The organism is Tenacibaculum halocynthiae (assembly GCF_964512825.1).
Taxonomy (GTDB): Bacteria; Bacteroidota; Bacteroidia; order Flavobacteriales; family Flavobacteriaceae; genus Polaribacter; species Polaribacter halocynthiae.
Map to the genome: position 1 here is coordinate 57,672 of NZ_CAZELG010000043.1, position 172,361 is coordinate 230,032.

The 172,361-nt window shown below is 29.1% G+C and carries 167 protein-coding genes, 2 tRNA genes and 2 riboswitches (1 of these 171 only partly in view); of the genes, 68 read left to right on the plus strand and 101 right to left on the minus strand.

Features of this window, described 5'->3' with window-relative positions; translation table 11 throughout:
* The 9 genes from ACKTTQ_RS16655 to tamL form a co-directional block, all read right to left on the minus strand.
* On the minus strand, positions 1-444 hold the 5' end (the start) of the coding sequence (locus tag ACKTTQ_RS16655; RefSeq protein WP_408049848.1) for a hypothetical protein. Its footprint begins 759 nt before the window's first position; only the first 444 of its 1,203 coding nucleotides appear in the window; the start codon lies at positions 442-444; its stop codon lies beyond the left edge, outside the window.
* On the minus strand, positions 437-979 hold the full coding sequence (locus ACKTTQ_RS16660; protein ID WP_093870259.1) for an RNA polymerase sigma factor: 543 nt from the start codon (positions 977-979) through the stop codon (positions 437-439). The genes ACKTTQ_RS16655 and ACKTTQ_RS16660 overlap by 8 nt, the downstream gene beginning before the upstream one ends.
* A gap of 81 nt (positions 980-1,060) precedes the next feature.
* Positions 1,061-1,741 carry a hypothetical protein gene (locus ACKTTQ_RS16665; protein ID WP_408049849.1) on the minus strand — a complete coding sequence of 227 codons (681 nt, stop codon included), beginning with the start codon at positions 1,739-1,741 and terminating at the stop codon, positions 1,061-1,063.
* A gap of 21 nt (positions 1,742-1,762) precedes the next feature.
* Positions 1,763-2,725, minus strand: a complete 963-nt coding sequence (locus ACKTTQ_RS16670) for a C1 family peptidase (RefSeq protein WP_408049850.1) — start codon at positions 2,723-2,725, stop codon at positions 1,763-1,765.
* A 116-nt stretch (positions 2,726-2,841) separates the two neighbouring features.
* A complete protein-coding gene (locus ACKTTQ_RS16675; protein WP_299136613.1) occupies positions 2,842-5,070 on the minus strand; it encodes a polyribonucleotide nucleotidyltransferase in 2,229 nt (742 codons plus the stop codon).
* A gap of 183 nt (positions 5,071-5,253) precedes the next feature.
* Entirely contained in the window at positions 5,254-5,523 is a 270-nt protein-coding gene (rpsO, locus tag ACKTTQ_RS16680) for a 30S ribosomal protein S15 (protein WP_093870262.1), read from the minus strand.
* A gap of 198 nt (positions 5,524-5,721) precedes the next feature.
* Positions 5,722-6,579, minus strand: coding sequence for an acetyl-CoA carboxylase, carboxyltransferase subunit beta (gene accD / locus ACKTTQ_RS16685; protein ID WP_408049851.1), 858 nt, complete (start codon positions 6,577-6,579; stop codon positions 5,722-5,724).
* A gap of 84 nt (positions 6,580-6,663) precedes the next feature.
* Positions 6,664-7,722: a class II fructose-bisphosphate aldolase gene (gene fbaA / locus ACKTTQ_RS16690; RefSeq protein ID WP_093870264.1), complete on the minus strand. Its 1,059-nt coding sequence runs from the start codon at positions 7,720-7,722 to the stop codon at positions 6,664-6,666.
* An 89-nt stretch (positions 7,723-7,811) separates the two neighbouring features.
* Positions 7,812-10,280: a translocation and assembly module lipoprotein TamL gene (tamL, locus tag ACKTTQ_RS16695; RefSeq protein WP_408049852.1), complete on the minus strand. Its 2,469-nt coding sequence runs from the start codon at positions 10,278-10,280 to the stop codon at positions 7,812-7,814.
* A 72-nt stretch (positions 10,281-10,352) separates the two neighbouring features.
* Here tamL and ACKTTQ_RS16700 point away from each other — a divergent pair, with 72 nt between their 5' ends.
* Positions 10,353-11,090: a TrmH family RNA methyltransferase gene (locus ACKTTQ_RS16700; RefSeq protein ID WP_408049853.1), complete on the plus strand. Its 738-nt coding sequence runs from the start codon at positions 10,353-10,355 to the stop codon at positions 11,088-11,090.
* Here the strand turns inward: ACKTTQ_RS16700 and ACKTTQ_RS16705 are convergent.
* The 8 genes from ACKTTQ_RS16705 to ACKTTQ_RS16740 form a co-directional block, all read right to left on the minus strand.
* Entirely contained in the window at positions 11,087-12,040 is a 954-nt protein-coding gene (locus ACKTTQ_RS16705) for a hypothetical protein (protein ID WP_093870267.1), read from the minus strand. The two genes, ACKTTQ_RS16700 and ACKTTQ_RS16705, sit on opposite strands and share 4 nt — an antisense overlap.
* Positions 12,041-12,208: 168 nt before the next feature.
* Positions 12,209-13,201 carry an ATP-grasp domain-containing protein gene (locus ACKTTQ_RS16710; protein ID WP_408049854.1) on the minus strand — a complete coding sequence of 331 codons (993 nt, stop codon included), beginning with the start codon at positions 13,199-13,201 and terminating at the stop codon, positions 12,209-12,211.
* A 45-nt stretch (positions 13,202-13,246) separates the two neighbouring features.
* Entirely contained in the window at positions 13,247-13,447 is a 201-nt protein-coding gene (locus ACKTTQ_RS16715; protein ID WP_093870270.1) for a hypothetical protein, read from the minus strand.
* Between the two features lie 251 nt (positions 13,448-13,698).
* The gene (locus ACKTTQ_RS16720; protein ID WP_408049855.1) at positions 13,699-15,999 is read right to left on the minus strand and encodes a TonB-dependent receptor domain-containing protein; all 2,301 of its coding nucleotides are present in this window, start codon (positions 15,997-15,999) and stop codon (positions 13,699-13,701) included.
* 83 nt (positions 16,000-16,082) lie between these two features.
* Positions 16,083-16,853, minus strand: a complete 771-nt coding sequence (locus ACKTTQ_RS16725; protein ID WP_408049856.1) for a response regulator transcription factor — start codon at positions 16,851-16,853, stop codon at positions 16,083-16,085.
* Entirely contained in the window at positions 16,840-17,454 is a 615-nt protein-coding gene (locus ACKTTQ_RS16730; RefSeq protein WP_113786897.1) for a deoxynucleoside kinase, read from the minus strand. Before ACKTTQ_RS16730 ends, ACKTTQ_RS16725 begins: the two co-directional genes overlap by 14 nt.
* A 55-nt stretch (positions 17,455-17,509) precedes the next feature.
* Positions 17,510-18,190 carry a response regulator transcription factor gene (locus ACKTTQ_RS16735; RefSeq protein WP_093870274.1) on the minus strand — a complete coding sequence of 227 codons (681 nt, stop codon included), beginning with the start codon at positions 18,188-18,190 and terminating at the stop codon, positions 17,510-17,512.
* Positions 18,183-19,778 carry a sensor histidine kinase gene (locus tag ACKTTQ_RS16740; protein ID WP_299136601.1) on the minus strand — a complete coding sequence of 532 codons (1,596 nt, stop codon included), beginning with the start codon at positions 19,776-19,778 and terminating at the stop codon, positions 18,183-18,185. The genes ACKTTQ_RS16735 and ACKTTQ_RS16740 overlap by 8 nt, the downstream gene beginning before the upstream one ends.
* Before the next feature lie 116 nt (positions 19,779-19,894).
* Here ACKTTQ_RS16740 and ACKTTQ_RS16745 point away from each other — a divergent pair, with 116 nt between their 5' ends.
* From ACKTTQ_RS16745 to ACKTTQ_RS16760, 4 genes are all read left to right on the plus strand, one after another.
* The gene (locus ACKTTQ_RS16745) at positions 19,895-20,614 is read left to right on the plus strand and encodes a TlpA family protein disulfide reductase (protein ID WP_408049857.1); all 720 of its coding nucleotides are present in this window, start codon (positions 19,895-19,897) and stop codon (positions 20,612-20,614) included.
* Entirely contained in the window at positions 20,614-21,468 is an 855-nt protein-coding gene (locus ACKTTQ_RS16750; RefSeq protein ID WP_408049858.1) for a GLPGLI family protein, read from the plus strand. Before ACKTTQ_RS16745 ends, ACKTTQ_RS16750 begins: the two co-directional genes overlap by 1 nt.
* Before the next feature lie 74 nt (positions 21,469-21,542).
* Entirely contained in the window at positions 21,543-22,406 is an 864-nt protein-coding gene (locus ACKTTQ_RS16755) for a GLPGLI family protein (protein WP_299136599.1), read from the plus strand.
* Positions 22,407-22,436: 30 nt separating this feature from the next.
* Positions 22,437-25,190 (plus strand): carboxypeptidase-like regulatory domain-containing protein, encoded by a 2,754-nt coding sequence (locus ACKTTQ_RS16760; protein WP_408049859.1) that lies wholly within the window; start codon positions 22,437-22,439, stop codon positions 25,188-25,190.
* Between the two features lie 70 nt (positions 25,191-25,260).
* Here the strand turns inward: ACKTTQ_RS16760 and ACKTTQ_RS16765 are convergent, their stop codons facing one another.
* Entirely contained in the window at positions 25,261-28,545 is a 3,285-nt protein-coding gene (locus ACKTTQ_RS16765; RefSeq protein ID WP_408049860.1) for a reprolysin-like metallopeptidase, read from the minus strand.
* A 68-nt stretch (positions 28,546-28,613) separates the two neighbouring features.
* On the opposite strand from ACKTTQ_RS16765, the gene lipB reads away from it, so the two are divergent.
* Positions 28,614-29,315, plus strand: a complete 702-nt coding sequence (gene lipB / locus ACKTTQ_RS16770; protein ID WP_408049861.1) for a lipoyl(octanoyl) transferase LipB — start codon at positions 28,614-28,616, stop codon at positions 29,313-29,315.
* A 52-nt stretch (positions 29,316-29,367) separates the two neighbouring features.
* On the opposite strand, the gene ACKTTQ_RS16775 is transcribed toward lipB, so the two are convergent.
* The 28 genes from ACKTTQ_RS16775 to trxA all read right to left on the minus strand — a co-directional run bounded on the left by ACKTTQ_RS16775 (position 29,368) and on the right by trxA (position 56,617).
* The gene (locus tag ACKTTQ_RS16775) at positions 29,368-30,012 is read right to left on the minus strand and encodes a YceI family protein (protein ID WP_408049862.1); all 645 of its coding nucleotides are present in this window, start codon (positions 30,010-30,012) and stop codon (positions 29,368-29,370) included.
* A 68-nt stretch (positions 30,013-30,080) separates the two neighbouring features.
* On the minus strand, positions 30,081-30,797 hold the full coding sequence (locus tag ACKTTQ_RS16780; protein ID WP_113786890.1) for a tRNA threonylcarbamoyladenosine dehydratase: 717 nt from the start codon (positions 30,795-30,797) through the stop codon (positions 30,081-30,083).
* Positions 30,794-31,441, minus strand: coding sequence for a TatD family hydrolase (locus ACKTTQ_RS16785; RefSeq protein WP_408049863.1), 648 nt, complete (start codon positions 31,439-31,441; stop codon positions 30,794-30,796). The genes ACKTTQ_RS16780 and ACKTTQ_RS16785 overlap by 4 nt, the downstream gene beginning before the upstream one ends.
* A 10-nt stretch (positions 31,442-31,451) precedes the next feature.
* Positions 31,452-31,904, minus strand: a complete 453-nt coding sequence (gene dtd, locus ACKTTQ_RS16790; protein WP_093870284.1) for a D-aminoacyl-tRNA deacylase — start codon at positions 31,902-31,904, stop codon at positions 31,452-31,454.
* A 7-nt stretch (positions 31,905-31,911) separates the two neighbouring features.
* Positions 31,912-32,853 (minus strand): ribosome small subunit-dependent GTPase A, encoded by a 942-nt coding sequence (rsgA, locus tag ACKTTQ_RS16795; protein WP_093870285.1) that lies wholly within the window; start codon positions 32,851-32,853, stop codon positions 31,912-31,914.
* A 38-nt stretch (positions 32,854-32,891) separates the two neighbouring features.
* Positions 32,892-33,647 (minus strand): DUF5995 family protein, encoded by a 756-nt coding sequence (locus tag ACKTTQ_RS16800; RefSeq protein WP_408049864.1) that lies wholly within the window; start codon positions 33,645-33,647, stop codon positions 32,892-32,894.
* A gap of 100 nt (positions 33,648-33,747) precedes the next feature.
* Entirely contained in the window at positions 33,748-34,830 is a 1,083-nt protein-coding gene (locus ACKTTQ_RS16805; protein WP_093870287.1) for a bifunctional 3-deoxy-7-phosphoheptulonate synthase/chorismate mutase type II, read from the minus strand.
* Between the two features lie 20 nt (positions 34,831-34,850).
* Positions 34,851-35,699, minus strand: coding sequence for a prephenate dehydrogenase (locus ACKTTQ_RS16810; protein WP_299136591.1), 849 nt, complete (start codon positions 35,697-35,699; stop codon positions 34,851-34,853).
* 1 nt (position 35,700) lies between these two features.
* On the minus strand, positions 35,701-36,843 hold the full coding sequence (locus tag ACKTTQ_RS16815) for a pyridoxal phosphate-dependent aminotransferase (protein WP_408049865.1): 1,143 nt from the start codon (positions 36,841-36,843) through the stop codon (positions 35,701-35,703).
* On the minus strand, positions 36,840-37,664 hold the full coding sequence (locus ACKTTQ_RS16820) for a prephenate dehydratase (protein ID WP_093870290.1): 825 nt from the start codon (positions 37,662-37,664) through the stop codon (positions 36,840-36,842). The genes ACKTTQ_RS16815 and ACKTTQ_RS16820 overlap by 4 nt, the downstream gene beginning before the upstream one ends.
* Before the next feature lie 391 nt (positions 37,665-38,055).
* On the minus strand, positions 38,056-40,782 hold the full coding sequence (locus ACKTTQ_RS16825; protein WP_408049866.1) for a P-loop NTPase fold protein: 2,727 nt from the start codon (positions 40,780-40,782) through the stop codon (positions 38,056-38,058).
* Entirely contained in the window at positions 40,766-41,794 is a 1,029-nt protein-coding gene (locus ACKTTQ_RS16830; protein ID WP_408049867.1) for a nucleoid-associated protein, read from the minus strand. The genes ACKTTQ_RS16825 and ACKTTQ_RS16830 overlap by 17 nt, the downstream gene beginning before the upstream one ends.
* 6 nt (positions 41,795-41,800) lie before the next feature.
* Positions 41,801-43,657: a DUF3732 domain-containing protein gene (locus ACKTTQ_RS16835; RefSeq protein WP_408049868.1), complete on the minus strand. Its 1,857-nt coding sequence runs from the start codon at positions 43,655-43,657 to the stop codon at positions 41,801-41,803.
* Positions 43,654-44,109: a three component ABC system middle component gene (locus ACKTTQ_RS16840; protein WP_408049869.1), complete on the minus strand. Its 456-nt coding sequence runs from the start codon at positions 44,107-44,109 to the stop codon at positions 43,654-43,656. The genes ACKTTQ_RS16835 and ACKTTQ_RS16840 overlap by 4 nt, the downstream gene beginning before the upstream one ends.
* On the minus strand, positions 44,109-45,332 hold the full coding sequence (locus tag ACKTTQ_RS16845) for a hypothetical protein (RefSeq protein ID WP_408049870.1): 1,224 nt from the start codon (positions 45,330-45,332) through the stop codon (positions 44,109-44,111). The genes ACKTTQ_RS16840 and ACKTTQ_RS16845 overlap by 1 nt, the downstream gene beginning before the upstream one ends.
* Before the next feature lie 138 nt (positions 45,333-45,470).
* On the minus strand, positions 45,471-46,721 hold the full coding sequence (locus ACKTTQ_RS16850; protein WP_408049871.1) for an OB-fold protein: 1,251 nt from the start codon (positions 46,719-46,721) through the stop codon (positions 45,471-45,473).
* 287 nt (positions 46,722-47,008) lie between these two features.
* Positions 47,009-47,692: a recombinase family protein gene (locus ACKTTQ_RS16855; RefSeq protein WP_408049872.1), complete on the minus strand. Its 684-nt coding sequence runs from the start codon at positions 47,690-47,692 to the stop codon at positions 47,009-47,011.
* A gap of 42 nt (positions 47,693-47,734) precedes the next feature.
* Entirely contained in the window at positions 47,735-48,052 is a 318-nt protein-coding gene (locus tag ACKTTQ_RS16860; RefSeq protein ID WP_408049873.1) for a phBC6A51 family helix-turn-helix protein, read from the minus strand.
* A 20-nt stretch (positions 48,053-48,072) separates the two neighbouring features.
* On the minus strand, positions 48,073-48,807 hold the full coding sequence (locus tag ACKTTQ_RS16865) for a hypothetical protein (protein WP_408049874.1): 735 nt from the start codon (positions 48,805-48,807) through the stop codon (positions 48,073-48,075).
* An 18-nt stretch (positions 48,808-48,825) separates the two neighbouring features.
* Complete coding sequence (locus tag ACKTTQ_RS16870) at positions 48,826-49,818, minus strand: hypothetical protein (protein WP_408049875.1); 993 nt, start codon at positions 49,816-49,818, stop codon at positions 48,826-48,828.
* A 39-nt stretch (positions 49,819-49,857) separates the two neighbouring features.
* Positions 49,858-50,142, minus strand: a complete 285-nt coding sequence (locus tag ACKTTQ_RS16875) for a helix-turn-helix domain-containing protein (protein WP_408049876.1) — start codon at positions 50,140-50,142, stop codon at positions 49,858-49,860.
* Positions 50,143-50,237: 95 nt separating this feature from the next.
* The gene (locus ACKTTQ_RS16880) at positions 50,238-50,894 is read right to left on the minus strand and encodes a hypothetical protein (RefSeq protein ID WP_408049877.1); all 657 of its coding nucleotides are present in this window, start codon (positions 50,892-50,894) and stop codon (positions 50,238-50,240) included.
* A complete protein-coding gene (locus ACKTTQ_RS16885; RefSeq protein WP_408049878.1) occupies positions 50,878-52,152 on the minus strand; it encodes a tyrosine-type recombinase/integrase in 1,275 nt (424 codons plus the stop codon). The genes ACKTTQ_RS16880 and ACKTTQ_RS16885 overlap by 17 nt, the downstream gene beginning before the upstream one ends.
* Before the next feature lie 204 nt (positions 52,153-52,356).
* Positions 52,357-52,430, minus strand: a tRNA-Asp gene (locus ACKTTQ_RS16890).
* A 90-nt stretch (positions 52,431-52,520) separates the two neighbouring features.
* Positions 52,521-52,594 (minus strand) — tRNA-Asp (locus ACKTTQ_RS16895).
* 55 nt (positions 52,595-52,649) lie between these two features.
* Complete coding sequence (locus ACKTTQ_RS16900; protein WP_408049879.1) at positions 52,650-53,573, minus strand: DUF58 domain-containing protein; 924 nt, start codon at positions 53,571-53,573, stop codon at positions 52,650-52,652.
* Positions 53,574-53,638: 65 nt separating this feature from the next.
* Positions 53,639-56,191 (minus strand): M1 family metallopeptidase, encoded by a 2,553-nt coding sequence (locus tag ACKTTQ_RS16905; protein ID WP_408049880.1) that lies wholly within the window; start codon positions 56,189-56,191, stop codon positions 53,639-53,641.
* Positions 56,192-56,299: 108 nt separating this feature from the next.
* Positions 56,300-56,617 carry a thioredoxin gene (gene trxA, locus ACKTTQ_RS16910; protein ID WP_093870293.1) on the minus strand — a complete coding sequence of 106 codons (318 nt, stop codon included), beginning with the start codon at positions 56,615-56,617 and terminating at the stop codon, positions 56,300-56,302.
* Between the two features lie 294 nt (positions 56,618-56,911).
* Here trxA and metK point away from each other — a divergent pair, with 294 nt between their 5' ends.
* Together metK and ACKTTQ_RS16920 are read left to right on the plus strand one after the other, a co-directional pair.
* Entirely contained in the window at positions 56,912-58,165 is a 1,254-nt protein-coding gene (gene metK / locus ACKTTQ_RS16915) for a methionine adenosyltransferase (RefSeq protein ID WP_408049881.1), read from the plus strand.
* A gap of 256 nt (positions 58,166-58,421) precedes the next feature.
* Positions 58,422-58,688: a hypothetical protein gene (locus ACKTTQ_RS16920; protein WP_408049882.1), complete on the plus strand. Its 267-nt coding sequence runs from the start codon at positions 58,422-58,424 to the stop codon at positions 58,686-58,688.
* A 123-nt stretch (positions 58,689-58,811) separates the two neighbouring features.
* On the opposite strand, the gene ACKTTQ_RS16925 is transcribed toward ACKTTQ_RS16920, so the two are convergent.
* Complete coding sequence (locus ACKTTQ_RS16925; protein ID WP_113786882.1) at positions 58,812-59,789, minus strand: polyprenyl synthetase family protein; 978 nt, start codon at positions 59,787-59,789, stop codon at positions 58,812-58,814.
* 68 nt (positions 59,790-59,857) lie between these two features.
* Between ACKTTQ_RS16925 and ACKTTQ_RS16930 the strand changes: the two genes are divergently transcribed.
* Positions 59,858-60,373, plus strand: coding sequence for a hypothetical protein (locus ACKTTQ_RS16930; RefSeq protein ID WP_093870297.1), 516 nt, complete (start codon positions 59,858-59,860; stop codon positions 60,371-60,373).
* On the opposite strand, the gene ACKTTQ_RS16935 is transcribed toward ACKTTQ_RS16930, so the two are convergent.
* The 11 genes from ACKTTQ_RS16935 to ruvC form a co-directional block, all read right to left on the minus strand.
* Positions 60,370-61,113 carry a hypothetical protein gene (locus ACKTTQ_RS16935; RefSeq protein WP_113786881.1) on the minus strand — a complete coding sequence of 248 codons (744 nt, stop codon included), beginning with the start codon at positions 61,111-61,113 and terminating at the stop codon, positions 60,370-60,372. The genes ACKTTQ_RS16930 and ACKTTQ_RS16935 overlap by 4 nt on opposite strands.
* Positions 61,114-62,151 (minus strand): 23S rRNA (adenine(2503)-C(2))-methyltransferase RlmN, encoded by a 1,038-nt coding sequence (gene rlmN / locus ACKTTQ_RS16940; RefSeq protein WP_093870299.1) that lies wholly within the window; start codon positions 62,149-62,151, stop codon positions 61,114-61,116.
* A 106-nt stretch (positions 62,152-62,257) separates the two neighbouring features.
* The gene (gene queA / locus ACKTTQ_RS16945; protein WP_093870300.1) at positions 62,258-63,307 is read right to left on the minus strand and encodes a tRNA preQ1(34) S-adenosylmethionine ribosyltransferase-isomerase QueA; all 1,050 of its coding nucleotides are present in this window, start codon (positions 63,305-63,307) and stop codon (positions 62,258-62,260) included.
* Positions 63,308-63,379: 72 nt separating this feature from the next.
* Positions 63,380-64,606: a 3-phosphoshikimate 1-carboxyvinyltransferase gene (locus tag ACKTTQ_RS16950; protein ID WP_408049883.1), complete on the minus strand. Its 1,227-nt coding sequence runs from the start codon at positions 64,604-64,606 to the stop codon at positions 63,380-63,382.
* A gap of 5 nt (positions 64,607-64,611) precedes the next feature.
* Positions 64,612-64,860: a hypothetical protein gene (locus ACKTTQ_RS16955; RefSeq protein ID WP_093870302.1), complete on the minus strand. Its 249-nt coding sequence runs from the start codon at positions 64,858-64,860 to the stop codon at positions 64,612-64,614.
* Positions 64,861-65,187, minus strand: coding sequence for a nucleotide pyrophosphohydrolase (locus tag ACKTTQ_RS16960; RefSeq protein ID WP_093870303.1), 327 nt, complete (start codon positions 65,185-65,187; stop codon positions 64,861-64,863). It lies immediately after the preceding gene.
* 53 nt (positions 65,188-65,240) lie between these two features.
* The gene (locus tag ACKTTQ_RS16965) at positions 65,241-65,618 is read right to left on the minus strand and encodes a VOC family protein (RefSeq protein WP_113786878.1); all 378 of its coding nucleotides are present in this window, start codon (positions 65,616-65,618) and stop codon (positions 65,241-65,243) included.
* Positions 65,584-66,819 carry an MDR family MFS transporter gene (locus tag ACKTTQ_RS16970; protein ID WP_093870305.1) on the minus strand — a complete coding sequence of 412 codons (1,236 nt, stop codon included), beginning with the start codon at positions 66,817-66,819 and terminating at the stop codon, positions 65,584-65,586. The genes ACKTTQ_RS16965 and ACKTTQ_RS16970 overlap by 35 nt, the downstream gene beginning before the upstream one ends.
* 614 nt (positions 66,820-67,433) lie before the next feature.
* Entirely contained in the window at positions 67,434-68,183 is a 750-nt protein-coding gene (locus ACKTTQ_RS16975) for a cyclase family protein (protein ID WP_299136575.1), read from the minus strand.
* A 13-nt stretch (positions 68,184-68,196) separates the two neighbouring features.
* On the minus strand, positions 68,197-69,336 hold the full coding sequence (gene hemW, locus ACKTTQ_RS16980) for a radical SAM family heme chaperone HemW (RefSeq protein ID WP_113786876.1): 1,140 nt from the start codon (positions 69,334-69,336) through the stop codon (positions 68,197-68,199).
* 12 nt (positions 69,337-69,348) lie between these two features.
* Positions 69,349-69,900: a crossover junction endodeoxyribonuclease RuvC gene (gene ruvC, locus ACKTTQ_RS16985; protein WP_093870308.1), complete on the minus strand. Its 552-nt coding sequence runs from the start codon at positions 69,898-69,900 to the stop codon at positions 69,349-69,351.
* A gap of 48 nt (positions 69,901-69,948) precedes the next feature.
* Here ruvC and ACKTTQ_RS16990 point away from each other — a divergent pair, with 48 nt between their 5' ends.
* The 9 genes from ACKTTQ_RS16990 to ACKTTQ_RS17030 all read left to right on the plus strand — a co-directional run bounded on the left by ACKTTQ_RS16990 (position 69,949) and on the right by ACKTTQ_RS17030 (position 77,392).
* Positions 69,949-70,689, plus strand: coding sequence for a Bax inhibitor-1/YccA family protein (locus ACKTTQ_RS16990; protein WP_299136573.1), 741 nt, complete (start codon positions 69,949-69,951; stop codon positions 70,687-70,689).
* Between the two features lie 140 nt (positions 70,690-70,829).
* Positions 70,830-71,576 (plus strand): LytR/AlgR family response regulator transcription factor, encoded by a 747-nt coding sequence (locus ACKTTQ_RS16995; protein WP_093870310.1) that lies wholly within the window; start codon positions 70,830-70,832, stop codon positions 71,574-71,576.
* A 33-nt stretch (positions 71,577-71,609) separates the two neighbouring features.
* Positions 71,610-71,771 carry a hypothetical protein gene (locus tag ACKTTQ_RS17000; RefSeq protein WP_408049884.1) on the plus strand — a complete coding sequence of 54 codons (162 nt, stop codon included), beginning with the start codon at positions 71,610-71,612 and terminating at the stop codon, positions 71,769-71,771.
* 370 nt (positions 71,772-72,141) lie between these two features.
* The gene (locus ACKTTQ_RS17005) at positions 72,142-72,660 is read left to right on the plus strand and encodes an AidA/PixA family protein (protein ID WP_408049885.1); all 519 of its coding nucleotides are present in this window, start codon (positions 72,142-72,144) and stop codon (positions 72,658-72,660) included.
* Between the two features lie 283 nt (positions 72,661-72,943).
* Complete coding sequence (locus ACKTTQ_RS17010) at positions 72,944-73,420, plus strand: hypothetical protein (RefSeq protein WP_408049886.1); 477 nt, start codon at positions 72,944-72,946, stop codon at positions 73,418-73,420.
* 77 nt (positions 73,421-73,497) lie between these two features.
* Positions 73,498-75,258, plus strand: a complete 1,761-nt coding sequence (locus ACKTTQ_RS17015; RefSeq protein WP_408049887.1) for a tetratricopeptide repeat-containing sensor histidine kinase — start codon at positions 73,498-73,500, stop codon at positions 75,256-75,258.
* Positions 75,251-75,997, plus strand: a complete 747-nt coding sequence (locus tag ACKTTQ_RS17020) for a LytR/AlgR family response regulator transcription factor (RefSeq protein ID WP_408049888.1) — start codon at positions 75,251-75,253, stop codon at positions 75,995-75,997. The genes ACKTTQ_RS17015 and ACKTTQ_RS17020 overlap by 8 nt, the downstream gene beginning before the upstream one ends.
* A gap of 376 nt (positions 75,998-76,373) precedes the next feature.
* Entirely contained in the window at positions 76,374-76,784 is a 411-nt protein-coding gene (locus tag ACKTTQ_RS17025) for a hypothetical protein (protein ID WP_093870315.1), read from the plus strand.
* Between the two features lie 164 nt (positions 76,785-76,948).
* Complete coding sequence (locus ACKTTQ_RS17030; protein WP_408049889.1) at positions 76,949-77,392, plus strand: hypothetical protein; 444 nt, start codon at positions 76,949-76,951, stop codon at positions 77,390-77,392.
* A gap of 101 nt (positions 77,393-77,493) precedes the next feature.
* Here ACKTTQ_RS17030 and ACKTTQ_RS17035 read toward each other — a convergent pair whose 3' ends face one another.
* Positions 77,494-79,350, minus strand: a complete 1,857-nt coding sequence (locus ACKTTQ_RS17035; RefSeq protein WP_408049890.1) for a M1 family metallopeptidase — start codon at positions 79,348-79,350, stop codon at positions 77,494-77,496.
* Between the two features lie 260 nt (positions 79,351-79,610).
* Between ACKTTQ_RS17035 and ACKTTQ_RS17040 the strand changes: the two genes are divergently transcribed.
* The gene (locus ACKTTQ_RS17040; RefSeq protein ID WP_408049891.1) at positions 79,611-79,949 is read left to right on the plus strand and encodes a hypothetical protein; all 339 of its coding nucleotides are present in this window, start codon (positions 79,611-79,613) and stop codon (positions 79,947-79,949) included.
* A 65-nt stretch (positions 79,950-80,014) separates the two neighbouring features.
* On the opposite strand, the gene ade is transcribed toward ACKTTQ_RS17040, so the two are convergent.
* The 3 genes from ade to ACKTTQ_RS17055 form a co-directional block, all read right to left on the minus strand.
* Positions 80,015-81,637 (minus strand): adenine deaminase, encoded by a 1,623-nt coding sequence (gene ade, locus ACKTTQ_RS17045; protein ID WP_408049892.1) that lies wholly within the window; start codon positions 81,635-81,637, stop codon positions 80,015-80,017.
* Positions 81,638-81,731: 94 nt separating this feature from the next.
* Positions 81,732-83,324, minus strand: a complete 1,593-nt coding sequence (pckA, locus tag ACKTTQ_RS17050) for a phosphoenolpyruvate carboxykinase (ATP) (RefSeq protein ID WP_408049893.1) — start codon at positions 83,322-83,324, stop codon at positions 81,732-81,734.
* An 84-nt stretch (positions 83,325-83,408) separates the two neighbouring features.
* Positions 83,409-83,792, minus strand: coding sequence for a DUF423 domain-containing protein (locus tag ACKTTQ_RS17055; RefSeq protein ID WP_113786866.1), 384 nt, complete (start codon positions 83,790-83,792; stop codon positions 83,409-83,411).
* An 81-nt stretch (positions 83,793-83,873) separates the two neighbouring features.
* On the opposite strand from ACKTTQ_RS17055, the gene ACKTTQ_RS17060 reads away from it, so the two are divergent.
* Both ACKTTQ_RS17060 and ACKTTQ_RS17065 read left to right on the plus strand, forming a co-directional pair.
* Positions 83,874-85,244, plus strand: coding sequence for a saccharopine dehydrogenase family protein (locus ACKTTQ_RS17060; protein WP_093870322.1), 1,371 nt, complete (start codon positions 83,874-83,876; stop codon positions 85,242-85,244).
* Between the two features lie 378 nt (positions 85,245-85,622).
* Positions 85,623-86,477: an alpha/beta fold hydrolase gene (locus tag ACKTTQ_RS17065; protein WP_093870323.1), complete on the plus strand. Its 855-nt coding sequence runs from the start codon at positions 85,623-85,625 to the stop codon at positions 86,475-86,477.
* A 9-nt stretch (positions 86,478-86,486) separates the two neighbouring features.
* On the opposite strand, the gene ACKTTQ_RS17070 is transcribed toward ACKTTQ_RS17065, so the two are convergent.
* Both ACKTTQ_RS17070 and ACKTTQ_RS17075 read right to left on the minus strand, forming a co-directional pair.
* Positions 86,487-87,206, minus strand: a complete 720-nt coding sequence (locus ACKTTQ_RS17070) for a tRNA1(Val) (adenine(37)-N6)-methyltransferase (RefSeq protein ID WP_408049894.1) — start codon at positions 87,204-87,206, stop codon at positions 86,487-86,489.
* Complete coding sequence (locus ACKTTQ_RS17075; protein WP_255405147.1) at positions 87,207-87,338, minus strand: hypothetical protein; 132 nt, start codon at positions 87,336-87,338, stop codon at positions 87,207-87,209.
* Positions 87,339-87,633: 295 nt separating this feature from the next.
* On the opposite strand from ACKTTQ_RS17075, the gene ACKTTQ_RS17080 reads away from it, so the two are divergent.
* The 4 genes from ACKTTQ_RS17080 to ACKTTQ_RS17095 all read left to right on the plus strand — a co-directional run bounded on the left by ACKTTQ_RS17080 (position 87,634) and on the right by ACKTTQ_RS17095 (position 92,368).
* Positions 87,634-88,284, plus strand: coding sequence for a hypothetical protein (locus tag ACKTTQ_RS17080; protein WP_408049895.1), 651 nt, complete (start codon positions 87,634-87,636; stop codon positions 88,282-88,284).
* Between the two features lie 86 nt (positions 88,285-88,370).
* Positions 88,371-88,886 (plus strand): RNA polymerase sigma factor, encoded by a 516-nt coding sequence (locus ACKTTQ_RS17085; RefSeq protein WP_093870326.1) that lies wholly within the window; start codon positions 88,371-88,373, stop codon positions 88,884-88,886.
* A gap of 3 nt (positions 88,887-88,889) precedes the next feature.
* A complete protein-coding gene (locus tag ACKTTQ_RS17090; RefSeq protein ID WP_113786861.1) occupies positions 88,890-89,801 on the plus strand; it encodes a FecR family protein in 912 nt (303 codons plus the stop codon).
* A 98-nt stretch (positions 89,802-89,899) separates the two neighbouring features.
* The gene (locus ACKTTQ_RS17095; RefSeq protein ID WP_408049896.1) at positions 89,900-92,368 is read left to right on the plus strand and encodes a TonB-dependent receptor; all 2,469 of its coding nucleotides are present in this window, start codon (positions 89,900-89,902) and stop codon (positions 92,366-92,368) included.
* A 6-nt stretch (positions 92,369-92,374) separates the two neighbouring features.
* Here the strand turns inward: ACKTTQ_RS17095 and mnmD are convergent, their stop codons facing one another.
* Genes mnmD through ACKTTQ_RS17110 form a run of 3 tightly spaced genes read right to left on the minus strand, consistent with a single transcriptional unit; the run spans position 92,375 to position 93,952 of the window.
* Complete coding sequence (gene mnmD / locus ACKTTQ_RS17100) at positions 92,375-93,031, minus strand: tRNA (5-methylaminomethyl-2-thiouridine)(34)-methyltransferase MnmD (protein WP_093870329.1); 657 nt, start codon at positions 93,029-93,031, stop codon at positions 92,375-92,377.
* 1 nt (position 93,032) lies between these two features.
* The gene (locus ACKTTQ_RS17105) at positions 93,033-93,449 is read right to left on the minus strand and encodes a hypothetical protein (RefSeq protein ID WP_113786858.1); all 417 of its coding nucleotides are present in this window, start codon (positions 93,447-93,449) and stop codon (positions 93,033-93,035) included.
* The gene (locus ACKTTQ_RS17110) at positions 93,449-93,952 is read right to left on the minus strand and encodes a DUF4920 domain-containing protein (RefSeq protein ID WP_093870331.1); all 504 of its coding nucleotides are present in this window, start codon (positions 93,950-93,952) and stop codon (positions 93,449-93,451) included. The genes ACKTTQ_RS17105 and ACKTTQ_RS17110 overlap by 1 nt, the downstream gene beginning before the upstream one ends.
* Before the next feature lie 118 nt (positions 93,953-94,070).
* On the opposite strand from ACKTTQ_RS17110, the gene ACKTTQ_RS17115 reads away from it, so the two are divergent.
* Complete coding sequence (locus tag ACKTTQ_RS17115; RefSeq protein WP_408049897.1) at positions 94,071-95,120, plus strand: branched-chain amino acid aminotransferase; 1,050 nt, start codon at positions 94,071-94,073, stop codon at positions 95,118-95,120.
* A 69-nt stretch (positions 95,121-95,189) separates the two neighbouring features.
* A complete protein-coding gene (locus tag ACKTTQ_RS17120) occupies positions 95,190-96,020 on the plus strand; it encodes a TlpA family protein disulfide reductase (RefSeq protein ID WP_408049898.1) in 831 nt (276 codons plus the stop codon).
* Positions 96,021-96,030: 10 nt separating this feature from the next.
* Here ACKTTQ_RS17120 and ACKTTQ_RS17125 read toward each other — a convergent pair whose 3' ends face one another.
* Genes ACKTTQ_RS17125 through ACKTTQ_RS17135 form a run of 3 tightly spaced genes read right to left on the minus strand, consistent with a single transcriptional unit; the run spans position 96,031 to position 97,856 of the window.
* The gene (locus tag ACKTTQ_RS17125; protein ID WP_093870334.1) at positions 96,031-96,417 is read right to left on the minus strand and encodes a pyrophosphohydrolase domain-containing protein; all 387 of its coding nucleotides are present in this window, start codon (positions 96,415-96,417) and stop codon (positions 96,031-96,033) included.
* 23 nt (positions 96,418-96,440) lie between these two features.
* A complete protein-coding gene (locus ACKTTQ_RS17130) occupies positions 96,441-97,121 on the minus strand; it encodes an HAD family hydrolase (RefSeq protein WP_093870335.1) in 681 nt (226 codons plus the stop codon).
* Between the two features lie 6 nt (positions 97,122-97,127).
* The gene (locus ACKTTQ_RS17135) at positions 97,128-97,856 is read right to left on the minus strand and encodes an SDR family NAD(P)-dependent oxidoreductase (RefSeq protein ID WP_093870336.1); all 729 of its coding nucleotides are present in this window, start codon (positions 97,854-97,856) and stop codon (positions 97,128-97,130) included.
* A 206-nt stretch (positions 97,857-98,062) separates the two neighbouring features.
* Between ACKTTQ_RS17135 and ACKTTQ_RS17140 the strand changes: the two genes are divergently transcribed.
* Positions 98,063-98,254 (plus strand): hypothetical protein, encoded by a 192-nt coding sequence (locus ACKTTQ_RS17140; protein WP_093870337.1) that lies wholly within the window; start codon positions 98,063-98,065, stop codon positions 98,252-98,254.
* Here the strand turns inward: ACKTTQ_RS17140 and ACKTTQ_RS17145 are convergent.
* The 3 genes from ACKTTQ_RS17145 to ACKTTQ_RS17155 all read right to left on the minus strand — a co-directional run bounded on the left by ACKTTQ_RS17145 (position 98,251) and on the right by ACKTTQ_RS17155 (position 101,904).
* The gene (locus ACKTTQ_RS17145) at positions 98,251-99,171 is read right to left on the minus strand and encodes an ion channel (protein ID WP_408049899.1); all 921 of its coding nucleotides are present in this window, start codon (positions 99,169-99,171) and stop codon (positions 98,251-98,253) included. The genes ACKTTQ_RS17140 and ACKTTQ_RS17145 overlap by 4 nt on opposite strands.
* Before the next feature lie 88 nt (positions 99,172-99,259).
* The gene (locus ACKTTQ_RS17150; protein ID WP_408049900.1) at positions 99,260-101,296 is read right to left on the minus strand and encodes a dipeptidyl-peptidase 3 family protein; all 2,037 of its coding nucleotides are present in this window, start codon (positions 101,294-101,296) and stop codon (positions 99,260-99,262) included.
* A 47-nt stretch (positions 101,297-101,343) separates the two neighbouring features.
* Positions 101,344-101,904, minus strand: coding sequence for a DNA-3-methyladenine glycosylase I (locus ACKTTQ_RS17155; protein WP_408049901.1), 561 nt, complete (start codon positions 101,902-101,904; stop codon positions 101,344-101,346).
* A gap of 103 nt (positions 101,905-102,007) precedes the next feature.
* Between ACKTTQ_RS17155 and ACKTTQ_RS17160 the strand changes: the two genes are divergently transcribed.
* Complete coding sequence (locus ACKTTQ_RS17160; RefSeq protein WP_093870341.1) at positions 102,008-102,415, plus strand: DUF6146 family protein; 408 nt, start codon at positions 102,008-102,010, stop codon at positions 102,413-102,415.
* A gap of 52 nt (positions 102,416-102,467) precedes the next feature.
* A complete protein-coding gene (gene sppA, locus ACKTTQ_RS17165; protein WP_408049902.1) occupies positions 102,468-104,213 on the plus strand; it encodes a signal peptide peptidase SppA in 1,746 nt (581 codons plus the stop codon).
* A gap of 87 nt (positions 104,214-104,300) precedes the next feature.
* Here the strand turns inward: sppA and groL are convergent, their stop codons facing one another.
* The 8 genes from groL to miaB all read right to left on the minus strand — a co-directional run bounded on the left by groL (position 104,301) and on the right by miaB (position 111,312).
* Positions 104,301-105,938 carry a chaperonin GroEL gene (groL, locus tag ACKTTQ_RS17170; protein WP_093870343.1) on the minus strand — a complete coding sequence of 546 codons (1,638 nt, stop codon included), beginning with the start codon at positions 105,936-105,938 and terminating at the stop codon, positions 104,301-104,303.
* A 97-nt stretch (positions 105,939-106,035) separates the two neighbouring features.
* Positions 106,036-106,311: a co-chaperone GroES gene (locus ACKTTQ_RS17175; protein WP_093870344.1), complete on the minus strand. Its 276-nt coding sequence runs from the start codon at positions 106,309-106,311 to the stop codon at positions 106,036-106,038.
* A 164-nt stretch (positions 106,312-106,475) separates the two neighbouring features.
* Positions 106,476-106,820, minus strand: coding sequence for a preprotein translocase subunit SecG (gene secG, locus ACKTTQ_RS17180; RefSeq protein WP_093870345.1), 345 nt, complete (start codon positions 106,818-106,820; stop codon positions 106,476-106,478).
* Positions 106,820-107,545 carry a hypothetical protein gene (locus ACKTTQ_RS17185; RefSeq protein ID WP_408049903.1) on the minus strand — a complete coding sequence of 242 codons (726 nt, stop codon included), beginning with the start codon at positions 107,543-107,545 and terminating at the stop codon, positions 106,820-106,822. The genes secG and ACKTTQ_RS17185 overlap by 1 nt, the downstream gene beginning before the upstream one ends.
* Positions 107,546-107,554: 9 nt before the next feature.
* A complete protein-coding gene (locus ACKTTQ_RS17190; protein WP_113786849.1) occupies positions 107,555-108,061 on the minus strand; it encodes an LptE family protein in 507 nt (168 codons plus the stop codon).
* Positions 108,062-108,114: 53 nt separating this feature from the next.
* Entirely contained in the window at positions 108,115-109,344 is a 1,230-nt protein-coding gene (locus ACKTTQ_RS17195; RefSeq protein WP_093870348.1) for a sigma 54-interacting transcriptional regulator, read from the minus strand.
* 1 nt (position 109,345) lies between these two features.
* Entirely contained in the window at positions 109,346-109,843 is a 498-nt protein-coding gene (locus ACKTTQ_RS17200; protein WP_408049904.1) for a YcxB family protein, read from the minus strand.
* Positions 109,844-109,857: 14 nt separating this feature from the next.
* Positions 109,858-111,312 (minus strand): tRNA (N6-isopentenyl adenosine(37)-C2)-methylthiotransferase MiaB, encoded by a 1,455-nt coding sequence (miaB, locus tag ACKTTQ_RS17205; RefSeq protein WP_408049905.1) that lies wholly within the window; start codon positions 111,310-111,312, stop codon positions 109,858-109,860.
* Between the two features lie 212 nt (positions 111,313-111,524).
* Between miaB and topA the strand changes: the two genes are divergently transcribed.
* From topA to ACKTTQ_RS17240, 7 genes are all read left to right on the plus strand, one after another.
* Entirely contained in the window at positions 111,525-113,999 is a 2,475-nt protein-coding gene (gene topA / locus ACKTTQ_RS17210) for a type I DNA topoisomerase (protein WP_408049906.1), read from the plus strand.
* A gap of 65 nt (positions 114,000-114,064) precedes the next feature.
* A complete protein-coding gene (locus tag ACKTTQ_RS17215) occupies positions 114,065-115,222 on the plus strand; it encodes a formimidoylglutamase (RefSeq protein ID WP_093870352.1) in 1,158 nt (385 codons plus the stop codon).
* 101 nt (positions 115,223-115,323) lie between these two features.
* Positions 115,324-116,697 carry a T9SS ring complex lipoprotein PorK/GldK gene (gene porK, locus ACKTTQ_RS17220; RefSeq protein ID WP_093870353.1) on the plus strand — a complete coding sequence of 458 codons (1,374 nt, stop codon included), beginning with the start codon at positions 115,324-115,326 and terminating at the stop codon, positions 116,695-116,697.
* A 60-nt stretch (positions 116,698-116,757) separates the two neighbouring features.
* Positions 116,758-117,402, plus strand: a complete 645-nt coding sequence (gene porL / locus ACKTTQ_RS17225; RefSeq protein ID WP_093870354.1) for a type IX secretion system motor protein PorL/GldL — start codon at positions 116,758-116,760, stop codon at positions 117,400-117,402.
* A gap of 49 nt (positions 117,403-117,451) precedes the next feature.
* Entirely contained in the window at positions 117,452-118,984 is a 1,533-nt protein-coding gene (gene porM, locus ACKTTQ_RS17230; RefSeq protein ID WP_408049907.1) for a type IX secretion system motor protein PorM/GldM, read from the plus strand.
* A gap of 19 nt (positions 118,985-119,003) precedes the next feature.
* Positions 119,004-119,867, plus strand: coding sequence for a type IX secretion system ring subunit PorN/GldN (porN, locus tag ACKTTQ_RS17235; protein ID WP_408049908.1), 864 nt, complete (start codon positions 119,004-119,006; stop codon positions 119,865-119,867).
* A gap of 91 nt (positions 119,868-119,958) precedes the next feature.
* Complete coding sequence (locus tag ACKTTQ_RS17240) at positions 119,959-121,005, plus strand: NAD(P)/FAD-dependent oxidoreductase (RefSeq protein ID WP_408049909.1); 1,047 nt, start codon at positions 119,959-119,961, stop codon at positions 121,003-121,005.
* Positions 121,006-121,203: 198 nt separating this feature from the next.
* Here the strand turns inward: ACKTTQ_RS17240 and ACKTTQ_RS17245 are convergent, their stop codons facing one another.
* The 3 genes from ACKTTQ_RS17245 to ACKTTQ_RS17255 all read right to left on the minus strand — a co-directional run bounded on the left by ACKTTQ_RS17245 (position 121,204) and on the right by ACKTTQ_RS17255 (position 124,319).
* Positions 121,204-121,833, minus strand: coding sequence for a response regulator transcription factor (locus ACKTTQ_RS17245; protein WP_093870358.1), 630 nt, complete (start codon positions 121,831-121,833; stop codon positions 121,204-121,206).
* Entirely contained in the window at positions 121,830-123,833 is a 2,004-nt protein-coding gene (locus tag ACKTTQ_RS17250) for a tetratricopeptide repeat-containing sensor histidine kinase (protein WP_408049910.1), read from the minus strand. Before ACKTTQ_RS17250 ends, ACKTTQ_RS17245 begins: the two co-directional genes overlap by 4 nt.
* Before the next feature lie 111 nt (positions 123,834-123,944).
* Positions 123,945-124,319 (minus strand): DUF983 domain-containing protein, encoded by a 375-nt coding sequence (locus ACKTTQ_RS17255; protein ID WP_093870360.1) that lies wholly within the window; start codon positions 124,317-124,319, stop codon positions 123,945-123,947.
* Between the two features lie 122 nt (positions 124,320-124,441).
* On the opposite strand from ACKTTQ_RS17255, the gene ACKTTQ_RS17260 reads away from it, so the two are divergent.
* The 6 genes from ACKTTQ_RS17260 to ACKTTQ_RS17285 all read left to right on the plus strand — a co-directional run bounded on the left by ACKTTQ_RS17260 (position 124,442) and on the right by ACKTTQ_RS17285 (position 129,667).
* Positions 124,442-126,361 (plus strand): ABC-F family ATP-binding cassette domain-containing protein, encoded by a 1,920-nt coding sequence (locus ACKTTQ_RS17260; protein ID WP_093870361.1) that lies wholly within the window; start codon positions 124,442-124,444, stop codon positions 126,359-126,361.
* 15 nt (positions 126,362-126,376) lie between these two features.
* Positions 126,377-126,844: a tetratricopeptide repeat protein gene (locus ACKTTQ_RS17265; RefSeq protein WP_408049911.1), complete on the plus strand. Its 468-nt coding sequence runs from the start codon at positions 126,377-126,379 to the stop codon at positions 126,842-126,844.
* A 148-nt stretch (positions 126,845-126,992) separates the two neighbouring features.
* Entirely contained in the window at positions 126,993-127,397 is a 405-nt protein-coding gene (locus ACKTTQ_RS17270) for a hypothetical protein (RefSeq protein ID WP_408049912.1), read from the plus strand.
* Complete coding sequence (locus tag ACKTTQ_RS17275) at positions 127,398-127,910, plus strand: hypothetical protein (RefSeq protein WP_299136507.1); 513 nt, start codon at positions 127,398-127,400, stop codon at positions 127,908-127,910. It abuts the gene before it with no gap.
* A gap of 3 nt (positions 127,911-127,913) precedes the next feature.
* Positions 127,914-128,846, plus strand: a complete 933-nt coding sequence (locus ACKTTQ_RS17280; RefSeq protein ID WP_408049913.1) for a 1-aminocyclopropane-1-carboxylate deaminase/D-cysteine desulfhydrase — start codon at positions 127,914-127,916, stop codon at positions 128,844-128,846.
* 20 nt (positions 128,847-128,866) lie between these two features.
* Entirely contained in the window at positions 128,867-129,667 is an 801-nt protein-coding gene (locus tag ACKTTQ_RS17285) for a glucosaminidase domain-containing protein (protein ID WP_093870364.1), read from the plus strand.
* 56 nt (positions 129,668-129,723) lie between these two features.
* On the opposite strand, the gene ACKTTQ_RS17290 is transcribed toward ACKTTQ_RS17285, so the two are convergent.
* The gene (locus tag ACKTTQ_RS17290) at positions 129,724-130,857 is read right to left on the minus strand and encodes a vWA domain-containing protein (RefSeq protein WP_093870365.1); all 1,134 of its coding nucleotides are present in this window, start codon (positions 130,855-130,857) and stop codon (positions 129,724-129,726) included.
* 54 nt (positions 130,858-130,911) lie between these two features.
* Positions 130,912-131,613, minus strand: coding sequence for an SIMPL domain-containing protein (locus ACKTTQ_RS17295; RefSeq protein ID WP_093870366.1), 702 nt, complete (start codon positions 131,611-131,613; stop codon positions 130,912-130,914).
* Positions 131,614-131,918: 305 nt separating this feature from the next.
* On the opposite strand from ACKTTQ_RS17295, the gene ACKTTQ_RS17300 reads away from it, so the two are divergent.
* The 4 genes from ACKTTQ_RS17300 to ACKTTQ_RS17315 all read left to right on the plus strand — a co-directional run bounded on the left by ACKTTQ_RS17300 (position 131,919) and on the right by ACKTTQ_RS17315 (position 136,354).
* The gene (locus tag ACKTTQ_RS17300; RefSeq protein ID WP_408049914.1) at positions 131,919-134,111 is read left to right on the plus strand and encodes a tetratricopeptide repeat-containing sensor histidine kinase; all 2,193 of its coding nucleotides are present in this window, start codon (positions 131,919-131,921) and stop codon (positions 134,109-134,111) included.
* Between the two features lie 3 nt (positions 134,112-134,114).
* Positions 134,115-134,846 carry a LytR/AlgR family response regulator transcription factor gene (locus tag ACKTTQ_RS17305; protein WP_408049915.1) on the plus strand — a complete coding sequence of 244 codons (732 nt, stop codon included), beginning with the start codon at positions 134,115-134,117 and terminating at the stop codon, positions 134,844-134,846.
* A complete protein-coding gene (locus ACKTTQ_RS17310) occupies positions 134,847-135,362 on the plus strand; it encodes a gamma carbonic anhydrase family protein (RefSeq protein ID WP_093870369.1) in 516 nt (171 codons plus the stop codon). It abuts the gene before it with no gap.
* Positions 135,363-135,475: 113 nt separating this feature from the next.
* Positions 135,476-136,354, plus strand: coding sequence for a hypothetical protein (locus ACKTTQ_RS17315; RefSeq protein ID WP_408049916.1), 879 nt, complete (start codon positions 135,476-135,478; stop codon positions 136,352-136,354).
* Positions 136,355-136,483: 129 nt separating this feature from the next.
* Here the strand turns inward: ACKTTQ_RS17315 and ACKTTQ_RS17320 are convergent, their stop codons facing one another.
* Positions 136,484-136,918: a hypothetical protein gene (locus tag ACKTTQ_RS17320; protein ID WP_408049917.1), complete on the minus strand. Its 435-nt coding sequence runs from the start codon at positions 136,916-136,918 to the stop codon at positions 136,484-136,486.
* Between the two features lie 89 nt (positions 136,919-137,007).
* On the opposite strand from ACKTTQ_RS17320, the gene ACKTTQ_RS17325 reads away from it, so the two are divergent.
* From ACKTTQ_RS17325 to metF, 21 genes are all read left to right on the plus strand, one after another.
* Positions 137,008-137,985 (plus strand): endonuclease/exonuclease/phosphatase family protein, encoded by a 978-nt coding sequence (locus ACKTTQ_RS17325; protein ID WP_408049918.1) that lies wholly within the window; start codon positions 137,008-137,010, stop codon positions 137,983-137,985.
* Positions 137,986-138,091: 106 nt separating this feature from the next.
* A riboswitch (SAM riboswitch) is annotated at positions 138,092-138,229 on the plus strand.
* 125 nt (positions 138,230-138,354) lie between these two features.
* Positions 138,355-139,647: an O-acetylhomoserine aminocarboxypropyltransferase/cysteine synthase family protein gene (locus ACKTTQ_RS17330; RefSeq protein WP_408049919.1), complete on the plus strand. Its 1,293-nt coding sequence runs from the start codon at positions 138,355-138,357 to the stop codon at positions 139,645-139,647.
* Positions 139,648-139,673: 26 nt separating this feature from the next.
* Positions 139,674-143,072, plus strand: a complete 3,399-nt coding sequence (thrA, locus tag ACKTTQ_RS17335; protein ID WP_408049938.1) for a bifunctional aspartate kinase/homoserine dehydrogenase I — start codon at positions 139,674-139,676, stop codon at positions 143,070-143,072.
* A gap of 62 nt (positions 143,073-143,134) precedes the next feature.
* Complete coding sequence (locus ACKTTQ_RS17340; protein ID WP_113786835.1) at positions 143,135-144,301, plus strand: trans-sulfuration enzyme family protein; 1,167 nt, start codon at positions 143,135-143,137, stop codon at positions 144,299-144,301.
* 34 nt (positions 144,302-144,335) lie between these two features.
* The gene (locus ACKTTQ_RS17345; RefSeq protein ID WP_093870374.1) at positions 144,336-144,743 is read left to right on the plus strand and encodes an RrF2 family transcriptional regulator; all 408 of its coding nucleotides are present in this window, start codon (positions 144,336-144,338) and stop codon (positions 144,741-144,743) included.
* Positions 144,744-144,861: 118 nt separating this feature from the next.
* Positions 144,862-145,116: a DUF2061 domain-containing protein gene (locus tag ACKTTQ_RS17350; protein ID WP_093870375.1), complete on the plus strand. Its 255-nt coding sequence runs from the start codon at positions 144,862-144,864 to the stop codon at positions 145,114-145,116.
* Positions 145,113-145,736, plus strand: a complete 624-nt coding sequence (locus ACKTTQ_RS17355; RefSeq protein WP_408049920.1) for a phosphoadenosine phosphosulfate reductase domain-containing protein — start codon at positions 145,113-145,115, stop codon at positions 145,734-145,736. The genes ACKTTQ_RS17350 and ACKTTQ_RS17355 overlap by 4 nt, the downstream gene beginning before the upstream one ends.
* 11 nt (positions 145,737-145,747) lie before the next feature.
* Positions 145,748-146,653, plus strand: a complete 906-nt coding sequence (gene cysD, locus ACKTTQ_RS17360; RefSeq protein ID WP_113786925.1) for a sulfate adenylyltransferase subunit CysD — start codon at positions 145,748-145,750, stop codon at positions 146,651-146,653.
* 47 nt (positions 146,654-146,700) lie between these two features.
* On the plus strand, positions 146,701-147,948 hold the full coding sequence (locus ACKTTQ_RS17365; protein WP_093870376.1) for a sulfate adenylyltransferase subunit 1: 1,248 nt from the start codon (positions 146,701-146,703) through the stop codon (positions 147,946-147,948).
* Positions 147,949-147,960: 12 nt separating this feature from the next.
* Complete coding sequence (locus tag ACKTTQ_RS17370) at positions 147,961-148,308, plus strand: 4Fe-4S dicluster domain-containing protein (RefSeq protein ID WP_093870377.1); 348 nt, start codon at positions 147,961-147,963, stop codon at positions 148,306-148,308.
* Between the two features lie 34 nt (positions 148,309-148,342).
* Positions 148,343-150,445 carry a HEPN domain-containing protein gene (locus ACKTTQ_RS17375; protein ID WP_408049921.1) on the plus strand — a complete coding sequence of 701 codons (2,103 nt, stop codon included), beginning with the start codon at positions 148,343-148,345 and terminating at the stop codon, positions 150,443-150,445.
* Positions 150,446-150,457: 12 nt separating this feature from the next.
* Positions 150,458-151,225 carry a uroporphyrinogen-III C-methyltransferase gene (gene cobA, locus ACKTTQ_RS17380; protein ID WP_299136586.1) on the plus strand — a complete coding sequence of 256 codons (768 nt, stop codon included), beginning with the start codon at positions 150,458-150,460 and terminating at the stop codon, positions 151,223-151,225.
* Positions 151,222-151,803: a precorrin-2 dehydrogenase/sirohydrochlorin ferrochelatase family protein gene (locus ACKTTQ_RS17385; protein WP_093870380.1), complete on the plus strand. Its 582-nt coding sequence runs from the start codon at positions 151,222-151,224 to the stop codon at positions 151,801-151,803. The genes cobA and ACKTTQ_RS17385 overlap by 4 nt, the downstream gene beginning before the upstream one ends.
* 81 nt (positions 151,804-151,884) lie before the next feature.
* The gene (locus tag ACKTTQ_RS17390; RefSeq protein WP_093870381.1) at positions 151,885-152,940 is read left to right on the plus strand and encodes an NAD(P)/FAD-dependent oxidoreductase; all 1,056 of its coding nucleotides are present in this window, start codon (positions 151,885-151,887) and stop codon (positions 152,938-152,940) included.
* Positions 152,940-153,272, plus strand: a complete 333-nt coding sequence (locus ACKTTQ_RS17395) for a 2Fe-2S iron-sulfur cluster-binding family protein (RefSeq protein ID WP_093870382.1) — start codon at positions 152,940-152,942, stop codon at positions 153,270-153,272. Before ACKTTQ_RS17390 ends, ACKTTQ_RS17395 begins: the two co-directional genes overlap by 1 nt.
* Positions 153,273-153,300: 28 nt before the next feature.
* A complete protein-coding gene (gene epsC / locus ACKTTQ_RS17400) occupies positions 153,301-154,044 on the plus strand; it encodes a serine O-acetyltransferase EpsC (RefSeq protein ID WP_093870383.1) in 744 nt (247 codons plus the stop codon).
* Between the two features lie 21 nt (positions 154,045-154,065).
* Entirely contained in the window at positions 154,066-154,956 is an 891-nt protein-coding gene (gene cysM, locus ACKTTQ_RS17405; RefSeq protein WP_408049922.1) for a cysteine synthase CysM, read from the plus strand.
* Positions 154,957-155,034: 78 nt separating this feature from the next.
* A riboswitch (SAM riboswitch) is annotated at positions 155,035-155,139 on the plus strand.
* A 50-nt stretch (positions 155,140-155,189) separates the two neighbouring features.
* Positions 155,190-156,194, plus strand: a complete 1,005-nt coding sequence (locus ACKTTQ_RS17410) for a homocysteine S-methyltransferase family protein (protein WP_093870385.1) — start codon at positions 155,190-155,192, stop codon at positions 156,192-156,194.
* 61 nt (positions 156,195-156,255) lie between these two features.
* Positions 156,256-158,931 carry a methionine synthase gene (gene metH, locus ACKTTQ_RS17415; RefSeq protein WP_408049923.1) on the plus strand — a complete coding sequence of 892 codons (2,676 nt, stop codon included), beginning with the start codon at positions 156,256-156,258 and terminating at the stop codon, positions 158,929-158,931.
* A 10-nt stretch (positions 158,932-158,941) separates the two neighbouring features.
* Complete coding sequence (locus ACKTTQ_RS17420) at positions 158,942-159,184, plus strand: hypothetical protein (RefSeq protein ID WP_093872004.1); 243 nt, start codon at positions 158,942-158,944, stop codon at positions 159,182-159,184.
* The gene (metF, locus tag ACKTTQ_RS17425; protein ID WP_093870387.1) at positions 159,184-160,140 is read left to right on the plus strand and encodes a methylenetetrahydrofolate reductase [NAD(P)H]; all 957 of its coding nucleotides are present in this window, start codon (positions 159,184-159,186) and stop codon (positions 160,138-160,140) included. Before ACKTTQ_RS17420 ends, metF begins: the two co-directional genes overlap by 1 nt.
* 116 nt (positions 160,141-160,256) lie before the next feature.
* Here metF and ACKTTQ_RS17430 read toward each other — a convergent pair whose 3' ends face one another.
* From ACKTTQ_RS17430 to ACKTTQ_RS17495, 14 genes are all read right to left on the minus strand, one after another.
* Positions 160,257-160,949: a nitroreductase family protein gene (locus ACKTTQ_RS17430; RefSeq protein WP_093870388.1), complete on the minus strand. Its 693-nt coding sequence runs from the start codon at positions 160,947-160,949 to the stop codon at positions 160,257-160,259.
* Between the two features lie 131 nt (positions 160,950-161,080).
* Positions 161,081-161,584: a toxin-antitoxin system YwqK family antitoxin gene (locus ACKTTQ_RS17435; protein WP_408049924.1), complete on the minus strand. Its 504-nt coding sequence runs from the start codon at positions 161,582-161,584 to the stop codon at positions 161,081-161,083.
* Positions 161,577-162,038, minus strand: coding sequence for a hypothetical protein (locus ACKTTQ_RS17440; RefSeq protein ID WP_408049925.1), 462 nt, complete (start codon positions 162,036-162,038; stop codon positions 161,577-161,579). Before ACKTTQ_RS17440 ends, ACKTTQ_RS17435 begins: the two co-directional genes overlap by 8 nt.
* A gap of 209 nt (positions 162,039-162,247) precedes the next feature.
* Positions 162,248-163,813 carry a hypothetical protein gene (locus ACKTTQ_RS17445; protein ID WP_408049926.1) on the minus strand — a complete coding sequence of 522 codons (1,566 nt, stop codon included), beginning with the start codon at positions 163,811-163,813 and terminating at the stop codon, positions 162,248-162,250.
* 247 nt (positions 163,814-164,060) lie between these two features.
* Positions 164,061-164,951 carry a hypothetical protein gene (locus ACKTTQ_RS17450; RefSeq protein WP_408049927.1) on the minus strand — a complete coding sequence of 297 codons (891 nt, stop codon included), beginning with the start codon at positions 164,949-164,951 and terminating at the stop codon, positions 164,061-164,063.
* Positions 164,952-165,101: 150 nt separating this feature from the next.
* Positions 165,102-166,247: a peptidase associated/transthyretin-like domain-containing protein gene (locus tag ACKTTQ_RS17455; protein WP_408049928.1), complete on the minus strand. Its 1,146-nt coding sequence runs from the start codon at positions 166,245-166,247 to the stop codon at positions 165,102-165,104.
* Between the two features lie 173 nt (positions 166,248-166,420).
* The gene (locus tag ACKTTQ_RS17460) at positions 166,421-167,335 is read right to left on the minus strand and encodes a hypothetical protein (protein WP_408049929.1); all 915 of its coding nucleotides are present in this window, start codon (positions 167,333-167,335) and stop codon (positions 166,421-166,423) included.
* Between the two features lie 235 nt (positions 167,336-167,570).
* Positions 167,571-167,924: a hypothetical protein gene (locus ACKTTQ_RS17465; RefSeq protein WP_408049930.1), complete on the minus strand. Its 354-nt coding sequence runs from the start codon at positions 167,922-167,924 to the stop codon at positions 167,571-167,573.
* A gap of 221 nt (positions 167,925-168,145) precedes the next feature.
* Positions 168,146-168,628 carry a hypothetical protein gene (locus ACKTTQ_RS17470; RefSeq protein WP_408049931.1) on the minus strand — a complete coding sequence of 161 codons (483 nt, stop codon included), beginning with the start codon at positions 168,626-168,628 and terminating at the stop codon, positions 168,146-168,148.
* A complete protein-coding gene (locus tag ACKTTQ_RS17475; protein WP_408049932.1) occupies positions 168,625-168,909 on the minus strand; it encodes a hypothetical protein in 285 nt (94 codons plus the stop codon). Before ACKTTQ_RS17475 ends, ACKTTQ_RS17470 begins: the two co-directional genes overlap by 4 nt.
* Before the next feature lie 156 nt (positions 168,910-169,065).
* Positions 169,066-169,719, minus strand: a complete 654-nt coding sequence (locus ACKTTQ_RS17480; RefSeq protein ID WP_408049933.1) for a hypothetical protein — start codon at positions 169,717-169,719, stop codon at positions 169,066-169,068.
* Positions 169,720-169,873: 154 nt separating this feature from the next.
* Positions 169,874-170,401: a hypothetical protein gene (locus tag ACKTTQ_RS17485; protein WP_408049934.1), complete on the minus strand. Its 528-nt coding sequence runs from the start codon at positions 170,399-170,401 to the stop codon at positions 169,874-169,876.
* A gap of 165 nt (positions 170,402-170,566) precedes the next feature.
* On the minus strand, positions 170,567-171,058 hold the full coding sequence (locus ACKTTQ_RS17490) for a hypothetical protein (RefSeq protein ID WP_408049935.1): 492 nt from the start codon (positions 171,056-171,058) through the stop codon (positions 170,567-170,569).
* A 157-nt stretch (positions 171,059-171,215) separates the two neighbouring features.
* A complete protein-coding gene (locus ACKTTQ_RS17495) occupies positions 171,216-172,166 on the minus strand; it encodes a DUF4200 domain-containing protein (protein WP_408049936.1) in 951 nt (316 codons plus the stop codon).
* Between the last annotated feature and the right edge of the window lie 195 nt (positions 172,167-172,361).

Genomic DNA, 172,361 nt, shown 5'->3' on the forward strand with positions numbered 1-172,361 from the left:
GGCTTTAAGCTTAGTATAACTTTTTTTAGTATTAATACCATGTTTAAATATTAGTGTTGTTTCATGTGTTAGAGCAACTTTCTTATCAATACTTTTATGTTTAGCTTTTTTAGAAGCTAAATTATTTTCTTTCCCTTTTCTCTTGTCTTCTATGCTTATATAGCTGGCTAGTGCTTTTTCTTTTTGTATGATTTTAAGTGGATTATTATTGTTGAGTTTTTCTGTTTTATCTATCGATTTTAAAGCTGTTTTCTTTAGTTTTAAATGTATTGTTAACGCTAACAAGCTTACTAAAATTAATATGATGATTATTCTTTTTGTCCAGTTTTTCTTTTTTGGATTAAGTTCTGATGTAATATTTGCCCAAACAAAATCATCAGGAGTATCTTTGTAGCCTTCTAACCTATCTTTAAAAACAGCACCTATCTCTTTATTATTATTCATGTGAATTGTTTGTTTTTTTATAGTTTAGAACTTTGTTTTTTAATACTTTTTTTGCTCTAAATAAATTAGATTTAGAAGTTCCTTCTGATATAGAAAGCATTGTAGATATTTCTTTATGTGAGTAATTATCTAGTTCATATAAATTGAAACAGATTCTATATTGATCTGGTAATTCTTGAATGAATTTTAATATGATGGACAATGGTATTTCTTTTATTGGAGGTATTTCTATATTAGCTTTTAAATGTATGTCTTTTAGAGGAGTGTTTGATTTTATGTTTTTTTTGTATTTGTCAATAGCTTTATTAATTGTAATTCTTTTCATCCAACCTTCAAAAGATCCTTTGTTATTAAATTTTTTTATATTATTTAGAATTTCAATGAATGAATCTTGAAGATTGTCTTGTGCTTCTTCTCTATTTATACAATACTTTAAGGATACACCAAATAATACATCTTTATATAGTTTATAAAGTGCGTTCTGTGCTTGATGCTCTTTTTTTATACAAGAATTAATTAATTTTTCTAATTCCAATGTTTTATTTCTTTAACATATATATATGTAATTTTAATTAAGAAGAGATACAATATAAATAATATTAAATAGAGAAATGATTTATAGTTTTACAGCATTCCATATACCTGGTGAAAGATACACATGTTTATATGTACCTCTTAATGTCATTTCATCTAGTGTTCCTGTGTATATATAAGTACATTTATTTAATTCTGGTTTGTTACCATTGAATATGTATGTTAAAGTATTTCCATTTAAAGACCAGGTTCCATATGTTTTATATAAACGTACTCCATTATCTGTTAACTCCTCAAATTTTGTGGAATTGTTTTCATAAAACTCTACTTCTGAATTTATTTTATAATTATTTTTAGGATAAATAGTTAGCATTTTCCAAATTGTATTTTTAAAAGGTAATGTAGTAAATACTTTTTCTTCACTATATAATATATCTTTCTGAGTTTTAATAAATGACCTGAAATAATAAGTTGTATTAACTAATAATCCTTCAATTTTTGTGATATAATTTTTTTTAGATTTATCTTCAATAAATGTATAATCATTTATAGTTGGTTTCGGTTCTAGGCTCCAACAAATACCATATTCAATTAAATTATTACTGTTATGCTTTGAGTTAATTTTTATTGAGGTAAAAGTTTTTTGAGAAGAATTTATAATTGATGGTTTTTCTATAAAGTTTAGATTCAATTTTTCTTCTGAGCAGCTAATAAATATTTGAATTGAGAAAAATAATAATGCTAATAGTGTTAGTTTTTTCATTTTTAATTATTTTATGTTTAGTTAATCTGCATCATATGCTACATAAGCACTAGTAAGCCCTTTTTGGTAGTCTTTGTTGTTTTTTTTAAGAAAAAAATTATAATTAACCCAACAATACCCTTCGTTACCCCAGTTTGTTCCCCAGGAATTAACAATGTTAAAGGCATTCATAGTATCATCATAACCAACTATTAAAATTGCATGTCCACAAAGCCCTTCAATAGGGTTTTTGCTATAAGTATTGGTAATATATTGTCCCTTTTGATTTTCGAAAACTAGATTTTCAAAGTCCATTGAAATTACAACAGGTTGTTTTTGGTTGAGTAATGTTTTTATTAGGTTTATTAGAGTGTATCTTTTTTGAGTAATTGTATCAGGAACACTCACGTAATAATATTCTTTTATTTTATTTTTTTCAGCTAAAGCAAGTTGCTTGTTAGTAGGTAAAGTTGAGCAAGCGATATCTGTATAAGGAAACTCTTTCCAACTAGTTGTTCCTTGACTTTTTAAGAGTTCTAGAGCATTTTGAATGTTAGATCCTGATAAACAGTTTGAGTTTTCTTTAGTTTGGTTATAGACAAAAGAAGGGCTCATTACATCTTTATATGAGCTGTACTCATAGTTATGTTGTATTTTTTCTTGATAACTTTTTAAATAATAGCTTGTAGCCCATGCTACACAACTTCCTTGATGACCTTGACTTCTAACCGGTGGCATATCGGTTGATAGATCAATAATATTAGGTAAACTATCAGGGATTGTAATTAAATTTATTAACTCAGATGATGAAGTTTTTTTTAAAGCACTATTACAAGCACTTCCTGTTTGGTTTGGATCGTTTGGAGATTCTTCTGAAATAATTATATCCGGAACAAAAATAGGAGGGGTTTCATTTTCAAGAGGGAATTGATTATATGAATATTCGCAGCTATTTATAAACAATACAGATAGAGAGATAATAAATAGATGAATCCTTTTTTTCATTTTAAATAATTTAGAGTATTATTTAATAGTCTGAGTAATCAAAAAAGGTTGCGTTAAAATCAAAAAAAATCGCCAAAAATATTTTTTGGCGATTTTTTTATAACTAAATAAAGTTTTTAGTCTTCTTTTTTAGCTTCTCTAGGCTTTCTATCATCACGACGATTGTCACGCCCACGATTATTATCCCTATTTCTATTATTATCTCTAGGAGGTCTAGCTACATAACCTTCAGGTTTAGGTAACAAAGCTTTTCTAGAAACTTTTTCTTTACGAGTTTTAGGATCAATTCCGAAATACTTTACGTCAAGTACGTCACCTAATTTAACAACGTCAGTTACATTATTTGTGCGTTCCCAAGCTAATTCACTTACGTGTAGTAAAACTTCATTACCAGGAGCCTCAGCATATTCTACTACAGCACCAAAATCTAAAATTTTAATTACTTTAACTTGATAAACAGAACCTCTTTCAGGTTTGAACATCATTGACTCAATACGAGCTATAACTTTTTCAATTCCTTCTGGGCTTGTTCCTAAAATTTCAACAATTCCTTCTTCAGTAACAGGATCTTCATTGATAACAATTGTAGTTTCTGTTTCTTTTTGTAATTCTTGAATATGTTTACCACCTGGTCCAATAAAAGCACCAATCATATCATTAGGGATAGTTCTGGTAATCATTTTTGGAGCATGCGCTTTAACCTCTTCACTAGGTTGAGCAATAGTATCTGTTAATTTTTCTAAGATATGTAAACGACCTTCACGAGCTTGTTTTAATGCATTTACTAAAATTTCATAAGATAAACCTTTAACCTTAATGTCCATTTGACAAGCAGTAATACCATCAGCAGTACCAGTAACTTTAAAGTCCATATCACCTAAATGATCTTCATCTCCTAAAATATCAGATAAAACAGCATAACGATCACCATCAGAAATTAATCCCATAGCAATACCAGAAACTGGTTTTTTTAGTTGAACTCCAGCATCCATTAATGCCATCGTTCCAGAACATACAGTTGCCATTGAAGAAGAACCGTTAGATTCTAATACTTCAGAAACAACACGAACGGTATAAGGACAATCAGCAGGAATCATTCCTTTTAATGCACGTTGTGCTAAATTACCGTGCCCAACTTCTCTTCTAGAAGTTCCTCTTAATGGTCTAGCTTCACCTGTACAAAAAGGAGGGAAGTTATAATGTAAATAAAATGTTTCTTCACCTTCATAAGATGGCATATCTATTTGATTTGCTTCTCTAGAAGTTCCTAATGTTACTGTAGCTAAAGCTTGAGTTTCCCCACGTGTAAAAATAGAAGAACCATGAGTAGAAGGTAAATAATCAACCTCACACCAAATTGGTCTGATATCTGTAGTTTTACGTCCATCTAAACGTAAACCTTCTGAAAGAGTTAATTCTCTAACAGCATTTTTTTGTGCTTTATTGAAGTATTTTCCAATTAAACTTCCAAAGTCAGCAATTTCTTCTTCTGTAAATGAAGCAACAATTTCTTCTTTTACTTCAGAAAAAGCTAAACCTCTTTCTTTCTTAGAAGTTCCTTTTTTAGCTATATCATAACATTTTTGGTAAGCAGCATCATGAATTTTCTTTGCTAATTCCTCATCTTCTCTTTCTGGTTCATATTCACGAGTTTCTTTTTTACCGAAAGCTTCCGCTAAACGTACTTGTGCAGCACATTGTACTTTAATAGCTTCATGAGCAAATTTAATAGCATCAGCCATTTCCTCTTCAGTAACCTCATCCATTTCTCCTTCTACCATCATTACAGAGTCAGCAGAAGCACCAATCATCATGTCTAAATCAGCATCAGCTAATTGAGTTCTGTTAGGATTGATAACGAATTCACCGTTTACTCTAGCAACTCTTACTTCTGAAATAGGAGTTTCAAAAGGAATGTCACTTAATTGAATTACCGTTGAAGCAGCTAAACCAGCTAAAGCATCTGGCATAACGTTTTCGTCATGAGACATTAACTGAATCATTACTTGCGTTTCTGCATGGTAATCTTTAGGGAATAATGGACGTAATACACGATCCACTAAACGCATTGTTAATACTTCTCCATCACTAGGTCTAGCTTCTCTTTTAAAGAAACCACCAGGATAACGACCTGCAGCTGCAAATTTTTCTCTATAGTCTACAGTTAATGGTAAAAAATCAACATCAGATTGTTTGTAGTTAGATACAACTGTACATAACAACATTGCTTTTCCCATTTGAACAACAACTGAACCGTGTGCTTGTTTTGCTAATTTACCCGTTTCTAATGAAATGGTTCTTCCATCTCCAAGGTCAATGACCTCTCTAAATACTTTTGGAATCATAAAATGTTTTTTCTAAAAATTTTAATTCGTTTTTTGTGTTGTTGTGTTGCTGTTGTTTCAATGGAAGTATAAATACTTTTAATTGAAGTTTTTAAAATGAAAAACGAAGTTAAAAGTAATGAATTTTATTCAATTTTTTACAATAAAAAAGAGGCAGGAAATTCCTGCCTCTTTTTGTAAGGATTATTTTCTAATACCTAATTCTTTGATAATTGCACGATATCTGTTGATTTCTTTTTTCTTTAAGTAATCTAACAAACTTCTACGCTTACCTACCATCTTTACTAAAGAACGCTCAGTGTTAAAATCTTTACGATTTCTTTTTAAGTGCTCAGTTAAATGGTTAATTCTGTGCGTAAATAACGCAATTTGTCCTTCTGCTGTTCCAGTATCGTTGTTACCTTTACCGTGTTTAGCAAAAATTTCTTGTTTTACTTCTTTAGTTAAATACATACCAATATTGTTTAAATGATTTTAATGTACTCAATGATTTTTCATTGAAGGTGCAAATGTACAATTATTTTTTTATGATAAACTTAATTAGATAAGAAAAATACAATAGCAGTTAATGATGTTAATTATTATGTAATCAGATAGATATTGTATTTATCTTGTAAAAAGAAAAAAGCCAGTTTTAGCTGGCTTTTAGTTTTATGCTCTAATAGGTTGATTTTGTATTAGGTCAATATATAAGTTAACCTGTTGTTTTAGGTCTTTTCTTTCATAAATTCCATCAAGGAAACCATGTTCTAATACAAATTCAGAACGCTGAAAACCTTCAGGTAATTCCTTACCTGTTGTGTCTTTTACAACACGTGGACCTGCAAAAGCAATTAATGCATTTGGTTCAGCAATATTAATATCACCAAGCATTGCAAAAGAAGCTGTTGTTCCTCCAGTTGTTGGATCCGTACATAATGAAATGTATGGAATTTTAGCATCTGCTAATTGCGCTAATTTAGCTGAAGTTTTTACTAATTGCATTAATGATAAAGATGCTTCCATCATACGTGCTCCTCCTGATTTAGAAACCATTAAGAAAGGCAATTCGTTTTTGATTGAATAATCAATAGCGCGTGCTATTTTTTCTCCAACAACACTTCCCATTGAGCCACCAATAAAAGCAAAATCCATTGAAGCAATAACAATGTCTTTCCCCATTGATTTCCCAACGGCAGTTCTAACAGCATCTTTTAATCCTGTTTTCTTTTGAGCAGCCTTTAAGCGATCTGGATATTTTTTAGTGTCTTCAAATTTTAAAGGGTCTTTCGCAGTTAATTTTGCATCTAACTCTTTAAATTCATTATTGTCAAAAAACAATTCAAAATATTCTTTACTACCTATTCTTACATGGTATCCATCTTCAGGACTTACATATAAGTTTTTCTTTAATTCTTCAGTATCAATAACCTTTCCACTTGGGGTTTTGTACCACAAGCCTTTAGGTGTGTCTTTTTTTTCTTCAGTTGGGGTCTGAATTCCTTTGTCTTTACGTTTAAACCAAGCCATAATATTCGTCTATAGTTATTTGTTTATGTGTATTTGGTTTTCTTTTTCTGTTGCTTATTTTCTTTTTTTGAAAAAGCTAAATTACTATAAAGTATTAACATTATTTAAATCTTCGAAAGCCTTTTTTAATCTTGCTTTAAATGTTTGCTCTCCTTCACGCAACCATTTACGAGGATCGTAGTATTTTTTATTAGGTACATCGCTACCTTCAGGGTTACCTATTTGTGCTTGTAAATATGCTGATTTCTCAGTGATGTAATCACGAATACCTTCTGTAAAAGCATATTGTAAATCAGTATCAATATTCATTTTAATTACACCGTATCCAATTGCTTCACGAATTTCTTCTATAGTAGATCCTGAACCTCCATGAAAAACGAAATCTATCGTATTATGAGGAACATTGTATTTTTTAGATATGTACTCTTGAGAGTTCTTTAAAATTTTTGGAGTTAATTTTACATTTCCAGGTTTATAAACACCATGAACATTTCCAAAAGCTGCAGCAATGGTAAATTGATCACTTACTTTTAGTAATTCTTCGTAAGCATAAGCTACTTCTTCTGGTTGTGTATATAGTTTAGAAACATCTACATCAGAATTATCAACACCATCTTCTTCACCACCAGTAATTCCTAATTCAATTTCTAAAGTCATACCCATTTTACTCATTCGAGCTAAGTATTTTTTACAAATCTCTATGTTTTCTTCAAGTGGTTCTTCACTTAAATCAATCATATGAGAACTATATAATGACTTACCTGTTTCTTTATAAAACTCTTCACTTGCGTCTAATAAACCATCAATCCAAGGTAATAGTTTTTTAGCAGCGTGGTCAGTATGTAAAATTACTGGTATACCATAAGCTTCAGCTAATAAATGTATATGTTTTGCTCCAGCTACAGCTCCAGCAATGGCAGATTTTTCGTTTTCATTAGATAAACCTTTTCCAGCATTGAATTGCGCACCTCCATTAGAAAATTGAATAATTACAGGTGAATTTAATTCTTTTGCAGTTTCTAAAACTGTATTAATTGTATTTGAACCTACAACATTAACTGCGGGTAAGGCAAAGTTTTTTTCTTTTGCTAATTTAAAAATCTCTTGAACTTCTTTACCTGTGGCAACTCCAGCTTTAATCATTTTTTAATTTTTAGTTTACAGTTGTTTTGAATGACAAATCTACACTTTTTTAGCTAAGTTCCGATGATTTTTTTATGATAACGTTTTCGTTAAAATGGGTAGTTAATACCTATGTTTAATACTGAACTAGAGAAATTAAAATTATTAAACCATTTATTTTCGGGTAAGTATGGTTCATGAATCTTAAACCCTAAATCTAATCGTGCTATTAAAAATTTGAAGTCATACCGTAAACCAAAACCACTAGCTACCGCTAAATCTTTTATTGATTTAAAGCCATTAAATTTTTCAGATTCATCAATAACATCAGAGTTATTAATGCTCCATATGTTACCAGCATCGGTAAATAAAGCTCCTTTAAGAGACCCTAGTATGTCAAATCGATATTCAAAACTTGTTAGAAATTTAAAACTACCAATGTTATATTCTAAACCAGGAGGTCTTGTCCCTGGTCCTAAATCATAGGTTCTCCATGCTCTAATATCATTTGATCCTCCAGCAAAATAACTACGTGAAAATGGAATATCTGAATTATTATACGTAAAAATAGCTCCTAAAAAAGTTCTATGCGCAAGAACAGAGTTATTACCTAGTTTCCAATATTTTTTATATTCTAAATCTGTTTTGAAATATTGAGCTACAGGGATTTTAAATACAGTAGATTGGTTGTTTTCATTTTTTTGTTTTGATAAAATTCCCATTACATTACCGGAGTTTGCTACCCGTATTTTAAAAAAAGAGAAACTTTGATCTTTAGCACTTTGTTGATTGTTGTAGGTGAAACTGTAAGCAATTTCGGGAATTAAAAAATCTGAAGTAACTATTTGGTATCTATTAATGATATTTAAAATTGTTCTTGCATCATCAGGATCGCTTATACTACTTGTTATATCTCCAACATATTGTCTTATTTGATTAAAGTTTCCAGAGATATTTAAAGGAATAGGTATAGAAGGGGCTGCTACTTTTCCAATTGCTACCAGCTTATTGTATTCTGACCTATAAATTGAAAAATAGTTTTCAACATTTAAGTTACGAATATATTGCGCGTTTATTAACTCTAATTGTATTGTTTTTTTTCGATTATACTTCCATTTATAATCAATTCCAAGAGATATATTTTGTTTATCTAATCCTATGTTTTTTTGGATATTTATCCCTGCAAAGAATTTTGTTTTAGGAAACATTCTTTTAGGAACAAATTTATGTAGCCCAAAAGGAGCCATGAACCTAGGAACTTCCAATGAAATATTACTTCCTAATTCCCAACCAGGACCATTATTAGAATTAAAGTAAGAACCAAGTGCGGATAATTTAAATATTTCAGCACCTTTAAATGTGTTTCTATTAACTAAAGAAAACTTTCCAGAAATATCAAAATTTCTAATATTAGACCGCGATAATTCAGTGTCAAATCCTAAAGTGTATTTTTCTTTTGGGGTTAAATAAATGTTTGCTTCTAATTCATGATCGTTTAATTCATTGAACCTAATAGAAGTCGATTTAAAATTTTTTAAACCTCTTAAGTGTGTTCTTGTTAAATTTCGGAGTGTATCACTATACACACTGTTTGGTTTTATAAATAATGATTGTGATAAATATTTAGGATTGTATTTTTGCTTTTCATGAGCTAGATAATTAACGCTTTTATATAATACTGAATCTTTATAGGGAGTATTCTTTTTACTGTAAGAATAATCAGTAACAACATTTATTCTTTTTATTTTTTGAATTTTATATGGTTTTGAAAAATAATTCCCATTTTCTTCAACTGTTCTATCTGAAATAACTAATTCAACGTTTGTTTTATAGCTTGCAGTATCAGATACATAAAAATCGATACTATTATTTTTATCAAAGTGAAAAATACCGTTATTTCTAAAAAGTTTTGTTAATCTATTAGCTTCATCAATAAAATTTTGATCATTATATTGTTGGTTTGATTTTAAGAAGCTTTTGTATTTGTTAATCTTATATATAGAGTCTAGAATTGGAGATTTAATTTCTCTAAAAATAGTATCTAAAAATAAAGCTTTTCCTTTCTTTATATGATACGATATAGCTCCCTTTTTATTAGATATAGTATCTTTTTTTGACGTTACTTTAGCTTTGAAATAACCATGGTTTTGCAAGTAAGTATTTAAATTTTCTATTGTCCTTTTGGTTTTTCTATCATTAATAATAATAGGAGCTTGTCCACTTTTTAGAAACCAATTATTAAAGCTGATAGCAGACTTCGCAACAGATATACTTTGTTTTTCTGAGAAGGTATTTTTAAAGAAAGAGTATGTTTTAGGGTGTTTTTTACCCCACTTACTAGGCGTTTTAGGGCCTTCAGGATTACCTATATTATAAAAATATAAAGATAAAGGTAGACCAAAAGTTTTAGCATTTGGGCGTTGTATTAAAAGTTCATTTAAACTTTCATCTGAAGTTTTTACACTATCAACAAATATGGTATTTCTTGCTAATAGCAACTCGTTTTTTTTTACATATTTTATTGTATTACAAGAATAGAATAATACCAATAATAAAAGGATGAAAGAAAGTTTTTTCATTAACTTTACGCCTCGAATTTAATTACCAAAAATACTGTTTTTTGGTGGTTTTATAATGTTAAAAATTATTTAATGAGTTTATCTAAAAATAATATAAAACTAATAACTAGTTTACAACAAAAAAAGTATAGACAAAAGCATAATTTATTTGTTGCTGAAGGAATAAAAGTAGTAAATGAATTATTAAAATCTAGTTTAGAAGTTTATCAGATATTTTGTGTAGATGAATCTTTGGAATTTGAAAAGAATATAGAAGTAATTTTAATTTCTGAAATTGAATTAAAAAAGGTGAGTTCATTAAAAAGTCCAAATAAAGTATTAGCATTATTTAAAATTCCTGAGGAAATATTGACTAGAAAAGATGATTTTATAGTAGCTCTTGATGGAATAAATGATCCTGGTAATTTAGGAACAATTATCCGTTTATGTGATTGGTTCGGTATAAAAGAACTTGTTTGTTCAGGCAATACAGTAGATTGTTATAATCAAAAAGTGGTGCAATCAACTATGGGGTCTTTAACTAGAGTTAATATTTATTATACTAAGCTATCAGATTATTTACAAACTACAGATTTACCTGTTTTTACTGCAGACATGGATGGTGAAAATGTATATAAAAAATATTCATTACCACAAAAAGCTATTCTAGTTATGGGGAATGAAGCGAATGGTATTTCGTCAGAAGTTGCTGCTATTGTTGAAAATAAATTAACTATACCTCGATTTGGAGAAACTCAGCAAACTGAAAGTTTAAATGTTGCTACAGCTACAGCAATTTTATTAAGTGAGTTTAAAAGAAGGCTAGTTTAGTTTTCTGTAAAGTTTAAAGAGAACTCAAGATTATTACTAACAACCCCTAACTGTTTAAGAGATACATATTCTTTTTCTTCTTTCCATTTACCAATATATGGATTGTAGTTACATTCTGTTGAATGGAACCACTCCTTTTCATTTCTTTGCTCTGGAACTCTATTGTCTACGCACATATATTTAAACTCACAATCTTTACAAACATCACAAATATCTTTATGAACGTTCCAAAGCTTTTGAAATTTATTACTGCTAATAACTCCATTGAGTTTTTGTATTAAATTTAAATCAGTCAGATTAGCAAATACATCTACAGATTCGGGTGTGTTTTTAATTTCTCCTTTATTTCCGATGTATATTTTTTTATTAAAATAATTATGGTGAAAATGAGATTCTACGAATAATTGGTAATTAAAATCTACAGAATCTCTATGTACAAAAGGTCTGTTATCTTTTTGAGTAATTAGTATTCTAAATCTATTTTTTTCTAGTAACATTTCTTTGTTGTTAGTTACAATAGTAACAGATTCAGGGAAAGATTTATCTTTTATTTTTTCTTCAATCTGATTAATAATATTATTGTTAAGATGGATAACTAAATTTGGGATACAAATTTTTTCGCAAATATCAATTACTTTGTCGATTCCTAAAGAAGTAGAGTAGTTGTAAATTAAAAACTCAATGTGATATTTTGATGCGTATTGCAACTTTTTTTCAGGAAAGTTATTTTTAATATTTTCAGGAATTTTATAAACCATTCTATTTTCTATCAAAAAATCAAATAAACCAGGCGTTACGTCTTCTTTTTTAAAAAAACGCTTTTTTATTAATCTATGAATTTCAACAGCTTGATTGTTTTCTATATGAAATAGTTCATTGTTTTTAAAATTACCTAAAATACTTTTTTTATAGCCTTTAGTTAAAGTTAAGTTACTTGAAATTACAAACATGTTTAAACTATTTTTTTTGTGGGTACTGTAAAAAAGTTCCAATTTGACCTACTGTTTTTTGAGTAAAAACTATTGGTCTCTTTTTTGATAAATCCTTTTTTAGAAAATGAACGGGTATTTAACATATCTAATGGAAATTTATGCTTCTTAATAAAATCTTTATATTCTTTAGTGTCCTTCATATTCAATTATTTCTTGTGCAATTACTTTATTTAAATCTATGCCACAAACAGCACCTAAATATCCAAATTGACCAATAGGATTTACTTCTAAAAAGCAATACTCATCATCTTCTGTATAAATAAAATCAAAAGAACCTGTATTTAATTTTAAAGACTTCATTAATTGGAAAATTTTTGTTTTGAGAGAATCAGGAATCGTATAGGGTTCGTCTAAGTATGGGTTTTCTGTATTGTACACACGACAATCAACAGCAGATTCTTCATTCATTTGAGAGAAAATAGCCATTGCGTAAATTTTTTTCAAGAAAACGAAGACTCTAATTTCAAATAGTTTTTTTATTTCTTTTTGAATAAGGGAAGTCATGAACTCTTCAGAAGAAGAAGTGTTTTCTATTCGTGCTGTGTAATTTAAAAACTTTTGAGTTTTTGTTTCCATTTCTAGCGGAATCGCAAGAGTTTTTGATATGTAATTTTCGTTTGAATTTAAATTATTGAAGTTTGTTTTTAAATAAGTATGAGGAATTTTAAAACCACATTTTTTAGACTCCTCTAAAACAATAAGCTTGTTAATAAGAGCTAAACCCCATAAGCCAATAATATTATATTTTTTTTGAAAAAAATATGCAAGAAATTCATCTAAATTCTGAATATAACTGTAAAAGTAATCTTTAACTGAGTTTTGTTTTAATAAAGTGTCTGGTATTTTATTGACATTGAATTTTAACTCACCATTTCTAATAAAAACAGTTTTCAACTTATTTAAGTTTATTATAGTTTCATCTTTTTTATCATCAATTAATAAAATCATCTCTTCAGTTTGCATGTTGTAATTATAAATACTAACAACATCGTTATGAGTATTAATGCAAAAAAAGTTAACTTTAAAATATGCTAACCAATCAGCAATAGATTTTAAATTCCTGTCATTTTCAGAAGATAGTATTAAAAATTCTGGGTGTTTTATTATTTTTTGATTCATGAATAATAATGAAAACCACCACTTTTAAGTGGTGGTAGGTGTTATTTAAAATCTGAATGTTTGTTTTTTAGCATACACATCAAGGTCATAATGACCATTAATATAACATCTAGCAGCTAAATCACCTTGAGTTTCACCATTTGGACCTACGCTTTGTGTTTGTTCCCAATTTGGAGCTCCCCCTTTTATTTTGTTTAATTCTGATTTTTCGTTTTCAAATTTTTTAAAACTTTCAAATTTTTTCATGATTAATAGATTTTGGTAAGGCCTACAAGTTTGTAAGTGTAGTCTTCTTGTTAATAAATACTTGCATAGTTTTTTAATCTGACAATTAAATAATCTATGACTTGGGTAAAGTGTGTCAGCACTTATTTGTTTATATAACCAAGTATAGAGTACTTATTTTTATTACCCTTATTAAATGATTAAAAATGAAAATTTTTAAAATAGTTGCTTACGTTTTATTTTAATTTATTGATATTGTGTTGTTTATGGAGTTATCTAATTCTATTCATATTTCTATTAATGTTTTTGTTTGTATTATTAATTTTATTAATTTTTCCAAAAGAGTATTTTAATGAAAAGGCTATTTCATTAGCATCTGTAAAAAAAACATTTTTGACATTTAACTTTTGTAAAGAATAAGTTTCTCTAAACTCCATAGTATTAAAAATATCATTGAAACTAACAGTGAAGTCTAATGAGTTAAATAGTTTCTTATGCAACGAAGCATTTAAAACAAAAATTGATTCTCTCGTAAATATTCCCTCTTTTCTGTTTGTTAGTCCCCAAAAGTCAAAAGCAAAAGAACTTGATTTGTTTATTTTAAATTGATGATTAGAGTAGTAGTAAAGGTAAGGTGAGAGTGAAGTATTTAATGCTCTAGTATCATTGATAGTATTTAAATGAAAGCTTATTGTATTTGATGATGACCAGAGCTTATATTTTTTAGGAATATTCACTTCTAAATTCACTCCTTTTTCATGTACTAGATTTGTAGGGTAAATAAGAGTTTTATTATTGTTTTCATCATAATGAAAACTATAAAATATAGGATTTTGTTTATGATAATAATTAAAATTAATAGAGTTTTTATTGAATTGATACCTTATGGAAACTTCATTTGTTATAGATGGGGTTAAATGTAAATTACCTCTAAACTCTAAAAAAGGATTAATAAAAGCTGAAGTAGAGGTGGTTGATGAATAATTTGGTCTAGTAATATTTTTACTGTAGTTAAGAGATATAGTTTTCTTCTTATTTATAGCATAAGCGATATTCAATTTTGGAAAAAAATCTGTACTATTTTTCTTAAAAATGATGTTTGAATTTTTTGAATATTTCCCATCAGTTTCGTTATTTTCAAATCGTAAGCCTAGAGAATATTTTAAGGTGCTTAAGTTATTTGAATACTGGATATACGCAGCTTTATTTTTTTCTGTGAAATAATAATTCTGTTTTATAGTATTAGTAAATGTGTTTATAGTAGAATTTGTAGAAGTATTAGTGTAGCTTGCACCTATTTCCAAAGTCTTTTTTTTCTTAAGTTTTTTCGTGTAGTTACTTTTTAGAGTATAGGTGTTTATGTTGAATTTTTGTAATCTATTTATAGTAGTTGTAATAGGTGTTACATTGAATTTATTAGTAATAGAATTGGTTATTCTTTGGTCATAAAAGGTATACTGGGCGCCGAAGAAAAACTCATTAGAATTATTTAGAGATTTTATATAATTTATATTTGAAGTAGAAAAATAACGATTACCATCATTAAAGCTTTTTGTATTTATAATATCACTATTAATGTTTGTTATTGTGTTTATAGTAAAAGGTTCCTTTTGTGTACGGAGATTAGAATTAACAGATAGATGATTGTTTTTATTAAACTGATATGAAAAACTACCTTGAATAATGGCTTGCTTTCTATTTGTTTTAGCTACTACTAAATAATCAGAAGAAATACCTTTATAAGGTATTTGATAATCTGCACTATTACTTTCCCATATTTTTAAATTATTAAAAGAAATGTTTAAGTTGAATCTTGCTTTTTGATGTTTAAAATTAGTAGAAGCATTAAGGTAATTATTAAAGTGTTTTTTAAAAGAAGTTGTTTCAGTTACTGATATTTTCATTCCGTCTTGAATTTCTTTTTTTAAAGTAATAAGTAACAAACTCCTGCCTTCTGCTTCATATTTTGAAGACGGATTATTAATGATTTCAATTTTTTCAATTTGTGAAACACTAAGGTTATTTAAATCATCAATAGAAATCCTTTGATGGCCAATATAAATAAGTGGATTTCCTTTGCCAATTACTTCTATAGATGATTTATTAGATGCTATTTGTATTCTAGGTAATTTAGATAATAAATCTAAAGTATTAGATTCTTTTGATAATCTTGTTTTTGCTACATTAATAATTATGTTGCCATTTTTATTTTCAATTACTTTTTTTGAAGCTGTAATTTCTACTTCAGATAAAATGTTGTTTTTTTCTATAAATTCAAGTTTTAAATGTTGATTACTTTCTAGTTTTATTTCTTTTGAAATTTCAAAATAGCCTAATGAATTTACTTTTAAAAAATAGTTTCCTTTTTTTACCTTTTCTAGATGAAATTTCCCATTATTAATAAAAGTGTATTTAATAATTTTATTATCAATTTTTGAAATTAATAAAACATCACCAATTGTTATAACTTCTTTATTCTGGGTTGAAACAATTCCTGAAATATTGAACTGTTCTTGGCTAAAGATTGAGTTAAGGGAAGTGAAAAAAATAAATACTATAATGAGGTGCTTCATGAATTAAAATTTTGAAGCAAAAAACAGTAATAAAAAAATAAAATAAGAAAGGAAAGAGGGTGATTTTGGTACTAGTACCGCTACTATTTTTTGAAATTAAGTATTAATTCTTTTCTGTTGGAAATATTTAATTTATGGTAAATGTTGGTTATGTGTGTTTTAACAGTGTTTAAACTAATATATAATTCGTTAGCAATTTCTTTATTGCTTTTACCTGAGATAATTAAATTTTTGATGATCTTTTCTTGTTTACTGAGTTCAGACTGAGTAATATTTTTTGTTTTTCTAATGATTTTTATGCCGAGAATAAGCAATAGTAGGGTAATACTTATTAAAAAATAATTTAATGATTTACTTTTTACGTAGGCATTTTGAACTTCATTAATTTTTATTTTTAAAAGCTCTTTTTCTAAAAAAGCATACTCTTCAGGTATAATATTGCTTCGTGTTAGTTCACTTAATAATGATTTGTAGTAATTGATGTTTAGTAAAACGTCTTTTTTTAAAAGTCCTTTATTATGAAGTTTTTTAAAACTTAAAACCTTTACTGCCAAAATTTGTAAAGAATCTTTTGAATATGAACGTATTTGATTTAAATACGTTTTTTGAGGTTTCTTATTTAAGTTTTTTTCAAAAAAAAGTAATTTTTTCCATTCGTCCTCAGCCTTTTTAAGGCTATAATGAGTACTATTATCTCTTGAGATATTATTAAGTGAATCTTTTAATAATTCTTGAGATTTATAATCAAAATTTAATTGAATTTTGTTTTGTGCATATAATTGAGAACAATAAAATGTAAGAACCAACACGTAGTATATTGGTTGATTAATTCTTATGTTCTTAAAATAACCCATTAATTTGAGCATCAATTTTATCAATGATTGTTCCTAAATCCTCTTGATTTTCAACAAAGTCTAAATTGTCAACATCTATAATAAGTAATTTTCCTTTGCTATATGTGCTAATCCATGCCTCATATCGCTCATTTAATCTACTTAAATAATCAATACTAATAGAGTTTTCATACTCTCTTCCTCTTTTATGAATCTGTCCAACTAGAGTAGAAATATCAGCACGTAAATAAATTAATAAATCTGGAGGAGTAACTAAATTTTCCATTAATTCAAATAAAGAACTATAATTACTATAGTCTCTATTAGTCATTAATCCCATTGCATGTAAGTTAGGGGCAAAAATATGAGCATCTTCATATATGGTTCTGTCTTGGATAATTTTTTTTCCAGATTTGCGCAATTCTAATACTTGGCGAAAGCGACTATTCAAGAAAAACACCTGTAAGTTAAAAGACCAACGCTCCATCTCAGCATAAAAATCATCTAAATACGGATTTTCATCTACAGATTCAAAGTGAGGCTCCCAATTGTAATGTTTTGCTAATAATTTAGTTAGGGTGGTTTTTCCCGCACCAATATTTCCGGCAATAGCTACATGCATAATTTGTGAATTTCTATGCGTAAAACTACATAAAAAATTAGAAATGAAAAGAGGTTTAACAAATCAATTTATAACCATAACCTCGAATGTTAACAATTTGTACATTATTATCTTTCTGAAGTTTTTTTCTAAGCTTAGAAATAAACACATCCATACTACGAGCATTAAAAAAATCATCATTACCCCATAGTTTCTTTAAAATAAAAGCTCTATCCAAAACTTCATTTTTCTTTTGTGATAGGTGAAAAAGCAGCTCGTTTTCTCTATGTGTCAATAACTCAGAATCAGTTTTAAAGGTTAAAACTTGTTTAGGATAGTTTAAAATGTAATTACCAATTGTGATTTTTTCTTGGTTAACTTTTAATAAGTTTCTATCAAGTAATGATTGAACTCTAACAATAAGTTCTTCCATTGAAAAAGGTTTTTTTAAATAATCGTTACCGCCGTGATTAAACCCATCAAGTACATCTTTAGTTTGTGATTTCGCTGTTAAAAAAATGATAGGAATTTGTTTGTTTTCCAATCTTATTTCTTTTGCTAATGTAAAACCATCTTTTTTAGGCATCATTACGTCTAAAACTAATACATCAGGATTTATTTCATTATAAAACCTTAAAGCTTCTTCACCATCATGTGCATGATGAACTTCAAAATTCCTCGTTTCTAGACTTTCTTGAATAATTTGACCTAAACTAGGTTCATCTTCAGCTAAAAGAAGTTTTATTTTTTTATCCATTTGGTAAGTTAATTTTAAAGATAGTGTGTTTAGAGTTTGATATTAGAAAAATAGACCCCTCATGTTTTTCAATGATTTTTTTAGTATAATATAATCCAATACCAAATCCTTTTACGTCATGAGTATTTCCTTTAGGAACTCTATAGAATTTATCAAAAATTCGTTCTTGTTGGTTTTTTTCTATTCCTTTTCCATTATCTGCTACTGATATTTCAAGGGTATTTAAAACTTTGTTAACGTTTATTTCAATAATATCACCTCCATATTTTACAGCATTATCAATTAGGTTTGAAACAGCATTTTCAAAATGGAACGTATCAACCTCTGTGTAGTGATTTTCAATACTAGAAGAGAAAGTAATCGTTTTAGAATTGTTAATTAATTGATGCTTTTTTGATGTTTTTTCTATTAAATCAATGATGTTTACTTCTTCTTTTTTTAAGAGTAACTTCTCACTATCTAAAGTAGCAGTTTCTAATAATTTTTCAACCATTTGGTGCAGTTTTTTTAGCTGAATAGAAGAAATAGAAAGGTACTTTTTAGTTTTTTCTTTGTCATCAATCATGTTGAAATTATCAATAGCCTCGATAGCTGCGGATACAGTTGTAATAGGTGTTTTAAATTCGTGTGTTATATTACTAATAAGATCATTTTTTATTTCGGCAAGTTCCTTTTGTTTGTTAATAATTCGAAGTAAATAAAATAAACTACTAATAACAGCTAATGATAAAATAAATGAGAGTAAAATACCAGTAGAACTTCTTTTTAAAGCTTCAATAGTTGGGTTACCATAATGCAAAGCAATTTCTTCATCCAGTTTTAAAAAAGTAGATTTAGCTTCACTAACTAAAGGAAACGTTTCATAGGGTGCCATTTTATTACTAAATATGATAGAATCCTTTTTTTTATGTTGAAAATAATAAGAAGTTAAAATCCCTTTATTTTGCAAGTCTTTACGTAATATTGAATCTATTTTTGTATGGTTTATTGTATCATTTTTAATTGAAATAAACATAGTTTGTAAACCTTTAATAAGTTTTAAACTATCCGTAGCTCGCTTACCAGTGAAAACTTTAACCTTGCTAATTTTGTTGTTAGAATTTATATGAATTCCAGTTTTTTTATCTTTTGAAAACTGTGTAAGTCCAACAATTGGAGTTGGTTTCTTTTTTGATTTATTTATATCCGAGTTTATATCACACATTATGGAATCTATAAAAATAGAATCCATTGCTTCAAATTCCTTAGAACTATCAGTAGTAAATTCTAATGATGATATTTTAAAAGAAACCGAGTCCTTTACTTTTGTTTTCTTTAGAGGAGAGAAAATATCATTTAAAATATTTTGTTTAGCTAAACTATCTTGTTTAGTAGGTTTTTTAGGTTGTATAATAGCAAAAAAGTTTTCTTTACTAAGTTTAAGAAAGTATTCTTCAATAGAACTGTCTAGACTTTCTTGTATCTCATTTATAACATATTGTTTGTTTTGCTCATAGTTTTTATAATTCCAATAAAACTGAACAGCAATAGTTGCTAAAATTGTAGCAGAGATTAAATAAAAAATCCAACGATGCTTTTTTTCATTCATATTTCAAAGGTAAGAAGTTAAAGTAGATAAAAATTAACGGTTAACACTCGTTAACACTTGTTAACTAAGAGGTAATTAATTGATTTACATATTTGTGGTGTCAAAATAATTATAAAATGAAAAGAATACTAGTTTTTACCGCATTATTAACGGTTTCATCTTTATTAAAAGCACAAACTGTAGTTTATACATCTAATGGAAATGAAATGATGAGTGAATTAAGTTTTAAAAAAGAAAGAGATATTATCAAGAAAAAATTTAGTAAAATTTTTAATAAAGAAATGTTTGTTGGAACAAAAATTAAAAAAACAGAAAGAAGAAATGATTCAATAATTCATTTTATATCATTTGATGTAAAGGATAAGAAATCAAAGAAGTCAAAAATGGAGAGCTTATTGGGAAAGGAATTTTCAAACTTTAAATTTAAAGATATTACAGGGAAAGAAATTTCATTAGAGTCATTAAAAGGAAAACCTACTCTTATAAATTTTTGGTTTACCAAATGCCCACCTTGTATTGATGAAATGCCACATTTAAATAAGCTTAAAAAGAAATATAATAATTCAATGAATTTTATTTCTATGACTTATGAAAATAAAGATGCAGTAAATAAATTTTTATCTAAAAAGGAATTCAATTTTAAACATATTGTTGATGTAAAAGAATTTACAGATAAATTAGAAATAGAGTCATTTCCTTTAAATGTTTTTTTAGATGAAAATTTAAAAATAAAAGTGCTAGAATCAGGATTGCCATATCAAAGAGTAAATGGGAAAATGGTTATAAAGAGTGCAGATAGTTTTGAAGATATAATAAAAACCTTAAATATAAAATAATGAAAAAAATAATTTTAATAGGATTAATATTAAGTGGAGTATTAATGAATGCTCAAAGCTTTCAAGGAAAGGCAACCTATAAAACACATCGAAAATTTGATTTAAATTTAGATAAAGGAAAGGGGAAGGCTAAAGCTAAAGGAATGATAGACGATGCATTGCAAAAGCAATTGAAGGCTCAATTAATGAAGCAGTTTCAAAAAACATATACCTTAAATTTTAATAAATCAGAATCTACGTATAAGCAAAACGAAGAATTATCATCACCAGGTGGTCAAATGAATGGAGTTCGAGTTCAAATTATGGGTAATGGCGGTGGATCTGATATTTTGTATAAGAATATCAATGAAAAAAGATTTTCTAACAAAACAGAAATTAGTGGCAAGCGCTTTTTAATTAAAGACAAACTAACAGATTACGGATGGGAAATGAGTGGTGAAACAAAAAATATTGGAAACTATACATGTTATAAAGCTACTAGAAAAAGAGAAGAGCCTAGAACTTCTTTTTCAATGACTGATGGAGAAAGGGAAGAGAAAAAAGAAACAGTGACAATAGAAACCATTGCTTGGTATACTCCTCAAATACCAGTTAGTAATGGCCCAGGAAGGTTTTGGGGATTACCAGGTTTAATTTTAGAAATTCAAGATGGAAAGCAGACTATTGTTTGTACAGAAATAGTATTAAACCCATCAGAGAAAATGGCTATTAAAGAACCTAAAAAAGGAAAAAAAGTAACTCAAGAAAAGTTTGATAAAATAATGGATGAACATTCTAAAGATATGATGGAGCGTTTTAAAAATAAACGTAAAAGTAAAGACGGAAATTCTTACAGTATTGAAATTCAAGGATAGCAAATTAAACCTTTGGTGTTGTTTGTAGTCTAATTCTTAAATATTAAGAATTATTCAAAAATAACACCAGAGATATGAGAAAAATCACTACTTATTTATTTCTTTTATGTACCATTTCGTTATGGTCGCAAAAACAGTTTCAAGGTAAAGCGGTGTATCAATCTAAAACAACTGTTGATATGAGTTCTTGGGGAGCAGAAATGTCTGAAGAACGAAAGAAACAAATAAAGGCGCGTATGAAAAACTTTTTAGAAAAATCATACACTTTAAACTTTACGACCAAAGAATCTGTATATAAAGAAGAAGCAAAATTGCAAGCTCCCGGAACTAGAGGATTTCGTTTTGGCGGTTTTACAGGGGGAGGGATTAAATATAAAAACCTTCAGGCAAATAAAGCTCTAGAGTCTGTTGAGTTTTTTGGTAAAAAATTTTTAATAACTGATAATACTGAAAAACCAAAATGGGAGCTTGGTAGTGATACAAAACAAATAGGGAAGTATACCTGTTTTAAAGCTACACTAGTAAAAAAAGTTGATGCTTTTGATTGGAGAAATATGAGAAGGAGAGGAAGAGGTAGAGGAAAAGGAAAGAAACCTTCTGATAAATCAAAAACTACTAAAGTTACAGAAGAAATTGAAATTCCAAAAGAAATTACTGTAACTGCTTGGTATACTCCACAAATACCAGTAAGTAATGGACCTGGACAATACTGGGGGTTACCAGGGTTAATCCTTGAAATAAATGAGGGGAGAACTACCATTCTATGCTCTGAGGTAATAATGAATGTAAAAGATAAAGAAACAAAAATTGAAGCTCCAACAAAAGGTGATGAAGTGACGAGAGAGGAATATAATAAGATTGTGAAGAAAAAAATGGAAGAAATGAGAGAAATGTTTCAAAGAAGAAGAGGAGGAGGAAGAGGAAGAGGTCGTTTTTAAATAAATAACAATAACTTAGTAATTAACAAAATGAAAAAAATACTACTAGTGGTCATTTTAATGACTGCATGGGGTACTTATGCCCAAGTAACAATGAAAGGAGTTGTGAAAGATAGCATTGGAAACCCTCTAGAAATGGCTAATGTAATAGCTATAAACAAACAAACAAAAAAGTTAGACTCCTATGGTTTTACTGATAGTAAAGGGAATTATAAATTAAATTTAAAAAAGAATTCTAATTATAGTATAAAGGTTAGTTATATAGGTAAGAAAACAGTTGAAGTTTCTGTGAATTCAAAGGACTCAGATATTGAAAAAAGTATTAGCATGTTAACAGATGATACTCTTGATGAGGTTAATATAACTTATAAAATGCCTGTAACAGTTAAGGGAGATACTATAGTATATGATGCTGACAGTTTTAAAAGTGGTACAGAAAAAAAATTAGGAGATGTTCTTAAAAAACTACCAGGTATTGAGGTAAATGATGATGGAGAAATTGAAGTAGAGGGTAAGACTGTTAAGAAGGTAATGGTAGAGGGGAAAGATTTTTTTGATGGAGATAGTAAATTAGCTACAAAAAATATCCCAGCCGATGCTATTGATAAGGTTCAGGTATTGAAAAATCATAGTGAAGTTGGTCAGTTAAGTAGTGTCACTGATAATGAAGATAATGTTGTTATTAATTTAAAATTAAAAGAAGGAAAAAAGAATTTTTGGTTTGGAGAAGTTACAGCTGGTATAGGAATGGGAATAAGTAAAGAACGTTATATAGCACATCCTAAGCTGTTTTATTATAACCCTAAGTATAGTGTAAATATAATTACAGATGTAAATAATATAGGGGAAGTACCGTTTACAATGAGAGATTATTTTAAATTTACTGGTGGATTTAGAAGTTTAGGGGGTAGTAGTAATGGAACAAATTTCAATGTTGGGTCTAATGATATATCATTCTTAACACTCCAAAATAATAGAGCTAAAGAGATAGAAACTAAGTTTGGAGCGGTCAATTTTAGTTATTCACCTAAAAAAACATGGGATTTAAGTGGTTTTGCAATTTATTCGGGAAATAAAACTGATATTGAGCAAATGACAAGTAGAACGTATTCAAATGCGACTATTGATAAAAATAATATACCACCTGCAGCTGGTAAAATAATTGATACTGAAACTACTCAAGATCAAACAGCTCAAGTAAGTGATTTAGGTTTGTTTAAATTAAGCTCTAGTTATAAACCAAATTCAGCAAATCAATTTGACTATGATATTTTTGCAAAGGTTTCTGGACAAGAGCAAAAACAGTCTACAATTTCAAATAGAACATTCTTAAATGCAAATAACGAAATTGTTCCGATTAATCAAGTTTCTACTCAAAATCCATTTTCTCTAAATCAAAATCTAAATTATTATTATACGTTAAATGATAAAAATATTTTTGCTTTTGAAGCCCAGCATTTATGGCAAGATGAAGATCCTTTTTATAATGCTAAACTTGAACAATTGTCATTTGCTAATCTAATAGGATTAAACTTAACAGCTAATCCATTTGACGTGATGCAAGAGAAAAGAATTAAAACAAACAAGTTTGATGCGAAATTAGACTATTACTATGTTTTAAATTCAAAAAGTAATATAAATGTAACTTTTGGAAGTACATTAAGTAATCAAAAGTTTAACTCTACTATTTTTGAAATTTTAAATGGAAATAGAACTTCGGTAAATAAAACAGAGTCTATAAATGATGTAGATTTTACATTTAATGATTTATATCTTGGTTTACATTATAAATTTATTACTGGTATTTTTACCTTCAACCAAGGATTTACATTACATAATTATACTTCAAAAAACACGCAGTTAGGATCAGTAGTTGATAATAATTTTACAAAACTTCTTCCAGACGCTTCAATAAAAGTGAATTTAAAGAAATCAGAAACTTTACGTTTACGTTATAGTATGCAAACTAGTTTTACAGATGTAAATCAACTAGCTCAAGGATATGTTTTCAATAATTACAATAGTTTGTATTCTGGTAATAGGGAATTAGAGAATTCATTATCACATAATGTAAACTTGAGTTATTTTAGTTTTAATATGTTTAATTATACTAATATTTTCGGATCTATTAATTATAGTAAAAGAATCGATGCTATTAAATCAAATACTCAGTTTTTAGGAGTTAATCAGGTTAGAACTTCTATAAATTCATTGTTTCCAGATGAAACAATTTCAGGAAGGTTAAATTTTCAAAAGAGTTACAGAAAGTTTAAAATCACATTAGGAGGAAATGTTTCTTATGCTAAATCAAATAGTTTAATAACGAATAGATTTAATAATGAGACTACAAACAGGCTATCTAAAACATTTACACAAAGTTATACAACTAAGTTTAGTACAAATTTTAGATCTGCTCCAAACTTTGATGTTGGGTATAATGTTGCAATCAATAATTCTAATATAGGTGGTGTAAAAAATACATTTACAACACATAGTCCGTATATGAATTTAGATGTGTTTTTTCTAAAAGAGTTTGGATTTACTTCTAAATATACCTACAATCAGGTTGTTAGAGATGGAGAAACAATTGATAAGTATGGGTTTTTAAGAGCTGATTTAACGTATCAAAAGAAGGATAGTCAATGGGAATATAAAATTGGAGTTACTAACCTTTTAAATTCAAGAAGTTTAAATCAGAACAGTAGTAATGATATTTTTATAAGTAATAGTACATATATAATTCAACCTAGAATAGCGGTACTTAGTATTAAGTACAATTTATAGATAGATTATTTGAATAAAGAAAGGCGAGCATATTATGCTCGCCTTTTTTGTTTTATAGTAATAAATAAAATTATTTAATTATTAATTTCTTGGTAGTCTGTAGTCCACCATTTTGAATTTGTAGTAAATACATACCACTATTAACAGTATTGAATAATAACTCTTCAGAAAAAATTAAAGAAGAGTTAGAGAAGTTTTTAGACTCTACTAATCTTCCTCTAATATCAAATAGTTTTACAGATACTTTATCTTGTGTTTTAGTTTCAAAAGTTAATTTAAATCTACCATTTGAAGGATTTGGGAATAAATTGAAATTATTAAACGAAACTTCATCAGTTGAAGCAGTAGCGTCAATAGTTATTTTATAATCTTCAGTTTCACCCCATTCTGTTTTGTGATCTGCATCACAAGCTCCTTCTCCATAGTTATTTGTTGGATCATCATATTCAATTATTACTCTCATTCTAGTATTGCCTTTTACAGCGTTATCAGGAACTTTAATATTAAAAGTAGCAGTGGCCACATCTTCAGGTTTAGTTCCTAAATCATATCTTTCAGTAGTGTTGTCAAATTTATAATCTTGATTCCAATCAATAAAAACATAACAATGATCTTGAAAACCACCTGTGTCAAAAGTAACACTTATAGGGTAAGTTTCACCTTTCTTTATTGTGGTTGCTATGGATGTAAAATCTTCATATCCATCAGAAGTATCATTTGCTGAGTTATTATTAATTGTATTAAAAGTAACATTAGTTATATGTTCAGTACCACCTGCTTCATCAGTAAATGTAGATGAGCAATAAGAAGGATTGGAAGTTGTAAAATTTGAAACATCTGAAAAAGTACCTTCTCCACAGTCATTTTTAGGTTTAACTTTCCAATAGTATTTTGTATTACTTGTTAATGGACTAACAAGTGTATAAAGGTTTGTAGATGCATTTTTATCTAAAACTATGTTAGTAAAGTTAGAGTCAGTTGCTATTTGCACATTATACATTGATGCATTTGAATCTTCTTTCCAGGTTAATGTAGGAGCCAATTCAATATTAGTACTATTATTACTGGGTTTAGTAGTACTTATTTTAGAAAAAGTTGAATCAAAAATAGTTAAATTAACACTTGTATTTTGAGTTAAAGATGTTGAGGTACCAATAGCTTTTACATTGTATTTTTGAGCGCTAGTACCATTTAGTCCACCTATTATCATAGTTACGTTGCCACTTTTATTAATAGTAGTAGGTGAAAATGTAGCAGATGCACCACTAGGTAAATTTTGAGTACTGAAAGATACTGTTTCATTAAAACCGTTTATAAAATCTAAATTTAAAGTATAATTAACAGTATTATTAGTGTTGTTACAAATTGAATTAGTACTTGTAACACTAGAAAAAACAAAAGTAGGTATTGTTGAAACAATTGTAAAATTTGTAGAGTTAACATTGTAAAAAACATTACCAACTGCTTCAATTAATATTCTCGCTTTGGTAGTAGGGTTATTAGGAATTGAAATACTTTGAGATCCGTCATTAGGAGTGTTTTCTATTAAAGTAATAGGAAAGGTAACTCCACCATCTAATGAAAGTTTAATTCGAACATTAGCGCAATTAATAGGAGCTTGATCAGTTGTAGATTTATCCCAAGTAATAGTTTGTGATGATCCGGAATTCCAAGTAACAGCAGTACTAGGAGCAGTTACAATAAAAGGATTAGCATCAGCAACTGTAATTTTTATATCATCTCTTGCACTTGCTCCACCTCCAGAATTATTGTCTCTGACTGTTAATGAAAAATTCATTTCTCTAGCAACAGAGGGTAGAACTTCCCATGAAGAAGTTGTATTACCAACTACGTTTTCTAATTTAGGAAAATATCTATTAGGTGAAGTTTTTGATGGAGAAGATCTAAATAACGGCCCAGCTGTATTTGTACCAACTGGTGGCATTACTGCAATTTCTGTATCAATTTGTTCCCAATTGTAAGTTAAACTTAAAGTTCCATCAGCATCGGTAGCTTTTCCTTTTAAAACAAAAGGTGTTGATTTAGGTATACTAACATTGACTCCAGCATCAGCAGTCGGTGCATTATTCCCTGTATTGGTTATTGTAGCACAAGTAGCTGCAACTTTAATAGTACTCCACATTTCAGCAATACTTACTGAATGGAAATGATCATCACTTTTAAATTGGACATTAGGGGCACATATACCAGCATATCCCATAATAGAAGAACCGCTACCAGGTTCTACTGCCGTAGCTCCATTTCTGTTTCCATTACAAGAATTATTAAAGGTGTGATTAGCACCGAATTGATGTCCAATTTCATGAGCAACATAATCAATATCATAAGGGTCACCAATAGGGTTTGTTCTACCTGTTACACCTCTACCTTTTTGACCAGTAATACAAACAACACCTAAACCAGCAAGACCACCGGCGCCAGTACTAAAAGTATGTCCAATATCATAGTTGCTATTTCCAATTACATTATCACAAATATTTTGACTTTCGGTAATTAATGAATTAGCATTAGAATTTGAAAGATTGTCAGTATTGGCATCAAGAAAAATTAATTTTTCATTGTCACTTACTATTATCATTTTAACAGATAAATCACGTTCATAAACAAGGTTTACACGAGCTATTGTAGTGTTCATTGCAGATAAAATAGCAGCCTTTTTTGTAGCATCAGTGGCTGTTGAAGGAACGCTTTGATTGGTTAAATGAAATTGAGAATACTCTCCAGTAGAAGCTATGGCTATTTTGAAAGTTCTTAATTTTCCATCGTTAGCATTTCTACTTGCAGTTTTATTAGTGTCAGAAGTATGTTTATTTTTTAATTCATCAACTTTACATTGAAAATCATCTCTACTAGAAACAAAGTCTTCTTTTTTGTAAGAAATATAGTTTTTATTGTCTTTGGTTAAAGGGTCGATGTATAAAGTACTAAAGTTTCCAGACATTATCATAACATGAACTCCATCTGTTCCAATACTTATTTTAGCAGTTGCAGAAGGGTCATCAATACCTTTTGCCGAGTACGATTTTATAGAAGGAAATTTTTTTGCAAGTCCATCTTCAAAATTAGAAGATTCAGTAACTAGGTATTTAGAAGTCTTTCCAAATGCATTAGGAAGATCTATAATATTTGAACTTTTCTTAGATTTAGAGTTTAAATGAAAAGTGAAGCTATTTAGATCTAAAGAAAAAATATGGTATTTTTTAGGAGTGTCTCCTCGTTGATATAATTCTGATTTACTTCTTTGATTACCGGATTCCATTTTTTTCCAGTAATTTTGTGCATTAGAAATAGTAGCTAATGACAACAAGAGTAACAAAAGGGTAATTTTTTTCATTTGTTGTTTAATTTTAAAGTTTAAAAAAATGAATTTCTTAAGTAGAGATGGGGATAAACAACGAAAATATGAATAAAAATGTACATGTAAAAGATTTGTTAATAAAAGATTACAAGGAAACTTGGGATTTACAAACAAAGTTGTTAGATGAAATAGTTGCATTAAAAAGAGAGAGAAGGAACGGATCAGTTGATATTGTAACTCCAAATCACTTTTTATTTGTAGAGCATTCTCATGTATATACACTAGGTAAATCGGGAGATTTTAATAACTTATTATTAAATGAAAATCAATTAAAAGAAAAGGGAGCTACATTTTATAAAATTAATAGAGGGGGTGATATTACGTACCATGGCCCTGGCCAAATTGTTGGTTATCCTATTTTAGATTTAGAGAATTTTTTTACAGATATTCATAAATATTTACGATTATTAGAAGAGGCTATTATTTTAACATTAGCTGAATATGGTATTAAGAGTGAAAGAAGTGAAGGGGAAACGGGAGTATGGTTAGATGTTGGAACTCCTTTTGCTAGAAAAATATGTGCTATGGGAATTCGTGCTAGTAGATGGGTAACAATGCACGGCTTTGCATTAAACGTAAATACTAATCTTGGATATTTTGATAATATTATTCCCTGCGGAATTAGAGGTAAAGCTGTTACTTCTATGGAAGTAGAATTAGGTGAGAAAGTTTCTGAAGAAGCTGTAAAAGAAAAAATATTAAAACACTTTAAATCATTATTTGAAGTTAAAGAGTTTATAAAGTAAAAAAAGAGGTTGATTATCAACCTCTTTTTTTTATAATAATAAAAGCTTTTTTTTATTTTTTAGCTTTAATATCAAAAGATATTTCCATTAAATCATTAATGAATTTATCTTTTAAAGCTGCATCAAATTTCTTTGAGCTATAAGTAACACCAAACTCAGTTCTATCAACACTAAAAGTTTCACTTTTTAATGTAGCTGAATCACCATCTTCAGTAACAGTTACAGGAATTGTAATGCTTTTAATAACATCTTTTAATGTTAAATTACCAGTAACGTGTATTTTTCCATCTTTTTTTTCTGAACTAGCTATTACAAATTTAGCGGTAGGGAATTTTTCAACATCAAAGAAATCAGAAGCTTTTAAATGTCCTTCTAACTTTTCTTTACCTTGACCTGCTTCTAAATCAGTACAAGTTATCGTGTTCATGTCAATAGTAAATTCACCAGCTTTTAAAGTACCATTTTCTATATCAAAAATACCATTTTGAATTTTTAAAACTCCATTGTGTGATCCAGTAGGTTTGTTTCCTTTCCAGGCAACAACAGATTCAGCAACGTTTGCTTTGTATGAGTTGATTACATTTTCTACTTTCTTTACATCTTTAACCTCTTCACCAGTAGCTGCTTTTTTCTTGTCGTTTTTACATGAAATAACAGTTAATGCTATAAAAGCAATTGCTAAAATTGATTTCTTCATAATATTGATTTTAATGATTGATTTTCTAATTTAGAACAAATGTAAATAAAAAATAGTTTCCGTGGAGATTATTTTTTAGTTATTAATTTGTTAATAACATAAGATGCTGCTTGTAAGCCAAATGCAGCTGGCATATAACTAATAGTACCATAAAAAGATTTTTTATAATTTGTACCGTCAGTAAGTTTTAAACTATTTGATTTTTGCATTTCTTCAGAATAGACTGCCCTTATACCTTTATCAATGTTATGCTCTTTTAAACGCTTTCTTAAAACTCTAGCCATAGTGCAGTGCTTAGTCTTACCTATATCTTTAATTTTAATTTTTGAAGCATCTAGTTTACCACCAGCTCCCATAGAACTAATAAGTTTTACTTTTTTTCTTTTGGCAGCAATCATTAAATTTAGTTTTGGAGTGATACTATCTATACAATCCATTACATAATTATATTTACTATCTACAATTTCAAAAGCTCTTTCAGGTGAAAGGAATTCTTCAAACACAGTAAGTTCAATATCTGGGTTAATATCTTTAAGTCGTTCAGCAACAATTTTTGCTTTAGATTTGCCTATGGTACTATTTAATGCAGGTAATTGTCTATTAATATTTGTTTTGTCAAATACATCACCATCAACAATTGTCATTTTTTGTACTCCTGCTCTTGCAATAAATTCTGCAGCAAATGAACCAACCCCGCCTAAACCAACAATTAAAATATTTGCCTTTTTAATTTTTTCCAATCCTTCTTGTTGTACTAATAATTCAGTACGTTCTAACCAACTCATACAATAAATATTCTATTAAAATTTTCTGTTATCTTTTGTTTAACTATGCTTAAGTCTTTCTCTTTTATTTGGGCAAATTTATTGTAAATGTTTTTAATAGGTTCATTAGAATCATCAGTTTCTAAAAAAATGTTTTCTACAGGTATTTCTTTTATAGTATTCTGAAGTTTCTCGTTTCTTAAAAAGCTTGCGCCAATTGAAATAATAATATTGTTTTTTATTAAATCATTAGCTATTTGTTTGTTTTTATTGAACCCATGAATAATCCATTGCTGTTGAGGTTTGTATTCTTTTTTAAGATGAATAATATCATTAAAAGCTTTTACACAGTGAATAATTAAAGGTTTGTTATATTTTTCTGATAATAAAATAAGCTTTTTGAAAACGCTTATTTGAAGATTGTAGTTTGTTTTAGATAATTTATCTAAGCCACACTCGCCAATTGCTAAACAATTTTTTGCATATAGTTTTTGTTCTACGTTTTTAAAATCTAATTGGAGGTTATTTTCTGTAATATACCAAGGATGTATTCCAATAGAAAAAGGATTGTTTTTTGGAACAGTATTATTGGGATAGATATTAATTATTGATAAAATCTCAGGACATTGTTTAGTTGCGTGCGTATGAATATCAATAAAATCCATAAAGTTAATTTTATTCTTTATTTTTAGAATCGATAATGATAGTAACTGGTCCATCATTTAGTAATTCAACTTTCATATCAGCTCCAAATTGCCCAGTTTGAACTTTTTTATTTAGGTCGGTCTCTACCTGCTTAATAAATGCTTCATATAAAGGAATTGCAATATCAGGTTTCGCAGCTTTTATATAGCTTGGACGATTCCCCTTTTTTGTAGAAGCGTGTAAAGTGAATTGACTAACAATAATAATATCTCCTTTATTATTTATGATAGATGTATTCATAACACCTTGGTCATCATTAAATATTCGAAGGTTGCATATTTTTTTTGACAACCAACTGATATCATCAGAAGTATCTTCATTAACAATTCCTAATAAAACAAGAAGCCCGTTTTTAATATCAGCAACTTTTTTATTGTTAATGGTAACGCTAGCTTTTGAAACTCTTTGTATTATGGCTTTCATTTATAACTTATTTCCAAATATCTGTTCGATAATTTTCTTCTTCTCCTTCTAGAATTTGTAAATAACTTTTATAACGAGACCAAGATACTTCATCCTTTTCAAGAGCATCTTTTACAGCACATTTAGGTTCATTAATATGAATACAATTGTTGAATTTGCAATTTTGTTTTAATGCAAAAAACTCAGGAAAGTAGTCGCCCAATTCATCCTTATCCATATCAACTACACCAAAACCTTTTATACCAGGAGTATCAATAATTCTAGCATTAAAGCTAAGATCAAACATTTCAGCAAAAGTAGTAGTGTGTTGACCTTGTTTGTGTTGTTCTGAAATTTCCTTAGTTTTTAAATTTAAATCTGGCTCAATAGCATTTACTAAAGTTGTTTTTCCTACTCCTGAATGACCTGCAAACATGCTAACTTTATCAAGCATTAGCTCTTTTATGAGGTCAATATTTTTATTCTCTTTAGCAGACACTTCAATACATTTATAACCTATAGCTTCATATATATCTTTTAAATATAATATTTCAGCCTTTTGATCTATTTGATAAGCATCAATTTTATTAAAAACTAAAACAACATTTATTGAGTATGCCTCAGCAGTTACTAAAAAACGATCTATAAAAGTGGTGAAAGTAGGCGGATTGTCTATTGTGATTAACAGAAAAACTTGATCAATATTCGCAGCAATTACGTGAGTTTGTTTTGATAAGTTTACTGATTTTCTAACAATATAATTAGTTCGTTCTTTAATTTCAGAAATTACTCCAGTTTCATCATCTGTTTTAGCTTCTAAATTAAACTCAACAATATCACCTACAGAGATAGGATTCGTACTTTTAATACCTTTCATCCTAAATTTTCCTTTAATTCTACATTTATGAAAAGTATCTTCAGACTTTACCCAATACCAACTTCCTGTAGATTTATAAACCGTTCCAATCATATAACAAAGATGAGAATAAAAAATGAATGTAAATAGAGTTATTTTTGCATCAAATCACCTACTTTTTTAGCAATTGAGCCTCGTTCTCCAACTCTAACAATCATAAATATAATTTGCGGAATTAATCCAGTGTTTATAATAATAGATGCTTTTTGTGCAACTTTTTCATCTCTTTCTTTAATTGATTGTAATTTATCTTTTTCTGGAGTAGAGGAAAGCTTTACTGCAAAATTCCAAGCACCATCTCTAGCTAATTTCATGCTAAAATCAATTAAAAAGCTGTCAATTTTATGAGTAAACTTTAGTATTTTTTTTAAAAAGGGCCAAATTGTACTTAAGTCTTGTTCTACTTCGTTTACTAAAGAAGATAAAATTACGTTTATTTTATTGAAATCACCTTTAAGATTATCTATTGGTTGGCCTTCAGAAACTTGAGCTGCGGCAATACCTAAATCTAAATTTATATGCGCATTCATTCCTATTAGTAAATGTTGTAAAACAATAGGCCAGTATTTTGTAGAGATGCTAAATGCTTTTTCCCATGATGCACTTATTGGTTTGTTTTCTTTGTAATCATAATACGCCGTGATGTATCTTTTAGCAAAAATGACATCTAATTTTTCCATTCGTTTTCCATCTTCGAAGAAATTTTCAGAAATACCTTGTTTAACTTTTTTAGTTACTTTAAGGTAGAGGGCAGCAAAATAGCCTAAAGTACTTTCATTTTTAATAGCATCTTCAATGATATTTTGTAATGTTTCAATTACATCATCTATAGTTTCAATTGGTGGCATTTTAATATAAGTTTGGTTGTGTTGAAATTACAAAAAAAACACAAATAAAAAGGTTGCCTTTTGGGCAACCTTATAGCATTTATTAACATTAAAATAGATGTTATCCTTTAATGATTTTTTCTTGATGATTTATACTCTCTTGGTGAATTGCTTTAAACATTTTTAAAACAAACTCTTCACTCAATCCTCTTCGTTCTCCTTCTAAAATCATATTTCCTAGAATTTCATTCCATCGCTTAGATTGAAGGACAGCTACATTCTTTTCTTTTTTTAGTTCCCCAATTTTGTCAGCAATTGTCATTCTTTTTCCAAGCATGTCAATCAATTGATTATCGGTAATATTTATTTGAGCTCTTAGGTTATCAAGAGACTCTCTATAGGTTTGATCGGTAGTTGTTTCTTTTCTAACACGTAAGTCGATCATCATTTGCTTTAAAGTATCTGGTGTTACCTGTTGGGCGGCATCACTCCATGCATTGTCTGGATCAATATGAGTTTCTATCATTAAACCATCAAAATTTAAATCTAAAGCAGTTTGTGAAACATCAAAAACCATATCTCTTTTTCCTGTAATATGAGAAGGATCGCAAATTAAAGGTAAATCAGGAAATCTGTTTTGAAATTCAATAGCTAATTGCCATTCTGGAATGTTTCTATATTTCGACTTTTCATAGGTAGAAAAACCTCTATGTATAGCTCCTAGGTTTTTAATTCCTGCTGAGTATAAACGTTCTATTCCACCTAGCCATAAAGCTAAATCTGGATTAACAGGGTTTTTTACTAAAACTATTTTATCGGTACCTTGAAGAGCATCAGCAATTTCTTGCATAATAAACGGACTAACTGTAGAACGGGCACCAATCCAAAGCAAATCAATATCGTGTTCTAAGGCTAGTTTTACGTGAGCAGCATTCGCTACTTCAGTACAGGTTTTCATTCCTGTTTCTTCTTTTACTTTTTGTAACCACTTTAAACCTAAAGCGCCAACACCTTCAAAATTACCAGGTCTTGTTCTTGGTTTCCAGATTCCAGCACGGTAATAGTTTACATCAGAATCTTTTAATTCATGTGCAATTTTTAAAACCTGATCTTCGGTTTCTGCACTACAAGGCCCTGCTATTACTAGTGGATGAGCAAGATTCATATCATCCAACCATGTTTTTAATTCTTTTGTATTTTCCATTTTACTTGTTGTTGTGGCTTTTAGTTTATGCCGTTTAAAATTTGTTTTATATGATTTGTACTTTCCATTTCTTGATAAATTTCTGCAAAATTATCTTGAAGCATGAGTTCTTTAAACTGTTGTAAGTTTTGAATATATTCTTCCAATGTTTCTATAACATTAGTCTTGTTTTGCTCAAAAATAGGAGCCCACATTGCAGGTGAACTTTTAGCTAAACGTACAGTTGAAGCAAAACCACTCCCTGCCATATCAAAAATATCACGCTCATTTTTTTCTTTTTCAATTACTGTTTTTCCAAGCATGAAAGAACTTATGTGTGATAAATGAGAAACATAAGCAATGTGTTTATCATGTGATTTAGGATCCATATAACGAATACGCATTCCAATTTTTGAGAAAATATCTAATGCTTTTTCTTGTAGCTTAAAAGCTGTTTTTTCTACTTCACAAATAATGTTTGTTTTGCCTCTGTATAGGTTTTTAAGAGCCGCCTTCGGTCCAGAAAATTCAGTTCCTGCTATTGGATGGGTAGCTAAAAAGTTTCTTCTTTTTGGGTGGTTTTTTATGATTTCACAAACGTCTTCCTTAGTAGAGCCTACATCCATAACTAATGTGTTGTCAGAAATTTCATCTAACACTTTTGGGGTTAATTTAAGAGAAGTATCTACTGGTACAGAAATAATAACAATATCTGCATTATTTAAGTCGCTAAACGCAGCTTTCTGTTGAATAATTCCAATTTCCAAGGCTTGATTAAGATGCTCTTCATTTGTGTCTATTCCGTAAATAATCACTTCATTAAATTCATGTTGAATATCTAGTGCTAAACTTCCACCTATTAATCCTAATCCTATTACAAATACGTTCATTCTAAAATCGAGTTATTGCTTCTTTAATCTTTTCTTCGGGTACACATAATGAAAATCGAATGTATCCTTCACCTTGGCTTCCAAAAATTGTTCCTGGGGCAACAAATATGTGTTTGTTATGTAATAAATCGTCAACTACTTTTTCCGATTCTTGGCCTTCAGGTAATTTAGCCCAAACAAACATTCCTGAAGTATTTTTGTTATAAGTACAGCCTAATGTGTCAGCTATTTTGAAAATTAATTGTTGTCTTGATTGGTATATTTTATTTTGTTCCTTAAACCATCTATCGTCAAGTTCTAGTGCTTTTATAGCTCCTTTTTGAATACCATAAAACATACCAGAATCCATTTGAGTTTTTACTTTTAAAACTTCGTTTAAAAAATGTTGATTACCAATTAATTTACCAACTCTCCAACCTGCCATGTTGTATGATTTACTTAAGGAGTTTAACTCAAGTGCTATATCTTTAGCTCCTTCAACTTGCAAAATACTTTTTGGAGTATCGTTTAATATGAAGCTATATGGATTATCATTTACAATTATGATATGGTGTTTTTTTCCGAATTCAATTAATTGTTGATAGGTTTCTTTTAAGGCTTTTGTACCTGTAGGCATATGAGGGTAATTTACCCACATTAATTTTACGTTTGTTAAATCAAATTTTTCTAACTCATTAAAGTTAGGTTGCCAATTGTTAGTAGCGTCTAATTCGTAAAAAACCGATTTAGCTCCTACTAGGTTGGTCACTGAACTATATGTAGGGTAACCAGGGTTTGGAATTAAAACATGATCACCTTCATTTAAAAAAGCTAATGAAATATGCATAATCCCTTCTTTACTTCCCATTAAAGGAAGAATTTCGTTGTCAGGGTTTATAATAACATTATACTTAGCCTTGTAAAAATTGGCAACAGCATTTCTAAATTCAGGTAAGCCCTGGTAACTTTGGTATTTATGAGCACCTACATCTGTTAAGCTATCTTGAATAGCTTTTATTACAGTAGAAGGTGGTTGTAAATCTGGGCTACCGATTCCCATATTTATTATTGGCTTTCCTTCAGAGGCTAATTGCCTTACTTCTTTTAATTTTTTTGAGAAGTAGTATTCTTGTACGGTTTCTAGTCTTTTTGCTGATTGAATCATTTTCTTCCGTTTTTATAAGCTCCTAAAACTTTAAATTCTTCTGCCATTATTTCTATAATTGCAATTGCTTTTTCATAATCTTTATAACTATCAAAAGTTACATCAACAAAGAATGAGTATTTCCAAGGTGATTCTATAACTGGTAATGATTGTATTTTTGTTAAATTCATTTTACAATCGCTTAATACATTTAAAATAGTTGCCAAACTTCCTCTTTTATGATCTAATTGAAACTTAAAAGAAGCTTTGTTTATTTGGTCAATACCATTGTTAGGTTTTTCTGTTTGAATAATTACAAACCTAGTTGAGTTGTCTTTCATGGTTTGTATTTCATCTTCTAAAACATCTAAACCAAAAATTTCAGCGGCTAATTTAGGTGCAATTGCTGCAACTCCTTTTAATTGTTCTTTTGCAATACGTTTAGCAACTTCAGCTGTATCTACATCTTCAACTAATCTAATGTGCGGATGTTTTTTAAAAAACTCTTTACATTGTAATAAAGCCATTGGATGTGAGCATACTTCTTTAATTTCTTCAATTTTTTGACCCGGTAAAGCCATTAAATGATGATGGATATTTAAGTACTCCTCTCCACTTATGTGTAAATTATTAGAGTCGATTAAAGCGTAATTAGGTATAATAGAGCCAGCAATTGTGTTCTCTATAGCCATAACAGCTTTATCTGATGTTTTATTTAATAAGCAATCTACAAGAATATCAAAAGACAAACATTCTTCTAACTGAACATCTTTCCCGTAAAAATCGCGAGCTACTTTATGATGATTAGAACCTTCGGCTCCTTGAATGGCTATTTTTTTCATTTTAGTGTAAAAAAAAAGCCTCGATGTTATCGAGACTTTATGGTTATAATATTTTTTTGTTATTTAAATATATGATATAAAGTCTCTGCTCTTACTAAAATAGTAAAAGAAAAAATAGAAACCTTGCCATACGTTTTGTAACATTCTTTGTGTCTTTAATTTGTATGTGACAAATCTTAGAAATTAATTTTACATAACCAAACTTTTGTGTAAAAAAAAACCTCTTCAATAAAAATTGAAGAGGTTTTTCGGTCTGGACGGGACTTATGAATTGTTTTCTAAATACTTGATTTTAATAAACTTGTGACTTGACCCTGTTTTTAAAGTAGACATAAAGTGGTCTTTTTTTTATTTTTATATGAGTTTTTAATAATATTTTCTAATCATTAATTTAAAGGCTAATTCCATTCTCAATATCCTTCTCTATATTTTTGATTATTTTTTCTATATCTTTTGAAAGATTATCATTGCTTTTTTTGTTTAAAAAATCAATAAAGTTATTTAATCCTGTTTCTATAAATTTAATTTTATACGGATTAAATTGTTGAGTTAAATTACCTACACTATTACTGACCTTTATAGCTCCTTGAATAATTTCATCTTTATTTTCGTTAGAAAAGATAGTAGCTAAAAAATTATAGTCAAGATTATTAATTCCAATTTCAATAAATTCTTTCAGATTTTCACTTAAATACTCTTTAAACAAGTTAGATATCTCTTGATAATAAAGGTAAAAATTTAAATCTGTAAACGAGTATTCTACACACCAATGTAAAATATCAATTACACTTGATAAATTCTTCGTTTCTTTTAAAAAGTTACTAAATAACGTTATTAATTTTTCTTTAACGTACTCTTTATCGATAAGTTCTAATTGTTCAATGGAGTGGTTTTTGTTTCTGATAAGATGTGGAGATTTGATTTTGAGTTCACTCCCTTTGTTATTTGTATAGTGTATATTTAACTCTCTTAAAAACAAGCCTAATCTATTGTCTATTTTTACAAAAACAATAGTATTCAAAAGAGTTTTTAGTTCTTTTTTATTGATTCCACTTTCTGCGTTTAGCGCCCACGCAAGTACACTTACAATTTCTGTTGAACTTATTTCTCTAATTATATTATTATTTATGAGTAAAAAAAGCTCTTTAAAACCTTTAAGGTTTTGTAGGTTTTCCCTTTTTATAATTTGATTTTTAATGTCTTCTAAATACTCTATTTCATTATCATCATTTTTAATATCTTCAATTAGTTTTTCTACTTTAAAGTTGTCAATAGCTTCAATTATTTGGCTGTAGTTTAAGCTATCATTGAATATGTTATTATTTAGATAAATAGGTAAGTATCGTTTTTGATTTATTCTAATTTCTTGCCCTTTCCTGTGTTTATTAAAAAGTTCGTCTAAAACTGTATTTATAACTATAGAATCTATATTGTTTAGAGGTGTTTTACTAAAAATTTCGCTATGTACTTTTTTGTATTTTTCATTATTAAATATTAACTCATTTCCATTTTGAGTTGTTAACCATTGTGATATTATTTTATCATTAAATAACTCATACATCCAAGGGTATTTAAAAATTAATAAATGGAATAATATGTAGTCATAGATATTTATGTTGGATAATTTTTCTAGAATTTGAAGATTAAAAATTAACTTATTGTAAAATTTTTTAACATCTCTAATAGAATCAAAAAACAAACTAGGATTTAAAGAAGTTTTTTCTACATTATTATCAGTATTTACGTTTATGACATTATCAATAGAAATTTCAGGGAAATTAGATTTTGAAGAAAATATACTTTGGGTATGAGTTGGATCAAATCTGTTAGCTAAGTTTGTATTCTCGGTTTTGTTATAATATAAAGTTTCTATTAATTTTTCTTTTTTCTTTTCATCTAAAATATTATTGCTGGTTTTTTTAATGTAGTTTACAAGAGCTTCTAAAAAATTTTTTTCATTTTGTTCAGGTAAGTTAATCTCTAAATTGAAAATTTTATCTAAATACCCTGCTTCTAATTCTCCTTTTCTTTCTAAATAGCTTCTATCTAGACCACAAATAAAGATTATATTATTAAAATTCGCTATATTTCTAAGTAATCTAATAGCTTCATTTATCTCTTCTTTGTTTAATCTATCTAGGTCATCTACAAAAACGATTATTTGTTTACCTGTATCTTTAACATTTTTTTGAATATTAAGATAAAAGGAGTTGATTGATGGAGTATCGGAAAATAATGTTTGAGATATTTGTTTTAGCCCTTTACTATAGGTATTATCTTCTAGTGCCAATAAGCTATTTAAATATTTTTGTATCGAATCACTTGCATTTTGATTGTATTTTGATAATTTTTCGCTTAGAAGTCCAAAAAAATTATTTATAATAGTTTTTTCGTCTTGATGTTGCCAAGCATTGAAATCAAATAGAATTAAATCTTTGTTTTTTAAGATAAGTTTCTTTTTAAGTCTATTTAAAAAAGATGTTTTTCCTTTCCCCCATTTAGCATTTATACCTATAACGAAAGCAACTTCAGGGTAAAATCCATCTATAGATTTTACTATTTTGTCTATTACTTTTTCATTTTGAACTGAATCTGTTCCATTTAATGGTAAATCCTCTTTTAAATATATTGAAGGTGTATTGTTCTTTGCCTTTGTAAAAATATTTTTAAGAAAAACAAGAAGTGAAAATGCTGGAAGAAGAAATATTACATCAGAATAATATAGGTTCAAATTATTTAACCATGAAAGAGGAAACGAGTTTATTGTATGAAAATCTAAATATTTACTCTTTCTTAAAAAAATATATATTACACTAATATATACAGTCCAAAAATACCAGTACCTAGAAAGTCTGTAGTTAAGTTTAATAACATTATAAAGAATAATAATGAAAACTATTGTGAATATTAAATAAATCCAATTAATTGTTTTTTGTATTTCAATAAAATCACTTTTTGGTACACTAATATTTGTACCTAAAAATCGAGAAAACTTCCCTAAAAACAACAAGTTTATTGTTATTAATAAAAAGCCAAGTAATAAAACTTTTTTATTTTTGAAGAGAAACGAATATGAGTTAATATACAAGCGCTTAAAAAAATTAATTTTCGTCTTCATAAAATATTTTATAGAATTTCCTTCCTTTTTCATCTATTCCTTTTTCAATTAAATCTCTATTTCCATGTATATATATATGGAAATTTTTATCTAGTTTTAAAACACGTTTAAATGCTTTTGCCTGTTTTTTTACAGCTTGTGTAGATATTTCAAAAGTGTTAGAAATATCTAAATCGTTTTCTTTTTGAAATGATTGATTATAATTGTCAAAAGATTCAATTAAGTTATCATCTCTAAATACTTTTTCTTCAAAGTCTTTTTTGTCAAAACTTTGGTGAGTTTTAAAATAATCTACAGAACGATTTAAAAAGTCTATTTGATCAGCTTTACTTATTTCAAAATCTTCTTGAATGTGCTTTGTTAAAAATTGTTTAGTAATGCCTAAGAATTGATTAGTTTGATGAAAATCGTTTTTTAAAGATTGAATACTCAAAAAATCATTTTTCCAATATTGAGCATTCAAACGATTAGTATTATCTACGATTGAAACAACATAGCCATCTTCTTTTTGGATATTAAAAATTAAGCAACCTTTATCTAGTTTGTTTATATTAATTCCTTTTTTACTATCAATTTCAAAACCATTATGAATTTTATCTACTTCTAAAAAAGTATCTTTATTTTCAGATTTAAAGAAACCAATACAATCTACTATTTCATTATTTAGTGTACAGTTTTCAAAATAAGCAATGCATAATTCTCCTCCTTTAATTTGTGGATGGGTACTTTTATCATATAAATATCGACCTATGTTTTTTGATTGTTCAATAAAATTATTAGGGTTGTCAAAGGTGGATTCAATAAAACGGTATACAGGGTTTAAGTCCAGATTTGTAGAAAATTCAAATTTGAATAATTCATCAAATTTGAAACTGTTAATAATTAAATGATTTAAAGAATCATTTATTTTTTTAAAATCTGTTAAAGAATCGGACAAGCTAACACCATCTCCATTATTTTTATTTCCAATAAAATGAATTACGAACTTATTTAATTCTCCTAAAGTCATCATGGCTCTTTAAGAATTAAAAATTTCATTTGGAATTAACCCTTTATTATTAACAAATTCTTCGACTAAATGAAAGTGAGTTAATCGATTGTTTATCCAATATTCTTTAGGGGCGTGCTCAACCATAAAAATTTGAAAATAATTTTCGTTGTCAACTGTTATATGTTCTATAAATGAGTTTAAAAGTGTAAACGCATCAATTAATTTTGTCTTATCATCATTGTCACCACTTCCATAATATGGAATACTTGGTTGGTCTATAAATAGAAATTGAGGTACATGTATTTGTCCTACGTTTAACATATGCTGGTGAAACCCTAGATAAACACATAAATGTAAAAACATATAATTAGATTTACTCCCAATATTGGTTAAGGGAAACAATTGCCCAGGAGGATGTAGTTTTAAACTCATGTCATTATCATCAAATTTGGTCAGATAATCGCTGTATTTTAGTGTGGTTAGTTTATTGAAGTTTTGCTGAATACTTGAATTTAAGTTATCTTTCATTATGCTCTTTAAACTCTCATTACTTTTAGGTATCTCTATTAAATCTGTTTTTTCATCATTTAATTTATTGAGTTCTATATTATCAATAGGTTTAATAGTTGGTTCTTTCGGTAGTTGTTCAAATGCATTTTTAATTTCTCCAAAACGAATAAAACTTTGACTTTCTTTTACATAGTCATCTTTTAGTTTTTTAACTTTTTGTATTTCTTCTTCAATATTTTTTATCTGCTTGTCTAGCTCTTTTACGTCTCCTTTAACTTCAATTGGAGGAATTGTTTTTTTAGATAAACCATTTTTTATTTGATTTAATGAATCTGATAAAGTTTCAATAAATAATTCTGTTTCTCTAGAATGTATAAGTTGATTTGATAATTTAGTATTTAAAAATTCTATAGGTTGTAGACTGTCTTCCGACTTTTTTAAATTTCGTTTATACTTATTATATTCTTTTTGATATTGATTTATGGCATTTATTTGAAGACGAATTTCAGTTCTTTTTCTATTTAATTTATCTAAATCATTAAATAATTTTGTGTTTTTAACTATTGCTTTTTTCTTTTCTATTATTGATTTTATTTCATTAATAGCATCATCAATATTGTCAAATGTTTTGGAGTATTCAATAAATTCAAATTCTTTACACTTAGTTATAATTTTAAGAATATCTTCATTAAACTTTTTAATGTTTTTTTCATTTGAATTATGTTGCCTTTTTATAGCTTTAAGAGATTTGTTTATTTCCTTTAATCTTTCTTCAGCTTTGATATTTTTCATTCCGTCAATACCTATAACCAAATCAAAAATATGTTTCAAAGCTTTGTCATATTCTTCTTTCCCATAGAAAGAAGTATCAAAATATGTTTCAGATACGCCAATAACATCTTCTGTAAGTGAATTAAATAACAAGAAATGTCTATATGATATATTAAAAGAAACGGCTCCAGAATCCTTGCCAAAAGGAAATCTAATAGAGTCTGTAACCCCAAACTCTTCATCAAGGATTGACTTTATTTCAGAGATTTCTTTGTTAGGCTTTATAGTATTAAGAAACCCTCCAAAATTGAAACATACATCGGAAGAAACAGCTCCACTTTGTGGGGTTCTCCTGACTATAGATATTTGTTTTTCATTAATAGTGAAATTGATTCCAAACCATGCTACCTTTTCATTAATAGTATTTGCTACTTTGGTTCTCCCTGATAACAGGCAGTAGTCTATTATACTCCAAAAACTTGTTTTTCCTGTATCGGAATCTCCAGTAATTACATTTATTTTGTTTGGTAAAAAATGATAACTCTCAGTAGAATCTTCATCATTATTAAACCATAATTTTATTTCATGAAGAATGAATTTCATAATTGAATTCTTAATATTTTATAAAGTTGTTCAGTTGAGCATTTTTCTATTATGCTTAAAAAGTAAGGGATGATTTTATTAATTTTATTAAATCTATCACCTAGTAAGATATTTTCAAGATTAAGATCAGAATCATTATTAATTACTTTTTGGTTTTGAAAGGATATTAGCCCTCCATTATAAAGCATTTTTAGTGAGTTAATTGAGACAGGTAATAATGAGAGGTACCTTTTATTAAAAGATGTGAAAATATGTGGTTTTTCATCAATTAAATTTTCCAATTCTATATGATTTCTATTGTTTGATAGATAATTAACAGTCCTGTCGTCGAGTAAAAAAGGTAAGACTAATGAAATACGAGCAATATCAATTGTTTTGGTTTCATTTAATAAGGACAAAAAAATACAGCTAGCAATAGCTTCATTATTATATACATAGTATATTTCTTTCATTATAATTGTTTTTTGTATTTTTTCTCCCAATCAAGGTGCCAGCCTATTTCTAATTCATTTGATAGAGCATAAAAATGACCATTGCTATGTTCAATACTTAGTGGGTGAATTCCGTTAATAATTAGTTCTTTTCTTCTAATAAAATCAACTAATTCGATTCCTAAATCTTTAATCTTTTCTTCAAAAGACTCAATAGGAGCTCCGTTATTTATTTGTTTGTTTATTTTTCTAAACTTTGATTTAAACTCATTAGCCCAATATTCTATACTGCTCTTTTTGAATTCTTCTGCCTCAGTAAATAGAATAAAGTTTTCCTCCTCTGTCCAGTAAGTGAAGTCATTTATAAATTTAAGCATGTGAGTAGTGTATTTTTTAATATCATTAGAGCCAATCTGTGTTTCTTCAATGTCTAACAATTGCTTAACAAATGTTTGGTTTTCGATATTTTCAGGTAGGATTATAGGGAAGTTTCTAGAAGGTAGAGGTGTTTTTTCATTGGCTATTTTAAAACACTTCCCAAACCTTTTATTAAAGTCTTGAAACGAAATTTCGAATTTATTTTTATTTTTAATTTCAAGGTATTTGGCAGCCTGTAAGTTTGAATATAAATTATTATAGATAATCTCTACAAATTTTTCTTGTCTAACGTTTTGTAGAATTCTATTTTTTATTTTTTTAATTATTTCATCAACACTAGTTTCTATATCTAGTTTTTTTATAAAAGGCTTTAATTTTCGTTTGCCCATTTTTAAGAAAGTATTAATATACTTTTTTAGGGTCTTATCTGTAGTTTTATTTTTTAATTCTTTTGCTCTTTCAAAAATAAGATTAACATTTTCAGATTTTTTAAAATTACGGATAGCCTCTACAAAATCATTATTTCCTTCATTTTTATTAGTAACCAAAATAAAAGAATGTTTTTCTATAAACTTGCTATCTGCTTGAATAAAAGTAATCCAATTATTTAATGTTTTCCATAAATCAATATCTAGTTCAGTTAAGTTTTTGATATTGCCAATAGTGTTTTTTTGTACGGAGTGTTTTGCTTGAAACAAAACGGTAGAGCCATCTGATTTATCTATATGTACATCATCCTTTACTTCAAAACCTACTTTTTCTCCAACTTTTAGTTCAAGAGCTAGATACATGAAGTAATAAAATTGATAATCAAAACCTATTGATTGAGGTCCAGCAGTGTGGTCTTCTAATTTTTCTTTAGCCATATATTATTTACGGGGGGTAATAATAACTTTATCTTTTCATTTCCAAATATATATAAAATTTCATGAAGTATAATTAATTTAATTACAAAGAAAAGCCTCTGTAAAAAGAGGCTTTATTAAAAGAAATCAATAACTTAATTATTTACCCCATATTTTGCAATCATTTAATCCGATATATAAATTAGCGGTTAAGCCATCACAAATACCAATAACTGTAATTCTTTGCTCTTTTCTTAAAGCAGCTACAACGTTTTTATCATTAATGGAGCATTTAATTGTAGTAAAATCATAACGACTACCAACTTTTAAATCCACACTAACTTTACCCCAAACTTCACTTATGTCAGAAACAATGCCTGTAATGGCTAGTTTTTTACTTTTATACTTTTTGTCAGCAGCTATTTCGTTTTCATTATAAGCTCTGTATAATTGATTAGCCGTAAGTTCTGCATCTACGTTTAACACATACGAACTTTTAGGATAAACCTTTCTAACATGCTTTGTGTATCCTTTTAAGGTTGATATAAAAGGGAAAGAATGAGTTTGGTTATTTTTTAAAGGAAACCAAGAGCTAACCGAATTGTTAGCTTCATATAGCTTGTTTAAGAATGTTTCGTTGTTAGGTTGAAGTAAAGTAAACACTCCTGTCATATCATATGCTTTTTCAATGCTTTCTGATTGATTAGTTTCTGAGTTGTATACTTTACTAGGTTTGCCAAATAAGCTATACTTTTTCTTATATCTATCGAAAACTTCAACCACCTCAGCAGGTATACCCCCTTTATTTGGAGTTGCTAGTTGAATGGTAGAAATAACAAACTTCATTTTATCAGAACCATTTTCGGATTTTTCAACTTGATTAACCAAAGGTTCTTCTAATGTAAATGCTTCTTCGCCTTTACTATCCTTGTAAATAGCTCTTGTTCCATTGTTTAATAAAGTAAGGAGAGGAAGGTACTCAATGGAAACGACTTTATCAGTTACTAATGTTTTATAAGTTTGAGTAGATTCTAAATTGCTTAAAGTATTTTCTCGTAGCTGTTTAAATCTGTCAGGTAATTGTTTTACGTTTTTTAATGTTTTTTGATTGTAGTCAGAGTACTTAGAGGAGTTAATTCTTGATATAAAAGAATTAGTAGATGTTGTAGAAGAGTTGTTTTTAGAGTTTATAAAACTTCCTGAAATAATAAATATTAATAAGTAGGCTCCATATCTAAGAGTTTTATTGTTCCAAGGTTTAAAACTCTCTTTAATTTTGGAAGAAATCGTTGGGTAGAGTAGTACCCCTAAAAGAATGAATAAAATAGCAGGAATAAAATCTTTACGAATAAGACCACCTAAGCCTGATAATAAAAATAATACAGAAACAATTTTTTTAACTGTGTTCATAGAACTGAATTTTAAAGAGCTTCAGTCCCAAAAGCTATGGTTAAATTACAGAAAAAAGCGTGGGTACTGTAGCTTACTGCAACTGAGGTACTGGTATACCCGATACACAAATAAACTAAGCCCACGCCAAAGCATGAGCATTAGGTCTATTCATCTCGTGTATCTTTAAATTACCAGTTTTCAGTTACAAGAATAAATAGCTAACGCTAATTAATATTTTTCAAGAGTTCTTTTATACTCTTATATATTTTGTTTTAGTACAAATTAAATTTTGCACTACATCAAAATTACGAATTAATTGCTAAACTTTGATTTTTAAATCTATCATAAAGTATTAAAACTTGCGAAGCTGAAAATTCTTTACCTCTTCTAGTTTTATACCCATTGTCATTGAGTTGATTTGCAATCTTTCTATAGCTGAGATTTTGATTATCTCTTAGTCCGACAATTGCAAGTGTAGCCATTTTATTTTGTGAATTGTTTAAAGCATTTCTTTTTATAGCCTCTGTTCCTTTTTGTCGGGCTTCTGCGGTTAGATTTTGAGGAGAACCAAGTTTGACACCTTTTTTCACTAACTCTGCTAATGCTAGCTTTGTTCGTTTACTGATTAACTCTCTTTCTTCTTGTGCTAATACTGCGAGTATTCCAATTGTTAGTGAATTAGCATCAGGCATATCAGCACAAACAAAGTTTACATTGCTTTCCTTTAGCATGTATATAAACTTAACATTACGAGAGAGTCTATCCAATTTTGCTATTAAGAGAGTCGCATTTTCATATTTGCAATGTTCAATAGCTTTAAGAAGCTGAGGACGTTTATCTAGCTTCGCACTTTCGATTTCTTGATATTCACATAGTAATTCATCATTTGAAGTAATAAAATGGCTTACAGCTGATTTTTGAGCCTCTAACCCCAAACCCGAGTTCCCTTGTTTGATGGAGCTGACTCTATAGTAACTTATATATATCATTTTTTGTAACGTTTCTTAGTTGGACGTTTGTGAGTTTTAACGCTATGAATGATAGCCTCTATGTCTTCCTTTTGTCGATAGAAAGAATTTGATAGCTTTAGTATTACCTTGAGTTATTAATTTAAAAAGTGCTGCTTCTGATTCATCTAATCGTATTTCGTTTACTTCATCAATTGCAGCCATATACTTTTTATCGTTTTTAATCCATCTATAGTGAGTAGAACGATTAATACCTACAATTTTGCATGACCTAGCAACGTTGCTGTATGTCATGTACATAGCCTTAACCATATTTTTTTTCTTAATTCTTGTAGATAAATTACTTTCGTTAAAATTTAAGTTTTGTGAAAAATGTTGCATTTTGTCTAGTTTATTTTGTGTTACTCCAAAATTTTGCGATTGATTAAATCTACATCCTCATTTAGTATATCAATAGGATGTTCCCAGTATCTATAACCATTGTAGTAAAATACTCTGTATAGAATGCCGTCAAAAACCTCAGGCTTTCCGAAAAATCGAATATGTGAGACTAAGTGTAAAAACAGTTGATTATTACCGAATTTCTTTCTTAAAGTATAGAAATGTGGATTTTTAGGCATTGTTTTAGCAAAAATCCATTCACAAGATTCTAGTGTTTTTCCCACAAATTCATCGGTCAAATTATAATGCCCTCTAATTTTATACTCGTCACATTTCCAAAGCTGTTTTTGAGATGTTAGAGAGGTTTTTGTTAGTTCCGTGACACTAATGTTGTTTTGAGCTAAATAGAAGCTTAAAATGTGTCTGTAGCAAAACTCATTATTTAATCCGTACCCTAGTAGAGCTACTTTAGATTTGTTGTGTTTAACAAGGAGGAAGGTAATGGTAGTTTGTATTCGCTTTATTCCTAATCTTTCAAGATTGTCTTTATACAAGAGATAGCAAGCGTAGTAATCTTTAGCTTTCTGATTGTAATAGAACCTATAGGTGTTTAAGCCTCTTATTCGTTTTATATTTTCTTTTCCTGTATAATCCCCGTAAACTTTACCTGTTACGCTAATACAGAGGTAATTTTGCTTTAACAGCTCCGCTGTATGTACAAACGGAGCTGTTATAATAGTTGTATCTTTTATCATTACTAAAGATACGAAATTTTAAGGTTTAATGAAAGAGTTGGTTGTGTTTTTAAATGCTTGTGTTATTTTACTTTCAAGTTCCTCTAAAAAAGGAGTTTCCATAATTGCCTTTTCATTGTCTGCTATACTTTTTACTCTGCTTTTTACCTTACTTATAAATGAAGCATTCTTATTTGTATCAGCCAATGCTGCATCAATCATTTTACAAGTTTCTTCAACATTACCAATAGATTTAATACCTTCACTAGCTAGTAATTTATCTATATCTGATGGTTTGTTAATGTTATTGGGAATAAACATTGTTTTTTGTTCTTTGTAAATCTCCTTATAATCATTGTACCAGTACTGTATAAGTTTATTGTAAATTTTGTCATCAAATAAATCTTGGAGAGTAAGAGTCTTTTTTCCTAATTTTTTGGCAATTTCCTTTAGGAACTTGTTGTGGTATTGAGCCTCGTACCTTAAATATTCCCCGTCTTTAAACTTTATAGGTTTATTCTTTCTTTCTTTTTTAGACTTGTTGTAAAATAATAGTGTTTTGTACTTGGATATAGAATTGTAGTATAATGTGTCCTTAAAAGGAGTACTTTTCATTAAGTGTTTGTGCTTACCAAGTACTTCAAAATAAGAAGCAGGATTGTGTGACATTCTAGCTGTAGTTTGTAAGTCTAGTCGTCTAATTGCTCCGTTGAAGAGGTTTATTTCTGATTTCTCTTGTAACTCTAGCAGATAATTCCGTAGTTCCTCTTTTCTTAGTGTATAAAAATTACTTCCATAAATTTCCATTACAGGATTAAGTGTAAAGCGTATGTAGTTTTTGTAAACCCTTACTTCTATATTATTGTTGTTCGCTAGTTTTCCTGTGCTATAATTAACAGTTCCAGTGTCGTCTGACACGTTTAGTATTTTATTTGTTAGCTTTAGCTTGTTGTCTAAGCTAATAGAATAGGGTAGGTCAAAAACAAGTTTATCTACGCCTATTGAATTTCCATTTTTTGGAAATGGTTTCATATTGTTATATAGAAGTGAGGTGTTCATGGTAGTTTTTTGTTAGCTTTTCTTGCTATCTACCATTGAAGAGATAAGTTCTTTTTTGCTGTAATATAATTTAGAACCAAGTCTCTTTTCTGAAATCACTCCTCGTTTAACATAACTTCTTAATGTAGGTAAGCTAATGCCTAAAAAGAATGCAGCTTCATTTCTTGATAATAATTCATCATTAATACTGGATTTTTCGTTATTGATTTTGCTAATTTCTTCTTTAAATACGGAGCTAACAATTTGTTTTAACTCCTTTATATCTATATTTTGTAGTTGTATAATATTATGTGCCATAAAATATGTTTTTATACTTTAAGGCAAGATTAATTGATATTAACGATTAAGTAGTTTGGGTAAAATTTGGATGTGTTTGGAGCCGTTAAATTGTATTAATTACGGGTAAAATTTTTATTAAAGTACTTTTCTACAAACTCCTCGTGAGAAAATCCTTTTGACATAGAATCAGTATTTATACGAGTCCCGTAAGTGTTATTTAGGAACAAAACAAATGTTTTCATTGCTAAATCATAAGTAAAAATATGTTCTTTATAATTTTTATTGTCAAATACAGCTTTACTTAGTGCTTGAAATTTTGGAAGAGGTTTGGAGTTGTTATCTATTACATTAGCTTCTCTAAGGGTGTTAATGAAAAAGATAAATTCTTTCTGCCCCCTGAAAATAGTAAAATCGAAATCTTTTACCTTAAAATCAGTAGTGTTTACATGTTTTAAGACTTCCTTTTTTAATTGATTCAGAATTTTAAATTGAATTTCTTGATTTTCTTTAGTGTTTATTTCTGTAAAAATTTGATCTATGGTATTTAATATTTTGTTGCAACAGTCTAACTTATCTTCTTCAAACATTATAGGTAGCGATGCGTTTATCTGACTTATAGCATATTTTAATGATAGTCTTAAACCTTGTTCGGACTTATTCCCCATTGAAAGGATGTAACTTCCTTCGGTATTTCTTATATCTTCAAAGAAATTTATTAGATTATTGAGGTCTTCACATTTTAACATAGAAATATTATTTATACCATTCATTAAATAATTCTGAAAGTCCTTCAGATAATTCTTCTTTAGAAATACCTATATATTTAAAAAAGTCTTTTTCTTTTTTGTGTCCTGTTACTGCCATTATTTGTTGAATAGGTACTTTTCGTCTATACATATTAGAAGCAAATGACCTGCGCCCTGTGTGAGTTGAAACTCTATCAAATCTTTGATATTTTATTTCTTTTAGTTGACCTCCCTTTAATTCAGAAATAGTAATTTCATTGTTTAAAGTTTCAATCTCTTTGCATACTAATTTGATGTTTTCGTTAACTTTTTGGGCAGATATTGCGGGTGTTGAAAAATTATGCTTTTTTAAAATTTTTAAAGTTATTGGATGAATAGGAGTGACAACTAGTCTATCTGTTTTTTCAACTCTGATTTTTATTACATTTCTTTCTAAGTCGATATTTTCTCTTCTTATTCTAAAAATATCACTAATTCTTAAACCTGTCCATGAACCTAGAAGAAGTACGTCTCTAGCTTTGTCCATTGTATGGTTATTCGATAAATCTAATTCTTCAAGCTCAGTTAGTTCTTTTTCGGAAAGAAAAACAATTTCATTGGCGGTTTTTTCTCTTTTATGAACACGCCAGTATTTTTCTTGGTAAGATAATGGTAATTGAACTCCTCTTTCTAATTTTGCATTATTAATAAGACTTTTGATGTTTTTAATATGTTTACCTATTGTATTGGAGCTTAAGTTTAGTTCTTTTTCGAGGTATTCGATTAAATTATCATATAGCTCATTGCTGAGTGTTAAAAAAGAAACTGTATTTCCTGTACTACGTTCGAAATTTTTAAGATGATTAAACGTTTGGTTGTAGCTACATTTAGTGCCTTTGCTTATGGGTTTCCCTGTTCTTGTATTCTTTTTGTTTTCTAGCTTGTTCTTAAAGTCTTCAAAATAAGTCCAAAATGACATCTCTGATAGGTTTCTGTCTTCTTTAAATAATCTAGTGGTTAAAATATTTTTTAATTCATTTTTGTTTGGTAAGCCATTATATTTTTTCTTTAAATCTGCTATTGTACTTTTTATGATGATTTCTATTCTGTCTAGCTCTTCTTGAACAAAATTGTATTCTGTCCTGTTCTTTTTAATAGATTTAGAATTTTTGTTCCAAGCTGAAGGCTTAATTTTTTGTTTAGTTGTACTTTTTACTCTTTGACCTGAATAGGTAAGAGTGTATAATATAGGGGTGGCGATTTTTGAGTTAGGGTCTTTAAGAATGAAACTTATTCTAGCCATTTTTTAAATTTTAATGAAAATAATAAAATTTAGGCTTGTGGACAAAAAGTAGACACCTTAATAAAAGTTATATGGACAAAAAGTAGACGCTTTTTTTTACTTTAAGTTAATTTCTTTTAATCTAATTTAACTGTTTATATTGGCTTAACCCTTTGAAAACATTAAGGAAAATAAAAAGGGTCTATCTTTCGATAAACCCTTTAGCGGTCTGGACGGGACTCGAACCCGCGACCCCCTGCGTGACAGGCAGGTATTCTAACCAGCTGAACTACCAGACCGTTGCTTAAAGCGATTGCAAATATAGAATTACTTCTGTTATTTACAAATATTTTATAAAGAACGTCTCTTTAAGTAAGAGAAACTTTTCGCGGTCTGGACGGGACTCGAACCCGCGACCCCCTGCGTGACAGGCAGGTATTCTAACCAGCTGAACTACCAGACCGTTGCGTTAAGCGGATGCAAATATATAACTTTATTTTAATTAAAAAAGGAAAATTTTATAAAAATTTTCGACGACTAATAAGATAAGACGTAAGTATGTCATTGTAGCCTTCATGTATGTTTACAGGTATATAATCTATTTTGTATTGTAAACATTTGTTCTTTAAGTTTTTAAAAAAAACGTTTGTTAATTCTGTATACTTTTGCTGTACATTTTCTGCGTATAAATTTATTTCTTCTCCAGTTTCTACGTCAATAAATTTTTTGGGTGAATTTCCAAAATTGAACGAAAATTCTAATTCTTTATCATACGTATGAAATAAAACTACTTCGTGTTTATTATGTTTTAAATGTCTAAGAGCATCAAAAAGTTCTTCATTATCTTTAGTTGTTTGAAACATATCGGTAAATAAAAATATTAAAGATCGTCTATGAATTTTCTCTGCTATCTCGTGTAGATATTCATAAGTATGGGTAGATGATTTTGAAGTTGAATTGATTAATGTTTCTAATTGGTTTAAAATCATCTTCCTATGGCGTTCACTTCCTTTTTCAGGTGCATAGTACTCATATTTGTCAGAATAGATACTTAAACCTACTGCATCACGTTGTTTTTTTAAGATATCCATCAAACATGCACTGGCAACTGCTGAATAACCAACCTTATTAAGGTTATTGATAGTTTGTTTTTCAATAATAGGATAGTGCATGGATGCAGAATTATCAATGATAATATGGCATCTTAAATTTGTTTCTTCTTCATACTTCTTAGTGTATAGCTTTTCTGTTTTAGCAAAAAGTTTCCAATCTATGTGCCGAGTACTTTCACCTTTATTGTATAATTTATGCTCTGAAAATTCCACAGAAAACCCATGAAAAGGACTTTTATGCATCCCTGTAATAAAGCCTTCTACTACTTGTTTGGCGTGTAGTTCAAGGTTTTTTATTTCTGACGAAAGAGAGTTGTTTAAATCAATCATAAGTATCGAAAATAAAAAAAGGTTTAGCAATAGCCAAACCTTTTAGTTTATATCTTTTAAGTAAGTTACTTTTTTATTTGTTGTGCTCTGTCCATTGTGTCAACTACCATTAATAATTTTTTTAATAATATAGGATTGTAAGTTGGATTGTCATTTAAAAATGCTTGAACTATTGAGTGTGCCTTCTTCGATGTATAATTACCAACAGAACTTGTTAACCATCTTTTTGGGAAAAATATATCACCGGTTAATTGAATTTCTTCTAAAAGTTCTAAGCATGTTTTTAGGTGTTTAGTGGCGCTTTCTTGCCTAAGAGGATGATGAATATTAGTTAAAGCAGCTGTAACCCAAGATTCTTTTTCTCTATTTTTAGCTTCTTTTAAGGAATGCATAAAATTATCACGAATTTTTTCATCTGAAGAAAGAGAAGGAAGTAACCAGGTAAAACGTTCCTTTTTATCTTTATTAGTAATTTTTTCAAGTTGTTTAGCTAAAATTATATCAGATTCAGGATGCTTATATATTGCTAGTTTCATGGCTAAACTCGTTAACTCACTTTCATTTAATGTAAAGTTTTTTGTAGAAACTTGTCCGCTCCATAATCTATATAAAATTGCAGTACCTCTTTCTTGATAAGCTACTTTTGTAAGTAAATTGTATAGTGTCTTTTGTATGTTTTTAGAATTTGATTTTGATAATTCGGTAGTAATCATTTTGGTTAAGTTAGTACCAGTTTCTATACGTTCATTCTCATTTAAAAATTTCCAAAAGATAGTATTGATACTATTGGTAATATAATTGAGTATTAATTCATTCTTTTCTGAACGTAATCCTGCTAAAAAAGAATACATGGCTGTTTTGATAGGAGTTTTTCCAGAAAGCATATTTTCGAATAAATTAATATAGCTATGCCCTCTAGCAATATCGTTTTTAATTAAAAAAATAGCATCGTTGTTAAAAGGAAAAATACCATAACCAAAACCATTATAATTATATATTATTTCTAAAGGTTTAGGAAGTCCAATAGCTTCATTTATAGTAATTGATTGATTGTTTAAATTACATGAAAGTATTTTTACTTCATTTGGGTATACTAAACCAATTGAGAATGATTGTTCCCAAATATTAGACGAACCATCTTCTGCTTTTTGTTTAACAGTAAAAGAATCTATTTTTCCATCTTTATAGTTAATAGCATCAGATATAATAGGACGTCCTGATGAATTTACCCAAATAGTACTCCATTGAGTAATGTTTTTAGATGAGTTTTTATCAAAGATAGCTACAAGTTCATTCCAATCAGCATTACTATTAGCATAAGTAGTAATGTATTCTTGAATTCCTTTTTGAAAGTTGTCTTTTCCTACTAGTAATTCTAATTGTCGCATCATAATTGGAGCTTTATTGTAGATGATTCTCCCATATAATGAACCTGCATTTTTTAAATTGTCTAAATTTTGACGAATAGGGTTAGTACCTTTGGTTCTGTCTTCTGAATATGCACTAGGGTAATGAGACATCATAAAATTTAAGTCATGATTTACCTCAGGAAAAACTGGGTTCATGATTTTATCAGCCATGAAATTTGCAAAAACTTCTTTCATCCAAACATCATTAAACCATCGCATTGTAACTAAATTACCAAACCACATATGAGAAGTTTCATGCGCTATTAATTTTGCTCGACGTAGTTTACGAGTTTGTGTAGCGTTTTCATCTAAAAAAAGTAAGTTTTCTCTATACTGAATTGCCCCAGTGTGTTCCATACCACCATATTGAAAAGGAGGGAGGGTTGCGAAATCCATTTTTTGAAAAGGAAAACTGTAGTTAGTATACTTTTCTAAAAAGTTTAATGAGTTTTGGTGAATAGAAAAAATAGCATTTAAACTTTCATTTATTTTGCTAGGGTTTGTTTCTCTATATAAAAAGCGCATAGGAAATGCACCAGGGTTTTTAATTTCTTCGTTAAACTTACCCGCAACAAACGAAAATAAATAAGTACTCATTTTATCAGTTTGTTTAAAGTTATGTTCTGTAAAATCACCTTTAGGAATTACATTCTTTTCAAATGCACCACATAGTACTTTCCAGTCTTTAGGAGCTGTAATTGTTAAATTGTAAATTGCTTTAATGTCTGGCTGATCAAAACAAGGAAATAAAGTACTTGCTCTATCTGGCACTAAAAGGGTGTATAAATATTCTTCGTTTCTGTTTAAAGAAAGTTCGCCAGCATCAAATTCAATTACTATCTTATTATTACCTACTTTCAAAAGAGTTTTGTTTATAATTATATGCTCATTTTTATGTAGGATGGAACTAGTAGAATTATTAACGATTATTGATTTTAAATGATTCGTTTTTTCATTGAAATCTAAAACTAAGTCGTTTTTTATGTTAGTTATATTGAGGGATAAAGATACCTTAGCAGGTATTTTTTCTTCTTTTTTGGATGGTATATGGAAATTTAAATTATAAATAACATCTTTTATTTGTTTATTTCTAAGCTTAGCTAAGTTTAAAGAAATACCTTTTTCAATATTTTTATTAATGGGCTGTTGTTCTTTATTACAAGAAAAAAACAATACCAATAAACTTAAAGAGAGTATGTATTTATTCATAATTTAAGTATAGTAGTTCGTGTTGAGGTTGTTTGTTTAAAAAGTAAAAATAAAAAAAAAGGTTTAGCAATTGCTAAACCTTTTTTTTATAATTAGTAAAATTAACTACTATAAGTTAGCGTCAATTTTATCTGTATATGTTTTTTTAGGAGCTGCACCTACTTGTTTGTCAACTACTTCTCCGTTTTTGAAAATTAATACAGTAGGGATATTTCTTACCCCGTATTTAGCAGCAAACTCTTGGTTAGCGTCAACATCAACTTTACCAACAACTGCTTTACCTGCGTATTCACCGCTTATTTCATCAACAATAGGAGAAACCATTCTACATGGTCCACACCAAGCTGCCCAAAAATCAACTAATACTGGTTTGTCTGATTTTAATACTACTTCTTCAAAAGAAGCATCTGTAATTTCTAATGCCATTCTATTATATTTTTATTTAGAGGTTATTATTTCTCGTTTACTATTACAAATGTAAACAAATATTTTGCCATTTCAATTTTAAGAAAATTAGTTTTTATTATCACTATATCAATAGTTTTTATTGCTAGTTTGTTTTTTAGTATCTAAATAATCTTTATTTTTGTTCGATAATAATAAGAGGAGAAATTTGTTCTGATTGCAACCTCATTAAAAAATGCTAAAGCAGTATCTACTACTTCTTTTTGCAGCAATCAAAATAAACTTCTTTCATTCAACATAAAAAAGAAGAAAATTATGCCATATTTTTTTACCTCTGAAAGTGTTTCAGAAGGACATCCTGATAAAGTAGCTGATCAAATTTCTGATGCTTTAATAGATAATTTTTTAGCTTTTGACCCTGAGTCTAAAGTAGCTTGTGAAACATTAGTTACAACAGGTCAAGTGGTATTAGCTGGAGAAGTAAAGTCGAATACGTATTTAGATGTTCAAAAAATAGCTAGAGATGTAATTAACAAAATTGGATATACAAAAGGTGAGTATATGTTTGATGGAAACTCATGTGGAGTTTTATCAGCAATTCACGAACAATCTGATGATATTAATAGAGGTGTAGATAGAGCTAGTAAAGAAGAACAAGGAGCAGGAGATCAAGGAATGATGTTTGGGTATGCTACTAAAGAAACTGAAAACTATATGCCTTTAGCGTTAGATTTATCGCACTTAATATTAAAGGAATTAGCGGTTTTACGTAGAGAAAATGATGCAATAGCATATTTACGTCCAGATGCAAAAAGTCAGGTAACTATTGAGTATTCTGATAATAATGTACCACAACGTGTTGAAGCGATTGTTGTTTCTACGCAACATGATGATTTTGCTGATGATGAAGAAATGTTAGCAAAAATTAGAAAAGATATTGTTGAGATTTTAATTCCTAGAGTTAAAGCTCAATTAACACCAGAAATTCAAGCGTTATTTAATGATGATATTAAATATCATATTAATCCTACTGGGAAGTTTGTAATTGGTGGACCCCATGGTGATACAGGGTTAACTGGACGTAAGATTATTGTAGATACTTATGGAGGAAAAGGAGCACATGGAGGTGGAGCATTCTCAGGAAAGGATCCTAGTAAAGTAGATAGATCTGCTGCTTATGCTACGCGTCATATTGCTAAAAATTTAGTAGCTGCTGGTGTAGCTGATGAAGTTTTAGTACAAGTTTCATATGCAATTGGAGTAGTGGAGCCAATGGGAATTTTTGTAGATACGTATGGTACTGCTAAGGTTGATTTAAATGATGGTGAAGTAGCTAAAAAAGTTTCTGAGATTTTTGATATGCGCCCACATGCAATTGAATCTAGATTAAAATTACGTACACCTATGTATAGTGAAACAGCCGCTTATGGGCATATGGGACGTGTAAATGAAGTAGTGTCTAAAAGTTTTACTCAACCAAATGGTGAAAGTAAAACAATGGACGTAGAGTTATTTACTTGGGAAAAATTAGACTACGTAGCTAAAGTTAAAGAGAGTTTTAACTTGTAATAACTTTTAGTAAAAAACTATATAATGAGCCTCAGGATTTCCTGAGGCTTTTTTGTTGTTATAGAAATAATTTTTAAAAAGCTGTTTTTATATTTTAGATAGTTAAGTTTTAAACTATAATAAAATAGATTGTTTTGTCACTTTTTCTAGTAAAATGATACTTGAATTTTTACGGAAAATCACATTATTTTCTGCGGACATCACCTTTTTAATAAAGAACCTTATAAATAACTTTGTATATATAATATACTTAATTATGGAGGAGGTAGTTTTTAAAGCGTTATTATTTAATACAAAATTTAATAGAATTGAAAATTTTATTCAAGAGGTACTTGATAGCAATAACGATATTACGTATGAAGATGTTAAAGAATCTATATTGAAGCTAGTTTTATATCGATTTATAAAAATTGATAATAATTTATCTCCAGAAAACTGTATTTTAAAAGAAGCCAATTTTTATGAAGCACAACGATTAGGAGGAGTTAATTCGTGGTTAGAAAAAAAGAGAGCAGTAGCTTAATTCGTTTTAAAATTTAAAAAAAAACAATCTAAAATTAAAACAATACCTTCTTGAGGTAAGTCATTCTTCTATTTTATTTCAAGTCACTTTCCAGGAATAAAGTTAAAGGTATAGCTAAAGGAATTAAATTTTACGCTCTACCACGTAATCAATCATTTGCAATAAAGAATCTTTATAAGTAGAGTCAGGGTAATTATTAAGAATAGCTAATGCTTTATTTTTATAATCATGCATTTTTTGAGTAGTGTATTCTAATCCGCCATTATTTTTAACAAAAGTAATTACTTCTTTAACTCGTTTCTTATTCTTGTTATGTTTTTTTACAGAATTAATTAACCAAGCTTTTTCCTTTTTAGAGCAGTTATTTAGCGTGTAAATTAAAGGTAATGTCATTTTTTGTTCTTTAATGTCAATTCCTGTTGGCTTTCCTATTTTGTCTTCAGTATAGTCAAATAAATCATCTTTAATTTGAAAAGCGATACCGATATATTCACCAAATTTACGCATTTGTTGTACAGTTTCATTGTTTGCGCCAACAGAAGCAGCACCTATACCACAACAAGCAGCAATTAGTGTAGCGGTTTTTTGACGTATAATTTCAAAATAAATTTCTTCGGTAATATCTAATTTACGAGCTTTTTCGATCTGTAATAGCTCACCCTCACTCATTTCTCGAACTGCGATAGAAATAAGTTTTAAAATATCGAAATCTTCATTGTCAATAGAGAGAAGTAGCCCTTTTGAAAGTAGAAAATCACCTACTAAAACAGCAATTTTATTTTTCCATAAAGCATTAATGGAAAAGAAACCTCTTCGACGATTACTGTCATCAACCACATCGTCATGAACTAGCGTAGCAGTATGAATTAATTCTACAACTGAAGCACCACGATAAGTTCGTTCATCAAAACCGCCATCAGAAACCATTTTGGCAACTAAGAATACAAACATTGGACGCATTTGTTTTCCTTTTCGACGAACGATATAATAGGTAATACGGTTTAATAATGGAACTTTAGACAACATGGCATCTTTGAACTTTGTTTCAAAGAGTTCCATTTCTTTTGCTATAGGAAGTTTTATTTGCTCTACTGGCTTCATAATAGTGGACAAAAGTAAGAATAAATTAGGGATTGTTTATATTTGAAGAATAAACAATATGCATAACTGTGAAACATTTTTTAGGAGTAGTTTTTTATTTATTTTTTACAATTTCGATTTCAGCACAAACATCAAAAATATTTCCTGATGATTTTTTAGGAATTTATAAAGGAGACTTAACTATAAATAGCAAAAGAGGAGTTCAAAAAATACCTATGGAGTTTCATTTGTTAGAAACTAAAACAGAGGGAAAATATGATTACAAGTTAGTGTATAATGGTCAACCAAGAAATTATACATTAGTTGTAAAAGATAAAATAAAAGGAATCTTTGATATTGACGAAAATAATGGCATTATTTTACCTGTACGTGTAGTTGGAAATGTTCTATATAGTTTTTTTGAAGTACAAGGAAATATGTTAACTAGTCGTTTGGCTTTTACAGATGATAAGGTTGATTTTGAAATTTTATTTACTGCAACTAAAAATAAAATAACTACAGGAAAAGGAACGAAGGAAATACCCTTTGTATATGGATACCCTATTTCAGTTGTTCAGCGAGCTTATTTAAAAAAGAAAAATTAGTTAAAACTTCTCACTTTTTTTAATCGTTTCCAAGCTGCTTTATGTCGTCGTTTATAAAAAGACATAGTTCCTCTGTCTAAACCAAAGTAAAATAAACTTATTCCAGCTGGAGGATTAGCACTTGGTAAGAAATTAAGTTTATTAAAGGCAACTGATGGCCATTGCCAACATTCTAAACTAGTTCCTATAAGTTCAGTAATTGCTACTACACAATACATAACTAGAAAAAATAAACGTTCTTTAGGATGTTTTCTTAAAAAGTAAAAAACAAAAAAAGTACATACAAAGCCTAAAATATCATTTTTAAGAATTAAAAAATATAAAGAAAAAGGAATAATAAGTGAAGTACAAAAGACTTCTATTTTTTTTCTATTGTATTTTACTTGTGACTTTCTGCTAAAATAATATACTAAAAGAAACACGATTGCGTGTCCTGGTGGTATATAATGTGGAATATTTTTCAAACGATAGGTATACATGCCTAAAGTTTTAGAAAAAAGATATTCTCCTACAATTGCTATAAGTGTAGCGTATATTAAAAGTTCTCTTGTTCTAGATGTTGCTTTATAATATAAAAAGAGAAATAATGGAATAATTAATAGCGTAATTATATGTTGCGTATTATGATAATAATGTTCCGCAATAAATTTACTATCTAAAAAAAGGCCTAATGAAATAGCAAAAAATAACCATCCTAGGGTTTGTAAAGTTTGACCTAAGAGTGTTTTTGAAAAAATCATTTACGATTTGTTGGCCAATTGTCCACAAGCTGCATCAATATCTTTTCCTCTAGAGCGTCTAACATTAACCACAATATCATTCATTTCTAAATTTGAAATATAATTGTTTAAAGCTCTTTCGGAAGCTTGTTGAAATTCGCCATCATCAATAGGGTTGTATTCAATTAAATTAACTTTACAAGGAACATATTGACAAAACTTAACTAAGGCATCAATGTCTTCTTTTTTATCATTAATTCCATTCCAAACTACATATTCGTAGGTTATTGTTTTGTTGGTTTTCTCATACCAATATTCTAAAGATTCTTTTAAATCTTTTAAAGGAAAAGTACTGTTAAAAGGCATGATAGAAGTTCTTACTTCATCAATAGCTGAGTGTAATGACACAGCTAAATTAAAACGCACTTCATCATCTGCCATTTTTTTTATAATCTTAGGAACTCCAGAAGTAGATACTGTTATTCTTCTTGCAGCCATTCCTAATCCTTCAGGTGAAGTAATTTTATCAATAGCTTTAATAACATTGTTATAGTTCATTAAAGGTTCTCCCATTCCCATAAATACAATGTTTGATAATTTATGGTTGTGGTACAATCTACTTTGCTTATCAATTGCAGCTACTTGGTCATAGATTTCATCTGCATTTAAGTTTCGCATACGTTTTAAACGAGCAGTAGCGCAAAATTTACAATCTAAACTACAACCAACTTGACTAGAAACACAAGCAGTAGTTCTTTTTTCAGTAGGTATTAAAACAGATTCAACAATTAAACCATCATGTAGTTTTATGGCATTTTTAATGGTACCATCTTTACTGCGTTGCATGGTGTCAACTAAAATATGATTGATAACAAAATTATCATCTAACATCTTACGTGTTTCTTTAGATAAATTAGTCATGTCATCAAAAGAGTGGGCTACTTTATGCCATAACCATTCATACACTTGGTTACCACGAAAAGCTTTATCGTTATTTTTTACAAAAAAATCACGTAATTGTTCTTTAGTTAATGCGCGTATGTCTTTTTTCTTACTCAAACCTATTAGATTGAAAATTGATTGTTAAAATTTAGTTGCAAAGTTAAACTAAAAAACTGGTAACCATTTTTGATTACCAGTTTTCTGTTATAATTTATTGTGTTAATTATAAAATTAACATTGCATCACCGTAAGTGTAAAACTTATATTTTTCTTTGATAGCTTCTTGATATGCTTCCATCATAAAATCATGACCTGCAAAAGCAGAGACCATCATTAATAAAGTTGATTTAGGTGTATGGAAGTTTGTAATCATACAATTAGCAATACTAAAGTCATAAGGAGGGAAAATAAATTTATTTGTCCATCCGTTGTAATCATTTAATCTGTTGCTAGAAGATACAGAAGATTCTACTGTACGCATTACTGTAGTTCCTACGGCACAAACTTTACGTTTTGTGTTTATGGCATTGTTAATAGTACTAACACTTTCTTCTGGAATTATAATTTTTTCAGAATCCATTTTATGCTTAGATAAATCTTCAACCTCAACTGGGTTAAAAGTACCTAAACCAACATGTAAAGTCATTTCTGCAAAATCAATTCCTTTAATTTCTAAACGCTTCATTAAGTGTTTAGAAAAGTGTAATCCAGCAGTTGGTGCAGCTACAGCTCCTTCATGTTTTGCAAAAATAGTTTGGTAACGGTGTTCATCTTCTGGTTCAACATCACGTTTTATATATTTTGGTAAAGGAGTTTCTCCTAATTCTAGTAATTTTTTTCTGAATTCTTCATAAGAACCATCAAATAAGAAACGTAAAGTTCTACCACGAGAGGTTGTATTGTCTATTACCTCAGCAACTAAACTATCATCATTACCAAAAAATAATTTATTTCCAATTCTGATTTTACGAGCAGGATCAACTAGTACATCCCATAAACGATTTTCAGCATTTAATTCACGTAATAAAAATACTTCAATACGAGCTCCTGTTTTTTCTTTATTACCAAACATACGGGCAGGAAATACTTTCGTATTGTTTAACATCATTACATCACCTTCATCAAAATAATTGATTAAATCTTTAAATAATTTATGTTCAATTTTTTGAGTATCACGGTGTAATACCATTAAACGAGCCTCATCTCTATGTTCTGAAGGATATTCTGCTAATAATTCTTCTGGTAATTCAAATTCAAAATTTGATAACTTCATATGTAAAATTTTCTAAACGATGGCAAATATACAATATCGAAATAGGCGTTGTCAAGTTAATAACGTATTATTTTATAACTCGCAAGTATCTACCCCTATTTTATTCATATCATTCCAGAAGTTTCTATATGATTTTGTTACCACTTTAGCTTCTTTTATTACAAGTGTTGTTTTTAAAGCTAATGGAGCAAAAGCCATTGCCATTCGATGATCGTTATAGGTTGAAATTTGTATGTCTTTATTAATTTTTGTTGAAGGTTTTAAATGTAAACTTTCATTGGTAACTTTAATAGATGCTCCAAGCTTGGTAAGTTCTTCACGTAGTGCCTCTAATCTATCAGTTTCTTTGATTTTTAAGGTATGCAATCCAGTTAAATCGCAAGCTATACCTAAACCAAAACAAGTTACAGCAATTGTTTGTGCTATATCTGGAGCATTTTTTAAATCTTGAATAAGAGTATCATTAATATGGGCTTCATTTTTGGTTAAAATAATACTGTTTTTTTCAAAATGAGTAGTAACTCCAAAATGCTTGTATATAGTAGCTAAAGAGCTATCTCCTTGTAAACTATTTTCTTTATAAGCAGTTAATTTTACTGTTGATTTTATTGCGCTCATTGCAATTAATGAGTAAAAATAAGACGCTGAACTCCAATCAGATTCTACTACGATAGTTTGATTGTTTGTCGCAGTTTTAGGAGAAATGTTTATATTTTGTCCACTAAAACTAGCTTCAATTTCCAATTGGTGTAGCAGTGAAAGTGTCATGTTTATATAAGGTACAGAAGTAATTTTACCTACAAGTTCAATACTAAGGCCATTTTTTAAACTAGGTGCAATAAGCATTAATGCAGATATGTATTGGCTACTTACATTACCATTAATAGAAACAGTATTTTTAGTTAATTCTTTACCTACAATTTTTAAAGGAGGATATCCTTCTTTTTTTAAATAAGTTATATCAGCACCTAAAGAGCGTAATGCATCTACTAAAATTTCAATAGGACGGTTATGCATTCTATCTGATCCTTGTAAAATTTTTGTAACTCCCTGTTGAGATGCAAAAAAAGCAGTTAAAAACCTCATAGCTGTTCCTGCATGACCAATATCTGCTATTTCTTTTTTAGAAGATAAAGCATCTTGTAAGTGATGAGTATCATCAGAATCAGATAAGTTTTCAATGTGTAAATTAGGATATAATTGTTGTAAAATTAATAGCCTGTTCGATTCACTTTTAGAACCTGAAATAGTAATTTCAGCATCTAAAGCTGTAGTTGTTGTGTTTAGTTGTAAGTTCATGGGGTTTATGCCATTTTTTTGTTAGTCATCCAAATTCCATATAAAAAGCTTAGTACGATTTTGAAACCCCAAAATTGTTTCCATTTTCCTTCTGAAAAATTTGTTTGGTTAACAAGATCAAAGTTTCCTGCAAAAATATCACGCCAGCTATTCATAAATAGCGTAATAATTGTTACCACTATAAAAAAAGGAATGGCAACCTTGGCTACGTTTTTCCAAAATATTGGTTGTTGTATTTTTTGTAATAAACTCATTTATTTTAGTTTTTCGTTGTTGTGATGACGATTATGGTCTCGTTTTGTTTTTATATCTAATTTCTTATCAAAAGCCTCTTGTAAATTAATTCCTGTTTGGTTGGCTAAACAAAGTACCACAAACATAACATCAGCTAGCTCTTCTCCTAAATCTTTTTCTTTGTCACTTTCCTTTTCACTTTGTTCTCCATATCTACGCGCAATAATTCGGGCAACTTCACCAACTTCTTCTGTTAATTGCGCCATATTGGTTAATTCGTTAAAATAACGAACTCCATGATTTTTAATCCAATCATCTACTTGTTTTTGTGCGTCTTGAATATTCATTAGATAGTATTTTTAATCTTCTATTAAGAGTTCAAATATAAAGTTTCTTACTGCTAATTAATTCTCCAAGGCGGATTTTTTCTATTCTTTCCAGCTTTATATAAAATAAGTTTGTTTCCATCGGGATCTTCTAGGTGAGCTTCACGCCAAAGCCAAGTTTCACTTTTAGGCAACTGAGAAAATTCTATACCTTTTTCTTGTAGTTTTTCTACAAGAGCATCAAGGTTTTCATCTTCAAAATAAATTATAGGAATATTTTCTGTTGCAATGTGATCAACTTTATGAATAGATAGTGTGCTATCTCCATTAGGTAATTCAAAACGGACATATCTAGGACTTGCATCTACAATAAGATGCAAGCCTAGTTTTGTGTAAAAAATTACTGCTTTATCAACATTAGTTGAAGGCAGAGTTACTTGGTTTAAGTTCATGTTTTTCTTTTTTAATTACACGCATTAATAGTAGAAGCGCTAACATTCCTACAATTGATAAGCCTGTCATGATACTCCATGTACTATCGAAACCTAATTTATCAATTAATTGTAATCCTGCATTATGACCAAATATATGAGATGCTGAAAAAGCAATGCTATAGTATGCCATATATTCTCCCTGATTTCCTTTTTTAGCTCTATCCATTACAAATGCATTTGAAAAAGGAAAGGCTATCATTTCACCAATAGTCATAAGTAACATACCTATTATTAATACACCTATCCAGCCAGTAAGGTTTAATACTAAAAAACTTAAGCCGGTTAAAAACAATCCAAAAAACATTAAAAACTCTTTTGAGTATTTACTTTTTTGCAGCCACGCAATTAAAGGCATTTCAAGGGCAAATATGATAAAACCATTTAACCCTAGAAGTAAACCAATTTTTAATTCAGACAAATGATGTTCATCTTTATAATATAGAGGCATTGTTGAAAAATACTGTAAGAATATAAACCCGAACATAAACATACTCACAAAAAAGATCCAGAAAGCTTTATCAGAGAAAACTGATACTGGATTTTCTACTTTTACTTCATCAACGACTTTTGATTTTTTAGGATGCAATACATTTATTAATAAAATAGTAGCTAAAATACAAGTAACACCATCTACCCAAAAAAGTCCGCTATACCCTAATGAGGTAATAATAATTCCTCCAACCGCTGGTCCAGCTGAAAAACCTAGGTTTATCGCTAAACGAATTAAAGTTACTGAACGTATTTTGTTTTCAGGTTTACTGTAGGCACTTAATGCAACAAACATTGCTGGTCTAAAAGTATCAGCAACTAGCATTACTAAAAATATACCAATACAAAATCCTGAAAAAGTATCAACAAATTGTAATGCTATAAATAATAAACCTGTTAAAAGCAAACTAGCTTTCATTACTTTATAGTATCCAATTTTATCCGTTAATTTACCACCTAACCATGACCCTGCTACTGAACCTAGTCCAAAACAGCTCATAATCCAAGCGACATCGATTTTGGTAAATTCTAAACTTTTGGTTAAATACAACGATAAAAATGGAATAACCATTGTTCCAGCTCTATTAATGAGCGTAATTAAGGCCAGCCACCAAACTTCTTTTGAGAGGCCTTTAAATGTGTCTAAATAATTGAAGTACAATTTTTTCATAGTGTTATAAATTTAGTTGTTTGGAAGTGATATAAAAGTAAAAAGTCCGACTGTGAAGTCGGACTTTTTATAATAGTAATATTTTATTTTCATATAATCATAATACATTAATAGCCCGATATCTTCTGTGCCTAACAGATGATTTACATTGCTTATATGTATTATAAATTGTCATTTTTCTATATAATTATGCCGTAAAACTATAAAAAAAAGGAATAGCTTTTACAAATGATGGTTATTAATTTCTTCTTTATATTGATTTTAGATAAGTAATACTGATTTAGTTAAGGGGGAGTCAAAGAAAATAAAACTAGTATTTAATGTAAATTATCGAAAGGTATTTCGACTTAAAAGGTAATTGTATTCAATTCGTCGATAGTAATTTACCTTTCAACTTAAATTGTAAATTGAATTTGAATAGTTGTGCTATTTTTGAAGTGTAGATGAAACATAAAGTAAATTTCGCCAAATAGATAGAAGTCACTAAAAAGAAACATTTACAGTAATAATACAAACAAATAGAAAAAATTATATAAGTATGTTTATGATACCTATTTACCTTTTAATTGTAATAGCTTTTTTATTACAAACGATAATCGCTAGACCTACACACTTTAAACCAGTTTATATAAAATTGGTTTGCTTGGAGAAGCATCATTCTCAAAAGGTGCAATCATAAGATTTAAAAAGTATGTTCCATCTTTTATACTATTAGGAACGTAAATGAATTCTGTTATGGTAGCATTAAAACGAATGATTCCCTTCGTATTCCAAAATGCATTATGCGCTAATAACTTTCCTTCATCTTTTTCTTTATCAACTGAAGGAAGGTCTATTAGCAAATGCTTAATCCCAATTTCTTGTAAATAAACAGCCGCTTCTTCTAACATATATGGAGGATTTGTATTAGAATATCTAGCTGATCTTTTTTCTTCTGAATTAGGGAGTGTTCTAATTACTATAGCCTCACATGTTTTGTTTTTTAATACTTTTTGAAGTTGTTGTAATGTGATTACTTGATCGCCATTAGATTTTTTTTCAGGTGCTATCGTCACCACTTCTGCAAGAAAGAAAAATTTTTGTAAATTTTTATTTATTGAATGCACATCTTTAGTTATGTGTCCTACACACTCAGTATGTGTTATATGTGCATGCGGATTAAATGCAATGTTATTAAAATTCACTGCTGAACCTGCAGCAACACTTCCTACCCAATTATCAGTTGAAACAGGTGATATTTCAGGTTCTTCTATATACCAAGCATTAATATTTTGTTTAGAAATGTTTATAGGAATTGAAATATCTAATGGGTTAGATAAATCAACGGTATACTCTTTTAAACGATGTTTAATAGTTGCAATCATGGGCTAAAGATACTTAAATTATAAACAAATCACTAGCTAATCCATCTGCTAAGAACATTCCTTTTTGGGTAGTTTTTAATACTTCGTTTCCTGTTTTCGAAACAGTTATTAGTAATAATTTTTCATTTATAAACTTTTGAGAGTTTGTAATTAATTTTTTATACAAAACGTCACCAAAATCTTGTTTTATCTTAGTTAAAGAAACACCCCAAATTGTTCTAAGACCTGTCATTAAATATTCATTAAATTGATCTTCTTTGGTTAGTTTTTCAACTTCGTTAGGTAAGTTTCCAAGTTGTATGTTTTTAATGTAGTTAGCATTATTAGCAATGTTCCAACTTCTATGAGTATTGTTAAAAGAATGAGCTGAAGGACCAATACCAATGTATTTTTTACCTAGCCAATAACTTGTATTGTGTTTTGAAAAGTAATCAGGTTTTCCGAAATTAGAAATTTCATAATGAACAAATCCATTTTTAGAAGTTTCCTCCATTAAAATATTAAAATGCTCTTTTGCTTCGGTTTCATCAGGTTCAGGATACTTTCCATTTTTCACAAAACTATCTAATACAGTTTTAGGTTCAACTGTTAAGGCATATGATGAAATATGATTAATTCCAAAATCAAAAGCAATTTGTAAATTTTCTTTCCATCGTTTAGTACTCATATTTGGTACTCCGTAAATTAAATCGATGGTAATATTATCAAAATGGCGAGTAGCTATAGCTAAACATTCTTTTGCCTCTTTTGAATTATGAGCGCGATTCATGCTTTTTAAATCTTCTTCAAAAAAAGATTGAACACCAATACTTAATCTATTAATAGGAGATTTTGCTAATTCTTCTATTTTTTCTTTAGATAAATCATCAGGGTTTGCTTCCAATGTAATTTCAGGAGATTCTATTACATTGTAATTTTTATAAATGGCATTAAGAAGTTGGTCAATTTCACTAGCTGTTAATAGGCTAGGGGTCCCTCCTCCAAAATAGATAGTTTCTATTATTTCGTTTTGTAATTCGTTTTTTCTTAGTACTAATTCTTTTATTAAACAATGAACTAATTCATCTTTCTTTTTTAAGGAAGTTGAAAAGTGAAAGTCGCAATAAAAACATGCTTGCTTACAAAAGGGAATGTGTAAATAAATTCCTGCCATTATAAATATTAGTTAATTTATTTTTTTAGGATTCTGTTTTACAAAAGCTGCCCATCCAGTATAATTTTTTCCTCCAATTTGTTTTCCAGAGTTATAATAATGACAAACAGCAGCAGCTAAACCATCAGTTGCGTCTAAGTTTTTAGGTAACTCTTTCAAATTAAGTAACGACTTAAGCATTAAAGCAACTTGTTCTTTACTTGCTGTTCCTTTACCCGTAATAGCCATTTTAATTTTTTTTGGTGCATATTCAGTAACAGGTATTTCTCTAGATAAACCTGCAGCCATAGCTACACCTTGAGCACGTCCAAGTTTTAACATTGATTGAACGTTTTTGCCAAAAAAAGGAGCTTCTAATGCAATTTCATCAGGGTTGTAAGTATCTATTAACTCTATAGTACGTTCAAAAATGAGTTTTAATTTTAAATAATGGTCGTCATATTTTTTTAATAGTAATTCATTCATTTGAACAAATTCCATTTTTTTACCAATGATTTTAATAATACCAAACCCCATGATAGAGGTTCCAGGGTCAATACCTAATATGATTTTTTCTGTCTTCAAATTTTATTGTACTTTGTACATGCACAAAACTAATCAAATATATTTTTAATGAGTGTATTCGGGCTTAGAACTTCAAATCCGGCATTTACCAATTATTTTTGGAAGAAGTCAAAAAGTTATTCATCAAATAAAATGACTTTAGGAGGGATTATAACAAAAACCCTTTTCATGTTAGTATTAGTATGTTGTACTGCTTTTTATACCTGGCATTTGTTTTTTAGTGGAGTAGTGGTAAAGTGGCATACATCTATTGGAGCTTTGGTAGCTGTTTTTTGTAGTATTTATATTTCATATAAACATAATGTAGCTAAATATCTATTGCCAGTATATGCGTTGGCTAAAGGATTTTTTCTGGGCGGTATAAGTGCTTATGCTCATAAACAGATTCCTAATTTACCTTTTCAGGCTGTTGGTGTTACTTTACTTACATTTTTTGTAATGTTCTTTTTATATAAATGGAGAGTGATTAGAGTTACTAAGGCGTTTCGATCAGCTATAATAACCACATCTGTAACTATATTTTTGCTGTATTTTATAAGATGGATATTTTGGTGGTTTGGAATTAGTGTTTTCTTTTTATCAGGCAATTCAAGGTTTGCTATTGCTTTTAATATTTGTACAGCTATTGTAGCATCGTTGAGTTTGTTATTAGATTTTGATTATATACACAGATACCTTGGTAAAGCTTCTAAAGAAAGAGAATGGTTGGCTACTTGGGGCTTTCTAATAACATTAATTTGGTTGTATGTTGAGGTTGTACGTCTTTTTAAAAAAATAACTTTTCGATAATAGTTTATAGAAGCTATTTTTCTATTCCTTTCTCCCCTTGTTTTATACTTGATTTTTAATGCTTTGTAACCTTTTTTAATGAATTTGGTTAAAAAATCGGTCTTTTTGTAATAGTAAATTTTATCTAAAACAGATACTCAATGAATAATATTAATGTATTTATTATTGAGGATACCCCCGCAGAAAGCAATCGATTAGTAAAATTTCTTGAAGCTAATAGTTATTCTATATCTGGTGTAGCTAAAAGCTTTAGAGAAGCTTTAATTCTATTTCATAAAGTTAAAGTAGATATTGTTATAATTGATGTTTTTTTGAATGGTAGTCCTGATGGAATTGCGTTTGCAGAAATGATCCAAGCCAATCCTGAAACAGCAAAACCTTTTGTGTTTTTAACTAACTCGGTAGACCGACAACTTTTTTTGAGAGCTAAATTAACAAGACCTTATAGTTATTTGATGAAGCCATTTAACGAGTTAGAAATTTTGTATGCTATTGAAATGGCTGTTTCAATGTTTTATACAGAAGACAATACTTTTTTGAATGAGGAAGAAGAAACAATTATAAGTGAAAATTATGTTTTTATAAAAAAAGGAAAGAGTTTAAAAAAAGTACATATTAATGATGTTATTTTTATTGAAGTTGAAGAGAAATACTGTTCTATAGTTACAGCAAAAGAAAAGTTTGTGATATCAATATCACTCACAAAAATTTTAAAACTTTTAGATAATTCATTGTTTTGTAGAACTCATAGAAACTTTATCGTTAATATTGAAAAAATTGAAGAGATTATTCCTGTTGATAACCTTATTATACTAGATAAAAAACATAAAGTACCTCTTAGTGAAAAATATAGAGGAGTTATAAAAAAAGTGCGTACATTAAAATAACGATTAGTTAGTGCTTACATATACGTCATTGCGATGAGGTACGACGAAGCAATCTGTTATTCTATTAGAATATTATTTCATTTCGCTAGAGCTACGTCCTTAATGACAGTTGTATACGTCATTGCGAGGAAGTACGATGAAGCACCTGCAATTCGATTAGTAAGATTACTTCACTTTGCTAGGCTACGTTCTTAATGACGATTATATATGTCATTGTGAGGAAGTATAACAAAAAAATCTGCTATTCTATTAGAAAGATTACTTCACTTCGCTAGACTACGTTCGTAATGACGATTATATATGTCATTTCGAGGAGGTACGACGAAACAATCTGTCGATTTAAAAGCTATATCCTCAATTTTCCTTTTCTTATAGCCGAAAACGCCTGTTTTATAGGGTTTTAATTATTTTGTTTTGGTTTGTTACCTAATTTTACTTCGAGAAACATAAACACTAGCTAGTTATTTTTTTCTTTTAAAAACCAAACTTGTGGAGCAGTACCCACTATAAAAAACGAGGCGATATCCGAAAAGCCTTATGAGTAGGAATTTTAAAACTAATAACTATGTCTAATACAATCGATATTTTAACAGTAGTTGATGCAGTATCTTTACAAGAAGCAGTAGCGTCAGGAAAATTAAAAAAAGGAACAAAAACAAACCCAACATCTTTAGGGTCGTATGGTACATCTGATGCTTATATTTATATGATAACTGCTAATAATTACGTAGTAAATGACCAAGCAAAATCAGAGTTAACAATAGCTGCTAATGTAGGAGATACTGTTCGTTGGATGATTACTTGTCCAGGGGGAGGAACAGGAAATAATGTTATATTAATGGATTGGAACTCTAGTTCTGCTAGTGGTATTATAGATCCAATTTCTTTAGATATTGACATTGATTTATATGTGGGTAGTGCAACTGTTGCTCCTAACCCAGTAGAGTTTCAAAACTATTGTTTTGCAGGAATGTTAACTAAAAAAGGAAATGTACAGTACTATATTACTTTTCAATTATTAGATGAGCATGGAGCTGATTTAGGTTTTTACTTATGGGATCCATTTATTAATGTTGCTAATTAAGCAAATAAATTAATTTTATAAAACGTGAATAAAGTGTTTAAACATTTTATTCACGCTTTTGTTTAGCTTCTGATGTATCGTTTTAAAAAACATCATTGCGATGGAGAGAAAACGACTGAAGTTATCTACTTATTGAAATGATATAATAATATTATGAACCCGTTCCAATAATTTCTCATCTTATACCAAAAAAAATAGGTTTTGCACTCATTCTTTTTTCTAGTTTACTATTTTGTTGTTTCTTTAAACTAAGAAAAACAAAATTAATTTAAAACTAATTATTATGTCAACATCTAAACTTTTTACGCCAGGAACTGAATTCGGAACAGTTCCAGCTTCCAGTTCTGCTGGGAAAAAATTAACATTGTTAAAGCCTTCTAGTCGACCTTTAGCACCTTCAGTGAGCGTGAGTTCGTCATCATCAGGAGACTCAAGAGAGATTGTCCTTTCATGTGTTGTTTTAATTTCTGAAGAAAATATGCCTAAGAATGGTAATGATATTGATTTTGGTACTCCTATTAATTTTCAAGTAAATGGCTTAGTAACAGATGTTAATAAGATATCTATATATATATCTAATGGAGGGTCTTTTATTCCTTCTAAAAACTTTTATCCTTTTGTAGTAAATATTCAGTTTAAACCATCACAGGTAAGTCATTTGAATAATAACTTCAATAGTATTAAAGTAATTAATTGGGATGCAGATCCAGAAGGTTCTAGGGGGACTGAGACTACAGTGAAAGACCCAATGGGAGGCTAATACTATTAACAAATAAAGGGAATTACTATTCTCTTTATTTGTTTTTAATTTTTACTAAATTGCTGAAAATTTAGTAAATGAGTGTTAAATTTAAGTTTTTAATTTTTTTCGTTTTTTTTAGTCAATTATTATCTTCTCAAGATAATAAAAAACAAAATATTTTTTTTACTCAGATAAAAAATAAAACGGAAAAATTTAATAAAAATAAAATATTTAGTAAAGTTCAGACTTATTTCTTAGAAAGTAAGTTCGACTCAGTTCTAGTGTATTCTTCAAAATTATTGACTACTCAAAATGACTTCGAATTAAATGAATATTGCTACTTTTTAAGAGGGTATAGTTTTTACAAAAAAAGAATATTTAAAGAAGCTAGAAAAGAGTTTTTTAATATTTCTAAGAAATTTGAATTTTATCAAAATACTCAAATACTTTTGGGTACTATTGCTCTAGAAAAAAAAGAGTTTAATAGGGCTATATTATATTTTAAGGAAGTAGAAAAAGATGGTTTTAATGAGCTTTTAGGTATTGACAAGAGTAATGTATTGTATAATTTAAGTTTATGTTATCTACATCTTAAAAAATTCGATAGAGCTGAAGGCTACTTAACAGAAAATATAAAATTAGTTGAAAAACAAAAAGATACATTAGAAATAATAGAATCGTATGGAAATATAGCTAATTTTTATTATGAACAGTATAAAGACAATTTAGCAATTCCTTATTTTTTGAAAGCTTATAAGCTTTCAAAAAAATTAACAATTGAAAGTAGTATAAAGGGAAAAATATTTAATCAAAAAAGAAAGACAGCCAAAAACATGTCTGCTGTTGAAGAGAATCGTAAGGACTATAAAAAAGCATTAAAATATCGCAAAGAATCACAACAATGGAAAGACTCTTTAAATAATCAAAATACAATTTATGAAGTAGCCCAGAAAGAAAAAGAGTTTGCAGTTAAAGAAAAACAAAAAGAGGTTACTTTTTTAGAAGCTGAAAATAAAATTAAAGAAGCACAAAAAAAAGAGCTTTTATATGCCGCTATTGTGTTGTTAATTTTATTATTAACTAGTGTTTACTTTTATAGAGAAAAAGTAAAACGAAATAAAATTATAGCACATCAAAAAGAAGATTTAGATGCTTTAAATGCTACAAAAGACAAGTTGTTTTCTATTGTAAGTCACGATTTACGTTCTTCAGTAAATGCTTTAAAAAGTAGTAATGTTGTTTTGTTAGATAATTTAGCCTCTAAAAATATTGATGCATTGGGTAATTTATTAAAGAAAAATAGTGCTATTGTTAACGGTGCGTATGGGTTGTTAGATAACTTATTGCATTGGGCGTTGTCGCAAACTAAGCAAGTTTATTTCGAAATAAAATCTACTCGACTGTTTTTCATGGTGGAACAAATGGCTTATAATTATAAACCTTTAATGTTTGAAAAAAATATTCATTATGAAAATAAGGTGTCTAAAAAAGATCTTGTTTTAGCAGATCAAGAATCATTAAAGTTAATTATTAGAAATTTGTTAGATAATGCTATAAAATTTTCTAATAAAGATGGAGAGATTAAAGTATATTCAAGAAATGTAGAAGAAAATTTTTGCGATTTAATTGTAGAAGATACAGGTATGGGAATGACAAATGAAACTCGTTTAAAGCTTTTAGAAGATACGTTACTACTATCTAAAAAAGAACACGAAGAGGTTATTGGTACTGGATTAGGATTGCAATTATGTAAGACAATGGTTAAAAAAAATAATGGAAAATTTTCTATAGAAAGTGAATTAGGTGTAGGTACAAAAATGATTGTATCTTTACCTAAAAAACAAGATAATGGATAATGTTAATGTATTTATTATAGAAGATACTCCAGCAGAAAGTGATCGTTTAATTAAAGTGCTAGAAGCCAATAATTATGTAATTACTGGAGTTGCTAGAAACTTTAAAGAAGCATTAACTAAATTTTACCAGGTAAAGGTTGATATTGTTATTATAGATATTTTTTTAAATGGAGTAGCTGACGGTATTTCTTTTGCAGAAACTATTAGTATTGTTCCTGAAGCTACAAAACCATTTGTTTTTTTAACTAGTTCTACCGATCGTCAAATTTTTGAAAGAGCAAAGCTAACTCAACCATTTAGTTATTTAATGAAACCTTTTAATGAGTTAGAGGTTTTATATGCTATTGAAATGGCAGTAGAAAAATTTTATGACCAAAATGATGTTTTTTTAGACGAAGAAGAAGATACTGTTATAAGTAGCGATTACTTGTTTATTAAAAAAGGGAAGTCGTTAAAAAAGGTATTACTTTCTGATATTATTTACATTGAAGTTGAAGAGAAGTATTGTAATATCATTACAGAAAAAGAAAAGTTTGTCATTCTAATTTCATTAACTAAAATTTTAAAGCTATTAGATTCGTCTATTTTTTGCAGAACACATAGAAACTTCATTATAAACATGGAGAAAATACTAGAGATTGTACCTTCTGATAATCTTATTTTATTACAAGGCAATCACCATGTTACCTTAAGTGAGCGTTATAAAGATATAATAAAAAAAGTCCGTACGTTGAAATAGTGCCATCTACAATCTCATTGTAGATGTGAATTTGTCTTTTAATAACATCTTAATTGTTTCTAATAATACATTTTAGGATTAAAAGCTTTGCGAAAATATAAAAAAGTCATTGCGATTGAGGTACAAAAGAAGCAATCTATTGGTATTGGTTAGCTAACAAATTAATCTTACATCATTGATGGTATTTATATCAAACTATAAAGTGTAAAACATATAATAATTAATACTCCATTCCATACTTTTCTTCCTTTGTGGAAAAGAATTCTTGTCTTATTCCATTTTTTATATTTCTAGGGTACTTCTAAAGTAATTTTGAATTAGAAATAATAGTTAACTACAATTTTTCGAATTTAATTACTAACCCAAAAAAGAAATTATGTCAAATACAATTAACATAACAAAATGTGATAATCAACTTGTTCTTTTTGCTGTGAATGGAAGCGAAAGTTATGAAATATGTAATATACAAAGTGGGAATTTTCATGCAGTAGATTTAGATATCAATGTAGAAGCAAGTGAAAATGGAACTTTTTCAGGTACATATCAACCAGAAGGAGGTACATCAAAAGATTTAAGTGGAGCTATCACTGTAAAAATACCAGCAGGAAACTATTCTTTAGTATATGCAGGTTTAAATTGGGGAGGGCCTTATAATTTTGAATTTACTTTAAATGATGGTGAACCATACAGTTTATTAAATAAAGAAGATAAACCATTAGAAGGAGTGGTTTGGGCTCAGGGTAATTTAAATATAACATTAGATGTTAAGGCTACGGCTACCGTTTAAAATTAATTATTAATAATAACGAAACTGCCTAAAAATTCATCATTAAAGTCATTGCGAATTTTTTTATTTAAGAGTAATCTGTAAATCAGATATTTTAAGATGACTTCATTTTATTTGTAAAGACAATTTTTAAACAGTTTAGTTTACTAAAAAAAACAGAAATTATGTCAAAAGTATTTCAATTATCAGTTTTAAGTCAAAATGATCCAGGAGCAGCAGATGGAGATAAATTATGTTGTAAAATTGTAGGTGTATGCAACGGATCATTACGTGAAGGATCTTTCCCAGTAAATGAAAATGTTGCTTTACCAATACCACCACAAGAAGGGAAACAAGCACCAGCAACTCCAACTTGGTTTTTAATACCAGAAAATGGTTTAGAAGGAAGCTTTACAGTTGAAATTTTTTGCCCAACTGATCCATCTTACCCTAGTAGAACAATAGCTGTTTCTGAAGTAGATGTTATAAATTGGGCAAAGGTGCCTTTTGGGGAAAGAGAAAATCAAATTTATGAAGGTGGAGAATATGGTATTTTTGGATTTGCTCAAGAAGGGCCAATTTATACTATTACCGCTGGGGTTTTAAATCCAAGAAAAAACGGGAACTAGGGAAACTGTATAAAAAGTGAGTTTATGCGTTTTACTTTAAAGAAAAACTCAGAATTTAATTTTAAATTCTGAGTTTTTTTGTGGTATTATTTTACTGAATGTTATTCTTTGTATCCTAACATGTCATCAATAGTATTTGCGGTTACTGAATGATAGTTAGCACGGGATTTCTTATAAATAGCTAATGCTTCATCTACTTTGCTACTGTTTTTATACGCTTTAAAAATAGTTGATACATACCAACGTCTACCAACGTTAGTTAAAAAAGCTTCAATAGTAGCATCAACATTATTACCTCTATAATTATGCGTTATGGCTTTTTCAAACCAAACCATAGCAATGTAAGAGTTTGTTGAGCTTGTTAAATTAAAGGTAGTATCAAGTGTTGTTAATTGTTCTACTGTAATTTCTTTAGGGAAATTACGAATGAAGTGAACCCATTCTTGTGTTGTCCAGTTTTTTGTAATAGTAGCATCAATCCTATTTTTGTTAATAAACTCAGATAACACTTTTTCTACATTACTAAATTTATCAGAAGTGATTATTGATTGATTTTTAGGAACTCCAGGTTTGTAAATCCATTCTTCTGTATTAAATTCAACTTGATTTTTTTCTAAAAGATTTGCATTTAAATAAGTAATAAACTTTTCAGTAGTCATTGTAGAGAAGGCGTGAGTTTTAAAATAATTTTTTAAAAAAACATCAAACTTTTCTCTACCTACAGTTTCTTCTAAAGTTCTTAAAAATAAATATCCTTTATCATAAGCAATGCTATTCATTCCGTCATCAGGATTACGTCCTTTTAAGTTCAATTTTAATTTAGTGTCTTCAGGAGAATCTTTAAAGCCTTCTAGCTCATCTTCTAAATCTTGTTTAGCTATAAGTGCTAACATGTTGGCTCTGTCTTTTCCGTATAAAGCTTCCATAATACGTAGCTCAAAATAAACAGTGAATCCTTCATTTAACCAGAAATCATCCCAGGTAGCATTTGTAACTAAATTTCCAGACCATGAATGTGCTAACTCATGAGCAATTAATGAGGTTAAACTTTTATCTCCAGCAATAACAGTTGGAGTTGCAAATGTTAAACGAGGGTTTTCCATTCCTCCAAAAGGAAAACTAGGAGGTAAAACAATAACGTCAAACTGTTCCCAGTCATAATCACCATATAAATTTTCAGCAGCAGCAACCATTTTTTCCATGTCTGAAAATTCTTCATGCGCTTTATCTAACACAGATTTTTCAGCATAAATACCAGTTCTATTACTAACAGCTTTATATTCTATATTACCAACAGAAAGTGCAATTAGGTAAGGAGAAATAGCTTGTTTCATTTTAAATGTATAAATACCATCCTCATTTTTTACTTTAGGATTCTCGGCACTCATTACAGCCATCAATGAAGATGGTACTTTTACAGTTGCGTTATAGGTAACTCTAATTTGCGGACTATCTTGTATTGGTATCCAAGTACGGGTTAAAATAGCTTGCCCTTGTGTAAATAAAAACGGATCAGTTTTATCTGCAGTTTGTTGAGGTGTTAACCACTGTAAAGCTTCTGTTTTATTAGTAGTATTATAATGTATTGTGATAGTTTTTGTAGCTGAAGTAATAGGTATTTTTAAAGCTTTCCCTAATTGTTTATTAAAATCTCCAAGAGAAAATTTCACTTCTTTGTTGTCGGCTAGCACGTTTTTAATTTCTAAAAACTTGGTGTCTAAGATAATCTCAGAAGCTTCATTGCTAGTGATATTATATGTTGCAGTTCCTTCAATTTGTTTTGAATCGAAATTAACATTAATATCTAGATTTAAATGCTTAATAACCGCTTGGTTAGGTTTTGAAAAAGAGTGAGGCTCTTCTGCATATTTTTTACTTACTTTTTCTTCTTTCTTTATGTCTGTGCAGCTTGTTAAACAAATTAAGACTAAAAAACTTAAAAGATTTATTTTTTTCATGATGTGATTTTGTGGCACTAAAGTATTATTATATTTTTAAAATATTCATTTTATTGATAATTTAATAAGGTAGAGCATGTTGTTTTTATATAAGCTTGGTAGGTAATTTAATATTATTAGATACTTCATGAAATTAGTTCTATGGTTTCGTATTCTTATGCACAAAATTGATGTTTTTGTTCCTTTTTTTTCTAAAACATTAAATAGCTAGGGTACTTTTAAGAAGAAATTAAGTAATAAATACTTTAAAACTAATTATTATGTCACAAGAAACTACAAATTATCCAATAAATAAAGAACAATTATCAGGACAACATGGTGGTTCAAGAGAATTTGGACCATTACTTCTTACTTATAATTTAGATTTAACTCAAGAGAAAATAACTGTTACCGCTAAATTAGCGGGAGTTACAATTGGAATTAGGGTTATAGAATTAAATAATCCGTATCCTGTAGAAATAGCAGGTTCAACAGGGATTTCTAGAGCAGAAATAGAACTGACTGTAAATGCTAGTAATAAAACATTGAATTATAATATTAGTGTTGAAAATTTCGGTTCTAGAGTTTTTAAAGGAAGTGGAGTCCTTCTAGATTGGTAAAAATAAAAAGCTTGTTTAATTTTTAGTTAAACAAGCTTTTGTTTTAAAATGAATTTTATTATTTTCTATTTTACTTCAAGAGAAGTGAATTTGAATGTGTTTCCATCAAATAATCCTTTATCAGATAATTTTAAAGAAGGAATAACTAGTAACGCCATAAATGATAATGTCATGTATGGAGCACGAAGTTTACTCCCTAGTTGTTTTGCTATGGTATCTAACTCAGCATAGGCCTTTCCAATTTCATTAGCAGGTTTGTCGCTCATAATTCCAGCAACAGTTAAGGGTACTACCTTTTCAACAGTATTTGAAACTGCACAAATACCACCTTTGTTTTCAATTAAAAGGTTTACAGCTTTACAAATAGCTTCATCTGAAACACCTACAGCTATAATATTATGTGAATCATGGCCAACAGAACTAGCAATAGCACCTTCTTTCAATCCGAAATTTTTAATAAAAGCAATAGCTGGCTCTGAGTTTTGATAACGATTTACTACTGTCATTTTTAATACATCATTATTTATATTAGAAACTAAGTTGCCTTCTTTAATTAACGAGTTTACTTCAATTTCGTTGGTAATTAATTCACCGTCCAAAGCTTCAATAGCTCTTATTTTATCAGAAGAAGAATGAAACTCAAAATCAGATATAATTTTTTTATCAGCATTAAAATTATTTAAAACTTCAAATTCTACGGACTTAATAAAAGATTTTCCGTTTTCAGCAACTAACTCTCCATTAATATAATTTTGTAAAACATTAAATTCTTTTAAATCGTTAACCACTATAAAATCGGCATCATCTCCTTCTGTTAATAAACCGACCTCTAAATTATAATGTTTGACAGGGTTTATACAAGCAGCTTGTAATACTTTAAAAACATCAATATTTTTAGCTACAGCACGTTTACATAAGTGATTAATATGACCAACTAATAAATCATCTGGGTGTTTATCATCAGAGCAAAACATCATGTTTTCGAAATGATCAGGTAGTAAATCAATTAAAGCATCAAAGTTTTTAGCAGCACTACCTTCTCTAATAATAATTTTCATTCCTTTCTGAAGCTTCTCTAAAGCTTCTTCGTATGTAAAGCATTCATGATCTGTATAAATACCAGCAGAAATGTATTTAGTTAAATCATCCCCTCTTAAACCAGGAGCGTGACCATCTACAGGTTTATTGTAATGTTTAGCCCAAGCTATTTTTTTTAGAACTTCAGTGTCATCATATATAACACCTGGGTAATTCATCATTTCAGCTAGATACTTGATGTCAGGGTTTTCCATCATTTTTTTGATGTCATCTGAATCAATGATTGCACCAGCACTTTCAAAAGAAGTTGCAGGAACACATGAAGGAGCACCAAAATTAAATTTTAACGGGACTTTTTTTCCATTTTCAATCATAAAATTAACTCCTTCAATTCCTAGTACATTTGCTATTTCATGTGGGTCAGAAACAGTAGCAACTGTTCCATGAATTACTGCAATTTTTGCAAATTCAGAAGGAACTAGCATAGAGCTTTCAATATGAATATGTGCATCTACAAAACCTGGGATAATATAGTTTTCAATCGAATGATTAGCTTCTTTTATAGTAACTATTTTACCGTTTTTACATTCAATTTCGCCCTTATAAATTCGTCTATTAATAATATCAACTATATTTCCTTGTATTGTCATTCTCTGTTCTTTTATAAATGCTAAAATAAGTAGTATTTCTGCATAAAAAAAGCACCCTTTACAGGATGCTTTTTTAATTGTTATATTTTTTAAGTTAAGCTATTGGCCCTCCTTTAATAATTTCTTCACTTGCCATTTCTTCAAATTGAGCAAAATTCTTTCTAAATGAAGTAGCTAATTCCATTGCTTTAGCATCATAAGCATCTTTGTCTGCCCATGTTTGTTTAGGATTTAAAACTTCATCAGGAACATTTTCACAAGTTGTAGGCATTGATAATCCAAATATTGGATGTTGTACAAATTCAACATTTTCTAGCTTACCTTCTAAAGCTTCAGTAATCATAGCACGCGTATGCTTTAATTTCATTCTACTTCCTGTACCATAAGAACCACCAGTCCATCCTGTATTAATTAACCATACATTTACACCAGCTTCTTGCATTTTATTACTTAGCATTTCAGCATAACGAGTTGGATGTAAAGGCATGAATGGAGCACCAAAACAAGCAGAAAAACTTGGTAAAGGTTCATTAATTCCAGCTTCAGTACCCGCCACTTTAGCTGTATAACCAGAAATAAAATGGTAGGCAGCTTGACCAGGTGTTAATTTAGATATTGGAGGCAATACACCAAAAGCATCAGCAGTTAAAAAGAAAATGTTTTTAGGGTTCTTTCCTATTGATGGTTTTTGAATGTTTTCAATATGATAAATAGGGTAGCTTACACGAGTGTTTTGAGTAATTGAAGTATTATGGAAATCAACATCTCCTTTTTCATCCATTACAATGTTCTCTAATATTGCACCACGCTTTATTGCTCCGTAAATTTCAGGTTCTTTTTCTTGAGATAAGTCAATTACCTTAGCATAACAACCTCCTTCAAAGTTAAAAACAGTGTTTTCAGAAGTCCAACCATGTTCATCATCTCCAATTAAACTACGGTTTGGATCTGTAGATAAAGTAGTTTTACCAGTACCTGATAAACCAAAGAAAATGGCAGTATCACCATCTTTTCCAATATTAGCAGAACAGTGCATTGGTAATGTGTTTTTATCAACAGGTAAAATGAAATTTAAAGCAGAGAAAATTCCTTTTTTAATTTCACCAGTATAGCCAGTACCTCCAATTAAAGCTATTTTTTTACTAAAATTTAAAATAGCAAAATTATGTTGACGTGTACCATCTACTTCAGGGTTTGCCATAAATCCAGGAGCATTAACGACAGTCCATTCAGGAGAGAATCCTTTTAACTCTTCTTCCGTTGGACGTAAAAACATGTTGTAAGCAAACATGTTACTCCAAGGATATTCGTTTACGACTCTAATGTTTAATTTATAGTCTTCATCAGCACAAGCATAACTATCTCTAACAAAAACCTCTTTATTTGAAAGATAAGAAGTAACCTTATCGTATAATTTATCAAACTTTTCGGAATCGAAAGGGATGTTTATATCTCCCCACCAAATTTCATCTTTGGTGATATCGTCTTTAACGATAAATCGATCCATAGGAGAACGTCCTGTAAATTCACCTGTTTTGACTGCTAATGCACCAAAACTAGTATTTTCTCCTTGCTCTTTTTTAATAGTAATATCATGCAACTCGTCTGAAGTCAATTGATAACGCACCGTAGCATCTTTAATACCTAGGCTGTCTATCGAAATCGTTTTCGCATCAAGATTTGTCATCTTAAAATATTTTAGTTGTGTTTTATTTGGGACAAAAATAGTTCTTTTTGTTAAAACACCTGATACATCAGCAAATTTTATTAACTATTCATTCTTAATAACTTTCTTTAAAAAATAAAAAGAGGTTAAAAACCAACCTAAAATTAATAATAGTCCCCCCAATGGTGTAATGAACCAAATATATTTAGCAGGAACACTTAGTAGCTGGATAGCGTAGATAGATCCAGAGAATAAAATAATACCAATGATTACTAAAAGACTTATTTTATGCTTAAAGGAGGTGGTTATTTGATTACTTACATTTATGAATAATAAAAAAAGAGCATGATACATTTGATATTTCACAGCTGTTTCAAAGCTATTTAAAGCTTCTGGGCTTAATTTATTTTTTAAAGCATGTGCACCAAATGCACCTAGAACCACTGCTACTGCTCCTAAAACTGAAGCTGTTGTTAAATTTTTATACATTTTTAAAGTTTTTGTTTAAAATTAAACTTTTTTAACGATATTGCTACCCTAAATTAATAAGAACAAAAGTACATTATATAGATGAAAAATATATTGATTATTGGTGCTGGAAGATCTAGTTCTTCGCTTATAAAATATTTGTTAGATAAGTCTTCAACAGAAAATCTACATATTACTATTGGAGATGTATCAGAAGAAAATGCATTGTCGAAAATTAATGGGCATAAAAATGCATCAGCAATTAAGTTAGATGTATTTAAAGAAGAGGAAAGAATAGCGGCGATAAAAAAAGCTGATATTGTGATATCAATGTTACCTGCACGTTTCCATATAGAGGTAGCAAAAGATTGTGTTACTTATAGTAAACATATGGTTACTGCATCTTATATTTCTGAAGAGATGAAAGCTTTGGATGCCCAAGTAAAATCGAAGGGCTTAGTTTTCATGAATGAAATTGGTTTAGACCCAGGGATTGATCATATGAGTGCTATGCAAGTAATTGATAGAATTAAAGATGATTCAGGTAAAATGTTATTATTTGAATCTTTTTGTGGAGGTTTGGTAGCGCCTGAGAGTGATACTAATTTATGGAACTATAAGTTTACCTGGAATCCAAGAAATGTAGTTTTAGCAGGGCAAGGAGGTGCTTCTATGTTTATTCAAGAAGGGACTTATAAATATATACCTTACCATAAATTGTTTAGAAGAACAGAGTTTTTAACGATTAATGGAAGTGGGAAATTTGAAGCTTATGCTAATAGAGATTCTTTAAAGTATAGAAGTATTTATGGATTGGAAGACATAGAAACAATGTACAGAGGAACGGTACGTAAAGTTGGTTTTTCTAGAGCTTGGAATGTATTTGTTCAGTTAGGAATGACTGATGATTCTTATACTATTGAGGATTCTGAAAATATGAGTTACCGTGATTTTACGAATTTATTTTTGGCATACTCTCCTTCTGACTCAGTTGAGTTAAAGTTTCGTTCTTATTTAAAAATTGACCAAGATGATATAATGTGGGATAAATTTTTAGAGTTAGATATTTTTAATCCAGAGAAGAAAGTAAACTTAAAGAATGCAACACCAGCACAAATTTTACAAAAAATATTAATGGATTCTTGGACTTTAGAAAAAGAAGATAAAGATATGATTGTAATGCACCATATTTTTGGTTATGAGAAAGATGGAGGTAAGCATCAGGTTGAAAGTAGTATGATTATTAAAGGAGATGATCAAACATATACCGCTATGGCAAAAACTGTAGGATTACCAGTGGCCATGGCTGCATTACGAATTTTGAATGGAGATATAACTACTCCAGGAGTACAGTTGCCAATAAATAAAGAAGTGTATGAGCCTATTTTAAAGGAGTTGGAGGAGTATGGAATTATTTTTAAAGAGAAAGATGTACCTTTTTTAGGGTATAATCCTGAGAGCGTAAAAGGTTAATTTTTATTGATTAAAAAAATAATCTTTAACTTACAAAAGATTATTAACAATAAAAAGTACACTAATTTTGAGTCATTTATTATCACAGTTACATAAAAACAGTATAGTAAATACTTATTAAAAATAAAATAGGCATTGATTTATCAGTGCCTATTTTATTTTTAATAAGTAACATTCTTAGGGAGAAATTTCTATTGAAAAACTGTTTTTATTTTTCTACAGAAAGAAAGTATTTTTTAGTAGAAAGATAAAAATCAATAAAGTAAAGTTAATTTAACCTAAATGAATTAGGGAGTTAATTTATTTCCTACTAGTTTTGCAGGTTATTAATATAATTAATTAAAAACAATACCATAACACAAATAACAAAAGTCAATAATGAAAAAATCAACCTTTCATAAAATTATTTTTTCTTTTTTAATTTTTCAGTTTAGCATTATAAATGCACAAGATAAATTTAATACTCCTTATGGAAATAATTCTGCAGTTGGGAAGTATGTAAAGATAAATGGAGCTAATATCTATTACGAAGAATACGGTAAAGGTGAACCTTTATTAATAATTCATGGATGCGGTGCAGATATAAAAGCAATGGAGTATCAAATTGATTATTTTAAAGATAAATATAGGGTAATTGTAGCTGATAGTAGAGGTCAAGGTAAATCTGAATTGAAAACAGACTCTTTAACTTATACACAAATGACAAAAGATTTTGTGGAGCTTATAAAATATTTGAAATTAGATGCAGTCAACATTCTTGGTTGGAGTGATGGTGGAATTTTAGCTTTAAAAATAGGAATAACTAATGAGGTTAAGGTGAATAAAATAGTAACTATGGGTGCTAATTTACGACCAGATACTACAGCTGTTAATAGCTGGGCATTAGAGCAAGTTAGAGAGATGCATGCAGAAACATTAACAATGATAATGAAAGGTGATACATCTAAAGATTGGAAAACAGAATTACAATTAGATAGAATGTTGTTAACCCAACCGAATATTAGCCATTTAGAGTTGAAAAAAATTAAAGCTTCTGTATTAATTATGAATGGAGATAGAGACATTATTAAAAATAAACATGCTGTAGAGATATTTAGCAACTTATCTACTGCACAATTATGTATAATGCCAGGTACTAATCATGGAGCCCCTCGTAATAAATCAAAAATGTTTAATGAAATTGTAAATGATTTTTTGAGTAAAGAATTTAATTATTCAGATAAAACACACTAACTATAATAATTACATTTTTAAATAAAAATCTTTGGTAAGATTTATATAGGCATCAGTATACTGGTGCCTTTCTTTTTCAATAACTAATTCTTCTTGTATAATATCAGATTCTTTAAAAGAAAACTCTAACAAACTTCTTTTAAACTCTGTGTTTTCATTTCCTTTTACGTGACATATTTTATTAGGAAAAAGATTATTTGATTTTGCTATTTTAATAAACTCTTTTTCTTCTTTAGATGGAATTATTACCGAAAATAAACCGTCCTTTGAAAGTAAATTACGTACTCCCTCAATTAATTCTTTAAAAGAAAGAGATGTTGTAAAGCGTGCTTTATTTCTTGCTAAATCAGCTGTTTCAAATTCATCATTGTAAAAAGGAGGATTAGAAATAATAAGATCATATTGTTCTTCTTCTTCAGTCATTTCAATAGCAAACTCGGTAAAAGGAGCATTATAGCAAAATAAGCGATCTCCCCAATCGGATTGCTCAAAATTCTCTACTGTTTGTTCATATGCATTTGCTTCTATTTCTACAGCATCTATAGTAGAAGCATTACTTCTTTGTGCTAACATTAAAGAAATAATACCAGTTCCTGAACCTATATCTAAAATAGTATCTGGATAATTGTTTAGTGAACACCAAGCTCCTAATAAAACAGCATCAGTGCCAATTTTCATAGCAGTTTTATCTTGATGTATTGTGAATTCTTTAAATTTAAATGGTTTCATTTATAAAATTCTTTCTAAAAGTTTTTCTGCATTTAACCATAAATAAAGAGCAATTGCTAACAGTATTATAAAAAACAATCCTTTTTTAGGTTTTGTTCTTTTTCTATTTCCAAACCTTCTTTTAAACTCCATTTACTCTATTCTGAAAAATTACAATTCGAAGGTAAAACAAACCAATCTATTTACATTAATAAAAAGTAAATTTTATTTTTTTTAAAAAAAGTATAGGGTAAAAAGAAGTATAAAAGTATTAGATATGAAGCTAAACGTTTAGGTAAAAAAAATATTAATTTAAAATGGGGGATTATGAAATTATTTATTAATAGAATTCAGAGAATAGTAAAAATAATAAAACTTAGTATATCTATGAGTGATCTTGGTAAAGGTGCTGGATATGCTATCAAAAGGTAAAACTAAAATTTTAAAAATGAAAAAAATAAATTTATTAGGAACAGCAGTATTGGCTGTAATGATATTAACATCATGTTCAAATGATGAAATAGTAAATCCAAATTCAGAAGAGGATAATAAGTTAGAATTATTTAAATATTCTTTTGAAAAAAGCAATGAAGGTTTTTTAACAGCAAAAGAGAGTGATTATACAGCGAATACACCAGTGGTTAATCTTTCTGCAGATAAAAATCATTGTGGAAGGTTGTTTACCGGAACTTCTAAAACGTTTACAACTTGGAAAGGGTACAATTTTAAAGGTAATGATACTAGGTTTTTAGGGTTGAATATGGGGAATTGTAAAGGTGTTTTTGACGGGGTAGCTAAAAAGGATTTTAAGCTTTCAGTACCATTATTAAAAGGTAAAGGTAAAATTTCATTTAATTATTATAGGCCAGGAGACTTTACTGGTTGGGGATATGTATTTAAAGTGTATATAAGTAAAAAAGAAGAGAAAGATCCTTTTAAAAATTCAATTATACAGTTAGAACCAAGAATTGAGTCAAGTGGGTGGATTAGTTATGCAAAAGATTTAAATGTTGATTTAAAATCTGGAGATTATACACTGTATATTCATATGGTTGGGGCAGCAGCCATCGATGATATTTCATTAATAGAAAAAAAATAAAACTATAATTTTAGAAAAGATTTCTTAAAAAAAAGAAATCTTTTCTAATTGAAACTTAAAGCTAAATACAGTATCTTGGTTTGTGTATGATTAGTGATAAAAAGTCAATTTGTAATCCTATTGTTTTTGAAGAGGTTTACAAAACAAATATAAAAGCGCTGCGAAATTATATTTATTATAAATGTGGTGATGTATCGTTATCTGAAGATATTGTGCAAGATGCATTTATGAAAATATGGAAGAATTGCTCAAACATAATACCTAATACAGTTAAAGCATTATTATATAAAATGTCATTTAATTCACTCATGAGTTTTTTTTCTCATAAGAAGGTAGTTCTAGAACATGAAAAACTACAAAACCCTATTAATTCAACAAATGAAGATCCTGAGTTTTTACTTGAAGAAAAAGAATTTCTAAAGAAATTACAACAAGCTATAGCTGAATTGAGGGATAAAGATCGAGAGGTTTTTTTGATGAATAGAATAGATAAAAAAAAGTACAGAGAGATAGCTGATGTTTTAGATATATCTATAAAAACGGTTGAAAAAAGAATGAGCAGTGCACTAAAAGAATTACGAAAAAAAATAGAAATCATTTAGTTTATGAATAATGAAAAATATAATATATTATTAGCTAAATGGCTGGAGAATGATATTTCTGAAGATGAATTAATTGTATTAAAGCAAAGAAAAGAGTTTGAAACATATTCTAAAATTGCAAAATATAGTTCAGAGTTTTATGTTCCTGGTTCTAATGAAAAAGAATTGTACAATCAGTTTTTAAATAAAACAAGAAATGAAAAAAAGAATAAAACTAAAAAAATAAGCATTGGTTATTGGGGAGCTAGTGTTGCTGCTGCTATATTGCTTTTATTTGGAGTTTTTCAAATGAAAAATAGTTCAGTAGAAGAGTTTACAACAATGTATGGAGAACAATTAACAGTATTTTTACCAGATAGTTCCGAGGTTCTTTTAAATAGCAATTCTAAAGTGTCATTTTCTCCGAAACTTTGGAGTAAAACTAGAAAAGTAACTCTTAAAGGAGAGGCCTATTTTAAAGTGAAAAAAGGGGAGAAGTTCAAAGTGATAAGTAATGAAGGAGAAATATCAGTTTTAGGAACAGCTTTTAATGTTAATTCGCAATTAAACTTTTTAGAAGTTAAGTGTTATGAAGGCAAAGTATTGGTTAGCAGAAAAGGAGTGGAACATATATTGGTGAAAAATCAAGCTATTAGGCAAATTAAAAATGAAGCTTACGAAAATTGGAATATTGAAAGTTTTGAACCAATATGGAAAAATGGTGAAATTTCTTTTGATAATACTCCTTTAAAATATGTTGTTAATAAAATACAAGATGTTTTTGGGGTTTTAATAAAAACAAAAAATATAGATTTAGAAAGAAGGTTTTCAGGAAGTTTTTCTAATTCTGATCTAACCATAGCATTGGTAGCAATAACTGATACTATGGGATTCAAGTATGAAGTTAAAGAGAAAGAAGTTTTATTTTATAAATAGGTTATATGCGAAATTGTTTTTTTTTTCTAGTTGTTTTATTTGTTGCAAGTTCAGTGTTTACCCAAAATAAAGTAAAAAAAAAGAACTTATTAAAAACAGTGCTTACCAATATCGAAAGCAAGCATAATGTAAAGTTTTCTTATGCTGAAGAAACAATAAATAATAAATATTTTGAACTTCCTATTAATGGTGAAAATTTAAAGGACTTATTACAAAGCATTGAAAAAGAGGTAGGGGTTTATATAAATAAAATAAATGAACGTTATTATTCTATTGTAAAATATACTTCTAAAAAAATAAATATTTGTGGTTACATCAAAGATAGTTTAACAAATTATTCTTTGGAGCAAGCGACTATTGTTTTAAAAAATAAACAGAGCATAGGAACTACAACAGATTCTAATGGTTTTTTTAAATTAAAGAAAATCAGAATTAATGATACATTACAGGTGTCTTTTGCAGGTTACAAAACAATTCTTATGTTAGGGAACGACTTTTACAAAAAGAAATGTTTAGAAGTTAAATTAAAAGAAAAGCTTAATGTTTTAGATGAAGTAATTATTGCAAATTACCTTTCAACAAATACAATTAAAAATGATGATGGTTCTATTGTTATGAGACCCAAAAAACGTGGAGTTTTACCTGGTTTAACAGAGTCAGATGTATTATTAAGTACTCAGCAAATACCAGGGATTCAAAGCCCTGTAGAAACAGCCGCAGGAATTCATATTAGAGGAGGAACTCCAGATCAAAATTTAATTTTATTTGATGGTATTAAACTATACAATACAGCTCATTTTTTTGGTTCTATTTCAGCATTTAATCCAAATATTATTGATAAGGTAACAGTTTATAAAAATGCTTCTAATATTAAATACGGAAACCATATTGCTGGAGTAATATCTATGAATTCCATGGATGAAGTCCCTCAAAAACAGTCAACTGGATTTGGGGTAAATATGACCGCAATTGATGCTTTCACAACAATACCGTTAACAAAAAAAATAGGAATACAATTATCTATTAGAAGTTCACTGTCTGATTTTTTAAAAACCCCTACAATGAATAATATTTCTACTAAAGTGTTTCAAAATACAAGTATTTCAAAAGGAAATTTACTGGCAGAACAACCTTATGTAGAAGCAAAAAATGATTTTAGTTTTCTTGATATGAATACAAAATTTCTATACCAGTTAAATGAGAAAAATAAAATAACATTACAACAAATATTAATACATAACTCGTTAGATTATAGATTGCAAAACTTTAAAATAAATGATATAAGAAGCGATAAGTTAAAAATTAAAAATTATGGATTTGGTGCTACCTGGAATTCAAAATGGAATACTAGTTGGAAGCATAATTTAAATGTATATCATGCAAAATATACCTTAGGGTATCAACGAGAAAAAAATAGAGCAAAAACTATATATGATTATACAAATAAAGATAATACAGTTAATGAATTAAGTTTTGATTTTTTGATAACAAAAGAGTTGAATAAAAAAAGTAGTTTTTTAATTGGCTATCAGTACGCTTTTAGTAACATTTTTTTTAATTTGGAGAAAAAAAACACTGTTGTTTTTTCTGAGTCTAAAAATAAAAATGATGGTAGTATTAATAGCCACAGTATATTAACGGGTTATAAATATAAAAACAAAGATTTTTTTATAGTAGATATGGGAGTAAGAACAACTTACCTATCATCATTAAATAAAGTTGTTGCAGAACCAAGATTATATACTCAATTGAAAATAGCACCTAATTTTTGGTTGAATGCTTCAGCGGAATTAAAACAGCAATACACCAGTAAAATTGTAGAGTTTTTTACTTCAGATTTTGGTTTAGAAAATAAATTATGGGCTCTTTCTGATAATGAAGAGATCCCACTTTTACAAAGTAAACAATTTACATTTGGAAGTATATTTAAGTATAAAAAATGGGTAGTTGATTTTGGAATGTATTATAAAAGTATAAATGGAATAACTTCTTTAAGTTCTGGGTTTAATAATTACAGTAAAACAGTTTTCAATGGTAGTGCTTTAATTAGAGGATTTGATTTGTTAGTAAGAAAAAAGTGGAGTAATAGATTAAATACTTGGTTTAGCTATAATTTAGGAAATACCGCTCTTACTTTTGATGGCTTTAATAGTAATCAATCTTTTAATGGGGGATTTAATATTTCAAATTCACTATACATAGCACAACAAATTAAATTAAGTAGTTGGGATTTATCTTTGGGGTGGACTTATAAAGCGGGTTTACCATTTAGTTCTTTGATTAATTTAAATCCTAATAATGGGTTAGAGATAGAAAAGTATAATAACTCCAATTTACCAGCATATCATAGGTTAGATGCGTCTGCTACGTATAATTTTTTTTGGGATAAGAAAAATAAGATTATATCTAAAGTAGGTATTTCTTTTTTAAACATTTATAATAGAAAAAATATATTAAAAAGAACAAGTGAAGTTTCTTATGATGATGCTTTTAAAGCTACTTTAAATACAATTAATACATACTCTTTGAGTTTTACTCCGAATATTATTTTTAGAGTGGAGTTTTAAGGTAGATTAATTTCTTTTGGTTCCTCTTAACATTTCTCTTTTTCCTGGAGGTCCTGGAAGTCGTTCAACAATAAATCCAACTTTTTGCATTGCTCTCCTAACACTTCCTTTTGCAGAATAAGTTACCAATACACCATCATTCTTTAGAGAAATAAACATTTTATTAAAAATTTCTTCTGTCCATAATTCTGGTTGAACTCTAGCTCCAAATGCATCAAAATATATTAAGTTGTAAGTATCTTCATCTTTAATCTCTTTAAATTTTTTTTGTTGTTTTAATAAGCTGAAGTTCGAAGTAATTTGGTGTTTCACTTCCCAGGAACAACTATGCATTTTGTTAAAATGAATAGCTTGTTTTTCTGCTTTTAAAGTAGATACGTAATTTAAACTTTCAATTTCTTTACCTGTAATAGGATAGGCCTCTACACCAACATAATTGATGCTTTTTTGAGATTCTAAAAAAGTAATTAAACAATTTAATCCAGTTCCAAACCCAATTTCAAGTATAGAAATTTCTTTTTTTTCGATAGTCTCTAAACCACTTTTAATAAATACATGATAAGCTTCTTGAATAGCTCCGTGTTTAGAATGATATTGTTCATCCCATTCAGGTAAATGTATAGTTGTTGAACCATCAGAGGTTATAATTATTTCTCTTTTCAAATTATTTAATTAATAACTTTTTAATTCTTGGTATTGGACCTGTACAAGTAGTTTGATGACAAGCAATACAGCTATTTACAGCTTGATTAAAGTTTGTTGTTAAAGAGTCTTTAGAACTAGTGTATACTTTTTTCATATTTTGTATATAGAGGTTTGAAAACTGTTTAAAGCTAGATGTTCTGTCAGTAGAATCTGTTAATGTAGCTGTGTGTATTTTTAAATATCTTTCAGGAAAAGAATCAGGTATTTGACCTTTAAGTATTTTTTCTTTTAAATCTAAATTAACATGGTACATAGTATTCATTAAAGCTGCCATTTCTGACTGCTTATACATGATTAACTCTGTATTCTTTTTCTCTTCTTTTTTACAAGAAAAAAGAAGAGAAATTAATATCAAAATTATGAGTGGTCTTCTCATTAGTTTTTTAGTAAAACACCATCAGCTTCAAAAGCATATGTGTATTTAGGATCGGTAATTTTTGCTATTTCTTCTTCGCTTTTACCCGCATCTTTAGCATAATGTTGTAAATCTTTTACTGAAGTTTCAGTGACAAAAGCTTTACCGTTAACAATAACTTCTTTTTTATCAGAGTTTAGTGGCATGAAAAATCCGTAATCTTTAAAACGTACCATAGATTCCTTTTCATTTCCTAAATCTAATTTCATCCAACATCCTTTTTTCTTACAAACTTCATTTATAGTAGACGCAAATTTTATATTTAAAGTGTCGCCAGATTTTAAATTTTGGAATTTAGCAAGAACATCTGTTTTTGACAAAGTATTATCACTAGAAATTTTTTCACCAAAAGATACATATTCAGATTTTTGAGAGCTTTTTTCTGTAGTAGTTTCTTTTTTTTCTGTTTTACAAGATAAAAATAGAGTAGCAACAACAAGAGTTGCAGTTAGTAGTTTTTTCATAATCAGTTGCTTAAAAATATAGAATAACAAAGATAGGTATATTTGTTTAACTCTTAAAGTAATGCTTTTGATACTTATTGTTTTTGTAACTTTGTTGTGTTATAAAAATAGTAGTTTTATGGATATTAAAATTCAACCAATAAAAGAATCTAAAATTAGTCAAGTAGATTTTAACGATTTAAAATTTGGAAGTGTTTTTTCAGATCATATGTTTGTCTGTGATTATGTAGATGGGAAATGGCAAAATCCTAGCATTGTACCTTATGGACCTATAACTTTAGATCCTTCTGCTAAAATTTTCCATTACGGACAATCTATTTTTGAAGGTATGAAAGCTTATAAAGATACAGAAGGTAATATTTTGTTGTTTCGTCCTTTAGATAATTGTAAGAGACTAAATATCTCAGCAAAAAGAATGGTTATACCAGAAATTCCAGAAGATTTATTCATGAAAGGTTTAAAGGAGTTGTTAAAGGTTGATAACGCTTGGATTCCTACTAATGAAGGAAGTTCATTATACATTCGTCCTTTTATGTTTGCCACAGGAGAAGGTTTTCATGCATCACCAGCTGATGAGTATAAATTAATTATATGTACTGCACCGTCAGGAGCTTATTTTTCTGGAAAAGTAACAGTTCTAATAGAAGAAAAATATGCAAGATCAGCCAACGGAGGTGTAGGTTTTGCAAAAGCTGGGGGTAATTATGCCGCTCAATTTTATCCTACTCAGTTAGCTATAGATAAAGGGTATAATCAGGTTGTTTGGACAGATGATAATACACATGAATATATTGAAGAGGCAGGAGCAATGAATGTTTTTATTAGAATTAACGATACTCTAATAACTAGCCCTACAAGTGATAGGATTTTAGATGGTATTACTCGTAAAAGTATACTTCAATTAGCAGAAGATAATAAAATACCATTTGAAGTGCGTAAAATAACAGTTAAAGAAGTTGTTGAAGCAGCAAAGAGTGGTGAATTAAAAGAAATGTTTGGAGCTGGTACTGCTGCTGTTATTTCTCCTATAGCTGGTTTCGGGTATAAAGAAACTGATTATGATTTGCCAGAAATTGAAAATTCATATGCTTCAATTTTTAAAGAAAAGCTACTTAATATTCAGTATAACAGAGGGGAAGATATTCATAATTGGAGTGTTAAAGTTTAAAAAGGATAAAATATTTTCTCCAAAAAAGAGTTAATTATATTAAAAGTATAATTACTTAAATGGGAGAGAATGAAAAATATACTGCTTACAATGTTGTCTATTGTAGCTGGTTTTGGAATAAGCTTTTTTAGTATAAATACTTATTTGAAAACAAATGATTTAGCTGAAGTAAAAACTGAATCGGAAGTTACAAACAATAAATTAATATTAGACTTAAAGTCTAGTGATGTTCAAAAGAGCTTTAAGAGTTGGGATTTATATTCAAAAAAGAATATTGATTTGATGTCAACTTTTAAAGCTCTTGATGAAAATGGTGAAAATATTAGTAAAGGTGCTTTTTTAAATTTATTAAGAATTGGTTCTTATTTACCTATGAAAAGAGTTGATAAAAGAGAACTTTCTTATCAATTAGTATCTTTAAAAAACACTTCTGAAGTAAAAATTAAAAAATCAATAAAGAGTTTAGCGACTAATGCAAATCATTATTTTAGAATGGAAGGAAAACGACTTCCAGCTTATGAATTTGTAGATTTAAATGGTGTGCCTTATAATAAAAAAGACACAAAAGGTAAATTACTAGTATTGAAATGTTGGTTTATTACTTGTAAGGTTTGTGTAGAAGAATTTCCTGAGTTAAATAAGCTAGTAGATAAATACAAAGATGAAAAAGTAGCCTTCGTTAGTTTGGCCTTTGATGAAAAAGATAAGCTAATTAAATTTCTAAAAACAAAAACATTTAAATATCCAACCATACCAATGCAAAAAAAATACATGTCCAAGAAATTGAAAGTTAAACAATATCCTACACATGTAATTGTTGATACTAATGGGGTTATTATTAAGATGGTTAATAATGTACGTACTTTAACCTCTGAGTTAGATCAAATTTTAGGTAAATAAAATTAAATAATTATTTTTTTAAAATTTGTTCTATGTTAGGTTTAAAATAATTGGGTCCTTTTAAAACTTTCCCATCTTCACGGTAAATAGGCTTCCCATCTTCTCCTAATTTACTCATATTACTTCGTTGTATTTCATTAAATACTTCTTCAATCTTATCCTGCATACCATGCTCAATAATTGTTCCACATAAAATATACAGCATATCACCCAAAGCATCGGCAACTTCTACTAAATCATTATTTTCAGCAGCTTCTAAATATTCTTCATTTTCCTCTTTCATTAGGTTGTAACGAAGAAGTTTTCTTTCTTTATCAATGTTTGTTGTAGGGGTGTTTTTAATACCTAAACCGAAAGCGGTATGAAATTCGTGAACAGCGTTAATTTTGTTTTTCATGTATGTAGATTTTTTATAATGAATTATTTTATGCCTAGTTTTTTTTCTGTATCATTAAGATTAAATTGAGTCCAATTACTAATGTGATGTTTGATGTTCATTTTTTTAAAGTCTGAAATGTTTTTATCATTTACACCTACAAAATGGATGTCTAAATTTTTAGCAGTTGTAACATCCCACAAACCATCTCCAAAAGAAATAATGTTTTCAAAATTAGAAGTATGGTAATAATTTTTTGCTTTTTCTATTGCCGATTTTACAATATCTTCTCTTGTGAAAATTGTATTTGAAGCTTCTAAAACTTGAGGAATTAAATTGATATTTGCTTGTTGTAATTTTAAAAAGGCAGGTTGTAAAATAGAGCCAGTGGCAAAGCAAACACCATAATTGGTTTCATTAATAAAAAAATCAACCATTTTTTGAGCACCTTCAATTTCTGGAGTATCAGGATAACTTAAAAAATGTTCGGTCATGACTTTTTCAAATTCAGGAATAAAACCAAAGTCAAATTTTTTCTGATGTGTTTTTTCATAGTTAACACTAAAAATATAACTATCTGTAGCGTTTTTATAAGTTTTCCAATCAGTATTTACTTCGGTTATTCCAAAGTGCTTCATTGCAAATAATAATGAATCGGTGTGTTTGTCTTCACTTTTAGTAAGTGTGTCGTCTATATCAAGTACGATTAAGTTTTTCTTTGTCATAATGTGTTATGTGGCTAATTTTAAAAGTTTAGCTGGAACTATTTTTAGAACCCATGCAATCAATATCCATCGCTTAGATATATAGGCTACTCGTTTTTTTCTTTTAATAGCACTATAAATTTGTTTACTTGCTTTTTCAAGGGGTGTAAGCCAAAATATACCATCACCTAAAGCCATTGCTGTATCTACAAAACCAGGTCGAATATCTGTGATATAAACTTTTTTTGAGGGTATCGATTTTGTTTTGATGTATAAACTTTCTAGATATGCCTTTTGATATGCTTTTGAAGCAAAATAAGCAGGAGCAAATCGATTACCACGCAACGAAGCAATAGATGAAATACCAACCAAATGTCCGAAACCTTGTTTTTTAAATAAAAGATAAGCTAAGTTATATAACTTAGTAACACCAATTACGTTAGTTTGTAAAGTAGTATTTTCCTTTTCCCAGTTTAACTTAGTATTGGTAAAACCTACCCCCGATGATTGTATAATCAAATCAATTTTTCCTAATTCCGAAACGATTTCGTTAAATACATTTTCAACGCTTTCAATATCTTGTATGTCGTTTTGTTTACTAATAATTTGAGAAGGATAATTATTTTTTAACTCTTCTAGTTTTTCTTTTCGCCTTCCTGTGATAGCTACTCTATAACCATCATTAATTAAAAACTCTGTTAATCTTTTTCCAATACCAGAAGTGGCACCAAAAACAATAGCCGTTTTAGTTTGCATATAGTTAGTTTACAGATAAGGTTAAAACATTTTACCTATCAAGTAAATATATAAAGTTTATTTCTTATTCTCTCTCTCTTTTTAAGAAGGTATTAAAACTTTATTATAGATGATAATTATTATTTGAAATACAAATTCTTAAAAAATCTAAAATTTAGTAATCATCAATATAAATCATTCTTTAACTTTGCTGAAAATACAATTTTATGTTTACACCTGGTCGAATAATTTTTGCAAGCTTATTTGTGGTTGTTTTTATAATAGCTATGGTTGTTAGTTATAAGAAAGATGCTAAAAGAAATAAAAAGCATTATCAAAACGCAGCATTATACGTGGCGATATCGATAATAGTAACTATTTTATTGTTATTTCTTTTTAAGTATATAAATAAACATTAATCAATGTCTTCTAACTCATTTAATTTTGAATGATCTAAAACAGTATATCCTTCATCATCATAATAAAAAGTAGGAATATATTTAGCACCAACTTTTAGTTTAGAGAAATCGTAAGAAGATATTTGATATACATCTTGCCCAAAAGATTGTTCATGGTAACGAACAAGAATGTAAAGTTCAGCATCTAGTTTAGCTATTTCTTCACTAGTATATTTAAATAAAGGGCTGTTTTCATCTATTTCATGTACAATAGTCCAAGTAGTTGGAAGGTACATTATTTTATCTCTTTCTAAAGAGAATCTATAATAATTTCGTTTAAACTTATGATTTCCTGAGTCTTCTGTTATTGATAGAGTTACTGTAACTTCTGGTTCTATCATTACCGTTTTTCTGCTATTCATTATACGAAACATTAAAGCTCTGTGTTCTTTAAAATCTCTTAGAACTATATTTTCGCTAAAATGAATTGCAGCTTTAGGTTTAGAAAATCGCCCGTATATAAGTCCAGTTATAAAAGAAAAGCTTAATAAACCTAGCATAGCTTCAAAAGCAGCTATAAAATTGGCTATTACCCCTTGAGGTGCTAAGCCCCCATAACCAACTGTAGTTAATGTTTGGGCGCTAAAAAAGAAACCATTTAATAAGTTTTCAAAAAAAGAACCTTTTTCGTCTGTTATTTGCTCAATACCTATTGATATGTAGATTAATCCAAAAACTATATTTAGAAGTGTATAACCAATAAAAACAAAAGCAAAAAATTTTATCCAAGATAGTTCAATAAAATACGTGTAAATATCACGAATTGTAAATTTCTTATTGATATGACGAATGTTTGAGGTTCCGTCTTTATTAATAATATTTTGTGCATTTCTTTTTGAAGAATATCCCAATCCAGGATCTTTTATTTTTTTAGCCATAGGGATTTTTTATTGTCGATTGTAAAAATACAAAAACCGATTCTTTTCAGAATCGGTTTGTTATATTTAATAATACTTAAATTAATTATTAGTTTTTACTAGGTAAAAAGCTATAATTTTTAGCATAAAAATACATTTGTTCTTCAAAAGAGTTAGGTTGCATAATTTTTATGTCAGTAATAATACCTTCATCATTAGTTACAGGAGTTAATACAGGGTTAACAAAACCACTATATGGAGCAGATTTGAATTGTGAATTACGTTCTAAAACCTCTTTGTGAAGTTCTTGATCTACCTTTACACCGTATCCTTCAACTAAAGCTTTGGCAGCTTCAAAATCTCCTTCAGATTTTATTCTTTGTGTTTCTTTTAATAGGCGACCAAAAATTTCATGAAGTTTTGCATAGTCATTAACTATAAAATAAGTTTTTCCATTTTTAACAACTTTTTCAATAACATTGTCTTTTTTACCTTGTTCAAACGACCAAGCGGATACCCATTGACGATTTACCATATGATCTTCTTCAATATCATCTCCTAAATTAATTCTTATTAATTGAGTCATTAATCCATTTCTGATATATCCATCATAGGCAGCTTTACCAACTTTTTTCCAGTCATCAACTAGTCCAAGTTCTTGTAATTTTGGGTTCATTAAATAATATAAACCAACTAAATCTGCTCTACCTTCTTCCATAGTAGAAGCATAGTTTTTTAGAGTTTCTTTCGGTTGTCCTATTCCATCATTAATTTTACCAGAAGCATGGCCAATAACTTCATGAAGTGCTGTATGTAATTTATCAGCAAGTTTACCATATTTTACTTCTAACTCAATTTCTTCTTTATCATGAGCAAACTCTTCTAAACGACCAGTTCCTCCTGCATTATTGTATGACCCAATAATATTACCTAAAGAAACAGATTTTGAACCATGTTCTTGACGAATCCAGTTGTTGTTAGGTAGGTTTACTCCAATAGGTGTACTTGGAGAAGCATCTCCAGCTTCACCAGCTACATTTACTGTTTTATAAGAAACACCTACAACATTTTCTTTTTTATGAGAAGGATCTAAAGGAGAGTTGTCTTCAAACCATTGAGCATTGTCAGATAAAACTTTCATTTTTTTAGACATGTCAAAATCTTTTATTTGAACTACAGTTTCATAAGATCCTCTATAACCTTTTGGGTCATTATATACTTCTATAAATCCGTTTATCCAGTCAATATTTCCTTCAGTTGAAGTAACCCAAGAAATAGCATACTGATCCCAAACATCTAAGCTACCTGTCTTGTAATATTCTATTAGCAAACTTAATGTAGTTGCTTGTTTTTCGTTTTCAGCTACACCTTTAGCCTTTTCTAGCCAGTAAATAATTTTATCAATAGCAGCTCCATACATACCACCAGATTTCCATACTTTTTCAACTAATTTTCCGTTTTCACGAACTAATTTTGAATTTAAACCCGCTTCAATAGGTTTTCCTTCTGGACCTTTGTATGCTTTAGCATAAAAATCTTCAACATCTTTACTAGTTATATCAGGGCTGTAAAAATTAATAGCAGAAGCTAAAACATTATCAACACCAGCTTTTTTATTTACTTTTTTAGTATCTTCATTATTAAAAATTACTTCTAAAGCTTCAGAAGATAAAGTAGTATTTGTTTCTTTTAATAAACTCTCTAAATATTCTTTTGAAAACTCAGGTTTTAATTTATCATTAGAATAGTGGTGATGTATTCCGTTAGAAAACCAAATTCTTTTTAAGTAGGTTTTAAAAGCAACATAATCTTTACTTTTTTTATCCCCTTTAAAAGTTGTGTTTACAGTTTCTAAAGCATTTCTAATTTCTAAATTATGACGATAATTTTGATCCCACATTATATCGCGCCCAGCCAATCCAGCTTGCGTTAGGTAGTATACTAACTGCTTTTCTTTTAATGTTAATTCGTTAAAACCAGGAATTTGGTAGCGTAAAACTTTGATATCAGCAAATTGTTCAACTACGTATTCAAAATCTGTAGTTTTAGTTTCTTTTGTAGTAGTAGCTTCTTTTTTAGTGTCAACACCACAAGAAAATAAAATACCTGTAGTAGCAATCGTACAAAGCACTTGTTTTAAGTTCATTTATAAATATTTAAATTAATTTTTAGTTGAGCGATAAAAATACGAAATTAAACCTCGTGATATCTAAAACAATCTGTTGTATGATCATTTACCATACCTGTTGCTTGCATATGTGCATAAATAACAGTTGAACCAACAAACTTAAAACCTCGTTTTTTTAAATCTTTTGAAATTTTATCAGAAAGATCTGTAGTTGCAGGTACATCTTCTCGTTTATTTAATACATTTTTAATAGGTACTCCATTAGTAAAGCCCCAAATGTATTTGGAAAAAGTACCAAATTCTTCTTGTACTTTCATAAAGGATTTAGCATTTGATATTGTTGCTTTTATTTTTAATTTATTTCTTATAATTCCAGCGTTTTGTAATAGTTCTTCATATTTATTTTCAGAATAATGCGCTATTTTTTTATAATCAAAATTGTCAAAAGCAATTCTAAAATTTTCACGTTTTTTTAAAACGGTAATCCAACTCAAGCCAGCTTGAAAAGTTTCTAAAATTAAAAATTCAAATAATTTTTCATCGTCATATACAGGAACTCCCCATTCATTATCATGATATTCAATATATAAAGGGTCATTACTAACCCAAAAACACCTGTTTTTCATATTGTTTTGTTTTAAGAGGTTTAAAAATACTGTTAAATCATTTAAAAACAATTTGAAAATGGAATAATTTTCGGAACTTTATAGAGGTTGAAAATCATTGATTATGAAAGTTTTGAAGTATGTATTAGTAATGGTAGTTTTTAGTGTTATTTTTTATGGATGTGCTTCTACATCTGTGAAAAATAAATCAACAACAAAAGAAGAGCCTGTTGTAATAGCAAATGATAGTTTAGAGTATGAAATTATTATAATAGATCCGGGTTTTACAACATATCTTAATTCTATAGCTAGGCCAGTAGGTTTTTATTCACAATCTTATTTAGAAAATAAAAATAGATTTTATGTTATGGCCTGGAATAGAAGGGTAGGGAGTCCAGGTACATTTAATCCAAATATATATGAAAACATAATTGATTATAACATACATATTGATTATGGTTATGAAGTAAATTATAAGTTATTTAATTATTTTGAGTTTGCACAAGGTAAATATAGAATGGTTTTAAGATGATACTTTTTTAACTCAAAAACGTATATTTGCTATCAAAAAATAATTACTAAGCATGAAGTTTTTACGAAATTTACTAGCCTCTATTATAGGCTTTTTTATATCAATATTTTTAATCTTTATCTTTTTTATTTTCATAGCCTCATTAATGGGATCTCCTGATGAAATAATAGTAAAACCAAATTCAGTTTTAAAGTTAGATTTAACTACTTCAATAAAAGATTATGCTCCAAAAGATACAAATCCTTTAGCGGAAATATTGGAGTTGAATGATCAGAAATTAGCTTTAAATAAGATATTGAATGCTATTGATAATGCTAAAACTGACGCTAATATTAAAGGGATAAATATTAGAACGGTATATGTTAATGCAGGAATAGCGCAAACTCAAGCTATTCGAAATAAAATAGAAGAATTTAAGAAGAGCGGTAAATTTGTGTATGCATATAACGATTTCTTTGATCAAAAAAGTTATTACTTAAGTTCTGTTGCAGATAGTGTTTTTGTAAACCCTGTTGGAATGGTTGACTTTAAAGGACTTTCAACAGAGATTTTATATTACAAAGATTTTGAAGACAAGTATGGTGTGAAAATGGAAGTAATTCGTCACGGAAAATATAAAAGTGCCGTAGAACCTTATTTGACAAACAAAATGAGTGAAGCTAACAGAGAGCAAACGGTTTCTTTTTTAAAGTCTATTTGGTCTGAAATGACTGAGGGTATTAGTAGAAGTAGAAAAATTTCTGTTGAAAAATTAAACGAGATTGCTGATAATTCAAATGGAAGAAATGCTGATTTAGCTAAAGAGAGTAATTTAATTGATGCTGTAATTTATGAAGATGAATATAAAGATAAATTAAAGTCAATAGTAGCTTCAAAAGTTAATACAATAAGTATTCAAGATTATATTAAATCAGGAAAAGGTAGAAAGTCTTCATTAGCAAAAAATAAAATTGCTGTAATTTATGCTCAAGGGCAAATAATGTATGGAGAAGGAAATGAAGATATAATTGGTCAAGGAATCATAAATAAAGCAATAAAAAAGGCAAGAAAAGATAAGAGTGTAAAGGCTATTGTTTTACGTGTTAATTCTCCAGGAGGAAGCGCCTTAGCTTCAGAGTTGATTTGGAGAGAATTAGAATTGACAAAGAAAGAAAAGCCATTAGTAGTATCTATGGGGAATTTAGCTGCTTCAGGAGGTTATTATATTGCTTGTAATGCAGATAAAATTATTGCAGAACCTACAACAATTACAGGTTCTATTGGTGTCTTTGGAATGATTCCAAACATTAGTAAACTTACCGATAAACTAGGTATTAATGCTGAACAAGTATCTACTAATAGTAGTGCTAATTATAGTGTTTTTGAACCTATAGATGAAAAATTTTATAAAGTAACTAAAGAAGGAGTAGAGCAAATTTATAATGTTTTTGTAACTCGTGTTGCAAATGGAAGGGGTTTGAAATTTGATGAGGTTGATAAAATAGCTCAAGGAAGGGTTTGGACTGGTAAACAAGCTTTAGAAAATGGTTTAATTGATGCTTTAGGTAGTTTAGATGATGCTATTGAAATGGCAGCAAGTATTGCTAATGTAGATGATTATAGAGTTAGAAATTACCCTAATTACAAGAAAGACATAAAAGAATCGTTTAAGTTTTCACCTTTTGCAAAATTATCAAAAGAAGAATTGTTAAAAGAGGCTTTAGGTGAGGAGAATTATAGGTTATATGATAATATAAATCAAATCAAAAATATAAAAGGAATACAAGCTAGAATACCTTTTATATTTGAGGTTAAGTAACCTCGTTTAATTATATAAAGAAAGGCTGTTTGATAATTCAAACAGCCTTTTTATTTTATAAACTATATGTGGAAATAGTTTTAATTATTACATCATTCCTGGCATTCCACCACCCATTGGAGGCATTCCTCCTCCAGCTGGAGATTCTTCTTTAATATCAATTAATGCACATTCAGTAGTTAAAATCATTCCAGCAACTGAAGCAGCATTTTCTAATGCTACACGAGTTACTTTTTTAGGATCAATAATTCCAGCATCTAACATATTTACATATGTTTCAGATTTTGCGTCGTAACCAAAGTCTTTTTTACCTTCAAGTACTTTATTGATAACAACAGAGCCTTCACCACCAGCATTCTCAACAATAGTTCTTAATGGAGATTCAATAGCTCTATTTACGATTTGTACTCCAGTAGTTTCGTCTAAATTTTCAGTAGTTAAAGTCTCTAATACTTTTTTAGCTCTTACTAAAGCAACACCACCTCCAGCAACAATACCTTCTTCAACAGCAGCTCTTGTAGCATGTAAAGCATCATCAACTCTATCTTTCTTTTCTTTCATCTCTACTTCAGATGCAGCACCTACATATAATACAGCAACACCACCAGCTAATTTAGCTAAACGTTCTTGTAATTTTTCACGATCATAATCAGAAGTAGTTGTTTCAATTTGTGCTTTAATTTGATTAACACGAGCTTTAATCTGTGTTTCATCACCAGAACCATTAACAATTGTAGTATTGTCTTTGTCAATAGTAACAGTTTCAGCAGTACCTAATAAATCTAAAGTAGCATTTTCTAAAGAGAAACCTCTTTCTTCAGAAATAACAGTACCTCCAGTTAAGATAGAAATATCTTCTAACATTGCTTTTCTACGATCACCAAAACCTGGAGCTTTTACAGCTGCAATTTTTAAACCTCCACGTAATTTGTTTACTACTAAAGTAGCTAATGCTTGTCCATCTACATCTTCAGCAATAATTAATAAAGGTCTTCCTGATTGAGATACTGGTTCTAATATTGGAAGAATTTCTTGTAAGTTAGAAATCTTTTTATCAAATAATAAAATATAAGGATTTTCTAAAGTAGCAATCATTTTATCTGCATCCGTTACAAAGTAAGGAGATAAATAACCTCTATCAAACTGCATTCCTTCTACTACATCTACATAAGTGTCAGTACCTTTAGCCTCTTCAACAGTTATTACACCTTCTTTACCAACTTTACCAAAAGCAGTTGCAATTAAATCACCAATTACTTGATCGTTATTTGCAGAAATAGAAGCTACTTGTTGAATTTTTTCAGAAGAATTTCCTACTTCTTCAGATTGCTTTGCTAAATCTTCAGTAATAACAGCTACAGCTTTATCTATTCCACGTTTTAAATCCATAGGATTAGCCCCTGCTGCAACATTTTTTAATCCTTCTTTAACGATAGATTGAGCTAAAACAGTAGCAGTAGTTGTACCATCACCAGCTAAGTCGTTAGTTTTAGAAGCAACTTCTTTTACCATTTGTGCTCCCATATTTTCTAGAGCATCCTCTAATTCAATTTCTTTAGCTACGGTAACACCATCTTTAGTTACATGAGGAGCTCCGAAAGATTTTGAAATAATTACATTACGTCCCTTAGGACCTAAAGTTACTTTTACTGCATTAGCTAATGCATCTACTCCACGTTTTAATCCGTCACGAGCATCAACATCAAATTTTATATCTTTTGCCATTTTATTTAGTTTTTTTGTCTAAAGCTTATATGTAATTTTAGACTTTGTTTTTATTTAATTTATAAAGAGCAATTGGATAGCTCAAAAAAATAATTATTTAGATAATAGCGAAAATGTCGCTTTCTCTCATAATTAAATAATCGTTACCTTCAAGTTTTAATTCAGTACCAGCATACTTTCCGTATAAAACAGTATCTCCAACTTTTACAGTTAAAGGCTCATCTTTTGTTCCAGTTCCAACTGCAACAATAATTCCTTTTTGAGGCTTTTCTTTAGCGTTATCTGGAATAATAATTCCTGATGCAGTAGTTGTTTCTGCGGCAGCAGGCTCTACAAGAACTCTATCTGCTAAAGGTTTAATGTTTAATCCCATTTTATATATTTTTAATTAATTAAATTAAGTTTTTAACTGGTTACTTTTAGTCAGAAATTATGCCATTGTTTTTATGCTGACACTTTTTCAACAAGTATAGTTTTTTGTAAAAAAAAATGCCAACGTGTCATTACGTTGGCATTTCTATATGATTAAGATAGATATTATTTTACGCTATCGTTTGCTGTATTTGTTGTTGTAGCTGGAGTATTAGTAGTTGTTGTTTCTACTCCGTTTAATGTATCATCTAATTGAGGTGCATCTTGAGCATTTCCTCTAGGGATAGCAAAGTTAGCTAATAGGATTAAAGCAAACATTGTTATTGCTAAAGTCCATGTAGTTTTATCTAAGAAATTGTTTGTGTTTTGTACACCTCCAATGTTTTGAGATCCACCACCACCAAAAGATGAAGATAATCCTCCTCCTTTAGGGTTTTGTACCATTACAATTAAAATTAATGCTATTGCAACTATTAAAATTAACACTAAAAGTAAAGTATATGTAGTCATTATTTATTGTTTTGTAAAATTTTAATTTTCTTAATTTGGTCTGCAAAGAAACCACTTTTTTCTGGATATTTCAAACTTAATATTTTATATGCTTGAATTGCACTATCATATTTTTTCTGTTCAAGATAAACTTTAGCCAAAGTTTCGGTCATTAATCTGTTGTTTTGTTGAGATTCTGTAACCTTAATTTCTTTAGAAATACCTTTTGTATGCCTTGTTATTTTAGGGCTAGTTTCAATAAAACGATTAATTAGTATATCTTTTTCAGAGTTTTTTTCAATCTTTTTTTCTGAGGATTGGTCTCTTACTATACTATTTTTAGAAGAAAGTTCTAACCATTGATTAAAAGAAAAAGTTTCTTTTTTAGTGAAGTTAAGAGGTTTTCCTATGGCTAATTCTTCATTAGTTGTGTCAGTTTTTAATAATTTTGTTTTTTGAATTACAATTTCTTTTAAACTTCTTTTTTCTGAATCTTTTTTAGTTGATGTAAAACTTTTAGATGTTATAAAATCAAATAAAACTGAACGATCTGTTGTATGGGCAGCAGTGACTTTAAGCTCATTATTGTATTTATAGCTTTCTTTGTTTTTTAAAGCTTTTAAATATAAAGAACGAGCAGACTGAAAATAAGGATATTTATCAATTATAGTTTTTAATTGATGAATACTTTCATCCTGGAAAAGTTCAGGGCTTTGAATAAATTTTATATAGTCGTCTGTTGTCAAATTAAAATATTACCATTTAGCTACCGATTCATTAAATATGTCTTGAGTAATTCGCTCTAATATTTTTTTTAGAGCATTATCTAATACGTTACCAATTAGTTGTTCAGAAGCACCGTAGTCATCATAAAAGGTGAATTGTTTTTCAAAACTGTCTTTTTCTTCTAAGTTATTGGTAAATCGAACGTTAACTACAATAGTAAGTCTATTTTGAGCAGCAGTTTGGTTTGCAGTTGCACTCATAGGAGAAATTCGATAATCAGTTATTTCACCTTCAAAATGTAATTGTCCTCCAACTCTTACTAAAGCTAAGTTAGTTTGACGAGTAAATAAATCTCTTAAGTCTTGTGTAAAACGTTTACTTAATGTAGGTTCAATTATTGGTGCTTGGTTTGGGAAAAAATCAATTTGAATTGTTTTAGCATTCCCTGTGTTTCCTCCAGTGAAAGAGTATGCTCCACAACCTATAAAAGTAATTAGAAGTATAAATGATAAAGATGTGTATAAAAGTTTTCTCATTTTAATTTAATAATGTAGTTCTGTAAAGATAAATAAAACGAAAGTTAATTTTTTTATAAATCGTATTGTTTAATTTTTCTGTAAAGTGTTCGCTCAGATATACCTAATTCTTTTGAAGCAAGTTTACGTTTTCCATTGTTTTTTTCTAGAGATCTTCTTATCATTTCAATTTCTTTTTCTTGTAATGATAAATTTTCATCCTCTTCAATAGTTTCAACAAAATCATAGTTGTTTTGATTTGCTGATTCAGGAATTTGTACTACTTCAACTTTTGGAGTTTCAGTTTGTTGTTCTTGATATATTTTTTGAATTAATCGATGATTATCTTCTTGAACTTGTTTCGAATTTCCTTCTTTTAATAAATCTAAAGTTAACTTTTTTAAGTCATTAATATCGTTTCTCATATCAAACAATATTTTATACATAATATCTCGTTCGTTAGAAAAATCATTATTGTTATTAGCTTTGTTGTTATTAACAACTGCAGGAAGATTTCCTTGGATATTAGGTAGGTATTGTACGAGTTTTTCAGGAGAAATAAGCCTGTTTTCTTCAACTACTGATATTTGTTCCGCAATATTTCTTAATTGTCGTATGTTTCCAGGAAAGTTATAATTTAATAAAAGCTTTACAGCATTTTCTTCTAGCCTAATAGTTGGCATACGGTATTTTTGAGCGAAATCTGCTGCAAACTTTCTAAATAGTAAATGAATATCTTCTCCTCTTTGTTTTAATGGAGGAAGAGGTATTTCAATGGTACTTAATCGATAGTATAAGTCTTCACGAAATTTACCATTACTAATAGCATTATGCATGTTAACATTTGTAGCTGCTACAATTCTTACATTTGTTTTTTGAACTTGAGAAGAACCAACTTTTATAAATTCACCGTTTTCTAAAACACGTAGTAAACGTACTTGAGTAGTTAAAGGTAATTCTCCAACTTCATCTAAAAAAATAGTACCTCCATCTGCAACTTCAAAATAACCTTTACGAGTAGCAGTAGCTCCTGTAAAAGCTCCTTTTTCATGACCAAACAACTCACTGTCAATAGTTCCTTCAGGAATTGCACCACAGTTTACAGCTATATATTTAGCATGTTTTCTATGTGATAATTGATGAATAATTTTTGGTACGCTTTCTTTACCAACACCACTTTCACCAACAACTAATACTGAGATGTCAGTAGGAGCAACCCTAATGGCTTTTTCAATAGCTCTGTTGAGCTGAAGGTCATTACCAATAATACCAAAACGTTGTTTTGTTGCTTGTAAGTTTTCCATATTAATAACCTAAGTTTTTGATTAAAGTTTTGAAATCGTTTAATTTCTTTTGGCTAAAAAAGTTCTTATTAAGATATGACTCTTGTCCATTTGTGTTTTTGAAAAGGAAAAAAGTTTTATGTTCTTTTATGTAATTTATTTGAGACCATTGAATAAAGTTATTATACGACTCACCAATTGTTTTAATACCATCTTTTGTGTAAATAACAGTTGTTTTTTCTTTTAAAATTTTATTGTTGTTATAATTCTTTTTTAAACCAAAATAAAAACTAAAAGGAAAAATAATAAAAACTAAAAGAGGGATGATAATGTTTATTGTTGGAATACTCTCATTTGTATAAATAGAATTGTCGAAAAAAAAAATAATATTAAAAATAAGCATTAAGAATGCTAAAAAAAACACAAACCAGATTCCCCATGATTTAAATATTTTATTAATTAGAGGTGAGGTAAAATCTTTAAAACGATAAATGGGCTTTATAATTATTTCTTTTTCCATAGAAATTAAATTTCTTATTGATTGTCAGAATATCCAATAGCAGTTCCTAATAATGTAGCTGAAGTACAATCATCAACTTTAACGTTTACAAAATCTCCCATTTTATAATGTTCTTTAGGGAAAATTATAACTGTATTTTGAGTATTACGACCTTTCCATTCATTTGGGTTTTTCTTTGAAGTACCTTCAATTAAAACTTCTTGTATCTGCCCTAAATTTTCTTTGGTTCTATATAAACTATGTTCTTGTTGTAAATCTATAATTTCTTGTAGTCTACGTTTTTTAACAGCTAAAGGTATATCATCTTCCATTTTTTTAGCTGCTAAAGTTCCAGGACGTTCTGAATAAGCAAACATAAACCCGAAGCTGTATTTTACATGGCGCATCAAATCTAAAGTATCTTGATGATCTTGTTCAGTTTCTCCACAAAAACCAGCAATCATATCTTGACTTAAAGCCATTTCAGGAATGATTTTATAAATATTATCAACTAATTCCATGTACTCTTCACGAGTGTGTTGACGGTTCATTGCTTTTAACATAGCATTACTTCCACTTTGAATAGGTAAGTGAATGTATTTACATATGTTTTTATGTTTTGCCATTACATGAATAACATCAAGAGTCATATCTTGAGGGTTAGAAGTTGAAAAACGAAAGCGTATTTTAGGGAATTCTGTAGCACACATATCTAACAGTTGAGCAAAATCTACAGCAGTAGCCTTTGCCATTTCTGAAGCTTTATTGAAATCCTTTTTTAAGCCACCTCCATACCATAAGAAAGAATCTACATTCTGACCTAATAAAGTAATCTCCTTGAAGTTTTTCTCTTGCATTGATCTGATTTCTGCAATAATACTTTGAGGATCTCTACTTCTTTCTCTACCTCTTGTAAATGGAACAACACAAAAGGTACACATGTTATCACAGCCACGAGTAATTGAAACAAAAGCAGATACTCCATTAGAGTTAAGTCTTACAGGAGAAACATCAGCATATGTTTCTTCTTTTGATAAAATTACATTAACAGCATCTCTACCAGCATCTACCTCTTCAACTAAATTAGGTAAATCACGATAAGCATCAGGACCTACTACTAGATCTACAATTTTTTCTTCTTCTAAAAATTTTTCTTTTAATCTCTCAGCCATACAGCCTAAAACCCCAACTTTCATTTTAGGATTTATTCTTTTTACAGCATTATATTTTTTTAAACGATTACGAACAGTTGTTTCAGCTTTTTCACGAATAGAACAAGTATTTACTAGTACTAAATCTGCATCTTCTAAATTTTGAGTAGTGTTGAAGCCTTGTTCAGAAAGGATAGAGGCCACAATTTCACTATCATTCATGTTCATTTGACAACCATAGCTTTCAATAAAAAGCTTTTTACTGTTGTTCTCTTTTTGCTCAGTAAGTAAAGGTTTTCCTTGTATTTTCTCGTCAATTACTTTCTCAATGTGTTCCATATAATCCTTAAGTGATAATAAAAAATAGAATGCAAAGATACGACCAAAAACTATAAAATATGACAAATTGACATAAATTAATTAAAGGTTAAAAGCGTTAAAAAAAAGTAAAGTTTAGAAGAAAAAGTGCTAATAAAAAAAAAGTGTCTACTTTTGCAAACTGAAAAAGGGTATCATTATATTATGGTATTATTTAGATAAGAGTAAGAAGTATGGCAAAGAATTTAGTAATAGTAGAGTCACCAGCAAAAGCAAAAACTATAGAAAAGTTTTTAGGGAAAGATTTTCAAGTTGAATCTAGTTTTGGACATATAGCAGATTTACCTTCGAAAGAATTAGGAGTTAATGTAGAAGGAGATTTTAAACCAAAATATATTGTTTCAACTGATAAGAAAGCAGTTGTAAAAAAACTAAAGGATTTAGCAAAAAAAGCAGAAACTGTTTGGCTAGCAAGTGATGAGGATCGTGAAGGAGAAGCTATCGCTTGGCATTTGGCAGAGCAGTTAAAACTTAAGGATAAAGACACTAAACGAATAGTGTTTAACTCTATTACTAAGAAAGCAATTTTAAAAGCAATAGAAAATCCAAGGGCTATAAATTATAATTTGGTAGACGCTCAACAAGCAAGGCGTGTATTAGATAGAATAGTAGGGTATGAATTATCACCTGTTCTGTGGAGAAAAGTAAAAGCAGGATTGTCAGCTGGTAGGGTTCAGTCTGTAGCTGTACGATTAATTGTTGAAAAAGAAAGAACTATTGAAGGTTTTGAGGCTAAGGCGTCATATAGAGTAGATGCTGAGTTTTCTAATGAAGAAGGAAAAAGTTTTAAAGCAAAGTTGGCTAAGAATTTTACAACGAAGAAAGAAGCAGAAGAGTTTTTAAGTTCTTGTGCTGATGCAAATTTTAACGTTGAAGATTTACAAAAGAAGCCAGCAAAAAAATCTCCAGCAGCTCCTTTTACAACATCAACTTTACAGCAAGAGGCATCTAGAAAATTAGGTTTTCCAGTTGCAAAAACAATGATGGTTGCTCAGCGATTATATGAAGCAGGACTTATAACATATATGAGAACCGATAGTGTTAATTTATCGGATGATGCTAAAACTGCAGCTGAAGAAGAAATATCTAATTACTACGGTAAAGAATATAGTAAACCAAGAAATTATTCAACTAAATCAAAAGGAGCTCAGGAAGCGCATGAGGCAATTCGTCCTACAGATATGACTCGTCATGAGGTGTCAGTTGAATATGATCAAGATCGTTTATACGGTTTAATATGGAAACGTACTTTGGCTTCACAAATGAGTGATGCCCAATTAGAAAGAACATCGGTTAAAATAGAAAATGATAAAAATGATAAAGTTTTTTCTGCTAATGGAGAAGTAATAACTTTCGAAGGTTTTTTAAAAGTATATTTAGAAGGTAATGATAATGAAGATGAAGAGCAAGATGGAACACTTCCTAAAATGAAAGTAAGTGAAACTTTAGTTAATAAATTTATCTCAGCAACAGAAAGGTATACCCGTCCGCCAGCAAGGTTTACTGAAGCATCTTTAGTAAAAAGGTTAGAGGAATTAGGAATTGGTCGTCCTTCTACGTATGCACCTACTATTTCTACAGTTCAAAGAAGAGGGTATGTTGAAAAAGGTACAGCTGAAGGAGTTGAAAGAAAGTATACTCAGTTAATGCTAGTTAATGCAAAAATTTCTGAAAATGTTTTATCAGAAAAGGTAGGGGCAGATAAAGGGAAAATAATGCCAACTGATATAGGGAATATTGTTAACGACTTTTTGGTAGAGAATTTCAAGAGAGTATTAGATTACGGTTTTACAGCAAAAGTAGAAAGTGATTTTGATGATATAGCAGAAGGAAAGGAAAATTGGACTTCAATAATTAAAGATTTTTATAAAGATTTTCATCCTAATGTAAAAGATGTGGCTGAAAACGCTGAAAGAGCTAGCGGACAACGTTTATTAGGAGTTGATCCTGATAGTGGTAAAAATGTATATGTTCGTTTAGGTCGCTTTGGCGCCATGGTTCAGATAGGAGAAGCAACAGATGAAGAAAAACCGAAGTTTGCAAGTTTACAGGCTGATCAAACTCTAAGTTCTTTGACTTATGAAGAAGCAATGGATTTGTTTAAGCTACCTAAAACTGTTGGAGATTATGAAGAGAAAGAAGTAATAGTTGCAAATGGTCGTTTTGGGCCTTATATTAAGTTTGATGGAAAATACGTATCTTTAGATAAAGGAGAAAATCCAATGTCTGTTGATATGGATAGAGCTATTGAGTTAATTGAAGCTAAAAGAAAAGCTGATGCACCTATAGGACATTATGAAGAGCTTCCAATTCAAAAAGGAGTTGGTCGTTTTGGACCGTTTATTAAATGGAATTCAATTTTCATTAATGTGAATAAAAAATATGATTTTGATAATCTTACACAAGAAGATTTAGAAGAATTAATTGAAGATAAAAAAAGAAAAGAGCGAGAAAAATTAATTCATAATTTTGAAGAAGTTGGTATTCGTGTAGAGAAAGCACGTTGGGGACGTTTTAATGTTATTAAAGGTAAAATTAAAATTGAACTGCCAAAAACTACAGAAATAGAAAAGTTAACTCAAGAGGAAGCTGTGAAAATGGTAGAAGCTAAAACACCAAAAAAGAAAAAAGCTAAAAAAAAGAAATAAAGTAAATTAAAAAGAGAATAGTTTTTTTGTTATATTGCGGTTCCTTATTTAATCCCCTTAAATAGATGAATATCGATTTTTTTTCACCGGTAAGTGACTCTGTTGTTACACATGTTATGTCGCAGGCATCCTCGACATTGGGTGGGAATATTAGTATTCATACTTCAGAGAATGGATTTCCTGACCTTTCTAAAGTGAAAATAGCAATACTTGCTGTTTCGGAAGGAAGAGGAGCCGATCAATACGATTGTTTAGAAGGTATTTATAATATCAGAAAAGAATTATATCAATTGTTTTCTGGTAATTGGCATACAAAAATTGCTGATTTAGGAACCATTGAGCAAGGAAGTACAATTAAAGATACTTATTTTGCCGTATCTTCAGTTATTACTTCATTACTTAAAGATGATATTATTCCAATAATAATTGGAGGAAGTCAAGATGTAACCTACGCAAATTATAGAGCTTATGATGCTCTTGAACAAACTGTAAACTTAGTGTCAATAGATAGTAGGTTTGATTTAGGTGGAGATAATGAAGAATTATTAGCTAAATCTTTCTTAGGGAAGGTTATAATGGATGAACCAAGTAATTTGTTCAATTATAGTAATATAGGATATCAAACTTATTTCAACTCGCAAGAAGAAATAGCATTGTTAGATAAGTTATATTTTGATACATTTAGGTTAGGAGAAGTTAAAAATATTACATTAGTAGAGCCAATTTTAAGAGATGCTGATATCGTTAGTTTAGATATAGCAAGTGTTAGACAAGGAGACGCACCTGGAGCTATTAATGCTTCGCCTAATGGATTTTATGGTGAAGACATGTGTGCAATAGCAAGATACTCAGGAATAAGTGACAAAGTTACTTCTTTTGGTGTCTATGAATATAGTAGTAGTTTAGATGTTAACAATCAAACAGCAAGACTTATAGCTCAAGCTATTTGGTATTTCATTGAAGGTGTAAATCATAGAGCAAATGATTACCCATATGTAACAAAAGAAAATTATGAAAGATATACAGTTGTTTTAGATGACGATGATCCATTAAATTTTTATAAAAGCGATAAAAGTGGTCGTTGGTGGATGGAAATAAATTTAATATCGAATAATAAACATAAAAGACATGCGTTAATACCATGTAACTATCGAGATTATGAGCAAGCATTAAATCATAAAATACCAAAAAGATGGTTTAAGGCATTGCAAAAGCTTACGTAAAAGAGAGTTATCTTTTTAAAGATAAATTTTTATAACTCGTAATTGTTTTTTAATAAAAAAAATAATAGGTTTACGCCTCTTTTTATAAGAAAGAATAAAGTATGAAGAAATTAGCAGTATTTGCATTATTAGTATCTATCATTTACGCCTGTGGTTCTAACGGAGACAGAGGAGAATTGACAGGAGTTAAATCAAAAAGAAAATGGTTTGCTGAAAAACCTTATGGTATGGCTAAAATACCAGGAGGTTCATTTACTATGGGTAAACAAGATGAAGATCCTTTAGGCGCTATGAACGCTCCTACTAAGACTGTGACTGTACAGCCTTTTTATATGGATGAGTCTGAAATTACTAATAGTGAGTATAAGCAATTTGTTTACTGGGTAAGAGATTCAGTTACTAGAACAAAATTAGCGTATCAAGCTGAATTTGCATCTAGTGGAGAAGAAGGAGCTGACGGAGAGAAGCCAGCAGGTATTCAATTGTATGCTTTTGCATCTAAAGATACCGTTAATGAAACTCCATATGAGAAATACATGCGTGAAAATTACTATGAAGTAGGTGAAGGTTTAGATTCTTTAAAACCTTTAAATTGGGAAGAAGATCTTATTTGGGAACAACAAGAATTTCCTGATGCTGACTACGTAGAGGTAATGGATTCATTATATATTAAAAAAGAAGAAGCTTTAAACGGTATTAGAACTTTTAAAACTAAATTATTAAACTACAGATATTATTGGTTTGATAATGAAAAAGCAGCTAAATCTGGAAAAGACAGAAAAGAATTCATGAAAAATGAAGAAATTAATATCTATCCTGATACTACAGTTTGGATTAAAGATTTTAATTATTCATACAATGATCCAATGCATCAAGAATATTTTGCACATAAAGCATATGAAAACTATCCAGTAGTTGGAGTTAGCTGGAATCAAGCAAAAGCATTTTGTCACTGGAGAACACAAACTAAAAACAACTTCCAACGTTCAAAGAAAAAGTTAGGTTTAGTTCCTGCTTTTAGATTACCAACTGAAGCTGAATGGGAGTATGCTGCTCGTGGAGGTCTTAATTATGCTAAATATCCTTGGGGTGGACCAAGTACAACTAGTGATAGAGGATGTTTCTTAGCGAATTTTAAACCGGTTCGTGGAGATTATGCAGCTGATGGAGCTTTATATACAGTTGAAGCTGTTTCTTATAACGCTAATGAATACGGATTATATAACATGGCAGGAAACGTTGCTGAATGGACAAATACAGCATATAATCAAATGTCGTACTATATGGGGTCAACGATGAATCCTAATGTGGAAAATAGAGAAAATAGAAGAAAAATAATTAGAGGTGGTTCGTGGAAAGATGTAGCATATTTCTTAGAAGTAAGTTCAAGAGATTGGGAGTATGCAGATACAGCAAGAAGTTATATCGGATTTAGAACTGTACAAGATTATTTAGGTACAAGTAAAAGTAAGTAATAAAAAAAAGTAACAAGTATAAATAAAAATTAAAATTAATTCCCTTAAAAAAGTAAAATTATGGCACAATCAAAATCGAGTAAGAAAGTATTTAACATGGCCTATGGTTTAGGAGCCTCTGTAGTAATTTTAGGAGCACTTTTTAAAATCATGCACTTTAAAATTGGCCCATTAACAGGAGGTGTAATGTTAACTGCAGGGTTAGTAGTAGAAGCTATTATTTTTGCAATATCTGCATTTGAACCTATCGAAGATGAATTAGATTGGACCAAAGTTTACCCAGAATTAGCAGGAGGTTCTTCATTAGGGAAAAACAATGAAGCATCACCAGAAGAGGCTCAAAGTATGTTGTCTCAAAAATTAGATAATATTTTAAAAGAAGCAAAGTTAGATGCTACCTTAATTTCAAGTTTAGGCGATAGTATTAAAAACTTTCAAGGTGCTGCAGAAGGTTTAACTGCTACATCAGCAACTGTTTCTTCAACTAACCAATATAACGAGCAAATGTCTATGGCAGCTGCTAAGTTAGAATCATTAAATGGAGCATATTCAGTTCAAGTTGAAAACGCAACCAAACAAGCTGATTTAAATTCAGCAATGGTAGAAAACTCTCAACGTTTACAAGAACAAATGCAATCATTAGCAACAAACTTATCTTCATTAAATGGAGTATATGGAGGAATGTTATCTGCAATGTCTAAGTAATATTAGTTTTATTAACTAAAATATATATTAATTAAAAAAAACTAATAGAATGGCAGGAGGAAAACAGTCACCAAGGCAGAGGATGGTAAACTTGATGTACCTTGTTTTTATTGCAATGTTAGCAATGAACATGAGTAAAGAAGTTTTATCAGCTTTTGGATTAATGAATGAGAAGTTGTCAGAGTCTAATACTAGGGCGACTAAATCAAATCAAGCTTCATATGAGGCTTTAGCTTTAAAAGCATCAGAACAAGCTAAACAATATGGGAAAGCCAAAGAAGACACAGATAAATTACGTGTTATGGCTGATGAATTGTTTAACTATATAGATGAGTTAAAAACAAAAATGACTAGTGATTTAGAGGATACTAAAGCCTATGAATCAATGGATAAATCTGGATTTTTAGATCAATATTTCTTTGCTAATGGAAAAATTTCAGCAAAAGGTAAAGAATATGTTGCTAAAATTAAGGAGTTTAAAGAAAAAGCGTTAGAAATTTTAGGAGAAAGAGACTTAGCAAAAGTTGTTTCTGAGCGTTTTAAAACTGATGATGTTAAAGATAAAGAAGGTGTTAAAAAATCTTGGTTAAGTTATAATTATGAAGGTTTTCCTTTAATTGCTTCTTTAACTAAAATGACACAGATTCAATCTGATGTTAAAACAACTGAGTCTGATGCGTTATCTGCTTTATTACAAGGTGAGTTATCAAAAGCAGTTTCTATGACTAATTATGAAGCCATGGTTGTTTTTGAGAAAAACGCTTATTATCCAGGTGAAAAATTATCAGGTAAAATAATTTTAGGTAAAAATGACCCTAACTTAACTGCTGAGAAAGTAATAGTTAACGGTAAAGATATAGAAGAGACTAAAATTAAAGCTGGTCAAGTTATATTAGACGGGCCTGCTGGTTCTGTTGGAGATAAAGAACTTAAAGGTGAATTTCACTTTAAAGAGGGAGACTCAACAGTTATTATTCCAATTAAAGGAGGTTATTCGGTAATACCTAAACCAAATGAAGCTGTAATTTCTGCAGATAAAATGAATGTGGTTTATAAAGGATTAGCTAACCCTTTAACTATTTCTATTCCAGGAGTTCCTGGTAACAAAGTTGTTGCAAATGCACCAGGTTTAAAAAGAGTAAAAGGAAATAGTTATGTAATGAGGCCAAAAGGAAATGGTGAAGTTACTATTAGAGTTTCTGGAACATTACCTAACGGAAGTAAAGTAAGTTCTAATAAGAAATTTAGAATAAAAGATATACCACCTGCGGTTGGTATGGTTAGAAATCAATATGGTACAGTAAAAATGCCTAAAGCAAGTGTTAAAAACATTACTGTAGCTGCTGGTTTACCAGATTTTTTATTCGATTTAAGATTAAATGTATCTAGTTTTAAAATTAAAGTACCAGGTCAAGTAACTGTACCTGTATCAGGAACACGCTTAAATGCTAGAGCTAAAAAAGCTCTTTCAAGAGCAAGAAGAAATGATGTAATTACAATTTTTGAAATTAAAGCATCTGTTTCTGGGTCTAACTACCCAATTAAAAAAGTGTTACCTGTAAGTATACAAGTTACAAATTAATAAGTAAAACAAGAAGAGTATGAATTGGAAGCGTTTTTATTTGGTTGCACTAACACTTGTAATAACAAGTTATGCAAGTGCACAAGCAAACCTTTTAAATGCTAAAAAGGTAGGCGAAATTGGATTTAAATCTGAAGCTCAAATTGCATCAGAAGATGATAAACCGTTACCTTATGGACATATTACAGACAGAGATGTTTTGTGGTCTAAAGTGGTATGGGAATACATTGACTTAAATCAAAAAATAAACTTACCTTATTATTATCCAATAGATACAGTAAGTACTGGGAATGGAAGACGTTCTTTATTTGATTCTTTATTAAAAGGAATTAGAGATGGTGAAATAAAAGAAGTTTATGATGATTCTTATTTTACATCGAAAATAGGAATGGATGAGATTACAGAGAAAACTGAAGATTTAAGAGATGATGGTTATGGTAACATTGATCCATATACAATCAAATCTGAACAAGTTAAAGGGTATTTAATAAAAGGTATTTGGTACTTTGATAAGCGTCAAGGAGAGCTTAAATATCGTTTATTGGGAATTGCTCCTATGGGACCAGATGTTCAAGTTTTAGGACGTGATGAAATTGATGATAAAGATAATATTTATGAGCTTTTTTGGATCTTTTATCCTGATGCTAGAGATGCTTTACATAAATCAAAAGTATTTAATCCTTTAAACTCAGCTACTCCAATATCATACGATAACTTATTAAACGCTCGTAGGTTTACAGCTACCATTGTGAAGGAAGAAAACTTATATGGCGATAGAGAAATTAAAGATTATGTTCGAGGGAACTCATTATTTCAACTTTTAGAAGCTAATAGAATAAAAGAAGGAATACGTGATAGAGAAATGGATATGTGGAATTATTAATATTTCTAATACATAAATTAATAAAAGCGTTTGCAGTATATGCAAACGCTTTTTTATTTATTTGAATATTCTTTATTGTTACCTTTGCTTTATGATTAAAGAGGTTGATTATATTATAGTTGGTTTAGGCTTAGCAGGAATTTCATTTGCTGAAGAATTAGCTAAAAATAACTATAGTTTTGTAGTTTATGAAGACTGTTCTCAAACATCTTCAAAAGTAGCTGGTGGGGTTTATAATCCTGTTATTTTAAAAAGATTCACACCTGTTTGGAATGGTCATGATCAACTTGAGTTTGCGCTACCTAAATATGAAGAATTAGAAAATAAATTAGATGTTAAAATAGATTCTAAATTTAAAACCAGGAAAGTATTTAATTCAATTGCTGACGAAAATAATTGGTTTGTAGCGTTAGATAAACCATTTTTATCTAATTATATGCAGCCTGATATTTTGAAAGGTAAAATAGAAGGTGTTATTGGTAATTTTGGTTTCGGTGAATTAAAAGGAACTGGGAGAATTGATACCCATAAACTTATTTTAAATTATACAGAGTATCTACGTAAACATGGTGCTATAAATGAGGAAAAATTTATTTATGATAAGTTAATTATAGAGGATGAATTTCTTAGATATAAAGACATCAAATCTACCAAAATTGTTTTCTGTGAAGGTTTTGGAATAACAAAGAATCCTTTTTTTAATGATTTACCTTTAAAGGAGTCAAAAGGAGAAATACTTACAATTCATTCACCAGAATTAAAGATTGACTTTTTATTAAAATCAAATGTATTTGTTATGCCACTAGGTAATGATTATTATAGAGTTGGTGCAACATTTAATTGGACAGATTCTACAACTACTCCAACTAAGGAGGGTAGAGAAGAACTTGAAGCAAAGTTAAAAAATGTAATTTCTGTTCCCTATAAAGTAACTAATCATACAGCTGGAATAAGACCAACAGTTAAAGATAGAAGACCTCTATTGGGTAAACACCCAAAGTATTCAAATTTAGCTGTTTTAAATGGCTTAGGAACACGAGGTGTTATGATAGGTCCAACAATGGCAAGCATGCTGTTTAAGCATTTAGAAAAAGGTGAGTTATTAGAAAAAGAAGTAGATATAAATAGGTTTAATTAAAAACGATCTAGTTAATGAAAACTAGATCGCTTTGTACAAGTAGTATTAAGTAAGATGTAAAATTATTCAAATCCCCCCAGAAAAGAATAAATTCCCTTATTAGATTACATTCTTACAGTGTTTGGTCTTTTCTGTTAAACAAAATAAACGAATATTATTGATACGGAGATGGGTATTAATACCCAAAAACATTTTTGCTTAAGTAAACAAGTGCTTGTTTTTTTGAGTCCAGTTAAGTAAGGCCCCTGTTTTAGGGCTTAAATCTAGCTTCAAAATAATTTTGCTTCTATATTTTTCAATAGTTCTAGGTGATAAAAAAAGTAAATGACCAATTTCCTTATTTGTTTTATGTTGCGAAATTAGCTTTAATATTCGTCTCTCTGCTAACGTGAAATCTTTTAATACACTATTGTCATCTTCAGTAAAATTTAAAAGATCTTTAATTTTTTGACTAAAAAAAGGAGTATTATTTAAAACAGAATTTATACATAATTCAATTTCTTCAAGTGCAAATTCTTTTAATATATATCCATAGATATTATATTTCTTTGCTTGTAAATATAATTGAACTTCTTTGTGAAGTGTAATAAGTATAATTTTTGAACTTACATTATTTTTTAAACATTCTTTAGCTACTTCTATACCTGTTAACTTAGGCATTTCAACATCTAAAATGGCTATAGAGGGTTGGTTTTTTAGTATAAAATTAAGTGCAGATTTCCCATCATTTCCTGTACCTATGATATTATACTCTTTTTCAATTAATAAATCTTTCAACCCTTTAATCAATATAGGGTGATCATCAGCTATGTAAATGGTTGGTTTCATATTTTAGGAAATGAAATTTCAATGGTTGTACCTTTATTTAATATAGACTTGACTCTGATTAACCCTTTTAAAAAAATCACTCTATTCTTTAAGTTTTTTAATCCAATACTATTGGGTTTTTGATATTTTTCAAAATAGTTAAAACCAACGCCATTATCTTTTACTGATAAAAATATTCTTTTACGAGTTTCATTAATCATAACTTGAGCAGAATCAGCTTTTGAATGTTTAATAATGTTGTTTAGGCATTCTTGAATTATTCTATATAAATTTAATTCCTGTTTAGGAGTTAATAGATGATCAATATTATCAATATCTCCAAAAACCAAAATAGTTGAATAATGAGAATCTAATTCATAGATCAAGTCTTCAATAGATTTCGTAATTCCAATTTGCTTTATTTGATTCGGTTGAAGATTTTTAGAAATTATACGTATTTCATTGATAGCTTCATTAACTAATTCACAGCCTTTTTTATCACTATTAATTAAAACTTGATTTTTTACTAGTAGTAGTTTTTGACCGAGACTATCATGTAAATCTTTTGAAACTCTTTTTCTTTCATTATCTATATAAGATAATAAATTTTGAGAATATAGTCTTTGTAATCGTTGTTTTCTTTTTAAGTATCTACTATTTAAAAAGAAATAAATTAAGGTGATTATTGATAAGCTAAGAACAAGAAGACTAATAAGTAATATATACTTATTCTTTTTTTCTTTTTTAAGAATTAAAATATCACTTTTTTGTTGTTGTATTTTTTGGTCATTTATCTTTTTTTCATGCAACGTTTGGTAATAGTAAAGAATATTTAGTTTCTCTATGTTGAAAATAGAATCTTTAATGTAATTATAAGAATCATAATGTTTCAGAGCTTCTCCAAAATTACTTTGTGCTTTAAATATTTTATATAAAAGTTTTTCAGCATCGATAACATCTTGTGTGTGATGTTGTTTCTTTGCATCAAATAGTACTTGTTTGGCAACAACAAGTGCTTGTTTTAAGTTGTTATTCTTATATAAGTAGTAGCTTCTTAATTTTTTATAATAATGATAGTTGTCATTATCTGAAGTTTTTATTAGTTTGGTAGCCAGCTCATAATATGTTTTAGCCTTGTTATTTTTGTTGTTGTCTAAATAATATTGAGCTAAATCACAATAAATGTAAGATAAGTTTTTAAACTCATCGTTCTCTTTTTTTGCTTTTTCAACAGCCTTTGTAAGATAAAATTTTTGTTTTTTGTATTGCTTGTTTTTTTTGTATTCGGCAGCTAAATTTTGATAGTCATTAGATAAACCTAAAGTGAAATCTGTTTCAATTTTTTCATTTATAAGTTTTAATCGTTCTTGTATAGCTTTATCAATAAATCCATTTGCTCCATGTATATTAATCATTGCTGATTTTGTGTAAAAAGCATAATGAACATCATTTAAGGAGGTATAATAATCTAATGCTTTTTCATAACTTGAAAGAGCGCTTAGGAAATTATGGCCGTTGTAATAAGCTTGACCTCTGAAAAAATATGCATCAGCAGAATGAATATAATCTTTATCAGTAAATGTATTAATAGCTATCGTATAATTATCAATGGCTTTTGTATAATTTTTCCCATTAAAATATAGTCCACCTTTTTTTAAATAAATGGCACCAATTAAAAAGCTATCATCAATTTTATTTTTAAATTTTTCAATTTTATTTAGTAGTTTAAAAGCACGTTCTCTTTGCCCGAAATGAGTGTTTATATAATAAATTACTTTGATACCACGGCTAATAGCTTTTTTATATTCTTTACTTTTTATAGCTAACTCAATATATTTTTCAGAGTAATCAACCATTAAATCAAATTCTTTTTTTGATTTCGATAGTTTAATTAAACTATCGAAATTTCTTAGTTGAACTTGAGCAGTTTTAAAAGAATTGATTTTCTTATCTGATCTCTTTTTTTGATAAAAAAAAGAATAGATAATTAAAATAGGTATAAAATAAAGATATTGTTTCAAATGGGGATTTTTAATTTAAAAAATACAATTAAATCAAAAGCGAGGGACCCTATACCCAAATATAGTAAAAAAATGAATAATTGTAAATAGTAAAAAGTCTCTTTTATGATACTATTTTATCTTGTTATACTTAACAAATAAGTTTATCCAAATAATTCTTGATAAACGTAAACTAAAAGGTGTAAGTAAAAAAGATACTATAATTATGGCAATAAAACTTTGTAAAATTGAGAGACCAAAAAATAGTTTAGCAATAATAAAAATAGCTACAAATAAAGCTACTGCGATACCATAGTTAATATACATTGCCCCAAAGAAAAAAGAGGGTTCCATCATGTATTTTAAATTACAATTAGGGCAATTATCATGTAATTTTGTAATCTTTTTAGGATTTATTGAAATTCTGTATTTAAAAAAATCACCTTCATGGCATTGAGGGCATTTACTTTTGAATATACTATATAATTTACTGCCTTTTCCAAACATAATCTTAGGGGTATAAGCTTAAATAACTATTTCGTTTTTGTAAGTTTGTACAAATTTCAACAAAAACAAAAAAACATTAAGTAACAAGAGTTACAAAGTTACTGTAATAAGTTAAAATATATATGTTAAACGTACATAATTTAACAGTTTCTTTTATGGGAACTGATTTATTTTCTGGAATCACTTTTAAATTAAATAAAGGAGATAGAATAGGGTTGATAGGAAAAAATGGAGCAGGAAAATCTACTTTATTAAAAGTATTATCAAAAGATATAGAAAGCAGTGGAGGTACTATGGCCTTTGATAAGGAGGTACGTATAGGTTTTTTACGTCAAGATATCGACTTTGTTAAGGGAAGAACTATTTTAGAAGAAGCATACCAGGCTTTTACTGAAATTAAAGAAATTGAACTTCAATTAGATGAAATAAATCAGCAATTAGTAGAAAGAACTGATTATGAAAGTGAAGGTTATAATCAATTGATAATTGATTTAAACGAAAAAACTGAAAGATATGAACTCTTAGGAGGTTACAACTACCAAGGTGATACAGAAAAAATATTACAAGGATTAGGTTTTCAACGTGAAGATTTTAATAAGTTAACTGATACTTTTTCTGGGGGATGGCGTATGCGTATTGAACTAGCAAAGTTATTATTACAAAATAATGATATCTTGTTACTGGATGAACCAACAAATCACCTTGATATTGAGTCAATTATTTGGTTAGAAAATTTCTTGAAAAATTATCAAGGAGCTATTGTATTAGTATCGCATGATAAAATGTTTTTAGATAATGTAACTAATAGAACTATAGAAATTTCTTTAGGTCAGATATACGATTATAAAAAACCATATTCTCAATTCTTAGAGTTAAGAGCAGAAATAAAAGAAAAACAACTACAAGCTCAGAAAAATCAAGACAAAGAAATAAAAGCTAAGCAGCAGTTAATTGACAAGTTTAAGGCCAAAGCAAGTAAGGCATCTATGGCACAATCGTTAATGAAACAGCTTGACAAAGTTCAGCGTATTGAGGTTGATGGAGAAGATAATGCAGCAATGAATGTTCGTTTTAGTATATCTAAAGAACCAGGTAAAATAATTGTAGAGGCTGAAAATTTATATAAAAGTTATGGTGATAAGCACGTTTTAGAAAATGTTGACTTATTAATTGAACGTAATAGTAAAATAGCTTTTGTAGGTCAAAATGGGCAAGGAAAATCAACATTAGCAAAAATGATGGTTGGTGAAATTCCATTTGAAGGAAATTTAAAACTAGGTCATAACGTTCAAGTAGGATATTTTGCTCAAAATCAATCAGAACATTTACCACCAGAAAAAACAGTTTTGGAAATAATGGAAGATGCTGCAACTGATTCTAATAGAATGCGAGTAAGGGATATGCTAGGGTCGTTTTTATTTGGAGGAGATGCTGCAGATAAGAAAGCAAAAGTACTATCTGGAGGAGAAAGGAATCGTTTGGCTTTATGTAAATTATTATTATCACCTTTTAATGTGTTAATAATGGATGAGCCTACGAATCACTTAGATATTGCCTCTAAAAATGTATTAAAAAAAGCTCTTGCTGAGTTTAATGGAACATTAATTATAGTATCGCATGATCGTGATTTTTTACAAGGCTTAACAACAACAGTTTATGGGTTTAAAGATAGAGAGATTAAAGAATATTTAGGCGATATTGATTATTTCTTAGAGCAACATAAAATGGAAAGTTTACGTGAAGCTGAAAAGAAAACGGTTATAAAAGAGACTAAAGATACTTCTAAAAAGGAGGCCTATAAATTATCTAGAGAGGAAGAAAAAGAACTCAAAAAACTAAAAAATAAACTCGGTAACATTGAAAATCAAATAGCTGATTTGGAAAGTGAAATTGAAAAAATTGATTTAGAGTTAGCTGAGAATTATGATGAAGTATCTTCAAGGCCTAATTTTTTTGAAAAATATAAAGCAAAAAAAGCTAAAGTTGATACACTAATGGAAGAATGGGAGCTAGTAGAAGAAAAAGTCGAAAAATTTAATTAAATTGAAATAAAGAGTATGAAAAAAATTGCTATTACATTTTTATTATTAAGCATTCCTTTAGTGCTAGCTTCCCAAGAGAATTTTAAAAAATTTATAGAAGTTGGTATATCAAACCATGATAAAGGTAGGTACAAAGAAGCTATAAAATATTATAAAAAAGCTCTTGAAATAAAACCTAATTCAGAATTAGCTAATTATGAAATTTCATTGTCGCTTTTTAGTGCAAAAGAATATAGAAAAGCTATAAAATATTCTAATAAAATAATAAAAAAAGGAAAGAAACATTTATTGCCCGCTTATATTAATAAAGGTTCAGCACTTGATATGCTTGGAAAAACTAAAAAGTCTATTAAAGTTTTCGAAGAAGGGATAAAAAAAATAGGAGACAATTATTTACTTCATTTTAATTTAGCAGTAAACTATTTGAAAGTAGAGAATTATAAAAAAGGAGAAATTCATTTAAAAAAAAGCTATAAGAGATAATCCAGTTCATGGTTCGAGTCATTTTTATTTAGCAAAATTAAATAATGATAAGGGAAATAAAATACCTACGTTATTAGCTAGTTATTATTTTCTTTTAATAGAGCCTAATACTATTAGAACAGAAGAAATATTTGATATATTTAAAAGAGTGCATGAAGGTGTAGTAAAGATTAAAGATAAAGGAGGTAAGAAAAATATAATTGTAAACGTAAACTCTAATTCTAATAATGAGTTTGGAGCTCATGAGTTAATGTGGTCAATGTTGATAGCATCAAAAGAATTAGAAGAAAATAAAAATAAAACTAAAGAAGAATTATTTATTAAAAATACTGGAGATTTTTTTGAGTTTTTAGGTGAATTTAGTTCAAATAAAAAAAGAAATTTTTGGAATGAGTTTTATATTCCTTTTTTTTATAAAATAGCAAAAAGTGAACATTTAGAAACTTATTGTAAATTAATAACACAAGTCGAAGTTGGTTCACAAAAGTGGTTAGATGAAAATGAAAAAAAAGTTAAAGTGTTTTTCAACTGGGCTAACAAAGAATTCAAATAGATGAGAAAATATTTATTATATGTTATTTTAATAGTTTCATGTACTAAAGATGAAGAAATTAAAAAAGAACCAAAGGCAATTGAAATTACTACAGGACTTGAGTTGGTAGACCTTATGGGGAATGTTACAGGGAAAATAGCGAACCCCAATATTTATACAAAAAGAAGTGTCGTAGCAATGTATCCAATACCTACCAATTCCTTTTTAAGTGTAAAATCGACATCTAGTATAAAAAATGTATGGATAGTTAAGGCTATAGTAAGCAAAGAGTTTTTGAATGTAGATTATTCGTCTATTTTAAATACTAAATTATATAGTTCAAGTGAACTAAAACAAAAATCAATCAAATCGTTTGAGGGGCTGAATAAATCATCTTTAAAAATTGATTTTTCAACTTATCCTGAAGGGCATTACAGAGTTTTTGTTGAGTTAGAAAATGGAGATATTTATTGGAATAATACATATACAGGTATTATAAAAGGAAGTGTTTTTGATATTGATTTTTGGAAATAATTTATGCTTACTAATTCAGTAGTTACAAGAAATCAACAAGTATTATTACCTGTTTTAGAAGAAAAAGGTATCCATCTTTTTATTAAAAGAGAAGACGAGATTCATCCTTTTGTATCTGGTAATAAATTTAGAAAGTTAAAGTATAATGTAAAAGAAGCTAAGAATTTAAAAGTAGAAACGTTACTAACTTTTGGAGGTGCATACTCTAATCATATAGCTGCAACTGCATCTTTTGCTCAATTAGCAGGCTTAAACTCAATTGGAATTATACGAGGAGATGAACTTGCAATTAATTTAAAAGAAGTTTTACAAACAAATTTAACTCTGAAGGATGCTCATAAAAATGGAATGCGTTTTAAATTTGTTTCTCGAGAAGCTTATAGGAATAAAACCGCAGCAAGTTTTATTGATAGTTTAAAAGATGAGTTTGGAGAGTTTTATATAATTCCAGAGGGAGGTACTAACGAATTAGCTATTCGAGGTTGTGAGGAAATTTTGACTTCAGAAGATGAAAAATTCAATTATATTTGTTGTGCAATAGGTACTGGTGGTACCATTTCGGGATTGATTAATTCAGCATATTCCGGTCAAAAAATAATTGGATTTCCAGCTTTGAAAGGCGATTTTTTAATTAATGAAATTATTAACTTATCAAATAGGAATGATAATTGGAGCATAGAAAGTAAGTATCATTTTGGTGGGTATGGAAAGCTTAATGACGAATTAATTACATTTATTAATCAATTTAAAGATGCTACAGATATTCCTTTAGATCCTATTTATACTGGAAAAATGATGTTTGGACTCTTAGATATGATTTCTAAAAACAAATTTAAGAGGGGTAGTAAAATAATAGCAATCCATACAGGAGGCTTACAAGGTATAACCGGCATAAATGAAAGGTTAAAGAAAAAAAAGAAACCATTAATAAAATAAAGATTTTTAGGAAGGTATATATGAAATTAAAAATAAGTTTAGTACTTATAATAAGTACATTGGTTTTAACAAGTTGTGGCTCTAAAAAAAGAGTAGTTAATTCTAATAGAAAGCAAGTAGTGTTAGAAAAAACACCAGAAAATGTACCAGATATACCACAACTAGAACAAGTAAAAAAAGTAAGAAAAACAACTACTAATCATACTGTAGCTTATATTGAAAAATATGCTCCGATAGCGGTAAGAAAAATGTATGAATACAATATTCCAGCAAGTATAACACTTGCCCAAGGAGTACTAGAGTCAGGGAGTGGTAGAAGTCCTCTTGCAATTCGTTCAAATAATCATTTCGGAATAAAGTGTCATAGAGGTTGGAAAGGAAAAAGAGTAACACATGATGATGATGAAAAAGGAGAATGTTTTAGAAAATATAAATATCCAGAAACATCCTATGAAGATCATTCAAAATTTTTAACATCAAGAAAGCGATATGCGAGTTTGTTTAAATACAAACACACAAACTATAAAGCATGGGCATATGGTTTAAGAAGAGCGGGATATGCAACGGATAGAAGGTATCCTCAAAAATTGATAGGTATTATAAAAAAGTATAACCTATCAAAATATGATTATATGAAACTTCCAAAGAAAAAAAATAAATATACACCAGTTAAAACTGTAGGAAATTATTATAAAGTTAAAAAAGGAGATACTTTATTTTCAATTGCTAGAAAGTTTGATGTGAGTGTAAAACAGCTAAAAGAAGTAAACGGATTAAAAGATAATACAATTAGTATAGGACAACATTTATTGTTACAATAAAATAAAAAGCGAAGTATAATATATACTTCGCTTTTTTAATAATCCCCCGATTATCACTACCATGAGTAGTTTTTCTTTTTAGCTTGTTTTTTAATAGCTTTTATTATAACACTTTCTAATTCATTCTTTTTATTGTTTTCCTTTTGTTTTTTTGCAACAAATTTTTTTCTTTTTTTACTTAATTCTTGAATTTTAAGTTGAATTTCTTTACGCTCAGCATGTTGTTTTTTTACATAACTTTTAATTTCTTGGGTAGATTTATTTTGTAAGTAACTTGGCAATTGTTTCTTTTTTAGTTTTTTATATGAAAAGTTTTTATCTTTTGAAGCATCTACTAAATCCCAAGAGGCATTGTTATATAATTTAGAGCTTTTAGTAACAGCTCTTTTTACAACAACGACTTCATCTAAAGCCTCTGCATTAGTATCTTGTTTCGCTTGTTTTTCATACTTTGAAGCTCCTTTATTACCATAATATAAGTAAGTCTTATTAAGTTTTTTATTTAAAATTATAATGTCATTATCGTATGGTGTAACAATATGTACAATATTTTTATTTTGATTAATAGTCATATAATCACCACCACCTAAATGCGCACCTTGTTGCCAGCTTCCAGAAATTCCTTGATTATAATTTCCACAAAAAATAGTATTTATAGTAATGTCTTTTTCTTTAGCATCTGTTATAGCGTCTTTAAAGTTAACCTTACCTTGAGTAAAAGGTTCGTTTCCTGCAATGAAAATCATTTTTAAATCACCTTTATCTTCTCCCCATTTTAATTCATTTATGGAAGTTTGGATTGCTTGACCACAATATTCACTTCCTCCATTAGTAGTTAATGAAAATAAATGTTCAGAAATTTCATCTAGATCACTTGTAAATTTTGAAACTAGTTTGATATACCCTTCTTTTACAGATAATCTACTATTTCCATATTCATACAAAGCAATCTTTAAATTAGGCGATTTTCCTCTACATTTTGCATATGAAAGTTCATTGACAATTTCCCAAAGTTGTGCTTTTGCTTGATTAATAAGACCATCCATACTATTACTAGTATCTAATAATAAAGCAACCTTAACAGTTTGTTTTTTGTTATCATTTTTAATAATTGGGTTATTAGTAGCATAGCTGGTTATACCAGTTAATAAATGAATTAATAGAAATACTTTTAATACATAAGTTCTCATAATTTTTTGTTTTTAAGTTTATAAAAAGATTAAAAGTTTGGAGTTGAATTACTATTATTTAATTTCAAAAATCACATGGATTGTAGAAACAAGTTTTATGTTTTCAAATTGAACAGTTTCGTTTCTGTAGCTTTTAATTTTTGAAATGTTAGAATTGTATGAATTAGAATTACCTACATAGTTAATTTGTGCAAAATTTTGATGGTTTTGTTCAATTTCTGTTACTTTAATTGGTTTACCTGTTTTAGCATTAATAGCATTAAGTAAATAATCAGCTTTTTCTTTGGCTGCTTTAATAGCATTAATTCTATTTTTCTTTCTATACTCTGCAAGTTTTGAATGCGTAGCTTTAGTTAAAGAAGCTTCAGTGATCTTTAATTTCTTGAAAATTTTAAAGGCTTGTTTCAATTTTTGAGCCCCAGCTATTTTTAAAGTATATTTACCAATTGAAAGTATTTCTTTTGTCCACCAACCAGTTTTTGAAATTATAGAGTTAACGTCAGAAATAGATAAATTTTTGCTAGGGATATTAATGAGTTGTAATTCCCTTTTTAAAGAGTTTTCTAGTTCTCCTAAAGTGATTTTCTTACCCTTTTCTACTCGTTCTTGTAAACAAATATCAATGTGAATTTCATCAGGACTAACTTCCAATTCAGCTTTTCCTGTAATATTAATATGTGGTCTTTCATTAGTATTTATTTGACTGATACTTGTAGTTGAAATAAAAAGAAGAAGTAAAATGTAAATAGTCCTCATAATGATTTATTGTTTTTTGATAGTGTAAAACTACTACCAACTTTTTCATAATAAAAAGAAGAATGAGTATGTGCCCTTTTTTAATGAGTAAACGGGATAACTAATTTAGTTAACAAGGAAAAATCACAGGGAAAAACCCTATTTTAAGAGGAGAAGCATTTTTTTTATTGGTTTTTTGATGATAAGTTTACATCATATTAAAAGTAAAAAGAACTACTGTAAGTTTTCGGTAAAACTTTTTTCTAATAAATAGGACAGATATTTTTTACAATTTTAAATATCTTTAAAAAGGAAATCATATAAAAATGTGGAAAAAAATACAAATAGTACTCTTTTTTTTAGTAACTCATACACTAGTTTCTCAACAATTAAAAAGTGCAAATTATATTATAAAAGTACAAGTAGTTGATATAGAAAGTAAGAAGTCAATACCTAACGCTGATGTGATGGTTAATGGTTCTTTTTATAAATATTCTCCAATAAAAGGCAGATATGAAATAAAAGCTAAAAAAGGAGATGAATTAATAGTAAGGCATTCCGATTTTAATACTGTGTATTATACTATTCAGGGTAATGATGATATTCGGATAGAGGTAGAAAGCACTATAGATAAAAAAGTGTTTAGTAGGGTTTTAAAAAATCCTAGATCTCTCAAAAAGAGAAAAAGAGAATCTTCATACAATGAATACCTTGATTCAGCTAAATTTTATAAGAAAAAAAATATAGATAAAAGTTTATCGTTCATAGAAAAAACATTAAAAGAGGTAGAGTCTAAGTCAAGAAGAAGTGCTTCTTTTAAGGTGTTGGCTGATATTTATTTGTATTGGAAACAATATGATTTAGCTATTGAAAATTATAAAGCATCCTTAAAAGAAAAAGAAAGTGCTAAAGTTCGATTAGAACTAGCCAAAGTTGAGTCTTTGAATAAGCAGTATTCTGAAAGCGAACAATCTTATTTAAAAAGTTTAAAAGGAAGGTTAAGTGCTTATGAGAAATTAACTGCATTTGAAGGTTTAGGTGATGTTTTTAAAGGGAAAAAAAAATTTACTAAGGCAGAATATAACTATAAACAAGCATTAATAATTGCAAAGAAAAATTTAATAACTCCTAAAGTAACAGACTTAAATTCAAAATTAGCTGAAGTGTTTGCTGAACAAGGTAAAATAAAAAAAGCAGATATTTTATTTCAAAATTCATTGCAGTTAGCTAATAAAGAAAATATTAAGCGATCATTAAAAGAAGAACAAAAAGTTGCTGATTTTTATAATAAATCTGGTCGGTTTGATGATGAAATTCAATTACGAAAAGAGAGTTTAAAAAAGGCAAAAGATATTAATATAGAAACAGAAGATAAAGAAACACTTGTAGACTCAATAACTTCACAAAAAATAAATTATAAAATTGGAAATGCATATCTTCAAAAAGAAAATTATCAAGAGGCAATAGCTTTTTTAGAAAAAAGTATTGACGATGCTGATAAAAGTGAAGACTTAATTATAAAAAAAGATGCAACAAGGAAATTATCTGAAATACATGAAACTGTAGGTGATTATACAAAAGCGTTAAAGAGTTACCAAGATTATGTGAAATTGGTAGATACTTTGTATATAAAAAAGGAACAAGAAATACAGCAAGTAAAAAGATTTAGTAAACGAATATTCGATAACCAAAATAGAATTGCAAGTTTAGAAAAAGATAAAGAACTTTCTGATAGTAAAATAAACTTAGCATATAAAGATCAACAATTAGTTGAAGAAAGTAATAAGCGACAAGAAATAATAATTTATTCTTTATTAGGAGGTATGTTGTTAATTAGTTTACTTGTTTATTATATGTATAGAAATATAAGACAGCAAAAATTAGCCAATAATTTACTTGCTTTGAAATCAATGCGTTCGCAAATGAATCCGCATTTTATTTTTAATGCACTAAATTCTGTTAATAGTTTTATAGCTGTAAATGATGAACGAAGTGCTAATCGATATTTATCTGAATTCTCAGTGCTAATGCGTTCTGTACTTGAAAATTCTGATGAAGATTTTATACCACTTTCAAAAGAAATTGAACTTTTACAATTATATGTGAAGTTAGAACATAATAGATTCCAAGATAAATTTGAATATACTATTTCTGTTGATGAAAAAATTCCTTTAGATAAGTATTCTATCCCGCCAATGCTTTTACAACCCTATATTGAAAATGCTATATGGCATGGGCTTCGATATAAGAAAGAAAAAGGGAATCTTATTATTTCTATGAATCAGAAAACAGAAAATACCATAATGATAAACATTGAAGATGATGGTGTGGGTAGAAAAAAGTCAATGGAAATGAAAACAAAAAATCAGCTAAAGCAAAAGTCAAAAGGAATGAGTACTATAAAAAATAGAATAGGCATTCTTAATGATATGTATCAAGATAAAATATCAGTAAATGTAACTGATAATTTTGCTGATGGAAGAGGTACAAAAGTCGAATTAATATTAAAAAAAGATTAAGCTATGAAAATAAATGCCATCATTGTAGAAGATGAAGCTATAAGTAGAGATATACTTAGAAATTATATAGGAAAGTATTGTCCAAATGTAAAGCTATTAGGAGAAGCAAGCAATATTAAAGACGGGTATGAACTAATTCAGAAGCATGAGTTAGATTTAGTGTTTTTAGATGTTGAAATGCCATATGGAAATGCTTTTGACTTGTTAGAAAAAGTTGGAGATAGAACCTTTGAAACTATTTTTGTAACTGCCTATGATCATTATGCAATAGATGCATTAAATAATCAAGCTTCTTATTATTTATTAAAGCCTATATCAATAGATGAATTGATAAAGGCAGTAAATCATGTTACAGAAATAAAAGAAAAAGAGATAGCACTTGAAAATGAAGTATTGACTCCTAAAGAAATTACTAAATCTGGGAAAATTACAATTCCACAGTTAGACGGTTTTGAAGTAATAGATGTAAATGATATTCTTTTTTGTAAAGCTGATGATAATTATACAGAAATATATTTTGCAAACACAAAAAAATTAGTAAGCAAAACATTAAAACATTTTGAAGAAATATTAAAAGAATACACATTTGCTAGAGTACATAAATCGTATTTGGTAAACGTAAATGCTATTGTAAAATATAAAAAAGGTAAAGGAGGGAGTATTGTTGTTTCTAATGGAAAAGAAATAACAGTATCATCAACAAAAAAAGCAAACTTATTATCATATTTTAAATAAATGAAAATTATAAAACCAGTAAACGGAAAATATCCACAGATACCTGATGATTGTTATGTGGCAGAGAATGCTACTATAGTTGGAGATGTACAAATAGGTAAAGAATGTAGTGTGTGGTTTAATGCGGTAATTCGTGGAGATGTACACTATATAAAAATGGGAAATAAAGTGAACATACAAGACGGAGCAGTAATTCACGCGACTTATCAAAAATCACCAACAACTATTGGTAATAATGTATCAATAGGTCATAATGCTATAGTTCATGGATGTACAATTCATGATAATGTTTTGGTAGGAATGGGGAGTATTATCATGGATGACTGTGTAGTAGAATCAAATTCAATTATTGCTGCTGGAGCAGTTGTTACAAAAAACACAAGAGTTGAAAGTGGAAGTATTTATGCAGGGGTACCAGCTAAAAAAGTAAAAGATATTTCAGAAGAACTTATTTCTGGAGAAATAGATAGGATAGCAAATAATTACGTAAAGTATTCTGGATGGTTTAAAGAATAAATAATTAGTTTATAAAAATATTTTAAAAAGTAAGCCAATGACTTACCAAAAGTAAGTCGTTGGCTTACTTACTCTGTGTTTTTTGTTTGTAGTTTTGCCGAAAAAAAATAAAAATGAAAAAAAAGACAGAAAAATTAGTTATAAATATTTGCAAAGGAATACTTTTTTTAAGCATGCCATTAGCATTAAGTAATTGTGAGAGTGAAATTAATACTCTATCACCAGATGGAATTAATACTACACTTCAAGAGCAAGGATTGAATGAACAAAATGAAGGCATTTCTTTACCTGTAGATTGTCAAGGAAATGATTGTTCTTCAACTATTTTAGCAAATAAAATAAATGAATTACTTGATAAGAGTTTAAATGAAGAAGAATTATTGTGGTTATTTAATAATGAAGAAGAGGCTAAACAAATTAAAAATTATTTAGAAGTTAATCAAGTTTCAAGTAAAGCTAAAAAAATTGCAAAATTTCAAATTGAAACTAACATTTTAATCGGGTTAACAAGTAAGTTGAAAGTTTTAAAAACTTCAAATTTACCAACTTATATGATTGGAGAATCGTCAGAAGTAAAAGATTTACTTGCTAATTTTTCTAAATTAATAGACTCTAAAGAAATGAGTTATCAAGAAAATTTAGATAAAACTATTTTAACTTATTTCAAAGCTAGGTTTCCTTATAATAGTACCTATATAAATATAGAAACAAAAATAAATCCAGATACTCCAAGTACTATTATAAATGAATTTGAATTATTGAAAATAAAATCATTCAGTAATAAAGCGGTGAATAACTTTGTAAACTGGACACAGAATTCTTTTGAGAAAAAAATAAAAGGAACAACAACAAAGTTAAAAGTTTCTGGCTCTTTTGACTTTATAGTAACTTTTGAAAATACTGATATGTTAGTTGAAGAGTTTTGGGTGATTGACATAGAGCTTAATAATCAAACAGGAAAACCAATTTCAATGGAACTAACAAAAAAATAGTTTTGCAAGAATTATTAAATTAGAAGTTTATTAAAGTAAATGTTGTAAAAACAAAAGCTCGGTTATAAAAACCGAGCTTTAAAAACTAATCACAGGTTAATCAAACCTATCTACTACTACTATTACTAATTAATGTCTATTACTTCTTTTGTGTATTTTTTTCTTAGCTTTCTTCTTTCTTTTATGTATTTTCTTAGCGGTCATTTTTTCAAATCTTTCATATTGCTTTTCGTTTAAAATACTTTTCATTTCTGTTTTAAAAGCAATTAACTTGTTAAGTCTACTATTAGCAACTGCATAACGTTCATCAGCAGAAGGTTTTTTACCACTTTCTTTCATAGCCTTTCTTTTAGAACGTAATTCCTTCTTTTCATTAATTTGCTCAGCAAGTAAAGGTTTTACTCTACGTTGTTGAGAATCCGTCAAATCTAACTTTAAAGCCATTTTTTTAACAGCTAATTCAGTTTGTTGTTCAACTGTCATTCTTTCTTTCTTTTCTTTTTGTGCATTTACAGAAGTGGAGATGCTTATTACAAAAACTAAAAACCCTATTATTTTTTTCATTTTATTTAAATTTTAATTACACATCTATGACTAATCAATCATAAAAAGGTTTAAATTTGGTAGAAATATTAACACTCTTTAACATCTTTATGAAACGCTTTTTATCCTTTCTTTTGAAGCTTGTATTACTATTAACTGTAATCTTTATAATTTTCTTTTATTGGGCATCTTCTTCAACAAAAGAGAAATCTAGTTATGCTGAATTGCTTCAAAACGAGTACTCTACAATAAAAGATAATGATTCTATATATAGTATTGTAACTTATAATATTGGATATTTAAGCGGAATGACAAATAATAGAGCAGTAGCTAAATCAAAAGAACTATTTGATACTAATTTGAAGAAAGTTATTAAGGAAATAAAAAATGTGAATCCAGATATTATAGCATTTCAAGAAATAGATTACAATGCTTCACGTTCATATGAAGTTAATCAAGAAGAAGAAATAGCAAAATTAGGATATAATTACGTAGCTAGAGGTGTTAATTGGGATGAACGCTATTTACCTTTTCCGTATTGGCCACCAAGCATGCATTTTGGAAAAGTAGTTTCTGGACAATCTATACTAAGTAAGTATCCATTAAAAGAATATAAAAGAGTTGTTTTAGAAAGGGTTTCTGATAACCCTTTTTATAGAGATGCTTTTTATTTAGATAGATTATTACAAATAACTAAAGTAGTTATTGAAGATAAAGAAGTGGTATTAATGAATGTACACTTAGAAGCTTTTGATAAAAAAACAAGAGGAAATCAATTACAAAAAGTAATACAATTATTTAAAAAATATTCTAAAACAAACCCAACAATTTTATTAGGTGATTTTAATAGTGATCCAAAATATAAAAATGCATTAATTAAACAAGTTTTTAAGATTCCAAATATTGGTAATGCTGCTTTTTTAGATACTAAATATGAAATGACTTTTGATACAAAAGATCCTTTTGAGCGATTAGACTACATTTTTTACACAAAAAACACGATAGAATATATAAAAGGAAAAGTATTGAAAGAATTTGGTCAATCGTCTGATCATCTGCCTGTTGTGATGAGTTTTAAACTGAGATAAAAGCAGGTTTTATTTTGTTTTATTTAAAAAAAGTAAAATAATGTTAGGATATTAAAAATTAATTTTAAAATATTTGTACTCGTAAAAGTTCAAACACTTATTGACGATGTTATCAAGAAAGGTGGAGGGATTAGACCCTGTGAAACCTTAGCAACCCTTTGCGCAATGCAAAGAAGGTGCTAAATTCTACCAAAACATTACTTCATTTTAAATTTAGAAGTAATAATAAACGGATAGATAACCCAAGAGAAGTTTCTAAATTCAAGAAACATCTTAATTCTTAATAACATTTTTCTAGTAAGCAACATCTTTTAAAGATGTGTTTTGGCTTTTGTTTTAATTTTTTTATTAACTCAAAAAACAAGAAAAATGAGTACACAAAAATTTGCAACTAATGCGTTGCACGCAGGACATGATGTTAAACAAACAGGTGGAACAAGAGCTGTTCCTATTTATCAAACAACATCATATGTTTTTAATGATTCTGATCATGCAGCAAATCTATTTTCATTAAAAGAATTAGGATTTATTTATACACGTTTAAATAATCCAACAAATCAAATTTTACAAGATCGTTTAGCAGCTATTGAAGGCGGTACAGGAGCTGTTGTTTTTGCTTCAGGAACTGCAGCAATTTCAACAGGGTTATTAACTTTGTTAAAAGCAGGTGATCATATTGTAGCATCAAGTAGTTTATATGGAGGAACCTATAATTTATTAAGCGTTACATTACCAAGATTAGGAATTACAACTACATTTGTTGATGCTTCAAATCCTGAAAATTTTGAAAAAGCTGTACAAGAAAATACAAGAGCATTTTTTGTTGAATCATTGGGAAATCCAAAATTAGACGTATTAGACTTAAGAGGAATTTCTGTATATGCAAAAAAAGCAGAAGTCCCTTTTATTGTTGACAATACGGTAGCAACACCTGCATTATTAAATCCAATAGAACATGGAGCAAATATTGTAATTCATTCACTTACAAAATATATTGGAGGTCAAGGAAACTCTTTAGGAGGTGCAATTATTGATGCTGGAACTTTTAACTGGGCAAATGGAAAATTTCCTGAGTTTACTGAGCCTTCAGCTGGTTACCATGGATTGGTATATCATGAAGCATTAGGAGCAGCATCTTATACATTTAAATTAATTTTAGAAGGATTACGAGATTTTGGAGGAGCATTAAGTCCAACAAATGCTTTTCAAATAATTCAAGGATTGGAAACATTAGAAGTTCGTATTCAAAAGCATAGCGAAAATGCTTTAGAGTTAGCTAAATGGTTAGAAAATCAAGAAGAAGTATCATGGGTAAACTATCCTGGTTTAGCAACTAGTAAATATAAATCATTATCAGATTTATATTTACCTAAAGGACAAAGTGGTATTGTAACTTTCGGATTAAAAGGAGGATATGAAGCGGCAAAAACAGTAGCAAATACTACAAAGTTATTTTCACTGTTAGCAAACATAGGAGACACTAAATCTTTAATTATCCATCCGGCAAGTACTACTCATCAGCAATTGAGTGAAGAAGCTCAAGAAAATGCAGGAGTAACAAAAGACTTAATTCGTTTATCAGTAGGGATAGAAAATATTGATGATTTACAAACTGATTTAAAAGAAGCTTTTACTAAAATTCCTCAACAAGATTTAGTTTAAAAAAGAAGTTAAAGGAAATCATGAGTATTAAAGAAAAATTAAATCACCTAACTATTTTTAGTTGTATTACAGATAGTGGTGCTCAGTTTACTAATTTACCGTTAAGTTATCAGTTGTTTGGTAAAAAACTGGGTACTGCTCCTGTGATTTTAATAAACCATGCGCTAACAGGAAACAGCAATGTAGCCGGAAAAGAGGGATGGTGGAAAGAATTAGTTGGAAATGAAAGAGTAATAGATACCAATGTGTATACGATACTTTGTTTCAATATACCAGGAAACGGATTTGATGATTTTTTAATTGACGATTATAAAAGTTTTGTAGCTCGTGATATAGCTAAAATATTTTTAGAGGGATTAAAATTATTAAAAATAGAAAAGCTTTTTGCTTTAATAGGAGGTTCTTTAGGAGGTGGAATAGCATGGGAAATGGTAGTTTTAAATCCTAAAATAACTGAGCATTTTATACCTGTAGCTACAGATTGGAAATCAACCGATTGGTTAATTGCTAATTGTCAAATACAAGAGCAGTTTTTAGTAAATTCTAGTAACCCTGTTCATGATGCTCGTATGCATGCAATGTTATGCTATCGTACACCAGAATCTTTTAAAAAACGTTTTCAACGATCTAAAAATGAAGAACTACAAATTTTTAATGTAGAAAGTTGGTTACTTCACCATGGAAAAAAATTACAAGAGCGTTATCAGTTAGCTTCTTATAAATTGATGAATCAATTGTTAAAAACAATTGATGTAACCAAAGGTAAAAAAGGAAGTAATGTATTAGAAACGATTGAAGGAGATATTCATATTGTTGGTGTAGATTCTGATTTGTTTTTTACTGCGGAAGAAAACAGAGAAACACATAAAGAGTTAGCATTAGTAAATTCAAATGTAACTTATAACGAAATAAATTCTGATCATGGACATGATGCATTTTTGATGGAACATGATCAATTAGAAAAAATTATTGAACCAATATTCAATAAAAATTCAAAAAATAAAAAAATGAAAATTTTAAAATTTGGAGGAAAATCTTTATCTAACGAAGGGATACATAATGTAGTATCTATTATAGAGCAAAAGATTAATGAAGGAGAAAAGGTGGCTGTTGTAGTTTCTGCAAGAGGGAACGCAACAGATACATTAGAAGAGCTATTAGTTAAGGCATCAAAAAATGAAACATATTTAGAACAACTAGAAGCATTTAAATATGAACAGTCACAAATTACACCATTAGTTGATTTTTCAAAAGAGTTTACTAGGTTAGAAAAACTATTTGAAGGAGTAAGTTTATTAGGAGATTTTAGTGATAAAATAAAGGATGAAGTTTTAGCACAAGGAGAATTATTGTCTATAAAAACAGTAGCTGAGTTACTAGAACAAAAAGGAATTAACACTAAAGCTACTGATGCTAGAGGATTATTAAAGACTGATAAAAATTTGGGTAATGCTCAAACAGTTCTTGATGTTTCAAAAGAAAATGTAAAAAAACATTTCAAAGAGTTTAATGGAACTACCGTTAATATAGTAACAGGGTTTATAGCTTCTAATACAAAAAATGAAACAACAACACTGGGTAGAAATGGAAGTAATTATACAGCTTCGCTCTTAGCAAATTATTTAGATGCTGAAGAATTGCAAAACTATACTCATGTTGATGGAATATTTACAGCAAATCCAGATTTAGTAGAAGATGCAAAAAAAATAGAAGAGTTATCTTTTTCTGAAGCAAATGAATTGGCCAATTTTGGGGCAAACATTTTACATGCAAAAACAATTATTCCATTGTTAGAGAAAAATATAAATCTACGTATTTTAAATACATTTAACCCTGAAGATAAAGGTACTTTGATTACAGCTAAATCAAGTTCTAAGGGTATTAAATCATTATCTGTATTAGATAAAGTAGCTTTACTAAACTTTGAAGGAAGAGGTTTATTGGGTAAGGTAGGTGTTGATGCTCGTATTTTTAAAGCATTAAGTAGCCAGGATATAAGTGTTAGTATTATTTCTCAAGGATCTTCTGAAAGAGGTATTGGATTAGTAGTTGATAAGGATAAATCTGAAGAGGCAGTTAAAGTATTAGAGCAAGAATTTGAAAGTGATTTATTATCTAAAGACGTGAATCAAATATCTATTATTGATGATGTTTCAGTAATTTCAATAATAGGACAAGATTTGAGTGAATTTCATCACCCTTATAATGCCTTGATTAAAAATCAAATTGTTCCTTTATTATTTAATAATACAATTACGGGTAAAAATGTTAGTCTAGTAGTTAAAAAAGAAGAATTACATAAAGCAGTTAATGTAATTCATGGACAAGTTTTTGGAGTTGCAAAAAAGATAAATATAGCAGTATTTGGAAAAGGATTGGTTGGTGGAACGTTAATAGATCAAATTTTAGAGAGTGCTAAAGCTATTTTAGATAGACGTAAAGTTCAATTAAATGTTTTTGCTATAGCAAACTCCAAAAAAGTAGTATTAACAAAAACTGGAGTTACCAAAAATTGGGAAAAAGAGTTAGAAAATAGTGAGAACAATTTACAAACTGTAGATGCTGTAATAGCTTATGCTAAGAAACATCATTTAGAAAACTTAATAGCAGTAGATAATACAGCTAGTAAAGGTTTTATAGATAATTATATTCCACTAGTAGAAGCTGGTTTTGACTTAGTTTCGTCAAATAAAATAGCAAATACTGTATCATATGATTTTTATAAAAAGTTACGAAAAACACTAGATATTAATAAGAAAAGTTATTTATATGAAACGAATGTAGGAGCAGGATTACCATTAATTGATACTATAAAGTTACTGCATGATTCTGGAGAGAATATAACAAGAATTAGAGGTGTTTTTTCGGGTTCATTAAGTTATTTGTTTAATAAGTTTTCATCTGTAAAGGTAGAGTTTTCAAAGGTGTTACAAGAAGCTATAGATAGTGGATTTACCGAGCCAGATCCAAGAGAGGATTTATGTGGAAATGATGTGGCAAGAAAATTATTAATCTTAGCTAGGGAATTAGATTTAGAAAATGAATTTGATGATATTACAATAGAGAATTTAATTCCTAAAGAATTCAGAAAAATATCATCTGAAGAGTTTTTGTCAAGCTTAGAAAAATTAAGCCCTATTTTTCAAAAATTAAAAGAGGAACAAGAAGAAAATCATGTGTTAAGATACATAGGTGATTTATATGGAGATTTATCACAAACAAAAGGAAAGTTAGATGTAAAATTAGTTTCTGTACCTGTTAGTTCACCTTTAGGAAGTTTAAAAGGATCTGATGCTATTTTTGAAATTTATACTGAATCTTATGGAGAACAACCTATTGTAATTCAAGGAGCAGGTGCTGGTGCAAAAGTAACTGCAAGAGGAGTATTTGGAGATATTCTACGATTGACAAAAAGCAATAACTAGGCATTAAACGTCATTAAAATATATAAGATCAAAAATATTTTAGAGCTATAAAAAAAATAAATATGAGTAAAAATTTTGAAACACAAGCTATTCGTACACAAACAGAACGATCGCAATTTTCTGAACATTCAACACCTTTATACTTAACATCAAGTTTTGTATTTGATGATGCTGAAGATATGAGAGCTTCTTTTGCTGAAGAAAAAGAAAAGAATTTATATAGTAGATTCTCTAACCCAAATACAACTGAGTTTGTAAATAAAGTGGTTGCAATGGAAGGAGCTGAAGCTGGTTATGCTTTTGCAACAGGAATGGCAGCTGTGTTTTCAACTTTTGGAGCTTTATTAAATGCTGGTGACCATATTGTTTCATGCAGGTCAGTATTTGGATCAACTCATAGTTTGTTTACTAAGTATTTACCTAAATGGAATATTGAAACCAGTTATTTTAAAATTTCTGAACCTGAAAAAATTGAAAGTTTAATTAAATCAAACACTAAGGTTTTATATGCGGAAACTCCAACAAATCCTGCTGTAGATATTTTAGATCTTGAAATACTTGGTGCTATAGCTAAAAAGCATAACTTATTGTTAGTAATTGATAATTGTTTTGCAACACCTTATTTGCAAAATCCAATCAAGTTTGGAGCAGATTTAGTTATTCATTCAGCAACAAAATTAATAGACGGGCAAGGAAGAGTTTTAGGTGGTATTACAGTTGGTAAAGCTGATTTGATTAGAGAAATTTATCTTTTTTCAAGAAATACTGGGCCGGCAATGTCTCCATTTAATGCTTGGGTGTTGTCAAAAAGTTTAGAAACATTGGCTATAAGAGTTGAAAAACATTGCGAAAATGCGTTAAAAGTAGCTCAGTTTTTAGAAAAAGAATCAAAAGTAAACTTAGTAAAATATCCTTTTTTAAAATCACACCCTCAATATGAAACAGCCAAGAAGCAAATGCGTTTAGGAGGAAATATTGTAGCTTTTGAAATTAAAGGTGGAATTGAAGCCGGAAGAAAATTTTTAAATAATATAAAAATGTGTTCATTATCAGCGAATTTAGGAGATACGAGGACGATAGTTACACATCCAGCTTCAACAACACATAGTAAATTAAGTATAGAAGATAGGTTAGAAGTTGGTATTACTGACGGTTTGGTACGATGTTCTATTGGTTTAGAAAATGTAGAAGATGTTATTAATGATTTAAATCAAGCATTAAATAATTAGAAAATAAATAAAAGTAAAAGTGTATTTTTGTAATATGCTTTCTAAAAAAACTAAATACGGAATAAAGGCGATGACTTTTATAGCTAGGCAAGAACCTGGTAGTAAAGTACAAATAGCAACTATTTCAGAAAAAGAAAATATTTCTCATAAGTTTTTAGAAAGTATATTACTTACCTTACGTAAAGCTGGAATTTTAGGAGCAAAAAAAGGAAAGGGTGGTGGATATTATTTGCTAAAAGAAGCAGGTACTATTAAAATGACTGAAGTCATTAGAACTCTTGAAGGTCCTATAGCTATGGTTCCTTGTGTTAGTTTGAATTATTATGAAAAATGTGACGACTGCCCAGATGAGGATGCATGTTCAGTACATAAATTAATGATTCAAGTAAGAGATAACACCTTACAAGTATTACGTAATACTACACTTGCTGATCTTGTTTAGATAGTTACAAATATTATCTTATTGTTAAAAATTTAATTTTTTTCTTTGATATTAATAATCAGTATGTATATTTGTCAACTTAAAACCTAGTATTCCGATAGGGTAAAGGTATTTTAAAATGATTGTAGAACAAATAATAGAAAATAAAGCAAATTTTAACGCAGATAAGCGTTCAGAAAAGCCTATAAGAAGTATAGTTAAATCAATTAGTTGGCGAGTAGTTGGAACGATTGATACTATTCTTATTTCTTGGGTAATAACTGGAGAGGTGAAAACAGCTTTTTCTATAGGAGCGATTGAATTAGGAACAAAAATGATATTGTATTTTTTTCATGAAAGAGCTTGGAATAATATTAAATGGGGTAAAAAATGAGTATAGAAACAATTGATTTAGCAGCAATAAATAACCAATTAAAAGGTAAGTCACCTCAAGAAATTGTAGCATGGGCTTTGTCTGTGGCAACTAAACCAGTGGTAACAACAAACTTTAGACCGTATGAAGGTGCTATTCTACATTTAGTAGCAGCATTAAAAAAAGATGTAAAGGTGGTTTGGTGCGATACAGGTTACAATACTCCACAAACATATAAACATGCAGAAGAGTTAATAGCAAATTTAAAACTTAATATTCATTTGTATGTGCCTAAGCAAACAGTAGCTCACAGAGATATTACTTTAGGATTACCTACAATTGAAGATCCAAATCATACAGTTTTTACGGAACAAGTAAAGTTAGAGCCTTTTAAAAGAGCAATGGATGAGCATAATCCAGATGTTTGGTTTACTAATTTAAGAAAAGGTCAAACAGCTTTTAGAGATAGTATTGATGTTGTATCAAAAAGTAAAGACGGAAAGTTAAAAATAAGTCCATTTTATAATTGGTCAGATAATGAGTTGGATGCTTATTTGGAAGAAAATAATTTACCAAATGAATTCAAATATTTTGATCCAACTAAAGTAGAAAGTAATAGAGAGTGTGGTTTACATATATAAAAAACATGATTATGAATACAAATATAATTAAAGTAGGAGCTTTAGAAAGTGAAGCCATATATATATTGAGGGAAGTAGTCGCGCAATTTGAGAAACCAGTGTTATTATTTTCAGGGGGAAAAGATAGTATAACATTGGTGCGACTAGCTCAAAAAGCATTTTATCCAGCAAAAATTCCTTTTCCTTTAATGCATATTGATACTGGACATAACTTTCCTGAAACGATTGAATTTAGAGACCGTTTAGTAAAAGAGTTAGGAGTAGAGTTAATTGTACGAAATGTACAAGACAATATAGATACAGGAAAAGTAAAAGAGGAAACAGGGAAGTACGCGAGCCGAAACATGTTACAAACTGAAACGTTATTAGATGCCATAGAAGAATTTGGTTTTGATGCATGTATCGGTGGTGCGCGTAGAGATGAGGAAAAAGCAAGAGCAAAAGAGCGTATTTTTTCTGTACGTGATGATTTTGGGCAGTGGGATGAAAAAAATCAACGTCCAGAATTATTTGATATGCTAAATGGAAAGATTGATTTAGGACAAAATGTACGCGTTTTTCCAATATCTAACTGGACAGAATTAGACGTTTGGTCATATATAAAAGAAGAGAAAATTGAAATTCCATCTATTTATTTTGCTCATAAAAGAGCTACTTTTTTAAGAGATGGACTTATTTGGTCGGCTGAAGACGATGTTGTTTATCGAGAAGATGATGAAAAGGTTGAAGAACGTATGGTACGCTTTAGAACTGTAGGAGACATGAGCTGTACAGCTGCAGTATTATCTAATGCTATTGATATAAATACAGTTGTAGAAGAAATTAGAGATTCTTCTATATCTGAAAGAGGAGCAAGGATAGATGATAAACGATCGGAAGCTGCAATGGAGAAGCGTAAACAACAAGGATATTTCTAAAAAAACAATAATAAACTATTTTAAAATAATAGTTAAAAAATACTAAAATGAACGTACTAAAAATAGCAACAGCAGGGAGTGTAGATGATGGTAAAAGTACTTTAATAGGACGTATTTTATACGATACGAAATCATTAACTGAAGATAAATTACAAGCGATAGAAGAAAAAAGTAAACAAAGAGGATTTGATTATTTAGATTTTTCATTAGCAACAGACGGTTTAGTAGCTGAACGTGAACAAGGAATTACTATTGATGTAGCACATATTTACTTTTCTACACCGAAAACGAGTTTTATTATTGCTGATACTCCTGGTCATATTGAGTATACTAGAAATATGGTAACTGGAGCATCAAATTCACAAGCTTCTATTGTTTTGGTAGATGCTAGAAATGGTGTTGTTGAACAAACGTATCGTCATTTCTTTATCAATAATTTATTAAGAGTAAAAGATGTTGTAATTGCTATTAATAAAATGGATTTGGTAGATTATTCTGAAGAGAAATTTAACCAAATAAAAGGTGAAATTGAGTATTTAGCAAGTAAAAGTGAATACCAAAATCAAAACTTAACTTTTATTCCTTTATCAGCTTTAAAAGGTGATAATGTGGTAGAATCATCAGATAAGATGCAGTGGTACAAAGGTGAACCTTTGTTAAATCATTTAGAAAGTTTAAGTTCTGATAATGTAAATACTAGTTCTCAAGCTCGTTTTCCTATACAAAGTGTTATAAGGCCAAAGACTGACGAATATCACGATTTTAGAGGGTATGCAGGTAAACTTTATGGAGGTGATTTAGCAGTAGGTGATCAAGTAACTATATTACCTTCTAATACGCAATCTAAAGTTAAAAGTATTCAGTTTTTTAATCATGAATATCAAGAAGCAAAAAGTGGTAGTTCAATAACTGTAACACTTGAAGATGATGTAAACATAAGTAGAGGAGATATGTTGGTTAAAAGTGGTGAAGAACCAAAAGTTGTAAAACAAATTGAAGCAACTATTTGTTGGATGGATAAACAACCACTTCAGGTATCAGAAAAATATTATATAAAGCATGGTGTAAATGATGCTCAAGCTAAAATAACAGATGTATCATCGTTAATTCATACTGATTTTTCAGGAGAAGAAAATTCACCAAATGAATTATCACTTAACCAAATTGGTAATGTTACTTTAAAAATAAGTAAGCCGCTTTTTGTTGATAAATTTCAAGAGAATAAAGCTAATGGTGCATTTATAGTTATTAATCCAAAAACAAACAACACAGCAGGTGTTGGTTTTATTAAGTAAAAAAATAAAGCAATGGCAATTATAATAACAGACGAATGTATTAACTGTGGAGCTTGCGAGCCAGAGTGCCCAAATACAGCAATTTATGAAGGGGCTGATGATTGGAAGTATAGTGAAGGTACATCTTTAGAAGGAGCAGTTAAATTACCTAATGGTGATCAAATAGATGCAGATGAGGTTCAAGAGCCAGTTTCTGATGAGTATTATTTTATTGTTCCTGATAAATGTACAGAATGTAAAGGGTTTCATGAAGAACCACAATGTGCGGCAGTATGCCCAGTAGATTGTTGTGTACCTGATGATAATCATGTAGAAACAGAAGAAGAGTTATTAGTAAAACAACAATTATTACACAACTAGTATTAATGCTTTTATAAGCAAACAATTAAAAATCATGCAAAGTTTTAGATCAGAAATAGAGAACCCTGTTGTAGAAAAAGATATCCTTGAATTAGAACGTAAAATAAGTTTATTTAAAGAAGGAAAGATAGATGAAGAGCGTTTTAGAAGTTTACGTTTAGCAAGAGGAGTTTATGGTCAACGCCAATTAGGTGTACAAATGATTCGTATTAAATTACCTTATGGTAAAGTGTCTAGTGAGCAATTACATAGAATAGCAGATGTTTCTGATGAATATTCAAGAGGAAGGTTACATATAACTACGCGTCAAGATATTCAAATTCACTATGTAAGCTTAGATAGAACCCCAGAATTATGGGCTCAATTAGAAAAGGATGATATTACATTACGTGAGGCATGTGGAAATGCTGTTAGAAATGTAACAGCATCTGAAACAGCAGGTATAGACATCAATGAACCTTTTGATGTAAGTCCATATGCACATGCAACTTTTGAATTTTTTCTACGTAACCCAATTTGTCAAGAAATGGGAAGGAAGTTTAAAATGTCGTTTTCAGCAACTGATGAAGATACTGCAATAAGCTTTATGCACGATTTAGGTTTTATAGCTAAAACTAAAACTATTGGAGGAAAAACAATAAAAGGGTTTAAAGTATTGTTAGCGGGTGGATTAGGTTCTCAACCACGTCATGCTGATGTTATGTATGAGTTTTTAGAAGCTGATTTATTAATACCAACTATTGAAGGAGTTTTACGTGTGTTTGATCGTTATGGTGAACGTTCAAAAAGAGCAAAAGCACGATTAAAGTTCTTGGTAAAAGATTTAGGTTTGGATCAGTTTTTAACTTTAGTTGAAACAGAAAGAAAGGCTTTAGCATACCAATCGTACTCTATTGATACTTCAAAATTTGAACAAGAAATTACTTTTGAAACTTTAGAGGCTCCTTCAGTATCAATAGAAGATGAAAGAGCATATGAAGAATGGAAGCAAGCGAATGTTATAAAACAAAAGCAAGAAGGATTGTATGCTGTTGGTGTTAAAGTTCACTTAGGAGATTTTTATACAGATAAAGCACGATTGTTAGCTGATTTAATTAAGAAATATGCAGCAAACGAACTACGTTTTACGTTAAGACAAAATATTTTAATACGCCATGTAAGAGAAGAGTTTTTACCTTTCTTTTATGTAGAGTTACAAAAACTAGGATTTACTGAAGTAGGTTATAATAGTACAGCAGACATTACTGCATGTCCAGGAACAGATACATGTAATTTGGGAATTTCAAGTAGTACAGGAATTGCGGCAGAATTAGAGCGTGTTTTTAAAACTGAATATCCAGAATATCTTAACAATAAGGAAGTAACTATAAAAATTAGTGGTTGTATGAATGCTTGTGGTCAGCATAATATGGCACACATAGGTTTTCAAGGAATGTCTGTAAAAGTAGGAAACTTATTAGCACCAGCATTACAAGTGTTAATTGGTGGAGGTATTGTAGGAAATGGAGAAGGTCGTTTTTCAGATAAATTAGTTAAAATACCTAGTAAAAGAGGTCCGGAAGCATTAAGAATTTTATTAAACGATTTTGAGGATAATAAAGAAGAAGATGAGGATTTCTTAGCATACTATGATAGAAATGGAAAAACATATTTTTATGATATTTTAAAACATTTATCTGATACTACCAATTTAAAAGAAGATGATTTTATCGATTGGGGTCATGATAAAAACTATGTAAAAGCAATTGGAGTAGGTGAATGTGCTGGTGTAGTAATAGATTTAATAGCAACTTTACTTTTTGAAAGTGAAGAGAAATTAGAAAATGCAACACAGGCTTTTAAAGAAAAACAATGGTCTGATAGTATTTATCATGGGTATTCGGCTATCGTAAATACAGCAAAAGCACTGCTAACATCTGAAGGTAAAAAGACAAATACTCAAGCAGGAATTATAAAAAACTTTGATGAGGTATTTGTTGAAACAAAGAAAATTGAGTTAACAACTTCATTTTCAGAATTAGTGTATCAAATTAATAAAAATCAACCTACTGAAGCATTTGCTAGTAAATATTTGCAAGAAGCTAAAGCATTCTACACAACTATAGATGCTTACCGAAAAGTGGTAGTAGAAAGTTAAAAAGGAATAATGATGAAAAAACAACCTAAATTAACAGTAGTAGGAGCAGGCCCAGGAGATGTTGAGCTAATTACGTTAAAAGCTATTAAAGCACTAGAAAATGCAGATGTTGTTTTATATGACGCTTTAGTTAATCCAGAACTTTTAGATTATATCAATCCAAAAGCAGAACTAATTTTTGTTGGTAAAAGAAGAGGCTGTTACCGCTATCAGCAAGAGCAAATTAATGAGTTAATTGTGGCAAGAGGATTTTCTCATGGTCATGTAGTTCGTTTAAAAGGTGGAGATCCTTTTATTTTTGGAAGAGGAGCTGAAGAAATGCAATATGCAGCAACATATGGTCTAGAGGTAGCTGTTATTCCAGGAATTTCATCATCATTAGCTGTACCAGCATATCAAAACATACCATTAACAAAAAGAGGTAGTTCAGAAAGTTTTTGGGTAATAACAGGAACAACTAAGCAGCATAAATTATCTAATGATGTTAGGTTAGCCGCAAAATCAAATGCAACAGTAGTTGTATTAATGGGAATGGGAAAATTATCTGAAATAGTATCACTTTTTAAAGAAGAAGGAAAGTCAGAATTACCAGTAGCTATTATTCAAAATGGAACAACTCCTGAAGAAAAAATAGGAATAGGTACCGTTGATACTATTGAGGAAGTGGTTTCTAAAAATAACTTAAGTAACCCTGCAATTATTGTATTAGGAGAAGTGGTAAAACACCGTCAACAGTTAGCAGATGTAAAACAAGAAGTAGTTTTAAAAAGTGTGGTATGATAGATAAAGAAAGAAATAATTTATATCCAGTTTTTTTAAAGGTAAATGAATTGGAAGTTTTAATAATTGGAGGAGGTTATGTGGCTGAAGAAAAATTAACATTTTTATTAAAATCAAGCCCAGATGCTAAGGTAACGATGGTTTCTCCTTATTATAGAAAAAATACGATTAAAGAAGCTCAAAAAGCATCAGTAAAAATGATTAAAGATGTTTATAAAAAAGAGTATTTAATAGGAAAACATATGGTTATTGCTACAACTGATATTCCAGAAGTGAATGTACAGGTATATAAAGATTGTAGAGCAGAAAATAAACTAGTAAATGTAGCTGATAATCCACCCTATTGTGATTTTTATATGGGAGGAATTGTAACTAAAGGAAATGTAAAAGTTGCAATTTCAACAAATGGAAAATCACCTACAACAGCAAAAAGGTTACGACAATTTTTTGAAGAAGTAATGCCAGAAGACATTAATCAATTAGTTGAAAACTTAAATAGTTTTAGAAAAACAATCAAAGGGAACTTTGAGAAAAAAGTACAAACATTAAATAAACTTACAGAAGGTTTAATAAATTAAAATTATAATGAAATAAAGGAATAAGAAAACTATCCAATAATATAGATTTCCTTATTTTCATAATAATTACAAATAAAAGAAATGATACAGACAGATATATTAATTATTGGAGCAGGCCCTACTGGGTTATTCACAGTTTTTGAAGCAGGATTATTAAAATTACGTTGTCATTTAATAGATGCGTTGCCACAACCAGGAGGACAATGTTCTGAAATTTACCCTAAAAAACCTATTTACGATATACCAGCATATCCAGAAATTTTAGCTGGAGATTTAACTAAGAACTTACTAGAACAAATAAAACAGTTTGAACCAGGTTTTACATTAGGTGAACGTGCAGAAACTATAGAAAAGCAAGACGACGGAAGCTTTATTGTAACTACTAATAAAGGAACAAAACACCAAGCACCTGTTGTTGCTATTGCTGGTGGGTTAGGTAGTTTTGAGCCTAGAAAGCCTAAAATAGAGAATATTACAAAGTTTGAAGATTTTGGTATCGAATATATGATAAAAGAGCCAGAACTATATAGAGATAAAGATGTAGTAATTGCAGGAGGAGGAGATTCAGCTCTAGATTGGTCTATCTTTTTAACAGATGTAGCTAAATCAGTTACACTAATTCATAGAAGAAATGAATTTAGAGGAGCTTTAGATTCAGTTGAAAAAGTTCAAGAATTAAAAAACTTAGGGAAAATTAATTTAATTACCCCAGCTGAGGTAAAAGGAGTTTTAGGAAATAACCATGTAACGGGAGTTGTTATTGAAGAAAAAGGGCAGGAACCTTATATTTTAGATACAGATCATTTTATTCCATTATTTGGATTAGCTCCAAAACTAGGACCTATTGGTAATTGGGGATTAGAGATAGAAAAGAATGCAATTAAAGTAAATAATGCTTTAGATTATCAAACCAATATACCTGGTATTTATGCAATTGGTGATGTGAATACATACCCAGGGAAATTGAAATTAATTTTATGTGGATTTCATGAAGCTACTTTAATGTGTCAAAGTGCTTACCAATTAATACATCCAGATAAGAAGTATGTAATGAAGTATACAACGGTAGGTGGAGTTCAAGGTTTTGATGGTACTAAAAAAGAAGCTCCAAAAGCAGTAGTAAAGGCTATAGAGTAATGGAGCAAGATGTTACTATAAAAATAACTGACCGAGAAGGTGTAATGCATGAGGTAATTGCACCGACTGATATGGCAATGAATTTGATGGAAGTAGTTCGTTCATACGAATTAGCTCCTGAGGGAACGATTGGAGTATGTGGAGGGATGGCAATGTGTGCATCTTGTCAATGTTATGTGAAATCAAATCATGAGCTTCCTGAAATAACGGATGATGAAGATGCTATGTTAGCAGAAGCTTTTGATGTTCAGGATAATAGTCGTTTAGGATGTCAAATTCAAATAACCCCTAAGTTAGAAGGCTTAGAGATTGAATTAGCACCAGAAAGTTAATTACATTTGTAAAAAAGAAACCTATAAAATGCAATTTAAACAGTATGACTTATCATTAAAAGATGATGTAGAAGTATTTACAAAGCAATTATTTTATGCATTGTTTAATGATGTTTGTCAAGAAAAAGCAAATCATTTAAGAGAGTTATTTCTTAAAATTTGTAAAGGCTTAGAGATTCCTAAAGCAAATAATGTTTGGGAATTTTACCAACAATCTTTTTGTGAAATTCGAAATCAATTAGATTTAGATGCAAAAGCCTTTGAAAGTACTGACCCTGCATGCAAAAGTCTAGGAGAAGTATATTTGGCATATCCAGGTTTTCATGCAATAGCTGTATATCGATTAAGTCATGAATTGTATAAAATAGAAATTCCTGTTTTACCAAGAATGATGAGTGAATATGCACATGGTGTAACAGGAACAGACATTCATCCAGGCGCAATAATTGGAGAATCTTTTTTTATTGATCATGCTACAGGTATAGTTATCGGTGAAACGACAATTATAAAAAACAATGTAAAAATATATCAAGGAGTTACATTAGGTGGAATTCAAGTTAAAAAAGAATTAGCATCCACTAAACGTCACCCTACTATTGAAAGTAATGTAACGATTTATGCAAATGCAACTGTTTTAGGAGGAGATGTAACGATAGGAAAAGATAGTGTTATAGGAGCAAATGTGTGCGTAATAGATTCAGTACCTGAAGGATCAATTGTAACGTATGAATCAGAAAATAAAATCATAATGAGAAAATCATATGTTAAATGATTTTTATTAAACAAAAAACGAATGAAAACCAAAACAATAATAGATAGTGTTGGTAATACACCTTTAGTAGAAATTTCATCGCTTATTAATAAAGAAGGAGTACGATTATTATTAAAGTTAGAAGGTAATAACCCTGGAGGGAGTGTAAAAGATAGAGCAGCCTATAACATGATATCTGAAGCAATTAAGCGAAAAAACATCAAAAAAGGTGATTATTTGGTGGAAGCAACTAGTGGAAATACTGGTATTGCTTTAGCTTTAATGGCAAAAGTTTTAGGAGTGAATATGGTTTTAGTAATGCCAGAAAATGCAACTGAAGAACGAGTTAAAACGATGAAGTCGTATGGTGCTGAAGTAATTTTAACATCAGCAAGTGAAGGTATAGAAGGCTCAAGAGATAAAGCACTTGAATTACGATATAAAAAAGGATACTTTATGCTAAATCAGTTTGAGAATAATGATAACTGGAAAGCACACTATAAAACTACTGGACCAGAAATATGGAATGATACTGAAGGAAAAATAACACATTTCGTTTCTGCAATGGGTACTACTGGAACTATTATGGGGGTTTCTACCTATTTGAAAGAGAAAAATTCTAACATTCAAATTGTAGGAGCTCAGCCTAAAGAAGGTTCTAGAATACCTGGAATAAGAAGGTGGTCTCCAGAATACTTACCAAAAATATTTGATAAAAATAAAGTAGATAAAACTATTGAAGTAAGTAGAGAAGAAGCTACAAAGATGACACGCAAATTAGCTAAAGAAGAAGGGATAATGGCAGGAATGAGTAGCGGTGGAGCTTTGCATGTAGCTTTAGAAGTAGCTAAAAAAATAGATAAAGGAATTATTGTAGCTATTGTTTGTGATCGAGGAGATCGTTATTTATCTTCAGAATTATTTGAATATTAAAAACAATTATTCTTTTTAAAGTAGTAAATAAAAAATAATTCGTTTATTTGCATTATATTATAGTTCATTAACTTAATGATGTTATCAAGAAAGGTGGAGGGATTAGACCCAACGAAACCTTAGCAACCCTTTGTGCAAACAAAGAAGGTGCTACATTCTACTGTGAAAGCAGGGAGATAACGGAAAGAATTTTACTTCTCTTTTCCTGATAACATTACAATTAAATATCAGGAATGTCAAACATTTACAAAGAAATACAAAAAAGAATTCTCGTGCTCGATGGAGCAATGGGAACTATGCTTCAGGAATATAAATTCACTGAAGAAGATTTTCGTGGAGAACGTTTTAAAGAGTATCCTACACCTTTACAAGGTAATAATGATTTGTTGTCAATAACTCAACCTGAAGCGGTAAAAGAAGTACATAGAAAATACTTTGCAGCAGGTGCAGATATTGTTGAAACAAATACTTTTTCTGGAACTACAATTGCTATGGCTGATTATCAAATGGAACATTTGGTATATGAATTAAATTATGAATCAGCCAAAATAGCTAAAGAAGTAGCTCAAAAATTTACAGAAAAAGAACCTCATAAACCAAGGTTTGTAGCTGGTTCAATAGGACCAACTAATAGAACAGCAAGTATGTCTCCAGATGTAAATGATCCTGGATATAGAGCAGTAACTTTTGATGAATTAAGAATAGCTTATAAACAACAAGTAGAAGCTTTAATTGATGGAGGAGCAGATCTTTTATTAGTTGAAACTGTATTTGATACTTTAAATGCAAAAGCAGCATTGTTCGCTATTGAAGAGGTAAAAGGAGAACGAAATATTGATATTCCTATTATGGTTTCCGGAACAATTACTGATGCATCAGGAAGAACATTATCAGGGCAAACTGCGGAAGCTTTTCTTATTTCTATTTCTCATATTCCATTATTATCTGTAGGATTTAATTGTGCTTTAGGGGCAAATTTATTACAACCTCATTTAGAAGCTATAGCTTCGAAAACAGATTTTGCTATTTCTGCACATCCTAATGCTGGGTTACCAAATGCTTTTGGTGAGTATGATGAAACACCACAAGAAACAGCTAGTCAAATCGAAGAATATTTAAAAAAGGACTTAATAAATATCATTGGAGGGTGTTGTGGTACAAGACCTGCTCATATTAAAGCTATTGCTGAAGTAGCTGTTAATTATAAACCAAGAAGAACATTAGCAATACAAAAATAGTAAGTCATGGTTAATGTAAATAAAATTATTAAATGTTGAATTTCCTGAACTATATAGATAGATGATTGAAGAAAGAAAAAACATGAAATTAAGTGGTTTAGAACCCTTAATAATTACACCAGAAAGTAATTTCATAAATGTAGGAGAACGTACCAATGTAGCTGGATCGAGAAAGTTTTTGCGATTAATTAAAGAGGAGAAATTTGATGAAGCCTTGGCTATAGCTCGTCATCAGGTAGATGGAGGTGCTCAAATTATTGATATAAACATGGACGATGGTTTAATTGATGGAAAAGAAGCCATGGTACGTTTTTTAAATTTGATTGCGGCTGAACCTGATATTTGTCGTGTTCCTATAATGATTGATAGTTCAAAATGGGAAATTATTGAAGCTGGATTACAAGTTGTACAAGGAAAGTCAGTTGTAAATTCTATTAGTTTAAAAGAAGGAGAAGAAAAATTTATTTGGGAAGCAACTCAAATAAAAAGATATGGAGCTGCCGTAATAGTAATGGCTTTCGATGAGGTTGGACAGGCTGATAATTATGAACGTAGAATTGAAATTGCTGAACGTTCATATAGGGTATTAGTTGATAAAGTTGGGTTTCCTTCCGAAGACATTATTTTCGATTTAAACATATTTCCAGTGGCTACTGGTATGGAAGAGCACCGTAAAAACGCAATAGATTTTATTGAGGCTACTCGTTGGGTACGAGAAAATTTACCAAATGTAAGTGTAAGTGGAGGGGTGAGTAATGTATCATTTTCTTTTAGAGGAAATAATAGTGTAAGAGAAGCAATGCATTCTGTATTTTTATATTACGCTATTCAAGCGGGAATGAATATTGGGATAGTAAACCCTACTATGTTAGAGGTGTATGATGATATTCCAAAGGATTTATTAGAACACATTGAAGATGTAATTTTAGATAGAAGAGAGGATGCTACTGAACGATTATTAGACTTTGCTGAAACCGTAAAAGGGAAGAAGAAAGAGGATGATGGAAAAGCATTAGAGTGGCGTAAATTACCATTGCAAGAAAGAATAACACATGCTTTGGTAAAAGGGATAGATGCTTTTATTGTAGAGGATGCTGAAGAAGCTAGATTAGGAGTAGAGAGACCTTTGCACGTAATTGAAGGGAATTTAATGGCGGGAATGAATGTTGTTGGTGATTTATTTGGTGCAGGAAAAATGTTTTTACCTCAAGTGGTTAAATCTGCACGAGTAATGAAAAAAGCTGTTGGATATTTAAACCCTTTTATTGAAGCAGAAAAAGGAGAAAAACAGCAAGCTTTAGGTAAAGTTTTAATGGCTACTGTTAAAGGTGATGTTCATGATATCGGGAAGAATATTGTTTCTGTAGTTTTAGGATGTAATAATTATGAAATTGTTGATTTAGGGGTAATGGTGCCACCTGAAAAAATTATTGAAACAGCAAAAAAAGAAAATGTAGATGCCATAGGATTAAGTGGTTTAATAACACCTTCTTTAGATGAAATGGTTTATTTAGCAAAAGAAATGGAACGTCAAAATTTTGAAGTTCCTTTATTAATTGGAGGAGCTACAACTTCAAAAGCACACACAGCTGTTAAAATAGATACTCAATATAAAAATGCGGTAGTTCATGTAAATGATGCTTCCAGGGCCGTTACTGTTGTTGGTGATTTATTGAATAAGAACACTAAAAATGAGTATGTAGCAAAACTTAAAAAAGATTATGAAGAGTTTCGTGAAAAATTTCTTAAAAGAGGTAAAACGAAAGCATATATAACTATTCAAGAAGCCCGTAAGCGTAAATTTAAAATAGATTGGAGTATATCAAATATTTCAAAGCCAAAAGAATTAGGAATTCAAACATTAGAACAATTGAGTTTAAAAGAATTAATACCTTTTATTGATTGGTCTCCTTTCTTTAGGTCATGGGATTTACATGGTAAATTCCCTGCTATTTTAGTTGATGATGTTGTAGGAGAGCAAGCTACAAGTTTGTATGAAGATGCTCAGAATATGCTTCAAGAAATTGTAGATAATCAATTGTTAAAACCTAAAGCTATTTTTGGGTTATTTGAGGCTAATACTACTAATGATGACGATATTTCAATTAAGAAAAAAGGTAAAGAAATAGCCGTTTTTAGAACTCTTCGTCAACAATTAAAAAAGAGAGATGATAAACCAAGTTTTGCTTTGTCAGATTTTATAGCTCCAAACGATTCGAATAAAACGGATTATATGGGAGCGTTTTGTACGGCAATTTTTGGAGCTGATGAATTAGCGAATACTTATAAGAGTAATGATGATGATTATAACGGAATTATGGTACAAGCTATTGCTGATCGTTTTGCGGAAGCCTTTGCAGAGTATTTGCATCATAGAGTACGAACAATACATTGGGGATATGGTGCAGATGAAAATTTAACAAATGAAGATTTAATAAAAGAAAATTATAAAGGAATTCGTCCCGCTCCTGGATATCCTGCTTGTCCTGATCATTTAGAGAAAGAAACAATTTGGGAGTTATTAAATGTTGAAGAAAAAATTGGAGTAACCTTAACGGAAAGCCTCGCAATGTGGCCAGCTGCAGCTGTTTCAGGATATTATTTTGCAAATGAAGAGGCTAAATACTTTGGATTAGGAAAAATAATTGATGATCAAGTTAGAGATTTTGCAACTAGAAAAAATATTTCTTTAGATAAAGCAAGAAAATGGCTTCATCCTGCAATTGCTGACAATTAAAAGAGGTGAAATGGAAACAAAATTTATAGAATTAAATTTAAAGAGCCATATTATTTCTCATGGATATGATGAAAATAATAAAGAAGTTACAGAGGAGATAATTGTTGGTGAATTCTCTTCTAAATTGATAGCAATCAATAGAATTAAATCTTTAAGTAAAAAATATGTATTAACTGATTATATAGATGGAAGGTTGATTTATTGGGAATATCAAGAATCGTATGATTTAGTTAAAAAACAATTATTAGAATAATGAAAGTTACAGATCACATAAAAAAAGCAAAAGATAAAACGTTATTCTCTTTTGAAATAGTTCCACCACAAAAAGGACAAAATATACAAGAATTATATAATAACATTGATCCTTTAATGGAATTTAAACCTCCTTTTATTGATGTAACAACATCAAGAGAAGAGCATGTTTATATACCAAAAGAAAATGGATTATTAGAGCAGAAAATAACAAGAATGCGACCAGGAACTGTTGGTATTTGTGCATCATTAAAATACAAGTATGATGTAGATGCAATACCACATGTTTTGTGTGGTGGATTTACAAAGGAAGAAACTGAATATGTATTAGTTGATTGTCATTATTTAGGATTAGATAACGTGATGGCTTTAAGAGGAGATGCAAGAAAAGATCAACAATATTTTAAAGCCTCTAATGGAGGAAATACCTATGCTTCTGATTTAGTAGGTCAAATTAGCGATTTAAATAAAGGGAAGTATTTGCATGAAATTATTGAAACCCCTTATAAAGCTGATTTTTGTATTGGAGTAGCTGGTTATCCAGAAAAACATTTAGAATCTCCAAGTTTAGAAAGTGATTTAAAACGGTTAAAAGAAAAAGTAGACGCGGGAGCTGATTATGTGGTAACTCAAATGTTTTTTGATAATTCTAAATATTTCAATTTTGTTAAAAAGGCAAAAGAGATAGGAATTAATGTACCTATTATTCCAGGAATAAAACCTTTAGCTGTAAAAAGGCACTTACAAATTTTACCACAAATTTTTCGTTTAGATTTACCGCAAGATTTAGTAAATGCAGTTGAAAACTGTAACACTAATAAAGAAGTGAGGCAAGTTGGAATTGAATGGGCTATTCAGCAAAGTAAAGAATTAATAAAAGCAGGTGTTCCTGTAGTTCATTATTATTCAATGGGGAAATCAAGTAATATAAAAGCTATTGCGAGCGAAGTTTTTTAATTTAATCGAACTTATGAAATTAATAAAAGCTCCTTTTTTAATAGTATTTAAAAAGAGGAGCTTCTTTATCTTTAAAGGTAATAATAGAAATTGAAATCAAATGTTTTTTATGAATTTCATTCATAAAAAACAGCCATTTCATCTAAAGTTTTTCTTTTTAAATCAGGAACATAAACAGGTGTTTTTGGGTACCCAACAGGGAGTAATAAAAAAGCTCTTTCATTGACTGGCCTGTTTAATATACTTGTTAAAAAATTCATAGGACTAGGCGTGTGTGTAAGTGTTACCAATCCCGCGTTATGAATAGCTGAAATAAGCATTCCACAAGAAATCCCTATCGATTCATTAACATAGTAATTATTACATTTTTCTCCGTTTATATCAAAATCATAGGACTTTTTAAAAACAACAATTAACCATGGAGCGTCTTCTAAAAAAGGTTTGTGCATATCTGTGGCTAAATGCTCTAGATCTTTTTTCCAACGTTCACTCATTCGATGTTCATATCCTTCTTTTTCCTCTATTTCAGCAGCAATTTTAATTTTAGTTTTTATAAAAGGATTTGAAACAGCGCAAAACGTCCAAGGTTGATGATGCGCACCAGAAGGAGCAGTTGATGCACTTTTTATTATATTTTCAATTACTTCCTTTGGTATTGGTTCAGAAGAAAATTCTCTTACGGATCTTCTTTTGTTAATCCATTCATAGAAAATTTCACTTTTTTCAATCATTTCTTTTTTGGATATTTTAATTGAATCATATTTGATATGATTGTATCCATTGATGTTAATGTTTTTTGAAAGTTCCATAATTGAAATTATTATTTTTTTAAATCTTGAAAATAAGATTTTTACTATACTAATTTAAGAAAATATTTTATAGTGTATTATTGTTTGAAAATATAAAGCATTTGTAGGAAGAATTTTGTTTTTTACAATTGTTAGTATGTTTTTAATACTTCTTTTTGTTTACCTTCTTTAAATTGAACTTTAGCTGTTAGTTTTCCATCTTCAATAGCGTAAACTTTCCATATTCCGTGTCTTAATCCGTTTTTCATCAATCCAACTCCAGCTAAATATCCTTTTTCGTGATACCATTTCATTAATCCATTTGCTAGTCCATTTTTATAATAGCCTTCTAAAACTAAAGTGCCATTATTTGACCATTCCTTATGCAGCCCTTCTTTTTTATTATTTATAAAAGCTCCTTCACTTTTTAACTGACCGTTTTTATAGAATTTTTTTAAAATCCTCATTTTTTCATCTTTTTTGTAATGTGGAGATTTTGAGGTGTTGATTTTTACGTTTTTATAATCATTGTTATTTGTTTTCTGTTCTTTTTTATATTGTTTAACACACCCATAGTAATTCGATAGTATTAAAACTAATAGAAGCGATTTTATAAGTGCATTTAGTTTGAAAAAGTAAAAACTTTGTTTACTCATGACCTCTTTTTTTAGCATACTTAAACTTACTGAATTTTTTAGGAAGTTTATTAGTTACTTCAAGTTTGTTTGATGTTATTGTTGGTTTTATTTTAATAACTTTAGTATCGTTATTAATTTCAATTTCATGTTTACTTCTCATATTTACTACATCAATATGTAATACCTTAAAGTGATGTTTACCATTTTTAAGGTTTATTATAACATATTCACTAGGTCTTATTTGACCAAGCGGCTTATTGTCAAGCCATATATTTAAACGAGCAGTATTGTCAATTTTGTGTAGAATATTTGAGCCATTATAAATTAAAATATTACCATTACCTAAATCATTTAATCGAACATTTTTTATAGTTGTTTTTACAAAGTTATATTGAGAAGCTATAGGTTTTAATGCGCAGGAATTTAAAAGTATAAGGGTAAATAAAGTAATAGTAAGTTTTATTTTTTTCATTTTTAATTTTATTAAGGCTTAGTATTAGAGTTTTTAAAATTCTCTTATTTGTATGTGAAATATAGTAATTTAAAAATACTATGCGTTCTAATTAACGTAGTATTAAATTTTTATTATTTATTGTTTAAATTGAAAAAGTTTGATAATGATTAAATTGTATAAAAAAACCTGGCTTTATACCAGGCTTTTCGTTTAAATATATATAGTTTTTAGTGTTTTGGTATACTAGCACTTCCACCTGGAACAGCTGTATAAAGTTCAATGCTTTTGATAGAACCAGCCTTTCGTTTTCCATTAACCATTTCAGTACTTCTTACTGTAGTTAGGCAAGTATTTCCTTTCCCACCGTCAGTTCCCAAAGAAAGGATTACTTCATCTTCATTTTCATCAATAAATCCAACAATATACATTAAAGGTACAATAGTTAAAGTTTTATAAGATGTACCGTGATATTCTATTTCAGAGTTACTTTTAATTACAATCGTTTTATTTGATGTTGCAGTAACTTTCATAGGAGCTCCTGCAAATCCCATTAAAGGAACTACATTAAGTAACGTTTCTCCTGTGAACTGAGCAACATTATAGCTCCCTGAAATACTCACAACCGAACCATAGTAACTACCAGCATTTTTATAGACACTTTTGTATTGACGAGTAAATTTGATTTTTAGGTCACTCCCTATTGGAGTTGTAATTGGAACTGTAAGCTCCCAACTGTTTCCATTTTGAACGAATGACATGGTGCTGTCAAAAGTATACACGGTAGAGGAAGTTCCATCTAAAGAAACACCAAGAGTAACTGTATAATCTTCTGTACCATCTTTGTGGGTTTTGTACTGTCCTTCTATAGATATGAATGCATTATTGAATACTTGAGAACTTGAATTGATGTGATAAAATCCAGCAAACTTAGCCAATTCTTTACTTGCTGTATTTGTTCCATTAGCAGGTTTCTTAACAGGAGTCGCTGTTACTGTTTGTAATGAACGAGGAATAGATAAATGACTATTTTTTAATGAAAAAAGATCGTTACATACCATTCCTCCTTCTGCAGAAGTTCCCATAATAATGCTATAATTAAATAAACCATCTAATGAGCTGAAAGAAAACACATACATATTAAGGTTGTAAACGAAAAGTCCCACATTTTGAAGGTTACCTTTATTACCTCCTATGTTGGTATAGTTGTATTGAAGTGTATTATCTGTTCCTATTTTAAGAATTTCTGCTCCTTTTCCTTTGTCTTCGTAGTAAGTACCAGCATACATAGCCATAGGAATTGGATTGTTGTAGGTTTCTCCATTGATATTTTCTATTGCTCCACTTAAACCATGAGTTACCTTACCTTTAAAAGATGAGGTAATTTGCTGACTGTTGTCTTTTCGTGTAAACTCTATTGTGAAATTTGGCACATCACTATTTACATCAGCCTGAGCTGTTAAGGTAGTTCCTGTCCATTCTATAGTTTTGAAAGCCTTGTGTGGTCCAGTAAGATGATATACGTTAGAGTTAACACCGTCTGGTGAATAGATTAGTGCTACATGAGGAGTTACTTCACCATTTTTAACCAATAGATTAGTGTCAATAGTAAGGAAAGAACCTGTACTATTTAGGGCATAGTACCCATTGAATGAAATTAGTGGCTCTGCATCGCCAATTGGGTTTACATATGGTGCATCACTTTCTGCTATTTTTAAAAGATAGTTGTGTAATTCAGTAGTTTGTTCTGCAGATTTGCTCGTTTTTTGAATTTGTGGAATTGTTAAATTTGACATGATTAGAAGTATTGTGCTGTAATAACAGCTGGTTAGTAAATTCTGAATCAAATTTCAAAAAATTAAGGCAAAAGAAGAATAAAAATGTAATGACGTTTTATTTGATTGTCATAAGAGGGGATAAATATAGAATAAGAAAAAGCACTATAATTATATCAATTCTATAAATTGAAGATAAATAGAAGTTTTAAGGAGTTATATTTAACTAATCGTATGTTATTATATCTAGGTATTTGTTCGTGACTTGTTATTTTTTTAGTTTCATAACTTCTTCTAATAATGGTGCAAGTCCATTTTTTGTTATCGTATCATTATTCCAAAAACTCAAAACACAGCTAACATAATTATCTCTTACTTTAGTAGCTACATAATAAATTGTCAAAGTTTTTCCGCCAGATGTACTTGCTAAAACTGAAGTTATTCCAGTGAAATCATAAATAATTTTTTTTGCTTTAGTTTCAGTTCCTTCAAATTCAATTTTAACTATTTCTTCTGAAATAATTTTCCCTCTTTTTTTTAGTTTTATTATTTCGAATTGCTGTTCAACAGTATTTTTAGCATCCTTAAGGTCCTTATGAACAGACCAATTCATTTGACCATTATAAGGACATTGAACATTATTCACATTTTGCCATTTACAATTGCTTCCCAATTTTATTTTTCTTCCAGCAAAGTTAATTTCATTAATGACTAATGAATTATAACATCGCTTAGGTATTTTACCTTCCATTATTAAATTAACTATCTTTCTTTCAAATTCTCTGTTTTTTTTATTGAATGATCCAAATTGGATTATAGTTGTTCGTTTATTCTTATTTTCTAAAAAATAATATGAACTATATTGAGTCAGTTTTTTATTTATTAAGGTAGTATTACTAACATAGTAATTATTATATTTTAAATTAGAGTCAGGAGTTTTTTTATCTTTCTTTTTTATAGAATACTTTCTGTAAACTTTTTTTAGTTTTCTATCTGTAAACTTGTAATTTAATGTTTGACTTGAAATATTAATGCCATCAATTTCGTAGAAAGTCAAGCCATTATTGTCTATTGCTTGTAAACGATCAAATATTTTTTTGTCTTGTGCGTAAAGAGTTGATAAAACAAAAAAGAATACTATTGTAAATAAGTTTTTCATTCTGAGAATTGTTTTTAGTTATAACTAATGTGCATGTATGTGAATTGTTAGTTTCAAGTAATAAAGTAAGAGTCATGAAAGTAGGCATAGGCTTTAGTGTATTCGATGAAACTTAACAATTAATAATATAAGGTGTTACTTGTATTATTGTCACCTAATGTTTGTAGTAGTTTTAAATTCATTATTTGAGTCTTTGATCTTAGTTAAAAACTCTTCCATTTCTTTTGTTAATAATAAATATTCCTGTTTTTTCCAAAATTTTGGATCATAAGGTTTTCTAAATTCGAAAACATCTTTTTTTAAAGAGTGTTTTCTTTTTAACTTCAAATTTGTTTGATTTAATGTAAGATATAAATGAGTTTCATTATAAATGTTTCTTATTCCACCTTCATTTATTAACTCAGTTTCTGTATTAATTTTAGCTTTGTGAATGAAATATTTCCCATTTTTAATGTTTTTTTTAAAAAAGATTGATTTTTCTAAATAATTTGTTTTGTATTTAAACCCTCTACCTTTTTTGTACGAGTCATTTAATATTTCTTTAATTTTATATTCTGTAATAGCATTATCATTTTTATTTGTGAGATAATAACCTTCTATTTTTGGTTTGTTTTCTGATTTTAGAAAAAATGAATATTTCACAAAATTCTTATCTTTTGACCTGTTCTTATTAAATTTAAATTCTTGAACATTTAAACCTATTCCTGCAATATGTTCAAATATTTGTTTGAAATTAAACATAACAAATTTAATACTCTCATTTATTCCTCTCTTTCTAACATTCAAGACTTCTACTTTATAGTTTTTTTTAGGCATTGGTTTTTCAGAAGTACCAAATAGCATTTTTCTATTGACAAAACCATTTAAATCTTGAATTTTCAGTAACCTTCCATTTTTTCTTATTTGGCATCTTAAAAAAAAAGTTTCAGTGTATGGTTCAGAAGGGTAGTTGTTAACTACAGAACGATAGATTTTTAAAATAGGATTTTTGTTGTTTAAAGTAATTTCACCTAATTCTTCAAATTTATTTTTTAGAAATATAGTATCATTTTTTATTTTATTAAAAGTTGTGAAAATTGGTTCATAACCAATTAATCTAATTTTAATTGAATCACTTTCAGATTTAAATAAAAATTTACCTTCAGAATTTGTTGAAGTGAAATTTCTATTGTTATAAACATCAGCATATTCAATAGGTTTTTTAGTTTCGTAATTTAATACAGTTCCATTTAATCTATTTTGACTGAATGATTTATTAATAATTAAAATTATTAATAACAGTAAGGTCTTTTTCATATTTTGAGTAAGAATTTCGATTTTGGTAAAGAACTAGAAGAATGGTAACTCTCGAGCTTATACTTAATCATAACTTTTTATTTTATCTTTTTCTGTTATAAAACAAAATCAACGGTGAGTATATGAAGCGTAGCATCCCACAGGGTGCTATGATTTTATATACAGTGTTATCTTTATTTTTCGAATGGGTTAAATGTCTTTTGAGAGTTTTCATCTTCCTCGTCTTCTGGGACGAAGGTCTTTAAAATTGGTCTAATTGTGTCATTATTAGGGTTAGGATATTCTTTACCATAACTTGACCAGCCTGAACTCCAATACAAAATCATTTCTTCCCATACAGGAATAGCTTTGTCTTTAGCTTTTTTATATTCGAAATTGTTTATTTCCTGAAATTCCTTAATAGGTTCTGAATACCATTCATCCTCCTCCTCATCATAAACTAATTCAAGTAGATTCAGATGTTCCTTTAATTCGTTTAATAGATAATGTCTTATATTCCATCCATATACTATAATATCAGAACCATAAATTGACAATACTGGAGCATCTGTCACATCATTTACTACAAATCTATGCCCTTTAATGGGAATTACTTTAGGAGCTTGGTTAAACCACTTTGAAAATAGACTCTCTTTCTCCTCGTCTGAATTCGGTCTTGTTTTCCCCCAAGACTTTAACCAAACCTTATTTGCTCCAACAACATCATCAAAAATGGTTCGATAAGGCCAGTTCAATCTATCTCGAATTTCGTCATTATCCTTCAACCAATTGTAGAAAAATGGTCGATAGCCAAGTTTAATTTCAGCATCTTCGTCAAATGTTACAGTATATTCAATAATTTCTTTTCTGTCAATAGAATGGAGAATCTTTAAAAACTCTCTATGCTCGTAAGAAAACTTAATCTCGTATTTTTTTTCAATGGAATCAATTTCTGAATCACTTAATCCGATCCATTTAGCACTATAAACCCACTTTTCACAAATAAAATCGTTTTCAGATGTTTCTGGATTTATACTCCAAAACTTTTCAGTACGTTCTTTGACCCAATAAAGAAACTCTGTATAATTTTCAGGTATTTTTAAACTCATTGTTTTGAATTAAAGATAACGTTTATGTATAAGATTATTTGCGGTTTTGTATGCGAGGATTTTCCGCAGGAAAATCAGACGTAACAAAATTGCAACAACCTTTGATTAAGCACTAATGTAGTAATTAATTTTATACTGTGTTACAAGCAGTTTTTTTATTATCGATAACCATAAATTATCAAATTTCCGTTGTCAATTTCCGATTCAAATTTTCCAATTGAGTCAATGATGTTTTTTATATTTTCAATATTTTGATTATAGATTTTTGGTTTCTCATTTGTCTGTCAGATGTCCATTCTTGAGGGAATATAATTTGTTCAATTTCTTTAAATGCACAAGGTCCGCCAAAAGTTATATTGTCATTTGTTCCAGTTTTAGAAAATGACTCATTAAATTTATCCGCACTTGGTATTTCTATTTCTCGAAGAATATTATCGAAAACACTTTTAATTAAACACTTTTTTGTTTCAATCGGATTACTTGATAATTCTTTGAACAACTTTGTCCATTTTGAATTATTTATAAATTGTCCAGGAAACATTTCGATTTTAGTTTTCAGTTGTTTTTCGTATTTCTCAATCTCAATCAAAGTTCTACTTTTAAATTGCTTGTAACGGTTTTGTGTATGAAACGTAGCGTGTAAAAGGACACTAACTTTTCGGATTAACACAGAGCCGAATTTTTATATTTTGTTTTTCGTTTTTTCTCTTTTTAAAAGCCAAATTAAAAATTTGGCGGTCTTTGCAAATAAATACAGACCTTTCGGTTAATCACTTATTAGCTATGTTTTATACACCGTGTTAGCGGTAGTTACTTTTCATTTTTCTTGTTCCAAATTCTGGCCATATTTTCTATGTTTTTAACAGTCATTTCTTGTGTTCTAATAAGTGTTCTAACTCCGTGAATCATAATCATTGAAGCTTTACCTGTTTCGATAAAATATTCTAAATCAATTCCACTTTCAAGTCTTATTGAACCAAATACAAAGTCATCCTTTGTTGATTTAAACATTCCATATCCATTGTCTTTCGAGTTGATTAATTTTCCAATAGTCTTTATTCTAGCTTTATTAGAGATTAATCTTTGAGTAGTCAAAATACTGTAATTATCAGAGTAAATAACTGTTGAACAAATGATTAGTTCATTTTCCTTTAATTCAAGTCCTATTCCAGAATAAGTGAATTCTCCATTCGATTCATAAAACTTTGTAAACTTATAATCATATGGTTTGAAAGTACTTCGTTTAATGGAAGCAATACAAATGTTATGTTTCGATTTGTCAGATTTTTTCATCTAGTAAGAAAGGCGTTTAACATCATCAGAATAGGTGTTGTTATTAGCAATGCGTAACCAATTTTACGTGTCAATATTTTTCTTTTTAACTTTTCAATGACTTTATGATTAGAGCTTAAAAAAATTACTTTTCTCATATGTTTAATTCCATAATATGGCTTGTTTTCCAAAATATCAGTGTGACTCGATTTCTGAATTATTGAAGTAGGACTTGATGCTAATATCAATATCATACTAGAAGCAAATACAATTGGAATAATAAAAAGTAGTGTTTCTTGCATTTTTCAGTTATTGCTTATTACTGCTAACGGTCTCGGCTATGATTTCGTTGTGGAATCATCCGCAGGATTATTCCACAACGAAATCCGCCGTTGATTAATACTTTTATTTTGGTGTGGCACAAAACCACAATGAATTATAGCCATTGTTACCACCAGTTATTTTATTCCGATAATTTTTTCAATCGGTTCGTTAATGTAATCAAATTCAAGTTTTTTCATTCGGTGTATTGGACTGTCAAATCCAATAATGTTGTTTCCACTAAATGACCTTAAATCCAAAACTCGAAATTTCTTTTTGTATTTAGTTAGCGTTTTCTTTTCCAAGTCCACAATTCCGATTCTTTGAAATGTTCCGCTAAAAAATGATTTGTCCCAAATTGGTATTGCTACTTTTTGTCCGTTTCGAGTCCAGATTGCTGGTCCGCCACAACTTTCAGGAATCAGAATTTCTTTATCGTCATTAAGTTTGACTTTGCATTTTCCACTTAATGGTGCACCCATTCCAACTTCGTTAAGATTTGAATATTTCAACGTAGCTTTATTTTGGTTTTCTTGTCCGTTTGAGTTTTCATTCGGAAAATCCCACGCATTTGGATATTTCAGAGAATCCATTGAGAATCCAACTATTCTGCCAATTGAAAGCTCGTCAAATTTTAATGCTTGCAGTATTGTTCGAGCTTTGTATTTGTCCGATTTTTTGGCTTTGTCAAACTCGTCCATTAATCCACTCACATAAAGGCGTTCGTTTCCCGTCATTCCCTCAATTCCAATAACGCTATTTGCTTTTTCGTAGATTTCTTCTTTGTTCATGTTTTTTATAGCTTGCAGGTAGCGGTCTAGGCTATGAGTAGTTGCGTGAGTTAGCACTTAACTTTGCAAGTAGACACCAAGTTGGAAATTCCGCAGGAATTTCCAAAGTAGGCGAGAGCAAGCAATTACTTATAGCCATTGTTAGCTACTGTTTTTAATTTTCAAAAGTTTCTATCAACTCCTTATCATTACTGCATAAGGGTGTTACTACATCTTCCTTAGGAAAAGCAATAATATTTAATTCTAGCTCACCAATATCATTACCTGACTGGTATGAAGGATAGCTTCCTGTCCAATTTATATTTAAGCTACTATCATTATTCAAAGAGAAGCCAATTTTTGAATTATTTATAGGTTCACCATCCCTTACACTAAGCATTGTAAATAATTGTTTGTCAGTCCATCCTTTTTTAATTTCAATTGTGGTTTTATCGAGTTCCTTTAGGTCATTTATTTTAACAGGGAAGTTTGCAAGCATTATCTCAGTACTTCCGTCAAACAATTCAAAAAACCTTGCACTTTTCCTTAGTGTATTAATTTTTCTAAAATAAATTTTGAGAATATTAGTCTTTTCAGATATTTTGTCTAATTCTATTTCTCCAGATATTGCTGGTTGGTAATGATATTCCTCAATTTTATCAGAATCTTCATCTCTCTCCCTAAATTTTACGTATTGTTTCATAGGTTTTGTCAAATTGTAGCTAACGTGATTGTATATGGAAAGTTGCGTGTTTGAGTGCGAGGATTTTCCGAAGGAAAATCAGACGTAGCAAACGTGCAACGACCTTTGTTTTAGCACAACACAAGTAATTTTTTATATACTGTGTTGTAAGTTGGCTTTTTTGTTTTAAAATTTCCACCAAGGTTTTTTCGGTTCTATTGGTTGAATTTCTTTTTCAATTCTCCAAAAGGCTCCGTCATATTTTTCATCCGCCTTTATGTTTGTCAAACTAACTCCATATGGATAGATTCCGTCTTCAAGTCCGTTTTTGATTCTTTTCATTAATCTCATAACTGGCCAACAGCGTGTTCCATCCGCCAAATTAACTTCAATGCTAATTTCTCCTTCTGGGGTGTCGTCGTCTGTTATCCATTTTGAGTCAGGAACATTTTTTATTAAAGTTTCTCCGATATAAGAACCAATCGAAAATATTTTTCCGCCATAACCTTTGGCAAGTCGACCACCTTTTATCGGTTGTCCATCTTTAGTATATTTTTGAAGAAATCGGTCGATTTCAATTAAACTTCCCATTGAATAATCCAATTCAATTCCATCTGATTTAAATGCTTTTACTGTCCAATCGGATTGCTTTTTTATGTCTTCTAATAATGTTGCCATTCGGTTTCTTTAGCTTGCTTACAACGTTAAACTGTATGGTTAGTGGTGTATTAAAAGTGCTAAAACTTTCAGTAAACAATAAACTTTTTAAAAAGAATCTAACTTTAAAGTTATGTACTTTGTAGCCATTAACTATACAGATTGTTAGGCACTGGCTTTATTTCTTTTCTAATTTATCTAATCTTTTTTGTAATTCAAGAAGCATTTTATTTTGCAATTTTAATTCTTCAATTTCTTTTTGCTGTTGGATTGTATAAAGTGTTAGCTCCTCAATTTTTTGTAACAACTTAGCATCCATTTCTCCAAGAAATATTCCATTTTGTTCAACTATCTTAGCACTTGGAATATCTTTTAAATGTCCTTTTTCTTTGATATAATTTTCTACCTCTTTTAAAGTTGGTAATTCATAATCATCATAAAAAACAAAATCAGACCAACCAGTTTCTACTTTAATTTCTTTTGCTCTTATTTTTCCATTAACAGCCAATTTCCATGCTCCTGGGGTTATAGTACCAATACCAACGTTTCGAGAAGAAAAATTAGTATATATAGCTACGTGTTCTGTATTTTGTGTACTTAAGGGCAAATTTCCACCACTATATCCTGCACTTATACCAAACCCGTCAGATAGGTTAACTAAATCTGCATATGAATAACCTCCTGTTGATATTTTTCTTCCAATTCTAATACCAGTCATTAAGTCTGAAGTTTCATTAGAATGAAATCGACTAACATATTTATTATCACTATATACAGAGAGTTTCATATCAGGGTTTGTAATTCCAACCCCTACATTACCGTTAGATTTTATAACCATTTTTTCAGAACCAGGAGTTCCATTATATTCGGTGTAAAAACGGTGATTGTGTTGACTAAAATAGTCTAAATCAGCATTGCTAATACCAAAACCAAAGTAATTATTTTCTCCCCCAGACCATAATGTGATTTTGTTAGGATATACTGATGGATTAGAATAATTAGTTCCTATATCTAATTTACTTTTAGGTGTTGTAATTCCAATACCTACATTACTACCTGTATCTGTTATCTGAGCTTCAAGTCCGAAACTCATCCCAATTAATGCGATTAATAAAGTTCTTTTTTTCATAATAAATTTTATTTTATAGTTATTTCTGTTCATTTTTTTTGCGCTTGTGCCTAACGTGTTCGTGTATGGTTCAGTTGCGTTGGCTAGGACTAAGGTAGTAAACAAAAACGTGCCAGAGAAAATTCCGAAGGAATTTTCCAAGTAGGTGATTACCTAAGCAATTAATTATACACGTCTTAAGTTTACAAAGTAGTA

What these genes read in the sequence shown, in the direction of transcription:
- ACKTTQ_RS17410 (WP_093870385.1), top strand. Translation starts at nt 155,190, where the DNA reads ATGTCAAACATTTACAAAGAAATACAAAAAAGAATTCTCGTGCTCGAT.
- ACKTTQ_RS16665 (WP_408049849.1), bottom strand. Translation starts at nt 1,741, where the DNA reads ATGAAAAAACTAACACTATTAGCATTATTATTTTTCTCAATTCAAATA.
- ACKTTQ_RS16935 (WP_113786881.1), bottom strand. Translation starts at nt 61,113, where the DNA reads ATGATTTTTTCAAAAACACTCTTAGGTCAAACTTTACAAACCCTAGGA.
- ACKTTQ_RS17175 (WP_093870344.1), bottom strand. Translation starts at nt 106,311, where the DNA reads ATGGGATTAAACATTAAACCTTTAGCAGATAGAGTTCTTGTAGAGCCT.
- ACKTTQ_RS17320 (WP_408049917.1), bottom strand. Translation starts at nt 136,918, where the DNA reads ATGAAAAAAATAATAGGGTTTTTAGTTTTTGTAATAAGCATCTCCACT.
- ACKTTQ_RS17420 (WP_093872004.1), top strand. Translation starts at nt 158,942, where the DNA reads ATGGAAACAAAATTTATAGAATTAAATTTAAAGAGCCATATTATTTCT.
- ACKTTQ_RS17015 (WP_408049887.1), top strand. Translation starts at nt 73,498, where the DNA reads ATGAGTGTTAAATTTAAGTTTTTAATTTTTTTCGTTTTTTTTAGTCAA.
- ACKTTQ_RS17035 (WP_408049890.1), bottom strand. Translation starts at nt 79,350, where the DNA reads ATGAAAAAAATAAATCTTTTAAGTTTTTTAGTCTTAATTTGTTTAACA.
- ACKTTQ_RS17345 (WP_093870374.1), top strand. Translation starts at nt 144,336, where the DNA reads ATGCTTTCTAAAAAAACTAAATACGGAATAAAGGCGATGACTTTTATA.
- ACKTTQ_RS17130 (WP_093870335.1), bottom strand. Translation starts at nt 97,121, where the DNA reads ATGACAAAGAAAAACTTAATCGTACTTGATATAGACGACACACTTACT.
- ACKTTQ_RS17485 (WP_408049934.1), bottom strand. Translation starts at nt 170,401, where the DNA reads ATGAAACAATACGTAAAATTTAGGGAGAGAGATGAAGATTCTGATAAA.
- lipB (WP_408049861.1), top strand. Translation starts at nt 28,614, where the DNA reads ATGAATAAAAATGTACATGTAAAAGATTTGTTAATAAAAGATTACAAG.
- porM (WP_408049907.1), top strand. Translation starts at nt 117,452, where the DNA reads ATGGCAGGAGGAAAACAGTCACCAAGGCAGAGGATGGTAAACTTGATG.
- ACKTTQ_RS16860 (WP_408049873.1), bottom strand. Translation starts at nt 48,052, where the DNA reads ATGCAACATTTTTCACAAAACTTAAATTTTAACGAAAGTAATTTATCT.
- ACKTTQ_RS16775 (WP_408049862.1), bottom strand. Translation starts at nt 30,012, where the DNA reads ATGAAGAAATCAATTTTAGCAATTGCTTTTATAGCATTAACTGTTATT.
- ACKTTQ_RS16950 (WP_408049883.1), bottom strand. Translation starts at nt 64,606, where the DNA reads ATGAACTTACAACTAAACACAACAACTACAGCTTTAGATGCTGAAATT.
- ACKTTQ_RS17460 (WP_408049929.1), bottom strand. Translation starts at nt 167,335, where the DNA reads ATGAGTTTAAAAATACCTGAAAATTATACAGAGTTTCTTTATTGGGTC.
- ACKTTQ_RS16715 (WP_093870270.1), bottom strand. Translation starts at nt 13,447, where the DNA reads ATGAAAAAATTTGAAAGTTTTAAAAAATTTGAAAACGAAAAATCAGAA.
- ACKTTQ_RS17365 (WP_093870376.1), top strand. Translation starts at nt 146,701, where the DNA reads ATGAACGTACTAAAAATAGCAACAGCAGGGAGTGTAGATGATGGTAAA.
- ACKTTQ_RS17150 (WP_408049900.1), bottom strand. Translation starts at nt 101,296, where the DNA reads ATGAACTTAAAACAAGTGCTTTGTACGATTGCTACTACAGGTATTTTA.
- ACKTTQ_RS17355 (WP_408049920.1), top strand. Translation starts at nt 145,113, where the DNA reads ATGAGTATAGAAACAATTGATTTAGCAGCAATAAATAACCAATTAAAA.
- ACKTTQ_RS16825 (WP_408049866.1), bottom strand. Translation starts at nt 40,782, where the DNA reads ATGAAGACGAAAATTAATTTTTTTAAGCGCTTGTATATTAACTCATAT.
- ACKTTQ_RS16990 (WP_299136573.1), top strand. Translation starts at nt 69,949, where the DNA reads ATGAGTGTATTCGGGCTTAGAACTTCAAATCCGGCATTTACCAATTAT.
- ACKTTQ_RS17025 (WP_093870315.1), top strand. Translation starts at nt 76,374, where the DNA reads ATGTCAAATACAATTAACATAACAAAATGTGATAATCAACTTGTTCTT.
- ACKTTQ_RS17285 (WP_093870364.1), top strand. Translation starts at nt 128,867, where the DNA reads ATGAAATTAAAAATAAGTTTAGTACTTATAATAAGTACATTGGTTTTA.
- ACKTTQ_RS16710 (WP_408049854.1), bottom strand. Translation starts at nt 13,201, where the DNA reads ATGAATCAAAAAATAATAAAACACCCAGAATTTTTAATACTATCTTCT.
- ACKTTQ_RS16995 (WP_093870310.1), top strand. Translation starts at nt 70,830, where the DNA reads ATGAATAATATTAATGTATTTATTATTGAGGATACCCCCGCAGAAAGC.
- ACKTTQ_RS16810 (WP_299136591.1), bottom strand. Translation starts at nt 35,699, where the DNA reads ATGAACGTATTTGTAATAGGATTAGGATTAATAGGTGGAAGTTTAGCA.
- topA (WP_408049906.1), top strand. Translation starts at nt 111,525, where the DNA reads ATGGCAAAGAATTTAGTAATAGTAGAGTCACCAGCAAAAGCAAAAACT.
- tamL (WP_408049852.1), bottom strand. Translation starts at nt 10,280, where the DNA reads ATGAAAAAACTTTCTTTCATCCTTTTATTATTGGTATTATTCTATTCT.
- ACKTTQ_RS17215 (WP_093870352.1), top strand. Translation starts at nt 114,065, where the DNA reads ATGAATATCGATTTTTTTTCACCGGTAAGTGACTCTGTTGTTACACAT.
- ACKTTQ_RS17475 (WP_408049932.1), bottom strand. Translation starts at nt 168,909, where the DNA reads ATGCAAGAAACACTACTTTTTATTATTCCAATTGTATTTGCTTCTAGT.
- ACKTTQ_RS17340 (WP_113786835.1), top strand. Translation starts at nt 143,135, where the DNA reads ATGAGTAAAAATTTTGAAACACAAGCTATTCGTACACAAACAGAACGA.
- sppA (WP_408049902.1), top strand. Translation starts at nt 102,468, where the DNA reads ATGAAGTTTTTACGAAATTTACTAGCCTCTATTATAGGCTTTTTTATA.
- ACKTTQ_RS17040 (WP_408049891.1), top strand. Translation starts at nt 79,611, where the DNA reads ATGTCACAAGAAACTACAAATTATCCAATAAATAAAGAACAATTATCA.
- ACKTTQ_RS16705 (WP_093870267.1), bottom strand. Translation starts at nt 12,040, where the DNA reads ATGTTTGTAATTTCAAGTAACTTAACTTTAACTAAAGGCTATAAAAAA.
- ACKTTQ_RS16965 (WP_113786878.1), bottom strand. Translation starts at nt 65,618, where the DNA reads ATGAACTTAAACCAAGTAACTCTGCCTTCAACTAATGTTGATAAAGCA.
- porN (WP_408049908.1), top strand. Translation starts at nt 119,004, where the DNA reads ATGAATTGGAAGCGTTTTTATTTGGTTGCACTAACACTTGTAATAACA.
- ACKTTQ_RS17240 (WP_408049909.1), top strand. Translation starts at nt 119,959, where the DNA reads ATGATTAAAGAGGTTGATTATATTATAGTTGGTTTAGGCTTAGCAGGA.
- epsC (WP_093870383.1), top strand. Translation starts at nt 153,301, where the DNA reads ATGCAATTTAAACAGTATGACTTATCATTAAAAGATGATGTAGAAGTA.
- ACKTTQ_RS17450 (WP_408049927.1), bottom strand. Translation starts at nt 164,951, where the DNA reads ATGAAAAACTTATTTACAATAGTATTCTTTTTTGTTTTATCAACTCTT.
- pckA (WP_408049893.1), bottom strand. Translation starts at nt 83,324, where the DNA reads ATGACAAATCTTGATGCGAAAACGATTTCGATAGACAGCCTAGGTATT.
- accD (WP_408049851.1), bottom strand. Translation starts at nt 6,579, where the DNA reads ATGGCTTGGTTTAAACGTAAAGACAAAGGAATTCAGACCCCAACTGAA.
- queA (WP_093870300.1), bottom strand. Translation starts at nt 63,307, where the DNA reads ATGAAGTTATCAAATTTTGAATTTGAATTACCAGAAGAATTATTAGCA.
- ACKTTQ_RS17455 (WP_408049928.1), bottom strand. Translation starts at nt 166,247, where the DNA reads ATGAAAAAGACCTTACTGTTATTAATAATTTTAATTATTAATAAATCA.
- ACKTTQ_RS17020 (WP_408049888.1), top strand. Translation starts at nt 75,251, where the DNA reads ATGGATAATGTTAATGTATTTATTATAGAAGATACTCCAGCAGAAAGT.
- ACKTTQ_RS16725 (WP_408049856.1), bottom strand. Translation starts at nt 16,853, where the DNA reads ATGGGTTATTTTAAGAACATAAGAATTAATCAACCAATATACTACGTG.
- ACKTTQ_RS16815 (WP_408049865.1), bottom strand. Translation starts at nt 36,843, where the DNA reads ATGATTCAATCAGCAAAAAGACTAGAAACCGTACAAGAATACTACTTC.
- ACKTTQ_RS17315 (WP_408049916.1), top strand. Translation starts at nt 135,476, where the DNA reads ATGAAAAAAAAGACAGAAAAATTAGTTATAAATATTTGCAAAGGAATA.
- ACKTTQ_RS17055 (WP_113786866.1), bottom strand. Translation starts at nt 83,792, where the DNA reads ATGTATAAAAATTTAACAACAGCTTCAGTTTTAGGAGCAGTAGCAGTG.
- ACKTTQ_RS17245 (WP_093870358.1), bottom strand. Translation starts at nt 121,833, where the DNA reads ATGAAACCAACCATTTACATAGCTGATGATCACCCTATATTGATTAAA.
- ACKTTQ_RS17440 (WP_408049925.1), bottom strand. Translation starts at nt 162,038, where the DNA reads ATGAAAAAAATAAAACTTACTATTACTTTATTTACCCTTATACTTTTA.
- ACKTTQ_RS16835 (WP_408049868.1), bottom strand. Translation starts at nt 43,657, where the DNA reads ATGAAATTCATTCTTCATGAAATAAAATTATGGTTTAATAATGATGAA.
- ACKTTQ_RS16800 (WP_408049864.1), bottom strand. Translation starts at nt 33,647, where the DNA reads ATGCCACCAATTGAAACTATAGATGATGTAATTGAAACATTACAAAAT.
- ACKTTQ_RS16955 (WP_093870302.1), bottom strand. Translation starts at nt 64,860, where the DNA reads ATGAGTTTATTACAAAAAATACAACAACCAATATTTTGGAAAAACGTA.
- ACKTTQ_RS17290 (WP_093870365.1), bottom strand. Translation starts at nt 130,857, where the DNA reads ATGAGAACTTATGTATTAAAAGTATTTCTATTAATTCATTTATTAACT.
- secG (WP_093870345.1), bottom strand. Translation starts at nt 106,820, where the DNA reads ATGACTACATATACTTTACTTTTAGTGTTAATTTTAATAGTTGCAATA.
- ACKTTQ_RS16735 (WP_093870274.1), bottom strand. Translation starts at nt 18,190, where the DNA reads ATGGATAAAAAAATAAAACTTCTTTTAGCTGAAGATGAACCTAGTTTA.
- ACKTTQ_RS17190 (WP_113786849.1), bottom strand. Translation starts at nt 108,061, where the DNA reads ATGAGAAAACTTTTATACACATCTTTATCATTTATACTTCTAATTACT.
- ACKTTQ_RS16740 (WP_299136601.1), bottom strand. Translation starts at nt 19,778, where the DNA reads ATGAATGAAAAAAAGCATCGTTGGATTTTTTATTTAATCTCTGCTACA.
- ACKTTQ_RS17325 (WP_408049918.1), top strand. Translation starts at nt 137,008, where the DNA reads ATGAAACGCTTTTTATCCTTTCTTTTGAAGCTTGTATTACTATTAACT.
- ACKTTQ_RS17195 (WP_093870348.1), bottom strand. Translation starts at nt 109,344, where the DNA reads ATGGAAAACTTACAAGCAACAAAACAACGTTTTGGTATTATTGGTAAT.
- hemW (WP_113786876.1), bottom strand. Translation starts at nt 69,336, where the DNA reads ATGGCAGGAATTTATTTACACATTCCCTTTTGTAAGCAAGCATGTTTT.
- ACKTTQ_RS17255 (WP_093870360.1), bottom strand. Translation starts at nt 124,319, where the DNA reads ATGTTTGGAAAAGGCAGTAAATTATATAGTATATTCAAAAGTAAATGC.
- ACKTTQ_RS16765 (WP_408049860.1), bottom strand. Translation starts at nt 28,545, where the DNA reads ATGAAAAAAATTACCCTTTTGTTACTCTTGTTGTCATTAGCTACTATT.
- ACKTTQ_RS17060 (WP_093870322.1), top strand. Translation starts at nt 83,874, where the DNA reads ATGAAAAATATATTGATTATTGGTGCTGGAAGATCTAGTTCTTCGCTT.
- ACKTTQ_RS17275 (WP_299136507.1), top strand. Translation starts at nt 127,398, where the DNA reads ATGAGAAAATATTTATTATATGTTATTTTAATAGTTTCATGTACTAAA.
- ACKTTQ_RS17265 (WP_408049911.1), top strand. Translation starts at nt 126,377, where the DNA reads ATGAAAAAAATTGCTATTACATTTTTATTATTAAGCATTCCTTTAGTG.
- metH (WP_408049923.1), top strand. Translation starts at nt 156,256, where the DNA reads ATGATTGAAGAAAGAAAAAACATGAAATTAAGTGGTTTAGAACCCTTA.
- ACKTTQ_RS17005 (WP_408049885.1), top strand. Translation starts at nt 72,142, where the DNA reads ATGTCTAATACAATCGATATTTTAACAGTAGTTGATGCAGTATCTTTA.
- ACKTTQ_RS16960 (WP_093870303.1), bottom strand. Translation starts at nt 65,187, where the DNA reads ATGAATATTCAAGACGCACAAAAACAAGTAGATGATTGGATTAAAAAT.
- ACKTTQ_RS16750 (WP_408049858.1), top strand. Translation starts at nt 20,614, where the DNA reads ATGAAAAAAATAATTTTAATAGGATTAATATTAAGTGGAGTATTAATG.
- ACKTTQ_RS16745 (WP_408049857.1), top strand. Translation starts at nt 19,895, where the DNA reads ATGAAAAGAATACTAGTTTTTACCGCATTATTAACGGTTTCATCTTTA.
- ACKTTQ_RS16760 (WP_408049859.1), top strand. Translation starts at nt 22,437, where the DNA reads ATGAAAAAAATACTACTAGTGGTCATTTTAATGACTGCATGGGGTACT.
- ACKTTQ_RS16920 (WP_408049882.1), top strand. Translation starts at nt 58,422, where the DNA reads ATGGAGGAGGTAGTTTTTAAAGCGTTATTATTTAATACAAAATTTAAT.
- ACKTTQ_RS17090 (WP_113786861.1), top strand. Translation starts at nt 88,890, where the DNA reads ATGAATAATGAAAAATATAATATATTATTAGCTAAATGGCTGGAGAAT.
- ACKTTQ_RS17370 (WP_093870377.1), top strand. Translation starts at nt 147,961, where the DNA reads ATGGCAATTATAATAACAGACGAATGTATTAACTGTGGAGCTTGCGAG.
- ACKTTQ_RS17395 (WP_093870382.1), top strand. Translation starts at nt 152,940, where the DNA reads ATGGAGCAAGATGTTACTATAAAAATAACTGACCGAGAAGGTGTAATG.
- ACKTTQ_RS16845 (WP_408049870.1), bottom strand. Translation starts at nt 45,332, where the DNA reads ATGGCTAAAGAAAAATTAGAAGACCACACTGCTGGACCTCAATCAATA.
- ACKTTQ_RS17065 (WP_093870323.1), top strand. Translation starts at nt 85,623, where the DNA reads ATGAAAAAATCAACCTTTCATAAAATTATTTTTTCTTTTTTAATTTTT.
- cobA (WP_299136586.1), top strand. Translation starts at nt 150,458, where the DNA reads ATGAAAAAACAACCTAAATTAACAGTAGTAGGAGCAGGCCCAGGAGAT.
- metK (WP_408049881.1), top strand. Translation starts at nt 56,912, where the DNA reads ATGCCATATTTTTTTACCTCTGAAAGTGTTTCAGAAGGACATCCTGAT.
- ACKTTQ_RS16785 (WP_408049863.1), bottom strand. Translation starts at nt 31,441, where the DNA reads ATGGATTTTATTGATATTCATACGCACGCAACTAAACAATGTCCTGAG.
- metF (WP_093870387.1), top strand. Translation starts at nt 159,184, where the DNA reads ATGAAAGTTACAGATCACATAAAAAAAGCAAAAGATAAAACGTTATTC.
- ACKTTQ_RS17330 (WP_408049919.1), top strand. Translation starts at nt 138,355, where the DNA reads ATGAGTACACAAAAATTTGCAACTAATGCGTTGCACGCAGGACATGAT.
- rpsO (WP_093870262.1), bottom strand. Translation starts at nt 5,523, where the DNA reads ATGTATTTAACTAAAGAAGTAAAACAAGAAATTTTTGCTAAACACGGT.
- ACKTTQ_RS17140 (WP_093870337.1), top strand. Translation starts at nt 98,063, where the DNA reads ATGTTTACACCTGGTCGAATAATTTTTGCAAGCTTATTTGTGGTTGTT.
- ACKTTQ_RS16700 (WP_408049853.1), top strand. Translation starts at nt 10,353, where the DNA reads ATGAGTTTATCTAAAAATAATATAAAACTAATAACTAGTTTACAACAA.
- ACKTTQ_RS17075 (WP_255405147.1), bottom strand. Translation starts at nt 87,338, where the DNA reads ATGGAGTTTAAAAGAAGGTTTGGAAATAGAAAAAGAACAAAACCTAAA.
- ACKTTQ_RS17010 (WP_408049886.1), top strand. Translation starts at nt 72,944, where the DNA reads ATGTCAACATCTAAACTTTTTACGCCAGGAACTGAATTCGGAACAGTT.
- ACKTTQ_RS17000 (WP_408049884.1), top strand. Translation starts at nt 71,610, where the DNA reads ATGAGGTACGACGAAGCAATCTGTTATTCTATTAGAATATTATTTCAT.
- ACKTTQ_RS16675 (WP_299136613.1), bottom strand. Translation starts at nt 5,070, where the DNA reads ATGATTCCAAAAGTATTTAGAGAGGTCATTGACCTTGGAGATGGAAGA.
- ACKTTQ_RS17120 (WP_408049898.1), top strand. Translation starts at nt 95,190, where the DNA reads ATGAAAAATATACTGCTTACAATGTTGTCTATTGTAGCTGGTTTTGGA.
- ACKTTQ_RS16970 (WP_093870305.1), bottom strand. Translation starts at nt 66,819, where the DNA reads ATGAAAAAATTGTACTTCAATTATTTAGACACATTTAAAGGCCTCTCA.
- ACKTTQ_RS16755 (WP_299136599.1), top strand. Translation starts at nt 21,543, where the DNA reads ATGAGAAAAATCACTACTTATTTATTTCTTTTATGTACCATTTCGTTA.
- cysD (WP_113786925.1), top strand. Translation starts at nt 145,748, where the DNA reads ATGAATACAAATATAATTAAAGTAGGAGCTTTAGAAAGTGAAGCCATA.
- ACKTTQ_RS17160 (WP_093870341.1), top strand. Translation starts at nt 102,008, where the DNA reads ATGAAAGTTTTGAAGTATGTATTAGTAATGGTAGTTTTTAGTGTTATT.
- ACKTTQ_RS16865 (WP_408049874.1), bottom strand. Translation starts at nt 48,807, where the DNA reads ATGATAAAAGATACAACTATTATAACAGCTCCGTTTGTACATACAGCG.
- ACKTTQ_RS17085 (WP_093870326.1), top strand. Translation starts at nt 88,371, where the DNA reads ATGATTAGTGATAAAAAGTCAATTTGTAATCCTATTGTTTTTGAAGAG.
- porK (WP_093870353.1), top strand. Translation starts at nt 115,324, where the DNA reads ATGAAGAAATTAGCAGTATTTGCATTATTAGTATCTATCATTTACGCC.
- ACKTTQ_RS17350 (WP_093870375.1), top strand. Translation starts at nt 144,862, where the DNA reads ATGATTGTAGAACAAATAATAGAAAATAAAGCAAATTTTAACGCAGAT.
- ACKTTQ_RS17080 (WP_408049895.1), top strand. Translation starts at nt 87,634, where the DNA reads ATGAAAAAAATAAATTTATTAGGAACAGCAGTATTGGCTGTAATGATA.
- ACKTTQ_RS17260 (WP_093870361.1), top strand. Translation starts at nt 124,442, where the DNA reads ATGTTAAACGTACATAATTTAACAGTTTCTTTTATGGGAACTGATTTA.
- groL (WP_093870343.1), bottom strand. Translation starts at nt 105,938, where the DNA reads ATGGCAAAAGATATAAAATTTGATGTTGATGCTCGTGACGGATTAAAA.
- ACKTTQ_RS17390 (WP_093870381.1), top strand. Translation starts at nt 151,885, where the DNA reads ATGATACAGACAGATATATTAATTATTGGAGCAGGCCCTACTGGGTTA.
- ade (WP_408049892.1), bottom strand. Translation starts at nt 81,637, where the DNA reads ATGACAATACAAGGAAATATAGTTGATATTATTAATAGACGAATTTAT.
- fbaA (WP_093870264.1), bottom strand. Translation starts at nt 7,722, where the DNA reads ATGATTAAAGCTGGAGTTGCCACAGGTAAAGAAGTTCAAGAGATTTTT.
- ACKTTQ_RS17435 (WP_408049924.1), bottom strand. Translation starts at nt 161,584, where the DNA reads ATGAGTAAACAAAGTTTTTACTTTTTCAAACTAAATGCACTTATAAAA.
- ACKTTQ_RS17495 (WP_408049936.1), bottom strand. Translation starts at nt 172,166, where the DNA reads ATGAAAAAAAGAACTTTATTAATCGCATTAATTGGGATGAGTTTCGGA.
- ACKTTQ_RS17155 (WP_408049901.1), bottom strand. Translation starts at nt 101,904, where the DNA reads ATGAAAAACAGGTGTTTTTGGGTTAGTAATGACCCTTTATATATTGAA.
- ACKTTQ_RS16875 (WP_408049876.1), bottom strand. Translation starts at nt 50,142, where the DNA reads ATGGCACATAATATTATACAACTACAAAATATAGATATAAAGGAGTTA.
- ACKTTQ_RS16900 (WP_408049879.1), bottom strand. Translation starts at nt 53,573, where the DNA reads ATGATTGATTTAAACAACTCTCTTTCGTCAGAAATAAAAAACCTTGAA.
- ACKTTQ_RS17480 (WP_408049933.1), bottom strand. Translation starts at nt 169,719, where the DNA reads ATGAACAAAGAAGAAATCTACGAAAAAGCAAATAGCGTTATTGGAATT.
- ACKTTQ_RS17280 (WP_408049913.1), top strand. Translation starts at nt 127,914, where the DNA reads ATGCTTACTAATTCAGTAGTTACAAGAAATCAACAAGTATTATTACCT.
- ACKTTQ_RS16885 (WP_408049878.1), bottom strand. Translation starts at nt 52,152, where the DNA reads ATGGCTAGAATAAGTTTCATTCTTAAAGACCCTAACTCAAAAATCGCC.
- ACKTTQ_RS17470 (WP_408049931.1), bottom strand. Translation starts at nt 168,628, where the DNA reads ATGAAAAAATCTGACAAATCGAAACATAACATTTGTATTGCTTCCATT.
- ACKTTQ_RS17070 (WP_408049894.1), bottom strand. Translation starts at nt 87,206, where the DNA reads ATGAAACCATTTAAATTTAAAGAATTCACAATACATCAAGATAAAACT.
- ACKTTQ_RS16830 (WP_408049867.1), bottom strand. Translation starts at nt 41,794, where the DNA reads ATGATGACTTTAGGAGAATTAAATAAGTTCGTAATTCATTTTATTGGA.
- trxA (WP_093870293.1), bottom strand. Translation starts at nt 56,617, where the DNA reads ATGGCATTAGAAATTACAGATGCTTCTTTTGAAGAAGTAGTATTAAAA.
- ACKTTQ_RS16975 (WP_299136575.1), bottom strand. Translation starts at nt 68,183, where the DNA reads ATGATTGCAACTATTAAACATCGTTTAAAAGAGTATACCGTTGATTTA.
- ACKTTQ_RS16925 (WP_113786882.1), bottom strand. Translation starts at nt 59,789, where the DNA reads ATGAAGCCAGTAGAGCAAATAAAACTTCCTATAGCAAAAGAAATGGAA.
- porL (WP_093870354.1), top strand. Translation starts at nt 116,758, where the DNA reads ATGGCACAATCAAAATCGAGTAAGAAAGTATTTAACATGGCCTATGGT.
- ACKTTQ_RS16670 (WP_408049850.1), bottom strand. Translation starts at nt 2,725, where the DNA reads ATGAAAAAAAGGATTCATCTATTTATTATCTCTCTATCTGTATTGTTT.
- miaB (WP_408049905.1), bottom strand. Translation starts at nt 111,312, where the DNA reads ATGGAACACATTGAGAAAGTAATTGACGAGAAAATACAAGGAAAACCT.
- ACKTTQ_RS17135 (WP_093870336.1), bottom strand. Translation starts at nt 97,856, where the DNA reads ATGCAAACTAAAACGGCTATTGTTTTTGGTGCCACTTCTGGTATTGGA.
- ACKTTQ_RS17490 (WP_408049935.1), bottom strand. Translation starts at nt 171,058, where the DNA reads ATGGCAACATTATTAGAAGACATAAAAAAGCAATCCGATTGGACAGTA.
- dtd (WP_093870284.1), bottom strand. Translation starts at nt 31,904, where the DNA reads ATGAAAGCCATAATACAAAGAGTTTCAAAAGCTAGCGTTACCATTAAC.
- rsgA (WP_093870285.1), bottom strand. Translation starts at nt 32,853, where the DNA reads ATGATTGGAACGGTTTATAAATCTACAGGAAGTTGGTATTGGGTAAAG.
- ACKTTQ_RS17430 (WP_093870388.1), bottom strand. Translation starts at nt 160,949, where the DNA reads ATGGAACTTTCAAAAAACATTAACATCAATGGATACAATCATATCAAA.
- ACKTTQ_RS16820 (WP_093870290.1), bottom strand. Translation starts at nt 37,664, where the DNA reads ATGAAAAAAATAGCCATTCAAGGAGCCGAAGGTTCTAATCATCATAAA.
- cysM (WP_408049922.1), top strand. Translation starts at nt 154,066, where the DNA reads ATGAAAACCAAAACAATAATAGATAGTGTTGGTAATACACCTTTAGTA.
- ACKTTQ_RS16840 (WP_408049869.1), bottom strand. Translation starts at nt 44,109, where the DNA reads ATGAAAGAAATATACTATGTATATAATAATGAAGCTATTGCTAGCTGT.
- ACKTTQ_RS17030 (WP_408049889.1), top strand. Translation starts at nt 76,949, where the DNA reads ATGTCAAAAGTATTTCAATTATCAGTTTTAAGTCAAAATGATCCAGGA.
- ACKTTQ_RS17295 (WP_093870366.1), bottom strand. Translation starts at nt 131,613, where the DNA reads ATGAGGACTATTTACATTTTACTTCTTCTTTTTATTTCAACTACAAGT.
- ACKTTQ_RS17305 (WP_408049915.1), top strand. Translation starts at nt 134,115, where the DNA reads ATGAAAATAAATGCCATCATTGTAGAAGATGAAGCTATAAGTAGAGAT.
- ACKTTQ_RS17310 (WP_093870369.1), top strand. Translation starts at nt 134,847, where the DNA reads ATGAAAATTATAAAACCAGTAAACGGAAAATATCCACAGATACCTGAT.
- ACKTTQ_RS16855 (WP_408049872.1), bottom strand. Translation starts at nt 47,692, where the DNA reads ATGATATATATAAGTTACTATAGAGTCAGCTCCATCAAACAAGGGAAC.
- ACKTTQ_RS16870 (WP_408049875.1), bottom strand. Translation starts at nt 49,818, where the DNA reads ATGAAACCATTTCCAAAAAATGGAAATTCAATAGGCGTAGATAAACTT.
- ACKTTQ_RS17300 (WP_408049914.1), top strand. Translation starts at nt 131,919, where the DNA reads ATGTGGAAAAAAATACAAATAGTACTCTTTTTTTTAGTAACTCATACA.
- ACKTTQ_RS17385 (WP_093870380.1), top strand. Translation starts at nt 151,222, where the DNA reads ATGATAGATAAAGAAAGAAATAATTTATATCCAGTTTTTTTAAAGGTA.
- ACKTTQ_RS16880 (WP_408049877.1), bottom strand. Translation starts at nt 50,894, where the DNA reads ATGAATGGTATAAATAATATTTCTATGTTAAAATGTGAAGACCTCAAT.
- ACKTTQ_RS17110 (WP_093870331.1), bottom strand. Translation starts at nt 93,952, where the DNA reads ATGAAAAAACTACTAACTGCAACTCTTGTTGTTGCTACTCTATTTTTA.
- ACKTTQ_RS16730 (WP_113786897.1), bottom strand. Translation starts at nt 17,454, where the DNA reads ATGCATGTAGCTATTGCCGGAAATATTGGTGCGGGAAAAACCACCCTA.
- ACKTTQ_RS16850 (WP_408049871.1), bottom strand. Translation starts at nt 46,721, where the DNA reads ATGAACACAGTTAAAAAAATTGTTTCTGTATTATTTTTATTATCAGGC.
- ACKTTQ_RS17200 (WP_408049904.1), bottom strand. Translation starts at nt 109,843, where the DNA reads ATGGAAAAAGAAATAATTATAAAGCCCATTTATCGTTTTAAAGATTTT.
- ACKTTQ_RS17105 (WP_113786858.1), bottom strand. Translation starts at nt 93,449, where the DNA reads ATGAGAAGACCACTCATAATTTTGATATTAATTTCTCTTCTTTTTTCT.
- ACKTTQ_RS17115 (WP_408049897.1), top strand. Translation starts at nt 94,071, where the DNA reads ATGGATATTAAAATTCAACCAATAAAAGAATCTAAAATTAGTCAAGTA.
- ACKTTQ_RS17375 (WP_408049921.1), top strand. Translation starts at nt 148,343, where the DNA reads ATGCAAAGTTTTAGATCAGAAATAGAGAACCCTGTTGTAGAAAAAGAT.
- ACKTTQ_RS16780 (WP_113786890.1), bottom strand. Translation starts at nt 30,797, where the DNA reads ATGAGTTGGTTAGAACGTACTGAATTATTAGTACAACAAGAAGGATTG.
- ACKTTQ_RS16720 (WP_408049855.1), bottom strand. Translation starts at nt 15,999, where the DNA reads ATGAAGCACCTCATTATAGTATTTATTTTTTTCACTTCCCTTAACTCA.
- ACKTTQ_RS17145 (WP_408049899.1), bottom strand. Translation starts at nt 99,171, where the DNA reads ATGGCTAAAAAAATAAAAGATCCTGGATTGGGATATTCTTCAAAAAGA.
- ACKTTQ_RS16905 (WP_408049880.1), bottom strand. Translation starts at nt 56,191, where the DNA reads ATGAATAAATACATACTCTCTTTAAGTTTATTGGTATTGTTTTTTTCT.
- ACKTTQ_RS16805 (WP_093870287.1), bottom strand. Translation starts at nt 34,830, where the DNA reads ATGGAAAATACAAAAGAATTAAAAACATGGTTGGATGATATGAATCTT.
- ACKTTQ_RS17445 (WP_408049926.1), bottom strand. Translation starts at nt 163,813, where the DNA reads ATGTCAAATTTAACAATTCCACAAATTCAAAAAACGAGCAAATCTGCA.
- ACKTTQ_RS17125 (WP_093870334.1), bottom strand. Translation starts at nt 96,417, where the DNA reads ATGAAAAACAAAATTAACGCTGTTCACGAATTTCATACCGCTTTCGGT.